The organism is Phaeobacter sp. JH20_08, assembly GCF_048056635.1.
Classification (GTDB): Bacteria; Pseudomonadota; Alphaproteobacteria; order Rhodobacterales; family Rhodobacteraceae; genus Phaeobacter; species Phaeobacter bryozoorum.
The window spans coordinates 56,309-276,964 of the sequence record NZ_JAYMVV010000007.1; the positions used below are offsets into that span (position 1 = coordinate 56,309).

Annotated in this window: 200 protein-coding genes, 2 pseudogenes and 1 riboswitch (1 of these 203 running past the window's edge); of the genes and pseudogenes, 111 read left to right on the plus strand and 91 right to left on the minus strand. The window is 62.1% G+C overall.

Going from position 1 to position 220,656, the window contains the following annotated elements; translation table 11 throughout:
• The 4 genes from dut to VWY75_RS08270 form a co-directional block, all read right to left on the minus strand.
• A protein-coding gene (gene dut / locus VWY75_RS08255) for a dUTP diphosphatase (RefSeq protein ID WP_340547324.1) crosses the window boundary here: on the minus strand, positions 1-204 show its 5' portion. Its footprint begins 252 nt before the window's first position; only the first 204 of its 456 coding nucleotides appear in the window; its start codon is at positions 202-204; the stop codon falls past the left edge of the window.
• Positions 205-246: 42 nt separating this feature from the next.
• Entirely contained in the window at positions 247-1,449 is a 1,203-nt protein-coding gene (coaBC, locus tag VWY75_RS08260) for a bifunctional phosphopantothenoylcysteine decarboxylase/phosphopantothenate--cysteine ligase CoaBC (protein ID WP_416537463.1), read from the minus strand.
• Between the two features lie 100 nt (positions 1,450-1,549).
• Positions 1,550-2,509 carry a ChaN family lipoprotein gene (locus VWY75_RS08265; RefSeq protein WP_416541613.1) on the minus strand — a complete coding sequence of 320 codons (960 nt, stop codon included), beginning with the start codon at positions 2,507-2,509 and terminating at the stop codon, positions 1,550-1,552.
• Complete coding sequence (locus VWY75_RS08270; RefSeq protein WP_340547327.1) at positions 2,506-3,384, minus strand: RNA polymerase factor sigma-32; 879 nt, start codon at positions 3,382-3,384, stop codon at positions 2,506-2,508. The genes VWY75_RS08265 and VWY75_RS08270 overlap by 4 nt, the downstream gene beginning before the upstream one ends.
• Before the next feature lie 292 nt (positions 3,385-3,676).
• Between VWY75_RS08270 and cobU the strand changes: the two genes are divergently transcribed.
• From cobU to VWY75_RS08290, 4 genes are all read left to right on the plus strand, one after another.
• Positions 3,677-4,195, plus strand: coding sequence for a bifunctional adenosylcobinamide kinase/adenosylcobinamide-phosphate guanylyltransferase (cobU, locus tag VWY75_RS08275; protein ID WP_416537465.1), 519 nt, complete (start codon positions 3,677-3,679; stop codon positions 4,193-4,195).
• Positions 4,192-4,797 carry a histidine phosphatase family protein gene (locus VWY75_RS08280; protein WP_416537466.1) on the plus strand — a complete coding sequence of 202 codons (606 nt, stop codon included), beginning with the start codon at positions 4,192-4,194 and terminating at the stop codon, positions 4,795-4,797. Before cobU ends, VWY75_RS08280 begins: the two co-directional genes overlap by 4 nt.
• Positions 4,798-4,855: 58 nt before the next feature.
• Complete coding sequence (locus VWY75_RS08285; RefSeq protein WP_416537467.1) at positions 4,856-5,539, plus strand: glutathione S-transferase; 684 nt, start codon at positions 4,856-4,858, stop codon at positions 5,537-5,539.
• Positions 5,540-5,683: 144 nt separating this feature from the next.
• On the plus strand, positions 5,684-7,186 hold the full coding sequence (locus VWY75_RS08290; protein WP_416537468.1) for a YifB family Mg chelatase-like AAA ATPase: 1,503 nt from the start codon (positions 5,684-5,686) through the stop codon (positions 7,184-7,186).
• A gap of 21 nt (positions 7,187-7,207) precedes the next feature.
• On the opposite strand, the gene gshB is transcribed toward VWY75_RS08290, so the two are convergent.
• From gshB to rsmI, 3 genes are all read right to left on the minus strand, one after another.
• Complete coding sequence (gshB, locus tag VWY75_RS08295) at positions 7,208-8,140, minus strand: glutathione synthase (RefSeq protein ID WP_340547332.1); 933 nt, start codon at positions 8,138-8,140, stop codon at positions 7,208-7,210.
• Positions 8,141-8,237: 97 nt separating this feature from the next.
• The gene (locus tag VWY75_RS08300; protein WP_340547531.1) at positions 8,238-8,594 is read right to left on the minus strand and encodes a YraN family protein; all 357 of its coding nucleotides are present in this window, start codon (positions 8,592-8,594) and stop codon (positions 8,238-8,240) included.
• Positions 8,595-8,644: 50 nt separating this feature from the next.
• The gene (gene rsmI, locus VWY75_RS08305; protein WP_340547333.1) at positions 8,645-9,505 is read right to left on the minus strand and encodes a 16S rRNA (cytidine(1402)-2'-O)-methyltransferase; all 861 of its coding nucleotides are present in this window, start codon (positions 9,503-9,505) and stop codon (positions 8,645-8,647) included.
• Positions 9,506-9,589: 84 nt separating this feature from the next.
• On the opposite strand from rsmI, the gene VWY75_RS08310 reads away from it, so the two are divergent.
• From VWY75_RS08310 to murJ, 3 genes are read left to right on the plus strand one after another with little or no spacing between them, the layout of a single operon-like run.
• Positions 9,590-10,762: a penicillin-binding protein activator gene (locus VWY75_RS08310; protein WP_340547334.1), complete on the plus strand. Its 1,173-nt coding sequence runs from the start codon at positions 9,590-9,592 to the stop codon at positions 10,760-10,762.
• Positions 10,722-13,550 (plus strand): [protein-PII] uridylyltransferase, encoded by a 2,829-nt coding sequence (locus VWY75_RS08315; RefSeq protein ID WP_340547335.1) that lies wholly within the window; start codon positions 10,722-10,724, stop codon positions 13,548-13,550. The genes VWY75_RS08310 and VWY75_RS08315 overlap by 41 nt, the downstream gene beginning before the upstream one ends.
• Positions 13,547-15,100, plus strand: coding sequence for a murein biosynthesis integral membrane protein MurJ (gene murJ / locus VWY75_RS08320; RefSeq protein WP_416537469.1), 1,554 nt, complete (start codon positions 13,547-13,549; stop codon positions 15,098-15,100). The genes VWY75_RS08315 and murJ overlap by 4 nt, the downstream gene beginning before the upstream one ends.
• A gap of 146 nt (positions 15,101-15,246) precedes the next feature.
• Here the strand turns inward: murJ and bhcR are convergent, their stop codons facing one another.
• Positions 15,247-16,077 carry an HTH-type transcriptional regulator BhcR gene (bhcR, locus tag VWY75_RS08325; protein WP_416541999.1) on the minus strand — a complete coding sequence of 277 codons (831 nt, stop codon included), beginning with the start codon at positions 16,075-16,077 and terminating at the stop codon, positions 15,247-15,249.
• Between the two features lie 204 nt (positions 16,078-16,281).
• Between bhcR and bhcA the strand changes: the two genes are divergently transcribed.
• The 6 genes from bhcA (at position 16,282) to VWY75_RS08355 (ending at position 24,265) form a co-directional block, all read left to right on the plus strand.
• A complete protein-coding gene (bhcA, locus tag VWY75_RS08330; RefSeq protein WP_340547338.1) occupies positions 16,282-17,472 on the plus strand; it encodes an L-aspartate--glyoxylate aminotransferase BhcA in 1,191 nt (396 codons plus the stop codon).
• Positions 17,472-18,446 (plus strand): beta-hydroxyaspartate dehydratase BhcB, encoded by a 975-nt coding sequence (gene bhcB, locus VWY75_RS08335; RefSeq protein ID WP_416537471.1) that lies wholly within the window; start codon positions 17,472-17,474, stop codon positions 18,444-18,446. Before bhcA ends, bhcB begins: the two co-directional genes overlap by 1 nt.
• 41 nt (positions 18,447-18,487) lie before the next feature.
• Positions 18,488-19,651 (plus strand): 3-hydroxy-D-aspartate aldolase BhcC, encoded by a 1,164-nt coding sequence (gene bhcC / locus VWY75_RS08340; RefSeq protein ID WP_416536672.1) that lies wholly within the window; start codon positions 18,488-18,490, stop codon positions 19,649-19,651.
• Positions 19,652-19,737: 86 nt separating this feature from the next.
• Positions 19,738-20,730 carry an iminosuccinate reductase BhcD gene (bhcD, locus tag VWY75_RS08345; RefSeq protein WP_416537472.1) on the plus strand — a complete coding sequence of 331 codons (993 nt, stop codon included), beginning with the start codon at positions 19,738-19,740 and terminating at the stop codon, positions 20,728-20,730.
• Positions 20,731-21,073: 343 nt separating this feature from the next.
• On the plus strand, positions 21,074-22,120 hold the full coding sequence (locus VWY75_RS08350) for a TRAP transporter substrate-binding protein (protein ID WP_340547342.1): 1,047 nt from the start codon (positions 21,074-21,076) through the stop codon (positions 22,118-22,120).
• Positions 22,121-22,198: 78 nt separating this feature from the next.
• Entirely contained in the window at positions 22,199-24,265 is a 2,067-nt protein-coding gene (locus VWY75_RS08355) for a TRAP transporter large permease subunit (RefSeq protein WP_416537473.1), read from the plus strand.
• A 96-nt stretch (positions 24,266-24,361) separates the two neighbouring features.
• Here VWY75_RS08355 and VWY75_RS08360 read toward each other — a convergent pair whose 3' ends face one another.
• On the minus strand, positions 24,362-25,048 hold the full coding sequence (locus tag VWY75_RS08360; protein ID WP_340547344.1) for a rhomboid family intramembrane serine protease: 687 nt from the start codon (positions 25,046-25,048) through the stop codon (positions 24,362-24,364).
• 128 nt (positions 25,049-25,176) lie between these two features.
• Between VWY75_RS08360 and trpS the strand changes: the two genes are divergently transcribed.
• Positions 25,177-26,205: a tryptophan--tRNA ligase gene (trpS, locus tag VWY75_RS08365; protein WP_416536669.1), complete on the plus strand. Its 1,029-nt coding sequence runs from the start codon at positions 25,177-25,179 to the stop codon at positions 26,203-26,205.
• 54 nt (positions 26,206-26,259) lie between these two features.
• Positions 26,260-26,466: a cold-shock protein gene (locus tag VWY75_RS08370; protein WP_014875579.1), complete on the plus strand. Its 207-nt coding sequence runs from the start codon at positions 26,260-26,262 to the stop codon at positions 26,464-26,466.
• 193 nt (positions 26,467-26,659) lie between these two features.
• On the opposite strand, the gene VWY75_RS08375 is transcribed toward VWY75_RS08370, so the two are convergent.
• From VWY75_RS08375 to paaG, 4 genes are read right to left on the minus strand one after another with little or no spacing between them, the layout of a single operon-like run.
• Positions 26,660-27,256 carry a TetR/AcrR family transcriptional regulator gene (locus VWY75_RS08375; protein ID WP_340547346.1) on the minus strand — a complete coding sequence of 199 codons (597 nt, stop codon included), beginning with the start codon at positions 27,254-27,256 and terminating at the stop codon, positions 26,660-26,662.
• A gap of 6 nt (positions 27,257-27,262) precedes the next feature.
• Entirely contained in the window at positions 27,263-28,573 is a 1,311-nt protein-coding gene (gene paaK, locus VWY75_RS08380; RefSeq protein WP_416537474.1) for a phenylacetate--CoA ligase PaaK, read from the minus strand.
• A 33-nt stretch (positions 28,574-28,606) separates the two neighbouring features.
• The gene (paaI, locus tag VWY75_RS08385; protein ID WP_416537475.1) at positions 28,607-29,032 is read right to left on the minus strand and encodes a hydroxyphenylacetyl-CoA thioesterase PaaI; all 426 of its coding nucleotides are present in this window, start codon (positions 29,030-29,032) and stop codon (positions 28,607-28,609) included.
• Positions 29,033-29,034: 2 nt separating this feature from the next.
• A complete protein-coding gene (gene paaG, locus VWY75_RS08390) occupies positions 29,035-29,820 on the minus strand; it encodes a 2-(1,2-epoxy-1,2-dihydrophenyl)acetyl-CoA isomerase PaaG (protein WP_416537476.1) in 786 nt (261 codons plus the stop codon).
• A 123-nt stretch (positions 29,821-29,943) separates the two neighbouring features.
• On the opposite strand from paaG, the gene paaZ reads away from it, so the two are divergent.
• The 6 genes from paaZ (at position 29,944) to VWY75_RS08420 (ending at position 36,563) form a co-directional block, all read left to right on the plus strand.
• Positions 29,944-31,974, plus strand: a complete 2,031-nt coding sequence (paaZ, locus tag VWY75_RS08395; RefSeq protein ID WP_416537477.1) for a phenylacetic acid degradation bifunctional protein PaaZ — start codon at positions 29,944-29,946, stop codon at positions 31,972-31,974.
• A gap of 66 nt (positions 31,975-32,040) precedes the next feature.
• Positions 32,041-32,862, plus strand: coding sequence for a PaaX family transcriptional regulator C-terminal domain-containing protein (locus VWY75_RS08400; RefSeq protein ID WP_340547351.1), 822 nt, complete (start codon positions 32,041-32,043; stop codon positions 32,860-32,862).
• Between the two features lie 80 nt (positions 32,863-32,942).
• A riboswitch (cobalamin riboswitch) is annotated at positions 32,943-33,157 on the plus strand.
• A gap of 103 nt (positions 33,158-33,260) precedes the next feature.
• Positions 33,261-33,704: a DUF1636 family protein gene (locus VWY75_RS08405; protein WP_416537478.1), complete on the plus strand. Its 444-nt coding sequence runs from the start codon at positions 33,261-33,263 to the stop codon at positions 33,702-33,704.
• Positions 33,701-34,486: an ABC transporter ATP-binding protein gene (locus VWY75_RS08410; protein WP_416537479.1), complete on the plus strand. Its 786-nt coding sequence runs from the start codon at positions 33,701-33,703 to the stop codon at positions 34,484-34,486. Before VWY75_RS08405 ends, VWY75_RS08410 begins: the two co-directional genes overlap by 4 nt.
• A 15-nt stretch (positions 34,487-34,501) precedes the next feature.
• Positions 34,502-35,482 (plus strand): ABC transporter substrate-binding protein, encoded by a 981-nt coding sequence (locus tag VWY75_RS08415; RefSeq protein WP_416537480.1) that lies wholly within the window; start codon positions 34,502-34,504, stop codon positions 35,480-35,482.
• A 1-nt stretch (position 35,483) separates the two neighbouring features.
• Positions 35,484-36,563, plus strand: a complete 1,080-nt coding sequence (locus tag VWY75_RS08420; RefSeq protein WP_416536660.1) for a FecCD family ABC transporter permease — start codon at positions 35,484-35,486, stop codon at positions 36,561-36,563.
• Between the two features lie 60 nt (positions 36,564-36,623).
• On the opposite strand, the gene VWY75_RS08425 is transcribed toward VWY75_RS08420, so the two are convergent.
• Positions 36,624-36,971 carry a RidA family protein gene (locus tag VWY75_RS08425; RefSeq protein ID WP_340547356.1) on the minus strand — a complete coding sequence of 116 codons (348 nt, stop codon included), beginning with the start codon at positions 36,969-36,971 and terminating at the stop codon, positions 36,624-36,626.
• 293 nt (positions 36,972-37,264) lie between these two features.
• Between VWY75_RS08425 and VWY75_RS08430 the strand changes: the two genes are divergently transcribed.
• From VWY75_RS08430 to VWY75_RS08450, 5 genes are read left to right on the plus strand one after another with little or no spacing between them, the layout of a single operon-like run.
• Positions 37,265-38,296, plus strand: coding sequence for a BMP family protein (locus VWY75_RS08430; protein ID WP_416536659.1), 1,032 nt, complete (start codon positions 37,265-37,267; stop codon positions 38,294-38,296).
• 10 nt (positions 38,297-38,306) lie between these two features.
• Positions 38,307-39,887 carry an ABC transporter ATP-binding protein gene (locus tag VWY75_RS08435; protein WP_416537481.1) on the plus strand — a complete coding sequence of 527 codons (1,581 nt, stop codon included), beginning with the start codon at positions 38,307-38,309 and terminating at the stop codon, positions 39,885-39,887.
• Positions 39,877-40,926, plus strand: a complete 1,050-nt coding sequence (locus VWY75_RS08440; protein ID WP_340547359.1) for an ABC transporter permease — start codon at positions 39,877-39,879, stop codon at positions 40,924-40,926. The genes VWY75_RS08435 and VWY75_RS08440 overlap by 11 nt, the downstream gene beginning before the upstream one ends.
• A 1-nt stretch (position 40,927) precedes the next feature.
• Positions 40,928-41,872, plus strand: coding sequence for an ABC transporter permease (locus VWY75_RS08445; RefSeq protein WP_416537482.1), 945 nt, complete (start codon positions 40,928-40,930; stop codon positions 41,870-41,872).
• The gene (locus VWY75_RS08450) at positions 41,872-43,152 is read left to right on the plus strand and encodes an amidohydrolase family protein (RefSeq protein WP_416537582.1); all 1,281 of its coding nucleotides are present in this window, start codon (positions 41,872-41,874) and stop codon (positions 43,150-43,152) included. Before VWY75_RS08445 ends, VWY75_RS08450 begins: the two co-directional genes overlap by 1 nt.
• A gap of 6 nt (positions 43,153-43,158) precedes the next feature.
• Here VWY75_RS08450 and VWY75_RS08455 read toward each other — a convergent pair whose 3' ends face one another.
• On the minus strand, positions 43,159-43,740 hold the full coding sequence (locus tag VWY75_RS08455; protein ID WP_416536654.1) for an exopolysaccharide biosynthesis protein: 582 nt from the start codon (positions 43,738-43,740) through the stop codon (positions 43,159-43,161).
• 414 nt (positions 43,741-44,154) lie between these two features.
• Between VWY75_RS08455 and VWY75_RS08460 the strand changes: the two genes are divergently transcribed.
• The 4 genes from VWY75_RS08460 to VWY75_RS08475 all read left to right on the plus strand — a co-directional run bounded on the left by VWY75_RS08460 (position 44,155) and on the right by VWY75_RS08475 (position 46,528).
• Positions 44,155-44,280 carry an entericidin A/B family lipoprotein gene (locus tag VWY75_RS08460; RefSeq protein WP_072505423.1) on the plus strand — a complete coding sequence of 42 codons (126 nt, stop codon included), beginning with the start codon at positions 44,155-44,157 and terminating at the stop codon, positions 44,278-44,280.
• Positions 44,281-44,492: 212 nt separating this feature from the next.
• A complete protein-coding gene (locus VWY75_RS08465; protein ID WP_416537483.1) occupies positions 44,493-45,947 on the plus strand; it encodes a mechanosensitive ion channel family protein in 1,455 nt (484 codons plus the stop codon).
• Positions 45,948-46,045: 98 nt separating this feature from the next.
• On the plus strand, positions 46,046-46,309 hold the full coding sequence (locus tag VWY75_RS08470) for a DUF7218 family protein (RefSeq protein WP_340547364.1): 264 nt from the start codon (positions 46,046-46,048) through the stop codon (positions 46,307-46,309).
• Positions 46,310-46,342: 33 nt separating this feature from the next.
• A complete protein-coding gene (locus tag VWY75_RS08475) occupies positions 46,343-46,528 on the plus strand; it encodes a PLDc N-terminal domain-containing protein (RefSeq protein WP_416536651.1) in 186 nt (61 codons plus the stop codon).
• A gap of 91 nt (positions 46,529-46,619) precedes the next feature.
• Here the strand turns inward: VWY75_RS08475 and VWY75_RS08480 are convergent, their stop codons facing one another.
• Both VWY75_RS08480 and VWY75_RS08485 read right to left on the minus strand, forming a co-directional pair.
• Positions 46,620-47,129 carry a pyridoxamine 5'-phosphate oxidase family protein gene (locus VWY75_RS08480; RefSeq protein ID WP_416537484.1) on the minus strand — a complete coding sequence of 170 codons (510 nt, stop codon included), beginning with the start codon at positions 47,127-47,129 and terminating at the stop codon, positions 46,620-46,622.
• A gap of 107 nt (positions 47,130-47,236) precedes the next feature.
• Entirely contained in the window at positions 47,237-47,434 is a 198-nt protein-coding gene (locus VWY75_RS08485) for a CsbD family protein (RefSeq protein WP_340547367.1), read from the minus strand.
• 263 nt (positions 47,435-47,697) lie between these two features.
• Here VWY75_RS08485 and VWY75_RS08490 point away from each other — a divergent pair, with 263 nt between their 5' ends.
• The 4 genes from VWY75_RS08490 (at position 47,698) to VWY75_RS08505 (ending at position 50,468) form a co-directional block, all read left to right on the plus strand.
• Complete coding sequence (locus VWY75_RS08490) at positions 47,698-48,228, plus strand: hypothetical protein (RefSeq protein ID WP_416537485.1); 531 nt, start codon at positions 47,698-47,700, stop codon at positions 48,226-48,228.
• Positions 48,228-48,638: a phage holin family protein gene (locus VWY75_RS08495; protein ID WP_416537486.1), complete on the plus strand. Its 411-nt coding sequence runs from the start codon at positions 48,228-48,230 to the stop codon at positions 48,636-48,638. Before VWY75_RS08490 ends, VWY75_RS08495 begins: the two co-directional genes overlap by 1 nt.
• Entirely contained in the window at positions 48,631-49,383 is a 753-nt protein-coding gene (locus tag VWY75_RS08500) for a hypothetical protein (RefSeq protein ID WP_416537487.1), read from the plus strand. Before VWY75_RS08495 ends, VWY75_RS08500 begins: the two co-directional genes overlap by 8 nt.
• Positions 49,384-49,445: 62 nt before the next feature.
• Positions 49,446-50,468, plus strand: coding sequence for an AI-2E family transporter (locus VWY75_RS08505; protein WP_416603373.1), 1,023 nt, complete (start codon positions 49,446-49,448; stop codon positions 50,466-50,468).
• A 65-nt stretch (positions 50,469-50,533) separates the two neighbouring features.
• On the opposite strand, the gene VWY75_RS08510 is transcribed toward VWY75_RS08505, so the two are convergent.
• The 4 genes from VWY75_RS08510 to VWY75_RS08525 are packed head-to-tail and all read right to left on the minus strand — an operon-like array spanning position 50,534 to position 54,575.
• Positions 50,534-52,084, minus strand: a complete 1,551-nt coding sequence (locus VWY75_RS08510) for a phospholipase D family protein (protein ID WP_416537488.1) — start codon at positions 52,082-52,084, stop codon at positions 50,534-50,536.
• Entirely contained in the window at positions 52,059-53,837 is a 1,779-nt protein-coding gene (locus tag VWY75_RS08515) for a sensor histidine kinase (RefSeq protein WP_416541615.1), read from the minus strand. The genes VWY75_RS08510 and VWY75_RS08515 overlap by 26 nt, the downstream gene beginning before the upstream one ends.
• 1 nt (position 53,838) lies before the next feature.
• Positions 53,839-54,384 (minus strand): RNA polymerase sigma factor, encoded by a 546-nt coding sequence (locus tag VWY75_RS08520; protein WP_340547374.1) that lies wholly within the window; start codon positions 54,382-54,384, stop codon positions 53,839-53,841.
• Positions 54,384-54,575, minus strand: coding sequence for a NepR family anti-sigma factor (locus tag VWY75_RS08525; RefSeq protein WP_416536718.1), 192 nt, complete (start codon positions 54,573-54,575; stop codon positions 54,384-54,386). Before VWY75_RS08525 ends, VWY75_RS08520 begins: the two co-directional genes overlap by 1 nt.
• Positions 54,576-54,671: 96 nt before the next feature.
• Here VWY75_RS08525 and VWY75_RS08530 point away from each other — a divergent pair, with 96 nt between their 5' ends.
• Positions 54,672-55,487 carry a response regulator gene (locus tag VWY75_RS08530; protein WP_340547376.1) on the plus strand — a complete coding sequence of 272 codons (816 nt, stop codon included), beginning with the start codon at positions 54,672-54,674 and terminating at the stop codon, positions 55,485-55,487.
• 185 nt (positions 55,488-55,672) lie between these two features.
• Here VWY75_RS08530 and VWY75_RS08535 read toward each other — a convergent pair whose 3' ends face one another.
• Positions 55,673-56,170 carry a Dps family protein gene (locus VWY75_RS08535; RefSeq protein ID WP_340547377.1) on the minus strand — a complete coding sequence of 166 codons (498 nt, stop codon included), beginning with the start codon at positions 56,168-56,170 and terminating at the stop codon, positions 55,673-55,675.
• Positions 56,171-56,362: 192 nt separating this feature from the next.
• Positions 56,363-56,527 (minus strand): DUF1328 domain-containing protein, encoded by a 165-nt coding sequence (locus tag VWY75_RS08540; protein WP_340547378.1) that lies wholly within the window; start codon positions 56,525-56,527, stop codon positions 56,363-56,365.
• Positions 56,528-56,646: 119 nt separating this feature from the next.
• Between VWY75_RS08540 and VWY75_RS08545 the strand changes: the two genes are divergently transcribed.
• Complete coding sequence (locus tag VWY75_RS08545) at positions 56,647-56,961, plus strand: hypothetical protein (protein ID WP_340547379.1); 315 nt, start codon at positions 56,647-56,649, stop codon at positions 56,959-56,961.
• A 105-nt stretch (positions 56,962-57,066) separates the two neighbouring features.
• Here VWY75_RS08545 and VWY75_RS08550 read toward each other — a convergent pair whose 3' ends face one another.
• Entirely contained in the window at positions 57,067-57,939 is an 873-nt protein-coding gene (locus VWY75_RS08550; RefSeq protein ID WP_340547380.1) for a MurR/RpiR family transcriptional regulator, read from the minus strand.
• A 150-nt stretch (positions 57,940-58,089) separates the two neighbouring features.
• On the opposite strand from VWY75_RS08550, the gene VWY75_RS08555 reads away from it, so the two are divergent.
• The 7 genes from VWY75_RS08555 (at position 58,090) to VWY75_RS08585 (ending at position 66,248) form a co-directional block, all read left to right on the plus strand.
• Positions 58,090-58,899: an N-formylglutamate amidohydrolase gene (locus tag VWY75_RS08555; protein WP_416537490.1), complete on the plus strand. Its 810-nt coding sequence runs from the start codon at positions 58,090-58,092 to the stop codon at positions 58,897-58,899.
• On the plus strand, positions 58,892-59,488 hold the full coding sequence (locus tag VWY75_RS08560) for a TRAP transporter small permease subunit (RefSeq protein WP_340547382.1): 597 nt from the start codon (positions 58,892-58,894) through the stop codon (positions 59,486-59,488). The genes VWY75_RS08555 and VWY75_RS08560 overlap by 8 nt, the downstream gene beginning before the upstream one ends.
• Positions 59,488-60,990, plus strand: coding sequence for a TRAP transporter large permease (locus tag VWY75_RS08565; RefSeq protein ID WP_340547383.1), 1,503 nt, complete (start codon positions 59,488-59,490; stop codon positions 60,988-60,990). Before VWY75_RS08560 ends, VWY75_RS08565 begins: the two co-directional genes overlap by 1 nt.
• 51 nt (positions 60,991-61,041) lie before the next feature.
• Positions 61,042-62,076, plus strand: a complete 1,035-nt coding sequence (locus VWY75_RS08570; protein WP_340547384.1) for a TRAP transporter substrate-binding protein — start codon at positions 61,042-61,044, stop codon at positions 62,074-62,076.
• Between the two features lie 117 nt (positions 62,077-62,193).
• Positions 62,194-63,546, plus strand: coding sequence for a glutamine synthetase family protein (locus tag VWY75_RS08575; protein ID WP_340547385.1), 1,353 nt, complete (start codon positions 62,194-62,196; stop codon positions 63,544-63,546).
• An 80-nt stretch (positions 63,547-63,626) separates the two neighbouring features.
• Positions 63,627-65,009, plus strand: coding sequence for an aldehyde dehydrogenase family protein (locus VWY75_RS08580; RefSeq protein ID WP_416537491.1), 1,383 nt, complete (start codon positions 63,627-63,629; stop codon positions 65,007-65,009).
• Between the two features lie 93 nt (positions 65,010-65,102).
• Positions 65,103-66,248, plus strand: a complete 1,146-nt coding sequence (locus VWY75_RS08585; protein ID WP_416537492.1) for an iron-containing alcohol dehydrogenase — start codon at positions 65,103-65,105, stop codon at positions 66,246-66,248.
• Positions 66,249-66,379: 131 nt separating this feature from the next.
• On the opposite strand, the gene VWY75_RS08590 is transcribed toward VWY75_RS08585, so the two are convergent.
• Together VWY75_RS08590 and VWY75_RS08595 are read right to left on the minus strand one after the other, a co-directional pair.
• A complete protein-coding gene (locus tag VWY75_RS08590) occupies positions 66,380-67,000 on the minus strand; it encodes an HD domain-containing protein (RefSeq protein ID WP_416537493.1) in 621 nt (206 codons plus the stop codon).
• Entirely contained in the window at positions 66,997-68,142 is a 1,146-nt protein-coding gene (locus tag VWY75_RS08595; protein WP_416537494.1) for a TauD/TfdA family dioxygenase, read from the minus strand. The genes VWY75_RS08590 and VWY75_RS08595 overlap by 4 nt, the downstream gene beginning before the upstream one ends.
• 112 nt (positions 68,143-68,254) lie before the next feature.
• Between VWY75_RS08595 and VWY75_RS08600 the strand changes: the two genes are divergently transcribed.
• From VWY75_RS08600 to VWY75_RS08610, 3 genes are all read left to right on the plus strand, one after another.
• The gene (locus tag VWY75_RS08600; protein ID WP_416537495.1) at positions 68,255-69,109 is read left to right on the plus strand and encodes a LysR family transcriptional regulator; all 855 of its coding nucleotides are present in this window, start codon (positions 68,255-68,257) and stop codon (positions 69,107-69,109) included.
• A 123-nt stretch (positions 69,110-69,232) separates the two neighbouring features.
• Positions 69,233-69,604 (plus strand): hypothetical protein, encoded by a 372-nt coding sequence (locus tag VWY75_RS08605; protein ID WP_416537496.1) that lies wholly within the window; start codon positions 69,233-69,235, stop codon positions 69,602-69,604.
• Between the two features lie 329 nt (positions 69,605-69,933).
• The gene (locus VWY75_RS08610) at positions 69,934-70,530 is read left to right on the plus strand and encodes a response regulator (protein ID WP_416537497.1); all 597 of its coding nucleotides are present in this window, start codon (positions 69,934-69,936) and stop codon (positions 70,528-70,530) included.
• Positions 70,531-70,647: 117 nt separating this feature from the next.
• On the opposite strand, the gene VWY75_RS08615 is transcribed toward VWY75_RS08610, so the two are convergent.
• Both VWY75_RS08615 and VWY75_RS08620 read right to left on the minus strand, forming a co-directional pair.
• On the minus strand, positions 70,648-71,367 hold the full coding sequence (locus VWY75_RS08615; protein ID WP_416536633.1) for a sensor histidine kinase: 720 nt from the start codon (positions 71,365-71,367) through the stop codon (positions 70,648-70,650).
• Positions 71,357-72,757 (minus strand): sugar ABC transporter substrate-binding protein, encoded by a 1,401-nt coding sequence (locus VWY75_RS08620; protein ID WP_416537499.1) that lies wholly within the window; start codon positions 72,755-72,757, stop codon positions 71,357-71,359. The genes VWY75_RS08615 and VWY75_RS08620 overlap by 11 nt, the downstream gene beginning before the upstream one ends.
• A 110-nt stretch (positions 72,758-72,867) precedes the next feature.
• Between VWY75_RS08620 and VWY75_RS08625 the strand changes: the two genes are divergently transcribed.
• Both VWY75_RS08625 and VWY75_RS08630 read left to right on the plus strand, forming a co-directional pair.
• On the plus strand, positions 72,868-74,739 hold the full coding sequence (locus VWY75_RS08625; RefSeq protein WP_416537500.1) for a sensor histidine kinase: 1,872 nt from the start codon (positions 72,868-72,870) through the stop codon (positions 74,737-74,739).
• Complete coding sequence (locus VWY75_RS08630; protein ID WP_416536630.1) at positions 74,736-75,173, plus strand: response regulator; 438 nt, start codon at positions 74,736-74,738, stop codon at positions 75,171-75,173. The genes VWY75_RS08625 and VWY75_RS08630 overlap by 4 nt, the downstream gene beginning before the upstream one ends.
• A 1,043-nt stretch (positions 75,174-76,216) precedes the next feature.
• Here the strand turns inward: VWY75_RS08630 and VWY75_RS08635 are convergent.
• Positions 76,217-77,275, minus strand: a complete 1,059-nt coding sequence (locus VWY75_RS08635) for a nitrate- and nitrite sensing domain-containing protein (protein WP_340547397.1) — start codon at positions 77,273-77,275, stop codon at positions 76,217-76,219.
• 331 nt (positions 77,276-77,606) lie between these two features.
• Here VWY75_RS08635 and gap point away from each other — a divergent pair, with 331 nt between their 5' ends.
• The gene (gap, locus tag VWY75_RS08640) at positions 77,607-78,614 is read left to right on the plus strand and encodes a type I glyceraldehyde-3-phosphate dehydrogenase (RefSeq protein ID WP_340547398.1); all 1,008 of its coding nucleotides are present in this window, start codon (positions 77,607-77,609) and stop codon (positions 78,612-78,614) included.
• A 107-nt stretch (positions 78,615-78,721) separates the two neighbouring features.
• Here the strand turns inward: gap and VWY75_RS08645 are convergent, their stop codons facing one another.
• A complete protein-coding gene (locus VWY75_RS08645) occupies positions 78,722-79,357 on the minus strand; it encodes a ChrR family anti-sigma-E factor (protein ID WP_340547399.1) in 636 nt (211 codons plus the stop codon).
• Positions 79,354-80,004: a sigma-70 family RNA polymerase sigma factor gene (locus VWY75_RS08650; RefSeq protein ID WP_340547532.1), complete on the minus strand. Its 651-nt coding sequence runs from the start codon at positions 80,002-80,004 to the stop codon at positions 79,354-79,356. The genes VWY75_RS08645 and VWY75_RS08650 overlap by 4 nt, the downstream gene beginning before the upstream one ends.
• A gap of 159 nt (positions 80,005-80,163) precedes the next feature.
• Between VWY75_RS08650 and VWY75_RS08655 the strand changes: the two genes are divergently transcribed.
• The 9 genes from VWY75_RS08655 (at position 80,164) to VWY75_RS08695 (ending at position 89,243) form a co-directional block, all read left to right on the plus strand.
• Positions 80,164-81,453, plus strand: a complete 1,290-nt coding sequence (locus tag VWY75_RS08655; RefSeq protein WP_416537501.1) for an NAD(P)/FAD-dependent oxidoreductase — start codon at positions 80,164-80,166, stop codon at positions 81,451-81,453.
• Positions 81,450-82,202 carry a DUF1365 domain-containing protein gene (locus VWY75_RS08660; protein WP_416537502.1) on the plus strand — a complete coding sequence of 251 codons (753 nt, stop codon included), beginning with the start codon at positions 81,450-81,452 and terminating at the stop codon, positions 82,200-82,202. The genes VWY75_RS08655 and VWY75_RS08660 overlap by 4 nt, the downstream gene beginning before the upstream one ends.
• Positions 82,202-83,359 (plus strand): class I SAM-dependent methyltransferase, encoded by a 1,158-nt coding sequence (locus VWY75_RS08665; protein ID WP_416537503.1) that lies wholly within the window; start codon positions 82,202-82,204, stop codon positions 83,357-83,359. The genes VWY75_RS08660 and VWY75_RS08665 overlap by 1 nt, the downstream gene beginning before the upstream one ends.
• Entirely contained in the window at positions 83,352-83,882 is a 531-nt protein-coding gene (locus VWY75_RS08670; protein WP_416537504.1) for a chalcone isomerase family protein, read from the plus strand. The genes VWY75_RS08665 and VWY75_RS08670 overlap by 8 nt, the downstream gene beginning before the upstream one ends.
• Positions 83,882-85,105, plus strand: a complete 1,224-nt coding sequence (locus VWY75_RS08675; protein ID WP_416537505.1) for an MFS transporter — start codon at positions 83,882-83,884, stop codon at positions 85,103-85,105. The genes VWY75_RS08670 and VWY75_RS08675 overlap by 1 nt, the downstream gene beginning before the upstream one ends.
• Positions 85,102-85,650, plus strand: a complete 549-nt coding sequence (locus VWY75_RS08680) for a DUF3833 domain-containing protein (RefSeq protein ID WP_416537506.1) — start codon at positions 85,102-85,104, stop codon at positions 85,648-85,650. The genes VWY75_RS08675 and VWY75_RS08680 overlap by 4 nt, the downstream gene beginning before the upstream one ends.
• Position 85,651: 1 nt before the next feature.
• Positions 85,652-86,383 carry an SDR family NAD(P)-dependent oxidoreductase gene (locus tag VWY75_RS08685; RefSeq protein WP_416536622.1) on the plus strand — a complete coding sequence of 244 codons (732 nt, stop codon included), beginning with the start codon at positions 85,652-85,654 and terminating at the stop codon, positions 86,381-86,383.
• Positions 86,380-87,111, plus strand: a complete 732-nt coding sequence (locus VWY75_RS08690) for an SDR family NAD(P)-dependent oxidoreductase (RefSeq protein ID WP_416537507.1) — start codon at positions 86,380-86,382, stop codon at positions 87,109-87,111. The genes VWY75_RS08685 and VWY75_RS08690 overlap by 4 nt, the downstream gene beginning before the upstream one ends.
• Positions 87,112-87,272: 161 nt before the next feature.
• A complete protein-coding gene (locus tag VWY75_RS08695; RefSeq protein ID WP_416537583.1) occupies positions 87,273-89,243 on the plus strand; it encodes a cache domain-containing protein in 1,971 nt (656 codons plus the stop codon).
• 51 nt (positions 89,244-89,294) lie between these two features.
• On the opposite strand, the gene VWY75_RS08700 is transcribed toward VWY75_RS08695, so the two are convergent.
• The 10 genes from VWY75_RS08700 to VWY75_RS08745 form a co-directional block, all read right to left on the minus strand.
• On the minus strand, positions 89,295-90,656 hold the full coding sequence (locus VWY75_RS08700) for a sigma-54 dependent transcriptional regulator (RefSeq protein WP_340547408.1): 1,362 nt from the start codon (positions 90,654-90,656) through the stop codon (positions 89,295-89,297).
• A complete protein-coding gene (locus VWY75_RS08705; protein ID WP_340547409.1) occupies positions 90,653-90,778 on the minus strand; it encodes a hypothetical protein in 126 nt (41 codons plus the stop codon). Before VWY75_RS08705 ends, VWY75_RS08700 begins: the two co-directional genes overlap by 4 nt.
• Positions 90,779-90,782: 4 nt before the next feature.
• Positions 90,783-92,117, minus strand: coding sequence for a c-type cytochrome (locus VWY75_RS08710; protein ID WP_416537508.1), 1,335 nt, complete (start codon positions 92,115-92,117; stop codon positions 90,783-90,785).
• 6 nt (positions 92,118-92,123) lie between these two features.
• On the minus strand, positions 92,124-93,371 hold the full coding sequence (locus VWY75_RS08715; RefSeq protein ID WP_340547411.1) for a formate dehydrogenase subunit gamma: 1,248 nt from the start codon (positions 93,369-93,371) through the stop codon (positions 92,124-92,126).
• Between the two features lie 94 nt (positions 93,372-93,465).
• Positions 93,466-94,059, minus strand: a complete 594-nt coding sequence (gene fdh3B, locus VWY75_RS08720; protein ID WP_014875661.1) for a formate dehydrogenase FDH3 subunit beta — start codon at positions 94,057-94,059, stop codon at positions 93,466-93,468.
• A 12-nt stretch (positions 94,060-94,071) separates the two neighbouring features.
• A complete protein-coding gene (locus tag VWY75_RS08725) occupies positions 94,072-97,047 on the minus strand; it encodes a formate dehydrogenase subunit alpha (RefSeq protein ID WP_340547412.1) in 2,976 nt (991 codons plus the stop codon).
• A 107-nt stretch (positions 97,048-97,154) separates the two neighbouring features.
• Complete coding sequence (locus VWY75_RS08730) at positions 97,155-97,346, minus strand: twin-arginine translocation pathway signal protein (protein WP_340547413.1); 192 nt, start codon at positions 97,344-97,346, stop codon at positions 97,155-97,157.
• Positions 97,347-97,405: 59 nt separating this feature from the next.
• Complete coding sequence (locus VWY75_RS08735; protein ID WP_416537509.1) at positions 97,406-98,053, minus strand: TorD/DmsD family molecular chaperone; 648 nt, start codon at positions 98,051-98,053, stop codon at positions 97,406-97,408.
• 42 nt (positions 98,054-98,095) lie between these two features.
• Entirely contained in the window at positions 98,096-98,860 is a 765-nt protein-coding gene (locus VWY75_RS08740; RefSeq protein ID WP_416537510.1) for a DUF3306 domain-containing protein, read from the minus strand.
• Complete coding sequence (locus VWY75_RS08745) at positions 98,857-99,393, minus strand: DUF3305 domain-containing protein (protein WP_340547534.1); 537 nt, start codon at positions 99,391-99,393, stop codon at positions 98,857-98,859. Before VWY75_RS08745 ends, VWY75_RS08740 begins: the two co-directional genes overlap by 4 nt.
• A gap of 394 nt (positions 99,394-99,787) precedes the next feature.
• Here VWY75_RS08745 and VWY75_RS08750 point away from each other — a divergent pair, with 394 nt between their 5' ends.
• Positions 99,788-101,737, plus strand: coding sequence for a 4Fe-4S binding protein (locus tag VWY75_RS08750; RefSeq protein WP_416537511.1), 1,950 nt, complete (start codon positions 99,788-99,790; stop codon positions 101,735-101,737).
• Between the two features lie 29 nt (positions 101,738-101,766).
• Here the strand turns inward: VWY75_RS08750 and VWY75_RS08755 are convergent, their stop codons facing one another.
• Positions 101,767-102,549 carry a hypothetical protein gene (locus VWY75_RS08755; RefSeq protein WP_416537512.1) on the minus strand — a complete coding sequence of 261 codons (783 nt, stop codon included), beginning with the start codon at positions 102,547-102,549 and terminating at the stop codon, positions 101,767-101,769.
• A 129-nt stretch (positions 102,550-102,678) separates the two neighbouring features.
• On the opposite strand from VWY75_RS08755, the gene apbC reads away from it, so the two are divergent.
• From apbC to VWY75_RS08770, 3 genes are read left to right on the plus strand one after another with little or no spacing between them, the layout of a single operon-like run.
• Positions 102,679-103,743, plus strand: a complete 1,065-nt coding sequence (gene apbC, locus VWY75_RS08760) for an iron-sulfur cluster carrier protein ApbC (RefSeq protein WP_340547418.1) — start codon at positions 102,679-102,681, stop codon at positions 103,741-103,743.
• 13 nt (positions 103,744-103,756) lie between these two features.
• A complete protein-coding gene (locus VWY75_RS08765; RefSeq protein ID WP_340547535.1) occupies positions 103,757-104,464 on the plus strand; it encodes a DUF4444 domain-containing protein in 708 nt (235 codons plus the stop codon).
• Positions 104,464-104,940: a DUF6505 family protein gene (locus VWY75_RS08770; RefSeq protein ID WP_416537513.1), complete on the plus strand. Its 477-nt coding sequence runs from the start codon at positions 104,464-104,466 to the stop codon at positions 104,938-104,940. Before VWY75_RS08765 ends, VWY75_RS08770 begins: the two co-directional genes overlap by 1 nt.
• 142 nt (positions 104,941-105,082) lie before the next feature.
• Here the strand turns inward: VWY75_RS08770 and VWY75_RS08775 are convergent, their stop codons facing one another.
• Genes VWY75_RS08775 through VWY75_RS08785 form a run of 3 tightly spaced genes read right to left on the minus strand, consistent with a single transcriptional unit; the run spans position 105,083 to position 107,309 of the window.
• Positions 105,083-105,886 (minus strand): substrate-binding domain-containing protein, encoded by an 804-nt coding sequence (locus VWY75_RS08775; RefSeq protein ID WP_416537514.1) that lies wholly within the window; start codon positions 105,884-105,886, stop codon positions 105,083-105,085.
• On the minus strand, positions 105,883-106,599 hold the full coding sequence (locus VWY75_RS08780) for an ATP-binding cassette domain-containing protein (protein WP_416536613.1): 717 nt from the start codon (positions 106,597-106,599) through the stop codon (positions 105,883-105,885). Before VWY75_RS08780 ends, VWY75_RS08775 begins: the two co-directional genes overlap by 4 nt.
• Before the next feature lie 5 nt (positions 106,600-106,604).
• Entirely contained in the window at positions 106,605-107,309 is a 705-nt protein-coding gene (locus VWY75_RS08785; protein WP_340547422.1) for an ABC transporter permease, read from the minus strand.
• Between the two features lie 346 nt (positions 107,310-107,655).
• Between VWY75_RS08785 and nadA the strand changes: the two genes are divergently transcribed.
• The 3 genes from nadA to nadC are packed head-to-tail and all read left to right on the plus strand — an operon-like array spanning position 107,656 to position 111,233.
• On the plus strand, positions 107,656-108,708 hold the full coding sequence (gene nadA, locus VWY75_RS08790; RefSeq protein WP_340547423.1) for a quinolinate synthase NadA: 1,053 nt from the start codon (positions 107,656-107,658) through the stop codon (positions 108,706-108,708).
• A 3-nt stretch (positions 108,709-108,711) separates the two neighbouring features.
• On the plus strand, positions 108,712-110,382 hold the full coding sequence (locus tag VWY75_RS08795) for an L-aspartate oxidase (protein WP_416537516.1): 1,671 nt from the start codon (positions 108,712-108,714) through the stop codon (positions 110,380-110,382).
• Entirely contained in the window at positions 110,379-111,233 is an 855-nt protein-coding gene (nadC, locus tag VWY75_RS08800; RefSeq protein ID WP_416537517.1) for a carboxylating nicotinate-nucleotide diphosphorylase, read from the plus strand. Before VWY75_RS08795 ends, nadC begins: the two co-directional genes overlap by 4 nt.
• A gap of 94 nt (positions 111,234-111,327) precedes the next feature.
• Here nadC and VWY75_RS08805 read toward each other — a convergent pair whose 3' ends face one another.
• The 8 genes and pseudogenes from VWY75_RS08805 to VWY75_RS08840 form a co-directional block, all read right to left on the minus strand.
• Positions 111,328-112,788, minus strand: coding sequence for a hypothetical protein (locus tag VWY75_RS08805; RefSeq protein WP_416537518.1), 1,461 nt, complete (start codon positions 112,786-112,788; stop codon positions 111,328-111,330).
• The gene (locus tag VWY75_RS08810; RefSeq protein ID WP_416537519.1) at positions 112,788-113,573 is read right to left on the minus strand and encodes a hypothetical protein; all 786 of its coding nucleotides are present in this window, start codon (positions 113,571-113,573) and stop codon (positions 112,788-112,790) included. Before VWY75_RS08810 ends, VWY75_RS08805 begins: the two co-directional genes overlap by 1 nt.
• 16 nt (positions 113,574-113,589) lie before the next feature.
• Positions 113,590-113,991, minus strand: a complete 402-nt coding sequence (locus VWY75_RS08815; RefSeq protein ID WP_340547428.1) for a GtrA family protein — start codon at positions 113,989-113,991, stop codon at positions 113,590-113,592.
• The gene (locus VWY75_RS08820; protein ID WP_416537520.1) at positions 113,988-114,992 is read right to left on the minus strand and encodes a glycosyltransferase family 2 protein; all 1,005 of its coding nucleotides are present in this window, start codon (positions 114,990-114,992) and stop codon (positions 113,988-113,990) included. The genes VWY75_RS08815 and VWY75_RS08820 overlap by 4 nt, the downstream gene beginning before the upstream one ends.
• A 211-nt stretch (positions 114,993-115,203) precedes the next feature.
• Complete coding sequence (locus tag VWY75_RS08825; protein WP_416537521.1) at positions 115,204-117,192, minus strand: CocE/NonD family hydrolase; 1,989 nt, start codon at positions 117,190-117,192, stop codon at positions 115,204-115,206.
• Positions 117,193-117,264: 72 nt separating this feature from the next.
• The gene (locus VWY75_RS08830) at positions 117,265-118,392 is read right to left on the minus strand and encodes a CaiB/BaiF CoA transferase family protein (RefSeq protein ID WP_416537522.1); all 1,128 of its coding nucleotides are present in this window, start codon (positions 118,390-118,392) and stop codon (positions 117,265-117,267) included.
• A 654-nt stretch (positions 118,393-119,046) separates the two neighbouring features.
• Complete coding sequence (locus VWY75_RS08835) at positions 119,047-119,196, minus strand: hypothetical protein (protein ID WP_340547540.1); 150 nt, start codon at positions 119,194-119,196, stop codon at positions 119,047-119,049.
• Positions 119,174-119,317 (minus strand): annotated as a pseudogene (locus tag VWY75_RS08840) (IS5/IS1182 family transposase); the annotation flags it as partial. The gene VWY75_RS08835 and the pseudogene VWY75_RS08840, both read right to left, overlap by 23 nt.
• 536 nt (positions 119,318-119,853) lie before the next feature.
• On the opposite strand from VWY75_RS08840, the gene VWY75_RS08845 reads away from it, so the two are divergent.
• The 7 genes and pseudogenes from VWY75_RS08845 to VWY75_RS08875 all read left to right on the plus strand — a co-directional run.
• Positions 119,854-120,756, plus strand: coding sequence for a LysR family transcriptional regulator (locus VWY75_RS08845; protein ID WP_416537524.1), 903 nt, complete (start codon positions 119,854-119,856; stop codon positions 120,754-120,756).
• A gap of 77 nt (positions 120,757-120,833) precedes the next feature.
• A complete protein-coding gene (locus VWY75_RS08850) occupies positions 120,834-121,664 on the plus strand; it encodes a putative hydro-lyase (protein WP_416537525.1) in 831 nt (276 codons plus the stop codon).
• Positions 121,665-121,684: 20 nt separating this feature from the next.
• Positions 121,685-122,722, plus strand: a complete 1,038-nt coding sequence (locus VWY75_RS08855; RefSeq protein WP_340547434.1) for a TRAP transporter substrate-binding protein — start codon at positions 121,685-121,687, stop codon at positions 122,720-122,722.
• A gap of 26 nt (positions 122,723-122,748) precedes the next feature.
• Positions 122,749-123,303 carry a TRAP transporter small permease subunit gene (locus tag VWY75_RS08860; RefSeq protein ID WP_340547435.1) on the plus strand — a complete coding sequence of 185 codons (555 nt, stop codon included), beginning with the start codon at positions 122,749-122,751 and terminating at the stop codon, positions 123,301-123,303.
• On the plus strand, positions 123,300-124,586 hold the full coding sequence (locus tag VWY75_RS08865; protein WP_416537526.1) for a TRAP transporter large permease: 1,287 nt from the start codon (positions 123,300-123,302) through the stop codon (positions 124,584-124,586). Before VWY75_RS08860 ends, VWY75_RS08865 begins: the two co-directional genes overlap by 4 nt.
• Positions 124,587-124,661: 75 nt before the next feature.
• Positions 124,662-128,291 (plus strand): hydantoinase B/oxoprolinase family protein, encoded by a 3,630-nt coding sequence (locus tag VWY75_RS08870; protein ID WP_416542025.1) that lies wholly within the window; start codon positions 124,662-124,664, stop codon positions 128,289-128,291.
• A pseudogene (locus VWY75_RS08875) lies at positions 128,288-128,859 on the plus strand (Glu/Leu/Phe/Val dehydrogenase dimerization domain-containing protein); the annotation flags it as partial. The gene VWY75_RS08870 and the pseudogene VWY75_RS08875, both read left to right, overlap by 4 nt.
• Positions 128,860-129,323: 464 nt before the next feature.
• On the opposite strand, the gene nagA reads toward VWY75_RS08875, so the two are convergent.
• Genes nagA through VWY75_RS08895 form a run of 4 tightly spaced genes read right to left on the minus strand, consistent with a single transcriptional unit; the run spans position 129,324 to position 133,236 of the window.
• Positions 129,324-130,484: an N-acetylglucosamine-6-phosphate deacetylase gene (gene nagA / locus VWY75_RS08880; RefSeq protein ID WP_340547438.1), complete on the minus strand. Its 1,161-nt coding sequence runs from the start codon at positions 130,482-130,484 to the stop codon at positions 129,324-129,326.
• Positions 130,481-131,509 (minus strand): SIS domain-containing protein, encoded by a 1,029-nt coding sequence (locus VWY75_RS08885; protein ID WP_416536599.1) that lies wholly within the window; start codon positions 131,507-131,509, stop codon positions 130,481-130,483. Before VWY75_RS08885 ends, nagA begins: the two co-directional genes overlap by 4 nt.
• 24 nt (positions 131,510-131,533) lie before the next feature.
• On the minus strand, positions 131,534-132,292 hold the full coding sequence (locus VWY75_RS08890) for a GntR family transcriptional regulator (protein WP_340547440.1): 759 nt from the start codon (positions 132,290-132,292) through the stop codon (positions 131,534-131,536).
• Positions 132,289-133,236: a BadF/BadG/BcrA/BcrD ATPase family protein gene (locus tag VWY75_RS08895; RefSeq protein ID WP_416541617.1), complete on the minus strand. Its 948-nt coding sequence runs from the start codon at positions 133,234-133,236 to the stop codon at positions 132,289-132,291. The genes VWY75_RS08890 and VWY75_RS08895 overlap by 4 nt, the downstream gene beginning before the upstream one ends.
• 177 nt (positions 133,237-133,413) lie before the next feature.
• Here VWY75_RS08895 and VWY75_RS08900 point away from each other — a divergent pair, with 177 nt between their 5' ends.
• The 10 genes from VWY75_RS08900 (at position 133,414) to eda (ending at position 145,678) form a co-directional block, all read left to right on the plus strand.
• Positions 133,414-134,343 carry an N-acetylmuramic acid 6-phosphate etherase gene (locus VWY75_RS08900; RefSeq protein ID WP_416536597.1) on the plus strand — a complete coding sequence of 310 codons (930 nt, stop codon included), beginning with the start codon at positions 133,414-133,416 and terminating at the stop codon, positions 134,341-134,343.
• Between the two features lie 77 nt (positions 134,344-134,420).
• On the plus strand, positions 134,421-135,674 hold the full coding sequence (locus VWY75_RS08905; protein ID WP_416537529.1) for an ABC transporter substrate-binding protein: 1,254 nt from the start codon (positions 134,421-134,423) through the stop codon (positions 135,672-135,674).
• A gap of 83 nt (positions 135,675-135,757) precedes the next feature.
• The gene (locus VWY75_RS08910) at positions 135,758-136,684 is read left to right on the plus strand and encodes a carbohydrate ABC transporter permease (protein WP_416536595.1); all 927 of its coding nucleotides are present in this window, start codon (positions 135,758-135,760) and stop codon (positions 136,682-136,684) included.
• A gap of 10 nt (positions 136,685-136,694) precedes the next feature.
• Positions 136,695-137,534, plus strand: a complete 840-nt coding sequence (locus VWY75_RS08915; protein ID WP_044040979.1) for a carbohydrate ABC transporter permease — start codon at positions 136,695-136,697, stop codon at positions 137,532-137,534.
• Positions 137,535-137,691: 157 nt separating this feature from the next.
• A complete protein-coding gene (locus VWY75_RS08920; protein ID WP_416537530.1) occupies positions 137,692-138,792 on the plus strand; it encodes a Gfo/Idh/MocA family protein in 1,101 nt (366 codons plus the stop codon).
• Between the two features lie 12 nt (positions 138,793-138,804).
• The gene (locus VWY75_RS08925; protein WP_416537531.1) at positions 138,805-139,800 is read left to right on the plus strand and encodes an ABC transporter ATP-binding protein; all 996 of its coding nucleotides are present in this window, start codon (positions 138,805-138,807) and stop codon (positions 139,798-139,800) included.
• Positions 139,801-139,984: 184 nt separating this feature from the next.
• Positions 139,985-141,625: a glucose-6-phosphate isomerase gene (gene pgi, locus VWY75_RS08930; RefSeq protein WP_416537532.1), complete on the plus strand. Its 1,641-nt coding sequence runs from the start codon at positions 139,985-139,987 to the stop codon at positions 141,623-141,625.
• 49 nt (positions 141,626-141,674) lie between these two features.
• Positions 141,675-143,135 (plus strand): glucose-6-phosphate dehydrogenase, encoded by a 1,461-nt coding sequence (zwf, locus tag VWY75_RS08935; protein ID WP_340547448.1) that lies wholly within the window; start codon positions 141,675-141,677, stop codon positions 143,133-143,135.
• Positions 143,136-143,203: 68 nt separating this feature from the next.
• Positions 143,204-145,027 carry a phosphogluconate dehydratase gene (gene edd, locus VWY75_RS08940; RefSeq protein WP_416537533.1) on the plus strand — a complete coding sequence of 608 codons (1,824 nt, stop codon included), beginning with the start codon at positions 143,204-143,206 and terminating at the stop codon, positions 145,025-145,027.
• A gap of 3 nt (positions 145,028-145,030) precedes the next feature.
• Positions 145,031-145,678, plus strand: coding sequence for a bifunctional 4-hydroxy-2-oxoglutarate aldolase/2-dehydro-3-deoxy-phosphogluconate aldolase (gene eda / locus VWY75_RS08945; protein WP_416537534.1), 648 nt, complete (start codon positions 145,031-145,033; stop codon positions 145,676-145,678).
• A 92-nt stretch (positions 145,679-145,770) separates the two neighbouring features.
• Here the strand turns inward: eda and VWY75_RS08950 are convergent, their stop codons facing one another.
• The 6 genes from VWY75_RS08950 to VWY75_RS08975 all read right to left on the minus strand — a co-directional run bounded on the left by VWY75_RS08950 (position 145,771) and on the right by VWY75_RS08975 (position 150,930).
• Positions 145,771-146,103, minus strand: a complete 333-nt coding sequence (locus tag VWY75_RS08950; protein ID WP_416537535.1) for a GFA family protein — start codon at positions 146,101-146,103, stop codon at positions 145,771-145,773.
• 194 nt (positions 146,104-146,297) lie between these two features.
• Positions 146,298-147,269 carry a carbohydrate kinase family protein gene (locus VWY75_RS08955; protein WP_416537536.1) on the minus strand — a complete coding sequence of 324 codons (972 nt, stop codon included), beginning with the start codon at positions 147,267-147,269 and terminating at the stop codon, positions 146,298-146,300.
• On the minus strand, positions 147,266-147,910 hold the full coding sequence (locus VWY75_RS08960) for a nucleoside/nucleotide kinase family protein (protein ID WP_416537537.1): 645 nt from the start codon (positions 147,908-147,910) through the stop codon (positions 147,266-147,268). Before VWY75_RS08960 ends, VWY75_RS08955 begins: the two co-directional genes overlap by 4 nt.
• Entirely contained in the window at positions 147,907-148,683 is a 777-nt protein-coding gene (locus VWY75_RS08965; RefSeq protein WP_340547453.1) for an ATP-binding cassette domain-containing protein, read from the minus strand. The genes VWY75_RS08960 and VWY75_RS08965 overlap by 4 nt, the downstream gene beginning before the upstream one ends.
• Positions 148,683-149,744, minus strand: a complete 1,062-nt coding sequence (locus VWY75_RS08970; RefSeq protein WP_340547454.1) for an ABC transporter permease — start codon at positions 149,742-149,744, stop codon at positions 148,683-148,685. The genes VWY75_RS08965 and VWY75_RS08970 overlap by 1 nt, the downstream gene beginning before the upstream one ends.
• Positions 149,745-149,913: 169 nt before the next feature.
• Complete coding sequence (locus tag VWY75_RS08975) at positions 149,914-150,930, minus strand: sugar ABC transporter substrate-binding protein (protein WP_340547455.1); 1,017 nt, start codon at positions 150,928-150,930, stop codon at positions 149,914-149,916.
• A gap of 168 nt (positions 150,931-151,098) precedes the next feature.
• Here VWY75_RS08975 and VWY75_RS08980 point away from each other — a divergent pair, with 168 nt between their 5' ends.
• A complete protein-coding gene (locus VWY75_RS08980) occupies positions 151,099-152,301 on the plus strand; it encodes an ROK family transcriptional regulator (RefSeq protein ID WP_416537538.1) in 1,203 nt (400 codons plus the stop codon).
• Between the two features lie 6 nt (positions 152,302-152,307).
• On the opposite strand, the gene VWY75_RS08985 is transcribed toward VWY75_RS08980, so the two are convergent.
• Positions 152,308-152,838, minus strand: a complete 531-nt coding sequence (locus tag VWY75_RS08985) for a GNAT family N-acetyltransferase (RefSeq protein ID WP_416537539.1) — start codon at positions 152,836-152,838, stop codon at positions 152,308-152,310.
• A 109-nt stretch (positions 152,839-152,947) separates the two neighbouring features.
• Positions 152,948-156,460 (minus strand): DNA polymerase III subunit alpha, encoded by a 3,513-nt coding sequence (dnaE, locus tag VWY75_RS08990; RefSeq protein ID WP_416537540.1) that lies wholly within the window; start codon positions 156,458-156,460, stop codon positions 152,948-152,950.
• A 395-nt stretch (positions 156,461-156,855) separates the two neighbouring features.
• Here dnaE and xdhA point away from each other — a divergent pair, with 395 nt between their 5' ends.
• From xdhA to VWY75_RS09025, 7 genes are all read left to right on the plus strand, one after another.
• Complete coding sequence (gene xdhA, locus VWY75_RS08995) at positions 156,856-158,250, plus strand: xanthine dehydrogenase small subunit (RefSeq protein ID WP_416537541.1); 1,395 nt, start codon at positions 156,856-156,858, stop codon at positions 158,248-158,250.
• Positions 158,250-160,616 (plus strand): xanthine dehydrogenase molybdopterin binding subunit, encoded by a 2,367-nt coding sequence (gene xdhB / locus VWY75_RS09000; RefSeq protein WP_416537542.1) that lies wholly within the window; start codon positions 158,250-158,252, stop codon positions 160,614-160,616. The genes xdhA and xdhB overlap by 1 nt, the downstream gene beginning before the upstream one ends.
• Before the next feature lie 3 nt (positions 160,617-160,619).
• On the plus strand, positions 160,620-161,579 hold the full coding sequence (gene xdhC / locus VWY75_RS09005; protein WP_416537543.1) for a xanthine dehydrogenase accessory protein XdhC: 960 nt from the start codon (positions 160,620-160,622) through the stop codon (positions 161,577-161,579).
• Positions 161,576-163,093 (plus strand): ABC transporter ATP-binding protein, encoded by a 1,518-nt coding sequence (locus VWY75_RS09010; RefSeq protein WP_416537544.1) that lies wholly within the window; start codon positions 161,576-161,578, stop codon positions 163,091-163,093. The genes xdhC and VWY75_RS09010 overlap by 4 nt, the downstream gene beginning before the upstream one ends.
• Before the next feature lie 120 nt (positions 163,094-163,213).
• Complete coding sequence (locus VWY75_RS09015) at positions 163,214-164,296, plus strand: ABC transporter permease (protein WP_416536578.1); 1,083 nt, start codon at positions 163,214-163,216, stop codon at positions 164,294-164,296.
• Between the two features lies 1 nt (position 164,297).
• Positions 164,298-165,218 carry an ABC transporter permease gene (locus tag VWY75_RS09020; RefSeq protein WP_340547464.1) on the plus strand — a complete coding sequence of 307 codons (921 nt, stop codon included), beginning with the start codon at positions 164,298-164,300 and terminating at the stop codon, positions 165,216-165,218.
• Positions 165,219-165,276: 58 nt separating this feature from the next.
• Complete coding sequence (locus VWY75_RS09025; RefSeq protein ID WP_416537545.1) at positions 165,277-166,353, plus strand: BMP family ABC transporter substrate-binding protein; 1,077 nt, start codon at positions 165,277-165,279, stop codon at positions 166,351-166,353.
• A 112-nt stretch (positions 166,354-166,465) separates the two neighbouring features.
• Here VWY75_RS09025 and VWY75_RS09030 read toward each other — a convergent pair whose 3' ends face one another.
• Positions 166,466-166,777, minus strand: coding sequence for a cupin domain-containing protein (locus VWY75_RS09030; protein WP_061047916.1), 312 nt, complete (start codon positions 166,775-166,777; stop codon positions 166,466-166,468).
• On the opposite strand from VWY75_RS09030, the gene VWY75_RS09035 reads away from it, so the two are divergent.
• On the plus strand, positions 166,776-167,312 hold the full coding sequence (locus VWY75_RS09035) for an Lrp/AsnC family transcriptional regulator (protein ID WP_231739530.1): 537 nt from the start codon (positions 166,776-166,778) through the stop codon (positions 167,310-167,312). The two genes, VWY75_RS09030 and VWY75_RS09035, sit on opposite strands and share 2 nt — an antisense overlap.
• 133 nt (positions 167,313-167,445) lie before the next feature.
• Here VWY75_RS09035 and VWY75_RS09040 read toward each other — a convergent pair whose 3' ends face one another.
• Positions 167,446-168,057 (minus strand): CDP-alcohol phosphatidyltransferase family protein, encoded by a 612-nt coding sequence (locus VWY75_RS09040; RefSeq protein WP_061047941.1) that lies wholly within the window; start codon positions 168,055-168,057, stop codon positions 167,446-167,448.
• 141 nt (positions 168,058-168,198) lie between these two features.
• On the opposite strand from VWY75_RS09040, the gene VWY75_RS09045 reads away from it, so the two are divergent.
• Genes VWY75_RS09045 through VWY75_RS09055 form a run of 3 tightly spaced genes read left to right on the plus strand, consistent with a single transcriptional unit; the run spans position 168,199 to position 170,905 of the window.
• A complete protein-coding gene (locus VWY75_RS09045; protein ID WP_416537546.1) occupies positions 168,199-169,152 on the plus strand; it encodes an aldo/keto reductase in 954 nt (317 codons plus the stop codon).
• Positions 169,149-170,225, plus strand: a complete 1,077-nt coding sequence (locus VWY75_RS09050; protein WP_416537547.1) for an NAD(P)/FAD-dependent oxidoreductase — start codon at positions 169,149-169,151, stop codon at positions 170,223-170,225. The genes VWY75_RS09045 and VWY75_RS09050 overlap by 4 nt, the downstream gene beginning before the upstream one ends.
• Positions 170,225-170,905: a DUF938 domain-containing protein gene (locus tag VWY75_RS09055; RefSeq protein ID WP_416537548.1), complete on the plus strand. Its 681-nt coding sequence runs from the start codon at positions 170,225-170,227 to the stop codon at positions 170,903-170,905. Before VWY75_RS09050 ends, VWY75_RS09055 begins: the two co-directional genes overlap by 1 nt.
• Before the next feature lie 50 nt (positions 170,906-170,955).
• On the opposite strand, the gene VWY75_RS09060 is transcribed toward VWY75_RS09055, so the two are convergent.
• Positions 170,956-171,435, minus strand: coding sequence for an Lrp/AsnC family transcriptional regulator (locus VWY75_RS09060; RefSeq protein WP_416537549.1), 480 nt, complete (start codon positions 171,433-171,435; stop codon positions 170,956-170,958).
• A 101-nt stretch (positions 171,436-171,536) separates the two neighbouring features.
• Between VWY75_RS09060 and VWY75_RS09065 the strand changes: the two genes are divergently transcribed.
• Positions 171,537-172,724, plus strand: coding sequence for a diaminopropionate ammonia-lyase (locus VWY75_RS09065; RefSeq protein ID WP_416537550.1), 1,188 nt, complete (start codon positions 171,537-171,539; stop codon positions 172,722-172,724).
• Between the two features lie 101 nt (positions 172,725-172,825).
• Here VWY75_RS09065 and VWY75_RS09070 read toward each other — a convergent pair whose 3' ends face one another.
• The 4 genes from VWY75_RS09070 to VWY75_RS09085 form a co-directional block, all read right to left on the minus strand.
• Entirely contained in the window at positions 172,826-175,333 is a 2,508-nt protein-coding gene (locus VWY75_RS09070) for a GcvT family protein (protein ID WP_416537551.1), read from the minus strand.
• A 645-nt stretch (positions 175,334-175,978) separates the two neighbouring features.
• On the minus strand, positions 175,979-177,382 hold the full coding sequence (locus VWY75_RS09075) for an FAD-binding oxidoreductase (RefSeq protein WP_416536571.1): 1,404 nt from the start codon (positions 177,380-177,382) through the stop codon (positions 175,979-175,981).
• Between the two features lie 193 nt (positions 177,383-177,575).
• On the minus strand, positions 177,576-179,378 hold the full coding sequence (ggt, locus tag VWY75_RS09080) for a gamma-glutamyltransferase (RefSeq protein ID WP_416537552.1): 1,803 nt from the start codon (positions 179,376-179,378) through the stop codon (positions 177,576-177,578).
• Positions 179,379-179,619: 241 nt separating this feature from the next.
• Positions 179,620-180,606 (minus strand): 2-hydroxyacid dehydrogenase, encoded by a 987-nt coding sequence (locus VWY75_RS09085; RefSeq protein ID WP_340547475.1) that lies wholly within the window; start codon positions 180,604-180,606, stop codon positions 179,620-179,622.
• Between the two features lie 274 nt (positions 180,607-180,880).
• On the opposite strand from VWY75_RS09085, the gene VWY75_RS09090 reads away from it, so the two are divergent.
• Positions 180,881-181,366 carry an SH3 domain-containing protein gene (locus VWY75_RS09090; protein WP_340547537.1) on the plus strand — a complete coding sequence of 162 codons (486 nt, stop codon included), beginning with the start codon at positions 180,881-180,883 and terminating at the stop codon, positions 181,364-181,366.
• Between the two features lie 12 nt (positions 181,367-181,378).
• Here VWY75_RS09090 and VWY75_RS09095 read toward each other — a convergent pair whose 3' ends face one another.
• Both VWY75_RS09095 and VWY75_RS09100 read right to left on the minus strand, forming a co-directional pair.
• On the minus strand, positions 181,379-183,997 hold the full coding sequence (locus tag VWY75_RS09095; protein ID WP_416537553.1) for an AAA family ATPase: 2,619 nt from the start codon (positions 183,995-183,997) through the stop codon (positions 181,379-181,381).
• Complete coding sequence (locus VWY75_RS09100) at positions 183,994-185,127, minus strand: metallophosphoesterase family protein (RefSeq protein ID WP_416537554.1); 1,134 nt, start codon at positions 185,125-185,127, stop codon at positions 183,994-183,996. The genes VWY75_RS09095 and VWY75_RS09100 overlap by 4 nt, the downstream gene beginning before the upstream one ends.
• A gap of 219 nt (positions 185,128-185,346) precedes the next feature.
• Here VWY75_RS09100 and VWY75_RS09105 point away from each other — a divergent pair, with 219 nt between their 5' ends.
• The 5 genes from VWY75_RS09105 (at position 185,347) to VWY75_RS09125 (ending at position 191,384) form a co-directional block, all read left to right on the plus strand.
• Positions 185,347-186,012: a GntR family transcriptional regulator gene (locus tag VWY75_RS09105; protein WP_340547478.1), complete on the plus strand. Its 666-nt coding sequence runs from the start codon at positions 185,347-185,349 to the stop codon at positions 186,010-186,012.
• A gap of 98 nt (positions 186,013-186,110) precedes the next feature.
• A complete protein-coding gene (locus VWY75_RS09110; RefSeq protein WP_416603377.1) occupies positions 186,111-187,130 on the plus strand; it encodes an ABC transporter substrate-binding protein in 1,020 nt (339 codons plus the stop codon).
• Between the two features lie 99 nt (positions 187,131-187,229).
• On the plus strand, positions 187,230-187,997 hold the full coding sequence (locus tag VWY75_RS09115; protein ID WP_416537556.1) for an ABC transporter ATP-binding protein: 768 nt from the start codon (positions 187,230-187,232) through the stop codon (positions 187,995-187,997).
• A complete protein-coding gene (locus VWY75_RS09120; protein ID WP_416537557.1) occupies positions 187,990-188,838 on the plus strand; it encodes an ABC transporter permease in 849 nt (282 codons plus the stop codon). The genes VWY75_RS09115 and VWY75_RS09120 overlap by 8 nt, the downstream gene beginning before the upstream one ends.
• Positions 188,839-189,167: 329 nt before the next feature.
• Positions 189,168-191,384: an NADP-dependent isocitrate dehydrogenase gene (locus VWY75_RS09125; protein WP_416536567.1), complete on the plus strand. Its 2,217-nt coding sequence runs from the start codon at positions 189,168-189,170 to the stop codon at positions 191,382-191,384.
• Between the two features lie 117 nt (positions 191,385-191,501).
• On the opposite strand, the gene VWY75_RS09130 is transcribed toward VWY75_RS09125, so the two are convergent.
• From VWY75_RS09130 to VWY75_RS09140, 3 genes are all read right to left on the minus strand, one after another.
• Positions 191,502-192,200 (minus strand): gamma-glutamyl-gamma-aminobutyrate hydrolase family protein, encoded by a 699-nt coding sequence (locus VWY75_RS09130; RefSeq protein ID WP_416537558.1) that lies wholly within the window; start codon positions 192,198-192,200, stop codon positions 191,502-191,504.
• A complete protein-coding gene (locus VWY75_RS09135; RefSeq protein ID WP_416537559.1) occupies positions 192,197-193,243 on the minus strand; it encodes an amidoligase family protein in 1,047 nt (348 codons plus the stop codon). The genes VWY75_RS09130 and VWY75_RS09135 overlap by 4 nt, the downstream gene beginning before the upstream one ends.
• A 161-nt stretch (positions 193,244-193,404) precedes the next feature.
• The gene (locus tag VWY75_RS09140; protein WP_416537560.1) at positions 193,405-194,043 is read right to left on the minus strand and encodes a LysE family translocator; all 639 of its coding nucleotides are present in this window, start codon (positions 194,041-194,043) and stop codon (positions 193,405-193,407) included.
• Positions 194,044-194,234: 191 nt separating this feature from the next.
• Between VWY75_RS09140 and VWY75_RS09145 the strand changes: the two genes are divergently transcribed.
• Complete coding sequence (locus tag VWY75_RS09145) at positions 194,235-194,705, plus strand: hemerythrin domain-containing protein (protein ID WP_340547486.1); 471 nt, start codon at positions 194,235-194,237, stop codon at positions 194,703-194,705.
• A gap of 199 nt (positions 194,706-194,904) precedes the next feature.
• Here VWY75_RS09145 and VWY75_RS09150 read toward each other — a convergent pair whose 3' ends face one another.
• From VWY75_RS09150 to VWY75_RS09170, 5 genes are all read right to left on the minus strand, one after another.
• Positions 194,905-195,432 (minus strand): GAF domain-containing protein, encoded by a 528-nt coding sequence (locus VWY75_RS09150; protein ID WP_416537561.1) that lies wholly within the window; start codon positions 195,430-195,432, stop codon positions 194,905-194,907.
• A gap of 63 nt (positions 195,433-195,495) precedes the next feature.
• Complete coding sequence (locus VWY75_RS09155) at positions 195,496-196,242, minus strand: ABC transporter ATP-binding protein (protein ID WP_416537562.1); 747 nt, start codon at positions 196,240-196,242, stop codon at positions 195,496-195,498.
• Complete coding sequence (locus tag VWY75_RS09160) at positions 196,239-197,087, minus strand: ABC transporter ATP-binding protein (protein ID WP_416537563.1); 849 nt, start codon at positions 197,085-197,087, stop codon at positions 196,239-196,241. The genes VWY75_RS09155 and VWY75_RS09160 overlap by 4 nt, the downstream gene beginning before the upstream one ends.
• Complete coding sequence (locus tag VWY75_RS09165; protein ID WP_416536560.1) at positions 197,084-197,986, minus strand: ABC transporter permease; 903 nt, start codon at positions 197,984-197,986, stop codon at positions 197,084-197,086. The genes VWY75_RS09160 and VWY75_RS09165 overlap by 4 nt, the downstream gene beginning before the upstream one ends.
• Positions 197,986-199,029 carry an ABC transporter permease gene (locus tag VWY75_RS09170; RefSeq protein WP_416537564.1) on the minus strand — a complete coding sequence of 348 codons (1,044 nt, stop codon included), beginning with the start codon at positions 199,027-199,029 and terminating at the stop codon, positions 197,986-197,988. Before VWY75_RS09170 ends, VWY75_RS09165 begins: the two co-directional genes overlap by 1 nt.
• Before the next feature lie 165 nt (positions 199,030-199,194).
• On the opposite strand from VWY75_RS09170, the gene VWY75_RS09175 reads away from it, so the two are divergent.
• From VWY75_RS09175 to VWY75_RS09185, 3 genes are all read left to right on the plus strand, one after another.
• Positions 199,195-199,812: a helix-turn-helix domain-containing protein gene (locus VWY75_RS09175; RefSeq protein WP_416537565.1), complete on the plus strand. Its 618-nt coding sequence runs from the start codon at positions 199,195-199,197 to the stop codon at positions 199,810-199,812.
• Positions 199,813-199,880: 68 nt separating this feature from the next.
• Positions 199,881-201,467 (plus strand): ABC transporter substrate-binding protein, encoded by a 1,587-nt coding sequence (locus VWY75_RS09180; protein WP_416537566.1) that lies wholly within the window; start codon positions 199,881-199,883, stop codon positions 201,465-201,467.
• A 155-nt stretch (positions 201,468-201,622) separates the two neighbouring features.
• The gene (locus VWY75_RS09185; protein ID WP_416537567.1) at positions 201,623-202,723 is read left to right on the plus strand and encodes a M24 family metallopeptidase; all 1,101 of its coding nucleotides are present in this window, start codon (positions 201,623-201,625) and stop codon (positions 202,721-202,723) included.
• A 51-nt stretch (positions 202,724-202,774) separates the two neighbouring features.
• Here VWY75_RS09185 and VWY75_RS09190 read toward each other — a convergent pair whose 3' ends face one another.
• Complete coding sequence (locus VWY75_RS09190) at positions 202,775-203,182, minus strand: response regulator transcription factor (RefSeq protein ID WP_416537568.1); 408 nt, start codon at positions 203,180-203,182, stop codon at positions 202,775-202,777.
• Between the two features lie 263 nt (positions 203,183-203,445).
• Between VWY75_RS09190 and VWY75_RS09195 the strand changes: the two genes are divergently transcribed.
• Positions 203,446-206,592, plus strand: coding sequence for a transporter substrate-binding domain-containing protein (locus VWY75_RS09195; protein ID WP_416537569.1), 3,147 nt, complete (start codon positions 203,446-203,448; stop codon positions 206,590-206,592).
• A 162-nt stretch (positions 206,593-206,754) separates the two neighbouring features.
• Here VWY75_RS09195 and VWY75_RS09200 read toward each other — a convergent pair whose 3' ends face one another.
• From VWY75_RS09200 to VWY75_RS09220, 5 genes are all read right to left on the minus strand, one after another.
• Complete coding sequence (locus VWY75_RS09200) at positions 206,755-209,259, minus strand: heavy metal translocating P-type ATPase (protein WP_416537570.1); 2,505 nt, start codon at positions 209,257-209,259, stop codon at positions 206,755-206,757.
• Between the two features lie 200 nt (positions 209,260-209,459).
• Positions 209,460-210,842: a multicopper oxidase family protein gene (locus VWY75_RS09205; protein ID WP_416537571.1), complete on the minus strand. Its 1,383-nt coding sequence runs from the start codon at positions 210,840-210,842 to the stop codon at positions 209,460-209,462.
• 44 nt (positions 210,843-210,886) lie between these two features.
• Positions 210,887-211,777, minus strand: a complete 891-nt coding sequence (locus tag VWY75_RS09210) for a c-type cytochrome (protein ID WP_416537572.1) — start codon at positions 211,775-211,777, stop codon at positions 210,887-210,889.
• A gap of 13 nt (positions 211,778-211,790) precedes the next feature.
• On the minus strand, positions 211,791-212,372 hold the full coding sequence (locus VWY75_RS09215) for a c-type cytochrome (protein WP_416537573.1): 582 nt from the start codon (positions 212,370-212,372) through the stop codon (positions 211,791-211,793).
• Between the two features lie 53 nt (positions 212,373-212,425).
• Entirely contained in the window at positions 212,426-212,815 is a 390-nt protein-coding gene (locus tag VWY75_RS09220; RefSeq protein ID WP_416541619.1) for a hypothetical protein, read from the minus strand.
• Between the two features lie 475 nt (positions 212,816-213,290).
• Between VWY75_RS09220 and VWY75_RS09225 the strand changes: the two genes are divergently transcribed.
• From VWY75_RS09225 to VWY75_RS09245, 5 genes are all read left to right on the plus strand, one after another.
• Positions 213,291-214,469: a tyrosine-type recombinase/integrase gene (locus VWY75_RS09225; RefSeq protein ID WP_416537575.1), complete on the plus strand. Its 1,179-nt coding sequence runs from the start codon at positions 213,291-213,293 to the stop codon at positions 214,467-214,469.
• Between the two features lie 225 nt (positions 214,470-214,694).
• Positions 214,695-215,414 carry a hypothetical protein gene (locus VWY75_RS09230; protein ID WP_416537576.1) on the plus strand — a complete coding sequence of 240 codons (720 nt, stop codon included), beginning with the start codon at positions 214,695-214,697 and terminating at the stop codon, positions 215,412-215,414.
• An 83-nt stretch (positions 215,415-215,497) separates the two neighbouring features.
• A complete protein-coding gene (locus VWY75_RS09235) occupies positions 215,498-215,746 on the plus strand; it encodes a helix-turn-helix transcriptional regulator (RefSeq protein WP_244905761.1) in 249 nt (82 codons plus the stop codon).
• 119 nt (positions 215,747-215,865) lie between these two features.
• Positions 215,866-216,084, plus strand: coding sequence for a hypothetical protein (locus VWY75_RS09240; protein WP_039982563.1), 219 nt, complete (start codon positions 215,866-215,868; stop codon positions 216,082-216,084).
• Positions 216,085-216,264: 180 nt separating this feature from the next.
• Entirely contained in the window at positions 216,265-217,413 is a 1,149-nt protein-coding gene (locus tag VWY75_RS09245; protein WP_416537577.1) for a hypothetical protein, read from the plus strand.
• A gap of 9 nt (positions 217,414-217,422) precedes the next feature.
• On the opposite strand, the gene VWY75_RS09250 is transcribed toward VWY75_RS09245, so the two are convergent.
• From VWY75_RS09250 to VWY75_RS09260, 3 genes are all read right to left on the minus strand, one after another.
• Positions 217,423-219,027 carry a hypothetical protein gene (locus tag VWY75_RS09250; protein ID WP_416537578.1) on the minus strand — a complete coding sequence of 535 codons (1,605 nt, stop codon included), beginning with the start codon at positions 219,025-219,027 and terminating at the stop codon, positions 217,423-217,425.
• Positions 219,024-220,124 carry a protein kinase domain-containing protein gene (locus VWY75_RS09255; protein WP_416537579.1) on the minus strand — a complete coding sequence of 367 codons (1,101 nt, stop codon included), beginning with the start codon at positions 220,122-220,124 and terminating at the stop codon, positions 219,024-219,026. Before VWY75_RS09255 ends, VWY75_RS09250 begins: the two co-directional genes overlap by 4 nt.
• Before the next feature lie 104 nt (positions 220,125-220,228).
• Positions 220,229-220,456, minus strand: coding sequence for a hypothetical protein (locus tag VWY75_RS09260; RefSeq protein WP_416537580.1), 228 nt, complete (start codon positions 220,454-220,456; stop codon positions 220,229-220,231).
• Positions 220,457-220,656 lie beyond the last annotated feature (200 nt).

The window sequence follows — 220,656 nt, forward strand, 5'->3', positions numbered from 1 at the left end:
GCGGATCTGCACCTCATAGCCCTCGGGGATCGCCAGCCGCAGGCCCGTGGGCACCAGCGCGCGGGCACCGGGGGCAAGCGTCAGGCTGGCGCGATCCGGCAGATTGGCGCGCAGATCGGCGCCTGCCGCGCCGCTGGTCTGATAGGCGGGCAGCGGCACCTCCCGGTCTGCGCCTTCGTCATATGTGATACGGATATCGACCATTCTGTGCCTGATCCCTCTTGGTTTCGTCCTGTGCGGCTCTGTTCAGCCCGTCTCCGCCAGCGCCTGTGCAATGCGGTCGGCCAGCTTGCGGGCAACCGCGTCCTTGTCCATGCGCGGCCAGCTTTCGGCGCCTGCATCGGAGATCAGGATCACCGCGTTCTCACGGCCGCCCATGATACCGGTTGCCGGGGAGACGTCATTGGCGACAATCCAGTCGCAGCCCTTGCGCAGGCGTTTGGCGGTGGCATTGTCAACCACATCATTGGTCTCCGCCGCAAAGCCGACGACAAGTCCCGGTCGCCCCTGCTCCAGCCGCGACACGGTCTCGAGAATGTCGGGGTTCTCGGCAAATTCCATCACCGGCAGCCCATCCTTGGATTTCTTCAGCTTGCGATCCGATGCGCTGGTCACACGCCAGTCGGCAACCGCCGCGGCAAAGACACCGGCATCTGCGGGCAGCGCCGCTGACACCGCCTCGGCCATCTCCCGCGCGGTCTCAACGGCCACCACTTCGACGCCATCGGGCGGCGCAACGCTGGCCGGGCCCGTGATGAAGACCACTTCAGCACCCAGATCGCGCAGAGCACGGGCCAGCGCTGTCCCCTGGGCGCCCGACGATCGGTTGGCGATGTAGCGCACCGGGTCGATCGGCTCATGCGTCGGGCCGGAGGTCACGACGATGCGCCGCCCCTTGAGCGGTCCATCGGATAGTTTCGCGGCAATGGCGGCAACAATGGCGTCCGGTTCCGCCAGACGGCCGGGACCAAATTCGCCGCAGGCCATGCCGCCCTCATCCGGGCCGACGCAGGACACACCATCCGCCATCAGGCTTGCCAGATTGCGCTGGGTCGCGGGGTGCTGCCACATGCGCACATTCATCGCAGGCGCCAGCAGCACCGGAGTATCTGTGGCCAGCAGCAGGGTCGAGGCCAGATCATTGGCGTGACCATGGGCCATCTTCGCCATCAGATCCGCCGTGGCCGGGGCCACCACCAGTAGATCCGCACTGCGCGACAGCTGGATATGACCCATCTCCGCCTCGGCGGTAAGGTCAAAGAGATCGCGGTGCACCGCCTGCCCGGCCAGCGCCGAAACGGACAGCGGAGTTACAAATTCCTCGCCCGCCTTGGTCAGGACCGGCACCACCTCGGCGCCCTGATCCTGCAGGCGGCGGATCAGCTCCAGCGATTTATAGGCGGCAATCCCGCCACCGATGATCAGGAGAATACGTTTGTTCGCCAGCATTTGCCTATCCTTGCCGCAGATCCCGGCAAACTCTACTGCGCCCTGTCGCCAGTGTGAAACGGTTTTCCGCAGGGCGTCTGCCGCAGCGCGCGCGTGCCCCTCACTGGAAGGCCAGACAGGGATCGGGGCGCGGGACTGGATCTGCCTCCATCACCACATCAAACGTCCCCTCGATCTGCCCGCCTTCGGACTGGCCCAGAGCGGTGATCTTCAGCGCCGGGCGCGCCTGCCGCAAGGCCAGCGGCGCGCCACGATCCAGCCGGGCATGGCCATTGCCGGTCACCACCACGACCGACCCCGGATTCTGGCCGCCAGATTGCCTGACCGGGTCTGCGGCGACGTGAACCAGCGCCGCAACAACAGCGCGGGCCAGCACCGCATCGCGCAGCCGCTGAAGCTCAACCAGAACCGGCAGCATCTCGCCCGGCATCGCATTGCAATGGCTGGCCAGCTGATCGGCTTCACGCGCCGCCTGCTCTGCCTCATCCAGCGGGGTGGTGAGCCCATAGGCCACCGCATCAGGACCAAAGACCCCCGCCACGCCCTGTTCCATCGCGCGGCGGGTTTCCGTTCGCGGGACCAGCGCGCCGAACTGCGCCGCCCCGTGACTGGCGGCAAAGACCGGTTGATAAAGCGCGAACTCAGGCCAGCCGGACTGCGTCCAGTCGAGCGTCTCTGCCAGTGCCGGACCATCCTGCAACAGATCCGGTGTCAGCGCTGCCGCCTGCGTCGCCGTGATCATCTCCCAGACCACAGCGGCGGGCTGGAGCGCGGTGATGATCTCTGCCTGCACCGCGTGATGGGCGGGGTTGTCGTGGATCTCGCCTAGAAACACCACGTCGGCCCCGGCCAGAACCGGCAGCACCTCCGCCACCGAGCTGGCCAGCACCGCAGGCGGGCGGGCCTGTCCACTGTGTTCGTCCGCGCGGGCCGTGCCGGTCATGACGGCAGCCGCGACAAGAACGCCGACGGCGTTCGGTCGCCATGCCGCCGCGCAGATGCAAAAGGCGCGCCCGAAGTCGGACACGCCTTTGATCATGATAGGTATGTGAGATGTCATAGGAGGAAGTTCTGAACTTCCCGTGAGCAGGTTTCAAGCGATTTGCGCATCTTCTGAAAGGCGCCCGCCTCGAGCTGGCGGACACGCTCCTTGGACAGGCCCAGCTCCGTACCGAGGCTCTCCAACGTGCGCGGCTTGTCCCGCAGCTTGCGTTCGGTGATGATGAAGCGTTCGCGGTCGTTCAGGGCCTGCATCGCCTCCACCAGCCAGATCCTGAGCTGCCTGGTGTCATGGCTTTCCTCGACCAGCTCGGCGGCCTGGGCGCTGTCGTCCTCCAGCGCTTCGATCCATTCGCGGCCCTCTTCCTCGGCCGATTGCACCGCATTCAGCGAGAAATCCGCCCCGGCCAGCCGCCCGTCCATCATCTGCACATCGCGCAGCGGCACACCGATTTCGGTGGCGATCTTCTGATGCAGCTGGTGCTGATCCAGCTGGGTGCCCTCGGACTGGGCCTGACGCTCCAGCTGGGCCTGCACCCGACGCATATTGAAGAACAGCGACTTCTGCGCCGAGGTCGACCCGGTCCGCACCATCGACCAGTTGCGCATCACATAGTCCTGAATCGACGCCTTGATCCACCAGACCGCATAGGTCGAAAAGCGCACCCCACGGTCAGGGTCGAATTTATCGGCCGCCTTCATCAGTCCCAGCCCGGCCTCCTGAATGAGATCATTCATCGGCGCGCCGTAGCGGCGGAATTTGGAGGCCATGGAGATCGCCAGTCGCATATAGGCATTGATCAGCCGATGCAGCGCCTGCACGTCCCGCTCATCCCGCCAGGCGTAGGCCAGTCGCAATTCGGTCTCTGCGTCCAGCAATTCCGCCTTCATTGCCCGCTTGGGCAACGGGTTTTCGATCATGGTATCAAGAGCCATTTTTCTTCCCCGTAGATGAATTTTGATCTGAATACGGGCGATGCGCCCTCTTGGATCACTTCAGTCTTGGTAAATTCCCGAAAATCAGGCTCGGGACTGTCGTCTCGGCCCCCAGCGTGGTTGGACAGGCGCGAAATGCGCCGCCACAGCGGGCCGGTCCGGGTGCAATCAACCTCTGAAATCAGCGCCATCTCTGCGGGCCTGACGCGCGCCCGTGGTCAACACATCTTGTGTTGCGCCGCACCCGTGGCTACCCAGTCACACAACACTCGATAGCTTCAGGGTAATAAAAGTGCCGACTAAAGTCACATTCATTCTGGGCGGTGCGGCATCGGGCAAATCGGCCTATGCCGAGGAAATCTGCCTAAACTCAGGGAAAGACAGGGTTTATCTGGCCACTTCACAAGTGTTTGACGAGGAGATGCGGGCCAAGGTGGACCGCCATCTGCATCAGCGCGGCGTCGGCTGGACCACCCATGAGGCGCCACGGGACCTCGCGCCGGTGCTCGACTCGCTGCGCGCCGACCAGATCTGCCTGCTGGACTGCGCCACCATGTGGCTCAGCAATCAGTTGCTGGCGGAGGCGGATCTGATTGCTGAGCAGGCAGCGCTGATGGCCGCCTTGCAGCGCTGCGCCGCCGAGGTGGTGGTGGTGTCAAACGAGGTGGGCCATGGCATCGTCCCCGACAATGCGCTGGCCCGGCAGTTCCGCGAGGCGCAGGGCCGGCTGAATATCGCATTGGCCGGGGTGGCCGACCGGGCTGTGCTGGTCACCGCCGGGCTGCCGCAGGTGCTGAAAGGAACGCTATGAGCAACGATGCGATCACGAGACTGTTTCTGGTCCGTCACGGCCCGACCCATGCCAAATCCATGGTTGGCTGGTCCGATCTGCCCGCCGATCTGTCCGATACCGCCGCGCTGGACCGGCTTCACGGGTATCTGCCCCCCGAGGCGCTGGTGGTGTCCTCCGACCTCAGCCGGGCGCGCGATACGGCGACGGCCATCGGGCGCGACCGGCAGCGGCTGACGGACCAGCCGGCGCTGCGCGAAATCCATTTCGGCGCCTGGGAGCTGCGCAGCTGGCGCGAGATTGATGCCGAAGACCCCGAGCGTATCCGCGCCTATTGGGAAACCCCCGGCGATGTGACCCCGCCCGGCGGCGAGAGCTGGAATCAGGTCTGCGCGCGGGTAAACGCAGCCATCGATGGTCTGATCGAGGCGCATCGCGGCCGGGATCTGGTGGTGGTTGGCCATTTCGGCCAGATCCTGACGCAGATCCAGCGCGCCGAGCAGCTGACCGCCGAGGAGGCCTTTTCGCATCGGATCGACAACCTGTCGGTCACCGAGATCACCCATCAGGGCAGCAGCCGGGATCGCGGCTGGGGGCGTGGTAGAATAAATCACATTCCGTGATGGGTTAGCGCACAAATATTCCGTTTCAGAATGACCTGAGGCGCGCTAACCTCGCGACATGACATATCAACTCTATATCGGTGATCGCAAGTATTCCAGCTGGTCGTTGCGCGGCTGGCTGATGCTAGAAAAATTCAACCTGCCTCATGAGGTCTCGCTGGTCGAGATGTTCTCGGGCACCATGGCGGAGAAGATGGCGGCACTGGCCCCGGCACGGCTGCTGCCGACGCTGCAATTGCCGGATGGCACGGTGATTGGTGAAACCGTCGCCATCGCCGAAACGCTTGCGGAACGGCACCCGGAGGCTGGCATGTGGCCGCAGGATCCACGCCAGCGGGCAACGGCACGCTGGCTGGTTGCCGAGATGGCCTCGGGCTTTGGTGCGCTGCGCAGCGCCTGCCCGATGCAATTGGCACATATCTATCAGGGGTTTGAACCCTCTGACGCGGTGCTGGCAGATCTCAAGCGGATTGAAACACTGTTCGCCCATGCACGCGAAGTGTCCGGCAGCAAGGATGGCTGGCTGTTTGGCAGCTATTCCATCGCGGATGCGTTCTATGCGCCGGTGGCGGCTCGCATCGTCGGCTTTGATCTGCCTGTCTCGGACGAGATGCGTGCCTATTGCCGCGTCACCCTGTCCGACCCGGTGCTGCGCCGCTGGCAGGACCGCATTGACGAGGTGAGCTATGCAACCGATCCCTACCCGATTGATCTGCCGCGCAAACCTTGGCAGCTGAGCTGACCTCACTGTCCCCGGCATCGCCCCGGCGTCCCCCGGCATCAGGGTGAATAAAACGTAAAACCGCAGCGGCATCGCCGGTGCGTTAACGACTCCGAAACCACGTTGGCCAAGCATCTCTCCCTACCCACAGCGGAAAGGGGAGAGATGATTTCGCGCGCCTATACCGTTGCGTTTCAAGGCGTCGAGGCCCGCCCGGTCGAGGTGCAATGTGCGGTCGCACCCGGCTTGCCTGCCTTCTCCATCGTCGGTCTGCCGGATAAGGCGGTCAGCGAGGCCCGCGAGCGGGTCCGATCGGCGCTGGCGACGATGTCGATTGCCCTGCCCTCGCGCCGGATCACCGTAAACCTGTCGCCTGCCGATCTGCCCAAGGAGGGCAGCCATTTTGATCTGCCGATCGCGCTGGCGCTACTGGCGGCGATTGGGATCATCCCGCCCGAGGCGGCCTCTGAGACCATTGCCCTGGGCGAGCTGTCGCTGGATGGCAATCTGGTGCCGGTGGTGGGTGCCCTGCCTGCCGCCATGGCCGCCGCGAGCGAAGGACGGCGGCTGCTCTGCCCGAAGGCCTCGGGTGCGGAGGCGGCCTGGGTCAGCGATGCGACGGTGATCGCGGCGGGCGGTCTGGCGGATGTGGTGGCGCATTTCACCGGGCAGATGGTGATCCCCCCCGCCGCCCCCGGCGAGGTGATTGATCCCCCTGCGGGGAAGGATCTGCGCGATGTGAAGGGGCAGGAACGGGCCAAGCGCGCGCTGGAGATTGCCGCGGCCGGTCGGCATCATCTCTATATGGTCGGCGCGCCGGGATCGGGGAAATCCATGCTGGCCGCGCGGCTGCCCTCGATCCTGCCGCCGCTAAGCGCGGCCGAAGCACTGGAGACCTCAATGATCCAGTCGCTTTGCGGGTTGATCGACGAAGGCGGCATTCGGCGCAGCCGCCCCTACCGCGAGCCGCATCACACCGCCTCGATGGCGGCCATTGTCGGGGGCGGGCGCAGGGCGCAGCCGGGCGAGATCAGCCTGGCGCATAATGGTGTGCTGTTTCTTGATGAGCTGCCGAAATTCAGCCGGGCAGTGCTGGAGACGCTGCGCCAGCCGTTGGAAACCGGCCATGTGAATGTGGCACGTGCAAATGCCCATGTCAGCTACCCGAGTCGGTTCATGCTGGTGGCGGCGGCCAACCCCTGCAAATGTGGCGCGCTCAGCGATGCCAATCGCGCCTGTGCAAGGGCGCCGCAGTGTTCGGCGGATTATCTCGGCCGTATCTCCGGGCCGCTGATGGACCGGTTCGATCTGCGGGTGGATGTGCCGCCGGTCGGCTTTGCCGATCTGGACCTGCCGGGTGATGGCGAAACGTCGGCGGAGGTGGCCATGCGGGTTGCCATCGCGCGGGAGGTCCAGGCCAGCCGCTACCGCCAACATCCCCAGCTGCGGCAGAATGCCGATGCCGAGGGTCAGCTGCTGGAGGAGGTGGCGACGCCCGACAGCGAAGGTCGGGCCCTGCTGTTGCAGGCGGCGGACCGGTTCGGGCTGACCGCGCGTGGCTATCACCGGGTGCTGCGCATCGCCCGCACCATCGCCGATCTGGATGGGGCGCCGGATGTCCGCCGCCCCCATATCGCCGAAGCGATCAGTTTTCGGATTGCCGCCTGAAGCGTGTTCTCACGCGAGAGCTCAGAGCTTGGCTTCGATCGCCTGCCAGATCTTCTCGGCTATATTGACGCCGTCGAAGCGTTCCAGCTCCTGAATGCCGGTCGGCGAGGTCACGTTGATCTCGGTCAGGTAGTCGCCGATCACGTCGATACCGACAAAGACCTGCCCTTTTTCGCGCAGCAATGGCCCGATGGCGGCGCAGATTTCGCGGTCGCGGTCGGTCAGGCCGATTTTCTCCGGCCGGCCGCCGACATGCATGTTGGAACGGGTTTCCCCCGCCGCAGGCACCCGGTTGATTGCGCCGACGGCTTCGCCATCGACCAGGATCACCCGTTTGTCGCCATTGCTCACATCCGGCAGGAATTTCTGCACGATCAGCGGCTCGCGGCTGAAGCCGGTGAACAGCTCATGCAGCGAGGTCAGGTTGCGGTCGTCGCGGTCCAGCCGGAACACGCCGGCACCGCCGTTGCCGTAGAGCGGCTTCAGAATGATATCGCCATGTTTTTCCTTGAACGCCTTGATCGTCTCAAGATCGCGGGCAATGGCGGTGGGCGGCGTCAGCTCCGGGAAATCCAGAACCAGCAGTTTCTCCGGGTAGTTACGCACCCAGAAGGGATCATTGACCACCAGCGTCTGACCCTTCAGCCGGTCCAACAGATGGGTCGAGGTGATATAGTGCATGTCAAAGGGCGGATCCTGCCGCAGCCAGACCACGTCGAAGTCGCTCAGGTCGACTTCGCGGCGCGGACCCAGCTCCGCCGGGTGTCCGGCCACGCGCTGAACGGTCATATCATGGCCGCGCGCGGTGATGCGGCCCTCCTGATAGGCCAGCTGGTCGGGGCCATAGAAAAACAGGCTATGCCCGCGCGCCTGCGCTTCCTCAGCCAGGCGAAAACTGCTGTCGGCATTGATATCAACGTCGGTGATCGGGTCCATTTGAAAGGCGATTTTCATAATGTCAGTCCCTCATGACATGGGCAAAATGACATGGGCAAACCGCCCACGCCGAATACATGACCCAGCTTGGCGACAGGTTCAATGGCAGAGACGCTCAACCCTGACCATAGGCGTTTTCCATCACCTCAACCCTGCCGGTGCCATCAACCACCGCCACATCCAGCCGCGACTCGGTCAGCTGCCCGGCAGGTTCGCCGGCCAGAAACCCGGCGGCGCTGGTCATCATGCGCTGCATCTGGGTGCTGTTGATGCGGGCGATCGCCTCATCGCGGCTGACGCTGTGCTTGACCTCGACAAAGACCACCATCGCCCCAAGCCGCAGGATCAGGTCGATTTCGGCGCCACCGCCGCGCCAGCGGCGCGCCGCGACCGTGTATCCCCCGCGCTCATAAAACCGGGCGACCAGCTCTTCCGCGGCGTATCCAGCGTGATGGGACCTAGATCCACGCAGCCCGCGCGCAGAGGGCCGTCCGGGCGGGGTATCTGCCCGCCCGGCCATGCTCAGCCTGCGTCCTTGGCCATGTCGAGCGCCAGTTGATAGATCTTGCGGCGCGGCAGATTGTGCATTTCGGCAACGATGGAGGCGGCGTCTTTCACGGAGTTGTCCTTTAGGGCGGCGCGCAGATCGCTGTCGAGATCGCCATCGCTGACACTGGCGCCGCGCGCACGGTCCACCAGAACCACAATTTCGCCTTTCACCGGGGATTGTTCCAGTCCTTCGGCGAGGGTCAGCAGGGTATCGCGTCGCACCTCCTCGAATTTCTTGGTGATTTCACGGCAGAGCGCCGCCGGCCGGTCGCCCAATACGCCCGCCATGTCGCGCAGCGAGGCGGCAATCCGCTTGGGCGATTCGTAAAACACAAGCGTGCCGGGGACGGCGGCCAGCTCCTCCAGCCGTTTGCATCTTGCGCCACTGGCGTTGGGCAGAAAGCCTGCAAAGAAAAACGCATCCGTTGGCAGTCCGGCCAATGTCAGCGCCGCCAGCGCCGCAGAGGCGCCGGGCGCAACCGTGACCAGATGCCCGGCCTCGGCGGCGGCGCGGCTGAGATCATAGCCCGGATCGGCAATAAGCGGCATACCCGCCTCGGAGGCATAGGCCACGGACTGCCCCGCCTCCAGCGCCGCCAGAAGCCGTCCGCGCGCGCCAGCGCCGCTGTGATCGTGATAGGCCACGATCTGCCGCCCATTGAGCGGAACACCGTGGATTTCCATCAGCTTACGCAGAGAACGGGTGTCCTCGGCGGCGATCATGTCGGCGGAGGCCAGCACGTCAAGCGCCCGCAAAGTGATGTCGCGCGCGGTGCCGATGGGCGTCGCGACGAAGTAGAGCCCGCATGGCAAATGGACGATCTTGTGATTCACGCTGGACCCGCCTTGTTGGTCGTTTATGATCCCTCAGGTACCAACACGGCGTACGCCGCCGGACAAGGGAGTTTCAAGTCCATTATGTTTGCTGTTTTTCAACACGCCCGCAAGGCGGCACTGGCCGCTGCAACCGTTGTTTCGACGCTGGCACTGGCCGCCTGTGACACCTTGCCGACTGGCAGCGGGCCGTCGATCAACACGACCAAACCCGTTCCGGTCGCCCTGTTGGTTCCGCGTGGCTCGGCGCAGCCCGGTGACGCGCTGCTGGCCAAGAGCCTTGAAAATGCTGCCCGCATGGCGATCGCCGATCTCAACGGGGCGCAGATCGACCTGCGGATCTATGACACCGCCGGCGTGCCGCAGCAGGCCGCAACCGCAGCAACCACCGCGATCAACGATGGCGCGCGGATCATCCTGGGGCCAGTCTATGCCGAGGCCGCAAATGCCGCAGGTCTGGTCGCCGCACAACGCAACGTCAATGTGCTGGCGTTTTCCAACAACACCGCCATTGCCGGCGGCAATGTCTTCATCCTCGGGCCGACCTTTGACAATACCGCGCGACGCCTGACCAGCTATGCCAGCCGTCAGGGCAAGGGCAATATGGTGATCGTCAGCGGCAGTGACCCCGCAGGTCAGGCCGGCCGCGTGGCGATCGAACGTGCCGCCGCCGGGACCGGGGCAAATATCAACGGCTCCGTCAGCTATGAGCTGTCGCAGCAGGGCGTGATCAACGCGATCCCGACGATCCGGTCAACCGTCGCCAGCAGCGGCGCGCAGTCGGTGTTCCTGACGGCAAATACCGCAGGCGCCCTGCCCCTGCTGACGCAGCTGATGCCCGAAGCCGGTGTCGATCCTGCGGTAACGCAGTATATCGGCCTCACCCGCTGGGATATTCCGGCGCAGACGCTGGCCCTGCCGGGTGTGCAGGGTGGCTGGTTCGCAATGCCCGACACCAACCGGTCGCAGCAGTTCCGCAGCCGCTATCAGGCCAGCTATGGCGCCGCGCCGCATCCGATCGGTGGTCTGGCCTATGATGGGATTGCCGCAATCGGTGCGCTGGTGAGTGCCGGCAAATCCGACGCGCTGACCGGCGCGGCACTGACCCGTGGCAATGGGTTCCAGGGCACCGGTGGTATCTTCCGCCTGCGCCCCGATGGCACCAATGAACGCGGCCTTGCGGTTGCGACAATCCAAGAACAGAAGGTTGTGGTTATTGACCCAGCTCCCAGCAGCTTCGCCGGTGCCGGATTCTGATCCAGCGCTGCCGGACACCGTCCATCTGCCACCCTTGCTGGGGCCGCTGATCTGCGACCCCGGCAAAATTTTTGACGCCGTTGCCGTGCGCGCCGCCATCACCGCCCTGTCGCGGGATTGCTCGGCGGCGGAGCTGCGCGCTGGCGTTGTGAAAATCCTGCGCGAGGCCAATCTGGCCGGGCGCGCCGCCATCGCCGAGGCCTTTGCCGAGGAACCCTTTGCGGCGCGGGCGCTGACCCGGTCTTATGTCTATCTGACCGATGGGCTGGTTACTGCCGCCTATTTCACCGCCACCAGCCTGCTGCATCCGCTGGCCAACCCGACCCAGGGCGAGCGGATCGCGGTGATTGCCGTTGGCGGCTATGGCCGCGGTGAAATGGCACCGCAGTCCGATGTGGATCTGCTGTTCCTCACCCCGTACAAGATCACCGCCTGGGCCGAGAGCGCGATTGAATCGATGCTCTATATCCTGTGGGATCTGCGCCTGAAGGTGGGCCATTCGAGCCGCACCATCCGTGACTGCATCCGTCTGGGGGGCGAGGATTTCACCATTCGCACCGCCATGCTGGAACAGCGGTTTCTGGATGGCGATGCCGGGCTTGCGGCTGATCTGGATCGGCGGCTCAATGCGGAGCTGTTTTCCAAGGACGCCCGCGATTTCGTCGAGGCCAAGCTGGCCGAGCGCGATGCGCGCCACCTGAAACAGGGCGAACGCTATGTGGTGGAACCCAACGTCAAGGAAGGCAAAGGCGGGCTGCGCGACCTGCAATCGCTCTATTGGATCGCCAAATACCTGTACCAGGTGCAGGATGTCGCCGAACTGGTGCCGATGGGGCTGTTCAGCCCGGAAGAGCTGGATTCCTTTGCCAAGGCGGAGAATTTCCTCTGGGCAGTGCGGGCGCATCTGCATCTGCTGACCAAACGCGCCACCGAGCAGCTGAGTTTCGACCTACAGGTCGAGGTCGCCGCCCGTATGGGCTATGAGGATCGGGCTGGTCGCCGCGCCGTCGAGGTCTTCATGCAGGAGTATTTCCGCCACGCCACCAAGGTGGGTGACGTGACCCGGATCTTTCTCACCAAACTGGAAGCCACCCATCAGAAGAGCGAGCCGCTGCTGGAGCGGATTTTCCGCCGTCGCCCGAGGGTCAAACCCGGCTATGTGGTGGTGCACAACCGGCTGGATGTCTCTGATCCCGAAGCCTTTTGCGCGGATAAGCTGAACCTGTTGCGGATCTTTGAGGAGGCGCTGCGGACGGGGATGCTGATCCACCCGGATGCCATGCGGCTGGTCACGGCCAGCCTGCATCTGGTCGACGACGAGATGCGCAACGACAAGGAAGCGCGGCGGATTTTTCTGGATCTGCTGCTGAAACACGGCAACCCGGAACGCGCGCTGCGGCGGATGAACGAACTGGGGGTGCTCAGCGCCTTTGTGCCCGAATTCGAGCCGATCGTGGCGATGATGCAGTTCAATATGTATCACTCCTACACGGTGGATGAGCACACCATTCAGGTGATCTCCAACTTTGCCGCCATCGAGCGGGGCGAGCTGGAGGACGAGCTGCCGCTGTCCTCGACCGTGATCCGCAAGGGGGTCAATCGCAAGGTGCTGATGGTCGCCATGCTGCTGCATGATATCGGCAAGGGGCGCGAGCAGGATCATTCGATCCTGGGGGCGCAGATTGCCCGGCGTGTGGCGCCCCGGCTTGGTCTCAACAAAAGCGAAAGCGAAACCGTTGAATGGCTGGTGCGCTATCACCTGCTGATGTCGGATATGGCGCAGAAACGCGATATTGCCGATCCGCGCACCGTGCGCGGCTTTGCCAAGGCGGTAAAGACGATCAAGCGGCTGGACCTGCTGCTGCTGCTGACGGTCTGCGACATTCGCGGCGTCGGGCCGGATACCTGGAACAACTGGAAGGCCGCGCTGCTGCGGGCGCTTTATAACCAGACCCGCGAGGCGCTGGAGAATGGCGTAGAGGCGCTGAACCGCGCCCATCGCGGCACCGAGGCCAAGAAGGCCCTGCGCGCCGCCCTGCCCGACTGGCCCAAGGCCGATCTGAAGATCGAGACCGCCCGCCACTATGACCCCTATTGGCAGGGGCTGCATGTGACGGCCCATATTGATTTTGCCGAGATGCTGCGCGAACTGACCGATCTGGACGACCCGGGTGGGGTGATCATCCGCCTGCACCCCGATGAGGATCGCGACGCCACCCGCGCCTGTTTCTCGATGGCCGATCACCCCGGCATCTTTGCCCGGATTGCCGGCGCGCTGGCACTGGTGGGCGCGAATGTGGTGGATGCGCGGTCCTATACCACCAAGGACGGCTATGTGACGGATGCCTTCTGGATCCAGGATTCCGAAGGTCACCCCTATGAGGCCGCCCGGCTGCCGCGTCTGCGCGAGATGATCCACAAGACCCTGAAGGGCGAGGTGATCACCGGCGAGGCGCTGAAATCGCGCGACAAGATCAAGAAGCGCGAGCGGGCGTTTAACGTGCCGACGCATATCACCTTTGATAATGATGGCTCGGAGATCTACACGATCATCGAGGTCGACACCCGCGACCGCCCCGGTCTGCTCTATGATCTGGCGCGCACACTGGCGGGGGCCAATATCTATATCGCCAATGCGATCATCGCGACCTATGGCGAGCAGGTGGTCGATGCGTTTTATGTGAAGGATATGTTCGGGTTGAAATACTACTCCGAATCCAAACAGAAATCGCTGGAGGCCAAGCTGCGCAACGCCATCGCCGAAGGGGCAAAGCGGGCCGGATCATGAAGCCTATCAAACTGCTGTCGGGCTTTCTCACCGTCGGTTTCTGGACGCTGGCAAGCCGCATCCTGGGGTTTCTGCGTGAAATCCTGATCACCGCCTATATCGGGCCGGGTCCGTTGATGGATGCCTTTGTGGCCGCTTTCCGGCTGCCGAACATGTTCCGCCGCTTCTTTGCCGAGGGCGCGTTCAACGCGGCTTTTGTGCCGATGTTTGCCAAGCGACTGGAGAGCGGCGAGGATCCGCAGGGGTTTGCGCAGGAGGCGTTTAACCTGCTGGCGGTGACCGTTCTGCTGCTGGTGGGGATTGGCATGGTGTTCATGCCGGCCCTGGTCTGGGCCACCGCGGGCGGTTTTGTTGGCGATGCGCGGTTTGATCTGGCGGTGGGCTACGGGCAGATCGTCTTTCCCTATATTCTGTTCATGTCGCTGGCGGCGCTGTTTTCCGGCGTGCTGAATGCCACCGGTCGGTTTGCGGCGGCGGCGGCGGCGCCTGTCTTGCTCAATATCTTTGCCTGCGCGGCCATGGTGGCGGGCGCGGTGCTGGGGGGCGAGGTGATCACCTGGCTGGTCTGGACCATTCCGGTTGCAGGGGTTGCACAGCTGGCGCTGGTGTGGATCGCCGCCAGCCGGACCGGTATCCGCCTGCGCCCCGGCCTGCCGCGCTGGACCCCGCGCATGAAGAAGCTCGTCCGTGTGGCGCTGCCGGCAGCACTGGCGATGGGGGTCACGCAGATCAATCTGGTGGTCGGCCAGCAGGTGGCCTCTGACATTGAAAACGCGGTGAGCTGGCTGTTTGTGGCAGATCGCCTCTATCAGCTGCCGCTGGGGGTGGTGGGGATTGCGATTGGCATCGTGCTGCTACCGGATCTGTCGCGCCGTCTGCGGGCGGGGGACGATGCGGGCGGGCGCGATGCGTTTTCCCGTGCCGGGGAATTTTCGCTATTGCTGACCCTGCCCTCGACTGCGGCGTTTCTGGCGGTGCCTGTTGTGCTGGTGTCGGTCCTTTATGAGCGTGGCGCCACCGGGGCCGAGGATGTGGCCGCCATTGCGCTGGCGGTGGCGATCTATGGCGCGGGCCTGCCGGCATTTGTGCTGCAAAAGGTGCTACAACCGCTGTTCTTTGCCCGCGAGGACACCCGTTCGCCATTTCGCTATGCGCTGGTGGCGATGGTCATCAATGCCGCTCTTGCCTTTGGTCTGAAACCCTATCTGGGCTGGATCGCCCCCGCCATCGCGGCGACGGTGGCGGGCTGGGCGATGGTCGCCTGCCTGTGGCTGGGGGCCCGCCGTATGGGAGAGGTCGCGCGCTTCGATCAGCGCTTCTACGACCGGAGCCTGCGCATCCTGGCGGCCTCCGCCATCATGGGGCTGGCGCTATTCGGCGTGGTACAGGGCTTTGGCTGGCTGTTCTACCTGCCCAGCTGGCGCTACCTCGCACTGCTGGGCCTGATCGTGCTGGGCGCGGTGGTCTATTTCGGCGTCGGCCAGATCATCGGGGCGGTGCGCCTCGGCGACCTGAAACGCTCGGTCCGCCGGGGCGGCGACACGGGGTGACGGGGGTGCGGCCGGTGCGTCTGTAGCCCCCGCCAAGTTGGGTTCTGGCAGAGGTTCGTGTTGCTGCGCATCGCGCTGATTGGTGAGGTGCGCGGCAAGAGAGCTGGGCAGAGGGGCCATCGCAACCGGCGCTGCACTCATCCGGATCAGATCTGCTCCGGGATAACGCCGCCGCTCCTGAGGGTAATTTCGGCGGCGGCCTTAGACACCGCTGCGCCGAACTGTGCAACATGCGCGTCATCAAACCTGATGCTTGGGCCTGAAATTGACACACCGGCACAGGGTTTGCCGAATTCATCAAAGATCGCGCTGCCGATGCACGACATGCCTTCGTAGCGCTCTTCGCTGTCAAAGGACCAGCCACGCGCGCGGATCTGCGCAAGATCCTCGAACAGGGATTTCGGGCTGGTATGGGTATTGGCCGTGAATTGCTGCAGGCCCGCTTTTGTCAGCAACTGGGTGACTTTCTCTTCTGACAGCTGTGACAGAATGGCCTTACCGGCGCCGGAGGCATGCATGGCCGTGCGCGTGCTCGGCGGGAAGAACGCGCGGATCGGATTATGTGTTTCGACCTGCCCGATAAAGACAACCTCCGCGGCGGCGGGCACCGCCAGATTCGCAGTCTCCCCGGTCTGCTCCATAAGCAGCTGCATGACGGGGCGCCCGATCTCGGCAAGGTTTCGACGTTTCAGAAAGGACGAGCCGGTGCGAAAGGCCTCGATCCCTATGAGCCAGTCCTGGCGGTCTTCATCGAAGGTGACGAAGTTGTGCTTTTGCAGGGTCATCAGAATGCGATGGGTCGTGGCTGTGGGAACGCCGACGGTCAACGACAAATCCGTCAGCGTCAGACGATCCGCGCGTGCAATGGCTGTCAGCACACCAAGGGCACGATCCAAAGACTGAAGCGTGCCTGCACTGCTTTCGGTGAATTGTGACTTCGGTCTGCCACGGGACCGTTTCTGTTTTTGCATCGTCATTCCTAGCTCATACCTCGCGATGCCTCAAAGGTATCGAAGTGAAAAATATTTTCAAGATGAACAGGGGTCGGGATATGAAAAATGTAAAATTCATCAATATCAGTGACTAAGTGAATATTCTTCAATACTGAAAATCTTTTTCAAGAAAATTGCAGCGTGCCTTCGAACTGGTAATATTAACTTACCAAAGCGGAGAATCGAGTGATGTCAGATCAAAATCCAGTCTTTATTCCAGGCCCCACCAACATTCCCGAGAGGCTCTTGTCGGCGATGCATGTTCAGACGCGGGACCACCGCGCTCCGGATTTTGTCAGCACGTTTGCACCGGTTCTGGAGGGCACAAAGAAAGTGTTTGGTTCGACGAATGGCAAGATCATCACCTTTCCCGCAAGCGGGACCGGTGGCTGGGAGGCCTCTGTCACAAATACCCTCAGCCCCGGCGATACGGTTCTCGTGGCGCGCTATGGCATGTTCAGCCACCGCTGGATCGACCTGTGCCAGCGTCATGGTCTGGATGTTCAGATCATCGAATGCGCCTGGGGTAGCGGTGCGCCCGCCGAGAAATTCGAAGCCGTGCTGAGCGCGGACAAGGACCATAAGATCAAGGCCGTTCTGGTCACCCACAACGAGACAGCGACCGGCGTGCGGTCGGACATCGCGGGCGTTCGCAAGGCGATGGACGCCGCCAGCCACCCGGCGATGCTGTTTGTGGATTGCGTCAGCTCGCTGGCGTCTATGGAGTTCCGCTTTGACGATTGGGGCGTGGATATCGCGGTATCCGGGTCGCAGAAGGGCTTCATGCTGGCCACCGGCATGGCCATCCTGTGTGTCAGCCCCAAAGCGCTGGACGCAATGGCAACCGCCACATTGCCCCGTACCTTCTTTGATTTCCGCGACATGATGGCGGCCAACGCCTCAGGCGGATTTCCCTATACGCCACCGTTGCAGCTGATTTACGGCATGGGCGAAAGCCTGAAGATGCTTTTTGAAGAGGGGCTGGAGAACGTTTACGCCCGCCACTTCCGGCTGGCGGAAGGCGTGCGCCGCGCGGTTCAGGCATGGGGGCTGAAGCTGGTCGCCCAATCGCCCGAGCTCTACTCGGACACGGTGAGCGCGATCTATGTGCCAGAGGGGTTCGACAGCAATGCGCTGACCGAGCACGCCTTTGACGCCTACGGCGTGTCCTTCGGGATTGGGCTCGGCGAGATGAACGGCAAGGCCTTTCGCATCGGCCATCTGGGCAGCCTGACCGACGTCATGGTTCTGTCCGGTCTTGCCACCATTGAGATGGCGATGGCCGATCTCGACTATCCGGTCCAACTCGGCAGCGGGGTGACTGCCGCACAGGAGTATTTCCGCAGCACCCATGCAACCGCAGCCAAAGCGGCCGCGTGATGAAGGATATCCAACCCATGTATATCCCCACCTACGAGGACATGCTGGCCGCGCATGAGCGGATCAAGCCACATATCCGCCGTACACCGGTTCGGACGTCGGATTACCTGAACGAGATCGCCGGGTGCGACCTGTTTTTCAAGTGCGAGAACTTTCAGGAGCCGGGTGCTTTCAAAGTGCGCGGTGCCTCGAACGCCGTATTCGGTCTTGATGATGACCAGGCGGCAAAGGGTGTTGCGACGCATTCCTCGGGCAACCATGCCTCCTGCCTGAGCTATGCGGCGATGTTGCGGGGCATCCCGTGCAATGTGGTCATGCCGCACACCGCGCCACAGGCCAAGAAAGACACGGTGCGCCGCTACGGCGGCAAGATCACCGAATGTGAGCCCTCTACCACCTCGCGCGAGGAGACCTTTGCCAAAGTGCAAAGCGAAACCGGCGGTGACTTCGTGCACCCCTATAACGACCCGCGCGTCATCGCTGGCCAGGGAACCTGCTCGAAGGAATTCATAGAACAGACCGGCGGTCTCGATATGGTTGTGGCCCCGATCGGTGGCGGCGGCATGATTTCGGGAACCTGCCTGACCCTGTCGACACTTGCGCCGGAAACCAAGGTGATCGCGGCCGAACCCGAACAGGCCGACGATGCGTTTCGCAGCTTCAAGGCCGGATATATCATTGCCGATGACGCACCCAAGACCATTGCGGACGGGCTGCTGGTGCCGCTCAAGGACCTGACCTGGCACTTCGTTTCGACCCATGTGTCCGAGATTTACACAGCCTCCGAGCACGACATCATTGATGCGATGAAGCTGGCCTGGAAGCACCTGCGGGTGGTCATGGAGCCATCATCGGCGGTTTCGCTCGCAACGGTTCTCAAGAACCCGGAGGCCTTCAGGGGCAAGCGCGTCGGCCTGATCATAACCGGTGGCAATGTCGACCTCGACAAGCTGCCCTGGCTGACCGCCGCCTGATCTCAATCATCTTACTGAAATCCCGACAGAGGAGCACGGACATGAAGGACATGACCAATCTCGACGCATTCGAAGTGGGCTACGACATCCCGGCCAAACCGGGCATGGATGAGGCTGACATACAGACCCCATGCCTTGTGCTGGATTTGGACGCGCTGGAGCGCAACATCAAGAAGATGGGCGACTATGCCAAGGATCACGGTATGCGCCACCGCACCCACGGCAAGATGCACAAGTCGGTCGACGTGCAGAAGCTTCAGGAAGAGCTCGGCGGCGCCTGCGGTGTCTGCTGTCAGAAAGTCTCTGAAGCTGAGGTCTTCGCCCGGGGTGGTATCAAGGATATTCTGGTATCGAACCAGGTGCGCGACGCCGCCAAGATCGACCGTCTTGCGCGTCTGCCGAAGCTGGGCGCCCGCGCGATCTGTTGTGTCGATGATATCGACAATGTGGCTGACCTTTCGGCTGCGGCCAGGACGCATGGGACCCAGATCGAATGCCTCGTCGAAATTGACTGTGGCGCAGGACGCTGTGGCGTGTCGAGCACGCGCGATGTCGTGGAAATCGCCAAGGCCATCGACGCCGCAGAAGGTCTGAAATTTGCCGGCATCCAGGCCTATCAGGGCGCGATGCAGCATCTTGACGACTATAACGAGCGCAAGGCGAAGATCGACGTTGCGGTGGCCATGGTCAGGGATGCGGTCGACACGCTGAAAACCGAAGGCCTGGAGTGTGACATCGTCGGTGGCGGTGGCACCGGATCTTATTACTTCGAGTCGAACTCGGGTGTTTACAACGAATTGCAATGTGGCTCCTACGCCTTCATGGATGCCGACTATGGCCGCATCCTCGACAAGGACGGCAAGCGCATCGACGCTGGGGAATGGGAGAACGCCTTGTTCATCCTGACCACGGTCATGAGCCACTCCAAGGCCGACAAGGCCATCGTGGATGCAGGCCTCAAGACCCAGTCCGTGGACAGTGGGTTGCCCTTTATCTACGGCCGCGACGATGTCGAATATCTCAAATGTTCGGATGAGCATGGCGTTGTCGCAGATCCCGGTGGAGCCCTGAAGGTCAACGACAAGCTCCGGCTCGTGCCAGGTCATTGTGACCCGACCTGCAACGTCCATGATTGGTATGTCGGCGTGCGGGGCGGCAAGGTCGAAACCCTCTGGCCCGTCTCCGCCCGCGGCAAAGCCTATTAACGCCAGCCCTCCTCCCACTGGCGCGCGGGGTGCGGCGTGGTGCTAGACGCCGCCCCCGCAAAATGAACTCACAAAGGAACAAGACGATGACCAACCCAACTGACACCGATGGATTGCTGATTGTCAGCGAGGAGATCTGCGCAAAAACCGTCAGCCGTGCTGATGCTTTTGACGCGGTAGAGGCTGTTTTTGGCGCCATGGCGCGCGGAGACGCTTACAATTTCCCGGTGATCCGCGAGGCGATCGGATACGCCGATGCGCTCTATGGGTTCAAATCGGGTTTTGACCGGGCGGGGAAATCTCTGGGTGTGAAATCCGGTGGCTTCTGGCCCGGCAACATGGACAACGGGCTGACCAACCACCAGTCCACCATCTTTCTGTTTGATCCAGATACCGGTCGTCTTCAAGCGCTGGTCGGTGGCAACTACCTGACAGCAGTCCGTACCGCTGCCTCGTCATCCGTCTCAATTGCTCATCTGGCGCGACAGGACGCCAGAGTCCTTGGCATGGTGGGCGCAGGTCATCAATCCACCTTTCAGCTTCGGGCCGCTGCCGAACAGCGCGATTTCGAGAAGGTCGTCGCCTGGAACCCGCATCCCGACATGCTGCCGCGTCTGGGCGCCGTGGCTGAAGAGCTGGGTCTGGAGTTCGAAGCCGTAACGCAAGAAGAGCTGGGCGCGCAGGCGGATGTGATCATCACCATTACATCGGCGTTTGAACCGCTGTTGATGGCCGACTGGATCAAGCCCGGCACGCATATTGCCTGCATGGGCACAGACACCAAGGGCAAGATGGAAGTGGACGCGGCGCTCTTTGGCAAGGCCACCGTCTTTGCGGATGAGATCGCCCAGTCGATCACCATTGGCGAGGCGCAACATGCAATCGCATCCGGGCTGATCGACGAAGCTGACATCACACCCATCGGTGCCGTGATCAACGGCGACCATCCGGGCCGCAGCAGTGACAGTGAAATCACTGTGTTTGATGGAACCGGTGTGGGCCTTCAGGATCTGGCCGTCGCCTCGGTCGCGGCGCGGATCGCTGATGAAAGAAATCTGGCGACACGCGTCGCTTTGTAAAAGCGGCCCTCCGGTAAAGAGATCGGAGACTCGGACGCGGAGAGTGCGGCCCAACCGGGCCACGCCGTCGAAATCGCCGGGGATGTCGGGGCCGGCAGACCGCAGAATCCGGGAAAGTCAGATGCGGGTCAAAATATGTTTGATCGCCGTTGGCTGCTGTCCCTGACCAGAGTGTTCCCTTTGGAAGCACCCGCAGAACCACGCGCACCCGGTCGGGTGCGCGCCCAATCTCGACAGGTTTCAAGATGCCTTGCGAGGCGCACATGGCCGGGACGTGATCCCCGGCTTACCCAACCGGGTCTGCAAAAAGATCCGGACACATGTCATCAAGGAGGAAAACGACATGAAGAAAGTAGCAACAGCTCTCGCCGCAGCGGCTCTGGCCGCGGCACCGGCCTTTGCCTCAGACAAAATTCTGCTGAAAACGCCGGTCGCCTTTTCAACTGAACTGCCTGGGCTTGGCACACCGATCGTTCGCGTGTCGGAGGATCTTGCGGCTATCTCAGGTGGGGCCATCAAGATGAAGGTCTACGAGCCCGGCAAGCTGGTTCCGGCGTTTGAGATTCTTGATGCGGTGTCATCCGGCAAGATCAACTCGGGCTTTGCCACCGCTGGCTACTGGGCCGGCAAGATTCCGGCAGCGCCGTTGTTCTCGGCTGTCCCATTCGGCCCCGAAGCAGGCGAATACATGGCCTGGCTCTACTACGGCAATGGCATGGATCTGTATCAGGAGATGTACGATCAGGCCGGTTTCAACGTCAAAGTTCTTCCCTGCACCATTATTGCCCCGGAAACCTCGGGGTGGTTCGCTGAAGAAATCACATCGGTTGAACAGCTGAACGGCCTGAAGATGCGCTTCTTCGGTCTGGGCGGCAAAGTCATGCAGAAACTGGGCGTTGCCACATCCCTGCTGCCCGGCGGTGAGATCTTCCCGGCCCTGGAGAAAGGGGCAATCGACGCCACCGAGTTCTCGATGCCCGCCATCGACCAGCGTCTCGGTTTCCACAAACTGGCGAAGTACAACTACTTCCCGGGCTGGCATCAGCAGGCCACCATCTTTGAACTGATCATCAACAAGGATGAATGGAACGAGCTGAACCCGACCTTGCAGGCCCAGATTGAGCTGACCTGCCGTGCGCAGATGACCGAGAGCTTTGCCGAAGGTGAGGCGATCCAGTTTGCAGCGATGCAGAAGAACGTCGATGAAAACGGCGTGACCATTGTCGACTGGACACCCGAGATGCTGGACGTCTTCCGCGCGACCTGGACCGAGGTGGCCGAGGAAGAAGCCGCAAACGATGAGTTCTTTGCAAAGGTATACGCCGACCTGAATGAGTTCAGCGAAGGCTACGCCCTGTGGAAAGCCCACGCATTCCTGCCACGCCAGTAACACATCTAACCCGGACCGGCTTTGCGGTCCGGGTTTTTGATCTGATCGGGGGAGGCCCGGTTCAGGGGAGGAAAAGAAATGACATCGACATCTCACGATCACCAAGACGCCCACTATGACCCGCTTTGGGAAGAAATCGAAAACGACGACCGGAAAGACCCGAAATTCGCAGCCACGCTGGACCGGCTGGTCAAGGGCGTCGGACACGTCGTTATGTGGGCAAATGTGCTCCTGATCCTTGCTATCATAGTGCAGGTTGGGATGCGCTATACGCTGGATCTGAATTTTCCAAAGCTGGATGAATTGCAGTGGCATCTCTATGCGCTGACAACCATGGTCGGCGTGTCCTATGCGCTGAGCACCGACGCCCATGTCCGCGTCGACGTTTTGCGTGCCGGCTTTTCCTTCCGCGCCCGGCGGGCGATCGAAATTGTCGGGATCGTGGTTCTGATCTTGCCGTTCTGCTACCTGATGATTGATCAGGGTCTCGATTATTTTCAGGACAGTTACCGGGTCAACGAACGGTCCGACAGCCCCACCGGCCTACCGGCGCGCTGGCTGCTGAAGGCTGTTATCCCGGCCAGCTTTGTTCTGATTGCCATGGCTGCTGTCGCACGCTTGATTCATGACCTCTACATGCTGGTGACCCGCGCCGATCCATCGTCGGATCGTGCTGGTCTGAAACCCCTCATGTGGATGATGGTTGGCTTCGCCATCGTGACGTTCACCCTGATGCGGCTGGTGGAGGCGCCTGAGGAAAAGCTCGTCATCGCAATGTTCATGTCCTTCGTTGGTGTCCTGTTCACCGGCATTCCGGTCGCCTGGGTCCTGTCGGGCATCGGCGTTCTTTACTGCGGTATTGCTTACCTCGGCGACAATGACATGCTGCTCTGGACGGGCATGGAGGCCACGTTTACGGGGCTCGATTACCTGACACTTGGCGCGGTTGTGAACCGTGTTTACGCGACGATGTCCAACGCCGTTCTTGTTGCCCTTCCCATGTTTATCTTCATGGGGCTGATGCTGGACGAAAGCGGCGTGGCACAGCGGCTGATGACCTCGATGCAGAGATTGTTCGGCACCATGCGTGGGGGCCTGGCCATCACCGTGACTGCGATCGGGATCATCTTGGCCGCCTCGACCGGTATCGTCGGGGCGTCCGTCGTGCTGTTGGGTCTTTTGTCGATGCCCGCGATGATGGAACAGAAATATTCCAAGACACTGGCGGCAGGCGTGATTGCCTCGTCCGGCACGCTTGGCATTCTGATCCCGCCGTCGATCATGCTGGTCATCATGGCCGACCAGATGGCGCTGTCAGTGGGTGATCTGTTTATGGCGGCGCTGTTTCCCGGCCTGATCATCGGGGGCCTTTACATCCTCTACATCGTGGTGATTTCAACCCTGCGCGCTGATGTGGCGCCACTGCCTGAGGGTGCCAAGAAGGTGGACTGGGCGGCGATCTGGGATGTGTTCAAGGCGGTTCTGCCGCCCGTGGCGCTGATCTTTGCCGTGTTGGGGTCGATCTTTGCCGGTCTTGCGACACCGACGGAAGCGTCAGGTGTTGGCGCCGCCGGGGCCACGCTGCTGGCAATAGGCTATCGCAAGCTGACAATCGCGAAACTGGTCGAAGTGACACGGAACACGTTCAAGACAACGGCCTATATCTTTGCGATCTTCCTTGGTGCCACCTGCTTTGCCTTTGTTCTGCGCGAATTGGGCGGCGATGAGCTGATCACCCACACCATCGAAGGCATGGGCCTGGGAGAAATGGGCACGATCCTGTTCATTCTGTTCATCGTATTTCTGCTTGGTTTTGTGTTGGACTGGATCGAGATCACGCTCATCATCCTGCCGCTTGTCGCTCCGATCATTGCGGCAATGAGTTTGTCGGTACCTGGCTATGGGCTGGATAACCCGGAGCTTGTCTGGTTCGTGATCCTCGTCGCTGTAACGCTGCAAACGAGCTTCCTGACACCGCCGGTGGGGTTTTCGCTGTTCTACCTGAAGGGCGTCTGCCCGCCCGAGGTCACGCTGACGGATATCTACAAGGGCGTCGTTCCCTTCATCCTGCTGCAATTGACCGGACTCGCCCTGGTGATCTGGTTCCCGTCGATCGCGACCTGGCTGCCATCGGTGGCCTATTGAGGCCAGGCTGGTGGCGTCCAGAGTGGCGCCACCAGCCCTTTCCCGCTGCCAGTATCGAACTGAGAACGCCCTGTCCGATCCTGCGGCCTTCGCCCCCTACTCCCGGCGGATGCGGTTGCGGATACGGGCCCAGCCACCGGGGGCGAGGAAGAAGGAGAGACCAAAGCCGGTGGCAAAGCCGCAGAGATCGGCGACCCAGTCAAGCGTGCCGCCAAACAGCAGGCCAAACAGCAGCTGGATCCCCATCAGAAAGGCAATCAGCGTGAAGGCGCGGCTTTGCTGGGCGCCGACAAGCGACAATTGCCGCCACAGGATATAGGTAAAGGCTCCGATCAGCCCGTAGACGGCGGGGAAACCGCCGATCAGCGGAACCGGCGATTGAGTGAGCAGCGCATAGCCAAAGGCGCCGCCAATGCCGGATATCAGAAACACCAGAACCATGGCCAGATCGCCAAATATCTCGCCCACCATCTTGCCCATGGCGAGCACGAAAACGCAGACAAACAGCGTCTGGGTAAAGGCCACATGCACGAAGGGATAGGAGACAAAGCGGATCAGATGCTCCACCGGCCATTGCCCGGTCTCCCACATCCACCAGAAGATGTCGGACGAGAACGAATAGGTCTGGATCGCCTGTAGCCGCCAGCCAATCGCCTCGGGGCCGCCGATGATGCCGCGCGCGCCGAGGGAAAATCCGGCCTCGATGGCAAAGAGGATCAGCACCAGCGCCACCACCACGGGCGGCAGCGGGTTCACCGGCGACGGCTCTTTTTGATATTCCATCGTGTTCTTGCTCCTGCTTGCCTGCTCTGCTGTTCTGCCCGGCCGCCCGGTTGATCCGCGCGCGGTTGACGAGGGTTGCCGCCATGGTTAAGCCAGCGAGGATCCTAATTCCAGACGGGAGTTTCTTGATGACCGAGACCACATTCACGCCCCGCGTGTTTTCCGGCATCCAGCCATCGGGCAATCTGCACCTTGGCAACTATCTTGGCGCGCTGAAGCGGTTCGTGGACTGGCAGGCCAAGGACGTGGAGAGCATCTACTGCATGGTGGATCTGCACGCGATCACCGTCTGGCAGGATCCGGCGGATCTGAAGAAATCCACGCGCGAGCTTTGCGCGGGCTTCATTGCTGCGGGTCTGGACCCCGAGCAGTCGATCCTGATCAACCAGAGCCAGGTGCCTGAACATGCGCAGCTGGCCTGGATCTTCAACTGCGTCGCCCGCATGGGCTGGATGCAGCGGATGACCCAGTGGAAGGACAAGGCCGGCAAAAATGCGCAGAACGCCTCGCTAGGGCTCTTTGCCTATCCGGCGCTGATGGCGGCGGACATTCTGGTCTATCACGCCACCCATGTGCCGGTGGGCGAGGACCAGAAGCAGCATCTGGAGCTGACTCGCGACATCGCGATGAAGTTCAATCACGACTACGGTGTCAACTTCTTCCCGGAGACCGAGCCGGTGATCGAAGGGGCGGCCACCCGCGTCATGTCCCTGCGCGACGGATCGAAAAAGATGTCGAAGTCCGACCCCTCGGATGCCAGCCGCATCAATCTGACGGATGATGCCGACACCATCGCCAAGAAGATCCGCAAGGCCAAGACCGACCCTGATGCCCTGCCCTCCGAGGTTGAGGGGCTTGAGGGGCGGCCCGAGGCGCGCAACCTGGTCAATATCTATGCCGCCATGGCCGAACTGTCGGTGGAACAGGTGCTGGCCGAAGTCGGCGGCAAGCCGTTTTCCGAGTTCAAGCCGATGCTGGCCGACCTGTCGGTTTCGAAAATGGCGCCGATCACTACGGAAATGGCCCGGCTGATGCAGCATCAGGACGAAATCGACAAGATCCTTGCCCGGGGATCAGAGCGTGCCCGAGAAATCACAGCCCCCATTCTTCGCAAAACTTATGACATTGTGGGCATGGTCGCGCCGGTTACTCTGTGATATCAGGCCTTACGATCCCGCACCCTGCGGGGAGATAGATACTGGAGAATTCGGATGGCCAATGGCACCGTGAAATGGTTCAACGCAACAAAAGGCTACGGCTTTATCGAGCCTGAGTCTGGCGGCAAGGACGTGTTTGTACACATCTCTGCGGTTGAACGCTCGGGCCTTAATGGTTTGAACGACAACCAAAAAGTTTCCTACGAGCTGGAAACTGGTCGTGACGGCAAGCAGTCCGCAGGTTCGCTGGAACTGCTGTAAGGATCGCGGCGCGGAGTTTCCGCGCCCATCCATCTAAAGACATTCTGACCACAGTGACCTGTGGATAGAATCACCTAAGGCCGCCCGTTGCAGGCGGCCTTTTGCGTATTCGGGTCTTTTGCCTGTTCCGGGGCCTATTCAGGGCCTGTTCTGGTCGTGGCGCTGGATGACAAGCGGCGGCGATGGTCGCCTGCTAGAGCGCGCGAATGCCGTTCATCGTCAGATCCGCCACCATCTGCGCGTAATCCTCGCGTGCCTCCGGGCCTGCGCCGGAATTCCACATATAGTACCAGTTCAACATGCCAAAGACGGACATGGTCACGGCGCGCAGCCTGGCCGGATCCCTGGCAATTGTTGGCGCGGCCACCCCGGCAAGGGCATCGCTGACCAGCTGCACCAGCTCGCGCTGGTAGGCGCGCAGGAGTTTCTGCTGCGCTTCTGGCAGGGCGCCCATGGCGCTGATCTGAACCTGATGCTCATGATCGGCGCCCTGATAGGCCAGCAGGATTTCCGACACGATGCGCCGCAGACGCTGCTCGGGCGACAAGCCCGTCACATCGACCGTGCAGACCCGGTCGCGCAGCGCGCTGAGATAGGTATCAAGGAGGCCGAACAACACGGCATCCTTGCTGTCGTAGTAATGGTAGATATTCGCCTTGGAGATTCCGCATTCGCGCGCGAGCTGGGTCATCGACGCACGGTCGAACCCCTCCTCGGCAAAGACTTTCGCCGCGGATTTCAGGATCTGGGCGCGCTTGTGGTCGTGGTCTTTTGCGATGGTGCGGGCCAAGCCGGGTTACTCCTTGCTGCGGTTGTCGACGACGCGCTTGGCCTTGCCCTGGCTGCGCTCCACCGATCCCGGCTCGCCTACAATGATCTCGCTGGAGACGCCAACCATATCCTTGATCCGCTTGGTCAGCATCCGCGCGGCTGCGGTCTTGCTGAGTTCGTCGGCGGCATCCGAATTGGCCTCCACATAAACCCGCATCGCGTCCATGCGGCCGGATTTATACAGCTCGATCTGGTAGTAAGGCGCCAGCCCGCCGGTGGCCAAGAGCTGCTCTTCGACCTGGCTGGGGAACACATTGACACCGCGCAGGATGATCATGTCGTCGCTGCGGCCGGTGATCTTCTCCATCCGCCGCATCGAGCGCGCGGTGCCCGGCAGCAGCCGGGTCAGGTCGCGGGTGCGGTAGCGGATCATCGGCAGGCCTTCCTTGGTCAGCGTGGTGAACACCAGCTCGCCCATCTCCCCGTCCGGCAGCACCTCTCCGGTCTTCGGGTCGATGATTTCCGGCAGGAAGTGGTCCTCCCAGATGACCGGACCATCCTTGGTCTCGACGCATTCATTGGCGACACCCGGCCCCATGATCTCGGATAGGCCGTAGATATCGACCGCATGCATGTCAAAGGCCGCCTCGACCTCCTTGCGCATGGCGTCGGTCCAGGGTTCCGCTCCGAACACCCCCACCTTGAGCGAGCACTCGCGCGGATCAAAGCCGACCTTGTGGAACTGCTCAAGGATGTTGAGCATGTAGGAGGGCGTCACCATGATGCCGTCAGGTTTGAAATCGGTGATCAGGCCCACCTGTTTTTCGGTCTGGCCGCCCGACATCGGAACAACAGTGGCGCCCAGCCGTTCGATCCCGTAATGCGCGCCCAGGCCGCCGGTGAACAGCCCGTAGCCATAGGCGTTATGCACCATGTCGCCCTTGCGCAGGCCGGAGGCACGCAAGCTGCGCGCCACCAGATCGGCCCAGTTGCTGATATCATTCGCCGTATAGCCCACAACGGTCGGTTTGCCGGTGGTGCCGGAGGACGCGTGCAGGCGGATGATTTCACTGCGCGGCACCGCAAACAGGCCGAACGGGTAGTTGTCCCGCAGGTCGTTCTTATAGGTGAAGGGGAACTTCGCCAGATCCGAGAGCTGTTGTAGATCGTCGGGATGCACCCCTGCCTCGTCAAAGCGCGCCTTATACATCGGCACGTTGTCATAGGCGTGGCGCAGCGACCATTTCAGCCGCGTGAGCTGCAGGCTGCGGATTTCGTCGATCGAGGCGATCTCGATCGGGTCCAGATCTGCCTTCTTCGGGCTCAGGTCTTCCATGGCGTTCTCCACAGCTTGTCTTTGCAATAGGGCTTACTCATCAAACAGCTGGCCCTTTATCGCCCGGGAAAAGCCCCGGAATTCGGCGATCTGCTGGCCGTCCTGATTGGTCACTGTCACGTCATAAATACCGCTGCGCCCGGTCAGGGAAATCTCGCGCGCCGTGGCGATCAGCGTATCGCCCAGCCGTCCGGGCGCGGTGAAGCTGATCACATTGTGCTGCGCCACGGTCGACTGGTTGCGGCTGTTGCAGGCAAAGGCAAAGGCGCTGTCGGCCAGCATGAAGGTGACACCACCGTGGCAGATGCCATGGCCGTTGCAGTGATGCTGGGCGATGGTCAGCTCCAGCGTGGCCTCGCCCTCATCCACATGGGTGATCTCCATCCCCGCCCATTTGGACGCATGGTCTTCGGCCCACATGGCAGCGGCGGATTTCTCGGCGCGTTCTTTCGGGGTCATGGTCATTTGCCCTTGAACACGGGTGCGCGTTTTTCCAGGAAGCTGGCGACGCCTTCCGCATAATCGGCGCTTTCGCCGCAGGTCTTCATCGCGTCCGCCTCGATCTCCAGCTGGTCAGACAGCGTGTTGACCGCCGCCGCCTGAATGCACTGTTTGGTCAGGCCCAGGCCCAGCGTCGGGCCATTTGCGAATTTTTCCGCCATCGCTCGGGCCTCGGCCAATAGCTCGCCGTCCGGCAGCGCCTTCCAGATCAGGCCCCAGTCCTCGGCCTTCTTCGCAGGCAGCGGCTCAGCGGTCAGTGCCAGCCCCTTGGCGCGGGCCTCGCCCAGCAGGCGCGGCAGATGCCAGCTGCCGCCGGTATCCGGGATCAGGCCTACCTTGGAGAACGACTGGATGAACTTGGCGCTTTCCGCCGCCAGCACCACGTCGCAGGCCAGCGCCAGATTGGCCCCTGCCCCGGCCGCCACGCCATTGACGGCACAGATCACCGGAACGTCCAGCGCGCGGATGAGGTTCACAAGTGGCGCGTAAAAGGTCCGCACCGTGTGCCCGAGATCGGGGGGACCATCCATCTTGCGGGGGTCGCGGTCGCCAAGATCCTGACCTGCACAAAAGCCACGGCCAGCGCCGGTCAGCAGCACTGCACGGGCGCCGCTGTCACGCGCGGCTTCAAGGGCGGCGCGCAAGGCATGGTGCATCTCTTCGTTGAAAGAGTTCAGCCGGTCCGGGCGGTTCAGGGTGATTTCCACCCAGTTTTCGTGGTCCTTCACCAGCAGCGTCTCAGACATCACAGCGCCTCCCTCGTACATGTGTTAACAAAGACCTTGCATAAACCGACCGGTTGGTCAATATATTTGGAGCTTCTCACCTCAGACCGAACCACATTGGTTCAGATGCAAAGGATCGCGCTCATGAGCCTTCTTGATGTTTCCAGCTTTGTTGCGGGCCAATGGGTTGCACCGGGGGCTGGCGCGCGCAACATCGCCAGCGCCATTACCGGCGCACCTCTCGCCCAGGCCGGCAATGATGCGCTGGATGTGCAGGCAATGCTCGACCATGCCCGCACGGTGGGCGGTCCCTCTTTACGCAAGCTGACATTCCACGACCGCGCCCGGATGCTGAAGGCGCTGGCAGGCCACCTGAACCAGCACAAGCAGGCGCTCTATGACCTCAGCTTTGACACCGGTGCCACCCAGTCCGACCACATGATCGACATCGACGGCGGCATCGGCACCATGTTCGTCTTCGCCTCCAAGGGGCGCCGCGAAATGCCGGACGGGCATGTTTATCTGGACGGCGATGTGGAGCAACTCTCCCGCAACGGCACCTTCCTCGGTCAGCATATCTGCACGCCTTTGCAAGGGGTTGCAGTGCATATCAACGCCTTCAACTTCCCGGTCTGGGGGATGCTGGAGAAGCTGGCGCCGACCCTGCTCGCAGGGGTTCCGGCCATCGTGAAACCGGCGACCGCCACCTGCTATGTCACCGAGCTGGCGGTGCGGCTGATGCTGGACTCGGGCCTCCTGCCCGACGGTGCACTACAGCTGGTGTCCGGCGGCCTCGGCGACATGCTGGACCATCTGACCATGCAGGATGTGGTCAGTTTCACCGGCTCGGCGCAGACCGCGCTGAAGCTGCGGGCGAACCCGGTGATCCTGGAAAACTCTGTCCGTTTTGTGGCCGAACAGGACAGCCTCAACGCGTCGATCCTCGGCCCGGACGCGCAGCCCGGCACGCCGGAGTTTGACCTGTTCGTCAAGGAGGTCAGCCGTGAGATGACCACCAAGGCAGGTCAGAAATGCACCGCCATCCGCCGCATCATCGCGCCGCAGGCGCAGGTGGACGCGGTGATCGAGGCGCTCTCTGCCCGCCTGACCAAAACCCAGATCGGCGACCCGCGTCTGGAAACCACCCGCATGGGCGCGCTGGTCTCCAACAGCCAGAAGCGTGACGTGCTGGAAAAGGCGGCGATCATCGGCCAGGAAGCTGAGCGTGTCTTCGGTGATCCCGAGAACTTCACCGTCGATGGTGCAGACGCCGACAAAGGCGCCTTTGTGCCGCCGATGCTGTTCCACTGCGCCGACCCGGACCATGCCCAGCGGATCCATGACACCGAGGCCTTCGGCCCCGTCTCCACCATCATGGGCTACCGCGATCTGAGCCATGCGATTGCTCTCGCCAATCGCGGTGAAGGCTCGCTGGTCGCCTCGGTCATCACCCATGATACTGAGGTGGCCCGCGAGGTCGCGCTGGGGGCTGGCGCCTACCACGGGCGGCTTTATTTCAACAACCGCGACTCGATGAAGGAATCGACCGGCCATGGTTCCCCCCTGCCCCACATGGTGCATGGCGGCCCGGGCCGTGCCGGCGGTGGCGAGGAGCTGGGCGGCGTGCGCGGCGTCAAACATTACATGCAGCGCACCGCCATTCAGGGCTCACCCGATATCCTGTCTGCGATTGGCAAGACATGGGTCCCCGGCGGCGCAGAGATCAAGGGCCCGGCACATCCGTTCACCCGCAAATTCGGCGAGCTGGCGATTGGCGAGACCCTGCACACCGCGCCGCGCACCGTGACGCTGGAGGATATCGAGACCTTCGCCCATTTCACCGGGGACACCTTCTATGCCCACATGGACGACGCCGCCGCCAAGCGGAACCCGTTCTTCCCGGGCCGCGTGGCGCATGGCTACCTGCTGTTGTCGTTTGCGGCGGGCATGTTCGTGCAGCCTGACGAAGGCCCGGTTCTGGCCAATACCGGCCTCGACTCCCTGCGCTTCATGAAGCCGGTTTCGGCAGGTGACAGCATCAGGGTGCGCCTGACGGTGAAGAAAAAAACTCCCCGCAACGAGGACTACGGCGAAGTGCGCTGGCATGTCACCCTGACCAATCAGGACGACGAGATTGCCGCCGAATATGAGCTGCTGACGATGAATGCCTTCTGACAGGTGTTTGCAGTGAAACACTCGCCCGGTCTGGCCTAACCGGCCCGGGCGATTTATCTATTCTATATGACCGACACGCAGACCCTCTGGTTTGACACCGCCGTAACCGCCCTCAGCGATCCGCAGAACCAGCGGGTGTGGTCGATTATTGTCTCGCTGTTTGGCGATCTGGCGCAGCGCGAGGGGGATCAGATCGGCGGCAGCGCCCTCACCCGGATCATCACGCCGATGGGCATCAAGCCCGAGGCGATCCGCGTGGCGCTGCACCGGCTGCGCAAGGATGGCTGGATCGACAGCACACGCTCGGGCCGGGCGTCGGTCCATTTCCTGACGCCGATGGGGCGCAGCCAGTCCGCCGCCGTCACCCCGCGCATCTATGCGCCAACCACCGTGCCCCCCGCCGACTGGCACCTGCTGGTGGCTGCGGATGGGCAGAACAGCGCGCTGGATGCGCTGGTGCAGCAGCCCAATTATGTCGCGATCAACCGTTCGACCCTGCTGGGTCACGGTCCGCTGCCGCAGGGTCGGGACAATTTCCTTGTGGTGGAACAGCCGGAATTGACGGTGCCCGATTGGCTGCGGGACCGGCTGTTTCCCGATGACCTGAGACAGGCCTGCGCCCGGCTCGACACCACGTTGAGCGGTCTGACACCGCCAAAGATGACCGAGGCAGGCGCGCTTGATCCGGCGCAGATTGCCACGCTTCGGACCCTGATCGTGCACCGCTGGCGGCGAGTGGTGCTGCGCCACCCCGACCTGCCGCCCCGGTTTCACCCCGCGGACTGGACCGGGGAGCATTGCCGCCAGCGCGTGGCAACCCTGTTGCAGCACCTGCCGCGCCCCCGGCTTGGCGCCGGTGGTGAACTGCTTCAGCCCGAAGAGCCCTGAGGCGCGCATTTGCTCCACCGCCGCCCTGGCGGCACACGCATTGGCAGACGGTTTCCCCTTTACAAACCCCGGCGAGAAATCTACCCAAAACCGGAGATGGTTCCCAAGACCCAAAAGCGGTCACGGGATGAAAAGGGAACGCGGTGTGGTGTAGCCATCAGGCGCCGAATCCGCGACTGCCCCCGCAACTGTGAGCGGTGAGCGACCTCGATTGACCACTGGCGCTGGCGCCGGGAAGGCCGAGGCCCGCAGCAACCCGCAAGTCAGGAGACCTGCCATCGACTGGAAACCTATTGACCGGGCGGGGTGTTCCGGCGGGCAGGACGATTTTGCGTGGCGCTGAGGCATTGCTGATCCCCTTCCCCCTCATCACCTGACCGGATTGCGCGGAGGGCGCTATGGACGGGACAGCACGGCACCGTATTCTGGTGTGCACATCCTGCAAGGGCGCGACCCCGGGCAGCCGTCCGGGGCCGGAGCTGATTGCGGCCCTGCGCCGTGAACTCGACCGGCGTGGCAGCGCGGCGATCGAGGTTGCCGGCGTGGCCTGTATGGCCGGATGCAGCCATCCCTGTACCGTCGGATTTCAGGCGGATGGCAAGGCAAGCTATGTCTTTGGCGATCTCAGCCCCGAGGAGGATCTCGCCGATATCCTGAGTTTCACCGATCTCTACCAGATGCTGGCTGACGGCTGGTGCAGTTCGGTTGACCGCCCCGGAAAACTGCGCCGTTGCACATTGTCGCGCATCCCGGCCCTGGTTCCGGCCGCCCCGGCCGCTGCGATCCCGGCGTCTGCCATCGCCCCCCCTGCGGCGCTGCAACAGGTGGAGCCTGCCGAATGACCGCTGCTGCCGTAACCGTGACCGATGTCAGCTGGGGGCCGGGCCGCATGGCTCCGCTGATCCTGCATCCGACGAGTTTTCATCTGGATGCGGGCCGGGTGCTGGGCGTGGTGGGGCCGAATGGGGCCGGCAAATCCAGCCTGCTGCGGGTGATCTACCGGTTCAACCAGCCGCGCAGCGGCAGGGTTGAGGTCGGCGACAGCGACATCTGGGCCCTTCCGCCCAAGACCGCAGCGCAGCGCGTTGCCGCTGTCTTGCAGGAGCAACCCACCGATTTTGCCCTGACCGTGGCCGAGATTGTCGCGCTGGGGCGCGCGCCCTACCGGTCCGGTTTTGCCACGCCGGGCGCCCGCGATGCGGCGATTGTCGACCGGATGCTCCATCGTCTGGAACTGGGCGAGATGGCCGATCGTGCCTTTGGCACCCTGTCGGGCGGCGAACGTCAGCGGGTCATGGTGGCGCGTGCGCTGGCGCAGGAGCCGGCCCTGCTGGTGCTGGACGAACCCACCAACCATCTGGACATTCGCCATCAGCTTGATGTGCTGGAGCTGATCCGGGATCTCGACGTGACCATCATCACCAGCCTGCATGATCTGAACATAGCAGCCGGGGTCTGCGACGACATCCTGCTGATGGCGCAGGGCCGCACGCTGGCCTTTGGCGCACCGCGCGACGTTCTGAGCGAAGATACCGTTAGCGAGGTCTTCAACGTCGCTGCGAGGCGCGAGACACTTGCCCCCTCCGGGCAGGATCACCTTACCTTTCATCTCCCTGTTTCATAAGGACACCACCTGATCATGTTTGCCCGCCTTTCCACTGTGATGCCGCTGCTTGCCGCCACCCTACTTGGTGCCTCCCTGGCCCCGGCGGCGCAGGCCGAGACCACCGTGCAGAGCTGCAACCGCAGTGTCAGTTTTGCGGCACCGCCAAAACGCGCGGTCTCCAACGACGTCAATCTCACCGAAATGATGCTGGCACTGGGTCTGGCTGACCGCATGGTCGGCTACACCGGTATTTCCGGCTGGAAAACGCTGGATCCGGTCATGCGCGCAGGCGTGGCGGAGCTGCCGGAACTATCGGCCAAATACCCCTCCAAGGAAGTGCTGATCGGCGCCGGTGCGGATTTCTACTTTGCCGGGTGGAACTACGGCATGAAAGTGGGCGGAGAGGTTACACCCGAGACGCTCGCGCCGTTTGACATCAAGGTCTATGAGCTGACCGAGAGCTGCATTCACATCGGCGAGAAAGCCAAGGTCAGCATGGATGACATGTATAATGACCTGCTGAATCTGGGCCGGATCTTTGCGGTCGAGGACACCGCCGAGGCGCTGGTGGCCGGCTATAAGGACGAGCTTGCCGCCTTTGCCAAGGACCGCCCCGAGACGGGTGAGCCGCTGCGGGTCTTTGTCTATGACAGCGGCGAGGATTCGCCCTTTACCGCCGGGAAATACGCCATGCCCACCGCGCTGATCGAGGCCGCGGGCGGCAGCAATGTGATGGATGATCTGGAGAAAAGCTGGGCCACCGTCACCTGGGAAGCCGTGGTCGAGCGCAACCCCGAAGTGATTGTCATCGTCAACTACGGCTCGGTCACCGCCGAGGAAAAACGCGCCTTCATGCGGGGCAACCCGGCCTTTGCCGAGATCGACGCGGTGAAGAACGACCGTTTCGTGACGCTGGAATATGTCGAAGCCACACCGGGTCCGCGCAATATCCGCGCGATCAAGACACTTGCCACCGGTTTTGACGCCGCCCGCGCGAATGCGGTAAGCAACTGATATGTCCACAGCCGACGCACATCACGCATCTGAGCCGCGCCTGAGCGCGCGTGCCCGGCGGCGCCTGCGCGGGCGGCTGGCCTGGATCCTGGGCGGGGCCGTGCTGACGGCCCTGACCCTGTCGATTGCGGTCTCCGTGGGCGCGGTCGGCATCCCGCTGACCTCCGTCTGGGGGATCATCGCCGACAAGCTGGGCGGCGGATCGGGCGCCGATTTCGCCGCAGGCTGGACCAAGGGTCAGGCGGCCATCGTCTGGGATATCCGGTTTCCCCGCGCGCTGCTTGCGATGATGGTCGGGGCCGGTCTGGCCATGGTGGGTGCCAGCCTTCAGGCGGTGACCCGCAACCCGCTGGCAGATCCGCATCTGCTGGGCATTTCGGCCGGCGGTGCCTTTGGTGCCATTCTGGCGCTGCTGCACACCGGGTTGTTTCTCGGGCTTCTCACAGTGCCCTTGCTGGCCTTTGTCGGCGCATTGGGCGCAACCGCGCTGGTCCTTGCGGTCTCCCGCTTTGCCGAGGCTACAACAGCTGACCGGCTGGTTCTGGTTGGCGTGGCGGTCTCCTTTGTCATCATGGCAGGCGCCAATATTCTGATTTTCCTTGGAGATCCGCGCGCCACCCATACCGTGGTGTTCTGGATGCTGGGCGGGCTTGGCCTCGCGCAGTGGAGCCACCTGGCCTATCCGCTGGTGGTGCTGCTGCTCTGCGGGGGGTGGCTCTGGTCCCGCTCTGGCGATCTCAATGCGATGACCGTCGGTGACGAAACGGCAACAACCCTGGGCATACCGGTGGCGCGGTTCCGGCTGATGACCTTTTGCGTCGGCGCGCTGGTCACCGGGGTGATGGTGGCCTTTTCCGGAATGATCGGCTTTGTCGGGCTGATCGTCCCGCATGTGGCACGGCTGATCGTTGGCGGTGATCACCGCCGGGTGCTGCCGGTCTCGGCACTATTCGGCGGGCTGTTTCTGGTCTCTGCCGATATCGCCGCCCGCACCCTGATGGCGCCAGAGGACATGCCGATCGGGCTGGTCACCGGGCTGGTCGGCGGCGTCTTCTTTATCTGGCTGCTGCGGCGGCGCTAAGGTCGCCCGATCCCAAAGAAGGCCCCCATCGCTGACGGGGGCCTTTTGCAATTATCGGCCTCAGGCCGCGGCAACGACGATCATCTCCACCAGAAACTCGGGGCGCGCCAGCTTTGCCTCGCCGCAGGCCCGGGCCGGGGTATGCCCCTCGGGCACCCAGGCGTCCCACACCTCGTTCATCGCAGCAAAATCAGCCATGTCAGACAGCCAGATGGTGCATTGCAGGATACGCGTTTTGTCGCTGCCCGCCTCTGCCAGCAGCCGGTCGATATTGTCGAGGCAATCCTGCGTCTGCTGCGCGACGCTGGCCCCGGCGGTGCCGACCTGACCGGCCAGATAGATGGTATCGCCATGTTTGACGATCTGGCTCATGCGGGGGCCGGTGTGGCTGCGTTCAATCTGTGTCATGTGATCCTCGTTCGGTGTCGGCCGCGCCGACAGGGCGGGTCCGCACCATGGATACCGCCCCATCGAAAGCAAGGCAATGCGCAGGGCAAGCGGTTCAAATACCGCACAAATTTCGATATCTGAATTCATCCTTGCCCAAAAGAGAAGCGCGCCCCTATAGTTTCCCCTGCGGAACACAGGGCGCGTATTGCCGGGGTCACGACCAGCCCCCTAGCGTCGACACCACGCGGGCATGACCGGCGACGTTCCAAAGAGCCTGCACCAACGCAGGGCCATCGACAGGGGGAAATGACATGACACAGACCAAGACCAGCGCGCGGATGTCGCGCCGCCACTTTCTGCTCAGCTGTGCCGCCGGGGCGCTGACCGTCGGGCTTGCCGCCTCGCTGCCGCTTCGGGCCACAGCGGCCGAGCCGATCAAGGTTGCAGGCATCTACACCGTGCCCGTCGAACAGCAATGGGTCAGCCGGATCCATGTTGCCGCCCTCGCCGCAGAGAACCGTGGCGACATCACCTATACGTTTTCCGAAAACACCTCGAACACCGATTATCCGCGCGTGATGCGCGAATATGCCGAACAGGGGCACAAGCTGATCATCGGTGAGATCTTCGGCGTTGAGGCAGAGGCCCGCGAGGTGGCGGCAGATTATCCCGATGTGGCCTTCCTGATGGGCTCTTCCTTCAAGGAGGATCCGGCGCTGCCCAATCTGGCGGTCTTCGACAACTACATTCAGGATGCCTCCTACCTGTCGGGGATCGTGGCCGGGGCCATGTCGGAGAGCGGCAATATCGGCATGGTCGGCGGTTTTCCCATTCCTGAGGTGAACCGTCTGATGCACGCCTTTATGGCGGGCGCGCGGGAGATGAACCCCGATATCAAATTCCAGGTCTCGTTCATCGGCAGCTGGTTTGATCCGCCCAAGGCCAAGGAAACCGCATTCGCCATGATCGAGAACGGTGCCGATATGCTCTATGCGGAACGCTTTGGCGTCTCCGACGCGGCCAAGGAGAAGGGCGTGCTGGCCATCGGCAATGTGATCGACACCCAGAGCGACTATCCTGACACGGTGGCGGCCTCGGCGCTGTGGCATTTTGAGCCGACGCTGGATGCGGCCATCGCCAAGGTGCGGGACGGCAATTTCACCGCTGCCGACTATGGCATCTATTCCTTCATGAAGGAGGGCGGAGCCTCGCTGGCGCCTTTTGGCACCTTTGAGGGCAAGATCCCGCAGGAGGCACTGGATCTGATCGCCAGCCGCAGCGCAGCGATCAAGGATGGCTCTTTTGTGGTGGAGATCAACGACACCGAGCCCGGCTCCTCCTGAGCAGCTGCGCATGACGCCGGACCAGACGGCGCAGGCATCGGGCAGTGGCCCGGTGCTGCGCCTGCAACACATCACCAAGCATTTTGGCAGCGTCACCGCAAATGATGACGTGAGCTTTGACCTGTTTGCAGGCGAGGTGATCGCCCTGCTGGGAGAGAATGGCGCGGGCAAGACCACGCTGATGAATATTCTGTTCGGACAATACACGGCGGACGCTGGCGGCGTGGAACTGTTCGGCACGGCCCTGCCCCCCGGTGCACCGCGCGCCGCGCTGGATGGCGGCGTCGGCATGGTGCATCAGCATTTCACGCTGGCGGATAATCTGACGGTCTGGGAGAATATCACCCTTGGCGTGGAGCCGCTGCTGGGTCTGGGCCTGCGGGCAGGACCGGCAAAGGCCCGTATCCGCGCGCTGGCGGAGCAGTTTCATCTGAAAGTCGATCCCAACGCCAAGGTCTCGCGGCTCACCGTCGGCGAACGCCAGCGGGTGGAAATCCTGAAGGCGCTGTACCGCGATGCCCGGATCCTTATTCTGGACGAGCCCACAGCGGTTCTGACACCGCAGGAGACCGATGCGCTGTTTGCAACGCTGCGCGAAGCCATCGCCCGTGGTCTGTCGGTGATCTTCATCTCGCATAAGCTGCATGAGGTGATGGCAATCTCCGACCGCGTGCTGGTGCTGCGCCATGGCCGGCTGGTGGCCGAGCGGCGTACCGCCGAGACCAGCAGTGACGAACTGGCGGCGCTGATGGTGGGGGCAGAAGTGACGCCGGCGGATTTCACCGCCAACGCCCCCGGCCCTGCCTTGTTGCAGCTGCATGAGGTCTCCACCCCCAGCATCGGGGCAACACCCGGATTGCAGCGCGTGTCACTGGAACTGGCGGCGGGTCAGATTACCGGATTGGCCGGGGTGTCCGGCAATGGTCAGGCCGCGCTTTCTGATCTGGTCTCGGGGCTGATCACGCCGCAGTCCGGCAGCCTGACCCTGAACGGCGCCGCCCCGGCAGGCTGGTCCCCGCGTGAGGCGATCAACAGCGGGATCGCCCGCATCCCCGAAGACCGGCACAAGACCGGCACGATTGCCGATTTTGACCTGACCGAAAACGCGATCCTTGAAACCTATGCGACCCGCTTCAGCCGCCGTGGCTGGCTCGACTGGCGGGCCGCGCGTGACTTCGCCAAGACGGTGATCGCAGGCTATGACGTGCGCTGTCCCGGCCCCGACACGCGCATCCGGCTGCTGTCGGGCGGCAATATGCAAAAGCTGATCCTTGGCCGTGTGCTGGAACAGGCCCCGCAGATCATTCTGGCCAACCAGCCGGTGCGCGGGCTGGATATCGGCGCGGTCACCTATGTGCATGAACAATTGGCCAAAGCCTGCGCGCGCGGGGCGGCGGTTCTGCTGATTTCCGAGGATCTGGACGAAATCATGCAGCTTTCCGATGTGATCCATGTGATCAGCGAAGGGCGTCTGAGCCCCGGTTTTGCCCGTGGCAGCAAACAGCCCGAGGAACTGGGCGCCTGGATGGCCGGCCATGGGTTTGACGATCGGTCGGATGCCCCACAGACGGAGGATGGCCATGCGGCTTGAACCGATTGCCGCGCCAAGCTGGCAGCGGCGGCTGCTGCCGCCTGCCCTTGCACTGCTGGCGACATTTGTCATTGCTGCCGCGCTTGCACAGGTCGCCGGGGGGGAACCGCTGTCGATCTTTGGCCTGATCCTGAGCGGGGCATTCGGGTCGAAATTTGCGCTGCTTGAGACATTGAACCGCGCAACCCCGCTGATTTTCACCGGTCTGGCGGTTGCGGTCGCCTTTCGTGCCAAGCTCTGGAATATCGGAGCCGAGGCGCAGCTCTATGCTGGGGCTGTGATCACCGTTGTTCTGGGCACCGGCGCGCTGAACCTGCCTGCACCGCTGTTGCTGCCCCTGCTTGGTGCGGCGGCTCTGATCGCGGGGGCGGTGCTGCTGCTGGGGCCTGCGCTGCTCAAAACGCGGCTGGGGGTGGATGAGGTGGTCACCACGCTGCTGTTCAACTTCATATTCCTGTTGTTCGTCTCCTACCTGCTGGAAGGGCCGCTGAAGGATCCGATGGGCATGGGTTGGCCAAAATCACCCCGGCTGAGCGCCGACGCGCGGCTGCCCCGGGTGGTGGATGGGCTGCGGCTGCACTGGGGGTTTGCGCTGGCGCTAATTTCTGCGCTGGTGATCTGGGTGATCAACACCCGCACCACGCTGGGCTATGAGATGCGCGCAGTTGGCCAGAACGCCGAAGCCGCGCGATTTGCGGGCATTCCGGTCACAAAGGTGATCCTGAAAACCGCGCTGTTGTCCGGCGGGCTGGCCGGGCTGGCGGGCTATTCAGAGGTGGCCGGCCTAAAGGGGGCGCTGACGCTCGATCTCAGCCCCGGTTTTGGCTACACGGGCATCGTTGTGGCCATGCTGGCGCTGCTGCATCCGATTGGCGTGGTTTTTGCAGCGCTGTTTGTCGCCGCGATCTTTGTCGGGGCCGACAGTATGAGCCGCGCCGCAGGTGTTCCCAGCTATCTGGCCGATATCATGCTGGCCTCGGCTCTGCTGCTGATGGTGCTGGCGATCCTGCTCAGCAAATTCCGGCTGCGGAGGGACTGAGATGGACATTCTCGAAATCCTGCTTTCCGCCAGCTTCTGGGCCGCTGCGATCCGCATCGCCTCGCCGCTGATCTTTGCCACGCTGGGGGAGCTGATCTGCGAACGGGCCGGCGTGCTCAATCTCGGGATCGAGGGGATCATGGTCGCGGGTGCCTTCTCCGGCTGGATCGCGGTCTGGGCCGGGCTGCCCCTTTGGGGCGGGGTTGGTGTGGCACTGCTGACCGGCATGACCTTTGGCCTGCTGCATGCGACGCTCAGCGTGCCTTTCGGGCTGTCGCAGCATGTGGTGGGCATCGGGCTGACACTGCTGGCGACTTCGCTGACCTTCTACACCTACCGCGTGGTGCTGCCGGAGGTGTCCTCGCCGCCCAAGATCGAGGCGTTTCAGCCCTATGAAATCCCGCTGCTGTCGGATCTGCCGCTGGTCGGCCCGGCCCTGTTTTCCCAGACACCGCTGACCTATGCCGCCTTTGTGCTGGCGGCGCTCTGTGCCTATGTGCTCTACCGAACGCCGCTGGGGCTGGCGGTGCGCGCGGCGGGTGAGAACCCATCGGCAGTGGCCGCACAGGGGCTGTCAGTGACCGCGATCCGCATGGGGGCGGTGGTGGTGGGCAGCGGCCTGATGGCCGTGGGAGGCGCGTTCCTGACGCTTTCGGCCTTTGACAGTTTCTTTTTCGATATGGTGAACGGGCGCGGCTGGATCTGCATTGCGCTGGTGGTCTTTGGCGCGTGGCGACCGGGCAAGGCAGTGTTGGGCGCCATCCTCTTTGCCGCCTTTGATGCCTTGCAGATCCGCCTGCAACAGACCGGGATCGGCGCGGTGGTGCCCTACCAGCTGTTCCTGATGATGCCCTATATTCTGTCGATACTGGCGTTGATCGTGATGTCGCGCCGCGCCGAGGTGCCTGCCGCATTGATGGTGCCATTCAACAAGGGAGAAAGATGATGTTGGATCTGTTGATCAAGGGCGGCACGCTGCCCGATGGCTCGGTCGCGGATATCGGCATCACCGGTGACATCATCACCGAGGTGGCGCCGTCCATTGACGCGGCGGCCAGAGAAACCATCGAGGCCAGCGGCGATCTGGTCACGCCCCCCTTTGTCGATCCGCATTTCCACATGGATGCGACGCTCTCCTACGGGCTGCCGCGGGTCAATGCCTCTGGCACGCTCCTGGAGGGGATCAGCCTTTGGGGAGAGCTGCGCGAGGAGGCCAGTGTCGAGGATATGGTCAGCCGCGCCCTGACCTATTGCGACTGGGCGGCCAGCATGGGACTGCTGGCGATCCGCACCCATGTCGATACCACGCCCGACCACCTGCGGGGCGTGACCGCGATGCTGGAGGTCCGCGAGGCGGTCAAGGAGTACATCGACCTGCAATTGGTCGCCTTTCCGCAGGATGGGTTGTACCGGGCGCCAAATGGTCGCGATAACCTGATCCGCGCGCTGGATATGGGCGTCGATGTGGTGGGCGGCATTCCGCATTTCGAACGCAGTATGCAGGATGGTGCGGAGTCTCTGGGCGATCTATGCAAGATCGCGGCGGATCGTGGATTGCAGGTCGACATCCATTGTGACGAAACCGATGATCCGCTGTCGCGACACATCGAGACACTCGCGCAGGAGACGCTGCGCCACGGCTTGCAGGGGCGCGTGGCCGGCAGCCATCTCACCTCCATGCACTCGATGGACAACTACTACGTCTCCAAGCTGTTGCCGCTAATTGCCGAAGCCGGGATTGCCGCCATCCCCAATCCACTGATCAATATCGTCTTGCAAGGTCGCCACGACAGCTTTCCCAAGCGGCGCGGCCTGACCCGCGTGAAGGAATTGCTGGCCCATGGCGTAACGGTGGGCTGGGGGCAGGATTGCGTACTGGATCCCTGGTATAGCCTTGGCACCGGCGACATGTTGGACGTGGCATTCATGGGGATGCATGTGGCGCAGATGACCCACCCGGACGAGATGGCGCAGTGTTTCACCATGGTGACCGAGAACAATGCCGCGATCATGGGGCTGGACGGCTACGGGCTGAAGAAAGGCGATCGCGCCTCGTTGGTGGTGCTGGATGCGGCCACCCCGACCGAGGCACTGCGCCTGCGGCCTGCCCGTCTGGCAGTGGTGGCAAAGGGCAAGGTGATCAGCCGCAGCGCACGCGGCGATGCTGCGCTGTCGCTGCCCGGTCGCCCTGCACAAGTCCGGCGCCGCCACACCCTGCCGGGCTGATCCCCGTCATAGCAGCAGGTAAGGCAGGCCGACGCCGGCCACCGCCAGCAGCGCCAGCGCCACCAGCATTACCAGCCCGTCGCGGGTCAGCATCGCCACGGCAAGGCTGCTGACCACCGCCCCCAGAGTGGAAGAGCTGAAGGGCACCAGTTCAAGAAACGGCATCGCCAGCCCAGAGAGGGCGCACAGGATACGCGGCACTGTGACAAAGGGCTGGCGCAGCAGGATCTTCACCCGCGCCTCGGTATGGCGATCGAGAAATCGGGCCATCCGGCGCATAGGCCCCAGCACCCTGCGCGCCCGCTCCGAGGAGATCCGCTGTCGGCGGAGCCAATCCGGCAGCCACAGGTGATCCCGGCCAAGCGCCATTTGCCCGGCGATTAGAAAGATCAGCAGCCCGCAGACAGTCGAGAACAGCGGCACGCCACTGAGCGGCGACACCACCGCCATCGCGGGCAGCAACAGGGTCGCCGCCATCGAGGAATGGCCAAGATCCTCGACAACCTCGGCAACGCTGATGCTGTCCTCTTCCAGCAATTCGGTCGTCGCCTCGATTATCTCGCCGACGGGATGGTCCTGCGCTGTCATTGTGATCTGCCTCCTGTCTGGCCTGCGGTGCGCGCTTCGGCGCTCTGTCCGACCTGTCACGCCTCGGGTTCCGTGTCTGTTCTGTGTCTCTGGAGAGCAAACGTTTCGACGCGCCTGCGGTTCCAGCGAGCGCCGGACAATGCGCACGACAACACCGCTCGCTCCCGAGGCAGGTCAGGTGTTTTTCTTTGACTGCCAGCAGCTTCGGCGGGAACCGATCCGGCAGCAGAGGCGTTAGCCCAGCGCAACCCCGTGACGAGACGGGGCAGGCCCCGCCAGATCGGGGCCACCCGGGGCCGCGACTGGGCTTTGCCCGCGCCCCATACTCCGCCGGTGCGACACCGGCCCCGACTTTCGGGACTGATACTTGGATCTGACACCGGCGTTCGCGCCGCGAAACAAAAGGAATTTGACATGCGACTGATTATTGCCGCTCTTGCCCTGGCCGGTCTGGCTGCCTGCGAAACAACCGAGGGCTTTGGCCGTGACGTCTCCGACCTTGGCGACGCGATCACCGAGGAATCTCAGGAAGCACAGTAAAGCGCCGCCCGATTCATGCCCCGTCAGACCAGTTCTGGCGGGTTTTTTCTGTCCGATCCCGCGCGCATCCGGATATTGCGGTGCTGATGGCGGTCGGCGGTTGACGTTCCCCGTAACTCGAAGAACCATTGCAGCGCGATCAATGGCCTGACGGGTATTACAACCAGCGGGCCACGCGCCCCTTTTCGATGCGTTCCAGACCGAGGATGCCAATGCCCCACCGCCCTGCCCGCCGCTCCCTCCATCCCGTCGGCGCCACCGCCCGGCCCCTGGCCTCGGCATTCCGTCAATCCCGGCTTGCGCTGCTTCTGAGTGTCATGGCGCTGACATTCTGCCTGTTGTTGCCGCATCCCGGCGCCGCTCAGGCGACCAGCGATCCGGTGCAGACCGACAGCGCAATCCAGCTCGATAGCAAAGCTGCCCCGGACGCCCAGATCCGCCGCAGGATTGTCCAGCTGCTGGGAGAAATCGACGGCTTCGACAAGGTGAGGGTCTCTGTGTCAAGTGGCGTTGTGACCCTGTCGGGCGAGGTTCTGGACAATCCGCGCCAGACCCAGCTGACCACGATGGTCGAACGCATTGACGGTGTCGTGGCGATCGAAAACCGGACCGCGATCAATGGGCGGCTTGATGAGCGGCTCGACTCGGCCTTTTCCCGGCTGAAGGAGCGGACCCGAAATATCATTGCCAATGCACCGATTTTCTTTGTCGCGATGCTGGTTTTCGTGATGATTTCCGCCTTTGGCTGGCTGCTGACGACGCGGCTGCGGATCTGGAAGCGTCTGGCGCCAAACTCCTTTATCGCGGAGGTCTATAGCGGTGTGGCGCGCATTGCCTTTATCGTCCTGGGGCTGGTGGTGGCGCTGGATATCCTCAACGCAACAGCGCTGCTGGGGGCCGTATTGGGGGCCGCTGGTGTTGCTGGTCTGGCGGTTGGTTTTGCGGTGCGCGACACGGTGGAGAATTTCATCGCCTCTATCCTGCTCAGCCTGCGGCAACCGTTTCGACCGAATGATTTTGTCGAGATTGCAGGCGATATGGGGACCGTTGCCCGGCTGACCTCACGCGCAACCATCCTAATCTCACCCGAAGGCAACCATATCCGCATCCCCAATGCGACCGTCTTCAAGGGTCGGATCGTCAACTACACCCGCGATGCCAACCGGCGGTTCGAGTTTGAATTGGGTGTTGATGCCGACGCCGATCTGGCCGCGGCCCTGTCGACGGCGGTTGATGCCCTGCAATCGCTGCCCTTTGTCCTGCGGGATCCATCGGTTGGTGCCTGGGTCAAGGAGGTTGGCGATTCAAATGTGATCCTGACCTTCACCGGCTGGGTCGATCAGACCCAGAGCAGTTTTCAGAAAGCCCGTGGCGAGGCCATTCGGATTGCCAAGACCGCGCTGGAAAGCAATGGGTTTGGCCTGCCGGAGCCGATCTACCGCCTGCGTGTTGATGCTCGGGACGCCGCGAGCCTGCTGCCCGTGGCCCAGCAGCAATCGCAGAAGGCCCCGGCACCTAAACCTGCCGCCGCCCCGGCCGAGACCCCCCTGCCGGCAGCGTCGGATCCAGCCCGTGTCGAGGACGCCAATGAGGAGGCCGCCGCCCGCGAACGCAACGCCCCCGATGGTGGCGGCGACCTGCTGAGCGACGGGCAGAACGCGGAGTGATGACGCCAGTCGCCACGGCCAGATGGCAATGCGGCAATATGGGATGGCGGAACAAATTATTCAGGTTCTGCGTTGCGCTTGAAAAAGAGGAGCACCCCATGGCCGACGACCACAGCGCATCCATCAAGAAGGAAGACACCTATGAGGCTCTGCGCGACAAGGGCTATGGCAAGTCGAAGGCTGCCGCCATAGCCAACGCGCAGGCAAATGATGACATGTCCCCATCTGAAAAGGGCGGTAAGGCGCCCCCATATGAGGATTGGACCAAAGACGAGCTGATGGACCGCGCCCGCGAGCTGGATATCGACGGGCGCTCGACTATGAACAAGGACGCGCTGATCGAGGCGCTGCGCAGCGCCTGACCGCGCCCATACGCCAACAAGGAGAGATTATATATGGTAGAATATGCTGGCATCGGCGGGCTGATCGTCCTGCTGCTATCCATCTGGGCAATCGTGTCGATTGTCGGGTCCAACGCAGGCACCGGCAAGAAAGTCATCTGGGTTGTTTTCGTGCTGATCCTGCCGATCCTTGGCTTCATCTGCTGGCTGCTCTTCGGCCCCCGCGCGCGAAGGGCATAAACACATCTGACCGAAGCCTGAAACGTTAAAAAATGGCGCTGCCCCAACACGGGACAGCGCCATTTTTCGTGATCGCGCGACGTGCTGACGATCAGGTATTGATCTGAAGCACGTGGTGCACGCCGACATCCGGGTGGCCCTCGGTCTCGCTCAGGCTGGCGCGCAGCAGCTTCAGGCCGACCAGAACGGCGTTGCCCTGCGAGGCCCAGATCGCTGCTTCACGCGGGGTCATCTTGAGCAATGTCACCTTGGGGTCGTCACGGCCCTTTTCAAACCAGGCGCCGACGGCAAAGCTCCACAACTCGTCGAGCTTATCGGGGTCATTGGTGACCTCCAGCGGTCCGCGCACGCTTGCGTGATAATCCTGACCGTCAGAGACAAGGGTCAACTGGGCGTCGGCACCAAGGCCGATTGCCCGGACCAGATCGCTGTCGGAGGAGCTGATGAACCAGATCGCGCCGTTCTCTGCATCCGCAAAATGCGTCATCGGCTGCGGATGCTGCTCGCTGTCACGCACAGCCAGCATCGAAGTGCGGCGTTTCTCCAGCTGGTGCCACAGTTGAGAGATCGCCTCCTGCTGGGTTTCCGTCTGTCGTGCCATGTCAAAATTCCTTTCGTCTCAATTCGATAGGCGGGGTCGGAGTGTCACCCCGCGCAGTTTGCGGCCGCCTGTCCGGCAGCCAAACCACAGGACATCAGATGGAGGGGTCAGACCGAGGCGAAGAACTTATCCAACTCGCGCTCAGCTTCTTCGCGGGCCTTGCCATATTTCGTTTGCAACAGGCCAAGCAGCTGCTCGCGGTCGCCCTTGGCCTTCTCGACATCATCATCTGTCAAATCGCCATAGGCCTCATGGAATTTGCCCTTCAGGGTTGCCCAGTTCCCTTTGATCTGTTGCTCGTTCATGTCTTGGCTCCTGTCATTTGGGTATCGTCGCCTAGTCAACGTGCCGGTATCGGCTTGGTTCCCGGAAAAATCCGCCGGTGTGCTATCGCCGATCGCGAAGACTGCTCTGGAGTCCGCGTCCCAGAGGGCGCTGCCATATCGGCGTTCATGATCGCGCGTTGGGCACCGCGAGGTGGAACAGACAGAAGTCCAGAGAGATCGGGAACCAACCGTCGCAGGCCGCGTTGGGATCACAAGCCATCCAAACAGAACGGGAGAGGCACATGACCGATCAACACACGACTTCACGCCACATCGAGCGCGCCAAGACACATGCGACGGAACTCGCGGAACAGGCGCAGGAGACGCTGCGCAGCGAGGCCAGAGCACGCGCGGAGCAAGCCCAGAGCAAAGCCGCAGGTGAGGCCGCCGCCGTTGCGCGTGCTGCTGATGCCGCTGCCTCCGAGCTGCCGCAAGGCTCGCTTCAGGCTCAGGCCGCCCAGCAGCTGGCTCAGGGGCTGGAGCAGGTTGCGGATACCATCCGGAAAGCCGATCTGGAAAAAGTACTGCGCGATACCGGCACTTTTGCCCGCAAGAACCCGATGCTGTTTCTGGGGGGGGCTGCGCTTCTCGGCTTTGCCGCAACCCGGTTCCTGAAGTCGACGGCGCCGGACGCCACGTCGGGCCGCGCCGTCGCCGATGACGCAACAGGCGACCCATGGGCCGCCTATGAGACCGGTGACGGCTCCCCGGCCAGCGACAGTGACTACAGCCGTGGCAGCATGACGCAGAGCCCGACGCGGAGGGTTTCGTGATGGAAGATCAGAACACCTCTGCCAGCCCGTCACAGGCGCCGGGACTGCTGGTAACCGTGCTCAAACAGATGTCGCAGCTGGTTCAGGACGAGTTGCGACTGGCGCGGGCAGAACTGTCGCGCAACCTGTCGCGCGCCGGTGTTGCCATCGCGATGATCGCGGTGGGCGCCGTGCTGGCCATTGTGGGGCTACATGTCCTTGCAGCCGCGCTTGTCGCCGCGATCACCGCTCTGGGCCTTAGCGTCGGGACCGCCGCGCTGATCGTCGGCGGGCCGTTGATCGCCCTTGCCGTGGGGCTGGTGATGCTGGGCGTCAACCGCCTGTCACCCTCAGCCCTTATGCCGGATCGCAGCCTGCGGAACGTGCAACGCGACCTCAAGACCTTGAAGGAGACCACACGCCATGTCTGATGATACCGATCTGACCGAGCTTGAGACCGAAATCGCCCGTGACCGCGTAGCGCTGTCCAAATCCCTCGACACATTGGCGGCGAGCCTGTCGCCGGAGCGCATCGCGACGGAAGTTTCTGCTACCGCATCGCAATATGGCGGTGAGATTTCGCAGCAGCTGTGGTCGACCGCGCGTGCCAACCCGGCCGCGCTGGCGCTCGTCGGCACCGGCATCGCGCTGCTGATGTCGGGAGCCGGCAAGCGACGTGATCCGAAAGGACAGGCGCAACCGGCGGGACCGGTGACCGCGTCGACCAGCGCTGAGATGGCTCACGTGCCCAGCCCCGATGCGGGCCAGCGCAAAAGCCCCAGCGCCAGGCGTCTGCGTGCGGCGCTGGACCACGGACTGGACAAACTGCCTCCCAAAGCGCGCAAGCAGGTGCGAAAGGCACGTCTTTCCGCGATCCAGATCCAGGAAGAACTGGAACGCAGAGCCGCAAAGCTCAGCCGCGCGTCGCAGGATGGCATCGCGGCGCAGCCACTGGTCGCCGGCGGTCTCGCCTTTGGTCTTGGCGCGATTGTCGCGGCCCTTCTGCCGCAAACCCGGCAAGAAGATGAACTGCTGGGCGACAAACGCGACGCCCTGATGGCTGAGGCGCGCGACACCCTGCAACAGGAGTTACGCAAGCTGGCCAACAAAGGCGAGGCCGCGCTGCACGACCAGCTCAGCCAAGGCCGCGAGGCGCTGGAAGCCTCGCTGAACTGACGCTGCCCTCCCCTCTGGCCCGACCGGGCCGGAGGGTTTTCTCTCAGACAAGGCCATTCGCCATGCTCAATTCGATGCTGTCCGACCGTGCGGCGCGCATGATGCTGCTCATTCTGACGGCACTTGCCCTCGGCCTTGCACTCTATGTATCCAAACCGATCCTTGCGCCCATCATATTTGCCGTGGTGGTGGGTATTGTCGTCTCACCCATTGCCGACCGGCTACAGGGCATTGGCGTGGCCCGCGTGATCGTCGCGAGCAGCCTTCTGCTATTCTCCTGCGCCATCATCGTGCTGCTGTTCCTGTCGCTGGAGCCTCTGATCTCGGGCGTTGTTGAAGATCTCCCCAAAATTAAACGTGAAATCAAAAGCTGGGTCTACATGATGTCCGGCCTCCTGCGTGGCATCGAAGCCATCAGCCAGGAGATTGAACAAACCGTCGGCACACGCGGCGCCGAGGCGGATGTGGCCAGCGGGTTTCCGACGCTGATGGATGCGCTCTGGGTGGCGCCCAACTTTGGTGCGCAGGTGTTTATCTTCATCGGCACGCTGTTCTTCTTCGTGCTGACACGTACGGATATCTATGCTGCTGCGGGGGCATTGGGCAAACGGCTCTACCGCGCGGAACATGAGGTGGCGCGCTACTTCGCTGCTGTGACGATCGTCAACGCAGCGCTTGGTGTCGCCACCGCAATCGGCCTTGCCGTGATCGGCATCGACAGCGCGCTGATCTGGGGGCTGGCAGCCATGCTGCTGAACTTCATCCTGTATCTCGGCCCGTTGATGATGATCACCGGCCTGACATTCGTCGGGATGACCCAGCTTGGCGGTGCGGCGGCGCTGCTGCCGCCGGCATTGTTCCTTGGGCTGAACCTTATCGAGGCGCAGTTTGTCACCCCGGCTTTTGTCGGTCATCAGCTGCATCTGAGCCCGCTGGTGGTGTTTCTCGCGATTGTCTTTGGCCTGTGGATCTGGGGTCCGGTGGGCGCGATCGTGGCGCTGCCGACGTTGCTGTGGGCCGGTCAGTTGCTGCGCGCCTCCTCAGAGGCACGCCGGTCACAAGGCCCCGATACCCAGCCAAGTTGAGCCAGACCACCGGGCCGCCGCCTGCGCGCCCCAGTCGCGCCATCAGGCCCTGTCATCCCGTCGGGTCAGACCACATCCTCGGTCGCGCCCGGAAGGGGCTGCTGAAGATCGGCCATTTTGTCCGGATCATGGGGCACCAGAAAGCCGTTGCGCGACTCCGGCAGGCGCAGGCCATTGCGTGCGACCTCTGCGCGCCACCAGTCCGACGCTGTCTCCAGCCTGCGCGCCTCATCCGGCATCTGGCCCTGATCCCACCAGTGGTCGCACATCGCGCGCCAGGTTTCGGCCACGCGGTCCTTGCGGGTGATGCGCAGCGCCACCTCAGTGTCCCAGCGCATCGACCGCCCGTTCATGTTCGCAGACCCGACCATCGCAAAACTATCGTCAACAATCAGCACCTTGCTGTGGACATAGATCACCGGTGAGCCTGCCAGCACCGAGGGCGCTTCGCGATCGGCCAGGATCGGCTGTACCGGGCTGGCGATGGTCGCGCGGCTGCCAAAAGCTGCTTGCAATGTGTCCAGCGCCTGCCCCTGTAAGGCCATACCATAGCGCGCATCCAGATCCCGGTTGCCCTCAAAAGCCACATCATCGGGCAGCGCGGGCAGCACCAGAATAAGAGAGAGGTCCGGTTTACGTCTGGCGGCAGCGGCAAGCCCGTCGGCCAGTACGCTGGAGCGCAGAAACTGGGTTTCGAGATAGATCAGATGTTCGGCGCGTTCGAAGGCGGCGAGATAATCCTCTTCGATCTCGCGCAATACCGTGCGGGGGGACAGCGCCCAGAATCCGAAACGACGCGGCGCGGAAATCGTCCGGCGGATCAATTTGCCTTCGGGCGGGTGTTCCTTGCCCGCGACATAGCGTTGAAAATGCCGCAAATGCTGCGCGGCCTCGCGGGCCTCGGGGCCGCTGACCAGCACCTGGACATCCGCCCAGGTCTGCTGTGACGGCTCATCATGCTCCAGCGTATCGCGGCGGCGCTCGTTGAGATCCAGCCCGCCGACATAGAGTAGGGTTTCGTCAATCACCGCCAGCTTCTGATGGTGGGTGACCGGGCGCACTTCGGGAAGAAGACCATCGTCGGGGGTATCGGACAGGCCACGACTGGGGAACCCGGTGGCGCCTGCTGGTCCGGTTGGCCTGCGGTCCGAGATCTTGTTCTTCTTCATCTTGATGAATGGGCCAAACGCCAACCGTGGCAACAGACCTGCCCGCGCCGGATGCAGCGCGCCCTCGACATGAAGGTCACCGACCGGATCATCGGTCGCGCGGCGCGCTAGGCGCACGGCGATTTCCTGCGCCTGCGCCACGGTGCGTTTGGTTTTCTGATGCAGCTCCTGGCCCATCACCGGGTCGAAATCGCTGACAACCAGATGAAAATGGACACCTCGGGCAACCACATGTTCGACCAAATCCGCCCATGTCTCGCCGATGGCGCGCGCCTCGTCGCTCAGCAATGCGGTAGAGAAGTCGAAGATACGGAAACTGGCACGCACCTCTGTTTTGGCGCTTAGCACCGCCCGCTCAAACGCAGGCCATGCCTCGGCAGCGGTCACCAGAACCTCAAAGACCTCTGGATCCGTCGCCGCGTCATCCTGTGTTTCGCAGGTCGGCATTGTCGTTCGCACCCCTTTTTTCCGCAAGCTCCTGTGCCACCGTGTCGTCGCTATGCGGAAAGACGACCTCATAGGTAAATTCTGTTTCTGTTTCCGTCGTCTTGGCCTCACCCTCGAGCTGTGCGACGAAGGCTTTGATGAGCCGTGCGCCGAGCCCGCTGGTGAACTGGCGCTCTTCGCTTTCGGCCCCGTTCTGCGGGCCCAGCGCGTTGCGGATGGTAAGACGGCAGTAGCCGCCTTCCTGTTCGGCAAAGGAGACACCAACAACGCGTCGCCCGTCGCCGTCTACACCCGCAAATCTGACAGCATTGGTGAGCGTTTCGGCCACCAGCATCGACAGATTCACCGCATCGTCCTGATTAAGCTGGACCGAGGCCAGATCGGTTTCGATGGCGACCGCGCCGTCGCGCCCATGCGACAGGGAGGCAATCTCCTTGGCCAGAGCCGTAATAAGCTCGGCCGCATCCACGGTGGTGACATCTGGATTGGTGTTCAGGGACCGGTGGATCGCCGCCAGCCCACGCACCCGGCGCTGAAGCTGGGCAAGCACGTTGCGCGCCTCGTCCGAGCGCGCCGATCTTGCCTGCATGTTCATGATCGAAGCGATGAGCTGGAGATTGTTCTTTACCCGGTGATGCACCTCGCGCAGGAGCACGGTTTTCTCGCGCAGGTCGATCTCCCGGCGTTCTTCGGCCTTGCTGAGGATCATCACCATGCGGTTAAAGGACTGCTGGGCCTCGGCAAATTCGCGCGGCGGGTTCACCAGATCCAGCTGGGCCTGTTTCCGCTCGCCTAGTGCATAGCGCCGCATAGCTGCGCGCAGGTCACTGAGATGGCGGATAACAAGACGATGCAGGCCAAATACGCCGACGACCATGCCTGCGAGCCACATCAACACCGGAAAGGCCAGGGTGAAGGCCCAGCCGCCCATGCCTGTTGCCATCTGCGCCTGTGCAGCTGGCCAGCTTCCCACAACGGCGACCTCGCCCGGAACGATGTCGCTCACCGCGAAGAACCGTTCTTCCTGGGATTTTGACATTGCAAAGAACGTGTCGCCAGACCGCCTGATCAGATCCGACTGCGCGGGTGTCTGGGGCAGCATCAACCCGGCCTGAGTCAGCGGCTCCGAAGAGGACAGGATATCGCCGTCCCGATCAATTGTGGCAAAACGGATGCCTTCCAGTTGCCAGCTCTCGGTGAAAAACGCGCTGGTCAATCTTTTCGGAATGGCGAGGGTCAGATAGCCGACGATTTCGCCACCTTCGCGAACCGGCGTTGTCAATGAGAGTTCGAAATCCCCATTTCCATCAAGGCTGCGCCCCACCCCATAGGTCAGCGCGCCGCGAGCGACCGCTTTTGCAAAAAATGCTGTTTCGGCGATCGCGGCGCCCACATCCTTGGAACTGCAGACCGGCTGCCCCTCGGGCGTGACAAGGCCTGCAAAGGAATAGGTCGGCTGCGCTTTGACAAAGGCGGCCAGGGCGAGGTTGCAGGCCGCGGGCTGATTGCGCAGCGGCAGGGTGGCCGCCGCCAGGGCGTCAGCGGCGCCGCTGGTGCGTTGCAACAGCTCCCGCTCTCCCATGGCGGCCCGTTCGGTGCGGGCAAGAATGGCCATCCGGGACAGGCGCGCGGCCTCATCTATCACCGTATAGGTCTGATAGATGGCAATCATGCCCAATGGCAGCAATGCCAAGGTCATGAGAGCGGCGAGCCGAAAAAACAGCCCGCCAGCCAGTGCCCGCCCCAGTTTCATATCAGGCCACGCTTTGCTGCGACACGATGCCTGCAGTTACGGTGTCGGTCAGCTCCAGCGGCTCGTTTTCGCTCAGATTCATCAGCTCGGCCAACCGCGCCCGGCCTCTGTTCACCCGGCTCTTGATCGTGCCGACCTTGACGCCGCAGGTTTCTGCGGCCTCCTCATAAGAGAACCCGCCGGCGCCAACCAGGATCAGCGCCTCGCGCTGTTCATCGTTCAGCTGTTCGAAAGCTTTGTTGAAATCGCGCATGTTCAGGCGCCCGTCATGATCAGGTTTCTGCGAAAGCTGCTCGGACAGGACGCCATCGCCGTCCTCCACCTCGCGGCGGCGTTTACGGCGTAGAGAGTAATACGTGTTGCGCAGGATCGTAAAGAGCCAGGCCCGCATATTGGAGCCTTCCTCGAATTTGTCGATATTGGTCCAGGCTTTCACCAAGGTATCCTGCACCAGATCATCGGCCATGGCCGTATTCCGGGTCAGACTGATGGCAAACGCACGCATGGCACCAAGGTGGTCCACCAGCTCGTCTCTGGGATCGCCCATCAGGAGTCATCCTCATCACGATTGGCGCTTTTGATCGGCGCTGCGCCCTTGGCTTTCAGCTGGTCGAGAAGATTTGCGAACCGGTCGGGGATGGGCTCCGACGCAAGCGTATCAAACGCCTTTTTCAGGTTGCTGTCGATCTCTCGCTCGATCGCGTCGCCGCGTTTTTCTGTTGCCTTGTGCTTTTCCATACGATCCAACTATATTTTTTTACGCACACTCTGGAACCAAACGCAGTGACCAGACGTATGGTTCCATATGTATTCAGAAAAAAAGGGACATATCAAATGACCGCCCCGACAGGAGAAATTCTTGCTAATCAGATCGGGTCTAACCTGCCGTTCCTGCGCCGTTATGCGCGGGCGCTGACAGGTAGCCAGACCAGCGGTGACACCTATGCCCTTGCAACTCTGGAGGCGATCCTGGCCGAGCCGGACCGCTATGAGGCTGAGCTGAAAGCAAAGGTGGCTTTGTTCCGCGCTTTCCATGTTATCTGGAGTTCCAGCGGTGCCCCGGTTGAGCTGGATATGCCCGACAGCGGGCTGGAGACCCAGGCGCAGAAGCATCTGCGTGCGCTTACCCCGAATACCCGCGAGGCGCTTCTGCTTCACACGATTGAGGATTTCAGCACCGCAGAGGTGGCGCAGATCATGGAAATCGGCGCCGATGAAGCAAGTGAGCTGGTGAAGATCGCCTATCAGGAGATGTCGAAATCCACATCGGGTCGCATCATGATCATCGAGGATGAGGCGATCATTTCGATGGATCTTGAAGGGATCGTCAGCGAAATGGGACATCGGGTGACCGGCATTGCCCGGACTGAAGATGCCGCGCTGAAACTCGCAAGGGAAGAGACACCGGATCTGATCCTGTCGGATATCCAGCTTGCGGATAACTCCAGCGGCATTGATGCGGTGAACAAGATCCTTGAAAATCATTTTGACTGCCCCGTGATCTTTATCACTGCCTTCCCCGAAAGGCTGCTGACCGGCGAAGGGCCGGAACCTGCCTTCCTGATTTCGAAGCCCTATACCGAGGATCAGGTTCGCTCGGCGGTCAGCCAGGCGATGTTCTTCTCCTCGACCGAGACGTTGAAGGCCTAAACCAGGCGCAAACCTGTTTTGATCAAATAGCCGCCTGTGATCAGGCGGCTATTTTTGTGTCTGGACGGCAGTTGCGGATGTTTTCCACTCTTTCGCTTGAGATCGCCGCCGCGCCGGGATCACCGCCGCGCGCGTCTCTCGTGCCGGATCACCCTGTCAGGCGGCGCCCAAGCTTTCGTCAGGCCTCAGCCCTTGGCGATGGCGCGCAGCATCCAGGCGGCCTGCTCGTGAAAGGCGGAGCGCGCCGTCGCCAGATCCTCGGTAACGATATCCTTGCGATCGCCCGCCAACTCGGCCAGCGCATGAAGGCGGTGCGCGACGCGTTCATGACAATGAGCGAGATCCTCAACCATATCCGCAGCCGTCAGCGAGCCGGTTTTGTCTTCAAGCTTCGAACGGCTGACGATATCGGCAAGGCTCGACGGCGCCAGATGCCCCAGCGCGCGGATCCGTTCCGCCAGCTCGTCGGTCGCTGCAAACATATTCTCATACTGCTCTTCGGTCAGCTTATGGACCGAGTAGAAGGCCGGCCCTTCGACGTTCCAGTGATAGGCATGGGTCTTGAACACGAGGCGATAGGTATCGGCCAGCACATCGGCCAGCCCGCTGGCGATCACCGAGGTGTCACGGACACCGGTGCTAACGTCATCACGGCTGGGCACAACTGAAAGCGCTTCGCTCATCTTATCATCTCCTTTGTCTGTGTCGGTCTCGCCACCCCAACGTGTGCTCCTGACAGAGGTTCCCATATTTCTCGCCGGTGTCAGACCTTCTTACCGATGTCAGACGCGCAGGCGCCGGGGACAGATGGGCAACGAAAATGGGCGGACGCCACAGCATCCGCCCCTTATCGCTTTCGCATTGTCGTCTCCACGCTATCTGCCCTTTACCACCCGAACCACCATGGCGATGGCAAAGAGTACAAGGAACACGAAGAACAAAATCTGCGCGATCCCGGCAGAGGCAGACGCCACACCGCCAAAGCCGAAGAGGCCAGCGATGACTGCGACAACAAAGAATAGCAAAGCCCAGTAGAGCATGGTCCTCTCCTTCATATCATGTCGTGCTGTGATACCGTCCCAACTCAGACCGCGCGGCGATGGTTCCATGGAACTTTCGCGGCTCGGCGCACGTTGAGTGGTGGAAAGGAGACTTCATCATGGCTGCAACTCAGACACAGACTGAACCGAAGAAATCGACCGCTGCGCGACGCAAGCAGGACACCCTGACAGAGGCGTCCCAGCCGATTGCGGCAAAAGCCAAAGAGGTTGGCGAACAGCTGGAGGATATGGCGGTACGCAATGCTCAGGCGGTCCGTGAGATGGCGACCGAGGGTGCAAAAACCGCGTCCCAGACCGTTAATGAGCTTGCCTCCCAGAGTGAGGAATTCGTGAAGAAGAATCCGGCGCTTGCCGTAGCTGGCGCGCTGGGGCTGGGCGTTCTGATCGGCCTTGCGGTCCGCAACCGCTACTGAAACACTTAAATTCCGAGATACAAAAAAGGGAGGCCAGCGGCCTCCCTTTTTTGTATCTGTTGGACACGTTTCTCTGACTATGAACAACCACGGCTGCGAGGGGATTCAGGTGAATTTGCGAAACAGCCGCGTGGTGTCGAAGATTGTATCGAGTTTCTCGTAGCGCGCGCGCGTCTCGTCCCAGCGCTCCTCCTGTGCGGCCGAGATCATCGCCTCCAGCAGCATCATGGTTGAGATGTTCGAGTCCCAGGCCGAGGGGATTTCCACCCAGCAATTGAAGGTATGCGCCGCCACCGATCCGATGGGGCTGGACCATTGGTCGGTGATCAAGATCACCCGAACCCCCCGTTCCGAGGCCAGTTCGGCCAGCCGTTGCAGGTTGGTCTCATAGCGGCGTACGTCGAACATCAGCAGCGTGTCGCCTTCCACCATATCCAGCACGTAATGCGGCCAGGTCGCCGAGGAGGAGGTCATATGTGTGACCCGCTGGCGAATGGCCTGAAAATGCGTGAAGGCATAATCCGCAAGCGCACGGGTGATGCGCCCGCCAACCACATAGAGCCGACCCTCAGTATCGGCCAGCTGCCGGACCGCCGCATCGAACTGCTCTGAATCGACGTTGGAAAAGGTCTGACTGAGGTTGTCGGTCACCGCCTGTGCAAATCTGTTCAGAAGATGCCCCTCCGGCGCCTCCGACGCCCAGTTGGCCCGGCGCTGGGTCGGGCCGGATCCCTTTGCCTCCAGCTCTTTCAGCAGGGCCTGATGGAACTGCGGATATCCTTTGAAACCAAGCTTCTGCACCATGCGCGCCACGGTGGGTGTCGACACATCGGCATTGGCGGCAACAATGGTGATAGAGGCCAGACCAGCCGCCGGATAATTGGCCAGCAGGGCATTTGCGAATTTGCGCTCTGCCTGGGTCAGGGTTGCATATTGCTCCCGGATGAGTTCGCGCACGGTGGCGGGCGGTTTTGTCACTGTCCGGCTATCCCTCTGGTTTGCCTACAATTTATGCACTGCCCCAAAGACAGGGCCATCCCCGACACGAGGGGATCAAACTGATGCTGAAAATATATTGACACAAAAAGTCGTACGTGAAAACATTTTTCCAAAATCAGGGAGTGCCCAATGTCACTGAGCGATTCCAACGCTCCATCTGCCGCCGCACCGGAACTGCCCAACGAGGCAGTAGAGATCTGGAATGCAGCGGGCACCGGCGATGTGCTGGTGCTGTGCGAACATGCCAGCAACCACATTCCGGCGCGGTATGAGGGGCTTGGCCTGTCGGAGGATGACCGCGCCAGCCATGCCGCCTGGGATCCCGGCGCATTGGCGGTGGCCAAGGGTCTATCGGTGGCTCTGGACGCGCCGCTGGTCGCAAGCCGGGTGTCGCGGCTGGTCTATGACTGCAACCGCCCGCCCGAAGCTGCCAGTGCCATGCCCGCGAAATCGGAACTGATCGAAGTCCCCGGCAACCGTGATCTGGATGCGGCGGCGCGGGCCGAACGGGTCGACAGCGTCTACACCCCCTTCTGCGCGGCCGTGGCGCAGGTGATCGCTGATCGCAGGGCCGCAGGCCGCGAGACGATGCTGGTGACGGTCCATAGCTTTACCCCGATCTTTTACGGCACCCCGCGCAGCGTCGAAATCGGCATCCTGCACGATGCGGACAGCCGCTTGGCCGATGCGATGCTGGAGGCCGCCCCGGCCCTGCCCGACCGCCAGGTCGAGCGCAACGCGCCCTATGGCCCGCAGGACGGTGTCACACATTCGCTGGTGCTGCATGGTCAGAACAATGGTTTGGCCAATGTGATGATCGAAGTGCGTAACGATCTGTTGCAGACCCCGGAACAGGAAGCCGCCATGACAGACGAATTGCTGTATCTGCTGCGCCCGGCCCTGAGCGCGCTGACCAGTAAGGAGGCAGCCAATGCCTAGTGCCATCAAGAGCTATGTACGCGCCATCGACGCGATGAACCGCGTGATTGGCCGTTTCGCCATGTATCTGATCTTTGTGCTGGTTGGGGTGCTTCTGTGGTCCTCGGTCTCAAAGACCTTTTTCAACCCGTCACTCTGGACGCTGGAGACCGCGCAGTTTGTCATGGTCGCCTACTATATTCTGGGTGGTCCCTACTCGATCCAGATGGGCAGCAATGTACGGATGGATCTGTTCTATGGCGCATGGTCGCTCAAGACCAAGGCCATGGTCGATGCTGTCACCGTGCTGTTCCTGATGTTCTACCTGGGGATCCTGTTTTATGGCGCCGTCAGCTCCACCGCCTATTCGCTGGGGTATTTCGGGCTTGAGCCGTTTCAGTTCTTCGGAGAGCTGCTGACAATCCTTGTGAGCGAAGGCGTCGATGCCGCCAGCGCCAAACTCGGCTATCTGGAACGCAGTTCCACCGCGTGGCGCCCCTTCATGTGGCCGATCAAAACCATCCTCTGTTTCGGCGTCTTTCTGATGCTGCTGCAATGCCTTGCTGAATTGTTCCGTGATCTCGGACGCCTTCGCGGAGACGACTTCTAATGTCCTATGAACTCATCGCCATTATGATGTTTGCCGGCATGATGCTGATGCTGATGACCGGTCAGCGTGTGTTTGGCGCAATCGGTTTCGTCGGCGCTGTGGCCGGTCTGCTGCTCTGGGGCACTGGCGGCAGTGAAATCCCCTTCTCCGCGGCCATGAAGCTGATGAAATGGTATCCTCTGCTCACGCTGCCAATGTTCATCTTCATGGGGTACGTGCTGTCGGAATCGAAGATCGCAGATGATCTCTACCGGATGTTTCACGTGTGGATGGGACCGGTCAAAGGCGGGCTGGCGATTGGTACCATTGGTCTGATGGTCCTGATCTCGGCGATGAACGGTCTGTCGGTGGCTGGTATGGCCATCGGCGCCACCATCGCCCTGCCCGAGCTTTTGCGCCGTGGCTATGACAAGACGCTGGTCACCGGCACCATTCAGGCCGGATCCTCCCTCGGCATTCTGGTGCCGCCCTCCGTCGTGCTGGTGCTCTATGCGATGATCGCGCGCCAGCCGGTTGGTCAGCTCTGGCTCGCCGGTGTTGTTCCGGGTCTGCTGATGGCGGCCATGTTCATCATCTACATCTATCTGCGCGCCCGGATGCAGCCCGAACTCGGCCCCGCCATGAGCCCCGAGGATCTCGCCGAATATGAGCGCATCAGCGATCATCCGCTGCGCCTGAACTACATCGTTCTGGCCCTTCTGGTGCTGGTGCCGCTGGTGGTCAAGATGGGCATCATCGAGGCAAAACCCGCGATGGGCGTGGCTCTTGCCGGTGCTGTTCTGGCCTTTGTCACCAGAGGCGTTCCGATCTTCTATCATGATGTCTTCATGAAGGAAAAATATCGCCTGCTGTTCTCCGGCGTGCTGCCCTTGGCGATCTTTGCCGCGATGATGGTTCCCTTTGTGAATGGCTGGACCTCGCTGGTGGAAAGCTCCGCCATTGGTGCGATGACCGCCTTTGTCGCGGCCATTCTCAAAGGTCGGATGAACAAGGAGGTGTTTGAAACGTCGGTGCGCTCCACCCTGGGGATTTCCTGCATGTTCATGTGGATCATCCTCGCCGCGCTTGGCTTTGGCGCAATTTTTGATGGTCTGGGCGCGGTGAAGGCGATCGAGGATCTGTTCACCACGCAGCTGGGTCTCAGCCCCTGGATGATCCTGATCCTGATGCAGCTGAGCTTTATCGTGATGGGCACCTTCCTTGATGACACCGCGATGCTGGTGATCGTGGCGCCGCTTTATGTGCCGCTTGTGGGGGCGCTGGGGTTCGATCTGATCTGGTACGGTGTGCTTTATACCATCACCACCCAGATCGCCTATATGACGCCGCCCTTTGGCTACAACCTGTTCCTGATGCGGGCGATGGCGCCACCGGAAATCGGGCTGAAAGACATCTACGTCTCAATCATCCCCTTTGCCGCTGTCATGGTGGTCGCACTCGCCCTGGTCATGATGTTCCCGCAGATTGCCCTGTGGCTGCCGGACTATGTTTACGGAAAATAACCCTCAGAAGAGCTCCGCAAGGGGGCCGGACATTCAACATGGAGAAGAGACATGACGACAAGACGTAAGTTTATACAGACCGCCGGTGTCGGCGCCCTGGCCGCACCGCTGGCCACACCTGCGCTGGCTCAGTCGAAAATCACCTGGCGTATGCAGACCTATGCCGGTGCGGCACTGGCCGAGCATGTGGTGAAACCCGCCATCGACATGTTCAACAAGATCGCAGGCGACCGCATGCAGATCGAGCTCTACTATGCCGACCAGCTGGTCCCCACCGGCGAGCTGTTCCGCGCCATGCAGCGCGGCACGATCGACGCGGTGCAGTCGGATGACGACTCGATGGCCTCGCCCACAGAAGTCACTGTCTTTGGCGGCTATTTCCCCTTCGCCTCGCGCTACTCGCTCGATGTGCCTGTGCTGTTCAACCAATATGGTCTGAACGAGATCTGGGACGAGGAATACTCCAAGGTCGGCGTCAAGCATATCTCGGCAGGCGCATGGGACCCCTGCCATTTCGCCACCAAGGATCCGATCAACTCGCTGGCCGACCTCAATGGGAAACGCGTCTTCACCTTCCCGACCGCCGGCCGTTTCCTGAGCCAGTTCGGCGTGGTGCCGGTCACCCTGCCGTGGGAAGACATCGAAGTTGCCATGCAGACTGGCGAGCTGGACGGCATCGCCTGGTCCGGCATCACCGAGGATTACACCGTCGGCTGGGCGGATGTGACCAACTACTTCCTGACCAACAACATCTCCGGCGCCTGGGCTGGCTCCTTCTTTGCCAACCAGGGCCGCTGGAACGAGCTGCCCGAGGACCTGCAGACCCTGTTCCGTGTCTGCTGTGATCAGTCGCATTATTATCGCCAGTGGTGGTACTGGGGTGGCGAAGCCTCCTTGCGCGTGAACGGCGACAAGATGAAACTGACTACGATTCCGGACAATGAATGGCAGCAGGTCGAAGACGCCGCCGTCAAATTCTGGGACGAGATCGCCGCCGAAAGCCCGACCAAAGCGCGCGTTGTCGAGATCATCAAGAAGTACAACGCCGACATGCAGAAGGCCGGCCGCCCCTATCGCTACGGCTAAAAGGCTGCCACAGAAAACCGAATTTGGCCCGCGTGCGGTGGGCCAAATTCCTTCCCAAGGAATTTGCTCAACTTTTCTAGTCAGAAAGTTGTGGCCTCAGAACACAAAGGGCTGCTCATGCTCTCCTTCGATACGCTCAAAGACCAGGTTGCCGACGGCACCGTTGATACAGTTCTTGTGTGCCTTGTGGACATGCAGGGTCGGCTGATGGGCAAACGCTTTCACGCCAAGCATTTTGTGAACGGCGCCTGGGAAGAGACCCATTGCTGCAACTATCTCCTCGCCACCGATCTGGCGATGGCGACGCCGGAAGGCTATGCCTCGACCAGCTGGGAAAACGGCTATGGCGATTATGTCATGAAGCCGGATCTGGCCACGCTGCGCCCGGTGCCCTGGCTGGCTGGCACGGTGATGGTGCTCTGTGATGTGCTGGATCACCACAGCCATGAGGAAGTCCCCCATTCTCCCCGCGCCATCCTGAAACGTCAGGTGAACCGTCTCAAAGAGATGGGTTTTGACGCGATGTGCGCCACCGAGCTGGAATTCTTCCTGTTCGAGAAGAGCTTTGACGAAATCCGCAAATCCGGTTTCCGCGATTTGCAGCCGATCTCGGGCTACAATGAGGACTACAGCATTCTGCAGACCTCGCGTGAGGAACATATCCTGCGCCCGATCCGCAACCATCTGTGGGATGCAGGGCTGCCGATCGAGAATTCCAAGGGCGAGGCCGAGACCGGTCAGGAAGAGCTGAACATCAAATATGCCGCCGCGATGGATACGGCGGAATATCACACCATTGCCAAACATGCGGTGAAAGAGATCGCCCAGCAGCAGGGCCATGCCGTCACCTTCCTGCCGAAATGGCATCACGAGAAGGTCGGCTCCTCCTCCCATGTCCACCAGTCGCTGTGGCAGGACGGCAAACCTGCCTTCTATGACGAGAGCGACGCGCTGGGCATGTCATCGCTGATGAAGGCCTACATGGCGGGTCTGCTGAAATACGCGCCGGATTACACCGCCTTCATGGCGCCCTATATCAACAGCTACAAACGCTTCATGAAGGGCACCTTTGCCCCGACCCGTATCATCTGGTCGGTGGACAACCGCACCGCAGGCTATCGCCTCTGCGGTGTCGGCAGCAAGGCAATCCGCGTGGAATGCCGGATACCCGGCTCGGACATGAACCCCTATCTCGCGATCGCCGGTATGCTGGCGGCGGGTATTGCAGGCATCGAGGAAGGGCTTGAGCTGCAGGCCCCCACCAAGGGCGATGTCTATCAGGGCGACACCGGCATGATCCCCGGCACGCTGCGTGAGGCGGCGGCGGCACTCAAAAGCTCGGCCATGTTGCGGGCCACCATGGGCGATGCGGTGGTTGACCACTATGTCCGCGCGGCGGAAGTTGAGATCGAGGATTTCGAGCGGATCGTGACCGACTACGAGATTGCCCGCGGGTTTGAGCGCGTCTGAGACGCGCAGCCTTCGGCGAGAGTATTTTTGGAAAGATGACGATGGGGGCGTGGCCCCCGTCAAACCACATGAGGAAGACCATGGGCCAGACCCTGAAATGTATCTCACCGATCGACGGATCGGTCTATGCCGAGCGCGAGACGCTGTCACCAGAGGCCGCAGCAGAGCGTGCCAAGGCAGCACGTGTGGCCCAGGCGGCCTGGGCCGCCCGCCCCCTGCAGGAGCGGATTGGCCTGGTGATGGCCGGCGTCGCCGCCGTGGGGGCCATGAATGACGAGATCGTGCCGGAGCTGGCCCACATGATGGGGCGCCCGGTGCGCTATGGCGGCGAGTTTGGCGGCTTCAACGAACGTGCCAGCCACATGGCCGCGATTGCGGCAGAGTCGCTTGCGGATATCGAGGTCGGCGAGGACGCCACCTTCAAACGCTACATCAAGCGCGTGCCCCATGGGGTTGTGTTGGTGGTCGCGCCCTGGAACTACCCCTATATGACCGCAATCAACACCGTGGCGCCTGCGCTGATTGCGGGCAATACCGTGGTGTTGAAACATGCCACCCAGACGCTTCTGGTGGGCGAGCGCATGGCGCAGGCCTTCCAGTCGGCGGGCGTTCCGGCAGATGTGTTCCAGAATGTCTTTCTGGATCATGACACCACCTCCGCGCTGATCGCAGACCGCGCGTTTGACTTCGTGAACTTCACAGGCTCCGTCGGTGGCGGCCAGGCGATGGAGCGCGCAGCGGCCGGCACGTTTACCGGCGTCGGCACCGAGCTGGGCGGCAAGGATCCGGGCTATGTGATGGACGACGCCGATCTTGATGCGGCGGTGGACACGCTGATCGATGGCGCCATGTTCAACGCAGGCCAGTGCTGCTGCGGCATCGAGCGGATCTATGTCCATGAGAGCCTTTACGACGCCTTTGTCGAGAAGGCAGTGGCCATCGTGAAAGGCTACAAGCTGGGCAATCCGCTGGAGGCAGAAACCACCATTGGCCCGATGGCCAATGTGCGCTTTGCGCAGGAGGTGCGCGACCAGATCGCCGAGGCGGTAGCGGCGGGTGCTGTCGCCCATATCGCGCCCTTCGCCGAGGATGACGGCGGTGCCTATCTCACACCGCAGATCCTGACCAATGTGACTCATGACATGCGGGTGATGCGCGACGAGAGCTTTGGCCCTGTCGTGGGCATCATGAAAGTCACCTCTGACGAAGAGGCGATTGCGCTGATGAATGACAGCGAATTTGGCCTCACCGCGTCGCTATGGACCCGCGATGTCGAGCGCGCCGCGCGTGTTGGCGATCAGATCGAAACCGGCACCGTGTTTATGAACCGCGCCGATTATCTGGATCCGGGCCTGTGCTGGACCGGCTGCAAGAACACCGGCCGCGGTGGGGGTCTGTCGATCATCGGCTTCCATAACCTCACCCGCCCGAAATCCTATCACCTGAAAAAAGTCACGGGCTGAGCCCCGTCATCTTTCCAAAAATACTCCGGGGGGCTTGCCGCAGGGCAAGCGGGGGCAGCGCCCCCTCCCCGGCTTCATCACAGGAACACACCTATGACTCTTGTTGGAAACTGGTCCTACCCGACCGCAATCAAATTCGGCGCAGGCCGGATCAAGGAACTGGCGGACGCCTGCGCTGCTGTCGGCATGAAGAAACCTCTGCTGGTCACCGACAAAGGCCTGGCCGAACTGCCTGTCACCCAAGCCACCCTCGACATCCTGGAGGCCGCGGGCCTTGGCCGGGCGATGTTCTGCGAGGTTGACCCGAACCCGAACGAGAAGAACCTCGAAGCCGGTGTTGCAGCCTACAAGGCGGGCGGCCATGACGGGGTTATCGCTTTTGGCGGCGGCTCTGGCCTCGATCTGGGCAAGATGGTCGCCTTCATGTGCGGCCAGACCAGACCGGTTTGGGATTTTGAAGACATCGGCGACTGGTGGACCCGCGCCGATGCCGATGCAATCGCGCCAATCATCGCCGTGCCGACCACCGCAGGCACCGGCTCCGAGGTCGGCCGCGCCTCTGTGATCACCGACAGTGTGACCCATCAGAAAAAGATCATCTTCCACCCCAAGGTGCTGCCGACCGTGGTGATCTGTGATCCCGAGCTGACCGTGGGCATGCCGAAGTTCATCACCGCAGGCACCGGGCTGGATGCCTTTGCCCATTGCGTCGAGGCGTTCTCCAGCCCGCATTACCACCCGATGTCGCAGGGTATCGCGCTGGAAGGCATGCGCCTGGTAAAGGATTACCTGCCGCGCGCCTATGCCGATGGCACCGATATCGAGGCGCGCGCGCAGATGATGTCGGCTGCGGCCATGGGTGCCACCGCCTTCCAGAAAGGCCTCGGCGCGATCCACGCCATGAGCCATCCGATCGGCGCAGTGTTCAACACCCACCACGGCACCACGAATGCGGTCTGCATGCCTGCGGTTCTGGCCTTCAACGCGCCGGAAATCCGCGAGCGGTTCAACACCGCAGCTGCCTATCTGGGCATCGACTGCGGCTTTGACGGTTTCTGCGCCTATGTGCAGGAGCTGAACGACAGTCTCGGTATCCCACGTGGCCTCGCGGACCTCGGCGTCACCGAAGACGCCATCCCCGAGCTGGTCCGAGGCGCCCTGATCGACCCCTCCTGCGGCGGCAACCCTGTCGTTCTGGATGAAGCCAATCTTACGCAGCTGTTCAAGGACGCGATGTGATCTCCGGTTGAGGGCCACAGAATACTGAGCCCGGACCGAGCTGTCTGACGTCTGGCTCAGGTGTCGTGATTGCGGCCCCTCTCTGGCTTGAGAGGGGCCGCATTTTTATTCGCAATGATCCGGGTCGGTCCCTATTTCGCCGCGCCGCAGTGCTGATCGACCATGCGCTGCACCATCGGGGCAAAGTGCCAGAAATCGGGCGTCTCCATCCCCTCACGCTTACCCGCTTCGTCCAGATAGCGCACCGCGATGATCTCCTTGAGGTTCGGATTGGCCTCGAACTCCACCACTTCCTGCGCGGTCATCGGTCCCCCCTGCAGCTCCAGCGTATGGACCGAGGCAGGCGAAAGGCGTTTAAAATACTCGGGCTTCGTCGCACAGAGATAGCGTTTCGCAGCAACGTGGTAGCGACAGCAATCGGTGATCACGCTGGGAAAGAAGCGCTCCAGCACCTCGGCCCCGGCGTCCTCATGGTGGCGGTCTTCGGTATCATCGGGGTGATAGGTGCCAAACTCCGATGTGAAATGACCGATATCATGCAGGAGGGCGCCGACGATGATTTCCTCCGGCTGGCCATTCTCTTCGGCGATTGTGGCGCCCTGCAGCATATGCTCTCCCATGGTCACCGGCTCGCCCAGATATTCCTCACCGCCGCGGCGATCGAAGATGGAGCCGAGGAACGCAACGATTGTGTTGTGGTCGAGTGTCTCAGGCGGGCGATGCGGCGCTGGCTGCGGTTTGCGGCTGGTCATTCCGCCGCCTCCCCCAGGGCCTGACGCCGCCGGGCCTCATAGGCAGAGCGCAGCCCGTCCTTGTCGGCATAGCAGCCCTGCAACCACCGCGTTCCTTCGCCGGAATAGCCCTTGCGCGCATGAAGGACACGGGTGTTGTCGACCACAAATGCCTCACCGGGGTTCAGGCGAAAGGTCACCTCCATTGCCGTGTCGTCGATAATCTCGCCGAACCGGCGATAGGCCGCATAATAGAGCGCCATTTTGTTGAAGGGGACATCCTGAACCGCCGCAAGGGAGCGATTGTTGAAACGCACAGCAATCAGCTCGCCATCCGGCGCCAGCTCGATCATCGGACGGCGCGAGGTCAGGCAGACCGCGGCTTCGCCAGCATATTCAAAGCGCGCGCAATGCTCGGCCAGAACGTTGAAATAGGCTTCGTTTTCCGCCTTGAGCCGCAGCGCCGCGGCAAAGCCGTCAACCACCATGTTCTCGCCGCCGGCAGCCGAGCTTTCGAGACAGTAGAGCACCTGGATCGTCGGCACGGGATCGCGATAGGGGTTGTCGGTATGGGCCTGCAAGCCAAGCCCGGTAAAGGCCAGATTGGTCGGATTCACCTCGGTACGGACCTCAAAGTGACGCCCATAGTTGGTCTCCCGGACATGACCAAAAAGATCCACAACCCGGAACAGTGCACCGTCCTCAACCGGACCGTTGACGATTTTGCCAAACCCGTAGCGTGTCACCGCGCCAAGCCAGTCGCCCAACGCCGCACCACCGGCTTGCAGCGCGGCAAAATCCCCGGTGGGCACGGCCGCCATCAACCCCGCGTCCCAGGGCTCGACCCCCTCCGCGAGCCAGCCGCGCGCGTCCTGACGCGCCCGGTCATAGGCATGATCCCCAAGCCAGGACAGATCGTAATCCACGGTCTTCTCTTCCGGGACGAACAGCACCCGGAGGTGGCCGCCATCAAGCGTCGCCTCCGCAATTGCCGTGTCGGCCGGAATATCGCGCAGGGCGATCAGACGCTGACCATTGGCCGTCGCGCGGGTCTCGGGATCGCCCGCATTGTCGCGCAGCCAGATCGCGTGGAACCGCAGTTCAGACGTCCCGAGAGACAAGGTGAGATAATCGCCCGCTGGGGCAACGGTAACTGATGGCATGATGTCCTCAAGAAAGGGTCCGCAATGCGGAAGATGACTTTTGCCTGTATGTTGCCATCGGTCCTGGATAATCTCAAATTAGGAATTTCTGCACTTAGGCCAAGGTCAGCTAATGCAAAAACAGCGCTCAACCCTGCCCCCGCTGGAATGGATCCGCGCCTTTGAAGCGGCGGCGCGCTGCGGCAGCTTTACCGCAGCCGCAGGCGAAACCGGGATCACCCAATCCGCCATCTCGCAGCGCATCGCCCAGCTGGAGAAACGGCTGGGGGTGGCGCTGTTCCACCGTCACCCTCGTGCCATTTCCCCGACTGTAGAGGGCGAGGCCTGGCTGCCCCATATCCAGTCGGCGCTGGACACGATGCGCGACAGCTCAGAGGCGCTGTTCGGCACCGGGCGGCGCCAGCTGACGATCTCCGCCAGCCAGTCGGTCATTGATCTGTGGCTCACGCCAAGGCTGGCAGCCCTGAGCGAGATTTCGGGTGGTCAGCTTGCGATCCAGACCATGGTGCTGGGCGCCCATGACGCGCCCGAGGATGATGTGCTGCGCATTCGCTATGGCGCCGGGGACTGGCCCCACCCCTATAAGCTGCCGCTCTATTCCGAAGAAATCGCGCCGATGGCGGCGCCCGCTCTGATCAAGGCTGCGCAGGACTGGACCGACTGGCCCCGCATTGCCTGTTCCGGTCCACGCCCGGGCTGGCCCGATTGGGTTGCCCACCACGGCGGCGGGACAACGCCAGTACCGCATCTGCGTTTTGACACATTGCTGTCGGCACTTGGCGCGGCACAGGCCGGGGCCGGCGTTCTGCTAGGGTCGCTTCCTCTGTGCCGCGTGCCCCTGGCCGAGGGGCGGCTGGTTCGCCTTGATCGGAACCGGCTGAAACACCATGCCACCTATTGGATGATCGCCGGAAAAGACGCGGTAACCCACACGCAATGGAGCGAGCTGACACGCATCATGCAGTGAGCCGCGGCAAACGATTGGACCACGCGAATTGTCGCAATGGCAATCTGTCTTATGGGCCATTCATGGGGGCCGGTGCATAGCTGTATCCATTCATGCAAACCCAATTAGGAGCAATTGACGCCCATGAACATGTGGTTACTGGCAGCAGGAGGCCTGATGGTCGCGAACACGCTGTTGCACATCTTCGCCGGCGGTAAGAGCGTTGCACGCCCCCTGCTGAACGCGCGCGAGCTGTCTGGCGAGGTACGATATGTAAACTACTACTGCTGGCACCTGGTGAGCATTAACCTCGCTGCGGTGGCTGCGCTCTTTTTATGGCCTGCGCTGCTGAACGGGCCAGTCGCCGCCGCGATCATCGCCACCGCTCTGGCCGCCTCATATGCCCTCTGGGGGCTGGCCTTGCCGGTTCTGAACGGCCAGCGCTACAAGGATATTCCCCAGGGGTTCCTGTTTGTCCCCGTCACTCTGTCGGGTCTCGTCGGCCTGATGATCTGACACCTGTCAGGCACGATAACCACGCAAGTATCGGTATGGGCCGCAAGATGGCGGCCCAACCTGAGACGAGGTCAGGCAGTTAGCCAATAGTATTTCATAGATAAAATATCTTTTGTTGATTACCCGACATCTTGTGGGCATTGAGCCTGTTCCTCATAGAAAACCACCAAAAACACCCTTAACAGCTCATGAATCGGCCGCATTCAGGGCAGGCGCGCGCTCAACTCATAGCTGTCTGGTTAAAGTCTTAACGACACTAGGCGGGCATATTAATCATTTGTTAGCGGCAAAATGACAGTCTCAGGCCAGTCTTTGGAAAGGGCGTTATCATGAATGGTACTGAGGTTACGACACAAACCAACCACGCGACACTGCCCTCCGGCAACCTATGTGTGCTGGTGCTGGATGACAGTGAATTTGACAGAACACGGATGCGAAGGCTGATTGCCCAAGCGGACAGATCTGTGAATGTGATCACCTGTTCGGATATCAAGGACTTTGAAAGAGCACTGGACGAGAATATCGTCGACCTCTGCCTGATTGACCATCAGCTGCGCGACGCCTCGGGGCTGGATGCCGTCGCCGTGGTCAAACAGCAACTGGAGACCGCGGAGGTCCCGGTGGTCATGATCTCCGGTCGTGAAGATACAGAAGCGGTTGTCAGTTCGATCCGCGCCGGCTGTGTCGACTACATCGGCAAGGGCAATCTGACGGCTGAAAAACTTCATGGTGTGATCTACAATTCCATCGCTGAAACCTTCTCCAACCCGGCCATGAAAGCCGAGGTGCAGGAAGCAACCCGTAATGTGATCCGTGGCATGGCTGAAGGCTGCATCAGCGATGCTGCAACCCAAACTGCGGCGCATGTACCGTCAGATCTCCTTTATTCGCGGCTGCCACAATCAGGGCCTGACCCCCTCCCCTGAGGCGCTGGATGAGATCGAAACCCATTGCCTGAACATCTGGCGGTTCTTCGACGAGATCGAACACTACAGCAATAGCTTCAACGAAGTTCGCCACTAGGTGGATCACCTCACCGCGGCTCAGCCACGGTGAGGTTGCTTCAGACGCACCCGAATAGTCGCCCCGTGCCGATTGGTCCGGGGCGGCAACGCGTCTACAAGACCGCCATAGCTATCGGCAAGGCGCCTCAGGATCGCCAACCCCATGCCTGCCCCTCCGGTGTCGGCGATCGAGAATTTGCTCATCGGATCAAAAATCCGTTCCAGCTTGCCTGCTGGAATTCCGACACCATCGTCTCGCACCAGCATCTCCCACATGCCGTCGTGGCAGCGGCCAACCACGGCAATGCGCACCGGCTCCGGGTTATGACCGGCAGCATTTCCCAGCAGGATCAGGAACATCGACATCAGGGCATCGGGGTTCATGTCAATCTCAGGCGGATCGAACCGCGCCCGCACCCGCAGGCCATCTGGCAGATTCAGCGCCGCAATCGCACGATCAAGGCAAGCTTGAACCGACACGTTCTCCGTCTCCCGGTATCCGGTCTTGGAATATCGCGACAGCTGGTCAAGCATCATGTTGAGCTTTTCGGCGTGCTGCCGCATCAGATCAAGGGATTGCGCCGGGGCTTCCGGCAGGGTCAGGCCTGCGTCCTCCAGATCCTCCCCAATCCAGTTCGGCAGTTCGGCAAGCGCCCTCACCGACCCCCGCAGATCATGCACGATTTTGTAGACTACTTCCATCATCGCCTGATCGCGCGTGGTCTGGCCAGCCGCCTGGTCGGGGGTATCATGTTTCATCGCGGAGCGCCTTTCGAAGTTCGGCAGGATAGGTGTCACGCAGGGCCATCCAGCGGCGCGCCTGCAACGTGGCACCCGCACGATCCGTTGTCGCACGCCAGGACTGGGCCACATTGTTGAGCGCGACCTCCGGCGTGGCGTCACCCGCCAGCGCAAGCTGAAGCCAATAGGACAAGGCGTCGAAATACTCCCCCCGCCGCGCCAGATAGAGATCGGGCATCGACGAGCGCATTGCCTGTTCATGCACACTCAGGAACTGTGCGCCATAGGCATCGACGATTGCGGGATCCTGATACTGATCGGTCCGGAAAGGGTCAAAAAAACCACCCGTCTGCGCGATCGCCTCGGCGCCGACTTTCTGCGAAACGGCATTCACGCAAAACTGATATGCGAGCTCAGGCTGCCTTGAATTTTTGGCGACGACGTAACTCCACCCCCAGTTGAAATACGACATGGGCACCAACGCCCCATTGATGCGTCCACCGGGCAGCGAGGCGTTGACCAGATTATCGCGCATCGCCGAGTCCGGCGCATAGAGGCTTTTCTGTGTCCCCCCCCAACCGATATTGGCGTAGATGTCACCCTCGCGGTACCGTGCCCAATTGGCAAAGAGGCCCAGGTCGGCCCCAACCAGATGGGCGCTCGAGGCGATCATCTCTTCCAATGCGGCGACGCCCTGGGCACCGGCAATCTGCGGCTCCATCGTCGGTGAAAACGGCCAGGCCCCCTTGGCGTGGAACCGGGCCCACCATTCCCAGGCCACCTTGTCGGCAGCGCGGAACAGGCAGCCGCCATAGCGTCCCGCATCCGGGTCGTGAAAGAACGCCATCTGGCGGTCCAGCTCTTCCCACGTCGCCGGTGTTGTCAGGTCTGTCCCGGTCTGATCCGCATATTTCTGTCTTAACTCAGGGTTCTCCATAAACCTTTTGTTATAAAACATTAAGAACACGTCACCGTCGGTTTGATATCCCCAGAGCCGGTCATCGAAAACATCACCGCTGGTATACATCATCGCGTCGGTCAGATCCTGCGGCGCATATTGCTGCGCCAGCCCGTCCAGGGGCAGGATCGCCTCCGCCTCGACAAGATCGGGGATTCCAAACGTTGCAGGCAGCGCCACATCGACACCGACGTCATTGAGCATTGCCTCCAGCGTCAACACCGCATTAATCTCTCCCACACCGACAACGACCAATTCCGCCCGGCAGCCACATAACGCTTCGAAACTCTTGGCAACCGGGGCCAGATTCGCCTCTGCCCCATGAGGGGTCAGAATACGCAACAGGTTGGGAGACTGGGGATCAGTTGCAGCACGTCCGGCTGCAGGCAGCAGGCCACCGCCCACCCCCAACGCCAGCGCATGCGTGGTAAAGGCGCGTCTTGTGAACATGGGGATCCTCGCGGTTGGCTATATGTCGTCAAACCTATCGTCGCCCAGTTAACGGCTGGTAAACCTCTCAACCTTATGTTGAGTCTCGCAAACAGCAAAAGGGACCCGCAGTGTCGCTAACCGCACGCCTAAGATCCTGTGTCGTCATCTGCCTCGCGTCGATCTGTGTCGCGATGTATGCGGAGTGGAACGACCTTAGCCGTATTGAGCGCAAGACGGAAAACCTGTCGGACCGCACCATCCCCCTGCTGGACAGGATCGCCGATCTTGGCGACCTGCAACATGGGCTGGAGGTGACATTGGCGAGGATCCGGCTCGTCGACGAACCGGATGGGCTAAAGGCGCTCGGACAGCGGCTCGACACGCTTGCACAGCTCTTTCGCGACAATTTCAGCGATCAGACAGATACAGTCACCAACGGTCCGTCCCCTGCAGATGCCGATGTCTTCCAAAAGGTTGTCAAAGGTCGGCAAGACCTCGTCGCCCAGTATGACCGGCTGGAGGTGCTTATCTCACAGGCGGCCTCCAAGATCCTGGCCCTGGAGAAATCCATCATTGTCGCGCAGATCGAGTTCGGCAATCAACAGCGTGACACCGGGAGTTCGAGCCAGTCGTATTCCTGGGCAATCGACACCGCCAAAACCCTTGGGGAGATCTCTGGCAGCGTTGCATCGCTTGCCATCCTGACCAAGGATTTCTCCATTGATACGGGCGAAAAACACAGCGCGGAGAGTCAACGCCTCGTCGCCCAGATCAATACTCTTGCCTCCCGCCTTGCCCGGCTCAAAAACATCGATGCGCGTCACGAGATTGCCGGTGTGCTGGTCGACTATCGCAAGATAATGCTTGGCCCGGATGGCGTCGTCGAAGGATTGTCGCAGTTACAGATCAGCGAAGCGCAACAGGATCGTCTTTACAAAGAGGCTGAAGCCGTCCTGAACCGCATCGGCACCTGGAGCAGATCGAACACGCAGCGTGCGGCGATGGAGTTTCGACAAAGCGCGGCAGAAACCACGCGCATCGTGGAACGCATTCGCTTTGTCGATGTCGCTTTCAACATGTGTATGCTGTTGATTTCTCTGGCGCTCTTGTGGTTCATGATCGAGGTTCGCATGATCTCGCGCATCCATCGCCTGACCCGCCATATCCAGCGCATGTCCCGCGGCGAGCTCGACGACCCGATCAACACCAGCGGCTCGGACGAAATCTCGGAGATCGCAAAGGCTGTCGAGAAATCACGCCTCACCGCCGCTGCGCTGAAGCGCTCAAACGAGGAGCTGGAGAGATTTGCCTATGTGGCCGCACATGACCTGCGTGCGCCATTGCGGGCGATTTCAAATCTGATCGAATGGACCGAAGAAGACTTTGCCGATGAGATGCCGGCTGATGCGCAAAAGAATATCGGATTGATCCGCAATCGCACGGACAGACTATCCAGCCATCTGTCGGCGCTGCTGGATTATGCACGTGCAGGACAGATCGAGGGCGAACACGGCGCATTCAGCCTGACGCATTTTGCAGATGAGCTGCGGCTCTATTTCAATTCCAACCCGGAATTCGAAATCAAGGTCGAGCAGGATTGCGGTCCCTTCGGTGCATATCTGACACCGTTGAAAACCATCCTGATCAATCTTGTCAGCAATGCCAGCAAGCATCACGACAGATCATCGGGCACCATCCGCCTCAGCAGCGAACTCTACCCGAACTACGTGGAAATCACCGTTGCCGACGATGGTCCGGGCATCCCGAAACAATACCAGGAGCAGATTTTCGTGCTGTTTCAAACGCTGAAATCCCGTGATGAAGTCGAAGGGTCCGGCCTGGGTCTGGCTCTTGTGCAAAAACTTGCCAGATCACTGGGTGGCAGCGTTTCTGTAGTTTCCAATCCGGAGGTGGCGCGCGGCACCGTGTTCACGGTCCGGATCCCGCTCAACTCCAAATCAAAGAAACCGCTGAATGACATCCAAGGATTGGCCGCATGACCAATAAAGAATCCGTTACATTCCTGATTGTCGATGACGATGAAGTGGCTGTCATGGCCATCAAACGCGCCTTAAAAAAGCTGCGTCTCGTGAACCCGGTAGAGGTCGTGGGCGACGGGCAGGAAGCACTGGACCTGTTGCGCGGCGTGAACGCTGCCGCGCTGGAGCGCCCCTATATCATCCTGCTTGATCTGAATATGCCGCGCATGGGTGGTCTGGAATTCCTGTCAGAGGTCCGGGAAGACAAGGAACTGGCAAATTCCGTGATCTTTGTTCTGACAACCTCCGATGCGCCTTCCGATATCGCGGTCGCTTATGAGCACAAAATCGCAGGCTATATCGTGAAAGAAAACGCCTATGACGCCGTCAAATCGGCCGTTGAAATGCTGGGCGCCTATGTCGAGATTGTGTCGCTTGAAAACAAGCTGAGATGAGGCCGGTCAGCGGATCAATGCTGTTGGCGCCAGCTTGCCGAAAAGGCGGGCCCTTACAGTCTGTGCGGTCCATGAACGCAACGGCGGGAAAAGACTGATATTCCCGGCGCCATCGATGGCAGCATTCGTATGGCCGATGCCCCGGCGCGACTGAACTCTAATGGCGTAGCTACTCTGGCGGCGGCGCTGTTTCTTCATGGCGATATCTAGCCCCGACGCCCCCGTGGTGGCCCCCGCCCCTCAAGGCATATGGCAATACCAAGCTGTCGCTGGACCAGATGCACCTGAATGGTCTCCGGGATGCGGGCTCAATCCGTTCGGAGGCCGCGCATTCCAGTCCGAATTCTGACCACGGATCGACAGCTTGCGGCCTGACATCGGTGATCGGGAAGATTTTCCGATCCAGAGACGCTCAAATCTGCGCGACACATCCCATGTTGGAACGCGCGCATTCGAAAGACGCGCAAGATTGGAAAACGGGTCGGGCCCTGTGCTCAAACCTGCAATCGTTCTAGATTGCGACCATACAGATTGGCCGCATGGCAGAGCGGGATCGCCCGCTGCACCCTCAGCCCCAACGCATGCGTGGTCTTCCGGTCAACTCTGAACCAACCTGCGCGCCGGTCAACAGCGCTGCTCTGCGCGTGCAGCCGGTTGCCCGCCCCACGGTTGTCGCACAAGTCTGCGGACCGCAGCCCCTACATCACCGTCAGCCACTCAACCAGTCACTCAACCTATTCCAATGCAATCATACCGGTGAAACCGACCCGCGCCAGCTGGCGCGGGATATCAGTCTTCGACGGTTTGCCCCAGTTCGCACCAACCATCAGATCCCGCGCAGCAAGTTCAGCGCAGAACCAGTCTGGTCAGCCCTCTTTTCCAGCAGGATCAACCTCTTAACTGGGGTGACGTGACCCAGCCTAACCCTACATTTGCCTCCCCGCCATGGGCCAGCAAAACCCCGCGTGCGCGCCATGGACGGCGCCAAGGGCATGACCGGCCATCCGGGACGCCCCAGAACCACGCCTGCCCAGACGCGGGCATCATTTCAGCGTCAGCACAACAAACAGCGTCCCCGCAATCCCTGCAAAGATGGTGAGCCAAATGAGCCCCACCAGCTCGGTCGTGCTTTCCGCTTCAAGCTGGTTGGCCAGCGAGATGATTTCAGCGGTGACATTCCTCTCTTCCCTGCGCAGAAAGTCGATCCATTCCGTCGACGCCGCGACCCAGCGCTCGCTGTTGAGAGCCGCCGGCCCGGAGGCCGCTTTTGCTGACCTGATGGTATCACGCAGGTCGCTTAAGGTGAGATATTGGTCCGTCCTTTGCAGCGATGGCAGCCAGCTTCCACTTCCCTTGACGACCGCTGCTTCGGTCAACAGGATGATCTGCGCGCCGCCGAGGGCGGCAAAATGCTCCCGCAGCGCAGAAGAATTTCCCGTTTCGATGACCGCCGCGCCAGTTGCCCGCTCAAGTCCGGCCTTTTCCTTGGCTTCGCCGATCAGGAAACGCGCCTGTCGCAGCGCTTGGTATTCGGTGGAACTGTCCAGCCCGACGCTTTGTCGAGTAAGAGCCATGATGGTGCTGATGAGTTCCGTGTAGGGCCCAGCGACATCCGAAACCATGACCGGCCTATCAAAGCCGAAGCCATCGACATGCTGGCGCAGTTCCGCCAGCCGTTCCACCCCGTGAACAACGCGATCAAAGGCCAGGCTATGATCGTCGGCCATCAGGGTGATGCGCGAAAGTGCCGAGGCGACCACCGCATCAGTCTGGCCGCGCTGACGTATCAACGCATCTGGAAAAACCCGCCCATCTGAGGAGACATATCCGACGGAATACCCGCGCTCGCGCTGCAGCTCATGGATCATATCGCTGATCGCGCTTTCCTCCTTCGCGGTCTGCGCGGCGTATTCCGCAAGGAGGTGGCGAGCGCGCTGCGCCACAAGCGCGCTCGCAGCGAGATACCCTGCCAGCAGGAAAAGCGGCGCAACAACCAGCAATATGGCAAGCCTGAGCGGCATGATTTCCCCAATCCGATGAGACACCGTTGGAACAATTATAGGGATAATTCGTTTACCATACACTACCAAAACGTGTATCATTTCAGTTTCCTCAGCGCAGGGTCTAGAGCCGCGGCTTCCAGCCCCGCCGGATCGGCTGTCGTTCAGGACCGGCAGCAGCGGCGTGAGAGGCGCAGACAGATCGCGCACAGCGGCACCTGCGCAGGCCCCCTTTCTGGCTTGCCGTGTAAACGCATCCCCTCCTGCTGTGATGTGCTACACTGATGCTTCGGGCAGCGGCATTACGCGCCAATCCGCTGACCGGCGAACGGGCTTGATTTTTGCAACTGTTAGCGATAACGATGCGGCAATTGTCAGGCCACCGGGCGCGCCCGTCGAAGGCTGAACCCCTATCACCATCGGAGTTGCACAGATGACCTTGAAAATTGCGATCAATGGATTTGGACGAATTGGCCGTGGCGTATTGCGCGCCTTGCTGGAGAGCAACGCCGACGATATCTCGGTTGTGGCGATCAACGATCTGTCGCCTGCGGAAACCCTGGCGCATCTGTTGAAATACGACAGTGTCCATGGCCGCCTGCGGAACGAGGTGACCGTCGACGGCGATACGATGACTGTCGGCAATCACAGCATCCGCCTGACGGCGATCCGTAATCCCGAGGATCTGCCCTGGCAGGACGTTGATATCGCCTATGAATGCACCGGCCTGTTCACCAGCCGCGAGACTGCTGCCAAGCATCTGCAAAACGGCTCCAAACGTGTCCTGATCTCCGCCCCCGGCAAGGAGGTCGATCGCACCGTGGTGTTCGGGGTCAATCACAAGGATCTGACCAAGGACGACGTCATTGTCTCCAACGCCTCCTGCACCACCAATTGTCTGGCCCCGGTGGCAAAGGTTCTGGACGATACATTCGGCATTAAGACCGGGTATATGACCACGATCCATGCCTATACCGGTGATCAGCCGACCCATGACACCAGCCACAAGGATCTTTACCGCGCCCGTGCTGCGGCGCTGTCGATGATCCCGACCTCAACAGGCGCAGCCCGCGCGATTTCGGAGGTCCTGCCGCATCTGAAAGGCCGCCTGGAGGGTTCGGCAATCCGCGTGCCGACCCCCAATGTTTCGGTGGTTGATCTCAGCTTCATTCCTGAAAAACCTGCCACTGTTGAGACAATCAACGAGGCGATGAAGGCGGCAGCAGCGGGCGATCTGGCAGGGATCCTGTCCTATGAGACGGACCCGCTGGTCTCCATCGACTTCAACCACGACCCGCATTCCTCCTGTTTTGCGGCACCACAGACAGCGGTTACCGCCGAGGGGCTGGTCCGCGTTGTCAGCTGGTATGACAACGAATGGGGCTTCTCCAACCGGATGGTCGACACCGGCCGCCACATGGGCAAGGTGATGAACGGCTAAGCGCGCGGAAGATGCGCTGACAGAACAGGAAAGGGCTGCCACTGGCAGCCCTTTTTGCGTTGAACTCTCAGGCCTTGCCCACCCCTCGCGGGAAGGCCCTTATGCCGCTAGATGCGGAAAATCGGTTGCAGCAGGCGCGGGACAAAGGACCGGAACCGCAGTGCAGCATCAGTCGCGGCAAGGCAGATGCAGGTCTCACCGTCCTCGGCAATCGGCGTATGTTCCAGGTGATCGTCCGCAACTTCCAGATCCCCGACACCGAAGCGCCCGGTTTCATCGCGAAACGCGCCCTGCAAAACCAGCGTCAGCTCCAGCCCGTTGTGGCCATGGTCGGGAACCGCCTGTCCCGCAGGAATATAGAGCAGCCGCACGCTGCCCTCCTCGTCATGGCTGAGGATTGACTGACGCACCCCCATGCCGAGCGACTTCCACTTTGGCGGCAGCCCACCCAGCGCCTGCATTACCGGCGCCGGAAAGATGCCGGAGCGGTTGAACTTCGGTGCGTCCTCAAAGGGTGAATCCAACTCGGCAAACACGCGCTCCCGCAGATCATCCGAGACATCCCGGGTTCCACAGGTTTCCAGTACCGACCCGCCGACCGCCTGATGCGCATTCAACCGGGCGCGGCAGTCGTCACACATCGACAGATGGGTCGCCACAACCAGAGAGTAGGCATAGGGCAAATTGCCAGAGGCATAGGCCACCAGCAACGGGTCAGGGATATGATGGCGTACGCCGGTCATGATAGTCCTTGTTCCTTCAACTCATGACGCAACCGCTCAAGTCCGAGGCGGATGCGGGATTTGATTGTCCCCAGGGGCAATCCGGTCTGTTCCCGGATGTCCGCATGGGTCAGCTCGCCCAGATAGGCCTTTTCAACCATCTCTCGCTGTGCCGGTTTCAACCGGGCCAGGGCTGCGCGCAGCTTTGTTGTTTCCTGATCCAGCGCCAGAATCTGGGCTGCATCTTCTTGTGTTTCCTCGGGAAGCTTCAGCTCCTCCGGTATTGGCCGCCGTTCCTTGCGGATCACGTCGATCTGCCTGTTGCGGGCGATCTGGTAGATCCACGCCGAGACCTGAGCACGTTCAGGATCGAACATGGCCGCCTTTCGCCATACGGTCAGCATCACCTCCTGAACGACCTCTTCGGCCTGGCTGGGCGGCATGCCGGATCGGCAGATCACCCCCTTCAGACGCGGCGCGAAATAGTCGAACAGACGACCAAACGCCACCTTGCAGCGGTTGTCGCGCACGGCCAGCATCCAGACTGTCTGATCCGACAGGCTTTCCCGTTCCACTTTTTTCCTTTCGCGCATTACACTTGTGTCACGGTCTACCGTAACGGGCGGCGCAGGCGCTGCAAGAGTTGGATGGCTCAGCATGGTCAACATGTACGGATTACGCATCTTTCACGGTGCTGGATCACTCTGAGCGCAATTAATTTCAGTTTTTTCCATTCGTCCGGAGAGGCCCGTCATCTTAATCATCATCTTTTTTGATCCGCCCGGGCGAGCGGCCCGTAACAAGTTGAAATCACAGATGGAGACAGCATGTCCTTCGACGCATTATCATCCGCTCGCCAGCGTATCGCCGTTGTCGGTGGTGGCATCTCCGGGCTTGCCACCGCCTGGCTGCTCGCAAAAAGCCACAACGTCACGCTTTATGAAGCCGCGCCGCGACTGGGTGGGCACGCGCGGACCGTCGTCGCCGGTCGTAATGGCGACCAGCCCGTGGATACCGGCTTCATCGTCTTCAACTATGTGAACTATCCGCATCTGACGTCGATGTTCCGCGATCTGGATGTGCCCGTGGTCAAAAGCGACATGAGTTTCGGTGCCAGCATCGGGGATGGCCGCGTCGAATACGGTCTGCGAGATCTTGGGGCGCTGCTCGGGCAGCGTCGCAACATCGCGCGGCCCGCCTTTTTCCGCATGGTACGCGATATCCTGCGCTTTAACGCCAACGCCGAAGAGGTCGCCAAGAGTGACAGCGTCACCATCGGCGAACTGGTCAATGATCTGAAGCTCGGCGACTGGTTCCAGCGCTATTACCTGATGCCCATCTGTGGCGCGATCTGGTCGACCCCGCCGGATGAAATCCGCGGTTTTCCGGCGCAGTCGCTGGTCCGCTTCTTTCGCAATCACGCATTGCTCAGCGCTTCTGGACAGCATCAATGGTGGACGGTCAAAGGCGGCAGCATCGAATATGTCCGACGTCTGACCGCCCGATTGGACCAGATGGGCTGCCAATTGCGTCCGGGCACCCAGGTGCGCAGCGTCGAACGGACATCCGAGGGGGTACGCATCCACCTCCCCGATGGCACCTCCGAAAACTTTGATCAGGTGGTGATGGCCTGCCATTCCGATGACAGCCTGCGCTTGCTGGCGCAGCCGACAGCGGCAGAGCAGGCAACGCTGGGGGTCATGCGCTATCAGGATAACGAGATGATCCTGCACCGCGACACCGACCAGATGCCGCGCCGCCGTGCCTGCTGGTCGTCCTGGGTCTACAAGGCTGACACCCGCGACAACCGGGCCGCCATCGGCGTCACCTACTGGATGAACCGGCTCCAGAATATCGACGAAAACGATCCTCTGTTCGTTTCGCTGAACCCGGTAAAGGATGTGCGGTCGGATCTGATCTACGATCAAAAAACTTTCCGCCATCCGGTGTTTGACACCGCCGCGCTGCGTGCTCAAAGCCGGATTGCCGATATCCAGGGGCAGAACAACACCTGGTTTGCCGGTGCCTATCTGCGGCATGGGTTTCACGAAGACGGCTTTGCCAGCGCGGTGCGCGTCGCACGTGGCATCAGCGCGCGGGAACGGGTGATCGGATGACCCTGTGGCCCGAGCATATCGCCGGACAGACCACCCATGCCCGCCATGGCGCCATCTCCAACAGCTTTCGCTACGGCGTGGACTATGTGCTGATTGACCCGCGCTCCGAGAGCGGCCCGCTGCTGTTTTCGCGCAATCGCTTCAATCTGGCTGCGGTCCATGATCGCCACCATGGTGGCGCACCAAAACAGGGGATCGGCCTGCCATGGGCGCAGGACGTGTTCGCCCACGCCGGGCTGGATATGGAGGGGATCACCATTCGGCTGCTCACTCAACCGAGCTATCTGGGCCATATTTTCAACCCGGTCAGCTTCTGGCTGGCCTTTCGCGGCAAGGCGCTACATGCGGTCATCGCAGAGGTCAGCAATACCTTTGGCGACCGGCACAGCTATGTCTGTCACAAACCCGGCTTCACCGCGATCGCCCCCTCCGACAAGCTTCAGGCCAAGAAGATCTTTCACGTCTCTCCATTTCAGGACATTGCCGGGGACTACTGGTTCAACTTCGACATCGGCCCCCGGCGGATCGCCATCCGGATCGACCACAAGAACGATGGCGAAGGGGTGGTCGCCACGCTGACCGGCCCACGCCAGCCGCTAAGCAACGCCGCACTCATATGCTCCAGCCTGCGCCGCCCGGCCGGCACGCTGCGCACGGTTGCGCTGATTTACTGGCAGGCGCTGAAATTGAAACTCAAGGGCGCCAGCTATCGCCCCCGCCCTACCCCACCGGAACATGAGGTCAGCTGATGATTTTCCTTACCAAACGCGTAAAACACGACTTTCTCGACAGCTGCGCGCGCATCCGCAAGGGCAGTCTGCGCCTGCTGACCCCAGAGGGCGACACCCATGATTTCGGCACCGGTGAACCACGCGCCGAAATCCAGCTGCGTGACTGGAGCGCCATAACCGCCATGGCCGCCCGCGGCGATATCGGCCTCGGCGAGGCCTATGTCGCCGGACTTTGGGAGACGCCCAGCATCGAAGACGTCATCAAGGTGGCGCTGCTCAACCTCGATCATCTCACCGATTACGCCTACCCGAGTTTCTGGGCCAGTATGAAGTTCCGGGTCGTGGACCGGATGCTGCGCGCCAATTCGATCAAGGGCGCGGCGCGGAACATCAAGGCCCATTACGACGTCGGCAATGAATTCTACCAGCTGTGGCTGGACGAAAGCATGACCTATTCCTCGGCCCTCTTTGCGCCGGGTGACAATGACCTCGCGCGTGCGCAGACCCGCAAATACGACCGGGTGCTGAGCCGCCTCACCGCCGGTGATCGCGTCCTGGAGGTTGGCTGCGGCTGGGGCGGATTTGCCGACCGCGCCGCCGAACAGGGGCGCCATGTTACCGGGCTGACCATCTCCCCCAGTCAGTTTGGTTATGCCGACGCGAGGCTCGATGGGCGCGCAGATATCCGCCTTTGCGATTATCGCAAATCGGAGGGAAAATTCGACAATATCGTTTCCATCGAAATGGTTGAGGCCGTGGGCGAACGCTATTGGCCCAGCTATTTCGCCACGCTGAAAGACCGTCTGGCCGATGACGGCCGCGCCGTGGTGCAGGCGATCACCGTTCAGGACAGCTATTTCGACATCTATCGGCAGTCGTCGGACTATATCCGCCAGTATACTTTTCCGGGCGGCATGTTGCTCTCTGATGCGGTGATCTCACATCAGGCGCGCACCGCAGGTCTGAAGGTTACGGATAATTTCGCCTTTGGCCAGGATTACGCGCGCACCTGCCGGGAATGGGCGGCGCGCCTTGTCGCGATGACCCCCAAAATCCACTCTCTGGGCTATGGCGAGGCCTTCCTGCGCAACTGGCGCTACTATCTGGAAACCTGCGCCGCCTCCTTCGAGGTCGGCCAGACGGACGTGGTTCAGGTGGAGCTGGCCCATGCCTGAGATCCGCCAAAACCACCTGCGCTCCGCCATCACCGCACTTGCCGTCAGTCTCGGAGTGGGTCTCGCCAGCGCTGCAACGGCAAATACCGGCCTCAGCTCCCCGACCAAACTGGGAGAGGTCACCTTCCGCTGGTTTGGCCTGCCGCTCTATGATGCCAGCCTTTACACCGAAGGGCAGACCCGCTTTGACTGGCAGAACCCGATGGCGCTCAAGCTCAGCTATCGGCGCGGTTTCAGCAGATCCCAGCTGATGCAGGCCACGGTCGCGGAACTGCTGCGGCTGGAAGGCAGGCGCGCCGATCACGATCAGCTGGTCGGCAAGCTGGATCGCTGTTTTCGCGATGTGAGACCGGGCGACAGCTTCGTGGCAACAACCCGCGCGCCTGATCAGGTGGCGCTCTATCTGAACGGAAAACAGACCTGCGATCTGCGCCATGCAGACGCCCGCAAGCGGTTTCTGAATATCTGGCTGTCGCCCAACAGCCGCGCTGCGCGTTTGTCCAGCGAGCTGCGGGGCAACTGATGCAAGCCACCCGTATCTCCCTATTTGCGCTGATGCTGGCCGCCGCCGGTCTGCCGCTCTATATCCATCTGCCGCGCTTTGCGACGGCGGAACTGGGACTGAGCCTGGCAACCCTCGCAGCGGTGCTGGCGGCGATACGGGTGCTGGATTTCGTGCAGGACCCCCTGCTGGGCTGGGTCACCGACCGCTGGCCGCAGGAACGCGCGACCTTTGCAGCTCTGGCGGCCTTTGGCATGGCGGTGGGGTTCATCCTGCTCTACACCTACCGCCCGGCAGCGGGGGGCGTGCTGCCATGGTTCGTCATCGCCCTGGTGCTTCTGTTCACAGCCTATAGTCTCGGAAGTGTTTTGTTCTACGGGCAAAGCACCGCGCTTGCAGGCAGCCCGGAGGCGCTGATCCGTCTGGCCGGGTTTCGCGAGGGCGGCACATTGGCCGGTATCATCCTGGCAGCCCTGGCGCCGGGCGCGCTGGTTGCCGTCGGCGCAGGCCACGGCGGCTACCCCGCTTTTGGCTGGATGCTGGCCGCACTCTGCGGTGTGGTCTGGTGGCTGACCCGCGGCCTCTGGACAGCGGCACCGCGCCCCGAACACCCGCTGTCCATTACCGCGCTGCGTGCAGCGGGTGGCCTTCGCCTGCTGGCGCTGGCCCTCGTGAACAGCCTGCCGGTCGCCATGACATCGACACTGTTTCTGTTCTTCGTCGAGGACAAGTTGGCGCTTGCCGATCTGGCCGGCCCCTTTCTGGTCCTGTTCTTTCTCGCAGCGGGACTATCGGTTCCGCTATGGACCCGCGCGGCAGAGCGGTTCGGCGCGCGCGAGGTGTTGTTTCCGGCGATGGCACTGGCGATCCTTGCCTTTATCTCCGCAGCCTTTCTTCCGCCCGGCGCCAGCCTTGGCTTTGCCGCCATCTGCATTGGTTCGGGGGCCGCGCTCGGCGCGGATATGGTGATCCTGCCGGTGCTGTTTTCACGCGCATTGGCGCGCGCCGGGTTGCAGGCGGGGCAGGCCTTCGGGCTGTGGTCCTTTGCTGCCAAACTCGCGCTTGCCGCCGCTGCTGTGCTCCTGCTGCCGCTTCTGCAGATGAGCGGCTTCACCCCCGGTGGCGAAAACAGCGCCGCCGCCCTGCAGACGCTAACATGGGCCTACGCAATCATTCCCTGCTGCATCAAACTTATCGCCATCGCGATGGTGATCCGCCTCCCTGGAAAGGTAACCGCGTCATGAAACTCCTGCTTGTTGCCATCATTCTGTTGCTGCTGCTTGCGCTCCTTCGCCCTGGGCTGGGATTTCGCAGCCAGCACCCCGAACACTATGCCAATACCAGTCCAGCCTTCGACATTCGCACACATCTGAGCGGCGAGATGATCTCCGAAGGTATGATTTACGGCCCGATGGGGCGCGTCTCCTCGCGGTTTGTCGCCACGATGACGGGCGAATGGGAGGGCGACACCGGCACGTTGAGCGAGAATTTCTCCTACGCCAGCGGCGGCACGCAGATGCGGAAATGGTTCCTCACCATGGGCGAAAACGGCAGCTTCACCGCCACCGCAGATGACATCATCGGCACCGGACAGGGTCAGCAGATGGGAGCCGCCGTGCGCCTGACCTATCGCATCCGCCTGCCAGAAAGCGCCGGTGGCCATGTGCTGGATGTCATCGACTGGATGTATCTGATGGAGAACGGCACGATCATGAACCGCTCCGAAATGCGCAAATTCGGCATCAAGGTGGCCGAGCTGATCGCCACCATGCGACCGAAGGGAGAGTGAGATGTTTGCAGGACAGACATGGTGGATCGTCGGCGCGAGCGAGGGGCTGGGGCGTGCGATCGCCGAGAAGCTGGATGCCGCAGGCGCGCGGCTGGTGCTGTCAGCGCGCAGCGAAGAGCGCCTGCAGGAGCTGGCGGGCACGCTGAGCAATGCCACTGCCCTGCCACTGGATGTGACCGATCCCGACGCCATCAGCCGGGCCGTGGAGCAGATCGGCAAGGTGGATGGCCTCCTTTACTGTGCCGGGGCCTATGACCCGATGCCTGCGCAGGACTGGGACGCCGAGAAGGTCGAGCTGATCTGCGACGTGAACTTCATGGGCGCAATTCGTGTGGTTGGCCGCGTCATACCGCAGATGGTCGCTGCCAACGAAGGGCATATCGTGCTGATCGGCTCACTCGCCGGTCACACGGGCCTGCCCGGAGCGACCGGCTATGGCGCGTCGAAATCGGCCGTTATACACATGGCCGAGAACCTCCAGGCCGATCTGATCCAGACCCCCATAAAGGTTCAGGTGATCAATCCGGGTTTCATCAAAACCCGTCTGACCGACAAGAACGATTTCAAGATGCCGATGATCCAGACCCCGGATGAGGCCGCAGATGCCTGCCTGAAAGCGATGCGAAGCGGGCGCTTCAGCACCAGTTTCCCCGCTCCCTTCGCCTGGGTCTTCACCATCGGCAAACATCTTCCCCGCAAACTGTTCCTGCGCCTGATGGGGGCGGGAAAATGAGCCCCCATTCGCCGCGCCACATCGTCATTATCGGTGCCTCCGGTGGCATCGGGTCTGCGCTGGTTGACCATTTTGCGGCGCGAAACCCCGCCAGCCTGACGGCGGTCGCGCGCGGCGTATTGCCACCGAAGGCCGGCGTCGACAGCTACCGCGCCGATATCACGGATGAGGACCAGCTGGCCGGGTTTGCCGATGATCTGCGCCGCAGGGGGATCGCCCCTGATCTGGTCGTCGTTGCAACCGGGGTTCTCTCCGACGAGGCCGGGCTTAAGCCTGAGAAATCCTATCGTCAGCAGGACCCGGTGGCGTTCCGAAAGGTGTTTGAAATAAACACCTTTGCCCCCGCTATCATTGCCAAACATCTGCTGCCGATCATGCCTCGCAAGGGGCGCGCGGTCTTTGCCGCCCTGTCCGCGCGGGTCGGCTCGATCAGCGACAATGGCCTCGGCGGCTGGCACGCCTATCGCGCCTCCAAAGCGGCACTGAACATGCTGATCCGCAACTACGCCATCGAAACCGCGCGCAGCAACGAGGAGATGATCTGTGTCGGCCTGCATCCCGGCACCGTAAAAACACCGCTGTCGGAACCTTTTTCAAAGAACGTCCCCGACGACGCCCTGTTCGAGCCGCATCAGGCCGCGGCCTACCTCGCCCAGGTGATCGACCGGATATCGGCCAAGGACAGCGGGCGGGTGTTCGACTGGGCAGGCAAGGAAATCCCAGCCTGATGATGGGCTGATCGCCACCAGATCGTGGCGACCGTGTCATCAAACACAGCGCCGGACTTGCTCATCCAGCAGGCCCCATGCGACAGTGGGTGAACACCGCACGCAGCCATGCGCTCTGCGGACTCACCCGATGTGCCAGCTGCCTACAGGACCTTGCCGCCTTGAAATCCGTCCGGCTCCGCCTCCTATTGCTCGCACTTCTGCCGCTCAGCGTGGTGATGCCGCTGCTGCTGGTCGTGGCCATGGCGCGCTGGAACGCGGATTACGACAATGTTCTGATCGTCAATGTAGAAAGCGATCTGAAAATCGCCGACCAGTATTTGCGCCAGTTGCAGGCCAATACCGGCGATGATCTGGCAGCAATCGCCAGCTCGGCCCGGTTTGCCGAGGTCCTGCGCGCACCGTTGCAGGATCAGTTGCGGTTTCTTGACCAGCAGCGGCAATCCCTCCAGCTTGATTTCCTCTATTATCTGCCATTGCGCAATATTGACCGCGAGGCGCGCCGCTGGCCGGTGATCGACCGCGCCGCGCAGGGCAGGCTGGCCTCGGAAATCGACATTTTCTCCGCTGCGGACCTGGATGAGATCTCTGCCGACCTGCGTGACCGGGCCCGTATTTCCCTGATCGAGACCGAGGCCGCCGCGCCGACAACCCGACCGGCGGAAGATCGCGGCATGGTCATCCATTCCGCCGCGCCGGTGACCAATAACGGCAGTGAAGGCGTGCTGGTGGCGGGCCGACTTCTGAACCGGGATCTTGATTTCATCGATACGATCAATGCCCTGGTCTATCTGGGCGACAGTCATCGCATCAGCCGCAAGGGCACTGCGACACTGTTTTTGGAAGATACCCGTATCTCCACAAACGTTCGCCTGTTTGAAGACGTCCGCGCCCTTGGCACCAGGGTTTCGCAGGCGGTGCGCGATGCGGTGCTGGGTGAGGGGCAGACCTGGCTCGACCGTGCCTTTGTGGTGAACGACTGGTATATCTCCGGCTATCTGCCGCTCACCGACAGCTTCGGGCGTCGCGTTGGGATGCTCTATGTCGGCTTCCTTGAGGCGCCCTTTGCGGCGGCCAAACTCTCCGCCTATTGGACTGTGGTGCTGTCATTCCTGTCCGTTCTGCTGTTGTCCGCGCCCCTGTTCCTGTGGCTGGCCAAAGGGATCTTTGCGCCTCTGGAGCAGATGAGCCACACCATGGCCCGTGTCGAACGTGGCGATCTGACCGCGCGCAACGGCAATGTCGGGCGCCGTGACGAGATCGGACAGGTTGCGGCCCATCTCGACAGCCTGCTTGATCAGGTTCAGGATCGCGACCAGAAACTGCGCGACTGGGCAGAGGAGCTGAACGCGCGTGTCGACCAGCGCACCGCCGAACTGCGCGCCGCCAACGAAAAACTGGAGGCAACCTATAAGCAGCTGGTGATGAGTGAGAAACTTGCCTCCATCGGCGAGATCACCGCCGGTGTGGCGCATGAGATCAACAATCCTGTCGCCGTGATCCAGGGCAACGTCGATGTGATGCGGATGACTCTGGGCGCCGCCGCCGAGGAAGTGGACACCGAGCTGGCGCTGATTGACGATCAGATACTGCGGATCAGCGCCATCGTTGGCAAACTGCTGCAATTTGCGCGCCCCACCGAATTTGGCACCTTCGAGGAAAGCCTGGATCTGGCCCCGGTTGTCTCCGACTGTCTGGTGCTGGTCGATCACGTGATCACCAAACAGGCCATTACCGTTGAAAAACAGTTCGCCGCAACGCCACCGGTTCGCATAGACCCGGGCGAATTGCAGCAGGTGGTGATCAACCTGATCCTCAACGCGGCGCAGGCCATGGAGGGCTGCGGCAGGCTCCTGCTGGCCCTGAGGCCGATGGAGCGCGACGGTGTCAGCGGCGCCTGTCTTGAGGTTTCGGACACCGGGCCGGGCATCGCTGCCGAAGATCTGCCGTCGGTGTTCAACCCGTTCTACACCACCAAACTGGGCGAAGGCACCGGGCTGGGGCTGTCGATAAGCCAGACCCTGATTCAGCGCGCCGGCGGGGTGATTTCGGCCGACACCCGGATTGAGAACGGGGAGATCAAAGGCGCCGTCTTTTCGATCTGGCTGCCTGCGGTCAAGGCCGGGGACTGAGCCACAGCCCGCGACACGCTGGCCGTCCATCCACCTATCGCTCGGATGATATCACAGCCCCCAACTGGCGCATTTTCGATCAATCGTTTTCCGCGAAACCCCCAACCGTCGGGCGGCCTCGGCGCGATTGCCGTCACAGGCATCCAGCACATGCACGATATGGCGCTGCATCACCAGATCGAGCGTATCCATCGCAGCACTGCCCGTGATCCCGCCGGTGCCTGCGAACTCCTCAGGAAAGGCGCCGAGAATGACCGACCGTTCAATCAGGTTGCGCAGCTCACGCACATTGCCGGGCCAGTCGTAGCGGCTGAATTTCAGCAGGGTCTCAGCGTCGAGCTCCAGCGCAGGCATGGCCAGCGTGGTAGAGAACTGCTCCATAAACAGCGCCGCCAGCTCCACGATATCCTCAACCCGTTCACGCAGCGGTGGCATCTGGATGTTGACGATATTGATCCGGTGATAGAGATCGGCACGGAAACGGCCCTCGGCCACGGCCTGTTCCAGATCGGCATTGGTGGCAAACAGGAACCGCAGGTTCAGCGGGATATCGCGCTCTGCGCCGACCGGCCGGATGCGCTGGTCCTCCAGCACGCGGAGCAGCGCGGCCTGCACCTGTTCGGGCATCTGGGCCACCTCGTCCAGAAACAGCGTGCCGCCATCAGCATAAAGAAACAGCCCGTCCTGTCGGCGGTCCTGCGAATCCACCATACCGAACAGCTCATGCGCGATGCGATCAGGCGCGATGGCCGCGCAGTTCACCGCCACAAACGGCTTCTCCGCGCGGTCCGACAGCGAATGCAGCGTCCGCGCCGCGATTTCCTTGCCGGTACCACTGGCGCCGGTGAACAACACAGGCGTCGGCAGCGGCGCCAGCCGGGTAATCATGTCACGCGCGGTCTGAATCGCAGGAGATTTCCCCAGCAAACGCCCCCGCGCAGCGGTGCCCTCCGCCGATAGCGCATGTTTCAGCAGGTAGTTTTCCCGCCGCAGATGCTTGCGGTCCAGGGCCCGTGCCACGGAATTGAGGATCTGATTGGCGCGAAACGGTTTCAGCACGAAATCCGCCACCCCGACCCGCAGCGCCTGAATGGCAGTTTCCAGATCCGCATAGGCGGTGACCAGCACCGTGTCGGCAAACAGGCCGACCTTATGCTGTTCCTGCACCCATTCCAGCCCGGTTTTGCCGGGCATGATATTGTCGAGGATGATCAGGTCGAAATGCGCCTGATCCAGAATATTGGACGCCTCCGCAGCAGACGCCGCCTGCTCCACCCGCTTGCAGCGGGGGGTCAGGATCTTGGTCATGAAATTGCGCATACCTGGTTCATCATCGATCACCAGGATCGACGCACCGGCAAGGTTTTCCCCATATTCATCGCGGGGCGGCGGCGCGGTTGTCAGCACGGTCAATCCAGTCGGACGGCCGGCCCGGAATGCACCTCATAAGAGGCGAACCCCGCCTGATCCAGTGCCAGATTGGCGCCGGCGGCGATCACGATGATGGCGGCAAACCCCGTCAACATGGCTTTCATTGTGTTACTTCTCCACCTTGGTTGCGCGTTTCAGAAACGCAATCAGATCGCGCCGGTCCTGCGGATCGGTAATCCGCTGCATCGGCATCTTGGAGCCGGGGATATAGTGATCCGGCCCCAGATCGAAGAGGGCATCAATTGTCGCCTCTCCCCAGATTATATCAGATCCATCAAGGACCTGCGAATAGCGATAACCCGCCAGCGTGCCGGCGGGACGACCAAAAACATCATATAGGCTCGGTCCCGCCTTGCGACTCTCACCGGGGCCGAGCGCGTGGCAGATCGAGCATTTCCGCATGAACTGCCGTTCGCCGTTGGGCATCGTTTCGGGGTCCTTCAGGAACCCGCGGTTGCCTGCCATCTGTGCCTCGGCCTCTCCCATCAGGGCAACCGGCCAGCCATAGGCCAGATCATCCAGCCCGGCGGCCCAGATGGTCTGCCCGTCCGGCGCAAACTCCAGCGCCCAGACCGGCCCGTCGCGGGTGGCGCGAAAATCGGCACTGATGCGCCAGGTCTCGGTGTCCACCATCATGATATAGCCCTGCCCGTCCCCGACGGCGAGCCGCGCGGTGCCCTCATGATGGGCCATTGCAAGGATAGGCCGTCGCTCCAGCGTGAAATCGGCTACAGGCTCGCCGGTCTGTGTGTCGACAACGCGCGTCGCGCCATCCACAGCCCCATAGGCCAGCCAGTCGCCACCGGGGCCAAGCGCCAGCTGGTTGATGCCAAAGCCCTGATCGACCAGGCGCCGGGGCGGTTGGCCTGCGTCCTCGTAGACCAGTATCTGCCCCTCCATCGTGGCGGCATAAATCGCCCCCCCTGGTCCGATTGCCACGTCATTGATGCCACTGCCAACAGCTATGCGCTGTTCCGCTCCTCCGTCAAATGGCCAGAGGCCGATATTGCCGTCCCAGCTCGCCGACACCAGCATTTCGCGGTCAGGGGCAATGGCCAGCGCCCGGATCTTGCCCAGATGGCGGCCGATCAGCTCGGCCTGCTGGCCGCCCTTCGGCCACAGGTAGAGCGCGAAATCATCCCCCGCCGTGACCAGACGACCGGCATCGACAAAGGCCAGAGCGGTGACCGCTGCATCATGGGCCTCAAGCCAGCGTGGCGTGCGATCGCTCCACAGGCCCACGGCATTGTCGAAACTGCCGGTGGCCACCTGACCCTCAGGCGACACCGCCAAGGCCATCACCGGGCCGCCGTGGCCTTTCAACGTGGTGAACTCATCCCCGTCGGCCGGATCGGCACCTGCGGGCAGCGCCAGAACAGTCGCAGCGCAGGCGGCCCACAGATAGCCCGTCCGCAGGACCAGCGCTGACAGGCGGCACCACACCGCCGGTCACTCCGCCGGTGTTGCGCCCTTGGCGCTGCCGCTACCGCTGCTGCCCTCTGGCGTGACTTCGCCCTTTTCGCGCATTTCCTCCAACCAGATGGAGTGGTGCTGATGCGCCCAAGCCTCGTCCACGTCGCCGGTTCCCATCGCGTCAAAGGCACCTTCCATACCCAGCGAGCCGATGTAGATATGCGCCAGAATAATCGCCATCAGCACAAAGCTGATAATGGCGTGCCAACTCTGGGCCAGCTGCATTTCTTCCTGCGGTGCAAGGTCAACCGGCAGGGTGCCATAACCCACCAGCTGCGGCAGGCCGAGATCATTCAAGATGGCAAAGGTCTTGGCAAAGAGCGGCATCTCAAACGGGAACAGGAGCGACAGGCCCGAAACCGAAATGGAGGTTCCAAGAACAATCACCGACCAGAAAATCAGCTTCTGGCCAAAGTTGAACTTCTTAGCGGGCGGATGGGCCTTGCCGACAATGCCGCCCATCTGGCGGATCCACACCAGATCCGTACGGTTGGGGATATTGTGGGCCACCCACATGACAAACACCATGATCAGCGCCAGCATGAACGCCCAGGAAACATTGTTGTGGACCCATTTGCTCCAGATCAGCAGGCCCGCGTTGATCTCCTTGCCCAGATAGGGGGCGATCACCATCCGGCCAAACAGGCTGGCCAATCCGGTAACGCCCAGCAGAATGAAGGATCCCGCCAGCATCCAATGGGCAAAGCGTTCGATGAACTGAAAGCGGGTGACCGTGCGTCCGGTGGAGGGCTCGTCTATGCGAATACGGCCCCGCAACAGATAGAACAGCGCCAGAAAGCCTATCGTGCCCAGCAATAGCCAGCCACCATAGGTGCGAAGCGGCCCATCGCGGAAAGTCAGCCAGCGCATACCGCCATCCTGCACCAGAACAGTGGCAACATCGCCACCCGCCGAGACCCGCAGATCTGCCGCGTTGTAGCGGATTGCGCGCCAGAGTTCGGGATCGGAGGCCCCACCGAGCGTGCCCAGCTGTTGCGTGATCCCGGCGCCAATCGCGCCCGCACCGGTATCGTCGCTGCGGAAACTGTCGTCGATTTTTTCGCCGCGCTGACGGGCCAGGATATCCTCCAGCGTCTGCGCCCCACCCGTGGCACTGCGATCCGGCACCGCCTCCGCCGCAGGGGCACCCTGGGTGTCCTGCGCCGCAGCGATCCCCGCCATCAGCGTCAGTTGCATCAGAATTGCAAAGGCGATGCGCAGCATGGGCCACACTCCTTCATGGGTTGTCTTGGAAACTGAACAGGAAAACAGGACGGCCCGCGCGGGCGGGCCATCCCTTCATGTCAAAGAGGGCTGATCAGCCGCCCTTCTGGTCATAGGCTGTCCCCCAGCCCCATGCACCCGAGCCAAAGCCACGGGCGACAACGCGTTCGCGGTAGACCGCAGACACGACATCGCCGTCACCGGCCAACAGCGCCTTGGTTGAGCACATCTCGGCGCAGATGGGCAGCTTACCCTCTGCAATCCGGTTGCGCCCGTATTTGGAGAATTCCGCATTGGAATGCGTCTCCTCGGGACCACCGGCGCAGAAGGTGCATTTGTCCATCTTGCCGCGGCTGCCAAAGTTGCCCGCCTGCGGATACTGCGGCGCACCAAAGGGGCACGCGTAGAAGCAATAGCCACAGCCAATGCAGAGATCCTTGGAGTGCAGGACCACGCCTTCTTCGTTCTGGTAGAAGCAATCGACCGGGCACACCGCCATACAGGGTGCGTCCGAGCAATGCATACAGGCGACCGAGATCGACCGCTCGCCGGGTTTGCCATCATTGATGGTCACCACCCGACGCCGGTTGATGCCCCAGGGCACCTCATGCTCGTTCTTACAGGCCGTCACGCAGGCGTTGCATTCAATGCAGCGTTCGGCGTCACAGAGAAACTTCGCTCTTGCCATATCTCTTTCTCCTTATGCTGCGCTGATTTTGCAGAGAGTACATTTGGTCTCCTGCATCTGGGTCACGCTGTCGTAGCCATAGGTCTGTGCGACATTGCAGCTTTCGCCCAGAACATAGGGGTCAGCCCCATCCGGGTATTTGTCGCGCAGATCCGTGCCCTGGTAGTGACCGCCAAAGTGGAACGGCATGAAGGCAACGCCCTCTCCGACCCGCTCTGTGACCATTGCCATGACTTTGACCTTGCCGCCTTCCGGGCCTTCGACCCAGACCTGAGAGCCATCGCGAATGCCGATATTGTTGGCATCGCGCGGGTGGATCTCGACGAACATGTCCTGCTGCAATTCCGCAAGCCACGGGTTGGACCGGGTTTCTTCGCCGCCGCCTTCATATTCGACCAGACGACCTGAGGTCAGGATGATCGGATATTCCTTGGAGACGTCGTTCTTCTGGATCGACGCATAGAGGGTCGGCAGCCGGTAGGCGTGACGGTCCTCATATGTCGGGTAGTCTTCGACCAGATCCCGGCGGTTGGTATAGAGCGGCTCGCGATGGATTGGCACCGGATCCGGGAAGGTCCAGACCACGGCACGCGCCTTGGCGTTGCCGAAGGGCGCACATTCATGCGCGATGGCAACCCGCTGGATGCCGCCCGACAGGTCAGTTTTCCAGTTCACCTTGGCCACCTTGTCGTCATAGTCCGACGGGAAGGGCGACATGCTCTGCTCGCCGACTTCGTGGGTGTAATCGGCAAACCCATCCACCCCGGCAGCCTTGGCGATAAAGGCCCGCTCGGACGCGGTCAGCTCGGTGTGCCAGCCCAGATCCTTCAGCATCTGATAGGTGAACTCAGGATAACCATCCTGAATGTCGGAGCCTGCGGAATAGACACCTTCTGCCAGCAGGTTGTCGCCATCCCGTTCCACACCAAAGCGCGCGCGGAAGGTCAGGCCGCCCTCGGAGACCGGTTTTGACATGTCATAGAGGTTTGGCGTGCCCGGGTGACCCATTTCAGCGGTTCCCCAGCAGGGCCAGGGCATCCCGTAGTAATCGCCGTCAGCAGGACCACCCACCGCCCGCAGCGTGGTGCGGTCAAAGGTGTGCTGATTGGCCATATGCGTTTTCATCCGCTCCGGCGACTGGCCGGTATAGCCGATCGTCCACATACCACGGTTGAATTCGCGGGTGACGCTTTCGACATTCGGGGTCTCGGCATCTTCCATCTCGATATTGCGGAAGAACCGGTCGCCCCAGCCGAATTTATTGGCGAATTTGGCGATGATCACATGGTCCGGCAAGCTTTCGAACAGCGGATCGACGATCTTGTCGCGCCACTGCAAGGACCGGTTGGACGCGGTGACCGAACCCCGGGTCTCGAACTGGGTACAGGCGGGCAGCAGATAGACACCATCGGTGCGATCATGCAGCACCGCAGAGACGGTGGGATACGGGTCGACAACGACCAGCATGTCCAGCTTCTCCATCGCCGTCTTCATCTCCGTCATACGGGTCTGAGAGTTCGGCGCATGGCCCCACAGGACCATGGCCCGCACGTTATTGGGCTGGTCTATGTTCGCCTTGTCTTCCAGAATGCCGTCGATCCAGCGGCTGACCGGAATACCCGTCAGGTTCTGCATCGACTTGTCCTTGCCATCGGCCCCTTTGGTGGTGTCGAACTGACCGGCAAGCCATTCGCTATCCTCACCCCAGACACGGCCCCAATGCGCCCATGCGCCCGCCGACAGGCCATAGTAACCCGGCAATGTATGGCTCAGAACGCCAAGGTCGGTTGCGCCCTGCACGTTGTCGTGGCCACGGAAGATATTGGTGCCGCCGCCCGATGTGCCCATGTTGCCCAGCGCAAGCTGCAGAATGCAGTAGGCGCGGGTGTTGTTGTTGCCGGTGGTGTGCTGGGTGCCACCCATACACCAGATCACGGTGCCGGGGCGGTTGTTGGCCATTGTCCGCGCCACGCGCTTCAGCTGGCTGCCGGGGGTGCCGGTCACACGCTCGACCTCCTCGGGCGTCCACTTGGCCACTTCTTCGCGGATCTGATCCATGCCCCAGACACGGGTGCGGATGAATTCTTTATCTTCCCAGCTGTTCTCGAAGATATGCCACAGGATCCCCCAGACCAGCGCCACATCGGTGCCGGGGCGGAAACGCACATATTCATCGGCATGGGCTGCCGTGCGGGTGAAACGCGGATCGCAGACGATAAGCGGCGCGTTGTTCTGCTCCTTGGCCTTCAGAACATGCAGCAGCGAGACAGGATGCGCCTCTGCCGGGTTACCGCCGATGATGAAGATCGCCTTGGAGTTATGGATATCGTTGTAGCTGTTGGTCATGGCGCCGTAGCCCCATGTATTCGCAACACCCGCAACCGTGGTCGAGTGACAGATCCGCGCCTGGTGGTCGACGTTATTGGTGCCCCAATAGGCGGCGAACTTGCGGAACAGATAGGCCTGTTCGTTGTTATGCTTGGCCGAGCCAAGCCAATAGACGCTGTCGGGTCCGCTCTCTTCGCGGATCTGCATCATGCCGTCGCCGATCTCGTTGATCGCCTGTTCCCAGCTGATGCGCTTCCATTCCCCGCCTTCTTTCTTCATCGGGTACTTCAGACGGCGTTCTCCATGGGCGTGTTCGCGCACGGAGGCCCCCTTGGCACAATGGGCGCCGAGGTTGAACGGGCTGTCCCACCCGGGTTCCTGACCGGTCCAGACGCCATTCTGCACCTCTGCTACGACGGTACAGCCGACCGAGCAGTGGGTGCAGACGGATTTGACGGTTTCCACCGCGCCAGCCGCAGCCGTGGCGGCATTGGCCTTGGTGACGGATCCACCGGTGGCGCTGATGGCGGCAAGCCCACCAATCGCGAGGCCGGATCCGCGCAGAAACGCGCGGCGGTCAACGGAGCTTTCTGCAACCTTGGACAGGATACTGGTCCGCTGGGGGCGTCGCGCAACCCCGTTGGTCTTTTTCCTAAGCATGTGTTCCTCCCTTGCTTCCCTTACGGGTTCGCTGGGTTATCGGGGGCCTTTGGCAGTCGGGCGTCACGCAACCAGTCGCCGTGGGCGTTCAAAACATCACCGGTCGGTCAGAACCGGAGACTGTCGTAATAGGCGCGGGTGTGCGCGGTATCCTGCATCACTTCCGATGTCAGGTCAGGCTCGGCCGCCTCGGCCGTGCCGCCGGTCGTCGCCACCGCAATCGCCGCAATCGGCGTTGTGGTCGCTGCCAGCTTGAGAAAGTCGCGGCGGCTCTGGGCCTCCTCGGTCTTTCTGGTCATGTGATCCTCCTCCTCAGTTGGTTGGCTCACGTGGGTTAAGGACGGCACGCCGTCCCGGCTCAGGCGGATTGCTCCGCACTCATTCGAAATCCTTCGGCCTCGATCTCCATGAAGACCCGGCCCACGGCACCGACGGCGGCATAAAGAACCGAGTTCTTCGCCGCCTCCAGATCGGAATAGAAATGCCCGGCCCAGGGGCCTATGTGTTTGTTGAAGAACTGTTTCTGGTCACCCAGCGGTGCTGCCGTGCCGAAACGTCCGGCAATCAGCGCCCCCATCATCTCCATAAGGGAGGCGATATTATCCTCCGGCTCATAGACATTCTGGGCCCGTGTCATGCCCCGCGCGGCCATGTCCTGCCGCAGGGCTGCCAGCGGTTTCTCGTTCAGAAATCCGGTCAGATAGTAGCTGGCATAGGGCAGCAGCTCGCCACGGCCCAGACCGATGAACAGCTTGTTAAACTCCCGCTCAGCGGCCGCAGGTTTGGTCAGCCGCGCGATTTTCGCCAGCGCGTTGATCGCCGTGCCCAAGTCGGTGTCATCCCCGGATAAACCGGCCACCTGCGCCAACAGCATCTCATCCGGCGGCCCCGACAGCATCAGGCCCAGAAAATTGTAGAGATCCGCACGCAGACGGTCTTCATCCTGCGGAATGGCAGGACCGGCCGTCTGTTCGGCTGTCTCTGTCTGGGCGTGCTCGGCGGTCATATGTGTCTCCTCGCAGGGGTCTTGGTCTGGGTTTCGGGTGGGTCAGGTGACGGGTGCGTTGGTGTCAGCGGCAAAGGTGAAGCGCATACGCCTCGGCGCCGACGCCACCGGATCGGGAACGGGATCAGCAACAGCGGCAAAGACGGGATCAGCCGCTGTCGGCATTGACTGCATCCGGGCTGCCGCCTCCTGTGCATGGTCTGGACCGGCACCATCTGACGGCGACTGCAAGCCCATGGTCGGGCGGCGCACGGATTCGAGCGGCGCTGTCTCGGCCTGCCCAGCACCGGCCTGCAAAGAGTCGCATGAGGCTGCCTCATGCGGCGCGACCGCCGCGACCGTCTCCTCAGCGGCCAGCGCTTCAGCCTCCTGCTCGGTGTCAGCGGTCGTGGCTGCGGCCTCTTCCGCCTGCCGCGCCAGCTCCTCTACATGCGCGGTCATGCCCTTGCCGACCTGATATGCGGTCTGAAGATTCTCGATCACCATGGCGCTGTCGGTGAAATCCTCGCCGTAATCCAACAGCCCGTCGACATTGGCCAGAACCGGATTGCTGGTCCACAAACGGCGAAGGGCGCGGGTACGGATCCGCGCCGGAATGGTCTCTTTCAGGAACACGCTGAAGTCATCGCCCTGTTGCATCTCATCGGGGTCCGGCAGGTTCAGCTCTTGCAGGATCTCGGCGTCACTTTTCTCCTCCAGCGCCTCTTCGGCGGCCTGACGTGCGGCAGCAGCGACCTCGGCGGCCTCAGCCTCCTGTTCGGCCGCAACACGGGCGCGGCGGCGGGACCAGAAATCATCCCGGCTCATGACAGGCGCGCCTTCTTCAGGGCGGGCGAGCGATAGACATCGGTCATCTGCGAGATGCGCGGATCGCCGATTCCGTCCTCGCTGGCGTCGGTCTTGACCCGGTCCCGGCGCCGTTTCTTGAACGGCTCGTCGTGAAAATGCAGCTGCGCAAAATCGCGGACCCAGGCAATCAGCCCGTCCGGCATCGGTACTTTTTCCACCAGATCCTCGCCGTTGTCGGCGTAATCCTGCGCCTCATAGGGCGAGGCCGTCACCAAGAGCACCTCAAGCGGCCGGTCGTCCGACACGCCGTCGCGCAGGACCACATAGATGCAGGGTGGTTCCGCGGTCAGCCCGTGCAGATAGGCCTCGGCCTCGCTCCGGTGCAGCTCCAGCGGCAGGGTGGCGGCGTGGTACTCCCGCACCTCGCCCGCTTCGCGTAACAGCTGCCAGTCCGCCTGCGCCGCGCCCGGTAGCACCGAGGTTGCCTTCCACGACCAGCGCGCCCAACGGGTCACCCCCGGCTGACGCCGCAGGACGACACCCAGCGGCATCACATCCGTCTTTGCACTGCGATCCCCGGTCTCAGACACGTCAACGCCCTATTTGGTCAGTTCGGTTGACAAAACAGTGCCGCATTCTGCGACCACACGGGAAGATAACTTTTGCTGATGGCGCGTTAAATCAACATCAAAGGTCAATTTGACCAGCCCGATATGCCCCCTTTGGACAGTGCGGACGAAAAGTCTAATTCGACTAATTCACTCAGGCTTAACGCAGGGGAAGCGCGATGCCTTGCCACGGCGAATCACTTGCCTCATCTAAGCCACCCGGCGGCACGGCTGACCGGCAAATTGCGGTTTACCTGCTTGCGCAAACATGCCTAGTCTAAGCCCGGAGTGGCGGATTTCTGCTGCTTTCACCAAGCGAGAAACACGCGGAGAAAACATGTCTAAGCAATTGATTCTATGTGATTGTGCCGGAACGCAATCAATCGATTCCGAGGCATTGTCCCGTAGCACAGGCCTGCCCTGTTCAAAGCTGCATTCAGCGCTTTGCACCGATCAGATCGAACAGGCGGCACAGGCCATCTCGCAGGGGGACGCAATTATTTGCTGCGCCCAGGAGCACCGGATTTTCGAGGCACTGGCAGAGGAAATCGACCAGCCGGCCCCGGCCTTTGTCGACCTGCGCGACCGGGCCGGATGGACCGCCGATACCGCCTCGACGCTGCCCAAAATGACCGCGTTGATTGCTGAGGCAACGCTGACACCGCCCCTGTCAAAGACCATAGACCTGCATTCGGAGGGGCTCTGCCTGATCCTTGGCGCGCCGGAGGTGGCCTATGCCGCAGCCGAGCGGCTTCAGGAGAGCCTCGCGGTGACCGTGCTTCTCGAGACGCCGAGCGCCCCCCCTCATAGCCGCGCCTACGATGTGATTTCCGGCCAGCTGCGCCATGCGCGGGGCGCCTTGGGACAGTTTTCCGTCACCATCGACCGGCTGCAACAGCTGGACGTCACCGGGCGCAGCTGGACCTGGGACGAGGCGCGCGACGGCGGGCAGTCGGTCTGCGATATCATTCTCGACCTGCGCGGCGGCCAGCCGCTGTTTCCCGCGCCCGAAAAACGTGACGGCTACCTGCGCGCCGATCCAAAGTCCGCCCCGGCCATCGCCGAGGCCACGCTGAGCGCCAGCCAGCTGGTCGGCACTTTCGAAAAACCCCTCTACGTGCGCAGCGAGCCGTTGCTTTGCGCCCATTCGCGCGCCGAGCAGACCGGTTGCACCCGCTGCCTCGATGTCTGCCCGACCGGTGCCATCAGCCCGGCCGGCGATCATGTCAGCATTGACCCGATGATCTGCGCCGGATGTGGCTCCTGCGCCGTGCTCTGCCCCTCCGGCGCAATCACCTATGACGCGCCGCCAACCGATGCGCTGATGCGCCGGATCCAGACCCTGGCCAAGGCATATGCAGAGGCTGGTGGCAGCGCCCCCCGCCTGCTGGTGGTCGATCAGCACGGTGATCAGATGGTCGAGCTGGCCGCCCGCCACGGCCGCGGCCTGCCGGCGGATGTGATCCCCCTGTCGGTTGAGGCGCTCAACAGTTTTGGTCACGCCGAAGCCCTCGCCGCCCTCGCTGCCGGTTTCGCCGAGGTTTCGGTGCTGCTCTCGCCCAGGGCTGAGCGCGACGTGCAGGACCAAGAGCTGGCTCTGGCCACGGCGATTGCCGGGCCCTACCTGCATCTGCTGGAGCTGAACGACCCGGATCAGCTGAGCGACCGCCTCTTTGACCGCAGCGGCGCTCAGGCGCGGGTGGAAACCCCGCAGCGCCCGATGGGCACCCGGCGCCAGATCACCCGTCAGGCCGCCAAGGCTCTGCTGCCCGAAGCCGAAACGCTGCCCCTGCCCGAAGGCGCCCCCTATGGCGCTGTTCTGGTCGCCGCCGACAAATGCACGCTCTGCCTCTCCTGTGTCTCGCTCTGCCCCTCCGGCGCGCTGGGGGACAACCCGGACCTGCCGCAGCTGCGCTTTCAGGAGGATGCCTGTCTGCAATGCGGTCTCTGCGCCAATGTCTGCCCGGAGGACGCGATCCGCTACGAGCCACGCCTGAACCTGACATCCGACGCGCTGTCACAGGTGGTCCTGCACGAGGAAGAACCCTTTGCCTGCGTCGAATGCGGTTCGCTCTTCGGCGTCAAATCCACCATCGACAAGATCACCGAGAAACTGGCCGGGAAACATTCGATGTTCGCCAACCCGGATGCCGCCCGGATGATCCAGATGTGTGACAACTGCCGGGTCAACGCGCAGTTCCATCAAAAGAACTCGCCCTTTGCAGGCGCGGAGCGCCCCCGTGTCCGCACCACCGAGGACTACCTCAGCAAACGCAAGGATCACTGATCCCGAAATGCCGCGATAAGATGATGACGCTACTTATGCTCCAACGGCGCCCCCAGATCCGCGGGGCTGAGCACGGCCACATAGGCGAGGATATTCTCCAGCTCGTCCAGCGTGAGTTCGACCGGAACAATCGGCGAGGGGCGTGCCTCGTCGAAGGGCGGCGTGATCTCGGCAATCTGGGTAAAGGCGGGATGCGGGTTCAGCGCGTAGAAGGCCTGAAACCGCTCCTCCCAATTGGCGAGGCTGCGCAACACATAGAACGACGGGGTCGAGCCGATACTGTTGATCCGTCCGGCCTCCTCCACCGCGTGACAGCGCCCGCAGTGGGATTTGGACAGATCGTATCCGCGTCCGGCGTCGCCGTCCCATGTGGTCACAGCCACCGCGGCCTTTGCCTGCTTCGGCACCCGGAACATCTGGCGCCCCTCGGGGGCAAAGGCGGCAATCGTGCGCGCGCCCACATCAGAGGTCAGCCAGTCTGCAAAGCGCCGCGCCCCGGCGTGATCCGGCGCGATCAGCTCCAGATGCCAGACGGTCCCGTCCCCCTCCATCACGGGCTGGCCGGTCGTGCCCAGCATCATCTCGGCGACATCATTGCTGTCGACCAGTTCGATCCGCACCTGCGTCTTCAGCGAAAACCGCGGCAACAGAAACCCCAGCACCCCGGTCTCCACCAGTGGCGCAGGCGCGGCCAGTCGCAGCTTTGCCGGATCGCTCTCGGCCTGTCCGCTGGCCGGTCGCAGGATCAGCGCAAGCAGAATTATCGCCAGTATTCCCGCGTAACCGCGCAAAAGAGTACATACCCAGACCATATGAAATGCTAGGAAACCACCTACATCCCCGTCAAGAGCCGTTACAGCCGGGGCCAAAAGCCCCGCAGGCCATCAAAAACAATCAAGCCAGCTTAGACCAAGCTCGCCCCAATAAGGAGCAACCCCGGCGTGTCCCTCACTCGTGAAACTGTCCTAGAGGCGCTCAAGACCATCAAAGACCCGGTGTCCGGCAGCGATATCGTCGCCGCTGGCATCGTCCGCGCGCTCAATATCGAAGAGGGCACAGTCCGCTTTGTGCTGGAAATCGACCCGGCCAAATCCGATATCTACGCGCCCGTGCGCGATGAAGCCGACGCCAAGGTGACGGCGCTGCCCGGCGCGGGCAAGGTTTCGGCCATGCTGACGGCCCATTCCGAAAAGGCGCCGCCGGACCTGAAGCCCAAACCGGCCGCCCAGCCGCAGGGACCGCAGAAAATTCCCGGCGTCGACCGGATCATCGCGGTTGCCTCCGGCAAGGGCGGCGTCGGCAAGTCCACGGTTTCGGCGAATATCGCCTGTGCCCTGGCCGCTCAGGGCCGCCGTGTCGGCCTGCTTGATGCTGATGTCTACGGCCCTTCGCAGCCCAGGATGCTGGGGGTCTCCGGTCGGCCCGCCAGCCCGGATGGCAAAACCATCCTGCCGATGCGCAACCACGGGGTCACCATGATGTCGATCGGCCTGATGACCAACGAGGATCAGGCGGTTGTCTGGCGCGGCCCGATGCTGATGGGGGCCCTCCAGCAGATGATGATGCAGGTGCAATGGGGCGCGCTGGACGTGCTGATCGTGGACCTGCCGCCGGGCACCGGTGATGTGCAGATGACGCTGGCGCAAAAGGCGCATGTGGACGGCGCCATCGTGGTGTCCACCCCGCAGGATGTGGCGCTGATCGACGCCCGCAAGGGCATCGACATGTTCCAGAAACTCAACGTGCCGATCATCGGCATGGTGGAAAACATGTCCACGCATATCTGCTCCAACTGCGGGCATGAGGAACATGTCTTTGGCCATGGCGGCGTTGCTGCCGAGGCTGAGAAACTGAATGTGCCGCTGCTGGCGGAGATCCCGCTGCATCTGGATGTGCGCGTTGCCGCCGACGGTGGCGCGCCGATTGCGGTCAGCAAACCCGACAGCGCGCAGGCCAAGGCGTTCCATGATCTGGCGGCAGATCTGATCGCCAAGGGTCAGGCCTGATCCGATGGCCGAAATGAGCGACCTCAGCTTCCCCCCCCTGATGGAGGGGCTTGCGCTCAGCGGGGCCGACGATCCCTTTGCCATCGCCTGTCAGAAGGCGGTTCTGGGCTGCGACGCAGGTCTGGTGGTGCATAACCTGCTGCATGACCGGCTTCAGGCGGCCTTTGTCTTTGCGCCCGAGGTTGCCCTGCGGCAGGCCATGACCATGCTTCCGGTCTGCGGTATTGCACTGCAAAACGCCCTTGGCGCGCTGGCCCCGCCCGAGGTGGCGGTGCATCTGCAATGGGACGGCGGTCTGCGCATCAACGGCGGTCGCTGCGGTCGGCTGCGTGCCGCCGCCAGTACAACCGCGCCATCAGAGGTGCCAGACTGGCTGGTCATCGGCCTCGACCTGCCGCTCTGGCCGCCGAGCGACGGGGAAACCGGCGATCGTCCCGAGGATACCGCGCTTTATGCCGAGGGCTGCGCCGATGTGGATGCAGGCCAGTTGCTGGAAAGCTGGGCCCGCCACGCGCTGCACTGGATCAACCGCTGGGAAGAGGACGGCACGGAGCCGGTGCACACGACCTGGCGCGGCCTTGCCCAGGATATTGGCGAAACCGTCACCCATGCGGGCCTGAATGGCACCTTCCTCGGCGTGGACGAAGATTTCGGCCTGCTGTTGCGGGACGAGGCGACAACCCATCTGATCCCCCTGACCACCCTACTGGAGACACCGTGATGCAGCTTGCCCGCGCCATTCATTTCGACGAGAGCGATCAGAACGTCTTTGCCAGCCCGGCCCGCGCCGGCGAATGGTGTATTTCGGGCGGGTTTGAGTTTTCCAACTGGGAAGAGGCCGACCTGATCGGCAAGCAGCGCCAGGCCTTTGCCAATGGCTGGATGGGGCTGGAAACCGGCGGGCGTGTCACCTTCGTTGCGGTGACGCGGATCGAGGAGAGCGAGCTGGCAGGCCTCACCGATCTGCTGGCCGCGCATTTCGTCAGCTACTACGGCGCCCCGGATCTGGCCGCCGCCCGCCCGGTGGCTGCGGAAGAGCTGGCACATATGGCGGAACTCTGCGCCGATCACGCGCCCAATACGCTGCTGACGGTGATGCGCGAGCTGACAGAGGCGGGCGTCAAGGAAAGCTATCGCAGCATCGAGCCGCAGGAGGCGGGCCTGGAACAATTCGCCATCCATGTGACCGACGACTGATTGACCACGCACGGCGCGAAGCCCGCAACCGGCCCCTCTCGCCCGGAGTGCGGCGGGTCAAAGCCCCCCGCTCCCGTTGGGCCAGGCGCCGCGCTCAGGCGCGGCGTCTGCACATTGCAACCGCTGTGGATGCCGCTATCGCCTATGGCGCCGCGTTGAACACAAACAGCGCCTCGCCATTGATCTGGTAGCCGTTGATCAGCTCCTTGGCGGTATCCGACACCAGCCAGGCTTCCAGCCGGGCTGCGGATTCTGCCTTCACATGGGGGTGTTTCTGCGGGTTGACCGGCAGATAGGCATATTGGTTGAACAGCACCGGATCCCCCGCATAGAGCAACGCCAGATCGCCCTTGTTGGCGAAATTGAGCCAGCTTGCGCGGTCCGACATGATGTAGCCCCCCATGCCAGAGGCTGTATTCAGCGCTGCCCCCATGCCTGCGCCAACAGCGTTGTACCAGCCGCCAAATCCGTCAGGTGACAGATCCGCCGCGGCCCACAGGCTCAGCTCTTTCTTGTGGGTGCCGCTGTCATCGCCGCGACTGACAAAAGCCACCTCGGATGCGGCCACTTTTTGCAGTGCCTCCGCTGCCGACTGCGCGCGGCCAATGCCCGCCGGGTCCGCCTTGGGGCCTACAAAGACGAAATCATTATACATGATCTCGCGGCGATGGGTGCCGTTGCCGCCTGCCAAAAACGCCTCCTCGGCCTTCTTCGAATGCACCAGAATCGCATCCACATCGCCCGCCTCGCCCAGACGGATCGCCTGACCGGTGCCTACCACCAACAGCTGCACCTCCAGCCCCAGATCCGACTTGATCTGCGGCAGCAGAACCTCTGCCAGACCGGAGTTGTGGAAGGATGTGGTCACCGCCAGCTTCATCTCCTCAGCCAGCGTCGCCGTCCCCATTGTCAGCGCAGCCAGTGCCACCAGCACAATCCGTTTCATTCGACAATATCTCCTCTTAGAAATGCGCGGCCCTGTTCGGTATGGGGCCGGGTAAAAAATGCCTCCGCCGCTGAAAACTCGGCAATCTGACCGTGCAGAACAAACAGCACCTCATCCGCCAGACGCTGCGCCTGACCCATATTGTGGGTCGACATGATCAGCCGGGTGCCTGCCGCTGCCGCTTCGGTCAGGATCTCCTCGATTTCGCGAGTGGCGCGCCCGTCGAGCGAGGCGCAAGGCTCATCCAGGAACAGCAGCTGCGGCTTGCGGATCAGGGCCCGAGCCAGCGCCAGTTTCTGCCGCTCACCGCCCGACAGCAGCACCGCAGGCCGGTGCAGCGCATCGCCGCCCAGACCGATCCGCTCAGCCCAGATCTCGGCCTCGGCCAGCGCCACCTTGCGGGCCACCCGGTTCAGCCGCAGCGGATAGGCGATATTTTCCACCACAGAGCGGCGCATCATCACCGGCGTCTGAAACACAAAGGCCTGGCGCCGCTGGGCTTCGGCCATAGCGCAGCCCCAGCTGATCCGCCCCTGCCCCAGTCGCAGGATGCCATGCAGCATCTTCAGCAGGGAGGTCTTGCCCGAACCATTCGGCCCGATCACGATGGTCGTCCCCTGTCCGTCCAGCCGCAGATCCACCGGACCTATCAGTGTCTTGCCACGGCGGCGCACCTGCGCCGCCTCGACAACCAGCGGAAAAAGACTGCTCACCTTGCTCACCAGCGGCCCTCGCTTTCGGTCTGACCCAGCCAGTGGATGGTCAGATTCACCGCCACCGCCAACGCGATCAGCACAAAGCCAAGCCCCAGCGCCATGGCAAAATCCCCTTTGCCGGTCTCCAACGCAATCGCCGTCGTCAGCACCCGGGTGGCATGGTCGATATTGCCGCCAACGATCATGATCGCCCCAACCTCACCGATCGCGCGACCAAACCCGGCCAGCGCCGCCGTGAGCAGCGCCCGCCGCCCGTCCCACAGCAGCGTCGCAATGCGCTGGCTCTGGCTGGCATTCAGCGAAATCAGCAGATCGTGGTAATCGCTCCACAGATCGCGCAGCGACTGATGCGCGATCGAGGCGATGAGCGGCACGATGATGATCACCTGCGCAATGATCATCGCGGTCGGGGTGAACAGCAGCCCCAGTACCCCGAACGGACCGGCCCGCGACAGCAGCACATAGACCACCAGCCCCACGACCACCGGCGGCAGCCCCATCAGGGCGTTGAGCACCGCAATAGTGACCCGACGCAGGCGAAACCGGCGCACCGACAGCAGCGCCGCCAGCGGCAGCGCAATCACCGAGGCAACCAGCAACGCGGTCAAAGTGACCCGCAACGAACGCAGCGTGATCTCGACCAGATCGCCATCCAGCGTGACCACCAGCCAAAAGGCCTGGACCAATCCTTCCCAGAGATCAGACATGGAGGCGGATTTTCTCCCTTGTGGGACCGGTCTTACCGCTTCCCGATACTGTGTGAACGCTATCTGCAAACCACAATATCAGCCCGCCCAATAGACAAAAACGACACCGGGTGTGAAAATTGGACAAATTGACCGCGCACTGTTTGCGCTGACATCGCCCGATGGTCAGATGGTCTTGGCGCCGCCCCCAGCGTCAGGTTGCCGATGCGCCCCGATTGCCGCCGATTTGCATCAGGATTTCCGGTTTTTACGCAACAAAGCGGCTGCACTCGCTTGCGTGCTAAATGTGAACATGAAACAAGAATTCCCCAAAGTGCCACGTCAGGCGCAGCTTTGAGGAAATGCCATGTTCGATCTGCAAACCATGCGCGATCAGCTCGCCAATCACTATGACCTTGCGCCAAATCCTGCTCTGGCCGCAGAGATGTCAGAGATCTACGCCAAGATGGACCGGGTGGTGAACCCCGTCGACTGGGCCACCTACGCGCCCTATGTCGCCGCCATCCTCGCCTTGAAAAAAGAACGCAACGCTGTGATTCTGGCGCATAACTACATGACGCCTGAAATCTACCACGGGGTCGCCGACGTGGTGGGCGACAGCCTCCAGCTCGCCATGGAGGCCACCAAGGTGGAGGCCGACGTCATCGTGCAATGCGGTGTGCATTTCATGGCCGAAACCTCCAAGATCCTCAGCCCCGACAAGATCGTGCTGATCCCCGATATGGAGGCCGGCTGTTCGCTGGCGGAATCGATCACCGCAGAGGGCATCGCCCAGATGCGGGCGAAATATCCCGGCGCGCCGGTTGTCACCTATGTGAACACCACGGCTGAAGTCAAAGCCGCCTCCGATATCTGCTGCACCTCCTCCAACGCGGCCCAGATCGTGGCCGCACAGGACGCCGACACGGTGATCATGACCCCGGACCAGTATCTGGCGCAGAACATCGCTCAGCAGGTGCCGGAAAAGAACGTGGTCTGGTGGGAAGGCTCCTGCATCGTGCACGAGCAATACACCGCCAAGGACCTGCGCGATTTCCGCGAATGGAACCCCGGCACCCGGCTGATTGCACATCCCGAATGCCCCCCGGATGTGGTGAATGAGGCCGATTTCTCCGGCTCCACCAGTGGCATCATCAAATATGTGACCGACGAAAAGCCCGAAAAGGCGATGTTGATCACCGAGTGTTCGATGGCCTCGAACATTGCCGACCAATTGCCGGAGGTTGAATTCGTCGGCCCCTGCAACATGTGCCCCTACATGAAGAAGATCACGCTGGAGAAAATCCTCTGGTCGCTGCACACGATGTCCGAACCGGTCGAAGTCGATCCCGAGGTCGCCGAAAAGGCCCGTGTGGCGGTGCAGCGGATGATTGATCTCAGCCAGAAACTGGGAATCTGATCCTTGGACACCCCCGGCGCCAAGGTCGTCTCTGACCATCAGGCCGACAACACGGCAGAGGCCCAGCTGGATGTGCAGGCCCTGACCGAAGCCACCGCCGCCTGTGACACTGATCGCGTGGTGATCGTTGGCGCGGGGATGGCCGCGCTCTATGCCGCCCTCGAACTGGCCCCGCGGCCGGTGCTGATGATCTCACCCGAAACACTTGGCGAGGGCGCCAGCTCGGCTTGGGCGCAGGGCGGCGTTGCCGCTGCGATGGATCAGGCCGACAGCCCTGCCGCCCACGCCACCGATACGGTGCGCGCCGGTGCTGGCACTGTCGACGCCGAGGTCGCCGCCATGGTCACACAGGTTGCCCAGGATCATATTCTCGATCTGACCGACCTTGGCACACCCTTTGATCGCACCGCTGACGGCGGCTTTGTCATGAGCCGCGAGGCCGCCCATTCCATGGCTCGTGTTGTCCGGGTGAAAGGCGATCAGGCCGGTCGGCAGATCATGGAAACGCTTATCGCCGCAGTGCGCGCCACAGCCTCGGTTCAGGTCCACGAAGGCACCCAGGCCGTGCGGCTGGAGGTGGCAGACGACCGCGTCACCGGCGTCTGGGTCAGCGATGCTGGCGGCACCTCGGTGCCCGTGCTGATCCGTGCCCCTGCGATCCTTTTGGCGGGGGGCGGTTCCGGGGGGCTGTTTGCGCATACCACCAACCCGCCCCGCATCCGGGGCCAAGTGATCGGATTTGCCGCCCGCGCCGGTGCCCGCATTGCCGATCCTGAATTTGTCCAGTTTCACCCCACCGCCTTTGACATCGGCGAAGACCCCGCGCCCCTCGCCACCGAGGCGCTGCGCGGCGATGGCGCCACGCTGATCAACAAGGACGGCATCCGCTTCATGCTGGCCGCACACCCGGACGCCGAACTGGCCCCCCGTGACATCGTCGCCCGCGCAATCTTTGCCGAAACCCAGGCCGGCCGTCGCCCGATGCTGGACACCCGCGAAGCTCTTGGCGCCGAGGTGCTGACCCGCTTTCCAACCGTGGCTGAGACCTGCGCCCGCGCCGGTATTGATCCCGTTGCGGACCCGATCCCGGTGGCGGTTGCCGCCCATTATCACATGGGCGGGATCGACACCGACATGCAGGGGCGCGCCAGCCTCGGCCGTCTCTGGGTCTGTGGCGAAGCCTCCTCGACCGGGCTGCATGGCGCCAATCGGCTTGCCTCCAACGGGCTTCTGGAGGCTCTGGTCTATGCCCGCACCGCTGCTCGGGACATTGCCGCAACACTTGGCCCGCAACCGGACCAGATGCGCACGCCGCCTGCACTGTCCCTCAGTTTCGCCCCTGCCACAACGCCCGCCGCCCCGGCCAGCGCCATCGCCCGCCTGCGCGAAACCATGACCGCCCATGTCGGTGTGCGCCGCGACGAAGCCGGGCTGAAAACCGCCCTCAGAACGATCGAGGAGCTGCTGGCAGAGTTCGGCGACGACGAGAGCTTTGCCAATATGTGCGCCACCGCCACCCTGATTGCTGCCGCCGCGCTGGACCGCCGCGAAAGCCGGGGCGGCCATTTCCGCGACGATTATCCTGAGGCCGACCCGGCGCAGGCCCATCGCACCCGTATTACCCTCACCGAGGCGCGTGCGATCCGCGCCGCCGCCGTCAAGGATCCGACATGACCCCGTCCTTTGCCACTCTGCCCGACCTGATCCTGGAACCGCTGGTCCGCGCTGCCTTGCTGGAAGACCTCGGCCAGAGCGGGGATATCACCACCCGCGCGGTGATCCCGGCAGGCACCACCTATGAGGCCCGCCTCAATGCACGCGATACCGGCGTTGTCTCCGGTATGCAGATTGCCCGTATCGCTTTTCATCTGGTTGATCCCTCGCTGAAGATCGAAACGCGCGTGGCTGACGGCAGCCCCTGCACTCCCGGTCAGACCCTGATGACCATCGCAGGATCAGCCGCGTCGATCCTCTCGGGCGAACGTGTGGCGCTGAATTTTGCAGGCCGCCTCTCTGGCATCGCCAGCCTGACGGCCTCCTTCGTGGCAGAGACCAAGGGGACCGCCACCCGCGTCACCTGCACCCGCAAGACCACACCCGGTCTGCGCATGGTCGAAAAGCAGGCCGTCCTGCATGGGGGCGGATACAACCACCGCTACGCTCTCTCCGATGCGATCCTGATCAAGGACAATCACATCGCCGCTGCAGGCGGTGTCGCCGCCGTCCTGCGCGCAGCCACGGCCAACGTCAGCCACATGATGAAGGTCGAGATCGAGGTGGACACCCTCGAACAGTTGCAGGAGGTGCTGGAGACGGGCGGCGCCGATGTGGTGCTGCTCGACAATATGGACACGCCAACCCTGACGAAGGCCGTGGCGATGGCCAAAGGTCATCTGGTCACCGAAGCCTCCGGCAATATGCGCCGCGACCGCATTGCCGAGGTGTCAGCCACGGGGGTTGATTATATCTCCTCCGGCGCGCTGACCCATTCGGCGCAGACGCTGGATCTCGGTCTCGATTTCTGAGGTCTTCGCACCTTCTGGTTTCTTGACCAGACCTGATCAGAAAAACGGGGGCCCGCACGCCCCCGTTTCTCGTTTGATGTTCTTTGCGCCGTCCTCAGCCGCCCGCAGGCACGTTATGCGCCGCCGCACGGATCGGCGTTGCCGACAACATCACCACGCTGCCCACGTCCAGATTGCGCACCTCATAGTCGGGCCCCTTGGCACCGGCCTGAACCTCCACCGGCAGATGGGCGCAGGCCGTCGGTGTCATCGCGCAGATCACCACATCACGCCCGGTCAGCTGCGTCAGGCGAAAGGCCACCGACAGATCGTGCTGCAAGCCGGATTTCTTGCCCGATGGCAGCGACAGATAGGTGCCGGTGACATAGATCGGACCTTCCACCGGGAGGATCTGATCGGCCATCCTGCGGCTGTCGGCTTGCCAGGCGGTCACATCGCGATGCTGGAGCAGGTTGAACGCCAGGTAGATCAGCGCCACAAAAGCCAGGAGATTGCGTCCGATGCGGTCCCAGACGCCGCCCCGCGCCGCCAATTCCTGCGAAAGCAGCCCCAGCAGCACCGCGTAATACAGCCATACAAAGCCGGAGACACGCGGCGGCAGGGTGATTCCGGTCTTGATCGTCTGCACAAAGATCAACCCCATCCCGAGGCAGATCCCCGCCAGCGGATAGATCGCGCGCCAGGGGTCGGATCTGCCGACCAGCCAGACGGCCCAGCCAAACAGCGCCACCTGAAATACGGTCAGCGGCAGGAAGTGGAACGAGACCAGCGAGGCCGAGCTGCCGAGAAAATCACCGATCAGCCCGATATTTGCCAGCAGCGATGCCAGATCATGCGCCGGCTTCGGCATCCGCCACTCCGCCATCGGGATCCCGAAGACACCGTGAAACAGGTAGTTCAGCGTATAGATCGACGCCATCGCCAGCGCAAAACACAGGATAAACAGCCCCAGCAGCGATGCCAGATCCCGGGCAGAGCGCTGCGTGTCCGCACGGGTCAGACAGAGTGCCAGCAGAAAAAACGGATAGGTCGTATAGGCGGTCAGCGCCAGCGGCACAAAGGGCACCAGCAGCCAGCGGCAGGCCCGATCCGACAGTTGCGTGGTCGCCAGCGCATAGATGGCAAGGATCGCCATGCCCGGGATCAGCGTGTTGAACCACAGTGAAATCAGCAGCGCAGGCGCCGACAGCCCCGCAATCAGCGCCACCGCGCCCTTGCGCCATAGCGCCGCCCCGGCCCCCAGCGCATTATGCGCCAGACAGCCCAGCACCACCGCCCATAACCCGTTGTAGATCAGATAGTTGGCCCAGCTCGGTAACAGTGTCTCGCGCAGGTGCCACAGGTAATTGACCCAGCGCCCCTCCATCAGGGTTTTGACATAATAGGTCTCTGCATCGCCAAACAGCGCAGGGTAATCATCGTGACGGATCAGCGGATCCGGCAGCTGGAACACCGCCGCGATCAGCAGCCCGAAAAAGGCCACCGCAATTGTCGCCAGCAGGGGCGTTGCAGCGTCCCGGCGCGCCACAACCGGGCTGTCCATCACCAGTGTCATTATATTGTGCCCTTTGCCGTATCCGCACCCACCAGCCCTGCCGCCCGGGCCTGCCGCGCGATGATCGCAGCGCGGATCTGTGCGATCCGGGTCACCATCAACTGCGGCATCAGCGACACCACCCCCCGGCGCAGCCGCCAGCCAAGATTGCCCGCAGGCGGCACCGGCTGCCCCGCCAAAAGCTCCGTTGCCAGAACCTCCTCCGGCAGACCCGCACGCCCCGCTTCATTCACATAGAGCACAGTATTGTAGCGATACCAGGGTTCTACCCCCTCGGCCTCTCTCAGCGCCGGGCGTACGCAGTCAAACGCCCGATAGCCCCGCGCGGCAAAGAGATCCTGCCAGAAGGACAGCGGCTGTTCATTGATATGAAACTCGCCGCCCTGCCCCGGAACAGCCGCCGAAAACAGCACCCGATCGGCATGGCGCGTCAGCCCCGCAACCAAGGTTGCGGAGGCCGCCGTCGGCAGATGCTCACCAACCTCCAGGCTCTGCGCCAGCTCGAACCGCCGACCCAGATCAAACTCGCCAGTCAGATCCGCCGCATGGTAACACCCCGCCGGGATCGCCAGACGGTTACGATCCACATAATCGCCGTCCACCCCGGCGATGTCAGCAACGCCGGAATTCGCCCATTCACTGAGCCAGACACCGCGACCGCTGCCCAGATCCAGCACGCTCCGCGCGCCAAGCCAGGGCTGCACCGCCGCGATCAGCGCCTTCGCCGAGCTGCGCGCGCCGGCCTCGATGTAATCGTAGAATTCATTTGAATACACATGCGACATTTCTTGCCACTCCTCTTTACGCGCCGTGTCCGGCGTAGACCCAGATCTTGAAAAACAGGTAGTTCTGAACCGGCAGCCAGACTGCGGCGGTGGTCGCCGCCAGCCACTCCGGCCAGCCCAGCATCGGACCGATGACACCCGTCAGCAGCGCCGAAGTCACAAACCCAAGGCCGACCGTGCAGCCAAACCGCAGCGCCTGGTCCGGCTGGCCCAGCTTCTGGCGGAACGTCCAGACGGTCTGGCCGACATATTGCGCCAGAACCGCCAGGCCAAAAGCCAGCGCATTGGCCAGCCCCGCCGCCAGACCGATATGCAGGAACCCCAGGAACGCCAGCACATAGAGCGCTGCAACCGAGACGCCGACAATGGCGAAGCGGATCAACTGGCCGAGATCTTTCTGAACGGCGGCGCGGATCATGACGCTTCTTTTTGGGCCGGTTCAGCCAGTGGCGCCGCTACGGCGCGGCTGTCGCCGATGAAATCGACCGCATGGGCGGCGGGATGCCCGGTCTGCTGCGACAGGAAATACAGCGGGCGCTGTTTGCTCTCCATATAAAGCCGTCCGACATATTCGCCGAGGATCCCCAGCGTCAGCAGCTGGATCGCGGAGAAGAAAGAGATCGCCAGCAGAACCGAGGCCCAACCGGCAACGGTGTTGAACAGGATCAGCGAGCCAAAGACATAGATCGCCATCAGCACGGTCACCAACAGGCTGAAAAACGCCAGCCGTGTGGCCATTTTCAGCGGTTTGGTGGAGAACCCGGTCAGCGCATCGGTGGCAAAGCGCAGCATCGCCTTGAACGGATATTTGGTTTCCCCCGCGACACGGGCTTCGCGGATGTATTCGAGACCAATCTGGTGAAATCCGGCCCAGGCAAACATGCCGCGGATGAACCGCGCGCGTTCCGGCATTTTCAGCACCGCATCCAGCGAGCGGCGGCTGACCAGACGGAAATCGCCGGTGTCTTTGGGGATATCCACATCCGACAGCGTATTGAGAAAACGGTAGAACAGATAGGCCGTCGCCTTCTTGAACAGGGTTTCCCCCTGCCGCTCGGCGCGGCGGCCGTAGACCACGTCATAGCCGCGATCCATCATCATCATCATGTCGGGCAGAATTTCCGGCGGATCCTGAAGATCGGCATCCAGCATGAAAATCCGCGCGCCGGTCGCCGCCTCCAGCCCAGCCGTCAGCGCAACCTGATGGCCGCGATTGGCCGACAGACGGATGCCCCGCACCACCGGATGACGCTTATGCGCCGCTTCCATAGCAGCCCAGGTGTCATCGCTGGAACCATCATCGACCAGAATGATCTCGGCCCGTTCCGCCCAAGGTTCGATTGCCTGCACCAACCGATCCACCAACAGGGGGATGGACTCTTCCTCATTATAGCAGGGTACAACAACGGATAGATGCACCTTCTCGCCCCAATTCTGTTTATCGTCTGCTCACAACCGGGGGACCATCCGCCCGGCATTCCAGCGCGATGAAAACATCTCAAGGGGGGTATTCTCACCCGAAATGGTTAACGCGCAGTTCCGTTTTTGGTCACAGAACGTGGCCAAACCGTGGCGAACTGGGGGTCAATCCGGGGAAAAACAGCGATTTTTAACAGGATTTGATGCGAAATCACAAACAATCGCGCGGCAGGCTCTCGCTCCATTCCTTAACGCAGACTTCGGTCTGCCCGGCACCTTCGCAGGCGACAACCCTGCGCCAGAGATGGAAATCCTCCCGATCACCGCGCATCTCATTGTCGGTATCGACCTGCACCTGCCAGTCACCGCGCGCGAATGTAAACCGCCACTGGCTGGTAAAGGTGGCGCTGGCCGGATCATCCGGATGCACCGCATAGCGCATGGCGACATGGCTGCCGACCTCCATCCCATGCACCGGGTCAATGGCCGCGCCATAGTCATCAAAAGTCTCTAGCACCAGCGTGCCGTCGGCCTCTTCATAGGTGTTCGATGTGCCGGATGGGGCGCGGGTGACCTCTGCCTGATAGGTCGGATAATCCCGCGCGGCGCTTGGCGCCTGCGCCTCGACCTCCTCAGCGACCAAACGTTCCGGCAGGATCAGCGCACAGCCCTCCAGATGCAGGGTCAGCGCCACAGGCTCGGGCGCGGGCCAGATGATCGGCCAATAGGAGGTCGACAGCGCCAGCCGCAGCTTATGCCCAGCCCTCAAACGATGCGCGCATTCATTAAGTGCAAACTCCACCTCATAGCGCCTGCCGGGAACCAGCCGCGCGGCGGTTTCATGGCTGTCGTCATGGCACAGGTTGCGTCCCCGATAGGTGATGCGCTGCGACACCCCATCCGGCGCCACATCACACAGCCGCGCCATCACCTGCGCCACCGGTCTGTCGACAGAGAACGCCAGCCGCAGCCGCGCCCGACCCAGCAACTCCAACGGGGTCTCAAGCGGTGCCGTATCGAAACAGGCCGACAGCGTATCATCACCCGCCTGATCGCCCGGCAGTTCATTGTCGATCCGCATACCTGCGCAGAAATACCCGCTCCCCATGCCCAGGGTTGCCGGATTGGACACCACAACCTCCCCCGCACCCGGCACCGCCTGCAACCTCCCCTGCTGTCCCAGATGATGCACCACCTCGCGCGCATTCGGGGAGGGCCATGCAGTCTCAGCAATCCAGCGCCCCTGCCGGGGTTTGTTTTCCTTGGTCGGATTGAAATGCTCCTGCATGTAGGTGCGATAATCCGGCAGATCCTCCGCGCCGCTGTCTGCGCCCTTCAGCCAGCGATCAAACCAGCGCAGCACCTCGCCGTGGAAATCATGCCCTTCCAGCTTGGAAATATGGGCATAGCGGTGCTCCCATGGGCCGATCAGCGCCTTGGCGGGCGCCTGCATATGGGCCGCCAGTGCAGGTGGTGCATTCACATAGGCATCGGCCCAGCCGGTGATCGCCAGCACTGGCGCCTTGATCGCAGACCAATCCTCGCAGACCGATCCATGTTTCCAGAAATCATCCCGCTGCGCGTGGGACAGCCAGTCCGCGGCCATAAACGGCAGCGTCTCGATCCGCTCCACCCAGGCCTCGCGCCAGTCCGGGCGCAGGTCGGGATCCAGCGGGCGGGTTTGATAGGCAAACATCTGCGAGGCCCAATTGGCATTATCGCTAAGCAGGCAGCCCCCCATGAAATGGATATCATCGGCATAGCGGTCCACCGTTGAGGCCACGCTGACCACCGCCTTCAACGCCTCTGGCTGACGCGCGGCCAGCTGCAACCCGTTGAAGCCGCCCCAGGAAATCCCGATCATGCCGATATTCCCATCGCAACAGGCCTGCGCCGCAAGCCAGGCCAGCACCGCCTCGCCGTCGCTCAGCTCCTGTTCGGAATACTCATCGTCAAACACCCCCTCGCTATCGCCCGTGCCGGCGATATCCACCCGCAGGCAGACATAGCCCTCAGCCGCAAAGACCGGATGCGTGGTGGCATCGCGCGGCGCAGTGCCGTCGCGTTTGCGATAGGGCAGATATTCCAGGATCCCAGGATAACACCCCTCTGCCGCTGGCCGCCACATCCGCGCCGCCAGCCGACGCCCATCTGGCAGCGGGATCCACAGATGTTCAACTCCGGTGATCTCCATCGCCATGGCGCGCCCTCTTCCTGTCTGCTTCAATCTCAAGCTGTTGCCGCCCACCCAATCGGCAGGCTATCCGGAGGTCTAGTCTCCCTGCGACATATCCTGCGCCACCGGCAGGATTGGCGCGGATTTCTCCAGCGCCAGCTCCGCATCGGAAAACACCCAAGGACCACGCACGCCCGGCACATCCTCCGGCGCAATCTGCATCTGGCGGTGCTTGATCTGCGGATCGTCAAACGCCTGCCCAATGGTGTTGATCGGCCCCGCAGGCACGGTCGCGGCCTCCAGCGCCGCCAAGAGATCCGCCTGCCCCCATTGCGCCAGCGCTGCCGCCAGCATCGGTGTCAATTCGCCCCGGTTCGCCACCCGCACCTGGTTGGAGGCAAAGCGCGGATCAACCGCAAGCGCCGCCATGTTCAAAACCTCGCAAAGCCGCGCAAACTGGCCATCATTGCCAACGGCAAGGATCACATGCCCGTCGCGCACCGCCATCACCTGATAGGGCGCAATATTGGGATGCTCATTGCCCATCCGGGTCGGGCTGGTGCCGGTTGCCAGATAGTTCATGTTCTGATTGGCCAGCATGGCGGTGGCGCAATCCAGCAGAGACATGTCGATATGCTGCCCCTGCCCGGTTCTATGGCGCTGTTCCACCGCTGCCAGAATGCCGATGGTGCCATAAAGCCCGGTGACAATATCGGTGATCGCCACCCCAACCTTCTGCGGCTCACCATCCGGCGCACCGGTGATCGACATCAACCCGGACATGCCCTGCAACAGGAAATCATAGCCCGCCCGCGTCGCATAAGGCCCATCCTGCCCAAAGCCGGTCACCGAACAGTAGATCAGACGTGGATTGACCGCTTTCAGACTGTCATAATCCAGCCCGTATTTCGCCAGCCCGCCGACCTTGAAATTCTCGATCAGGATATCGGCATCCCGGATCAGCTCCAGCACTGTCTGTTTGCCGTCTTCAGTGCGAAAATCCGCAGTTACGCAGGACTTACCCCGGTTCGCCGCATAGTAATAGGCCGCTGTTTTATCACCGTCGCGCTCGATAAAAGGCGGGCCCCAGCGACGGGTATCATCCCCCTCGGGGCTTTCGACCTTGATGACATCCGCCCCCAGATCGGCAAGCGACTGGCCAATCCATGGCCCCGCAAGAATACGGGCCAGCTCGACCACCTTCAAACCTGCAAGCGGTGTCATGGGCACTCCTGTCAGTCCGCCCGCGATCTGCGGGACATCCCCCTGCCAAGGCACGGCAGAGTGTTCTGACAGAGACTTAGCCTATCCATTCCTCTGCGGGCAAATAATTTGATCAAAACATGCGGAGAGTCTTAAGAAGGGAGTGGCCAGGCGGAACAAGCGGATGTTGCTCTCTTAAGTGTGATGATTGCGATCGGTTAGCATAATTCCGGAAGAATTTCCACGCTACGAACCCAAGCAATACTAATCCAAGCAAAGCGAAGGGTGCTGCTGATCGCAAATCGGTCATAAAACAACATTCTCGATACGCTGCCAAAAACTCCTCATCCCACTCCGCAAAACCGCTATGGGTGAAGAACACGCCTTTGCCCACTTGAACGATTAGCCAAGCTGCAAAGATGAGTAATATTCCACAAACGAGGACAATCCATTTCATATTTGCAATATAGCTGCGTTGCAGAAAGGAGCAACGATGACCTCAGAGCAGACCAGCAGGGCGTCCGGAACCAGCAGAACAGTTGGCGCCAAATTCCACCGTATGAGGCATCGCTGAGCGACACGATGCAACAGCAGCTACAGCGCCAAGCCGCCCTGCCAGACCTGCTGCAGCTCCAGCGCGTCGTTCAGATGCAGCACATCGGCGCGCGCGCCGGGTTACAAGCGCCCCAGATCGGGCCGCCTGATCAAATCCGTCGGTCGGCTCGTGGCCATCTCCAGCGCCGTCTCCAACGGCAGATCGCAGGTCTCGACCAGGATCTGCACCGCCGTGGCCAGCTCCAGATGGGCGACCGGGGCTGCCATCATGCGGCGCGAGCCAGGTCATCTCTTTGTCCAACCAGATCAGAAGCGACCCGCGCTTTCTGAGCGCATCGTTGTAGCTGAACCAATTCGTCGTACGGTAGCGGGCAGGTGCGGGCTTGCTCATCTGCCCCGTCTAACCGCATGGATTCGTGATGTGAATCCTTAACACTCAGAGTTCTGCAACAACGCCTTCAAAGCTGCCAATACGACTTTCACCTTGAATGCAGGGCTGTGGTTCCGTCTGGGTCGTCTTGCCATCGTTGTTCCTTCGTCCCGGCACACTGCCGGATGAGGAACGGGAAATCCACCTAGCTCAACTGTTCATATTTCTCGGGCCACATCTCCATCACGGTCAAGGCAATGTTTCCCCCACTCTTTAACAAGCTTTTTGGCCCGACTGAGCACTTCGTCACTGGAGGTCGGGTGATCCGGTGCGATCGGTACTAGTATTTTCCGGGGCATGAATGTGATCCTTTGCTGTGACGAAGGTTAGATGACTGCCCCTCGAACCTATCGACGTTGCCGAACATCAATAGAAATCAAAAAAAATCTCAAATTTCATAAATGAAATTTATACGATACCTTGCGCGGCGAACACAGCAAGCCTCAATGAAGCATTTTCCGAACGACCTCTATCGGAGAAGACAGGAACAGAACCAAATGAACACTCGTCTCAACTTAGAACAAATACGGGCATTTCTGACCGTCGTGCGCCTCGGTGGATTTAGCAAGGCAGCCGATGAGCTAGGCTTGACACAACCAGCCGTGACTACGCGGATCAAAAACCTAGAAAACACCTTGGGCGTGGAGTTGTTTGAAAGAACGAGTGGAGGCGTTCTTTTGACCAAGAGAGGGGATATTCTCGCCCGCTATGCAAAACAGTTCGAACAGCTTTCAGAGCTCGTGCAACGAGATGTTATGGATCCCTCAGGTATCGAGGGCCATCTTCGCCTAGGAGTTTCCGAAACTATCGTTCAATGCTGGTTACCGTTATTCATTGAAGAGCTTCATCGAATGTATCCTGCCCTCGAAATCGAGATCAACGTCGATATATCGGTCAACCTCCGTACAATGTTGCTTGATAGAGAGATCGACCTTGCCGTCTTACTAGGGCCAATTTCTGAGTACTCTGTCGACAACGTCGAGTTACCAGAAGTGGATCTTGCCTGGTACCGAGCCGAAAGTGACCAAAGCTCCAACGACCAACCGTCTCGATACCTAGAAAAGCCCATATTTACATATGCAAGAAATACGCGTCCTTTTCGGGAATTGCGCTCTGAACTTCTTGAACATTTGGGTCCAAACTACTCACTCTTCCCCTCCTCTTCGCTATCAGCTTGCTTTCGCTTAGTTGAATCTGGCTTGGGCGTCGCTGCATTGCCGCGTGTCTTGGGGCAGCGCTTCGTATCTGAAGGGCGAATTTGCGAGTTCGATCCTGGGTGGCGCCCAAACCCCCTGAAATTCTCAGCGTCTTTCCTCGGTGAACCAAAGAGCCATCTACTAGAAACCGCAGCGGCCATCGCAAGCGCCACTGCACGAAGCTTCGACGATAAAAAACTTTAATGGGATTGCGAAGATCTTTTTAATTTGTTTTTATGTTAACCCAGATCGATACTCCCACCACTGGGAGGAATCGTACTTTGCCAATCTCACATGCAGAACTTGTCCAAAAACCTCTAGCAGAAATTCGAGACGTTATTCGCCGCGACAGCTACCACTCTCACACAGCTGGGCTGGGTAACGGATTTCTTCAAGCCAACATCGCAATCATGCCCTCAGAGTCCGCCCTGGACTTCATGCGCTACTGCCAACGCAACCCCAAGCCATGTCCGTTGACCGGTGTCTCCGACACTGGGAATCCAAAGATGTTCACCATGGGCAGGGACATCGATATTCGCACTGATGTTCCGGCTTACAATATTTATCGTGACGGGAAGCTGGAAAGCACTGTCGGGAACATTCGAGACATCTGGCACAACGACTTGGTCGCATTTGCTCTGGGTTGCTCTTTCACATTCGAGCATGCACTCAATGATGCAGGCATTCAACTGTGGCACATTAATAATAACAAAACAGTGCCAATGTTCCGCACATCAATCGAAACCGTTCCATCGGGCCCGTTTGGCGGTCCGATGGTCGTCAGCATGCGGGCAATTCCTGAAGATCAGCTAAAAACCGCAATCTCCATTTCTAAGAACTACCCCCTTGCGCATGGGGCACCAGTGCATTGGGGCGATCCTGCGGAAATCGGGATTCAAGACGTTAACCTCCCTGATTGGGGCGATCCAGCGCCAGTGGAAGCCGGGTTTGTACCCGTTTTCTGGGCCTGCGGCGTTACTCCACAGGCAGCTATCGAGCAGGCCAAACTCCCTCTCTGCATCACACATAAGCCGGGTCATATGCTGATTACCGATATACCGCAGGATGCAGAGAATCCGATCTTAGCACCCGACAATCATCAATCAAACTAAGTCCAAACAGGAGAACTAAGATGAGAAAATTCACTGCATATTTGGCGGCAACCGCATTGCTTGCATCGCCTGTAATCGCAGAAGATTTGGCTGTCGTCGGCAGTTGGTCCGGCTTGCCACTTCACAAACAATTTGAAGCACCTTTCTGGTCGGAAACCCTTCCAACAGCTTCCGGTGGATCAATCAACGTAAGCCTGACCACGCACAACCAAATGAACCTTGGGGTTGGAGACGTTTTCCGTCTGCTCGGGGACGGCGTTTATGACGTTGCAATGACAGTTGGCGACTATGCAGTGGCCGATGCGCCAGAACTCGAAGGTCTGGATGTCCCGCTGCTTGCACTTACGGCCGACGAAGCCCGCGCGATGGTCGATGCTGCACGTCCGATGGTTAGCGACATCTATCGGGACCGCTTCAACAGTCACGTTCTGGCGATCGCGCCCTACCCACCACAGGTCGTATTCTGCAATGGTGACGTGAACTCTCTTGCTGACCTCAAGGGCCTAAAGGTCCGTGCCTCTGGGCGTATGACCGCCAAGTTCCTCGAAGCCCTTGGAGCTGAGGGTGTCAACGTCAGCTTTGCCGAAGTACCTGGTGCTCTCCAGAAAGGGGTGGTCGATTGCGCGGTAACTGGTGCCGGATCTGGCTACAGCTCTGGGTGGTGGGAAGTATCTACCAATCTTTTGGCCATCCCCTTGGGTGGTTGGGATCCGGTGGTCACCGCCATCAATCTGGACAAATGGAATTCTCTAAGCACCGAAACTCAGGAATTGATCCAAACCCAGGTGTCAGCCGAATTTGAGGAGCCTGCATGGGAAGTCGCTCAAGACGCGCTGGTCAATGACATCGCCTGCTTGACAGGGAATGGCGAGTGCCCATCTGGCGAAACGCGTAACATGAAGCTTGTCGAAGTTTCGGAAGAAGACTTCAACAACGCGAGGGAAACCCTGGTCAGCGAAGTTCTCCCGGCGTGGGCTGAACGCGCAGGTGCTGATTGGGCCAAGCGGTGGAACACTAGCGTCGGTCAAGTCGTCGGCGTGTCTGTTGCCGTAGAATAACAGATAGTTCCCTGGGAGTGCTTCCAATGCCCGAGAAAATACTTGCGACGATGAAGCGGCTCAATCGAGCAGTAGCAATGCTGATTGGTGTTCTGCTCTTGACATGTGTCGTGTTCATCATCGCTGAAATCATGATCAGGCAGTTGGGAGGCACTCTCGGCGGAACTGATGAAATAAGTGGCTACGTCATGGCTGTTGTGACGTCCTGGGGTATGGGATTTGCCCTGCTCGAACTCAGTCACATTCGGATCGATATTCTCCGGGGGCGTGTCAACGCCCTCGGACGGTCCCTCTTCGACCTGTTCTCTCTGTTCGTCTTGTCGAGCACCGTCACCGTGATTGCCATCAGGTCCTGGCCTGTCGTTGAGCGGTCAATCATAAACAGTTCGCGCGCCAATACACCGCTGGAGACACCTCTGGCACTGGTTCAACTACCGTGGTTTGCGGGCTGGCTTTGGTTTGCGTTCATCGCATGGCTCACGTTGGTAGCCGCAGTCATGCTGGTGTTGCGCGGTGAATTTGAAAAATCCGAAGCTGCCGTCGGGATCGTCGGCGAAGAAGACGCGGAGATCCACACATGATTTGGTCAATTTCAGTCGGCCTGCTGGCCCTGCTTTCGCTCTCAATCCCTGTTGGGATCGTGTTATTCCTCCTTGGTTTCGGAATCGACGCATTCTTCAGCCCTTTTCCGCTGACCAAAGGACTCGGAAACTTGGTCTGGTCGACATCAAACAATGCCACATTGATCGCCATTCCATTCTTTGTCTTGCTCGGTGAGGTCCTGGTCCGCAGCGGTATCGCCAACAGAACTTACGCCGCGCTGGACCGTTGGGTGTCTTGGATGCCAGGGGGGCTGGTCCACGCGAATGTGGCTACCTCGACGATGTTTTCGGCCATTTCGGGCTCGTCTGTCGCGACGGCCGCGACCGTCGCAACGGTCGCCATGCCACAGGCTGAAAAGCTCGGGTATGACCCAAAGCTCTTCTCAGGGGCCATCGCCGCTGGCGGTACACTTGGCATCATGATCCCGCCATCAATCAACCTTATCGTCTACGGTTTCCTGACGCAGTCATCTATCCCGCAACTTTTTCTCGCGGGTCTCATGCCAGGTCTTTTGCTTGCGGTGGGCTTCATGCTCATCACTGTGCTCATTTGTATGATCCGACCCGAATTGGGCGGTGTTCGACGGGTGTTCCCGATCGCCGAGATGATCCGCGGACTTTTTCAGCTCATCCCCATCGTCATCCTTTTCGGTGCTATCATCGGGACCATCTACATGGGGTGGGCCACTCCGACAGAGGCAGCGGCAGTTGGTGTTGCAGGCGCAGTGCTCATCGCAGCAGCCTTTGGTGGCGTTTCAATCAAGATGATCAGTGAGAGCATCGTTGGCACCATCAAGATCACCTCCATGATCATGCTGGTTATCATTGGGGCGTCTTTCCTGAACTTCACACTGGCCTCGGCCGGTCTGGGCGCGGAACTTCAGGCTCTGCTCAATGGGCTTGGGTTTTCACCATTGATGACCATGCTGGTGATTGTCTGCATGTACATTGTACTCGGATTTTTCATCGAGACCTTGTCGCTGATGGTTGTAACGATCCCGATCATCGTGCCCCTGGTCGCGGCGCTTGGGTACGATGTGATTTGGTTTGGGATAATGATGATCGTTCTCGTTGAAATGGCTCTTATCTCACCCCCGGTCGGCTTGAACCTCTATGTCGTGCAAGGCGCACGTAAGAGCGGGAAACTGAGCGACGTGATGCTGGGTACCATCCCGTTCGTCTTTGTGATGCTGCTTATGGTAGCGGCCTTACTCGCGTTCCCTCAGATCGCTCTCTACCTTCCGGAATCCATCCAGCGATAACCGCGGCCCTAAGGGGCCGCATTTCACCAAAGAAAACATGCCAGGCAGTTGCCCGGCAAACAAAGGAGCTATGCCATGTGGCAATTTTGGGTCGACCGAGGCGGTACGTTTACCGACATCGTCGCACGAAAACCGGACGGAACGCTTCAGTCCCATAAACTACTTTCCGAAAACCCCGAGCGTTACAAAGACGCGGCAGTTCAAGGGGTCCGAGAAATTCTAGGCTTGGACGCGGACAGCCCTATCCCCGAAGGCACGATCGATGCAGTCAAGATGGGGACAACCGTCGCAACCAATGCGCTTCTGGAACGCAAAGGCGATCGGACAATCCTGCTCATCACAAAAGGAATGAGAGACTTGCTGCGCATCGGCTACCAGAACCGGCCGCGCTTATTTGATCTGAACATTCAGTTGCCTGAGCTGCTCTATGAAGAGGTCATTGAAGTTGAAGAGCGCGTCGATGCCGATGGCAATGTCATCGAACCCTTGAACCTGCGTCAAGTCCGCGACGCGCTGTCTCAGGCCTACGGGCGCGGGTACCGCTCTGTCGCGGTGGCACTGATGCATGGCTACAGATTCCACGACAACGAGCTAAAGATCGGCGAGATGGCAAAGCAATCCGGCTTCACCCAGGTCTCGCTTAGCCACAAGGTTAGCCCGCTGATCAAGCTTGTCTCCCGTGGGGATACAACCGTTGTGGATGCCTATCTGTCGCCAATCCTTCGCCGATATGTTCAGCAAGTCAGCGATGCGCTTGGTGCCACACGCGGTGGATGTAGGTCCTTGATGTTCATGCAGTCCAATGGTGGGTTGACCGATGCAAACCTGTTCCAAGGTAAGGATGCAATCCTATCTGGCCCTGCTGGCGGCGTGGTCGGTATGGTGCGCAGTGCAGAAGCCCTTGGTTTTAACAAACTCATCGGTTTTGACATGGGCGGCACTTCTACCGATGTCTGCCACTATGCGGGAGAATTCGAACGTTCCTTTGAAACCGAGGTCGCAGGCGTGCGGATGCGAGCACCGATGATGAGCATCCACACTGTTGCAGCTGGCGGTGGCTCGATCCTCAGCTTCTCAAACGGACGCATGCAAGTGGGTCCCGAGAGCGCCGGTGCAAACCCAGGCCCGGCTTCATACCGCCGTGGCGGCCCGCTTGCCGTAACCGACTGCAACGTTTTGCTTGGCAAGCTTCAACCAGATCACTTCCCGCATGTGTTTGGCCTCAATGGCGACGAACCGCTGGACGTGGCGGTCGTGCGTGAGAAATTTACAGCGCTTGCCAAAGAAATATCGGCAGAAACCGGGGAACCAGAGCGCAGTCCGGAACAACTTGCCGAAGGTTTCCTGCGCATCGCCGTGGAAAACATGGCAAATGCGATCAAGCAGATCAGTGTTCAGCGCGGCTATGATGTGACCCAATACACCATGAACTGTTTTGGTGGTGCGGGGGGGCAGCACGCCTGTCAGGTTGCGGATGTCCTGGGCATGGAGAGTATATTCATTCACCCGTTTGCGGGCGTTCTCTCAGCATTCGGTATGGGGTTGGCGGATGTACGTGCCCTGCGGGAATACCAGTTTGCGCAGCCCATCAAAAATATCTCTGAAGCGGAGACTGTTCTGAAAGGGCTGGATGCTGAAACGCATAACGAAGTTCTGGAACAGGGTGTATCCAAAGAGGCGATTCAAATTGTTCGCACAGCTCATATTAGGACCGATGGCTCACATCAGACCCTGGACGTTCCTTTTGGAACCGTCGAGGAGATGCGTAAAGGATTTGAGGAAGCGCACGAGCAGCGCTTCGGCTTTGTGCCGGACTACAATCAACTAATCATCGACCTTCTGACATCAGAATCCATCGGATCCACTGGCGAAGATGTAACGCTTCCTGTCAATGAAGAAGGGCGTGGTAAGAACCTGAACGCCTCCATGTATAGCAATGGCCGTTGGCAAGATGTTCCAATGGTGGATCGAACCGCCTTGACCATTGGTGACAAGGTCACCGGACCAGCAATCATTTTTGAGCCCACTGGGACCAATGCCATCGAAGATGGTTGGCAAGCAGAATGCCGCGAAGGTGGCAACCTTGTGCTGACGCGGATTGTGCCATTGGAACGCAAAGAGGCGATTGGCACGACGGTCGATCCAGTAATGCTTGAGGTGTTTAACAACCTGTTCATGTCGATTGCCGAACAAATGGGGGCAACTTTAGCCAACACCGCTTATTCGGTAAACATCAAGGAACGTTTTGATTTTTCCTGTGCGATCTTTGATGCCAACGGCGACCTGGTGGCCAATGCACCACACGTGCCTGTCCACCTTGGGTCCATGAGCGGCAGCGTCAAATCTATCCTCAGCGAAAACACAGACAAGATCCGCCCGGGCGATGTGTTCATGATGAACAATCCCTTTAATGGCGGCACACACCTGCCGGATGTCACAGTCATCACTCCGGTGTTTGATGCCGATGGGAAAAACATCATCTTCGTCACAGCATCCCGCGGTCACCATGCAGATATTGGTGGCAAAACCCCGGGTTCAGCCCCGCCAGACAGCAAGACCATTGATGAGGAAGGTATCCTGATCGACAACTTCCTGCTGGTGGATCGCGGCACTTTGCGCGAAGCAGAAGCGCGCGCTTTGCTGGGCAGCGGACCATATCCCTGCCGGAACATCGATCAGAATATGGCTGATCTGGCAGCGCAGGTGGCTGCAAATGCCACGGGCGTCAAAGAGTTGCAGAATATCGTAGAGCAGTTTGGGCTTGGTGTCGTGCACGCCTATATGGGCCATGTGCAGGACAACGCCGAAGAAAGCGTGCGCCGGGTTCTGGATGTTCTAAAGGATTGCTCGTTTGAATATCCACTGGACGGTGGTGCAAAGATCTGTGTCAGCATTTCGGTGGACAGAGTCGAGCGCAAGGCGATCATCGATTTTGAAGGCACCTCTGATCAGAGTCCTTTGAATTACAATGCTCCTTACTCGATTTGCCGCGCAGTTGTTCTTTACGTTTTCCGCACGCTGGTCGGGTCCGATATTCCGATGAACGAAGGTTGCATGAAGCCGCTGGAGGTTCGAACGCCAAAGGGATCAATGATCAACCCGGAATTCCCAGCTGCGGTGATCTCCGGTAATACCGAAGTCAGCCAGGCCATTGCCGATACGCTTTATGGTGCTTTGGGTGTTATCGCCGGCTCGCAGGGCACTATGAACAACTTCGTTTACGGGAACGATGAGTATCAAAACTATGAAACGATCTGCGGTGGCACAGGCGCAGGGGATGGTTTTGACGGGGCCAGTGCGGTGCACAGCCATATGACAAACACCCGCATGACGGACCCGGAGGTTCTGGAAACTCGGTTCCCGGTGCGCGTGGATGAATTCTCGATCCGGCAGGACTCTGGCGGCGCGGGAGAAACCACGGGCGGCAACGGGATTATCCGCAAGCTGCGGTTCCTCACTCCGATGACCGTCACGGTGCTGTCTTCGCATCGGGAAACCGTGCCCCATGGCGCAGCAGGTGGTGAACCGGGCAAACCCGGTGAAAACTCGGTTAAGCGCAGCAACGGGGATGTCGAAATGCTGAAAGGGAATGATGAAACTCAAATGGGGGTCGATGACGTCTTCATCATGAAAACCCCAGGCGGAGGCGGCTTTGGCATCGCAAAGGCATCTTTGATGCCCCGCCTGCTGGGGGCCATCCGATGAGTCGTGCGTTCTTGCCTGATGTAGATGCCATGTTTAACGACATAGCATCCACAATCGATTTACCAGAAGGGCTGGATGAGAAATAATCCGCATCTGCCACGCGACCTATGTGACCCGCTTCGGTGTGCGGCTGCGTGGCAAAATGCACTCCTTTACAGGGTGGCGCGCGGTGCATTCCACCCAAAACCCTCCGGCAAAGAGCGGCATCCGATATTCTCCGGATACCGATCAGGAAGAGGTTGAGGCGCTGGCGGCGCTTATGACTCATAAATGTGCTTTGTTGGGGCCGCCGTTCGGCGGCTCCAAGGGCGCCCTGCGGATCGACCCACGCGACCGGGAAGAACATGAGCTGGAAAAAATCACCCGGCGCTTTGCCCAGGAATTGATCCGCCATGGGTTCCTGAACTCAGTCATGAATGTTCCGGCACCCGACAGGGACACCAATGAACTGACCATGATGTGGATCGCCGATGAATACCGGCGCCAAAAGCCCGAAGATATCAACGGCCTGGCCTGTGATACCGGCAAACCCCTGGGGGGCAGCGGGATTGAAGGCGGCACCTATGCGCCAGATGGAGCAGAGGCGCTGCACGATGAATGTGATATTCCGATCCCAGTCGCATTCGAACGGAAGGTGGCTTAAACGAGCACCTGGGGCGACACTAAAACGTGACAGGTCCAACACGGGTCGCATCGCAGAATTATTTTTGCTGCAACCGCGAGAGATTGCTGTGTAAGCGCCGGCTGCATTAGCAAAAGTCGGGTCCGTCCCGCATTGTGTCAGCTCACCGGCTGCAAAACCTCGCAGTCGCAGCGAACGGCCGGCTGCGGCGCAGCAGAAACCCTCGGCTGGTTGCGTCAAATGACCGATTTTGCAACGCACGCTATCCGCGCTTTTCTGCCGTTCGTGGGTCGTGCAGGATCGGTCAGCATGACCTCAGAGCAGACCAGCAGGGCGTCCGGAACCAGCAGAACAGTTGGCGCCAAATTCCACCGTATGAGGCATCGCTGAGCGACACGATGCAACAGCAGCTACAGCGCCAAGCCGCCCTGCCAGACCTGCTGCAGCTCCAGCGCGTCGTTCAGATGCAGCACATCGGCGCGCGCGCCGGGTTGCAAGCGCCCCAGATCGGGCCGCCTGATCAAATCCGCCGGCCGGCTCGTGGCCATCTCCAGCGCCGTCTCCAACGGCAGATCGCAGGTCTCGACCAGGATCTGCACCGCCGTTGCCAGCTCCAGATGGGCGCCCGCAAGGGTGCCATCAGCCAGCGTCAACCGATTGCCGTCACGGCGGATTTCGCGACCATTCAGGGTAAAGCGGTCGATATCGGAGCCGCCGGTGGCCATGGAATCGCTGACCAGAAACAGTTGCCCGGGCCCGGTCTTGGCCGCCAGCGCCGCCCGCATGGATGCCGGATGCACATGCACCGCGTCCGCAATCAGCCCCGCTGACAGCCCGCCAAGATCAAGGGCGGCGCCGACAACACCCGGTTCGCGATTGCCAAGCTGGCTCTGGGCGTTGAACAGATGGGTGACGCAGCGCGCGCCTGCCGCAACCGCCGCCACGCAATCGGCGTGGCTCGCATCGGTATGACCCAGCGACACCAGCACGCCCGCCTCGCTCAACCGCCGGATCTGCGCCGGGGTCGCCGCTTCGGTCGCCAGCGTCACCTTCAGCACCGGCAACCGGGTGGCCGCTGCGCATAACATCTCCAGATCGGTCTCGCTCATCGGGCGTATCAAAGACGCATCATGCGCGCCCTTGCGCGACACCGCCAGATGCGGCCCCTCCAGATGCAGCCCGATGATGCCCGGAACCCCGGCGGCAATCGCGGCGTCCACGGCGTCGATGGCGCGGGCGACGAAATCCGGCGTATCGGTAATCAGCGTCGGCAGGATCGAGGTCGCGCCAATCTGCGCATGGGCCGCTGCGATGACCTGCAACTGCTCCAGCTCGGGCGCGTCGTTGAACATCACCCCGCCGCCACCGTTGACCTGCAGGTCGACAAACCCCGCCGTCAGGATCCCACCGGTCAGCTCCGTCACCTCCGCCCCCTCGGGCAGTTTGCCGACGGGCAGGACGGCCGCGATCTGGTCGCCGCGCAGGACCAGCGCGCTGTCCTCCTCCCAGCCCACCGGGGTCAGGATGCGGGCACCGGTCAGCGCACGCAGCGGTTGCCGGTCGCCGGTCATACCGTTTCCGTCACTTTTTTCAGGTGGCGGGGCGCATCGGGGTCAATCCCGCGCGAGGCGGCAAAGGCTTCAACCATCGCATAAAAGGACACGATCAGGCTGATCGGATCGGTCAGCGCATGGTCCGTGCGGATATGATCCACCCGCCGCGCCGCCGTCACCTTGTCGCTGGTGGCAAAGACCTGCGCGCCCTTGCCCGCGATCTGATCGGCGATACCCGCCAGCGCGTCCTCAGCGGCATCCGCCGCCGCAAAGCCCAGCACCGGAAAGCCCTCTTCCACAATAGACACCGGCCCATGCAGCACCTCCGCCGAGGAATAGCTCTCCGCATGAAGCTGGCAGGTTTCCTTGAATTTCAGCGCCGCCTCATTCGACACCGCCAGCGCCTGACCACGCCCCAGCGTGAACAGCGATGACCGCGCGCCGATGGCCTCGCGCACCTCGGGCCAGTCAATGCGGCAGGCGCGCTCCAACTGCTCCGGCAAGGCGTGCAGCGCCGCAAGCACCGCCTGATTGCGATCCCATTTGGCCAGCAGCCACAGCCCCGCCACCGCCGAGGTGACAAAGGTCTTCGTCGCGGCCACGCTCAACTCGGGCCCTGCGTGAATGTCCAGCGCATGGTCCGACGCAGCCGCCAGCGGCGAGGCGGGATCATTGGTCAGCGCCACCGCCAGCGCCCCGTCACGGCGCGCGCTTTCCGCCATCGCCACGATGTCCGGGCTTTTGCCCGACTGCGACACCGCCAGGCTCAGCGCCCCCTGCAGCCGCAACGGCGCCTTGTAGATCGACGCAACCGACGGCCCGACCGAGGCAACAGGCACCCCCAGCAGGATCTCGCTGGCATATTTCAGATAGGTGCAGACATGGTCGGACGATCCGCGTGCCACCGTCACCATAATATTCGGATCAAGGCGGCGCACCGCCTCGGCCACCGCGTCAATATCCGCCTCGCCCTGGCTCAGCAGTCGATCCACGGCGGTCGGGATCTCGTCGATCTCGCGACGCATCTTGGTGATATCTGTCATGGTTCCCTCCTCAGGGTCGCCAGGTTAGCTCGTCCCGAGCCGCAGCTCGGCGACAAAATCATAAGCATCGCCGCGATAGATCGAGCGGGTGAACTCCACCACGCGACGGTTGCGCAAGTAAGACGTCCGCACGATGCTTAGGCCCGCCATTCCCGGCTCCACCCCCAGCAGCTGCGCCTCATACTCCGGCAGGTTGATCGCCGAAATCCGCTGCAAGGCCCGCACCGGGCGGCTGCCGGTCTGCTCCAGCACCTCATAAAGCGACCCCCGGACTGCCTGCGGATTGGGCAGGATATCCACCGGAAGCGAGGCCCGCTCGATCGCCATCGGGCGCCCATTGGCACGCCGCAGACGGGCAATACGCGCAACCGCCTCCCCCGAGGTCAGCGCCAGCGCCATCACCTCCTCCGGCGAAGGGGTATGGATACCGCGTTCCAGCCATTCGACGCTGGTGTCATAGCCGCGCCGCTCCATGTCCTCGGTAAACGAGGTGAGCTGCGACAGCGATTGCTCCACCTTGGGCGTGCCATCGGACACAAAACTCCCCGAGCCCTGCCGCTGCACCACGATGCCCCGATCCACCAGATCCTGCATGGCGCGGCGCACGGTGACGCGCGACAGTCCGGTCAGCGTTGCAATCTCTCGTTCGGCGGGCAAGGGCGCGCTCTTGGGCAGCAGCCCGGTCTCGATGCCGTCCTCGATACGCTGGCGCAGCCGCACATAGCGTGGCCCGGCGGCGTCCTCCAGCCAGGCGGCCGGTTTCAGGAATTCCTCGACCGTCATAGCGCCTCCTGCCGGATCTCGCGGGCAAAGCGGCGCGCCAGCTCCAGCGCCCCGTCCAGCGGCGAGCCCTCCGGCGCCTGCAGGTACTCCGCCACATCCGCAGGCAGATAGGCGGCGTATTGCGCCGCCACACCGCCGATATGATAAACCGGTTCCTCCGGCCGACGTCCCAGCGCCTGCAACCCGTGGCACAGATACTCCGCCCCTTCGGCCATCAGCCGGCGCCCCACGGAATCGCCCGCAGCGGCAGCCTGCGCCACCTGCGGCGCATAGGCGCCAAAGGCCGCCGGACGCGCGGTCTGGGCAAACCGGACAATCTCGGCAGTCTGATTGGAAAAATCCCTGAGACAGCTGCGCAGCAGCGGCGTCATCGGCTCGATCCCTTCGGCCGCCTGTAGCGTCAGCTGCAACACACGCCGCCCCAGCCAGCCGCCCGAGGCCTCATCGCCAAGAACCGCCCCGTGACCACCAATAAGCGTGACCTGCCCCGCCACCTGACGGCCCAGAAATGACCCGGTGCCGACACCGATCAGACAGGCAGTGCCCTCGCCAAGCGCCCCGACAACCGCAGGCATCCGGTCATCTTCGACCCGGATATGCCGATGCGGCAGGGCCGAGGCGACAAAGGCTGCCGACCCGGCATCAATCACCCCCGCCAGCCCTGCATAGACCGGGATCTGGTGAAAAGCCTCATCGTCAAGGCCCGCCTGACGTTGCAGATCGCCCAATCCCGCGCGCAGCGTCTCAACCGCAAGCTCGGGCGCGGTATAGACATTGGCGCTCCCCCCGGTGACCACCAGCCGGCGCGGCGACGCCCCGCAGCTCTTGGGCGCGGAGGTATCAGCCAGATCAGCCGCAGGATCGCCCGCCCCCAGCAGGACAAAGCGACAGGAGGTCCCCCCTCCGTCCACGGCGATCAGATATGGAAAGCACGAGTCAGTCATGCAATACCTATAAGATACCTTTTAACCAAAAGAAAGACCTATCGGCCGCAAGTGTTGACACCACAGTAGATAACAGCTTGAAAAATCTACACCAGATCAAGAAAATAATTAAATGGTAGACAAGTGGTATTGTATAGGTATTAAATACTTCTCATTCACCTGAGGGGGAGGAATCACATGGCATCGACCAGCGAACAACCGTCCGCAGCACGCATATCGGCGCCCACCGATGCGCAGACGGAAACGCTGCACCCCCGCGCCAGGGGGCTCGATCTGCGCGCCGATGCCGATATCCTCGACACGCTTCTCGACGGGCAATCGCGCGCACTGGCAGCTGTAGACAGCGCTCGCCCCGCCATCGCCGCAGGCGCCGCTCTGCTGACGGAATGCCTGCGCAACGCTGGTCACCTGCACTATGCGGCGGCAGGTTCCTCGGCCCTTATGGCGCTGGCTGATGGCGCCGAACTGCCCGGCACATTCGGCATCAGCGCCGATCAGATCTCCATTCACATGGCCGGCGGCATCCCATCCGACGGGCGGATGCCCGGCCATACTGAAGATGACAGCGCGGCCGGCAGCAAGGCTGCCGCCGCAGTGACCGCAGGTGATGTGGCGATCACCCTTTCCGCCAGCGGCACCACGCCATTCCCGATCGGCTTTGCAAAAACCGCACAGGCCGCCGGCGCCAAGGTCATCGCGATCGCCAACAACGCCGACACGCCACTGCTGCAACTGGCCGATGTGGCAATCTGCCTGCCAACACCGCCGGAGGTCATCGCAGGCTCCACCCGCATGGGCGCCGGAACCGCGCAGAAGGCCGCGCTCAACATGATGTCGACGCTGGCAGGCATCCGGTTGGGGCATGTGATGGACGGTATGATGGTCAATCTGATCGCAGATAACGCCAAGCTGCGCCAACGCGCGATCCGCATAGTCTGCACCCTCACACAGCAGGACGCCGAGGCCGCCGCCCGCGCGCTGGATCAGACCGGCGGCGCGGTGAAAGCCGCCATTCTGCTGTTGCAGGGTGCGGCCTCCCCCACTGCGGCGGACACGCTGCTGCGCCATAACAAGGACAACCTGCGAGCCGCGCTCGCACAGGTGTAACGGTCGGCCACGCGCCACCCAAGAGGTCACCAAGACCCTGATTTCAAATACCAAACATGCAAACTGGGAGATACAGAATGACACGCAAACTCTTTACCCTCGCGCTGCTCGGCTCGACCGTGCTCGGCGGCGCAGCCGCTGCCGAAGACGTCACGCTGACGATTGAGAGCTGGCGCAACGATGACCTCGCCCTCTGGCAGGACAAGATCATCCCCGCCTTTGAGGCCGCCAACCCCGGCATCAAGCTGAAGTTCACCCCCTCTGCCCCGGCGGAATATAACGCCGTACTGAACTCCAAACTGGATGCGGGCAGCGCCGGCGATCTGATCACCTGCCGCCCCTTTGATGCCTCGCTTGGTCTGTATGACAAGGGCCAGCTGGCCGATCTGTCCGATCTTGAGGCGATGAGCAGCTTCTCCGATGTGGCCAAATCCGCCTGGCAGACAGATGACGGCTCCGCCACCTTCTGCGTGCCGATTGCTTCGGTGATCCACGGCTTCATCTACAACAAGGACGCCTTTGCCGAGCTGGGCGTGGACGTACCGGAAACCGAAGACGAGTTCTTCGCGGCGCTGGAGAAAATCAAACAGGACGGCAATTACATTCCGCTGGCGATGGGCACCAACGACCAGTGGGAAGCCGCCACCATGGGCTATAACAACATCGGCCCGAACTACTGGAAAGGCGAGGAAGGCCGTCTTGCCCTGATCGCAGGCGAGCAGAAACTGACCGACGAGCAGTGGGTTGCCCCCTATGAGACCCTGTCGAAATGGGGTGCCTACATGGGCGACGGCTATGAAGCCCAGACCTATCCCGACAGCCAGAACATCTTCACCCTGGGCCGCGCCGCGATCTATCCGGCAGGCAGCTGGGAAATCTCCGGCTTCAACACCCAGGCCGATTTCGCCATGGGCGCCTTCAAACCGCCAGTCAAAGCGGCGGGCGACACCTGCTACATCTCGGATCACACCGATATCGCGGTGGGCCTGAATGCCGCCTCCCCCAATGCAGAAGCTGCCAAGACCTTCCTGAACTGGGTCGGCTCGCCTGAATTCGCCGCAATTTACGCCAACGCGCTGCCGGGCTTCTTCTCGCTGTCAAACCATGAGGTCGCGATGGATGATCCGCTGGCGCAGGAATTCGTCTCCTGGCGTGGCGAGTGTGAGAGCACCATCCGCTCCACCTATCAGATCCTGTCGCGCGGCACGCCGAACCTCGAAAACGAAACCTGGGGGGCCTCCGTTGCCGCGATCAAGGGCACCAAATCCGCCGCTGATCTCGGCGCTGAACTGCAAGAGGGTCTGGCCAGCTGGTACGAGCCGCAGAAATAAGCGCGCCGCGATCTGACTGACCACAGACTCAGGCGTCCGGGCGGCCTCACGCGGCCCGGACCCGTCGACAGATGGGACACATCATGCAAAACACCCCTCATAAACCGCGCAGACGCTGGCATATCGCCGTTTTTCTGGCGCCCGCTGTGCTGGTCTATACGGCCATCATGATTTTCCCGCTGTTCAATACCCTGCGGCTCGCGCTCTATAGCGAAAGCGACCAGATCCGCCAGTTCGTCGGCCTCGCCAATTTTCAGACCCTGTTCGGCAACCCCAACTGGTCGGAACAGTTCTGGAATGCGCTTGGCAATAATTTCTGGTTCTTCATCGTGCATATGCTGGTGCAGAACCCAATCGGGGTGGCGCTGGCGGCGATCCTCAGCCATCCCCGGCTCCGGTTTGCCGCACTCTATCGCACCGCGATCTTCGTGCCGACCATCCTCAGCTTTGTCATCGTCGGCTTTGCCTGGAAATTGATCCTCTCGCCGATCTGGGGCATCACGCCGGACCTCCTGGACGCCATCGGCCTGAAGTGGCTGTTTGCCCCCTGGCTGGGCAAAGAAGACTACGCGCTGACCACGCTGGCGCTGATCTCTGTCTGGCAGTTTGTCGGCATCCCGATGATGCTGATCTACGCAGCCCTGCTGTCGATCCCCGAAGAGGTGATCGAGGCGGGCGAGGTTGATGGCATCACCGGCATGTCCGCCTTCTGGAAAATCAAACTGCCGCTGATCCTACCCTCCATCGGGATCATCTCGATCCTGACATTTGTGGGCAACTTCAACGCCTTCGACCTGATCTACACCACCCAGGGCGCGCTTGCCGGGCCGGATTTCTCCACCGACATCCTCGGCACCTTCATGTATCGCACCTTCTTCGGCTTTCAGCTGCAACTGGGCGATCCGCACATGGGGTCCGCCATTGCCACCGCCATGTTCGCGATCATCCTGATCGGTGTCTGCATCTATCTCTTCGGCATCCAGACCCGTCTGCGCCGCTACCAGTTCTGAGGATCCGATGATGCATAAATCCCGCTCAAACCCGTTCAACAGCATCCTCGCCCACGGTGCGCTGATCACCTACACGCTGATCGCCCTGTTTCCGGTGTTTGTGATCCTGGTGAACAGCTTCAAAACCCGCAAAGCGATCTTTCGCGACCCTCTCGGCCTACCGACATCCGACACATTCTCGCTGGTCGGCTATCAGACCGTCCTGAAGCAGGGGGATTTCTTCCTCTACTTTCAGAACTCGATGATTGTCACCGTGGTGTCGCTGGCGCTGGTGCTGCTGTTTGGCGCAATGGCCGCCTTTGCCCTCGCCGAATACCGGTTCAAGGGCAATATGCTGCTCGGCCTGTACCTCGCCCTTGGCATCATGATCCCGATCCGCATCGGCACCGTCGCCATTCTGGAGCTGATGGTGGACACCGGGCTGGTCAATACGCTGACTGCGCTGATCCTCGTCTATACCGCGCAGGGCCTGCCGCTGGCGGTGTTCATCCTGTCGGAATTCATGAAACAGGTGAGCGATGATCTGAAGAACGCCGGCCGGATCGACGGGCTTTCGGAATACACCATCTTCTTCCGCCTCGTGCTGCCGCTGGTGCGCCCGGCCATGGCCACCGTCGCCGTCTTCAACATGATCCCGATCTGGAACGATCTCTGGTTCCCGCTGATCCTTGCCCCGGCCGAGGAAACCAAGACGCTGACATTGGGCAGCCAGGTCTTCATCGGCCAGTTCGTGACAGACTGGAACGCCGTGCTCTCGGCGCTGTCGATGGCGATCCTGCCGGTCATGGTGCTCTATGTGATCTTCTCGCGCCAGCTGATCCGCGGTATCACCTCAGGAGCGGTGAAATGATCCGACATATCACACTATGCGCTCGTCCGGCAGCAGTGCCGGGCTGCGTCGGGCCAGCCCCCCGGAGCGGCAGTCTCCAGCCGCTTGTTGGCCCGGCGCTCAGCCTGTCCTCTCGCCATCATCACAGCAGCCATCCTGACCACAGCGGAGGCCCCAAATGACCCGCGTACTGATCGCAGGCCTTGGCAATATGGGCTTTGCCCATGCGCTGGCTCACCACAATGACGAAACCGCGCAGATCGTCGGCCTCGTCAACCGCTCCGGCGCGCCTGCACAGGCCCCCTTGCAGGACTATCCGGTTTATAGCGATTTCCATCAGGCGCTGGCGCAGACCAAACCCGATCTGGTGGTCATCGCCACCTATTCCGACAGCCATGCCGCCTATGCCATTGCCGCAATGGAGGCCGGCGCGGATGTCTTCGTCGAAAAGCCGCTGGCCACCACGGTTGCCGATGCCCGCGCAGTGACCGACGCCGCCCGCCGTCTGGGGCGCAAGCTGATGGTGGGCTATATCCTGCGTCACCATCCCAGCTGGCAGCGCCTGATTGCCGAGGCCCGCGATCTCGGGCCCCCGTATGTGTTCCGCATGAACCTCAACCAGCAGTCCGATGGCCCTACATGGCAGACCCACAAGGCACTGATGCAGACCACTTCGCCAATCGTGGACTGCGGCGTGCATTATGTCGATGTGATGTGCCAGATCACCGATGCCGTACCCCAGCGCGTCCATGGCATCGGCCTGCGCCTGTCGGATGAAATTGCCGAGGATATGTATAATTACGGCCAGTTTCAGGTGACCTTCTCTGACGGGTCCGTCGGCTGGTACGAGGCAGGCTGGGGACCGATGATGTCCGAAACCGCGTATTTCGTAAAAGACGTGATTTCCCCCAACGGATCCGTCTCGATCACCGAAACAGACAAGGCTGGCTCGGACGATGTCGATGGCCATACCGCCGTCGGCAGCCTGATCGTGCATCGCAGCACGCAAGACACCCCGGACCGCCGCATCGACCTGCCCGAGGAACCCGACCATCAGGCGCTCTGCGCTGCCGAACAGACCCATATGCTGCGGGTCATTGCCGAGGACATCGACATGGAGCGGCACATGCAGGACGCCGTTGCCTCGCTGGCAATCTGCCTGGCCGCCGACCAGAGCATCCGCAGCGGCGCGCCCGTTGACCTGACCACAGTACAGACAGAACGGACCGAGGCCGCGGCGACAGCGCCCACCTCGCCCTCTGCGAACCCGAAGACCTGAAGGATCCCCGCCATGACCGCCCTACAGCTTACCAATGTCTGCAAATCCTTCGGCCCGGTCGAGGTGCTGAAAGATATCAACCTCACCGTGGAGGACGGCGAATTCGTGGTCTTTGTCGGCCCGTCGGGATGTGGCAAATCCACCCTTCTGCGGGTGATCTCCGGGCTTGAGGACGCCACGGCGGGTGAGATCACCATCGGCGGCCAGACCGTCACCACCACGCCCCCCGCCAAACGCGGCATCGCCATGGTGTTCCAGTCTTATGCGCTTTATCCGCATCTCACCGTGCGCGATAACATGGCGCTTGCCCTGAAACAGGAACGCCAGCCCAAGGAGGAAATCGCCGCCCGCGTCGCCGAAGCCAGCCGGATGCTGTCGCTGGAGGACTACCTCGATCGCCGCCCCTCGGAACTGTCGGGCGGTCAGCGGCAGCGCGTCGCCATTGGCCGCGCCGTGGTGCGCGAACCCAAGCTGTTCCTGTTTGACGAACCGCTCTCCAACCTCGATGCCGCCCTGCGCATGAACACCCGTCTGGAAATCGCCCGCCTGCACCGTCAGCTGTCGGCCAGCATGATCTACGTCACCCATGACCAGATCGAAGCGATGACCCTTGCGGATAAAATCGTCGTGCTGCGCGACGGCCGTATCGAACAGGTCGGCACCCCGATGGAACTCTACAATAATCCTGCCAACCGTTTTGTGGCGGAATTCATTGGCGCACCAGCCATGAATTTTGTCCCCGCCCCGCGTCTGGGCGGCAACCCCGGACAGTTCATCGGCATTCGCCCGGAATATGCCCGCATCAGCCCGGATGGCCCGCTCACAGGCGAGGTGATTCACGTGGAAAAACTGGGCGGCGACACCAATATTCTGGTCGACATGGGCGAGGATCTGACCTTTACCGCCCGCCTCTTTGGTCAGCATGACACCCATGTGGGCGAAACGCTGACCTTTGACTTTGATCCCGCCAACTGCCTCGCCTTTGATGCTGCGGGTCAGCGGGTCTGATCCGGCCCGCCCCGGCCCGCCCCTCATTCCGGCTCCCATTTTCACCCGTGACAGCCCGATTTGGGCCTATTCGCGCGGCCTGCTATATTAGGGCGTTACAAATGCACATGTTAGCGCTAACTAATCGGCAGCGGTGCCCTTGAGTGATTCGCAACGGGGCAAGGACAACCGAGGGAGACCGACGATGACGCAGACCCGGACGCAGATCTGGCAGCTTCTGGAACAGCACCGGACAGAGACCGCCGATATCCCGCTCCTGTCGCTCTTCGAGACGCCCGACCGGTTTCAGAGCTTCTCCGCCGAAACCGACGGGCTGCTGCTGGACTATTCCAAAACCGCGCTGGACGCCACCGCGCTCTCGCTGCTGGAGCGTCTCACCGCCGAGGCCGGTCTTGCCGATCGCATCAGCCAGATGTTTCGGGGCGAGAAGATCAACACCACCGAAGACCGCGCCGTTCTGCATACTGCCCTGCGGGCACAGACTGACGCGCCGATCCTGGTCGATGGCGAGGATATCCTGCCGCCGGTGCGTCAGACCCTGCAACAGATGGAAAGCTTTGCCGAGGCGCTGCGCGATGGCAGCCTGCGCTCCAGCACTGGCGCCAAATTCACCGATGTGATCAATATCGGCATCGGCGGCTCCGACCTTGGCCCGGCGATGGCCACGCTGGCGCTGGCGCCCTACCACGACGGTCCGCGCTGCCATTTCGTCTCCAACGTCGATGGCGCCCATATCGCCGACACGCTGAAAGCTCTGGATCCGCAGACCACATTGGTGATCATCGCCTCCAAAACCTTCACCACCATCGAGACGATGACCAATGCCCGCACCGCGCAGGACTGGCTGCGGGCCGCACTGGGGGATGACACCTCTGCGCATCTGGCGGCGGTTTCCACCGCGCTGGACAAAACCGGCGCCTTTGGCATTGCCCCCGAACGGGTCTTTGGCTTTGCCGATTGGGTGGGCGGGCGCTATTCGCTCTGGGGGCCGGTTGGCCTGCCGATCATGATCGCCATCGGGGCCACGAATTTCCGCGAGTTCCTGTCGGGCGGGGCGGCGATGGACCGCCATTTCCGCACCGCACCGTTTCGCGAAAACCTGCCGGTGATGCTGGCCGCCACAGGGATCTGGCACCACAATATCTGCGGTTACAGCAGCCGCGCCATTCTGCCCTACGACCAGCGCCTGTCCCGCTTCCCGGCCTATCTTCAGCAGCTGGATATGGAGAGCAACGGCAAGAGCGTCGCACTGGACGGCAGCCCGCTGCCACGCAACTCCGGTCCCATCGTCTGGGGCGAACCCGGCACCAATGGCCAGCACGCCTTCTACCAGCTGCTGCATCAGGGCACCCGCGTGGTGCCTGCCGAATTCCTGATCGCCGCCGAGGCGCATGAGGGCGATCTGACCGATCACCACCAGCTGCTGGTCTCCAACTGCCTCGCCCAGTCCGAAGCCCTGATGCTGGGCCGCTCCCGCGAGGAGGCCCGCGCCATCGCTGCCAAACGCGGCTTTACCGGCGACGCGCTGGAGCAGATGGCAGGTCATCTCGCCTTTGCAGGCAACCGCCCCTCGGTGACCCTGGCCTATCCGAAGCTGACGCCCTTCGTGCTGGGCCAGCTGATCGCGCTATATGAACACCGTGTGTTTGTCGAAGGTGTGGTCTGGGGGCTCAACTCCTTTGATCAATGGGGCGTCGAACTGGGCAAGGAACTGGCCGTCAGCCTATTGCCGCTGGTTGATGGCAGCGCTCCGGCCGAGGCTTATGAGGCCAAAGACGGCTCCACCCGTGGCCTGCTGTCGAAACTCACCCAACCGCAACCCTAGCCACCAAAAAGACCGCCAATTTCCCCTTCGAGCTGTCAGAGAGAGAGCCATGGTTTCCCGCGTCATTCCCGTCCAGTCCTTTGATCTCGTGCTGTTTGGCGCGACCGGAGATCTTGCCCGCCGCAAGATCCTGCCCAGCCTGTTCCACCGCTTCCAGATCGGCCAGTTCTCCGACGATTGCCGCATTATCGGCACCTCCCGCAGCGACATGGACCGCAAAGGCTTCCAGCAGATGGTCGCCGATGCCATCCGCACCTTTGGCCAACCGGGCGAAACCAGCGACGACGAAATCGCGGCCTTCGTCACTCTGCTGCACTACACCGCCGTCGATGCGCGCGGCGACAATGGCTGGCAGGCGCTTGGCGATCTGCTGCGCGACGATGCCATCCGCGCCTTCTACCTCTCGGTCGGGCCCAGCCTGTTCCCCGATATCGCCGGCCGTCTGCGCTCCACCGGGATCGCCACCCCCGACAGCCGCATCGTGTTGGAAAAACCCTTCGGCCATGATCTGGCCTCGGCCCAGGCGCTGAACGCCGCCCTGCGCGCCAATTTCGAAGAACATCAGATCTACCGGATCGACCATTATCTGGGCAAAGAGACCGTCCAGAACCTGATGGCCCTGCGCTTTGCCAATTCGCTGTTTGAACCCCTGTGGAATTCCTCCCACATCGACCATGTGCAGATCACCGTCGCCGAAAGCATCGGCGTCAAAGGGCGCGGCGAATATTACGACAAATCCGGCGCCATGCGCGATATGGTCCAGAACCACCTGATGCAGCTTCTGTGCCTCACCGCGATGGAGCCCCCCGCCCGTTTCACCCCCAACGCCGTGCGCGACGAAAAGGTGAAGGTGATCGAGGCGCTGAACCCCGTCGCCCCGGATCAGATCGCCCGTGGCCAATATCGCGGCCCGGAGGGAGAATCCTACCGCGAGCACGCAGGCAACCCTTCCAGCACCACCGAAAGCTTTATTGCGATGAAGGTGGAGGTCGCCAACTGGCGATGGGCCGGCACGCCGTTTTATCTGCGCACCGGCAAATGCCTGCGCGCCCGCGAGTCGGAAATCGCCGTCTTCTTTCGCGATCCGCCGCATAACATCTTTGCCGAGGACACCGGCACCGGCGGTATCAAGGGCAATGTGCTGGTGATCCGCCTGCAACCGGACGAAGGCATCACCCTGCGCACCACGATCAAGGATCCCGGTCCCGGCGGCATGCGTCTGACCGGCGCCAATCTCGACATGACCTTTGCCGACAGCCTGCCAGAGGCTGGTCGGCCGCAGGACGCCTATGAACGGCTGATCATGGATGTGATCCGCGGCAACCAGACGCTGTTCATGCGCGGCGATGAGGTCGAGGCCGCCTGGGCCTGGGCCGATCCCATCATCGCGGGTTGGGCTGACAACAGCAATGACACCCCGCAGCCCTATGATCCCGGCAGCTCCGGACCAGAGGACGCGCTGCTGCTGATGCACCGCGACAATCGCCGATGGCGCGGCATCGGCTCCTGAGCCTGCCCGCCCACCCCGCCACTGAGACCCACGACCAACCGGCACCTGACGACTGAAAGAGGCACCCGATGCGTTTGAACCAGACACTCCGCGACGTCACAGACCGAATTATCGCCCGCAGCGCCAAACCTCGCGCCGCCTATCTCGACCGGATGCGCGCCGCCAAGGGCAAAGGCCCCGCCCGCGCCCATCTGTCGTGCAGCGGTCAGGCCCATGCCTATGCCGCCACCGGCGAGGACCAGATGTCCCTCGCCGAAGGCACCGCCGGACACCTCGGCATTGTCACCGCCTATAACGACATGCTCTCGGCGCATCAGCCGTTTGAAACCTATCCGCAGCGGATCCGCGACGCCGTGCGCCGCGTGGGCGGCACCGCGCAGGTGGCCGGTGGCGTCCCTGCCATGTGCGATGGCGTCACCCAGGGCGAGGCGGGAATGGAGCTCAGCCTGTTCTCCCGCGATACCATCGCCATGGCCACCGGCATCGCCCTCAGCCACAACGTGTTTGATGCCACTGTCTATCTCGGCGTCTGTGACAAGATCGTGCCGGGTCTGGTCATTGGTGCGCAGGTCTTTGGCCATCTGCCCGCCGTGTTCCTCCCCGCAGGCCCGATGACCTCCGGCATCTCCAACGATGACAAGGCCAAGGTCCGCCAGAAGTTCGCCGCCGGTGAAATCGGGCGCGACGAGCTGCTGAAATCCGAGATGGCCGCCTATCACGGCCCCGGCACCTGCACCTTCTACGGCACTGCAAATACCAACCAGATGCTGATGGAGTTCATGGGCCTGCACCTGCCCGGCTCCTCCTTCGTCAATCCCGGCACTGACATGCGCGCCGCCCTGACCGAGGAAGGCGCCCGCCGCGCCCTCGCGCTCAGCGCGCTTGGCAATGATTACACACCGGTCTGCGACATCCTTGATGAACGCGCCTATGTGAACGGCATCGTCGGGCTGATGACCACCGGCGGCTCCACCAATCTGCTGATCCACCTGATCGCCATGGCCCGCGCCGGCGGCATCATTCTGGACTGGCAGGATTTCTCCGAACTCTCTGACGTGGTGCCGCTGCTGGCGCGGGTCTATCCCAACGGTCTGGCCGATGTGAACCACTTCCACGCGGCTGGCGGGCTTGGCTATGTGATCGGCCAGCTGCTGAACTCCGGCCATCTGCATCCCGACACCAAAACCGTGGCGGGCACCGGGCTGGACCGCTACACCAGCGAACCCTTCCTCACCGGCGAAGGTCTGGTCTGGAAACCCGGCTCCGGCGAGACCCTCAACGACAAGATCATTCGCCCCGCTAGCGACCCCTTCCAGCCCACCGGCGGGCTCTCCCGCCTCTCCGGCAACCTCGGCACCGGCGTGATGAAGATCTCCGCCGTGGCCGAAGAGCACCGCATCGTCGAGGCCCCCGCCCGCGTCTTTCATGATCAGGAGGAGGCCAAAGCCGCCTTCAAGGCGGGTGAGCTGGACAAGGGCGATGTGGTGATCGTGGTCCGCTTCCAGGGGCCAAAGGCCAATGGAATGCCGGAACTCCACTCGATGACGCCCTTCCTCGGCATCATGCAGGGGCGCGGCCAGAAGGTGGCGCTGGTCACCGATGGCCGCATGTCCGGCGCCTCGGGCAAGATCCCCTCCGCCATCCATGTGGTGCCAGAGGCGCTGGATGGTGGTCCGATTTCCAAACTGCGCGACGGTGACATGGTGCGGGTTGATGCCCTCACCGGGACGCTGGAGGTCAAGGCCGAGGGCTTTGACGACCGCGCCCCCGTGGTGGCCGACCTCTCCGCCTATCAGCACGGCACCGGCCGCGAGATGTTCGCGCTGTTCCGCAATTCCGTCACCTCGGCCGACACCGGCGCCACCGTATTCTCGACCCTGATCGGAGACTGACTCATGCCCATCACCCCAAAAGACGCCAGCGCCCGCGCCCGCGAGATCTGCCAGCTGGCCCCGATCGTGCCGGTGCTGGTTGTCCATGACGTCGCCCACGCCCGCCCGCTGGCCGAGGCCCTGGTCGCCGGTGGCCTGCCCGCGCTGGAGGTCACCCTGCGCACCCCCGCCGCGCTGGATGTGATTGCCGAAATGGCCAAGGTCGAGGGCGGCGTTGTTGGTGCCGGCACGCTAATCACGCCGGAGGATGTGACCCGCGCCGTCGCGGCCGGTGCGCAATTCGGCGTCTCCCCCGGCGCCACCGACACGCTGCTGGACGCGGCCGAGGCCGCCGGTCTGCCGATGCTGCCCGGTGCCGCCACCGCCTCCGAGGCGATGCGCCTTCTGGACCGCGGCTATGACATGCTGAAATTCTTCCCGGCTGAGGCCTCCGGCGGCGCTCCCGCGCTCAAGGCCATCGGCGCTCCCCTGCCGCAGATCAGCTTCTGCCCCACCGGCGGCGTCAGCCCGGACAATGCAGACAGCTACCTGTCGCTGTCCAATGTGGTCTGTGCCGGCGGCAGCTGGGTCGCTCCGACCAAACTGGTTGAGGCAGGCGACTGGGACGGCATCCGCGACCTCGCCCGCGCCGCAAGCCAACTGGCACGCTGACCGCGCAGACCCGACGCCCCCATCCCCCCGCAGCCCCGTGCAATACGGCGCTGCGGGGCAGTCACGCCCCTATGGGTCTAGATCCAGATCGATCAGGCCGGATGGCCGCTGGATTTTGGCGCATCGTCGCAAATCTCGTACCAGCCAGGCTTCTCCGACACGAATTCATGAAACCGGTTTCTCGTCGCAATCTCGCTGTCCAGCGCATTTGCGGCAATCGGGAAACTGTCCTCCTCTGACAGGATCTCCCCAAGCGAGCTGCCGCAGACCCTGCAGAAACATCTGCCGTATTTGTAAGGCGCAGTCGGCTGGTACAGGGCCACCTGATCTTTGCCCTCAACCCAGCTCAGATCCTCCCGCTTGACAAAAACGATGGTGCTCGCCCCTGCCTTTCGGCAACGCGAACAATGGCAGGTCCCCATCATGGATGGTTCCGCCTTCAGTCGGAATTTGACCGTTCCACAGCAACAGCTCCCCGCAATCATCTGATAATCCTTCACTAGACAATTCGTGAGAACATTACGTGAACACATGATCCCTGACAATCCCCAACGCAAAGCGCCACACCGGCAGTTGTGACCGGCTGGCGCCTCAGCAGATCAAATGTTGGATCGCGGCCCTAGCCCGCCAGCTCGTCGCGCCAGGGCGGATTGGCACCGGGGCGGGAAACGGTGACGGCGGCGGCCCGTGCACCGTAGCCCAGACAGGCCCGCAGCTGCTCCAGATCCATCGCGCCGCTGGCGGCATCCGCCAGCACGCCTGCCTCGCTCGCTGCCGCCAGAAAGCCTGCGTTGAACGTGTCGCCCGCGCCCACCGTATCGGCCACCTCCGCCGCCTGTGCGGGCACCTCCACCGTCGGGCCGGAGCGAAGATAGCCCTTGGCGCCCTTGCTGCCCAAGGTGATGATCACCAAGCCGGGGCCCTGTCCTGCCTCTGCGGCCAGAACCTGCCGGATCTTGTCCTCAATCGGAGCGTCGCCCGGATAGATCCAGTGCAGATCCTCATCCGATACCTTGACGATCCCGGCCCCTGCCACCATCGCCGTAAGCCGCCTGCGATAGGCCGCCTCGTCGCTGGCAAACCCGGCCCGCACATTGGGGTCGATCATGATGATGCACTGTCCGGTTTCCCGCGCGGCCAGACGCGCGTAGGTCTCAGCCGCCGCGCCGTTGCACAAGGATATCCCCCCGAAGAACAGCGTCTTGACCTGTTCCGGCAACTCGGGCAGCCGGTCCGGTCGCAGGCTGGCCCCGGCCGAATTCTCGTCAAAGAAATGATAGGCCGCATGGCCATCCTTCAGATGCACAAATGCCAGTGTGGTCGGCTGATCAGAGACCTCCGCCAGCGCGTGATCCACATGCGACGCGTCGAGCGCCGACATCAGCTGCTGCCCGAAGAGATCCCGCGACAGGCCGGTGAACAGGCCGGTTGCCTGCCCCAGCCGCCCCAGAGCGATTGCGGTGTTGAACACCGCGCCGCCGCAATGGGGCACAAAACCGGTCTGCGCGTCCGCGCCGTCCACCATTGGCACGGCTCCCGCGACCGGTGCCGGGATCATGTCGATCAGCGCCTCGCCACAACACAGGATCATTCTGTCTCACCTTTCCAGATCACATCCGCAGGCAGCGCCGCCTCGGCGATGCGATCGGCGTTGGCCATATCGTTGCGCTCGGCCCGTGCCTCGGCCTCGGCATCGCTCAGCCCATGGGCCTGCCAGCGCGCCACAAGCCGCTCCCGCAGCACCTCGCGCGGCACATCGACCCGGACCGACAGATCCCAGATTGCCGCCAGATCCCGCCAGACGGGCGCGTCGAACAGCAGGTAATTGCCCTCGACCACGGCAACCTCAACCCCTGCATCAACCCGCGCTGCGCCTGCTATGGCGATATCCTGCGCCCGGTCGAACAGCGGATAGACCACCTCCTCCTCTGTCGCCATCGCCGCCATCAGCCGCTGAAACCCCGCCGCATCAAAGCTCTCGGGCGCGCCTTTCCGCGCCAGCATATCCATTTCGGACAGCAGCCCGTTGTCCAGATGAAACCCATCCATCGGCACCACCGACGCCGGTGTGCCATTGGCGCAGAGCGCCCGCACCAACAGCTCCGCCAGAGTGGATTTGCCGCTGCCCGGCGCGCCCGCCAGCGCCACCAGACGGCGCGCGCGCCCATCGGCAACGGGCAGCGCCTGCACGGCGGTCACCAGATCCGCCAGATATGTCATGTCCCGTGTCATGCTGCTGTCAGATCCCCGGATGGGTCCTGCGCGCCAGTCATATAGGCCACGGCATCGGACATGCTGTGCTGTTTGGGGTCGATCACGCAAAGCCGCTTGCCCAGCCGATGCACGTGAATGCGATCGGCAACCTCGAACACATGCGGCATGTTGTGGCTGATCAGGATGATCGGGATGCCGCGCGACCGCACGTCCTGGATCAGCTCCAGAACCCGGCGGCTTTCCTTCACGCCCAGCGCCGCCGTCGGCTCGTCCAGAATAATCACCTTGGACCCAAAGGCCGCCGCCCGCGCCACGGCCACGCCCTGACGCTGACCACCCGACAGCGTCTCCACCGCCTGATTGATGTTCTGAATGGTCATCAGCCCCAGCTCATTCAGCTTGTCGCGGGCAATCTGCTCCATCCGCGCGCGATCCAGCTGCCGCAGCAGATTGCCCCGCCAGCCGGGTTTGCGCAGCTCCCGCCCCATGAACATATTGTCGGCAATCGACAGCGCAGGCGACATCGCCAGCGTCTGATAGACCGTCTCGATCCCCTCTTCGCGGGCATCAATCGGCGACTGGAACGCCACCTTTCGCCCCTCCAGCCAGACCTCGCCCGCATCGGGGATCACCGCGCCGGAGATCGCCTTGATCAGCGAGGATTTCCCGGCGCCATTGTCACCGATCACCGCCAGAATCTCCCCCGGCATCAGATCGAAATCGCAATGGTCCAGCGCCGTGACACGCCCATAGCGCTTTACCAGACCTCGGGCTTTCAAAATGGGTTCCATCAGACCGATACCTTTCTGATCCACTGGTCTACCGCCACTGCGGCAATGATAAGCAGGCCGATCAGCAGATAGGTCCACTGCGCATCCGCCCCCAGCAGGCGCAGCCCCAGGGTAAAGACGCCCACGATCAGCGCGCCGAAGAATGCCCCCAGGATCGAGCCGCGTCCGCCAAACAGCGAAATGCCCCCGATCACCACCGCCGTGATGCTCTCGATATTGGCGAGCTGTCCCGAGGTCGGCGAGACCGACCCGATACGCCCAATCATCGCCCAGCCTGCAAAAGCGCAGATCAGCCCCGACAGCATATAGACCGAGATCAACACACGGTTCACCTTGACCCCCGACAGCTCCGCCGCCTCCGGGTCATCGCCAACCGCATAGACATGCCGCCCCCAGGCCGTATGCCGCAGCACATAGGCCAGCAGAACCACCAGAATGACCAGGAAAATCACACCATAGGTGAAGACCGCACCACCAATCTTGATCTTCTCGCCAAACAGCTGCAACAGCGGCGCGTCGGTGGCGATCACCTGGCTGCGAATGGTCTCATTTGCGGAATAGAGGAAATTCGTCGCCAGCACGATCTGCCACATGCCCAGCGTCACGATAAACGGCGGCAGCTTCATCCGCGCCACCAGCCAGCCATTGATAAAGCCGCAGAGGGTGCCGCAGATCAGCCCGCAGACCACCGCGATTTCCGGCGGCACCCCGTAGCGAAAGGTGAACTGACCCATCACCACCGAGCTCAGCACCATGATCGCCCCCACCGACAGGTCGATACCTGCCGTCAGGATCACCAGCGACTGCGCGCAGGCCACAATGCCGACAATGCCCACCTGTTGCAGGATCAGCGTCAGCGCAAAGGGCGAAAAGAACTTCGAGCCCAGCAGCAGCCCAAAGACGATCACCGACAGCACCAGCACGATCAGCGGCACCAGCGATGGCGTCACATGCAGCAGATGCTGCAACCGGCTGATAAAGGAGGCCTCTCCCTGGTCAAAATCCGCAACGGCCTCGGGGCTGCCGCTGGCCGCCGCTTCATAGCTGTGGGGCGTGGTCATATCTGTCTCCGTAAGATCCGGCGTCCGATGGGCCTGACACCCACAGCCGGGGATGCGGCTGCGACAGGGATCGCAGCGGTGCAGAAGGGGCGATGTTTCCACCGCCCCCATGGCTCGCCTTGGCTAACAGCCCCTTGTCTGGCCTGCCTCTAAGGGGTGTGTCACCTGATCACCCCCAGCAGAGGTTCATGCCCTCTTCGGTGTCGATGCTCTCGACGCCCTCGGCAGGCTGATCGGTCACCAGCGCCACGCCGGTGTCAAAGAACGCCTTGCCCGGTGTCGGCGCAGGCTTCTCGCCCGTGGTGGCCCAGGCGCTGATCGCCTCGATCCCCTTGGACGCCATCAGCAGCGGATACTGCTGCGAGGTTGCACCGATGACGCCGTCCTTGATGTTCTGCACGCCGGGACAGCCGCCATCGACCGAGACAATCAGCACGTCGTTTTCGCGCCCGATTGCCTTCAGCGCCTCATAGGCACCGGCAGCGGCGGGTTCATTGATGGTATAGACCACATTGATCATCGGGTCCTTCGCCAGCAGGTTCTCCATCGCGCGGCGACCGCCCTCTTCATTGCCTGCGGTGATGTCATTGCCGACAATGCGCGGATCGGTCTCATCGCCCCATTTGTTGGGATCGCCAAGATCAATGCCGAACCCCTGCAGGAAGCCCTGATCGCGCAGCACGCCCACGGTGGGCTGGCTGACAGCAAGGTCCAGCATCGCGATCTTGGCATTGGCAGCCTCATCGCCAAGGCTCGCCGCCGCCCATTTGCCAATCAGCTCACCAGCCAGGAAATTGTCGGTGGCAAATGTCGCATCGGCCGAGTCGATCGGCTCCAGCGGCGTGTCCAGCGCAATCACCACCAGCCCCGCATCGCGCGCCTGCTGCACCGCCGGTACAATCGACGAGGTATCGGAGGCGGTCAGCAGGATGCCCTTGGCGCCATCGGCAATGCAGGTCTCAATCGCGGCAACCTGGGTTTCATGGTCGCCATCCACCTTCCCGGCAAAGCTCTTGAGCGTCATGCCCAGCTCCGCCGCCTTGGCCTCTGCGCCCTCTTTCATCTTGACGAAAAACGGATTGGTATCGGTCTTGGTGATCAGGCAGGCCGTCACACCCTCTGCGGCAAAGGCGCTGCCGGTCATGGCAGCAATTCCAACGGCTGTTCCCAGTAGGATCTTCTTCATGATGTCCTCCCTCAGCATCACAACGCAACAAAACAGGACGGGCAAACCGTCGTGTCGCCCATAGTGGGCCGTGATTCTGGCCTCCCTGTCAATATATAAATCAACTTGACTTATTAAGTCGATCTTCGCACTTTTCTTAGGTCTCAAAGCGTGATTAGGGTCCGCCGCATGGAACATGAGCAAGTCAGATCCCTGAGCGGCGGCGTCAATCAGACCGGCGTGCGCGTCTTCAACGAACGGCTGATCCTGTCCCTGCTGCAACGCCACGGCCCGATGCCCGGCAGCGCGCTGGCCCGTGGCACCGGCCTGTCGCCACAAACCGTCTCCGTCATCCTGCGCAAACTGGAAACCGACGGGCTGTTGCAGCGCGGCGAAACGCAGCGCGGCCGGGTCGGCAAACCTTCGGTCCCGATGGGCCTCAACCCCGATGGCCTGTTTTCCTACGGGCTGAAAATCGGCCGCCGCAGTGTCGAAGTGCTCTTGATGGATGTCTGCGGTGCGGTGCGCCAGCAGCTGCGCCTGCGCTACCCCTATCCCACCCCCGCCGTGGTCTTTGATTTCCTGCGCGACAGCATCGCCCAGATGGAGGCCGCGCTGCCCGCAGACCTGCTGCCCCGCATCTGCGGCATTGGCGTGGCAGCCCCCTTTCAGCTTTGGACCTGGCACGCCCAGATCAATGCCCCGGCAGAGGCGCTTGCGGCTTGGCAAACGGTTGATTTCGCGTCAGAAATATCGCGTTTCAGCCCCCTGCCCGTACATGTCGTGAATGACGCCACCGCCGCCTGCCGCGCCGAGCATATGTATGGCCGGGGCAAGGCCTATCGCGATTATGCCTATTTCTTTGTCGGCGCCTTTATCGGCGGTGGCGTGGTGCTGAACCACCGCGTGCTTGAGGGCAATCAGGGCAATGCCGGCGCGCTTGGGTCCCTGTCGATGCTGGGTCCGGACGGGCAGGAAACCAAGCTTCTGGATCTCGCCTCCATCCATCTGCTCGAACAGCGGCTGCGCGATGCGGGCAAGGATCCCGGCCAGCTCTGGCAGCTGCCGATGCACTGGTCCGGGTTCGAGGCGGAGCTGACCCCCTGGCTCGATCAGGCCGCCGACGCCATCGCCCGCGCCAGCCTCGCCACCTGCGCGGTCATCGACTTCGAGGCGGTGCTGATCGACGGCGCCCTGCCCGACAGCGTGCGCAGCGCCCTGGTCGAGCGTACCCGCGCCGCGCTCACCTCTCTGGATGCCCGTGGCCTGATCCTGCCGCGCATCGACCCCGGTGCCATCGGCCCCAACGCCCGCGCCATCGGCGCTGCCAGCGGCCCGATCATCTCCCAATATCTGCTCGACACCAACTCGGTCTTCAACGCCGCCCTGTGATCGCCATCAGCCGCAACAGGCCCGCGCAAAGACATCATTGAGATAGGCTTGATCCGCGATCAAAAACCGTGTCTCGCCAATCCGGTCAAAACCTTGCGACAGGTAAAACCCCTTGGCGGGCGCGTTCTCGGCATTGCTGGCCAGCCAGACGGATTGCACGCCCGCCGCCGCGCAATATTCCAGCCCCGCCCGCAGCAAGGCAGTCCCAATGCCCCGCCCGTGGTGGCGCGGCTGCACATAGAGCGTTGTGATCTCCACGTCCGAACAGCCTGGCACAGGCCCCGGACTGCCCCGACTGATGCGGATATAGCCATCAATGCCGACCCGGTTCTGCGAGACGATAAAATGCTCCTGCGGGTTGGCCAGATGAGCCTCAAAGCGCGCGGCCGTCAGCTCCGCCAGTGCATAATCGGCAAAGAACCCGCTCACCCCTTCACGCAGATAGGTGCCAACCCAGACCTCCAGCGACAGCGCCGCTAGGCTGGAGGCATCCGCCACATCTGCAACCCGCAGAGTGAGATCTGGGTGGTCGGTCACGTCAATGGGTCCTTTCTCTCATCGGAAATTCAGCGTGGGAATATGATGGGCAAGGTTCTGGTTTGGCGCGGCCCGCGCCTGTCAGCCGGGCAAACGGCAGTCTACACCGTCAAATCTCCTCAACATCCATCACCCCGTCCAGCGACTTCAGGGCGCCTTTGATTTGGGGATTGATGGGGAAGGGCTGGCCCAGATCCATCTCAACGTCGCCGGGCAGGCCGGGATCCTGCAGGTACATATAGACCTCCCCGCGCGAGGCGTTGCGGGCGGCTTTCTTGGCGTCTTCCAGCACCTGCGCCACCGTCGCCACTGCGCTCGCCTGCGAGATATAGACCCGCAGCGAACTGCGGCCGGCGTCAGCAATCGCCGCATCCACCGGCCCGACAGATCGCACCAGCAGCTTCAGCTGATCGCTTTCCATCGTGGCCTCGGCGGTGATCACCACCTTGGCGCCGGTTTCCAGAAATTCTCGTGATTTCTCCAGCACTTCGGAAAACAGCGTGACCTCATAGCCGCCGCTGGTGTCCGACAGCTGGGCAAAGGCAAAACGGTTGCCGCGCGCCGATTTGCGTTCCTGCCGCCCGGCCACAACCCCGGCCATCTTCGCCATGAAGGGACCGCGCTCGGCCTTGGCCGTGACCTCGTCCAGCGTCATCACATCCTTGCGTTTGAGCGCAGGCATGTAGTCGTCCAGCGGATGGCCCGAGAGGTAGAAACCAATCGCCTTGAACTCCTCCGACAGCCGTTCGGCGGGCAGCCAGTCGGGCACGTTGGGCAGCCGCGGCTCCGGCAGGTCCTCGCCCGCCTCGCCAAACAGCGACACCTGGCTGGAATTCCGCTGGTCATGCACCGCAGCGGAGTAATCCACCAGCGCGCCGAGGCTCTCAAACACCCGGCGCCGGTTGCTGTCCAGCTGGTCAAAGCCGCCCGCCCGCGCCAGCATTTCCAGCGGACGCTTGCCGACCTTTTTCAGATCCACCCGGCGGGCAAAATCAAACAGCGTGGCAAAGGGTTTGTCCTGCCCACTCTCGCGCCGCGCCGTTGTCACCAGCCGCATCGCCTCGACACCGACGTTTTTCAGCGCGCCCAGCGCATAGACCAGCTCGCCCTTGACCACATTGAACGTCGCCTCGGAGCGGTTCACACAGGGCGGCACATAGGGCAGGCTCAGGCCTTTTTTGACCTCTTCGAAATAGATCGCCAGCTTATCCGTCAGATGGATATCACAGTTCATGACGCCGGCCATGAACTCCACCGGGTGGTTCGCCTTCAGCCAGCCGGTCTGGTAGCTGACCACCGCATAGGCCGCCGCGTGCGATTTGTTGAAGCCGTAGTTGGCGAATTTCTCCAGAAGGTCGAACACCTCCGACGCCTTCTTGGCAGGCACGCCGTTTTCTGCCGCCCCCTTTTCAAATTTGGGGCGTTCGGCGTCCATCGCCTCCTTGATCTTCTTACCCATGGCGCGACGCAGCAGGTCGGCGCCGCCCAGCGTGTAATTCGCCATCACCTGGGCGATCTGCATCACCTGTTCCTGATAGACGATAATGCCTTGGGTTTCCTCAAGGATATGGTCGATCAGCGGATGCACCGACTGGATCTTGCGCAGACCATTCTTGACCTCGCAATAGACCGGGATGTTCTCCATCGGACCCGGACGATAGAGCGCCACCAGCGCCACGATATCCTCGATACAGGTGGGTTTCATGCGCTTTAGCGCATCCATCATGCCGGTGGATTCCACCTGGAATACCGCCACCGTCTTGGCCCGGGAATAAAGGTCATAGGTAACGGCATCGTCCAGCGGGATGGCGTTGATCTGGTTCTCCGCCCCCTCCGGCGGGTCATAAAGCTGGGTGCCATCGGCGGCGACATGCAGATCGCGGCCCGACTGGAAAATCAGGTCCATCGCGTTCTGAATGACGGTGAGCGTCTTCAGGCCGAGGAAGTCGAACTTCACCAGACCGGCCTGTTCCACCCATTTCATGTTGAACTGGGTGGCGGGCATGTCCGAGCGCGGATCGCGGTAAAGCGGCACCAGCGCATCCAGTGGCCGGTCACCGATCACCACACCCGCCGCGTGGGTGCCCGCTGATCGCAACAGCCCCTCAACCTGCATGCCGTATTTCAACAGCCGGTCGACAACCTCTTCGTTCTCCGCCTCCTCGCGCAGCCGCGGCTCTTCGCGCAGACTGTCCACAATCGACATCGGTTTCACGCCTTCGACCGGGATCAGCTTCGACAGCCGATCCACCTGGCCATAGGGCATCTGCAGAACCCGCCCCATATCGCGCACCGCCGCCTTCGACAGCAGCGCGCCAAAGGTGATGATCTGCCCCACCTTGTCGCGGCCATATTTCTCCTGCACGTATTTGATCACCTCTTCGCGGCGATCCATGCAGAAGTCGATGTCGAAGTCGGGCATCGACACCCGTTCGGGGTTGAGAAAGCGTTCGAACAGCAAGCTGTAGCGCAGCGGGTCAAGGTCGGTAATCGTCAGCGCATAGGCCACGAGGGAGCCCGCACCGGAACCCCGCCCCGGCCCCACCGGAATGTCGTGATCCTTGGCCCATTGGATAAAGTCCGCAACGATCAGGAAATAGCCGGGGAACCCCATCCCCTCGATGATGCCCAGCTCAAAATCCAGCCGCTCCTGATACTCCTCGACGCTGACGGCATGGGGGATCACGGCGAGACGTTTTTGCAGCCCCTCATTGGCGATGCGGCGCAATTCGGCCACCTCGTCATCGGCAAACTTCGGCAGGATCGGATCGCGCCGATAGGCCATGAAAGCGCAGCGTTTGGCGATCTCCACGGTGTTTTCCAGCGCCTCGGGCAGGTCGGCAAACAGCGCGACCATTTCCTCCTGGCTCTTGAAGTAATGCTGCGCGGTCAACCTGCGGCGCGGCTCCACCTGATCGACATAGGCGCCTTCCGCGATACAGATCATCGCATCATGGGCCTCATACATTTCCGTGTTGGGGAAATAGACATCATTGGTGGCAACCAGCGGCAGGTCCATCGCATAGGCCATCTCGATATGGCCCCGCTCGGTCAGCTGTTCGGCCTCGGGCTGGCCGTGTTCGCCCGGATGGCGCTGCAACTCCACATAAAGCCGATCCGGAAAGATCGCTTTCAGCCGCTGCATCAGGGCCTCTGCCGCCGGGCGCTGCCCCTGCTGCAACAGCCGCCCCACCGGCCCATCCGGCCCGCCGCTCAGACAGATCACATCGCCTGCATATTGCGCCAGCTCCTCCAGCGTCACATGCGGCAGCTCGCTGCCCTGCCGCAGATAGAGGCAGGAATTGAGCTTCATCAGATTCTCATAGCCGGTCTCGCTCTGCGCCAGCAGCACCAGCGGCGCTGGCGGTTTGGGCCGCTCGCCCGGGGCAGGCTCGGCAGACCGCAGATCGACCTGGCAGCCGATGATCGGCTGCACCCCCGCGCCACTGGCCGACACCGAAAACTCCAGCGCCGAGAACAGGTTGTTGCTGTCGGTCACCGCAATCGCGGGCATCTCGTGCTTCTTGCACAGGTCCGGCAGCTTCTTCAGCCGCAATGCGCCTTCCAGAAGCGAATATTCGGTATGGGTGCGCAGGTGAATGAATCGGGGAGAGCTTGTCATCCCGCCAAGCTAGCGTCAGCGCCGCCAAGGTTAAAGCGGTTCCGCACCGGAGAAGCCGCGACCCTGCCCGTCCCCCGTTCCGCCGCGCAGGTTTCACCCGATGCGGTAATATTCAGCGATTATTATTCTGCTTTCTTTGAAAGTCTTATCGAACCCAATCATCAACGCCGCGACAATCTGACCTAAAGTCGTTCAAAAAGAACAGCATACGCCGGTATTCAGCAAGGATCTTGCGCCCCGTATCGACTCCATGGCAGAGTCACTTTTCCTTGCCAGAACAACAGCCTGCTTTCTAGGCTATCGGCAACGGAACCACCAAGGCCCGCCATGTCTTCTACGTCGCATCGAAGGGATGGCACCAAGGGAAAACCAGAGTAACGCGACGGGTTTCTGACATGACAATCACCTTTCGGCTGAACGGTGAAGAGGTCGCGCTGACGGAGGTTTCTCCGACGGCGACGCTGCTGGACTGGCTGCGCGAAGAACGCGGGCTGACCGGCACCAAAGAAGGCTGCAACGAGGGCGACTGCGGCGCCTGCACCGTGATGGTGACCGACGCCAAAGGCGCCAAACCGCTCAATGCCTGCATCCTGTTCCTGCCGCAGCTGCACGGCAAATCCATCCGCACCGTCGAAGGCGCGGCCGGCCCCGATGGCCAGCTGCATCCGGTGCAGGAGGCGATGATCACCCACCACGGCAGCCAATGCGGTTTCTGCACGCCGGGGTTCATCATGTCGATGGTGACCGCCCACAAAAATGGCGCCTCGGATCACGACGACCAGCTGGCAGGCAATCTCTGCCGCTGCACCGGCTATGCGCCGATCATCCGCGCCGCCGAAGCCGCCAGCGCCGAACCCGTCCCCGACTGGGTCCACGGCGAAGATGCCATTAGCCTGCCTGACACAGGCGGCGATGCCACGTCTCTGCGCCCCACCTCCGCCGACCAGCTGGCCGCCGCCTATGCTGCCCGCCCGGACGCGACGCTGATTGCAGGCGCCACGGATGTCGGTCTCTGGGTGACCAAACAGCTGCGCGATCTGTCGGATGTGATTTTCCTCGATGGCTGCGATGACCTGAAAGGTATCTCCGAACAGCCCGACGGCAGCCTGCGTATCGGTGCGATGGTGGATATGAACCAGCTGCGCAGCGCCCTCGCCGCGCGGCATCCGTCTTATGGCGAAATGCTGCGCCGCTTTGCCAGCCAGCAGGTGCGCGCCGCCGCCACCATCGGCGGCAATATCGCCAATGGCTCCCCCATCGGGGACAATCCGCCTGCGCTGATCGCACTTGGTGCAACGCTGGAGCTGCGCAAGGGCGACAGCCGCCGCAGCCTGCCGCTTGAGGAGTTCTTCATCGACTACGGCAAGCAGGACCGCCAGCCCGGTGAATTTGTCGAGGCGATCACCCTGCCCGCATGCCCGAAGGGGCAGACCGATGGCTTGCGCGTCTACAAGCTCTCCAAACGGTTCGATCAGGATATCTCCGCCGTTCTGGGCGCCTTTAACCTGACGGTCGACGCCGGCCGGATCACCGCCGCGCGCATCGCCTTTGGCGGCATGGCGGGCGTGCCCAAACGCGCCAGCCACGTGGAGGCCGCCCTGATTGGCCAAGACCTGTCGGCCGCAACACTCGCCACCGCGCGGGGCGAATTTGCCCGCGACTTCACCCCGATGAACGATATGCGCGCCTCTGCCGATTACCGGCTGGAGGCTGCGGCAAATATGCTCGCACGCTACTTTGACGATCTGGGCCAGACAAGCGCACCCACACATGTGCTGGAGGTGAAGTGATGGCTGTTGCAAAACCCCTCCCCCATGATGCGGCACGGCTACATGTGACCGGTCAGGCGCGCTATGTCGATGACATCCCGACCCCGCGCGACACCCTGCATCTGGCCTTTGGCCTTTCGACCGTGGCCCATGGTGACATCACCGCACTGGAGCTGGACGCCGTGCGCCAGAGCAATGGCGTGGTTGCCGTGCTGACGGCAAAAGATCTGCCGTTTGACAATGACGTCTCGCCGTCTGCCCATGACGAGCCGCTGCTGGCCAAGGGGTCTGTCCACTATATCGGCCAGCCGGTGTTTCTGGTGGTGGCAACCTCCCATCGTGCTGCGCGGGTGGCCGCGCGCAAAGGTCAGGTCAGCTACGCCGAACGCCCGGCCCTCCTGACGTTGGAGGATGCGCTGGCCGCCGACAGCCGGTTTGAAGACGGCCCACGCATCTACAGCAAAGGCGACGCAGGCAGCGCCATCTCCGTCGCCGCCCATGTGGTCGAAGACACGTTCGACATTGGCGGGCAGGAGCATTTCTACCTCGAAGGTCAGGCCGCCCTCGCCCAGCCGCAGGAAGATGGCGGCATGCTGGTCAACTCCTCGACCCAGCACCCGACCGAGATCCAGCACAAGGTGGCCGAGGCCATCGGCCTGCCGATGCATAGCGTGCGGGTTGAGACCCGGCGCATGGGTGGCGGCTTTGGTGGCAAGGAAAGTCAGGGCAACGCGCTGGCCGTCGCCTGCGCCATCGCCGCACGCGCCACCGGTCGGACCTGCAAGATGCGCTATGACCGCGACGACGACATGACCATCACCGGCAAGCGTCACGCCTTTCGCATTTCCTACCGCGCGGGCTTTGACGCCGAGGGGCGCATTCTGGGGGTTGAGTTCACCCATCTGGTCGATTGCGGCTGGGCGCAGGATCTGTCGCTGCCGGTGGCCGACCGCGCCATGCTGCACAGCGACAACGCCTATGCAATCCCCGCGATCCGCATCGAAAGTCACCGGCTGAAGACCAACCGGCAGAGCGCCACCGCCTATCGCGGCTTTGGCGGTCCGCAGGGGATGGTCGGGATCGAGCGGGTGATGGATCACGCGGCCCATAAGCTGGGCCTGGATCCGGTCGATCTGCGCATGAAGAACTATTACGATGCCCCCCAAACGGCGGGCGACGGGGGCGCTGCCCCCCGGCCTGCGGCCTCCCCCCGGGATATTTCCGGCCAGAAGATATCCGGCCAGAAGACGGACAATACCACGCCCTACGGGATGGAGGTCACCGATTTCGAGCTGCACGGGATGACCCGGCAGCTGCTGGAGAGCGCGGATTATGCCGCGCGCAAGGCCGAGATCGCCAAATGGAACGCCGGGAATGAGCGGCTCAAGCGCGGGATTGCGTTTTCTCCGGTCAAATTCGGCATTTCCTTCACCCTCACCCATCTCAATCAGGCGGGTGCGCTGGTGCATGTCTATCAGGACGGCTCGGTCCATCTGAACCATGGCGGCACCGAGATGGGGCAAGGCCTGTTCCAGAAGGTGGCACAGGTGGCCGCCAGCCGTTTTGGCATCGGGCTGGAAAAGGTGAAGATCACCGCCACCGACACGGCCAAAGTGCCCAATACCTCGGCCACCGCCGCCTCCTCCGGCACCGATCTAAACGGGATGGCGGTAAAGGCCGCCTGCGACAGCATTCGCGACCGTATGGCCGATCATCTGGCCGAGCGCTATCAGGTCACCGCAGCGGAGGTGGTGTTTGCCGATGATGAGGTGCGGATCGGCGCCGAGGCCCTGCCCTTCGCCCGTGCAGCACAGATCTGCTATGAGGGGCGTATCAGCCTGTCGGCCACCGGGTTCTACAAAACGCCGAAACTGGAATGGGACCGCATTCAGGGCAAGGGGCGGCCGTTTTTCTACTTTGCCTATGGCGCTGCGATCACCGAAGTTGTCGTCGACCGCCTGACCGGCGAAAACCGCATTCTGCGCGCCGACGTGCTGCATGATGCCGGCGCCTCGCTGAACCCGGCGCTGGATATCGGCCAGGTCGAAGGCGCCTATGTGCAGGGTGCAGGCTGGCTCACCACAGAGGAACTGGTCTGGGATCAGACCGGCAATCTGCGCACCCATGCGCCCTCCACCTACAAGATCCCCGCCTGTTCGGATCGCCCCGATGTGTTCAATGTGGCTCTTTGGGACGGCGAGAACCGCGAGGACAGCATCTATCGCTCCAAAGCGGTGGGAGAGCCGCCCTTTATGCTGGGGATTTCCGCCTGGCTGGCGCTTGGTGATGCGGTCGGGCACTTCGCGCCCGCCTATCCTGCGCTCAATGCCCCCGCCACGGCGGAGGAGATCTGGCGCGTGGTGCGTCGCATCGCGCCGGGGGCCTGAGCCATGGGGTTCGATCTTCAGGATCTGCGCCGCAGGATCGGCGCCCATGGCACGGTGGTGCGGGTGGTGATTGCCGCCATCCGCGGCTCTTCCCCGCGTGAGGTGGGCGCCGCCATGCTGGTCTGGGACGACGGCCAGTCCGGCACCATCGGCGGGGGCGCGCTGGAGCATGAGGCCGCCGAGGCTGCCCGCCGCCAGTTGCAGGATGGCAAGACCCGTTTGCAGACCATCCGCGCGCTTGGCCCGGATCTGGGGCAATGCTGCGGCGGCTCCGTCACCCTGTGGAGCGAGATCTACCGCGCTGCCGATCTGGACCGGCTGGATGGCGATGTGATCCTGCGCGCCCTGTCCACCGAGCTGGGCGAGCCGGGCGAGCCACCCCTGAGCCTGCGCCGCAAGCTGGCGCTGGCCCGCAGCCAGGGGCAGCGGCCCGACGCGCAGCTGGCTGACGGCTGGCTGCTGGAACCGGTCCATCGTGCCGAAACCCCGCTGTGGATCTGGGGGGCGGGCCATGTCGGCCGCGCTCTGGTTGATGTGCTGGCGCCGCTGCCGGATCTCGACATCACCTGGGTCGATACCGGCCCTGACCGTTTTCCCGCCCAGATCCCGCCCTCAGTCACCATGGTTCCGGCGGCGGAACCTGCGGCACTGGTGCCGCATGCCCCTGAAAATGCACGGCATTTGGTGCTTACCTATTCCCATGCGCTGGATCTGGCGCTATGCCACGCCTTATTGCTGCGCGGCTTTGCCTTTGCCGGGGTGATCGGATCTGCCACCAAATGGGCACGGTTTCGGTCGCGGCTGGCGGATCTTGGCCACCGGCCCGAGCAGATCGCCCGGCTCACCTGCCCGATCGGGGATCCCGGCCTTGGCAAACATCCGCAGATGATTGCGGTCGGGGTCGCGGCAGAGCTCTTGCGGATGGGCGCAACAGACGAGTTGAAGAAGGACAGACGCGCGTGACCCAACCTCTCCTGAGCCTGCAAGGTTTGACAAAGGCCTATCCTGGTGTTGTTGCCAACGATACGGTCTCCTTTAATATCGGCGCGGGAGAGGTTCATGCCCTGCTCGGCGAAAACGGCGCCGGGAAATCGACGCTGGTCAAGATGATCTACGGGCTGGTGAAACCGGACAGCGGCACCATGCTGTTGCGCGGCGCCCCCTATGCCCCGGCCGAGCCGCGACAGGCACGGGCGGATGGCATCGCGATGGTGTTTCAGCATTTTTCGCTGTTTGACGCGCTGAACGTGGCGGAGAATATCGCCCTTGGCATGGAACAGCCGCCCGCCCTGCGCGATCTGGCCAGCCGCATCCGCGAGGTTTCGGAAACCTATGGCCTGCCGCTGGACCCCTATCGCACGGTGGGCGATCTCTCTGCCGGCGAACGCCAGCGGGTGGAGATCATCCGCTGCCTGTTGCAGGACCCCAAGCTGCTGATCATGGATGAGCCGACCTCGGTTCTCACCCCGCAGGAGGTGGATATCCTGTTCCAGACCTTGCAGAAGCTGCGCTCCGAGGGCACCTCGATCCTGTATATTTCGCATAAGCTGGAAGAGATCCGCACGCTCTGTGATCACGCCACCATCCTGCGGCTAGGCAAGAATGTCGGCGAATGTGTCCCCTCTGAAACCTCGGCCCGCGATATGGCCGAGCTGATGGTGGGCACCGCGCTGCAGACACCGGAGCGCGCGGGCCGCGATCTGGGCGATGTGGCGCTGGATATCACCGGCCTGTCGGTGCCTGCGCCCTCGGCCTTTGGCACGGCGCTGAAGAATGTGCATATGACCGTCCGCAAGGGCGAAATCCTCGGCATTGGCGGGGTGGCGGGCAATGGCCAGGACGAGCTTCTGGGCGTGCTGTCCGGCGAAACCACCACCGCTGCCGATGCGGTCAAGATGCATGGCGCGCCGGTCGGCCACCTTGGCCCTGTTGCGCGTCGTCGCCTGGGTATTCTGGCCGCGCCGGAGGAGCGTCTCGGCCATGCCGCCGCACCGGATATGAGCCTGACGGAAAATGCCATGCTGACCGCCGCCACCCGCGAAGGCCTGTCCAGCAACGGCTTTCTGAAATGGGGGCTGGCCAAGGAATTTGCCGAAAAGGTCATCAAGAATTTCGACGTGCGCACCCCCGGACCTGAAAACGCGGCGCGTTCACTGTCGGGGGGCAATCTGCAGAAATTCGTCATTGGCCGCGAGGTGCTGCAAAACCCGGAGGTTCTGGTGGTGAACCAGCCGACCTGGGGTGTGGATGCCGCCGCCGCCGCCGCGATCCGCCAGTCGCTGCTGGATCTGGCCGCCGGGGGCACTGCGGTAATCTGCATCAGCCAGGATCTGGATGAGCTGATGGAGATTGCCGACAGTTTTGCCGCCCTGAACGAAGGCCGCCTGAGCGCGCCGCGCCCCACAACCGGGCTGAGCGTCGATGAAATCGGCCTGATGATGGGGGGAGCACATGGGATGGAGGTCGCGCATGTCTAGCCTCGCAGCCGGGCGTGCCCGTCCCGGCCGCAGCGTGGGCTGCCGGGTCGGGAGTGTGAGTATTTTTGGAAAGATGACAGGCACGCAGGCACAGATCTGCGACCGGGGGGGACAACAACAATGATCCGGCTAGAAAAGAGACCACAGCCCTCGCGGGTCTGGTCGATGGCGACGCCGCTGGTGGCGGTGCTGGCGACCATGATCGCGGGCGGGCTTTTGTTTGCGGCCCTTGGCAAGAACCCGGTTGAGGCGATCCGCACCATTTTCTGGGATCCGCTGTTTGGCGAATTTGCTTTTTACTACCGCCCGCAGCTCTTGGTGAAGGGCGCGCCACTGGTGCTGATCGCCATCGGCCTGTCGCTGGGCTTTCGCGCGGGTATCTGGAACATCGGCGCCGAGGGCCAGTATATCATGGGCGCCATCTGTGGCGCCGGGGCTGGCCTTGCCTTTTACCCTACAGACTCGGCACTGATCTTTCCCTTGATGGTGGTGGCAGGCGCGCTGGGGGGCTGGGCCTGGGCGATGATCCCCGCAGTGCTGAAAACCCGCTTTGGCACCAATGAGATCCTGGTCTCGCTGATGCTGGTCTATGTGGCCGAGCAGTTTCTCGCCTCGGTCTCGCTGGGATTGCTGAAAAACCCCGAGGGCTTTGGCTTTCCCGGCTCGCGCAACCTGCAATCCTGGGACAGCGCCCATAACGCCGAGCTGATCACGGGCACCGGCATGCACTGGGGTGTTGTGGCGGCGCTGATCGCGGTGATCTTTGCCTATGTGCTGCTCAACCGTCACATGCTGGGCTATCACATCCGCCTGACTGGCGAGGCGCCACGTGCCGCGCGTTTTGCGGGCGTGAACCCCACCCGGCTGGTGCTGTTCTGCCTTGGCACCTCCGGCGCGCTGGCGGGTCTTGCGGGTCTGTTCGAGGTCTCCGGCCCCTCTGGCCAGATCTCCATCGATTTCAACGTCGGCTACGGGTTTACCGCCATTATCGTGGCCTTCCTGGGCCGGTTGCACCCTGTCGGCATCCTGCTGGCGGGTGGTCTGATGGCGCTGACATATATCGGCGGCGATATCGCGCAGTCCAACATGGGCCTGCCTTCGGCGGCGATCCAGGTGTTTCAGGGGATGCTTTTGTTCTTCCTGCTGGCGCTGGATCTCCTGACCAATTTCCGCATTGCGCTCAGCAAACCCGAGGTGGTGTGACATGGATCTTTCTGCAATCAACCCGGTCCTGCTCATCGCCTCGCTGATGGTGGCGGCCACACCGATCCTGATCGCTGCCATTGGCGAATTGGTGGTGGAGAAATCAGGCGTTCTGAACCTTGGCGTCGAAGGCATGATGATCACCGGCGCCATCGCAGGCTTTGCCACCGCGGTGGAGACCGGCTCGCCCCTGATCGGGTTCCTTGCCGCCGCCGTTGCCGGGGCAGCGCTGTCGGTTCTGTTTGGCTTTCTGACCCTTGTGGCGCAGGCCAATCAGGTGGCCTCCGGTCTGGCGCTGACGCTGTTCGGCCTCGGCCTGTCGGCGCTGATGGGGCAATCCTACGTCGGTGTGAAACCGCCACAGATGAGCGACATCCACATCCCCGTCCTGAGCGACCTGCCGGTGATTGGCCCGATCCTCTTTGGCCATGACATCATCCTCTATTTCGGCATCGCGCTGACCGCCGCAGTCTGGGCGCTGCTGAAATTCTCTCGCGCCGGACTGGTGCTGCGCGCGGTGGGGGAAAACCACGATGCCGCCCATGCGCTGGGGTATAAGGTGATCCGCATCCGCCTGATGGCGATCATGTTCGGTGGCGCCTGTGCCGGTATCGGCGGGGCCTACATCAGCCTTATCCGGGTGCCGCAATGGACCGAAGGCATGACCGCGGGCGTGGGCTGGATTGCGCTGGCGCTGGTGGTCTTTGCCAGCTGGAAACCCTGGCGCGCACTCCTTGGTGCCTATCTTTTTGGCGGCGTCACCGTGGTGCAGCTCAATCTGCAAGCGGCAGGCGTTGCCATCCCGGTGGAGTATCTGGCAATGTCGCCCTACGTGATCACAATTATCGTGCTTGTCATTCTTTCGGCGGACAAAAGCAGCGCACCTGCCGCCCTTGGCCGCAACTTCCACGCCTCCCGCTGACGGGGGGCTTTTCACTGCCCCGCTGTCGGGGCCAATAGATGCAACTGGGGAGAACCTGATGAAACTGACCAACCTTCTGACCAGCGCCGCCGTGGCGCTTGGCCTGGCCACCGGTGCGGCCTTGGCCGAGGACAAGACCAAAGTGGGCTTTGTCTATGTCGGCCCTGTCGGTGACGGTGGCTGGACCTATGAACACGATCAGGGCCGCAAGGCCGTGGTTGCGGAATTCGGCGACAAGGTCGAAACCGTCTATGTCGAGAACGTCGCAGAAGGCCCCGATGCCGAGCGCGTGATGACCCAGATGGCGCTGGAAGGTGCGGATCTCATCTTCACCACCTCCTTTGGCTACATGGATCCCACCATCAACGTCGCCAAGAAATTCCCGAACGTGAAGTTCGAGCACGCCACCGGCTACAAGCGCGCCGACAACGTCTCGACCTACTCCGCCCGCTTCTACGAGGGCCGCGCGGTTCAGGGCCACATTGCCGGCCAGATGACGGAGTCGAACATCATCGGCTACATCGGCTCCTACCCGATCCCCGAAGTGATCCGCGGCATCAACTCGGCCTATCTGCACGCCAAGAAGGTGAACCCTGACGTCCAGTTCAAGATCGTCTGGGCCTTCACCTGGTTTGATCCCGCAAAAGAGGCTGATGCCGCCAAGGTGCTGATCGAACAGGGGGCTGACGTGATCCTGCAGCACACCGATTCCACCGCACCGCAGGCCGCCGCACAGGCCGCAGGCAATGTGATCACCTTTGGTCAGGCGTCTGATATGGCCGAATACGGGCCCAAGCCGCGCGTCTCCTCGATCATCGACAATTGGGCACCCTATTACATCGCCCGCACCAAGGCCGTGATCGACGGCACCTGGACAAGCAGCGACACCTGGGACGGTATTGGCGCCGGCATGGTTGGCATCGGTGAAATCTCCGATGCGGTTCCCGCTGATGTGAAAGCCTCCGCACTGGAGCTGAAAGCCGCGCTGGCCGATGGCTCCTACCACGCCTTCACCGGCCCGATCAAAAAGCAGGACGGCTCCGACTGGCTGGCCGAAGGCGAGACCGCCGATGACGGCACCCTGGCCGGCATGAACTTCTACGTCGAAGGCCTGGAAGGCGACATTCCGCAATAAGCGGCCACCGCCTTCAGATGACCCGCAGCAGAAAGGCCCGCCAGTCCGGCGGGCCTTTTTCATAGCGGCCGTCGCTGTTCCTCTCGCGCGACCGCAGGGCAAATGCCGCCGTCTAGATGCTGCCCGCCGTTTCAATGACAAGCGCCCGCACCGGCCCATCGGGACGCGCCACATGTTCATCGCCGCTCTCGGCATGAAAGATGTCACCCGGCAGCAGGCGCAGGATACGCTCGGCCCCGTCGATGCGAACATGCATGTCGACCTCACCGTCCAGCACGACAAAGACCTCAGGGCCATCGTTGACATGCCATTTATACGGCGCGTCGGTCCAATGCAGCCGCACGGTTGCATCGCTTATGCGTTCGATATCCAGCGCGTCCCAGGCCTTTTCGCCCGTAAACGCCGTTGCGGTGATCTTCTTCATGCCCTACCCCCGGCTGCTGTGGTTGATGTGGTTCATCTCAACTGCGATGTTACGGCTGCGGCAACGGATCGGATACTTGCGTTCCGACGTGATCAGCCTGCCAATCGGGGAATTCAACGTGGATCGGACGGACAAACGGATATTGGCGGTTCTGGAACGGAACGCCCGCACCAGCGCTGCCGAAATCGGGCGTCAGATCGGCCTGTCCCGGACCGCGGTTCAGGACCGGCTGTCGAAGCTTGAGACACGTGGCGTGATCAGCGGATATCGGGTTCAGCTATCAGAGCCTCAGGACGACCTGATCCGGGCGGTCCTCTTCGTCAGAATTGCGGTCCGCCCATGCACCGATGCGCTGACCTGGATGGCCTCGCTCGAGGGCGTGCAGGAGGTGCTGTCTCTGTCCGGTGAGATCGACGCCATCGTCAGATGTGCCGTGCCGGATGTCGCCGCGCTGACGGCGCTCAATGACAGGATCGGGGCCAGCGACTGGATTGCCGGTTCGAATTCGAACGTGGTGCTGCGCACCCTCCGATAACCCCGCGCAGATGCCGGCCGCAGATCTCGGGTCCGCTCCCGCGTCCGTTCATGGGCCGAACCTCAAAGCGCGCGCGGCCCTGCCCGTCATCTTTCCATAAATACTCAAACCGCACCGGCAGCGGCGCTGCCCATCAGTCGCGGCGGAACACCCGCAGCGCCAGGAGCACGCGGGAGGTGGCGGTCACCAGACAGAGCGCGCCAAACACCCAGGCCATCGGCGCAAACCATTGCGGCAGCAGGCACAGGAGAACAAAGAACCCGATGGTCTCCGCCCCCTCCAACAGGCCCCCGGTGAAATAAAGCGTCTTCACCCCGCGCGCATCGCTCTTCATCTTGTGCTTTTCCGCCAGAACCGCGTAGCCCAGAAAACTGGTGCCGTTCACATAGAACGTCATCAACAGGAACGCACCCGCCACCGCATTCTGCGCCGGGTCCGCCAGCACAAAGGCGAGCGGCACCGCGCCGTAGAACAGGAAATCGCAGGTGATATCGAGATAGCCGCCAAAATCACTTGGCTCACTGGCGCGCGCCACCGCCCCGTCCAGACCATCCGCCAACCGTGACAGCAACAGCGGCAACAGCGCCAGGGCAAACAGGCCGCAGGTGATCATCACGGCCGACAGCAGCCCCAGCGCCAGCCCCAGCAGCGTCACCTGATTGGCGCTGATGCCGGCGCGGGCGATCACCTGCCCCTGCGCGTTCAGCACCGGATCAATCAGCGGGCGGATTTTTGAATCAAACATACTCTCCCCTACCCCGCGCACCGGGGCTTTGCCACTCACGATTATGATAGGCGGGATGCGGGATTTCTCGCAGATATCTTTGCGCCAATATCCGACATTTTGCGCTTTTGGTTGCGGCGAACTCATGCCACGCTGCGGCCCATGAACACCGATTTGATCAGCCTCGACGGCACCCCCGCCAGCGCCCTTGCCTTTGGCACCATGCAGTTTGGCGGCCGCGCCAATGCCGCGCAATCGGCTGCGATGTATGACGCCTGCCGCACCGCAGGGATCACCCATTTTGATACCGCATGGGTTTATACCGATGGGGCCAGCGAGGAGATCCTCGGCCAGCTGATCCGGGATGAGCGCGACAGCCTGCTGATCGCCACCAAGGTTGCTTATATCGGCGGTGCGGGCCCTGAGAATATCCGCCGCCAGCTCGACCAGTCGCGCACGCGACTGGGGCAGGATATGGTCGATATCCTTTACCTGCACCGCTACGACGAAGAGATGGACCTGCGCGAGACCCTTGCCTGTCTGGCCGAGCTGCGCGACGCCGGGCAGATCCGCTATCTGGGGCTGTCGAACTTTGCCGCCTGGCAGGTGATGAAGGCGATCATGATCGGGCAGGAATTCGACCTGAGGCCCGCCATCCTGCAACCGATGTATTCGCTGCTGAAGCGTCAGGTCGAGGTGGAGATCCTGCCGATGTGCGCTGATCAGGGCCTGCATGTGGCCCCCTATTCGCCACTGGGCGGCGGGATGCTGACGGGCAAATACAGCAGTGCCCAGCAGGCGGGTCACAGCCGGGGGCGGCTGGACGAGGATCCGCGTTACGCCGAACGCTATGGTCAGCCCTGGATGCAGGAGAGCGCCCGTGCCCTGGCCGATCTTGCCGCCGAACTGGAGGTTGATCCGGCCAGCCTCGCCGTGGCCTGGGCCGCCGCCTATGGGCGCAATGTGACCCCCATAATCTCGGCCCGGTCACTCGCACAGCTGCGCCCCTCGCTGGCGGCGCTGGAGATCGAGATGACGCCGGACCTCTACGCCCGCATGTCGGCGCTGTCACCGCGTCCGGCGCCCGCAACAGACCGGCTGGAGGAACAGCAATGACAGCGGTCGACTATCTGATCATCGGCGGAGGGCTTGCCGGTCTGAGCGCCGCCGCCGCCCTTGCGCCACGGGGGCGTGTTCTGGTGCTGGAGCGGGAAGAGGCGCTTGGCTATCACTCCTCCGGGCGCTCTGCGGCGATGTTTGAGGCCAATTACGGCCCCGCGCCGGTACAGGCGCTGAGCCGGGCCAGTGAGGCCCACCACCGCGCCCATGGCTGTCTCAGCCCGCGCGGGCTGCTGCTGGTCGGGCGCGCCGATCAGGCCGCGCGTTTCGAGGCCGATTGCGCCGAGCTGGATCTGACGCCGATTTCGGTTGCGGCGGCCTGCCAGATGGTGCCGGTGCTTGATCCCGAGCAGGTCAAATTTGCGGCCAGCCATGATGCGGCGCAGGATCTGGACGCGGACCTGTTGTTGCAGGGCTTTGCCAGAGAGCTACGCGCCCATGGGGGTGACATCCGCACCCGCGCCGCTGTCACCGGTCTGGACCGCAGCACCGCGGGCTGGCAGGTGAGCTGCGGTGACGATGTGATCACCGCCACCACGATTATCAATGCGGCCGGGGCCTGGGCGGATGAGCTGGCGCAGATGGCCGGGATCGCGCCCATCGGATTGCAACCCAAGCGCCGCTCCATGGCGCGGCTGCCCGCGCCCGGTGGCCACGATGTCACCACCTGGCCAATGATCATGGGCGTCGGTGAGAGCTGGTATGCCAAGCCCGATGCCGGCAAGCTGCTGGTCTCGCCCGCTGACGCCGATCCGGTGCCGCCGCAGGATGCCTATGCCGATGACATGGTGCTTGCCGAGGGGCTTGCCCGCTATGAGGAGATGGTGACAACCCCGGTCACCCGAGTTGAGCACAACTGGGCTGGCCTGCGCAGTTTTGTAGCCGATGGCGTGCCGGTGCTGGGGCCGGATCCGGCGGTGGCCAGTTTTGTCTGGTGTGCAGGTCAGGGCGGCTATGGCGTGCAGAGTTCCCCCGCCGCCGGGCGGCTGATTGCCGATCTGGTCACCGGGCAGACACCGGACATCGACGCCACGAACGTGGCCGCGCTCGGCCCGGAAAGGCTGCGCTGATGGTTGTGCGCACGGTGCCCGGAGAGGCCTCCGTCACGCTGCCGGATGCAGGGGCAAAACTCTTTGCCCCGTCGGCGGCGCGCAATCTGGAGCCGATCGCGGATCTTCTGGCCCGGATTGCCCCGCAACCCGACGGTGCGGATGGCCCTCGCCCCCGCGCGCTGGAAATTGCCAGCGGCACCGGGCAGCATGTGGTCGGCTTTGCCGGCCGCTGCGCGCATCTGGACTGGCAGCCCAGCGATGTGAACCCGGCGCGCCTGACCAGCATCAATGCCTATACCGGTGACAGCGGCTGTCGCAATATCGCGACGGCGATCCAGCTCGATGCCACCGAAGCCCCCTGGCCCGACGGGCTGGGCCGCTTTGATCTGATCGTGCTGTGCAATCTGCTGCATCTGATCAGCACGCCCGAGGCCCAGACCCTGATCCGCGAGGCCGCGCGCCATCTGGCGGCGGGCGGGCACTTCCTGATCTACGGCCCGTTCATGCGCGGCGGTGAGCTGACCAGCGAGGGCGACCGCAGCTTTCACGCCAAGCTGACCGCCCATGACCCGGAGGTCGGTTACAAGGATGATTTCGACGTGATGGACTGGCTGCAAGACAGCGGGCTGGAGATGCGCCAGGTGATCGAGATGCCCGCCAACAATCTGGCGCTGGTGGCGATACGTCAATCAAGGTGAGAGCTGGCACATAGGTGACCGCGTCGGCCCTGCGCCACGTCAGGCACCGGTCAGATATTCAGCTGCATCGTCGACTTGGTGCGGTCCATAGTGACAAAGGTGCGGAACTTCCGAATATTGTCATTCGGAAAAAACAGCCGTTGCGTCAGAGCTTCATATTCCGACATGTCCCCAACGATCACCACAAGGATGAAATCCACTTCGCCGGTAACATAGTAGCATTGCTGGATTTCCGGAGCGTCTTGGAAGCTGCGCTTGATATCGTCGATCCGGCCCGCTGTCTCGGCCCTCAGTTCGACCTCCACAAGAATGGTCAGCGGCAGGCCGACCGTCTTCGGCTCGATCTGGGCGGCCTGGGTCGAAATCACGCCATCCACCTCCATGCGCCGGATACGCCGCTGGACCGATGCGGTCGACAGATTGACCATCTCGCCGATCTGACGCTGTGGCTTGGTGCAGTCCTGTTGCAGGATCCGCAGGATCGCCAGATCATAAGAATCCAGCCCCTGTGATAAATTTTCTTTTCCCATGCCATATCTGTGCGCAATTTTTGCACGGTGGTCCATGATTCCGAAGCCATAACCCATGTAAAGCGACGTATTTTTGCGCAGGCGCAAAAAAGGATCGTACGATGCTAGACATATTCAGAACCACCAAACCAGATGTCTTTACCACCCAACCAAGGTTGGGGCCGAAGGTTCAGGACGCTCTGCCACGTCGCGGATTTGACGAGGCTGCCCGCGAAATCGGCACCTGGGACGGCTACCAGCCGACCCCGATGCCAAATTTGACCAGCCTTGCGGACAGGCTGGGCATTCAGGCGATCCACTACAAACACGAAGGACCGAGGTTCGGTCTGGGCAGTTTCAAAGCCTTGGGTGGGGCCTATGCTGTTCTGCGCGTGCTTCAGCGCGAGCTGTCAGAGACCACGGGCCGGGCCATCACCGTCGAAGACCTGCACAGCGGCAGTTTCGCAGATCAGATTTCGGAGATCACCGTGATTTCGGCAACCGATGGCAATCACGGCCGGTCGGTGGCCTGGGGCGCGCAGCGGTTTGGCGCGACGTGCCGAATTTACATCCATGCCGAAGTGAGCCGCTTTCGCGCCGAAGCGATGCAGGCGCTGGGAGCCGAGGTTATTCGCGTCGATGGCGACTATGATGCAACGGTTGCGCAGACCCGTATTGATGCCGAGAAAAACGGCTGGAAAATTGTGTCGGACACCTCCTGGCCCGGTTATAGGCAGCCACCGCTGGATGTCATGGCCGGCTACGGTGTGATGGCGCGGGAAATCGTGAGAGACCTGCCTGAACCGCCAACCCATGTGTTCCTTCAGGGCGGCGTTGGCGGGCTGGCTGCATCGGTGATTGCGGTTTTCCATCAGGAATGGGGCAATGCCGCTCCACGCAGCATCATTGTCGAGCCGGAACTGGCGCCCTGTCTGTTTGCCAGCGGCAAGGCCAATGCGGCGACCGCTGTTGCGATCACCTCGGAAACGCTGATGGCAGGATTGTCCTGCGGCGAGCCTTCGCAGATTGCCTGGGAGGTTCTGGGCGAGTCCGTCGATAGTTTCATGACCATTCCCGAAAGCCTGGTCGCCCCAGCCGTCCGGTTGCTCGCAGGTGGAGCATGTGGCGATCCCGGCATCAACGCCGGCGAAAGCGCGGTTGCCGGTCTTATCGGGTTGATGTGCGGAGCGCTGGACCACGACCTGCGTGATGAGCTGAAGCTGGATGCTGCGTCACGTGTTGTGATCATCGGCTCCGAAGGAGTCACCGATCCAACTGTGGTCAAGGCGATCATGGAGGGATGTATCTGACGGGGTTTGTCAGCCCTGTCAGGATCGCGCTGTTGGGTCCGGTACACATGAAAAAAGCCCCGGCACAATGGCCGGGGCTTTCTCATCTCTTCCGTCAGGCCTTAGCCATTCATGCGGATGGTTTCGTTCTTCGGATCATAGGGGCTATCGCAGGTGACAACCGCATCCCACAGCTTGTCCTGGATCTTCACCTTCAGCTTGGTGCCTTCCACCGCGTGCTCAGGCTTTACGTAGCCCATGCCGATGGATTTCTCGAAGGCCACCGAATAACCGCCCGAGGTCAGGCGGCCCACACGGGTGCCATCCTCGGCATAAAGCGCCTCGCGGCCCCAGGGATCGGCATCTTCCGGCCCGTCGATCAGCAGGGTGCAGCATTTCACGCGGACGCCGGTCTCAACCAGCTTGTCCTTGCCGTGGAAGTCCTTCTCCAGATCGACAAAGCGCGGCAGGTCGGCTTCCAGCGGGGTCGCGTCGCGGCCCAGTTCGTTGCCGAAGGCACGGTAGGATTTTTCCTGCCGCAGCCAGTTCTGGGCGCGCGCGCCGACCAGCTTCATGCCATGCTTCTCGCCCGCCTTCTCCAAGAGGTCGAACAGGTAGTTCTGCATCTCGATCGGGTGATGCAGCTCCCAGCCCAGCTCACCGGTGTAGGCCACGCGGATCGCATTCACGGGACACATGCCCAGTTCGATCTGACGGGCCGACAGCCAGGGGAAGCGCTTGTTGGAGAGCGCGGTTTCCGGATCGGCGTCGACGATCACCTCTTTCAGCACATCGCGCGACTTGGGGCCTGCGATGGCGAAGACGCCCCACTGGGTGGTCACATCCTGGATCTCGATGTAGCCGAACTCCTCCATCTTGTCCTCGGCCGCCTTACGCAGGAAGTCGGCGTCATATTCGGACCAGGCACCGGCGGAGACCAGATAGTAGTTGTTCTCGCCGTTGCGCACGATGGTGTATTCGGTGCGGGTGGTGCCGAAAGCTGTCAGCGCATAGGTTAGGTTGATGCGGCCGATCTTCGGCAGCTTGTTGCAGGTGAACCAGTCGAGGAACTGGGTCGCACCGGGGCCTTTGACGACATGCTTGGTAAAGGCGGTTGCATCCACCAGACCAACGCCTGCGCGGATGGCCTTGGCTTCGTCCACAGCGTGCTGCCACCATTTGCCACGACGGAAAGAGCGGCTTTCCTCATCGAAATTGTCGGGCGCATCCAGCGGGCCGAAGTAGTTCGGGCGTTCCCAGCCGTTGACCCAGCCGAACTGTGCGCCGCGCGCTTTCTGGCGCTCATATGCGGGCGCGGTGCGCAGCGGGCGGGCTGCCGGGCGCTCTTCATCCGGGTGATGCAGGATGTAGACGTGCTCATAGCACTCTTCGTTCTTGCGGGCGGCGAACTCGGTGGTCATCCAGTTGGAGGAGTAGCGTTTCGGGTCGAGCGACGCCATGTCGATCTCGGCTTCGCCATCCACCATCATCTGCGCCAGGTAGTAGCCGGTGCCGCCTGCGGCGGTGATGCCGAAGGAGAAGCCTTCCGCCAGCCACATGTTGCGCAGGCCCGGTGCCGGACCAACCAGCGGGTTGCCGTCGGGGGTGTAGCAGATCGGGCCGTTGAAATCGTCCTTCAGGCCGCTCTCGGCGCAGGAGGGCACGCGTTCCGCCATCGCCATATACTGGTCGGCAATCCGGTCCAGATCCAGCGGGAACAGGTCGGCGCGGAAGCTGTCGGGCACGCCATGCTCAAAGCGCGCGGGCGCGCCGTGCTCATAGATGCCAAGGATCCAGCCGCCGCGCTCTTCGCGGGCGTAGGATTCATTGTCGGCGTCGCGGATCACCGGGTGCTCGGGGTTGCCGGCTTCGCGCCATTTGACCAGCTCGGGGTCCTTGTCCATGACGATGAAGGTGTGCTCGACCGGGATCGCAGGCATCTTGATGCCCAGCATCTTGGCGGTGCGCTGTGCGTGGTTGCCGGAGGCAGTCACGACATGCTCGGCGGTGATCACGACCTGCTCGTCGCTCTCCACCAGGTTGCCGCCTTTTTCGATCATCTTGGTGCAGGTGACTTCCCAGTGGGTGCCGGTCCAGTGGAAGGCATCGGCCTGCAGCTTGCGGTGGATCTCGACGCCGCGCTGACGGGCGCCCTTGGCCATCGCCTGGGTCACGTCTGCCGGGTTAATGTAGCCGTCTTCGGTGTGGTAGATCGCACCTTTCAGGTCGCCGGTCTCGATCAGCGGCCAGCGCTCCTTGATCTGATCCGGGGTCAGCCACTCATAGGCCACGTCACAGGTCTCTGCGGTGGAGGCATAGAGCATGTATTCGTCCATGCGCTCCTGGGTCTGCGCCATGCGCAGGTTGCCCACCACGGCGAAACCCGCGTTCAGGCCGGTTTCCTCTTCCAGGGTCTTGTAGAAATCGACCGAGTACTTGTGGATGTGAGTGGTCGCATAGGACATGTTGAACAGCGGCAGCAGGCCGGCTGCGTGCCAGGTCGAGCCGGAGGTCAGCTCATCCCGCTCGATCAGCATGACATCGTCCCAGCCTGCCTTGGCGAGGTGATAGGCAATGGATGTCCCGACGGCACCACCGCCGACGACCAATGCTTTGACTTGGGTTTTCATGGGCCCGCTCTCCGGAAAATGATGACTCGTTTGCAGGGAGTTATGCCCCGCCTGCAAATTCCGCGCCAAATCCATCCGACCCAAAACATAACAAAACCGACCTAGCATCGCCCTGAATGCAGGTTTCTGCCCACCCCCTGTCGGTTTTCGAGGTCATGGCCGCGATTTGCCTCTTTGGGTTTGCACAGGCCGCGATGCGCATGGATATGGTCCGGTCGGGGCATATTGCCCTGCCGGAGTGTCCTTTTCTTGTTCTCTGCTGCGGCTGTTTGGTCGGTGGTGATATCCGGCCAGAACAAAGAGCAATAACAAGTGGCGGCGCCGCCAGAAGCGGAGGCGGGACGGAGCACTCTGCCCCGCACGCAAAACGTCGTCTGTGCGTGCCCATGCCAATGGGCCCTGTTCCATGGTGCCGGGGGTGTCAGGCCCGGCGGTGATCGCGATCAGTACAGATCCTGCCATTGCGCCATTGAGCAAAGGTAAGCCGACCGTGCGGCGGCTTCGCAACGGGCCAACTTCTGCCCCTGCGAGGGCAGCGCCGTGAGTATTTCAGGAAAGGTGACAGAGCGAGGTCCATCCCGTCACCTTTCTCCAAATACTCAAATTCCGCCGCCAGCCCGGCGCGGTGGCGGCGGCGGGCGGTCCTCAGATCTCCAGTATCTTGCCGGGATTGAGGATATTTTCCGGGTCCAGCGCCGCCTTGATCGCAGCCATATAGCGGGTGGTCTCGCCCAGTTCCTGCGTCAGATAGGGGCGTTTGCCCTGTCCGATGCCATGTTCGCCGGTGCAGGTGCCCTCCATCGAGATCGCCAGCTCATTGAGCCAGCCCACATAGGCATCGGCTTTTTCGCGTTCTTCTGCGCTGTCCATATCTATCAGCAACAGCGCGTGGAAATTGCCGTCGCCGACATGGCCCACCATCGGTGCCAGAAGCCCCATCTCCTCGGCCTTTGAGCCCGCAGCGCTGACACATTCCGCCAGTTTCGAGATTGGCACGCAGACATCGGTGGAGATCCCCTTGGCACCGGGGCGCAGCTGCAGGCAGGCCCAGTACATATCGTGGCGCGCCTGCCAGAGCTTGCTGCGGTCCTCCGCCGTTGAGGTGGCCGCGATGTCAAAACCGCCGTACTCCTCGGCGATGGAGGCAAACATGTCGCTCTGCTCAACCACACCGGCCTCGGAGCCGTGGAATTCCAGCAACAGCAGCGGCATTTCCGGCAGGTCGAGACCGGAATAGGCATTGGCCGCCTGCACGCTGAGCGCATCCAGCAGTTCGATGCGGGCGACGGGAATGCCGTATTGGATGGTCATCATCACCGCACGACAGGCATCATCGACGCTGCGAAAGGCGCAGCGGGCCGAGCGGATCGCCTCCGGGATGCCCTGCAGACGCAGGGTGAGTTCGGTGATCAGACCCAGCGTGCCTTCGGAGCCAACCAGAAGCCGTGTCATGTCATAGCCGGCCGAGGATTTCCTGGCGCGCTGAGCGGTGCGGATCACCCCGCCGTCGGCCATCACCGCCTCAAGCGCCAGCACATTGTCCTTCATGGTGCCATAGCGCACTGCGTTGGTGCCCGAGGCGCGCGTTGCGGCCATACCGCCGAGCGAGGCATTGGCGCCGGGATCAATGGGAAAGAACAGGCCCTGATCGCGCAGATAGGTGTTGAGCTGTTCGCGGGTGACGCCGGGCTGCACCACCACATCCAGATCCTCGGCATGGACAGCAAGGATCTGATCCATCCGCATCATGTCGATGCAGATGCCCCCGGCGGGGGCGTTTACATGCCCCTCAAGCGAGGTGCCGGTGCCATAGGGGATGACCGGTACGCCGTGGTCCGCGCAGATCTTTACGATCTCGGCCACCTCGGCGGTGGAGGTGGGAAAGATGACCGCATCCGGCGCCTGATTGCTGATCCAGGTGGTGGTGTGGCCGTGCTGTTCGCGGATCGCCTGCCCGGTCTGCAGCTGTGTGCCAAAGCGCGCCTTCAACGCGTCAATGACGGCGGCAATCCCGGCGTCGTTGCGCGGCAGTCTTGTGGCTTGCACCATGGTTCAGTCTCCCCCCGTTCAGCGGCCGGGGCTGACGCCCGGACCTGTCACCTGTCAACCTAAGGTCGGCGCGCGGGCCCGGACAATACCCAGAACAGGGTAGGTGCGGGATTATCCGCAAAAGACAACGCCCGCCCCGGTGTCCGGAGCGGGCGCGCAGTGTGCGGCCCTGAGCTGAGGCCCGGAGAGCCGATCAGCCCCCCAGCGCGATGCCTTCGCGGCGCGGATCTGCGCCGCCTTTCAGCCCGTCACCGATCTCGATGGCATGCAGGCCGGAGGTCAGATCTCGGGCGTTGACCTCAAACCCCATATCCATCAGCGGCTGGGCCATCTCCTCGGCGCTGGTGCCGGCCTCGACATCATAGGTGCCAAAGCGGTTCACCGCATGGGGCAGTGCCACGGCCTGCTGCACATCCATGCCCCAATCCGCCCAGGCGACGATGGTCTTGGCGACATAGCCGATGATGCGGCTGCCGCCGGGGGAGCCGATGGCCAGAGCGGGCTTGCCATCCTTCAGCACGATGGTGGGCGCCATCGAGGAGCGTGGGCGCTTGCCCGGTTCCAGCCGGTTGGCAATCGGCACGCCGTCGCTGTGGGTGCGGAAGGAGAAATCGGTGAGCTCGTTATTCAGCAGGAACCCAGCCGCCATCAGCCGCGAGCCAAAGCCGTTTTCAATGGTCGTGGTCATCGACAGAACATTGCCATACTGGTCGACGATGGAGATATGGGAGGTCGAGGGCAGCTCAATCGACTCATCATCGGCCAGCAGCAGCGCGTGATCGAACTCCGGCGCGCCTGCGTTCACCGCGGGCAGGGCGGCATCGCCCTCAAGCAGGGTTGCGCGGGTCGCGAGGTAATCCGGCGCCACCAGACCCTGCGTGGGCACCGGCACGTAATCGCTGTCGGCCATGTAGCGGCCGCGATCGGCAAAGGCGAGGCGCGAGGCATCGCCGATCAGGCGCCAGGACTGCGGGTTGTCGGCGCCCAGTTCCGCCAGGTCATAGTTGCCCAACATGCCGAGGATCTGCCCGACGGTCAGCGCCCCGGATGACGGCGGCCCCATGCCGCAGGCTTCGAACGCGCGGTAGGTGACGCAGACGGCGGGCCGCTCCTTTACCTGATAGAGTGCCAGATCCATCGCCGACAGCACGCCGGGGTTGCCCTCGGCGTTGCGCACCGCATTGGTGATCGCCTCGGCCACCGGGCCGGTGTAGAAACCGCGCGCGCCCTCATCCGCGAGGCGGCGCAGGGTATCGGCATAGGCCGGGTTCTTCAGCGTGCTGCCCACCGCCAGCGGCGTGCCGCCGGGCAGGAAGTAATCGGCGGTATCCGACCAGCGCGACAGCCGGTCGGCGTCATTTTCGATCAGGCCGGCCAACCGGGGGGAGACGGCAAAGCCCTCTTCGGCCAGATCAATCGCGGCGGTGAACAAGCCCGGCCAGGCGGCACGGCCCCAGCGACGATGCGCCGCCTCCAGCAAGGCAGGCGTGCCCGGTGTGCCCACGGACCGGCCCCCGACCACGGCATCGTAGAATTTCAGCGGCTCGCCCGCGTCGTCCTGAAACAGGGTCGGCGTCGCTGCCAGTGGCGCGGATTCGCGCCCGTCCAATGTCGTGACCTCGCCGCTGGCCGCATCATACCAGACCAGGAACGCGCCACCTCCCAGACCGGAGGATTGCGGCTCAACCAGCCCCAGCACGGTCTGCACCGCAACCATGGCATCGGCAGCGGTGCCGCCTGCGCGCAGCACCTCGGCACCGGCAGCCACCGCATGGGGGTTGGCAGCGGCAATCATCCAGTTCTCGGACTCGACCGGGGTGCCTGCGGATTTGGCCTCAAGGGCGGCGGCGACATCGGCGCTGATGGCCGCAAAGCCGGCATCGGCGGTTTCTGCCGCGCCCTCTGGCGCCACGGCATCCGCCGCTTCCTGCGCCATAAGCGGCAGGGCAGCGCCCAACGTCGTGATCCAAACCCCTGCAATCAGTGTTCGTTTCATCGTCCCTCTCCTCTCGTCTGTGGTGATCTTCTGCGCATGCTGGCATTTCACAGAGCAACCCGGCAATGCTGAGATACCGCCATCGGCGCACAGATGCCTGTGCGTCCGCGACATATTGACATAGGGATGATGTTCCGAATCAAAAAGATAAACCGGAACACTATTCCAATAATTGAACTTCATTAAGAACGTTGATCCACCCCGATCGTTGCAGGTGGACATATTTCCTTCCTGGGACCCCCTACAGCATGGAGGGGACAACCTGATCTGGTGGTCGGTGGCCGTCCTCGAATGTCTTGATATTCAGCAGAACTTTCTCGCCCATCTCCAGACGTCCCTCAAGCGTGGCGGAGCCCATATGCGGCAGCAGCACGACGTTTTCCAACTCGCGCAATCGCGGGTTGATGTCAGTGCCATGTTCATAGACGTCGAGACCGGCGCCGGCGATTTCACCGGAGCGCAACATACGGGTCAGCGCGTGTTCGTCGATCACTTCCCCGCGCGAGGTGTTCACGATCACCGCATCGGGCTTCATCAGTTTCAGCCGCCGTGCGTTCATCAGATGAAAGGTCGAGGGCGTCGAGGGGCAGTTGATCGACAGCACGTCCATGCGGGCCACCATCTGATCGAGGCTCTCCCAATAGGTGGCTTCAAAGCGCTCTTCGATCTCCGGGCGCAGGCGTCGGCGGTTGTGGTAATGGACCTGCATACCAAAGGCCGCGGCCCGTTTGGCCACCGCCTGCCCGATGCTGCCCATGCCCAGAATGCCCAGACGCCGCCCGGCCAGCCGCCCGCCGAGCAGGGCTGTGGGCGACCAGCCCTGCCAGTCGCCTTTCTGCATGATCGCAAGCCCTTCGGGGATTCGGCGGGTCACCGCCATGATCAGCGCCATTGCCATATCGGCGGTATCATCGGTCAGCACGCCGGGCGTGTTGGACACCAGAACTCCCCGCTGGCGCGCAGTGGCCACATCAATGTGATCGACCCCCGCGCCATAGTTGGCGATCAGTTTCAGACGCTCACCGGCCTGCGCCAGCAAGGCGGCATCTATGGTGTCGGTCACGGTTGGAACCAGCACATCGGCGTCCTTCATCGCGGTGGCCAGCTCGGCGCGGGTCATCGGCGTGTCGTCCTCGCGCAGACGCACATCGAACAATTCGCTCAACCGGGTTTCGACCGGCTCCGGCAACCGTCGCGTAACGACAACACTCAGACGTTCTCTTGCCACTGCTGCTCTCCCTCGGCTTTGCAATCTCTCTGGCCTCATGGCATCGTGGCGCAGGACGCGGGCAGGCACAAGAACCCATCCCGCCCTCCGGCCTCTCTGACGCGGCTTTCTTTTTCCCGATGATCGGCACCCGGACATCAGATCAGGGGCAGGTCGGCAAAAAAACGCAGCGCTTTTGGATTGGTCAGGCAGGTAACAGGCAGCGACAATAAGAAGCGAGCAGGCAGTGAAAATTTCGGCATCATATCTGCGGTCCCGGCTGGCCGTGGTCGGCATGATCCTGATTGGCGTAACCGGTGCGGTGGCCCCTGCCCCCGGCCATGCCCGTGACGAACGCGGGCCGGTGACCAACCTGCCCCTGCCCCGGTTCGTGTCGATGAAGGCTGCCGAGGGCAACGTGCGCCGGGGTCCGTCGCTGACGCATAAGATCGACTGGGTGTTCAAGCGGCGCGGGATGCCGCTGGAGATCACCGCCGAATACGGGCACTGGCGCCGCGTGCGTGATCGCGACGGGGCCGGCGGCTGGGTTCATTATGCGCTGCTGTCAGGGTCACGCACCGTGCTGATCGAAGAGGACATGCTGACGGTCCATGCCCGCCCGGACCCCAACGCCCCTGTGACCGCCGCCTTTGAGCTCGGCGTGGTGGCGCGGCTGGGCAAATGCGACATCAGCTGGTGTTCAATCTCTGCCGGTGGCTATCGCGGCTGGGCGCCCAAGGAAAAGCTGTGGGGGGTGGCCCCGGATGAGCTGCGCGACTGAGCCATCAGCCCGTCAGTCGCGGCGGTCGGCGGGGCGGATCGCAAGGCTGGTGCCGCCCAGTTCGCGAAAGCTCTTCTGACGGCAGGAAAACACCAGAATTTGCAGATCATTGGCCTGTAGCGTCAGCGCGTCAAACAGCGCCTCGATGCGGGCATCGTCGGTATAGGCCAGCGCATCATCCAGAATGACCGGGATGCCGCGCCCGGATTTCGCCAGGAGCCGGGCAAAGGCCAGCCGCACCATCAGCGCCAATTGTTCCTGTGTGCCACCGGAGAGCTGGGTCAGCTGCTCCTCTGCGGCGCCGCGCGCCAGCTGGCTGGGCAGCACGCTGTCGGCATCAACCTGCACCTGTGCCTCCGGCCAAAGCCTACGCAGCAGCGGCGTCAGCTCGGCCATCAACGGCCCCAGATATTGCGCCTGCGCGCCTGCTTGCGCGGCTTCCAGCGCCTGATCCAGACGGCGCAGGGTGGCCACTTCGAAATGCAGCGCCGCCAGCGTGGTTTCGGCAACCGCCAGCTGATCGGTGACCTCGGCCAGTTCTTCCTCCACCGCGTGGCTGGCATGGGCGCTGACACGCGCGTCCAGAACCGCCAGATCGCGCGCTAGCGCCTGCAGGCGCGCCTGCGCCGTCTCGACCACCGAACGGGCACGCTGGCAGGCCGCCTGAGCCTGTTCCAGATCCGGGGCCTCGGCGGTCAGGCGGGCCTCTTCGGCGCGGGCCTCGGCCACGGCCTGCTCCAGCGCGGGCAGCCCGGAGCGGAGGGTTGCCAGCTCTGCCGTGGTCGCCTCGGCATCTCCCAGCGCCACGGTGGCGCGGGCCAGCTCGGCCTCGGCAGCCTCGGCATGGGCCAGCGCGCCATGGGCCTCTTTCTGAGCGGCGGCCTCTTCGGTGCGGCGCTGTGCAAGTGTGGCATCTGCGGCCAGCTCGCCAGCCTCGGCCCCGGCCTGCGCCGCGTCCAGGTCGGCCCGGTCCGGCTCGGCCTCGCCCTCCGCATCGGCCTGCCCATCCGAACCAACCGGCAAGGCTGCGATCGCCGCGACCAGCGCTTCGCGCCCCTCCGGCGCGAGCGCCCGCTGGGTGGCCTCGCCCTCTTTCAGGCGGGCCGTTGCGGCATTGCGGGCATGATGCGCCCTGCGGGCCTGTTCCAGCGTTTCGAAACCCTGGTCGGCCAGAGCCCGCGCCAGGGCGGTTTCGGCCTCGGACAATGCGCCACTATCGCTGCCGCGCGCGGGATGCAGGGTCACGGTGGCAAGGCCCGGTATCTCCAGCCTGCCGCCATCGGGCAGGGCCACCTCTGCCCCCTCGTGCAGCGGTTCACCGTCAAGGCTCAGCCGCGCCTCGGCGCCGGGCAGATAGGCAACGCTGAGTGCGGCAGCGGAGGCGGCGCGGGCGTGGCGGGCCAGAGCAACCGACTGTGCCAGATCTTCCAGCCGGGCCATCGCGGCGGCTGTGACAGCCTCCTTGGCCAGCTGGCGATCACCCACCAGATCAGCCTCTAGCGCATCGAACTGGGCCAGACGCTCGGTCAGCTCGGCACGGCGCAATTGAGCCTGCTGCGCAGCCTCGGCGCGCAGGGCGGTGGCGATGGATTTGCGGATCGCGGCAACGGCATCGCGCGCCTTGGCGGCGGCGAGTTCGGCGGATTTCAACTGTGCGGCGGCCTGTTCGGCGGTGCGGGCGGCGTCCTCCCGCCGCTCCGTTGCCTGCGCAAGCGCCTTGCTAGCGCGGGCATGATCCGCGAGGCGCGCCGTCTGGGTTTCGATCCGCGCCGCCTGTCCGTCACGGCGCGACAGCGCCAGATCAAGCGCGCGGCGAGCCTGTTCGCATTGCTCTCGGTGCCGCTTGGCGGCGACCAGCGCGGCTTCGGCAGCTTTCAGCCGGGACTGGCGGGCTGCGGTTTCCTGTGGCGCGGAGAGATCGGCCTGTTCGCGGCGCAGCAGCTGGCGCTGGTCCAGCAGCTGGCGCAGATCGGCGACCTGCCCTGCCAGAGTGTCGCGCTGTTCAGCCAGCGCCGCCACGCGGGCCTCGGCCTCGGCCAGCGGGCCGCCCTTGCGGGCACCGCGACTGGTCACCAGCCGGTCCAGATCGGCGCGCAGGCGACGGCGCAGGCTCTCCATCTGCTGACCGCCGGTCACCGCCTCGACCTCGCCGCTGAGCGAAGACATCAGATCGCGCCGCGCCTCCAGCGTGTCCTTGGCATCGGCAAAATCGGTCAGCCCCTGTCGCAGCCAGAGCATCCCCACCGGCCCGTCCTTTGGCGGTGCAATGAGGTCGCGCAGCCAGGCCTCGGCGGCATCGGCCTGATGCAGCAGCGCGCCCTCCCGCCAGATCCGCGCGGTGCCCTTGCCGGAGGCTTTGGTAAAGGTCTTGGCGATGCGGTAGTGGCTGCCCTGATGGGTCAGCTCGACCTCCACCTCCGGGTCGCCGCCGGCATAGGGGGCCAGCGCGCGCACGTCCTTGTCCCAGGATTTCGCGTCCTTGAAAAACAGCGCCTGAAGCGCGTCGAAGATGGTGGATTTACCCTGCTCATTAGGCGCGCTCAGCAGGTTGAGACCGGGGCCGATGCCGGTGATTTCAACCGGATCGACAAAGCGGCGCACATTGGTCAGGCGAAGGGCCGTCAGCTTCATTCCGCGCCCTCCTGCACCGCCGCATAAAGCCGGTTCAGCGCCGCTGCGGCCACGTCGCGGTCGTCCTGCGCCAGCGCGCTGTTCCGGCTTTCCGCCATCAGGGTTTCGGCGGCGACCCGCAGCGCGCCGGCGGTGGCGATCTGGTCCAGATCCTCGGCCCGGTGTTCGATCCGCAGCGCCTCCTCGTCGAGGCTGAGATGGCAGAAGGCCGGGGCCTGCTCGACCACGAAACGCCGCAGCTGCATATGCTGATCGGCGGTGACCCAGCCCCGCGCGCGCAGGCGGATCAGACAGTCGGGCCAGTCCGGCGGGTCGGCGGGCAGCGCGGCCCTGATCAGGGCGGTGATATCCTGCCCCGGAGCCAGATCCAGCGCCAGCTCCTGCCAGTGGTACTGGCCGATCTCGATCTGGCGCAGCTGTGGTGGCTGACCCGGCCCCGGCAGATCCACCAGCAGGCAGCTGCCGCGGCCCGGATGTTTGAAGCGGTCCCGTTCCGGCGTGCCGGGATAGCGGCTATGGGCATTGAGGGTAAAATCGCCATGCCAGTCGCCAAGCGCCAGATAATCCAGCCGCGCGCTGCTGGCGCGGGTGGTGGCGATGGTCTCGGCACCGTTCTGGTCGCGGTCGAAATCGAGCACTGCGCCATGGGCCAGCCCGATGCGCAGGTGGCCCTCGGGCGTCTCGGCGCTCTCCATCCAGATGGTGCGGTCCTGACCGGCAAAACGATGCTGACAGGGGGCGGGCAACAGCGTGGCACCGGGAGCCATCTCGACCGGGTCGGGCTGCATCAGCAGATGGACATTGTCCGGCGCATGGCGCGCCATCTCCGCCCAGAGCGGCTCGGCCGCGCCGCTGTCGTGATTGCCGGGGATGATCCACCACTGCACCGGCTCGGCGGCGGCCATCGCGGCCAGCGCCTGCCGGATCACCCGCGCCGAGGGGGTTTCGGTGTCAAAGAGATCCCCCGCAATCAGCACATGTTCCGCGCCCTGCTCTGCCGCCGTCTGCGCCAGCCGGGGCAGGATCCCCTGCCGGGCCTGTTGCAGCGCGGCGCGGGTTTCCTCATCGAACTGGCCAAAGCGTTTGCCCAGGTGCAGATCGGAGGTGTGCAGCAGGCGCAGGCTGGTCATGCGGAATGGGTCCTCTGGTGGTGGGCTTCACAGGTGAGTGACGTGCAGAAGTGACAGAGCCGCGCCGGGGCGTCAACGCGGGTCTGCACGGCGGGCTCAGGGCAGGTGTCGGGCGGTCGGCAGGCTGGCGGCGGGCAGCCACGCGGCGGGCAGAAGGATTGACAGACCCGCAATCACCCGGCAAAAATATTGGAGATTTTCCAAAATAGGGATCAAAGCATGTTTGGTCGGCGCCCCCGCTCGGAGGAAGATACGGTTGTCGCCGTGCTGGCGGCAGCGCTGCGGCGGGATATTTCCTTTGGCGTGCTGCGACCGGACCAGAAGCTGAAGATCGAAGCGCTGCGCCAGAGCTATGGCGGCTCCAACCATTCGATGCGCGAGACCCTACGGATGCTCAGTGCCGAGGGGCTGGTGGAGGCCACTGCCCAGCGCGGTTTTCGCGTCACCTCGGCGACCGAGGATGACCTGCGGGACATTCTGTTCATGCGGCTGGAGGTGGAACGGCTGGGCCTGAGGATGGGGCTGGAGCGCGGCAACGTCCAGTGGGAGGGCCGGGTTCTGGCGGCGCATCACGCGCTGCGCCGCACCGAGGAAGCGCTGGTTGAGGAGGCCAATGACGCGCTGGCGCTGGATTGGGACATGGCCTGCCGGAACTTTGCCGCGGTGCTGGTGGAGGCCGCGCAATCGCCCCGGCTGTCGGATATGCAGCTGAAATTCTACGATCAGTCTCGCCGGTTCCGACTGGCGCAACTGCGCGAGGGGCGGCTCGATTTTGCCACCCGCGCGCGACAGCAGCAGGTGCTGGTCGAGGCTGTGCTGGCCCGCAATACCGAGGCCGCCATCGCGGCGCTGGAGATCTATGTGACCGGCGATATGGGCGGCTAACAGCGGGCTGCGGTCAACGCGCGCCGGAAACCGAGACTAGATATCAGCGGGCCTGACCGACCCGATGGGACACCAACATAAGAGGGAGGATTTGAGAGATGACCAATTGGACACGCCGCCGCACGCTTGCAGCACTTGGCGGTGCTGCCGCAGCTGCGGGGCTGGCGACACCGGCGCTGGCAAGCAATCGCAAGATCGTGCTGGGGGCGCTGCGCTTTACCAGCCATTCAGCCAGCTTCATCGCGCAGGAGCGCGGATATTTCGCTGATGCGGGCCTTGACGTGGAGCTGCGGTTTTTCCAGGCGGCCTCGCCGATGTCGGTGGCGATTGCCTCGGGCGATGTGGATTATGCGATCACCGCGATGTCGGGCGGGCTGATCTCGCTGGCCGATCGCGGTGCAATCAAGGTGATCGGTGGCGCCTTGTCGGAGGAGCCGGGTATCGACGGGCAGAAGATTCTGGTCTCCGACGCCGCCTATCAGGCCGGGGTCACCAGCCCGGCGGCGCTGGACGGCAAGAGCTTTGGCATGACCACCGCCGGTTCCTCGTTCCACTATATGGGGTCGCGGATGGCGCAGAAGGAAGGTGTCTCGCTGTCCTTCAAGCCGCTGCAAAAGGTCGGTGCGATCATCGGCGCGCTGAAATCAGGGCAGATTGATGCCTGGTCCATCGTGCCTCATATCGCCAAGCCGCTGGCAGGATCGGGCGCTGTGCATATCATCGGTGATGTGGCGGACTATCTGCCCGACTATCAGGTGACGACGGTGTTTACCTCGGCCAGCAATGCCAGCGGTGAGCAGCAGATGACCCGCGATTTCCTGAGAGCCTACAGCCGCGGTGTCTCCGATTACAACGCCACCATGATCGACCGGGCCAGCGGTGATGCAGGCGTCGACCAGATGGTCGATCTGATCCACAAATATGTCTACGCAGATCGCCCCCGCGAGAAAGCCGCCAAGTCGATCATCAATGGCACCATGCGTCTGAACGAAGGGGCGGCGATGAACACCAGATCGCTGGCGGATCAGCTGGCATGGCTCCAGGCCGAAAAGCTGGTGGATGCGGATATCACGCTGGAGACGATCATCGACTCCAGCTACGTCGACACCATCGGCTGATCACCGGACCGGTGACGCACAACTGACTGTGCCGGTGACCCAGACCGGCACCAGCGCCGGGGCGGCCTGCCCCGGCCCTCTCATGCGTGGAGCAAGACTATGGATATTCGCCTGTCCGGGGTGGGCCATGCCTATGACGACATCCCGGTCCTACGGGACATCACGCTGGAGATCCCCAGCGGCAAGATCGTCTGTATCGTCGGTCCCTCCGGCTGTGGCAAATCCACCCTCCTGCGGTTCATCGGCGGGTTGGAACGCCCTAGCCAAGGCGAGGTCCTGCAGGTGGGGCAGCCGCCCGAGGGCAGTCTTAATCCGCTGACTTATGTGTTTCAGGATTTTGCCCTGCTGCCCTGGCGCACGGTCCGGGGCAATATCAGCCTGGTGCTGGAGGATCACGGCATTCGCGGCGCGGCAGCGGCACGGATCATTGACGATGTTCTGGCGCGCACCAAGCTGGGTGATTTTGCCGAGGCGCTGCCCAAGCAGCTGTCGGGCGGGATGAAACAGCGGGTGGCAATAGCACGGGCGCTTGCCGTGAACCCGGCAGTGATGCTGATGGATGAGCCGCTGTCGGCGCTGGACAGCCAGACCCGCGAACTGCTGATGGATGATCTGGTGGCGCTGTGGACGCGCACGCCCTTCACCGCCGTCTATGTGACCCATAATCTGGCCGAAGCGGTGCGGCTGGGTCATGCCATCGTGGTCTTGTCCCGCCGTCCCGGCCAGATCCGCGAGATCGTGGAACTGGACACACCGCTGGCCGAGCGCGAGTTTGGCGATGCTGAGCTTGAACAGAAACAGAAATACCTGTGGCAGCTGATGCGTGACGAGGCGCGGGCGGCGGATGCGGAGCTGATGAATGTCTGACACCCAATTGGCCGGGGCGCAGCCCGGCAAGACGGCGGGCACCCCCGCAACACCGGCGATCCGCCCGGTTCAGTTTCGCGGCGGCGGCTTTGCCCCTCGCGGCGGGCGCTGGGTGGGCGGACTGGTCTTTGTGCTGCTGTTGCTTCTGGCCGAACTTGGCACCCGTCAGGGCTGGATTTCCAACCTCACCCTGCCGCGCCCCAGCGATGTGCTGGCGACGTTGCAGGAGCTCTATGCCACCGGCCTGCTGTGGACCCACGTCAGCGTCTCGCTATCGCGATTGGTCGTGGGCGCGGCCTTGGGGGCCAGCGTCGGTATTGGCGTCGGGCTGATGATCGGGCTGTTTTCCTATGTGCGCGCGGGGCTGGTGCCCTTGGTGGCGGCGCTATTTCCGATCCCGAAGATCGCGCTTTTGCCGCTGTTTGTGATCTGGTTCGGCATTGATGAGGGGTCCAAATATGCGCTGATCGCCTTTGGCACCTTTACGCCCACCGTCGTGGCCACCTATGGCGCGGTGGACAATGTCGACCGCTCGCTGATCCGCATGGGGCAGAGTTTCAACCTGTCGTGGCTGTCGATTGTCCGCAAGATCGTGCTGCCGGGGGCGATGCCCGGTATACTGTCCGGCCTGCGCATCAGTCTGGCCATTGCCATCATCCTGCTGGTGGCCGCTGAAATGCTGGGGGCGGAGCATGGCATTGGTGCGTATATTCTGGAGGCCGGGTCGCTCTATGATCTGGAGCGGCTGTTTGCCGGTGTGGCGATCCTGTCGGTGCTGGGGGTGCTGGTCAGCAGCCTGATCGGGCTGATCGAACGCCACCTGCTGCGCTGGCGCAGCTGAGCGCGACCGAGTCGCGCATGTGACCCGCCCCTGCCTGTCGCAATCGCATAGAATCGAGGCCAATGGCGTCAAAACGCGCCAATAATCTCAAAAGCGCGGCAATCTGCGCCTCACAAAGCCCATGCCGGCAATTGCACCCGCGCGCGACCTGATTTACACGGGGGCCATATGAATGGCTGTTGTCCTTGCGGGCTGCCGGTCTGTCAGACCAGTTCTGACCCAAGATGACCGCCCGCCGCATCCTCACCGGGCAGCAGCACCCCGTCCATCAGGTGCAGCGCCGACCGCTCACCCAAGTTTCCGATATCGCTGAAAAAAGGTTGTGGAATATGGCAGAAAATTCGACCCCCGACATTTTGTATACCATCGTAGACGAAGCCCCCGAGCTGGCCAGCGCCTCTCTGTTGCCGATCATCCGCAGCTTTGCGAATGCGGCGGGCGTCTCCGTCGGGACCAAGGACATTTCGCTGGCGGGCCGCATCCTTGCGACCTTCCCCGAAGCGCTGAGCGACACCCAGCGTCAGAGCAACGATCTGGCCGAACTGGGCGAGCTGGTGAAGACCCCCGAAGCCAATGTCATCAAGCTGCCGAATATCTCGGCCTCGGTGCCGCAGCTGACCGCCGCGATTGCCGAGTTGCAGGCGCAGGGGTTCGACATCCCCGACTATCCGGCGGACCCGGTGACCGATGCGCAAAAAGAGATCCGCGCGCGCTATGACACCATCAAGGGCTCGGCTGTGAACCCGGTGCTGCGCGAAGGCAACTCGGACCGTCGCGCCGCCCGCGCGGTGAAGAACTTTGCCCAGAACAACCCGCATTCGATGGGCAAATGGTCTGCTGACAGCAAGACCAAAGTCTCCTCGATGCCGGGCAATGATTTCTACGCCAACGAAGTCTCCGCCACCATTTCCGCCGCGCAGGCCGGGACCGCGAAGATCGAGTTTGTCGGCAAGGACGGCGCCGTTACCGTGCTGAAGGACAGCTGGCCGCTGGAAGAGGGCACCGTTGCCGATGCAACCTTCATGTCGGCCAAGGCGCTGTCTTCCTTCCTGACGGATGCGATTGAAGACACCAAATCCGATGGCACCATGTTCTCGCTGCACATGAAAGCCACCATGATGAAGGTCTCCGACCCGATCATCTTTGGCCACGCGGTGAAGGCATGGCTGGGCCCGGTCTGGGACAAATTCGGCGCTGAAATCGAAGCGGCTGGCGGCTCGGCGAACTCGGGCCTTGGTGCGGTTCTGGCAACCATCGACGGCCTGCCCAATGGCGATGCGATCAAGGCAGAGATCGCCGCGCTGGACCGTCCGTCCATGTATATGGTGGACAGCGACAAGGGCATCACCAACCTGCATGTGCCCTCCGATGTGATCATTGACGCCTCCATGCCTGCGGTGATCCGTGCCGGCGGCAAGGGCTGGGACGAAGCGGGCAACAAGGGCGACACCAACTGCGTGATCCCCGACCGCTGCTATTCCACCGTCTATGACGAGAGCATCAATTTCTTCAAAGCCAATGGTGCGCTCGACGTGACCACCGCAGGCTCCGTCGCCAACGTCGGTCTGATGGCGCAGAAGGCTGAGGAATACGGCTCGCACCCGACCACCTTCGAAGCGGCCGCAGATGGCACCATCCGTATCGTGCTGGCAAATGGCGAGACGCTGCATTCGCACGAGGTCGAGGCCGGTGATATCTGGCGCGCCTGCACCGTGAAAAAGGCCCCGATCGAAAACTGGATCCAGCTGGCGATGGACCGTCAGCGGCTGACCGGTTCCGAGGCGATTTTCTGGCTGGACGCCAACCGCGCCCATGACGCCGAGCTGATCAAATACGTGCAGCCCGTGCTGAACGCAGCTGGCGTGGCCGATAAGTTCCAGATCATGGCGCCGCGCGAAGCCACCCGCCAGAGCCTTGAAACCATCACCGCAGGCAAGGACAGCATCGCCATCACCGGCAACGTGCTGCGCGACTATCTGACCGACCTGTTCCCGATCCTGGAGCTGGGCACCTCGGCCAAGATGCTGTCGATTGTGAAGCTGATGAACGGTGGCGGGTTGTTTGAAACCGGGGCCGGCGGCTCTGCGCCCAAGCACGTGCAGCAGCTGGTTGAGGAAAACCACCTGCGCTGGGACTCGATGGGCGAATTCTGTGCTCTGGGTGAATCGCTGAACTTCCTCGCCGACAGCAAGGGCAACGCCAAGGCTGGCGTGCTGGGTGCCGCTGCCGAGGCGGCGACGCAGGGCATTCTGGATCACAACCGCTCGCCCTCGCGCAAGGTGGGTGAGCCGGACAACCGCGCCAGCCACTACTGGTTTGCCCGCTACTGGGCCGAAGCGCTGGCCGCACAGGGGGATGACGCCGAACTGGCCGCGCATTTCGCGCCCATCGCCGCAGAGCTGGCGGCCAAGGAAGAGCAGATCCTGTCGGAGCTGGCCGAGGTTCAGGGCAAGGCGGTTGATCTGGGCGGCTATTTCCACACCGATCCGGTGAAAACCGCCGCCGTCATGCGCCCCAGCGCCGCGCTGAACGGCATTATCGGCTGATCACGCATCGGCGTGTTCGGGCGACATGCTGCCCCTAGACCATAGAAAACGCCCGGAGTGTTCCGGGCGTTTTTTTCGTTCAGACTGCAAAGCCTCGGGGGAAAGTGTCAGGGCGGATCAGCCGACCATGTCCAGCGCTTCGACCGGGTCGTCGCGTTTCGATCTCGCCGCCTCGACCAGCGCGCGAAAGAGGTTCAGATGGGCGGGCTGGTAGAACAGATGCTCAGGATGCCACTGCACCCCGACTGCGAACCGACGGCCCGGATCCTCGATCGCCTGCACCATGCCGGACTGATCGCGCCCGGTGACGCGCAGCCCCTGCCCGAGGCTGCTGACCGACTGGCTGTGCAGCGCGTTGACCTTCAGCTCAGGCACCCCGAGGATACGCCGCAGTGTGCTGTTGTTGGTGATCGTGACCTTCTTGCGGGGGAGCACTGTCTTGTAGTTTTCCAACCCGTAAAAGGCATAGGCATCCTGATAGAGCGCGCCCCCGCGGGCTACATTCAGCATCTGCGCCCCGCGGCAAATCCCCAGAAGCGGAACATCCCGTTGGGTTGCCTGCCGCACGATATCAGCCTCAAGCGCGTCGCGCTCGGGGTCCAGACGGACCTCCGGCATGATCTGCCCCTTGTAGAGCGTTGGGGCGATGTCGTCTCCGCCACCGATGACCACACCATCCACCTGCGCCAGATCGGCGGCGCGGCCGCTTTGCCAGCGCACGGCGCGGCCACCGGCCAGCCAGATGTTCAGGGCCATCAGCGGAAAGATCCGCCAGCCGCTGCGGCGCGAGACGGTGACTGCAATGACCGGTTTCATGCGGCATCTCCTCGTGCTGCGGTGTTCAGGACGTCGGCCGCGTGTTTGGCCCATTCGCGGTTCAGCAGCTGTTCGCTGCGCGGGCGGCTCCGCCAGGCCTTGATCAGCTGGTCGAGCCGACCGTCGCGGGCGATCTGTTCCAGCTCTGCCCAGCGGTTCCATTCCTGGCTGATGGACCACCCCGGCTGGCCCAGACGGCAATCCGGCAGACGGTAGTGATAGGCCGGACGGGCGGCGGTTTTGTCATCCTCGCCCAGAGCGGCGCGCACGCGATCGGGCGCGTAATCGGCCAGCAGTGGCAGCAGATCCAGCGCGTGGTTTCTATCCGCCGCATGGTCGAGATAGAGGTCGCAGAGCGCCTCCATCGTCTGTGGCGGGTGCTCACAGAGGGCATCAATCAGCGCCGCCGGATAGGGCGCGATAAAGGGCTGCACCCGGCGCGACACGTCGATGCCCGGGCTGCGGCGCAGCACCGGATCCAGCAGAGCAAAGGCGGTAAGCACCGGGACGATGTGATCCACCGTCATATCCGCTACTTCGACATTCAGATGTACGCCAAAGCCGTTCAGCACGCCGTCCTGCGTGCCCGTGGCCCCCGCCTCTGCCAGTTTGGAACACAGCCGATCCAGCTGCGGCAGCTGCGATTGCGCCAGCGGCGGGGTCACGATTTCAACAGGGATTAGCGGCTCTGCGAGGGAGAAAAGTGCCTTGCCCAGCCCGTGGACTTCGGTCCGGTAGCGGCTGTCCAGATAGACCTCGATATCGCCCAGCCGGGTGTTCTTGACGTGCGGTTTCGGGCCGTCGGTATCATCCTGCGCGTGGATGTCGCCGCCAAGTTCGCGCTGGACAATGTCCTGCGCCTCGGCGGCGGAGAGGCCACCGAACTCGATCTCGACGCCGACCTTGCGATCATCGGCGGCGGTGCGGGCCCCAGACATCTGCGGCAGCGATTTGACAGCGTCCTGCGCATCCGCGCGTCCCGCCGACCGGCCGTCAAGGGGAGAGGCAAAACCCGCCTCGGTACTCAGATCACTTTCCAACATAATGGGCTCCGTGCTCGCTCACAGACCCAACGTCACCGATGCAAAAATGTTCCACCCCTGCGGGCGCGGGCACGATCCTCTCACGTTTTTTACGCTGCTTTGTTGATCGGGCGATCGGTCGAAATCCGCCGCGGGCAAGACAGGCCCCGCCGGATTAGCAGTCAGATCAACAGCATCCAGAGGCCGACAGCCGCCAGCAGCAGGGCAAACCCCCGGTTCATCCGGCGCGCCCGATCATCGCGGAAGATCCGTCGTGCAAGCCCCTCGCCGATCCATGTCCAGATCGAAAAAGCCACCAGATTGTTCAGCGTGAAGATCAGCGTGATGATCATGACCAGCCCCAGCTGTCCCGAAAAAAGAAGGGGCGCTGCATCATCGGCGGTGCGCGCAGGATCAGCGGGCGCCAGAAACTGGCTGAACATCACCGCAATGATCACATAGGCCTTCGGGTTCAGCAGCAGCAACACCACACCATCACCAAAGCGCGCTGGTCGCGCCTGTGCTCCTGAGGCCGCCCCGTCGGCGCACCACATGCCCCAGGCCAGCCACAGGACATAGGCCGCCCCGGCCAGCGTCAGCCATCGAAACGCCTCCTGCGAGACCGCCTGAGCCAGCAGGGCGCTGGATCCGATCAAGAGGGTCACCAGCGCCGTGGCGATATGATAGCCGGCCGTGGCCGGGATCGTGGCGCGCATCCCAAATCGCGCGCCGTTGGCGGCAAAGAACAGATTACCCGGTCCCGGGCTATAGGCCAGCGGGAACAGAAACACGAGCAGGGCAAGCGTCGTCTCAAGGGTCATATCAGTCTCACATGGCAATGCTCATCCTGACCTAATTGCACCGGCCATGGGTCGCGACCCGGATCCTGCGCATAATATTGCGGTCTGCGGGAACACTCCGCCCGGCTGCGGCGTTCTTTCCCTGTCTCCTGGCGGCCAGAGCCCTGGCGGGGAGGCTCAGCCCAGATAGGTCAATCAACCGGAGAGCCGCTATGCCATCCATCTATGACGCCATCAAACAGGACCATGACGCCCACCGCGAGTTGCTCGCCTCGATCGAGGACAGCAAGGTTGAGGCGCGCGGCGCCCTCTGGAAACGCTTCTACGAGGATGTGAAAAGCCACGCCGCCGCCGAGGAAGAAACCTTCTACTCAAAGCTGATCAGCCAGACCTGGGGTCAGGATGCGGCCCGCCATTCCGTGCATGAGCACCAGCAGCTCGACGATCTGATGGAAGAGCTCAACGTGATGAAAATGTCCTCCGACCTGTGGATGAGCAAGTTCCAGCAGCTGAAGCACGACTACGAACACCACATGGAGGAAGAGGAAAACGAGGTGTTTACCCGGGCCAAGGAGATCATCTCCGATGAGGAGATCGAAGGCTATGGCACACGTTTCCAGAAGCGCAAGGAAGAGGAACGCGGCCTGATTGACGAAAAACGCGAGGACAGCCTCGAAGACTGACGGCAGCGATCCCGGGCAGCCCGACGTCAAGCCCTACGTCCAGCCCGGTGCAGGGAGGCAGATCCGGGCGGGGACCTCTCGGCGCCGCACGCATCATACCGCCGACAAGAGAGAGCCGGCTGCCGCGCGGCTCTCTGTGTTGTCTATCCATGAGAGCCTGCGGGTCGGCGGGCAGGACCGCCTCGGCCTTCAGCGGCGATCAGAGCTGTCGCGCAACCGCCAGCGTTGCCATGGCGGGCAGCGTCAACAGCTCTTTCGCCTGCGCAACCCGCGCCTGCGTGTAGTACCCCGGCTCGTGCAGGATATTGACGGTCGCGGCCAGTTCCCCCTCCAGCAGAACCGGCAGGTTGATCACCGCGCCACAGCCCAGCGCGCCGATCAGCTCGGCGTCGGGAAACACCGCGTCGATCTCTTCCAGCGTATTCGCAACGAAACTGCGGTGCTGACCGTGGACGATATCGAACCAGCTGTTCATCTCGATCGGTTTGGTGCCGGAGGTCGGGTAATTCACACGGTCGTCGGTATAGGTGCGACAGGCCAGCATCGCGCCCATATCCACCGTCATCACGGTGAACAGCTTTGCCCCAACGGTGGCCTTGGTCAGCGCGCAGAGGGCATCGTACGCAGCCTCGGCCGTTGTGGCGGCGGCCAGCGCGTTGGTGAAATGGCGCAACGCCTCGGCGGGGGCATCGTCTGTTCGGCGGCTGCGCATGTTATCGTCGGGCATCGGGTCTGTCCTTTGGCATGGGGTCGGGTCTGCTGTCGTGATTGATGGTCAGTCCGGCAGCTGTCACACGGTCAGCTCGGCGCCACCGCTGGCGGCATAGAGCGCCTGAGTATAGGGATCGCGAAAGGCGCCGTCATGCAGCGCCTCTGCCGGGGCGATCTCGACAATGCGCCCCTTGTTCATCACCGCCATACGGTCACACATGAAGCTGACAACCGGCAGGTTATGGGTGACCATCAGATAGGTCAGCCCCTGCGCATGGCGCAGCACCTTCAGCAGGTTCAGGATCTCCGCCTGCACCGAAACATCCAGCGCCGAGGTCGGCTCATCCAGGAGCATCACCTTGGGCTCCAGCATCAGCGCCCGCGCAATCGCGACCCGCTGGCGCTGCCCACCGGACAGTTGATGCGGATAGCGAAAGCGGAACCGCTGGTCGAGGCCGACAGCGGCCAGTATCTCTGCCACGCGGGCGTCGCGCGCGCCGATGCCATGCACCCGCAGGGGCTCCCGGAGCACCCAGTCGACCGGTTTGCGCGGGTGCAATGAGCCGTAGGGATCCTGAAACACCATCTGGCAGCTTCGCGAAAACGCGCGATCAATCCCGTGGCTGCGCGGCTGACCCAGAACCGAGATCTCGCCGGTCCAGTCAGGCGCAAGCCCGGCAATCGCCTTCAGCACGGTGGATTTGCCAGATCCGCTTTCGCCGACCAGGGCAAAGCTCTCCCCCTCGGCCACATCCAGGGTGACGCCCTGCACCACCCTCGTGTCGCCGTAGGAAATATCGAGGTTTCTCAGAGATATCGCTGTCATGTGCCACTCCAGCTTGACCGGTCGAGCACAGGCAGCGTGTCGCGGGTTTCCTTCATCCGGGGCACCGCTGCCAGCAGACCTTGGGTATAGGGGTGGCTGGCCTTGTGCAGATCGGCAGCGGCGCAGCTTTCGACCACGCGGCCGGCATTCATCACCATGATCCGGTCGCAATAGCGCGCCACCAGATTGAGATCATGGCTGATCAGGATCAGCCCCATGCCCTTGTCCCGCACCAGATCGTCGATCAGATCCAGCACCTGCGCCTGTACCGAGACATCCAGCGCCGAAGTCGGCTCATCCGCGATCAGCAGATCCGGGCGCGGGATCAGCATCATCGCGATCATCACCCGCTGCCCCATGCCGCCCGAGACCTGATGCGGATACATCTGCGCCACCAGTTCGGGGTCGTTGATGCGCACCGCCTCCAGCATGTCCAGCACGCGGGCGCGGGTGTCGCGGCGGCTGAGACGTTCGTGGACATCCAGCGCCTCGGCGATCTGTGCGCCGATGGTCATCACCGGATTGAGCGAGAATTTCGGATCCTGCATGATCATCGAAATCCGCGCGCCGCGGATATTGCGCATCTGACGTTCGCTGAGTGTTTGCAGCTCCTGCCCCTCCAGCGCCAGCCGGTCCGCCGTCATCTGGCCCGGGCGGCGGATCAGCCGCAGGATCGCACGGCCGGTCATGGATTTGCCCGATCCGCTCTCGCCGACGATACCGAGGCGTTCGCGGCCCAATGTGAAGCTCAGCCCCTTGACCACCTCTACCCGCCCCTGGGGTGTCGGGAAGCTGACGCGGAGGTTGTCGACCTCCAGCAGGGGTGTGGACGTGGATTGGCTCATGACTTGCCCCCCTGTTTGGGGTCCAGCACATCGCGCAACCCGTCGCCAAGAAAACAGAAGCCGAGGCTGACCACGATGATGGCAATGCCGGGCATGGTCGCCACCCACCACTGGTCCAGAATGAACACCCGCCCGCGCGAGATCATCGCGCCCCATTCCGGCAGCGGCGGCTGCGCGCCCAGACCCAGAAACCCAAGACCCGCCGCCGTCAGGATGATCCCGGCCATATCCAGCGTCACCCGCACGATCATTGATGAGGTACAGAGCGGCAGCACATGGTGCAGGATGACCCGACTGTGTGAAGCCCCCAGCAGGCGCGTCGCGGCGATGAATTCGGCGTTGCGGAAGGTCAGTGTCTCGGCCCGTGCGATGCGGGCATAGGCAGGCCATGCGGTGATTGCGATGGCGATGATCGCGTTTTCGATCCCCGGCCCCAAGGCGGCAACAAAGGCCAGCGCCAGAATCAGCTTGGGCATCGACAGGAAGACGTCCGTGATCCCCATCAGGATGCGGTCGATCCAGCCGCCGAAATAGCCCGAAATCGCCCCGATGATCAGCCCCAGCGGCGCCGAGATCACCGCCACCAGCGCCACGATCATCAGCGTGATGCGCGCGCCGTAAACCACGCGGGAGAAGATATCGCGCCCCAGCTCATCGGTGCCCATCCAATGGGCGGCAGAAGGCGGTAACAGGCGCGAGGACAGGTCCTGCCCCACCGGGCTATGCGGCGCGATCCAAGGCGCCAGCGCCGCTGCAAGAATGAGGATCGTGATGATCAGTGCCCCCAGCACTGCCAGCGGGTTGCGCATCAGCGCCAGCGTCATACGATAGGCGCGCCCTGCGGTGGCCTGGGTCCGGGTGGCGGGGGAGTCGTCGAGCAACCAGTCGCGGCTCAGCATCACAGGCTCCTTGGATCAAGAACCCGGTACAGCACATCCGAGATCTTGTTGATGAAGATGAAGACCGCGCCAATCACCAGCGTCGAGCCAAGCACGGCATTCATATCCGCATTCAGCAGCGCCACGGTGAGGTAATTGCCGATGCCGGGCCAGCTGAACACCGTCTCAATCATCACCGACCCTTCCAGCAGAGCGGCATAAGAGAGGCCGATTACGGTGATCAGCGGCACCCGGATCGGTTTGAACCCATGCACCCATATCACTTTCCATTCCGGCACGCCCTTGACGCGGGCGGTGGTGATGAACTCCTGACTGAGCTGGTCCAACATGAAACTGCGGGTCATGCGCGCGATATAGGCGAGGCTGAAAAACCCGAGGATGGCCGCAGGCAGCACCAGATGCGAGAGCGCGTTCCAGAACACCTCGGTGTCGCCGACCAGCAGGCTATCGACCAACAACAGGCCGGTGACCGGATCAATCAGCCCGTCATAGAAAATATCGACCCGCCCCGGTCCCGCGACCCAGCCCAGACCCGCATAAAACACCGCCAGTCCGACCAGCCCGAGCCAGAAGGCGGGCACCGAATAGCCCAGCAGCGCAAAGACGCGAATGATCTGATCGACCCAGGTGCCCTGACGCGCGGCGGCCCAGACGCCCATGGGCACGCCCATCATCACACCAATCAGTATGCCCAGCGTGGCCATCTCCAGCGTGGCGGGAAACACCCGCGCGAGGTCGGACACGACGGGCCGGTTGGTGGAGACGGAACGCCCCAGATCGCCCTGAAACACATCGCCCACATAGGATAGGAACTGGATCACCAGCGGCCGGTCCAGCCCCATGGCAACCCGCGCCGCGTCATATTGATCCTGTGTGGCGCGGTCGCCGACCACGGACAGAACCGGATCAATCGGCACCACACGGCCAATGAAAAACGTGATCGCCAGAAGCCCGAGAAAGGTCAGCGTCGACACGATGGCAAAACCGGCAAGCCCCTGCCCCCAGCGCAGAATTGCGCGCCGTCTCTGTGCTGCTCTGGTCAAGATATCCTGCCCTCCACATGGTCGATCCGCACCGCATCCGATCGGCGGACGGTCGGCGCGACACCATCAGGCATAAATATTATTTTTCTCGATAGCAAAATTTTTTTGCTTCACAATAATTTTTTTCCTAAGCTGCCCGAAGCAAGCCCAAACCGAGAGCCACCGATGACCCCTGCCAGCCCTGCCGCCAAACCCGCCAAGACCCGCAGCAGCCCGGGGCCGATGCTGGGCGCGCTGATCCGCAAGCGGCGCAAGCAGATGGGGCTGACGCTTCAGGCGCTTGGCGATACCGCCGGGGTGTCGGTGGGCTATCTGAGCCAGGTGGAGCGCGACAACGCCACCCCGACGCTGGGCACGCTGGCGCAGATTGCCGCTGCGCTGGAGGTGGGGCTGGAGTATTTCATCGCCACGCCCAAGCCGTCGGATGCGCTGACGCGGGCGGCAACGCGCACGCAGTTTTCACTGGCGGGATCGTCACTCACCTATGAGGCGCTCGGCGCGCAGTTTCCGGGCGCGGAGCTGTCCAGCTACATCCTGCATGTCCCGCCCGGATACGTCTCCGAAGAGGTCAGCCACGAGGGCGAAGAGATGCTTTATGTGCTGGAGGGCGAGATCGACCAGTCGCTGGACGGGCAGGTGTTCCGCCTTACCGCCGGCGACAGCCTGCATTACAGCGGCCTTACCTCACATTCCTGGAGCAATCCGACCGAACAGCCCGCGCGGCTGTTGTGGACCGGCACGCTCAGCGTTTTGCACAGCAAGAATACCCCCAACCTGCCGTGACCCGGATCGCTCCCCAGTGGGCAGAGCCGATGCGGCAGACAACAAGACATCAAAACAGGGAGACTGACATGAAACTCGTGAAATCCGCCTTGCTGGCCAGCGTGATGGCCCTGCCCTTGGCGAGCGCCGCTGTTGCAGACACGCCCGCCAATGCGCTGATCGTGGCGCAGAACATCGACGATATCGTCGCCATTGACCCCGCACAGGCCTATGAGTTCACCTCGGGCGAGCTGGTGACCAACCTCTACGACCGGCTGGTGCAATATGACGCCGAGGATCCCACCGTTCTGGCGCCGGGCCTTGCCAGCGCCTGGGAGATTGACGCGGAGGCCAAGACCATCCGCTTTTCCCTGCGCGATGATGCGGTGTTCCACTCGGGCAATCCGGTGCGCAGCGAGGACGTGGTGTTCTCGCTTGCCCGGGTGATCAAGCTGAACCTGACCCCCGCCTTTATTCTGGCGCAGCTGGGCTGGACGGCGGAGAATGTCGATCAGATGGTCACCGCAGATGGCAATAGCATCACCATCAAATACGAAGGGGATTTTTCCCCCGCCTTTGTCATGAACGTACTGGCCGCCCGCCCCGCCTCCGTGGTGGACAAAGAGGTGGTGATGGCCAATGCCGTGGACGGTGACATGGGCAATGGCTGGCTGAATGAAAACGCCGCAGGCTCCGGCCCGTTCAAGCTGCAAGGCTACCGCCCGGCGCAGATGGTGCGGCTGGCGGCAAACCCCGCCTATTTCAAAGGCGCGCCGAAGATGGAGAGCGTCATCATCCGCCATGTGGCCGAGGCGGCGACGCAGGAACTGCTGCTGGAATCCGGCGATATCGACATGGCCCGCAACCTGACGCCCGATCAGATCCGCGGCTTTGACAGCGACGCCATCAAGGTGGAGACCTACCCGCAGGCCGCGGTGCATTTCCTGTCCTTCAACCAGAAGACCGACAGTCTGACCGATCCGGCCGTCTGGGAGGCCGCGCGCTATCTGGTGGATTACAAGGGGATGACCGATACCATCATCAACGGCCAGATGGAGATCCATCAGGCGTTCTGGCCCAAGGGCTTTCCCGGCTCCTACGATGAGACCCCGTTCGGCTATGACCCGGAGCGGGCCAAGTCCATCCTCAGCGACGCGGGGATCAAATCCCCGATCACCGTCTCGCTGGATGTGATCAACGCAGCCCCCTTTACCGATATGGCGCAGTCCCTACAGGCCAGCTTTGCCGACGCGGGGATCAACTTTGAAATCCTCCCCGGCACCGGCAGCCAGGTGATCACCAAATATCGCGAGCGCAGCCATGAGGCGATGCTGCTCTACTGGGGCCCGGATTTCATGGACCCGCATTCCAACGCCAAGGCCTTTGCCTATAATTCCGACAACTCGGACGACAGCTATGCGGCGACCACCACCTGGCGCAACGCCTGGGCTGTGCCGGAGGAGATGAACGCCAAGACCAAGGCCGCCCTCACCGAGGCAGATCCTGAAAAACGGCTGGAGATGTACCGCGAATTGCAGGCCGACGTGCAGCAAAGCTCCCCCATCGTGATCATGTTCCAGGCGGCCTATCAGGTGGCGATGGACGCGGATGTCTCCGGCTATGTGAACGGTGCGACCTCTGATTTTGTTTTCTACCGTCTGGTGGAAAAGAACTGATCCCCGGCGCCCCTTGGTGCCTAGGCCTGTCCCCTGTCTGACGGGGGCAGGCCGCTCGGGGCCGGTGCTGACATGAGCCGGCCCCTTTTTCCAATGTCGACCGCAATCAAGACGCCCCGCCCCTCACAACCGGGCGCGCGGCAGGAGCCAGATAGATGACAACGCCCCCCTATGCAGACCGGCTGAACCGGCTGCGTCACCGCATGACAGAAACCGCCACCGATCTGGTGGTGCTAGGCCCCTCCAGCCATATGATGTGGCTGTCGGGTGTGAACCCCCATGGCGACGAACGCCCGGTGATGCTGATGGTCAGCCAGAACCATGCGGGATTTCTGATGCCGGCGCTTAATGCTGATGCCGCGCGTACGGCAACCGACCTGCCATTTCGCTGCTGGTCGGATGACGAAGGCCCGGATGCGGCCCTTGCCACGCTGCTGAGCGACTGCGATGCCACAGCTGGCGGCCTGTCGGTGGTGCTGGATGAAACCATGCGCGCCGATTTTGCCCTGCGGGTTTTGGATGCGATGGACGCGCCCAGCCGCCGCTTTACCGATGATACAGTTGGCCTGCTGCGCGCGATGAAGGACGCCGCAGAATATGACGCGTTGAAGGCCGCGCATCTGTTGAATGATGCCGCCGTGACCGAAGCGTTCTCCCGTCTCGAAGAAGGCATGAGCGAGCTGGATGTGCAGGCCATCCTGCATGAATATTACAAGGCCCATGGCGCCAGCGCGGAATTCACTATCGTCGGCTTTGGCGCCAATGGCGCCTTCCCGCATCACCACACCGGGGACACAAGGCTGAGCCGCGATATGGCTGTGCTGATCGACACGGGATGCCGTCTGAATGGCTACCCCTCTGACATGACCCGCTGCGGCTGGTTCGGCACACCGGAAACGGAATATGAGCAGGTGTTCGAAGTGGTCGAGGCCGCGGTAAAGGCAGCTGTTCAGGCGGCAAAACCCGGCGTTCGCGCCAGTGAGGTCGACCGTGCCGCCCGCGATACCATTGCCGCCGCCGGCTATGGGGCGCAATTCCTGCATCGCACCGGCCACGGGCTGGGCATCGACGTGCATGAACCGCCCTATATCACCGCGACATCGGAGGTTGAGCTGCGCGCAGGCAATGTGTTCTCGATCGAACCGGGGATTTACCTCAAGGACCGTTTCGGCGTGCGTCTGGAGGAGATCGTGATCCTGCGCGAAGATGGCGCCGAGATCCTGTCAGAGATGCCCCGCAGCATGCAGCGGCGCTGACTGATCAGGCTCCGAAAAAACGGTCGGCGCCCCGGTTTCTGGTGGCGCCGATCAGACTTCGCTCTCCAGCAGCTCGTCGATCAGGGACAGCAGCTCGATTGGTTCAAAGGGTTTGGTCAGCGAAGCCGTGGCCCCAAGATCACGTGACGTGACCAACAGATTCTCCAGCCCCGGGGCTTTGGTTGCACCGGACATTGAGATAACCGGCGGGATCTTGTGGCCCTCTCGGGCACGCCCCTGCAGGAAGGCAAGCAGGATCACGCCGCCATCCGGCACCGCACGGTTGTTTTTCTTTACGATCAGATCGGCGATTACCAGATCGAAGTCATATTCATCGTATTGCGCAATGGCCTGAGTTGCGTCCGTGCAGAAGATCGGGAAATGCCCGGCCCGCTCCAGCGAGACCTGCAACAGGTCGGCAAAAACCTCGTCGTCTTCGAGAACCAGAAGATTTGCCATCGCATTCCCTTTTCAAACGGACCAGTACCACATAACTGCGCCGAAACGCCGACCGGATTGCTGATGTTTCCCATGCCGCATCGGTTTTAACGGCCAGCCCGGGATTGATCAATTGTGTTGGCTGCGACAATTCGTTTTGATTGCAACTGTTGGTCGGTTTGATCCGACATTGCGCCCGGACAGGTGGTAGCCTGACGGCATCGGACCGGCGATATCAGGCGGGCAGCATCAGGCGGGCAGAGGCAAGGCGGAGCGTTCGAGACATGATCAGACAGGTTTGGCGCGGCGTGGCCTTGCTGGCGGTTCTTGCCATAGCCCCGCCCGTGTGGTCGCAGCAGGCCCCGGAGCCGTTACGGATCGGTGTGCTGCCGATCCCGCCTTTCGCGCAGCTGGATCCTGATGCGCAGGCAACCGGGTTCCTGGTTGAGCTCGCCGAGGAGATCGCGGGCGAACTCGGCACCGGCATCACGCTGGTTCCGCTGTCCACCAGCCGCGAGTTCGTCGAGTCACAGGCCACCGGGCGGACCGATATGATCGCGGGCATTGCACAGCTGCCCGCACTGCGTGACACCAATGTGTTTTCCCGCAGCATTTCGCGTGAAACCCTGCGCCCGATGGTCCGTATCGCACAGGCGCAATCCCTCTCGACCACCTCGCTCAGCGGCAGGCGGGTGGGCATCGTGCCCCCGGCTGTAGGATCGGAGGAGCAGGCCTTTCTCGCGCGCAACACGGCCGTGGAGTTCGAGTCACCCGAGGCCGCAATCATGGCGCTGCTGTCAGAGCGGGTTGACGCCGTGCTGATCCCGGAGCCCGTCGCTTTCAACATCGCGAAACTGGCGTCCGTTGATGGCCGGGTCAGCTTCCTGAACCCGCCCTTGCGGCAGTTCGAGAGGTTCATCGCCCTGCATCAAAGCCGTGCCGACCTGCTGCCTGACATCGAAGCCGCGCTGGACCGGATCGAAGGCGACCGTCGACTAGATAATCTGCTGCGCAAGTATTTTCTGGACATTCCACTGCCCGCCCCCGAGGTGCTTCGCGTCGGCGTGCGCCACGCGCCGCCCTATCAGGTGATCGAACCGGATGGCAGCTTTTCAGGTTTTGGCGTCGAGACCCTACGCGATCTGGCAGGGCGCACCGGGCTGAAACTGGCATTCCACAGCATCAGCGACGACGACTGGCGGCGTGGGCCGCAGTCGGACACCTACGATATCCTGCCCGCCGCCAGCATCACGACCGAACGTTCTGCAAGGATGGATTTTGCCCATCCCATCCTGGCCACGGATCAATCCGTCTTTACCCGTCCGGCGGATGCCGCAGAGCTGAGGCGGCCCGAGGATTTGCAAGGGCGCCGCATCGGCCTGCGATCAGACAACGCAGCCGCGATCGCGCTGGCAACCGCCAATGGCTGGACCATCGTTGCGATGGCAGAGGCCAGGGACCTGCTGGCGGCGTTGCAGGATCGGCGGATCGACGCGGTGATCTATCAATCTGACACCCTGCCCCTGGCGGCCGCGCGATGGGGCGATCCTGAGAGTATAACCGAGGCGCTCCCCGCGCTGCTGACCACGGAACGCGCCGCCGCGCTGCGCTTTGGTCTGGGCGAGATCCGCGACAAGCTGGATCTGGCCCTGCCGCAATATCTGGTGTCCGCCGATTACGCCGAGCTGCGCCGTCAGTATTTTGAACCGGCAGAGTTCTGGACCTCGGACCGGCTTGCGCTGCTGGGCTATGGTCTTGTGGGCGGTGTTCTGGGCCTGCTGGGTATTCTTGGCACCGGCCAATTGCGCGCCCGACGCCGCACCGCCGCTGAAAAGGCCAGACAAGCCGCCGAGGTGGCCGAGATCCGCGACGAGCTGGAAACCGTGCTGAATGCCGCCACCAGCGGTATTGTCGCACTGGATCGCGACGGCCAGATCATTCGCATCAACCGCCGCGCCCGTCGCATGTTGGGGGGTGTCTCGCAACCGGTGCCATTCGCCTGGCCGCAGGATATCTATTTTCTCGACAGTGAAAGCAACACCCCGCTTGAAGACAGCGCCGACCCGATCCGCCGCGCCCGCTCAGGCCATGTGTTGACCGGTGAAACCCATCTGCTGCGCCGCCACGCCGACAGCGAGGACTATCGTTATGTCCGCGTCACAAGCGCCGTTCTGGACAATGAGGAACACGGTATCTCGCTGGTTCTTGTGATCGACGATATTTCCAGCGAAGAACGCAACCGACTGGCAAGCGAACGCAAGAATCGGCTGGATGCCCTCGGCCAATTCACCGGCGGGATCGCCCATGATTTCAACAATCTGCTGGCCTCCATGCTCTACGCCGTAGAACTGGCGCGCAGCTCCGAGACGCCGGACAGCAGGGCGCGGTTTCTCAACATTGCAGCTGGCGCAATCGACAAGGGCCGCGCGCTCACCGCTCGGCTGCTGGCTTTTGCCAAACGCCAGCCGGGGCTTGCCATGGCCAAACCTGTCGACGAGGTTTTTGCAGATTTCGAGGAGCTGATCGGCTCCATGATCGAGGAACGGATCCAGCTCGCCTGCGATCCGGTTGACCCCGGATTGCGGGTCTATTGTGATCCGGCCCAGCTGGAAACGGCACTGATGAATCTGGTGCTGAACAGCCGGGATGCGATACTGCACAGCGGTCGCGGTGACAGGATCACCCTGACGGCCCGCGCTGTGCTCTCGACCGACGACGACCTAGACGCAGACCAGCGCGATCATGACAACAGCGCCGCACCCGGCTCAGAACCCGGCATCTATCGCTACGTGGAACTGTCGGTCACCGACAATGGCCCCGGCATGGACGAGGCAACGGTTGCCCGCTGCACCGACCCGTTCTTCACCACCAAAGGCAGCGTTGCGGGTACCGGGCTGGGCCTGTCGATGGTCTACGGCTTTGCCCGCAATGCCAATGGTGATCTCAGGATCTATTCCGAACCCGGCATCGGCACCACCGTGCAAATGATCCTGCCGCGCGGGACCGAACAGGGCGAGCGTGAAGCGCCCGTCAGCGACGGTGCGGCGATCCGCGGCAAGGGCGAGACCATTCTTCTGGCGGAGGACGAACCCGAGCTGCTGTCGATGATGAGCGGCGTGCTGGAGGAGCTTGGCTATCAGGTGCTTGCGACGTCATCGGCGCAGCAGGCGCTGGATCTGGCAGGGCGTGAGGCGTCTATTGATCTGCTGCTGACCGATGTGGTGATGCCGGGCTCCATCAGTGGTTTTGAACTGGCCCGCCGCATCCGCGCCCTGAGACCGGGCGTCCCGGTTGTCTACACGTCGGGCTACATCGGTTTCACCGCCGCCGAGATGGGCCCGGTTGAGGCCCCGCTCCTGCAGAAACCTTCGCACCCGCACGATCTGGCAGCCACCGTGGCAGCCGCACTTGGGCGGGGCGCCACCGCCTGAGTGCCAGCCCCAGCTAAGCACCACCCGGCGCTCGATCCCGACACGCATAGGTCTGTCATAAGCTGAGGCAGGCAACCACCGCTGCCTGCCTCATTGGATCGCAGTTGATCTACATTTGCCGCGCCTGATCTGGCCGCTCATGCCCGTGGCGTTGAGCTGGCGCTAGGCCCGGGCGGCGACAGCGCCCGGTTCCGGCCGCGCGGCGGCTTCTGAGGGGGCCATCGACGGGCGCACCCATCTGAGCCGCAGCGCGTTGGTCAGGACAAAAACGCTCGACAAGGCCATCGCCCCGGCGGCCAGCACCGGCGACAGAAGCGGTCCACCGAACGGGTAGAGCACCCCCGCTGCAACCGGGATCAGCAGGGTGTTATAGCCAAACGCCCAGAACAGGTTCTGACGAATATTCTTCATGGTCCGCTGCGACAGGTTGAACGCATTCACGACCCCGGTCAGATCGCCCGACATCAGGACAACATCGGCAGCTTCGATGGCGACATCCGTGCCTGTGCCAATGGCGATGCCAACATCGGCGGCAGCCAGGGCGGGCGCGTCGTTTATCCCATCGCCGACAAAGGCCAGTTTGCCGCTCCCCATGCGCAGATCGTCCAGCGCGGCAACCTTGCCTTCGGGCAGAACCTCGGCCACCACATGATCAATCCCGAGATCCGCAGCGATCGCTTTTGCGGTGACCTCATTGTCGCCGGTGATCATCGCCACCTTCAGCCCAAGCCGGTGAAGCTCCGCGATGGCCTGCGGGGTGGTGGGCTTTACTGGGTCGGCCACTGCGATCACGGCGGCAATCTTGCCGTCGATGGCGGCAAAGAGCGGTGTTTTCCCCTTGCCCGCCAGCGCCCTGCCCTGCTCGGCGAGGGCGCCAAGTTCCACGCCGTCCCGGACCATCAGCCTGTCGGCACCAACAAGCACCTGATGCCCGTCAACCTCCGCCCTCACCCCATAGCCGGTGATGGACTGAAAGGATGTCGTTGCAGGTATCTGAAGCCCGCGCGACTGGGCGGCTTGCACGATGGCCTCGGCGATCGGGTGTTCGGAGTGCTGCTCCACTGCGGAAACCAGCGCCAGCACATCGGTTTCCTGCCGGCCCTCCGCCAGTCTCAGATCCGTAAGCGCCGGTTTCCCCGCTGTCAGCGTGCCGGTCTTGTCCAGCGCCACGACAGTGGTTTCCTGCAGCATTTGCAGCGCATCGCCCTTGCGGAACAGGACACCCAGTTCTGCGGCGCGCCCGGTGCCAACCATGATCGAGGTTGGCGTGGCCAGCCCCATCGCGCAGGGGCAGGCGATGATCAGCACCGCAACACCCGCAACCAGAGCCAGGCTCAACGCCGGATCCGGCCCGAACAGGAACCAGATCGCAACCGTCAGCGCCGCAACCGCGATGACAGCAGGGACGAACCAATGTGTGATCCGGTCCACAAGTCCCTGAATAGGCAATTTCGCACCCTGCGCCTGTTCCACCATGCGGATGATCTGGGCCAGCATGGTGTCGCTTCCGACCTTCTCGGCCCGGAACGTCAGCGCACCTGTGCCATTGACCGTCGCACCGACAACCTGCGCGCCCTCGGTCTTTTCAACCGGGACCGGTTCGCCGGTGATCATGCTTTCGTCGACATAGGAGGCCCCGCTGAGCACAACCCCGTCCACGGCGATCTTTTCCCCGGGGCGCACATGCACGGTATCGCCCGCCACGATGTCGTCGATTGGCCGTTCCACGACCCTGCCGTCACGTTCAACCCGCGCGGTTTTTGCCTGCAATCCCACAAGTTTGCGGATCGCTTCCCCGGTCCGGCCCTTGGCCCGTGCCTCCAGCAGACGACCCAGCAGGATGAGGACAACGATAACCGCCGCTGCCTCGTAATAAACATTGGCGGTGCCCGTCGGCAGGACATCGGGCGCAAATGTGGACACCAGAGAAAACCCGAAAGCGGCCGAGGTTCCCAGCGCAACAAGCGAGTTCATATCCGGTGCCCCCTTGAACAGCGCCGGGAAGCCTTTGGTATAGAACTGCAGGCCCGGTCCGATCAGCACAATCAGGGTCAATGCAAACTGGAGGTAATAGCTGCTCTGCAACCCGATGGCAGAGGAGATCAGGTGGTGCATCCCCGGAATGACATGGCTGCCCATTTCTATGATGAACACCGGCAGGGCAAGCGCCGCGGCCAACAGGGTGCGTCGTGCCAGACTGCGGATTTCCTCCGCTTTCCGGTCCTGCTGGTCAGACATCTCCGCCGATTTCACCTGCGCCGGGTAGCCCGCTTCGGTGGCTAGGGCTGCAATTTCTGCAGGGGTGATCGCCGCCGCCGCATAGCGGATCGTGGCCGTCTCTGCCGCCAGATTGACGGATGCGGTCAGCACACCATCACCGCTCTGCAATGCCCGCTCCACACGACCGACGCAGGACGCGCAGGACATATCCGCAATCTGCAGCGTGACTTCCTCGGTCACGGCGGGATAGCCTGCCCCCTCCAGAACATCGGCCAGATCCGCAACCGTGACATTTGCATCATGGCTGACGCGGGCGCTTTCGCTCGCCAGATTGACGGTCGCCTCCGATACACCGGGGACGGCCGCCAGCGCACGCTCCACGCGGCCCACGCAGGAGGCGCAATTCATGCCCGTAATTTGAAATCGGGTAGTAAGATTTTCCGTCATGACAACACCAATAAACTCTATGTTGCTGCTGATGTAGGGTCTCCAGCGACTGGAAGGTCAATACCAGAGTTGCAGTTTTTCGCCCTCACCGGCAATACGCCCAAAGCGGCACTGGCCCGCCGGTGCAGACACCTCCCCCCCTTAACCGCACCAGCCAAGGGTCTGGCCGGAGCGGTCTGTTCTGCTGCGGAGGTGTTTCGTCATCTGACACGCAGCCAGGTCTTCATACCGGCGGCCTGATGCGAAAGCATGTGACAATGCAGCAGCCAGTCGCCCGGATTATCCGCGATAACGGCGATTTCGCGGGTTTCCTGACGTGCCATCAGCAGGGTGTCCTTCAGCGGGCCGAAACCTCCGTCTGGCAGCACCTCCTGGAAATGTGTGCCATGCAGATGGATCGCATGGGGAAAGGCGGTGTTGTTCTCGATGGGGATCCGGATGATTTCGCCTCTCTCGGCTGTCACCATCGGTTCGGCCGGCAACCCTGCCTCGCCATTGAATGTCCAGATCTGCCCGGCCGCGACCAGCTCGCGCGATGTCAGCAGTTCCCCCTTGTAACGGCCCTGGCGCAGACCGCCCATCGCGCCTCCCTCCATGACCAAGGGAACACTGCGCGCCTCTGTCAGACTGTCCAGCCGTGTGACCGGATTGTCCGGCAATGCCGCAACCGCGCCGCGCGCGGCGTCGGCATGACGGCCGCTTACGTCGATCTCCTGCAACAGATAACCGGTCTCGCCTTCATGGAGAACGATCTGAACGTTCTCACCCGGTGCCGCCGAAACATCCGCGATGATATCCAGCCGTTCCGCCGGCCCCAGAACCATGATGCCGGGATCCTCGGGGGTTTGCAGCGGCATCCCGTCGCGGGCGACAATCCTGCCGGTCACGCCACGCAGCGATACCGCCATGATCCTGTCTGTCGCCACATTGACGAGCCGCAGCCTGAGGCGCTGATTTTGCTGAACCTCAGAGACCTGCGGCGTCAAGGCGGCATGGATGAAATTGCCCAACCGCCCCGCGTGGGTCCAATCGTGCATCGCGCCGAAATCATCGGTGATCTGCGCCGTCTCGCTCAGACGCCAGTCATCAAGGACAACCACGATATCCTGGTCAATATCCGGGGCGTCGGCCTCATCGACAATCAACACGCCGTAGAGCCCCCGCGCCACCTGTTCGGTCGACTGATTGTGCGAATGATACCAATAGGTCCCCGCATCCCTCATCGGAAATTCATAGAGAAACCCATCGCCGGGCAGGACGGCATCCTGTGTCATTCCGGGCACGCCATCCATGGCATTGGGAACCCGCAGCCCATGCCAATGTACGGCTGTTGGCTGCGGCAGGCTGTTGGTCAGGCGGACCTGCAGCAGCTCGTCCTGGCGAGCACGGATGAGGGGGCCGGGCACGGTGCCATCAAACCCCCAGACTTCTGTCTCCGGGTGGTCGCCAAATTCCGGCGGCACCAGCTGCACGCGGCTTGGTCTCGCTTCAAGAAGGCGCGGCGCGGCAGCCGCAGCGCTGGTCCGGGGCCAAAGCGCCATGGCACTGGCGCCCCCCAGGAATTGTCGGCGGTTAAGGATCATACCGTCTCTCCTTCTGTCTCTGGAACTGCTGTTCGGCGCGCTCATCAAGCACCGGGCTGGTCATCAAGCAGGTAGGTCGCCATGGCCCTGCGGTCCGTGTCGGTCAGGAATGCGGTTCCATATAGGACAACTTCGCCCATCGTCCCGCCAAAGACGTCGCCATCCGGCATCACCCCCGTACCAAGGGCATAGGCCAGGCTGTCGACGCTCCAACCGCGTGCCAGAAGAGATGGGGGATCAATGGCAGGCGCCTTTCCTCCCCCCGGCAAGGCATCATTACCCTTGAAACGTGCGGTGCCCGTCTTCCGCGCGCCGAGTAGATTGCGGCCCGTATGACAGGCGCCACAATGCGCGGCCCCCTCGACCAGCAGCCGACCACGTGACCAGAGATCATCCTTTCCGGCGACCGGATCTGTCCGCGGCGGTTCAAGAAACGCCAGACGCCAGAGCTTCAGCCCCCATCGCTGGTCGAAGGGAAACGCCATTTCCGGCGGCCTCGATGGCTGCGCCACCGGGGGAACGGTCTGAAATGCCGCCCAGAGATCGGCAATATCCTGATCGGTGAAATTGCCGTAGAACGGGTAGGGAAACGCCGGATAATAGGGCTGCCCCTCTGGAGACACGCCTTGGCGAACAGCCTTGGCAAAGACGTCGACGGTCCAGCTGCCCAGCCCATGATCGCGATCCGACGTGAGGTTGGGCGCGTAGAGATCCCCGAACGGCGTTTCGATCTTCGCCCCACCCGCAAGCGCTGCGCCACCGTTGGAAAAATCTGTATGGCACGCGATACATCCCGACGCCCTTGCCAGATAGGCTCCGCGGGCGACGTCGCCGTCCAGATCAAGCGCACTCGGCCTCGTGCCGATCGGCCAGGCCGCCACCGCGGCAAGCCCGGCCGACACCGTCACCGAGGCGGCAAGGAGATAACGAAACATATGTCTCCCCCTCTCACTCTTTACGAAAACGGGTGTGACAGGCCGAACAGGTTTGGCTCAGCATGGTGAAGACAGCATCGGCAGGCATCTGCTGCAGAGCCTCGGCGCTTCGTGGTCCCCCCATCATCTGACCGCCCATCATGCCTCCTGCTCCCATCGCAGTGGCCCCCATCATCGCCCCGCTCGACATCATTCCCGTCCCCTCGGCACCGGCCATCATCAAGCCGTTCTCGGCTGCCAGGGCCAGACCTTCGGAATAGGTCTCCAATTGCAGCGCAAGATCGGCAAACCCCTCCCAATCGGCCCAAATCTCGGGTTTGGCATCTGAGGGATGCCCGTCGGTTCCCTTGGGAAACAGCCCCGTCAGGACCTCCCCTGCGTGGGTCTGAATTGTCTGCGCCTCTTCGCGAACCACCGCAGCATCATAGGGCGTCTGCCCCTGCATCATCGGCGCCAGCAGCTTCATGCTGGCTTTCATGGCATCCATGCCATCCATTCGTTCTTTTACAACGCCTGTGGCGCCGCTATGCGCATAGGCAGCCACGGAAATGAGCGACGCCAATGCAGCGCCGGTAAGCAGTTTGGAACATGTCATCTTGTTTTCCCGATTGAGGTCCAGAATGCGCGTCACATGCGCAGGATCAGTCTTCAGGACCGGCCACGCGGCGGCGGTGGTTCAAACCCGGTGATGGCCAGCGGTCGCAGCAGCATCAACGGCAGATCAGGACGAAAGTTCCGCGGATCGGGCTGCATCGACGGCCAGCGGCCCAACAGAACCGCAACCCCACCACAAAGCGAGCTGCCATGACAATGATCCGCAGGGCGGCTGCCCGCCACATCTTGATCCATGTCCTGAACCGAGACCGCGATCTGCGCCTCCCCGCTGGCACCATGGGCCTCTGCCCGATTTGCCGACAGGACAAGCGCCGCTATCAGCAGGCAGGCCGCCAGCAGCACGGAGCCGATTGCCGATCTGGCCCCGGTTGCAACTCCGGCTCCGGTTTCTACTCTGGAAAAGAGGCACAAGGCTCCGTTCATCCCATTGTCGCGGCCAGGTTCAGCGGCTGAAACAAAGATGCCCGCGCCCGCCGTTGCGGTCAAGCGTTCGGGCGGCGGGGTTTTCCGCGCTGAAGTGTACCGCTTTGGTTTGGCGCGCTTCGTTTCATGACTGGTATGATGGCTGTAGGCGCTGGGGCGTTATTTTGCTTCGGTATTGCATCCAGTGCCTGTGCCTGAACGCGAAGATCCCCGCCGGAGCGAGGTTTAAGGTGCTGATATTTCATCGAGGCGTTGGTTGCGGGAGCAGGATTTGAACCTACGACCTTCAGGTTATGAGAGCGCTTAGAGCGTCTCGCGCCCTCTGCCCCGACTTGCGCTCACCTACTCTATCTTATTGGTATCGCTCATTTTTCATTGACGTCAAACTTCACCGGCTTCTACCTCTTACGCCAAGATATGCGTTCATTTGCTTCCACAGTGCTTCCACGGAAGCGGAGCAGAGAGGAGACCGGACATGCCAAAACTCACGAAACGAACCGTCGAAGCCCTGATGCCAGAGGCGAAGGATTACTTCCTCTGGGACGGCCAGATTGCGGGCTTTGGTGTCCGGGTCATGCCCTCCGGCGCGAAGACCTATCAGGCCCAATATCGCAAGGGTGGCAGAACCCGGCGCGTCTCGGTTGGGCGGCATGGCAAGATCACCGTTGAGGAGGCCCGCAAGCTCGCCAAAGAGATCATGGGGCAGGTCGCCAAGGGTGAGAACCCCGCCGAGGAAATTTCGCAGCACCGAAAGGCCCCCACCGTCGCCGCGCTCTGTGAGCGCTTCTTTGAGGCCCACGCCAAGGAACGCTGCAAGCCCTCCACCCAGAAGGAATACCGCCGCGCCATTGATCTGTTTATCGTACCCGCACTGGGGAGCTTTAAGGTCGTGGACGTGGAACGCCGGGACATTGCCGAACTGCACCACAAGTTCCGCGACAAGCCCTATCAGGCCAATCGGACGCTGGGGGTTCTGTCGAAGATGTTCAATCTGGCTGAAATCTGGGGCCTGCGCCCGGATGGCTCTAATCCATGCCGACACGTCCCGAAGTATCGCGAGGTGAAGCGGGAACGCTTCTTGAGCCAGCAGGAATTGCAACGGTTGGGGCAGGTTCTGACCGAGGTGGAACGCGAAGGCAGCGAGACGCCGCATATGGTCGCCGCATTCCGGCTGCTGATCCTGACCGGCTGCCGGTTGGGCGAGATCCAAACCTTGAAATGGGACTACATCACTGCAAACGGCATGGAACTCCCCGACAGCAAGACCGGGGCGCGACGCATCCCCCTGCCCCAACCGGCGCGGGATGTGCTGGCCCGCCTGCCGCGCAGCCCCGGCAACCCTTATGTGATCGAAGGAAAGCTACCCGGACAATATGCCACCGATCTCCAACACCCATGGCGGCGCATCCGAGACCGGGCGGGCCTTTCTGGCGTGCGCATTCATGACCTGCGCCATACCTACGCATCCAATGCGGTCTCTGCCGGAATGCCGATCCAGATGGTCGGGCGGTTGCTGGGCCATACCCAGATCCAAACCACAATGCGCTATGCGCATCTGGCGGATGATCCAGTCCGACAAGCCGCAGAAGAAAATGCCGCGCGCTTGGGGTCTCTGGTCGGGGATATTGGACGTCCGAGGTTGCGGGCCATCTAGCTGGGCGTTGCTATACGTATGACGCGAGACCTGCGCCCGATCCATAAGTTACGTCGTGGTGGTACGTTACGTATACGTAGGGGATATTTTCCACTCTGCCGTGTGCTTCACGCGTTACGTTACATTACGTAGGATGGATGAGGCCGCGCACCAAGACCATTTGCCTATGTATCCTATTGCCGAAATACCCCGACAGACATTTGAACAAAGACATAAGAGACCATCATGACCACGCCCATTCTGGCACTTTGGCAACGCGGCGTTCGCCTGAACCAAGCGCCCTATTCCTTCGCCCCTAAAGCCGACAAGGAAGAACACCAGCGTCTGCATAAAGTATCTGCCATCGACGCGATGGCAGCATCCGTAGACAACTTGAAAGCAGAGGGGCGATACGGCCCGAGTACCTTACAAGAAATTCTGGAAGGACCGCAAAAGATCCTGTCCGCTCGGGCCGAATGGGATGATCGAATGCGCAAGTTCATCTTGTATCATCTGAAACAGGGCAATCTGTTTGGGTATGGGTTCGAGCCACCCCGCAAAAAGGACAGCCAGCCCGTCGAGATCCCCGCATCCTATTGGAACGGTCGTATTCAATGGAACAAGGCCAACCTGTCGTCTCAAGGGCTTGAGCTTATTGAAATCCGTGTTGTCTCGCGACAGCTACGCGACACCGTTCTCAACGTAGGCAATGAGGATCATACCACCCCGCCAGCGGCTGGCCGCCCCACAGTTGGACCCGCTATCAAGGCGGCATTCGCAGCCCTTCAAGAGGCCGGAGAAGTCGACGTCCTCGCCTCCCAACAATCCCACTATCCGAAGGTCCGAGCATGGCTGAAACAGAATGTTCCGAACCTCAGCGTGCCAGCTGAGGAAATCTCAGACAAAACCATGCAGAAGCATTTTTCAAATCCTTTCAATATCTTAAGAAAATCCTCCAAACTATAAATCCCATACGGTTTTATAGGAGTATTTAGAGGAAATCAGTTGAGCGAAGACTGGAGCATCAAATCCAACAACGGAACAAAATGATGCTCAACACTGAAATGACCCCCGATGCAAACGCCGCCGCTCAGGATTATCTGAACGGCTTTATTGACGAGAAAACCACCGCAGATTTCTTGTGCCAGAGTGTCCGCACCATCCAGAAATGGCGCGTCACCGGCTATGGCCCCAAGTTCTATAAATCGGGCCGGTCTGTGCGCTACCGTCGTAGCGACCTCTTGGAATGGGCCAACGGTCGTCGCCACGGCAGCACCAGCAGCTACAGCGCCGCATGAGTTTTGCCCGCGTTGGGGTTGGCAGCGCCGCGCGGGATTTTGGGGCCGGATGGCTTCCAGCAGGGCGCGGGCGAAACAGTCTCGCGCCCTTTCTTCATTCAGATACAGGACAAACCACCATGGCAAATCAGCCTGCACAGAAATTCAAAATCGGCCTCATCACGGCCACCGTCTGGCAGAATGACGGATTCTATTCCGTCGACCTGTCGCGCAGCTATAAGACCGATACGGGCGAGTGGCGTAATACCGGCAGTTTCCACCATTCCGACCTTCTCAATCTGGCCAAATGCGCGGAACGCGCCGAGATCTGGATTGGCCGTCAAATATCTGCCAAATGATCCAGCGCCGGGCCATGCCCGGCCCCAAAACACATGCTGCCCCGCCGGAGGCAGAAAGGGGGTCAAAGACCCCCGCCCCTTTTCCCAACATCTCGACAGACACGGCGGCAAAATGGGCCGCGCGGGAGGGGGGTCTTGTAACACCCCCCTCCACGAATACGAAAGCGAAGGCCAGCGCAAATGGAAGCGGATATCCTGCATTCAGGCTTTGATGGGCTTAAATTCACCGTTGAAACTGATATCCCGGCAGAGTTCCGTGCAGCCCTCGCAGATGCCAAGGCCGAAGCAATCAAGACCAACCGGGAAACCGTTCTGGAATTCGGCTCTGTCGCCCTCTCCGTGCGCCGCACAGGCGGTTCCGCCTTCTCTGCCCATACAGGCGAATACGGAGCCGAATGGTACTTCCTCGACCCGGAAAACCGCCCTGCGAACAATCCCGGCATCACTGTGGATTTCCGGGCCTTCCTGCTGGCGACTGGCGGGCTGGCCGCCGCAGAGAAACACTTTCGGGACTGCATGGATGCGTTTGGCATCCGCTACGCCGATCACCTCTTGCGCGTGACCCGCGTGGATTATGCCATCGACTTTCTCTCCCCTTGGTTTGAACCAGACCGCGAGGCGCTGGTGGTGCCACCCGGCACCCGTATTCAGGAACACACCGGCATTGATGAAACAGAAACCCATGCCACTGGCGCACGCGTCACCGGCTTGCGCGCCGGGGCCGTCGCCAACCGGCAATTGGTGATCTACGACAAGCGCCAAGAAGTCATGCAAAAGGGTAAGATGGGCTGGCTCACCATCTGGAACGACGCCCGCGCCCAATTGAACCGCCCGCCCTTGGATCTGTCCGACCGGCTAGCCAGCCAAGTCTGGCGGTTCGAATTACGTATGGGGTCAAAGCAACTCCGCAACCGCTGGGAAATGCGGAGCTGGCAAGACCTGCGCGACATGTTAGGCGATGCCTATACCGAGTTCTGCGAAAAGATCCGCTACACCTGCCCTACCTCAGACAGCAACCGCGCACGCTGGCCCGCACATGAGCTGTGGCATCAGGTCAGCAACGTGATTGCCCTGGACCTGCACGAGAACTGCTCCGGTGTCCTGCCCAGCGAGGTGATCGAAACCAACCGGGCAGAACATATGCGGATGCTGGACCGGCAGATCTTGGGCCTGCTGGTCGCCCGCGCGGCAGCGTCAGAAATAACACCTCATGAGTTTTGGGACTTCGTTGACAGCCATGTTGCAACCTTGCAGCGACAATCCGATGAGCACCCGAGACCGATTGGAGAGCGTATTGGAAAGGCAGCCAGCAGATATCTCTTCAAATAGGTTTCGTGCTTACTCCGGAACCTCCAAATGTGGGATAATAGAGGACGGCACCTGAAATAGGGGGCCAGAATCCTGCGGGTCGAGTTTGTCGTACTGAGATCTGAGAACTACCACATCCCGTGGAATGGAGTAACCAGCCCTCTTTAACTTACTGATTGTCTTGTCCACGCCATCAGCAAAAAGTTGGGCCGCTTCTCGATCACCGCGACTGATTTCTCGCCCCAGAAAACAATAGGCTCGCAAAGCGCTCACATAGCGTTTGTTCTTTAATGCCAAAGTCACCGCGTCTGTATAAGTTTGCACACCCTCATCGACCGCTCCAGACCGAATTGCCACGAGTCCGCGAGTAGCAAGGTTGGTAACTTTGTCATCTTCGTCTGCGCCTATGTGAACTTGCTCGAGCGCAGCCTTTGCCTTCGACAAATTACCTTTATATGCGTGAATAACAGCAATATTGTTGAGCAAAGTCGGATCACCCGGGTTTGCTTCCAGAGCAGCTAGGCCCAACGCCAAGCCACGATCAAGTGAAGTCGATCTCACAGACGCAACAAACGAAGAAAATATTGCTGGCTTCGTGCTGAACGGCTCTATCTCGAACCAACGTTCGCACGCGTTGAGTGCCAGATCCCAATTAGAGTCCCAGTACGCGGCGTGTGCCACGGCTTCATGCGAAGAGGAAAGGTCGCCGATCAATTCCTCTGGCACAAACAATGCGGTTTCGCGACCAACGTGTTCAATTTGAGCAACGGTGTTTTCGGTTGGAGACTTTACTCCTTGACGAAGTAATGCGAGCGCCTTCTTTCGTGAACCGCTTTCCAATTCGAACGTCCCGATTTGAGCGGCCAGTTCCGAAATAGAATGGTCAGAAAAATGACCGCTTTCGACTAGAGCCTTGGCCTTACGCCAACCACGAGGCGCTTGTCCTAATGTTGCACACGTCGCCAACTCTGCTGCACGCAACCAAGGATCAAAATTTAGACGGCTAGACTGCCTGACCACATCCAATGCACGATCAGGATTCCCGTCATGGCAGTAAAATCTGACTGCTGCTCTCAACACATATCGATCATTCGGCGAAGTTTTCAACGCTCGCTCGATTAACTTTTGGCTCTTCTTACGCTGTCCTATGTTCGCGTGTAACAAAGCAGTTTCAGCGGCAAGCAAACCATCACGAGGATTAAGTTTTAAAAGCTGCTTTCTACGTTGAATTGAAGAGATAACATTCCTTCTTGAACGAGGGTGCTCAGCCAGCGCTTCATCAGTCAAGCCTTTGCTCACTCGTTCTGCAACGCGCTTAATCGCGTTGCGCGAATTAGGGTTTGAAGTGACGGTCAACGCCGCAGTCAGAACGTCTGCGTCGTTTTGATTATTTGCAACAAGCGAAACAGCCAACAGCTCTTCCGCAGAGGAGATGTCCCCTGTCTTTACCCACTCAAGCCGGATTCTCTCAAACTCTGCTAGAGTCTTGCGCTCCGCCTGAGAAGCAACCTGTTTCCAAACCTCTGAGGATTTTGGATGCCGAGCCTGGTCGAGTTCGCCAGCTTGAATCGATGCTGAAATAGAACGCCACCTAGGAAGGACGTGGCGTTCTTCACCTTGATTGTTTCCTATCATTCTTCGCTTGCTTTTCGAGCTTGAATGGACGCTAGTTTTGAGAGCCGGTCAAACAATGAAATATATCTCTCTAGTGAGTATCTATCGCCAGATGCTATTGATTGCGGGTGTCCCCGGAGAGAAGGATCTGGGTTGGATAACTCTGATGCAGCTTTCAGCAGTTCGTTGCAAATATCGTTATTCACGAGTTCGGCTTCAAGCTCACCGATAATTTCAGTGAAATGTGTCTGCAGAATCGGCAATATTTTTCCGAATCCCTCACTCCACATTCCTCTAAATACCATCGGCCTATGAGCCTCCGACAATTTGTCAGCCAAAAGCTGTGTTGAGCCAAAGCCCATAGCGAAAAAGAAGATTAGGCTGCCGAGCAAGTACAGGTCACACGCCAGCCTGCGCTGAAAGGCATCTGGGTTGATGTGCCCGTACAGAATTTCAGGTGGTGCGTATGCCCAATCTCCGGCAAATGCCATACTATCATATGGACCATTGTTGTCCTCGCTTGTACACCGCCCCAAGTCCGACACCTTAAACGTCGCGTCATCCTCAAAACTGAGTACATTTGACGGCTTCAAGTCTTGATGAGTGATCTTCTTAGAATGAAGTTGCGACAACCCGATAGCCGCATGGTGCATAGCCTTCAGCCACCAAGCCAGGCGAACTTCCCCGCTGCGTTTCTGTATTCTCCTTCTAACGTCACCATCCGCTAGTTCAAAAATCAGGTAGGGAGCCGTATCTTGAAGATTGGGACCGACACGAAGTTGGCCACTTTCCATGGCAACCACGACCTTGTCCATTCTTGCGCCTTCACAGACTTTCAAAATTGCCGTTTCAAAGGTGTGAGCGGCTGAAATCGCCTGCAACTCAGCCATGACATCAACTGCATTCATAGCATTGGTTAGGTCAATTGCCTTTAGGAACGCGCGCTTGCCTTCCTTTTCGACAATATAAGGTACTGAGAAATTTCCTCCGGTACCGTTGTAGTGATCCATAACCTGGCCACTGTTTGGATCCCAACCAACAGGTTCAACAATCTTCCAGCCTGATTCAAGAGTTGAACCCAGCAATCGCCAAGCACCTGCTTTTTGCTCAATATTCATGTTTGCCTCAAGGTAGTGTGCCCCAACAACCTACAGGACAATTCCTAGCATGTGCACAACACTAAGTGGACATAACCACAGGCGTTGAAGAAATCAATTATGGCTCAAGAGTTTTGCACTTGAAGATCGAACCGTACATCTGGATCCACCAATAGCTTTGGTCCTCCAACGGCCCACTTGGCTAGCGGTTGAATTTCTCCACGAAAACAACACTTCGCCACTTTCTCCTTCGCGCGCGCCACCCCGCCAAACCGTGAAACCATGGGTTTGAAGAACGACATTTCCCAGTCAGTTGGAAGGTTGTTCTCAAGCTGCTCTTTCAGCTCCACCATGATGAGTTTAGTTCACTCTTGCGAGAACGGAGTGAGCATAAAATTTTCCCTTCGCCTTCATACTGCAAAGATTTTCAAGTGTTGCAGGAATACAAGATACCATTCTTCACCGTTTGCTTCCACAGTGCTTCCACGGATCATGCGGCGCAAATGAAGAAAGCGCCCATTGGGGCGCTAAGATGCTGTAATGGAAGGGTATA

Coding starts and splice junctions, on each gene's coding strand:
- VWY75_RS08810 (WP_416537519.1), bottom strand. CDS start 113,573: ATGTCGCATGTGTATTCAAATGAATTCTACGATTACATCGAGGCCGGC.
- VWY75_RS09145 (WP_340547486.1), top strand. CDS start 194,235: ATGCCATCCATCTATGACGCCATCAAACAGGACCATGACGCCCACCGC.
- VWY75_RS08485 (WP_340547367.1), bottom strand. CDS start 47,434: ATGAACGAGCAACAGATCAAAGGGAACTGGGCAACCCTGAAGGGCAAA.
- VWY75_RS08825 (WP_416537521.1), bottom strand. CDS start 117,192: ATGGCGATGGAGATCACCGGAGTTGAACATCTGTGGATCCCGCTGCCA.
- bhcB (WP_416537471.1), top strand. CDS start 17,472: ATGAAGGATATCCAACCCATGTATATCCCCACCTACGAGGACATGCTG.
- VWY75_RS08535 (WP_340547377.1), bottom strand. CDS start 56,170: ATGAGCGAAGCGCTTTCAGTTGTGCCCAGCCGTGATGACGTTAGCACC.
- VWY75_RS08445 (WP_416537482.1), top strand. CDS start 40,928: ATGGACATTCTCGAAATCCTGCTTTCCGCCAGCTTCTGGGCCGCTGCG.
- VWY75_RS09025 (WP_416537545.1), top strand. CDS start 165,277: ATGAAACTGACCAACCTTCTGACCAGCGCCGCCGTGGCGCTTGGCCTG.
- VWY75_RS09030 (WP_061047916.1), bottom strand. CDS start 166,777: ATGAAGAAGATCACCGCAACGGCGTTTACGGGCGAAAAGGCCTGGGAC.
- VWY75_RS09020 (WP_340547464.1), top strand. CDS start 164,298: ATGGATCTTTCTGCAATCAACCCGGTCCTGCTCATCGCCTCGCTGATG.
- VWY75_RS09190 (WP_416537568.1), bottom strand. CDS start 203,182: ATGGCAAATCTTCTGGTTCTCGAAGACGACGAGGTTTTTGCCGACCTG.
- VWY75_RS08705 (WP_340547409.1), bottom strand. CDS start 90,778: ATGAAAGCCATGTTGACGGGGTTTGCCGCCATCATCGTGATCGCCGCC.
- VWY75_RS08585 (WP_416537492.1), top strand. CDS start 65,103: ATGACTCTTGTTGGAAACTGGTCCTACCCGACCGCAATCAAATTCGGC.
- VWY75_RS09090 (WP_340547537.1), top strand. CDS start 180,881: ATGATCCTGATTGGCGTAACCGGTGCGGTGGCCCCTGCCCCCGGCCAT.
- VWY75_RS08580 (WP_416537491.1), top strand. CDS start 63,627: ATGGGCCAGACCCTGAAATGTATCTCACCGATCGACGGATCGGTCTAT.
- bhcA (WP_340547338.1), top strand. CDS start 16,282: ATGTCAGATCAAAATCCAGTCTTTATTCCAGGCCCCACCAACATTCCC.
- VWY75_RS08515 (WP_416541615.1), bottom strand. CDS start 53,837: ATGAAACTGGGGCGGGCACTGGCTGGCGGGCTGTTTTTTCGGCTCGCC.
- VWY75_RS09240 (WP_039982563.1), top strand. CDS start 215,866: ATGGCAAATCAGCCTGCACAGAAATTCAAAATCGGCCTCATCACGGCC.
- VWY75_RS08360 (WP_340547344.1), bottom strand. CDS start 25,048: ATGGAATATCAAAAAGAGCCGTCGCCGGTGAACCCGCTGCCGCCCGTG.
- paaK (WP_416537474.1), bottom strand. CDS start 28,573: ATGGAAGACCTGAGCCCGAAGAAGGCAGATCTGGACCCGATCGAGATC.
- VWY75_RS08605 (WP_416537496.1), top strand. CDS start 69,233: ATGAACATGTGGTTACTGGCAGCAGGAGGCCTGATGGTCGCGAACACG.
- xdhA (WP_416537541.1), top strand. CDS start 156,856: ATGACAATCACCTTTCGGCTGAACGGTGAAGAGGTCGCGCTGACGGAG.
- VWY75_RS08415 (WP_416537480.1), top strand. CDS start 34,502: ATGTTTGCCCGCCTTTCCACTGTGATGCCGCTGCTTGCCGCCACCCTA.
- VWY75_RS08785 (WP_340547422.1), bottom strand. CDS start 107,309: ATGTCTGATCTCTGGGAAGGATTGGTCCAGGCCTTTTGGCTGGTGGTC.
- gap (WP_340547398.1), top strand. CDS start 77,607: ATGACCTTGAAAATTGCGATCAATGGATTTGGACGAATTGGCCGTGGC.
- VWY75_RS09040 (WP_061047941.1), bottom strand. CDS start 168,057: ATGTTTGATTCAAAAATCCGCCCGCTGATTGATCCGGTGCTGAACGCG.
- VWY75_RS09260 (WP_416537580.1), bottom strand. CDS start 220,456: ATGGTGGAGCTGAAAGAGCAGCTTGAGAACAACCTTCCAACTGACTGG.
- VWY75_RS08410 (WP_416537479.1), top strand. CDS start 33,701: ATGACCGCTGCTGCCGTAACCGTGACCGATGTCAGCTGGGGGCCGGGC.
- VWY75_RS08925 (WP_416537531.1), top strand. CDS start 138,805: ATGACCGCCCTACAGCTTACCAATGTCTGCAAATCCTTCGGCCCGGTC.
- VWY75_RS08890 (WP_340547440.1), bottom strand. CDS start 132,292: ATGACGGTCGAGGAATTCCTGAAACCGGCCGCCTGGCTGGAGGACGCC.
- VWY75_RS08610 (WP_416537497.1), top strand. CDS start 69,934: ATGAATGGTACTGAGGTTACGACACAAACCAACCACGCGACACTGCCC.
- VWY75_RS08570 (WP_340547384.1), top strand. CDS start 61,042: ATGACGACAAGACGTAAGTTTATACAGACCGCCGGTGTCGGCGCCCTG.
- VWY75_RS09075 (WP_416536571.1), bottom strand. CDS start 177,382: ATGGTGCAAGCCACAAGACTGCCGCGCAACGACGCCGGGATTGCCGCC.
- VWY75_RS08470 (WP_340547364.1), top strand. CDS start 46,046: ATGGCCGACGACCACAGCGCATCCATCAAGAAGGAAGACACCTATGAG.
- VWY75_RS08690 (WP_416537507.1), top strand. CDS start 86,380: ATGAGCCCCCATTCGCCGCGCCACATCGTCATTATCGGTGCCTCCGGT.
- pgi (WP_416537532.1), top strand. CDS start 139,985: ATGACGCAGACCCGGACGCAGATCTGGCAGCTTCTGGAACAGCACCGG.
- xdhC (WP_416537543.1), top strand. CDS start 160,620: ATGGGGTTCGATCTTCAGGATCTGCGCCGCAGGATCGGCGCCCATGGC.
- VWY75_RS08440 (WP_340547359.1), top strand. CDS start 39,877: ATGCGGCTTGAACCGATTGCCGCGCCAAGCTGGCAGCGGCGGCTGCTG.
- VWY75_RS08680 (WP_416537506.1), top strand. CDS start 85,102: ATGAAACTCCTGCTTGTTGCCATCATTCTGTTGCTGCTGCTTGCGCTC.
- VWY75_RS08600 (WP_416537495.1), top strand. CDS start 68,255: ATGCAAAAACAGCGCTCAACCCTGCCCCCGCTGGAATGGATCCGCGCC.
- murJ (WP_416537469.1), top strand. CDS start 13,547: ATGAAGCCTATCAAACTGCTGTCGGGCTTTCTCACCGTCGGTTTCTGG.
- VWY75_RS08590 (WP_416537493.1), bottom strand. CDS start 67,000: ATGACCAGCCGCAAACCGCAGCCAGCGCCGCATCGCCCGCCTGAGACA.
- VWY75_RS08405 (WP_416537478.1), top strand. CDS start 33,261: ATGGACGGGACAGCACGGCACCGTATTCTGGTGTGCACATCCTGCAAG.
- VWY75_RS08490 (WP_416537485.1), top strand. CDS start 47,698: ATGACCGATCAACACACGACTTCACGCCACATCGAGCGCGCCAAGACA.
- VWY75_RS08860 (WP_340547435.1), top strand. CDS start 122,749: ATGCCCGAGAAAATACTTGCGACGATGAAGCGGCTCAATCGAGCAGTA.
- VWY75_RS08620 (WP_416537499.1), bottom strand. CDS start 72,757: ATGTTCACAAGACGCGCCTTTACCACGCATGCGCTGGCGTTGGGGGTG.
- VWY75_RS08865 (WP_416537526.1), top strand. CDS start 123,300: ATGATTTGGTCAATTTCAGTCGGCCTGCTGGCCCTGCTTTCGCTCTCA.
- VWY75_RS08915 (WP_044040979.1), top strand. CDS start 136,695: ATGCATAAATCCCGCTCAAACCCGTTCAACAGCATCCTCGCCCACGGT.
- VWY75_RS08635 (WP_340547397.1), bottom strand. CDS start 77,275: ATGATACACGTTTTGGTAGTGTATGGTAAACGAATTATCCCTATAATT.
- VWY75_RS09160 (WP_416537563.1), bottom strand. CDS start 197,087: ATGAGCCAATCCACGTCCACACCCCTGCTGGAGGTCGACAACCTCCGC.
- VWY75_RS08630 (WP_416536630.1), top strand. CDS start 74,736: ATGACCAATAAAGAATCCGTTACATTCCTGATTGTCGATGACGATGAA.
- VWY75_RS09185 (WP_416537567.1), top strand. CDS start 201,623: ATGACAACGCCCCCCTATGCAGACCGGCTGAACCGGCTGCGTCACCGC.
- VWY75_RS08310 (WP_340547334.1), top strand. CDS start 9,590: ATGTTTGCTGTTTTTCAACACGCCCGCAAGGCGGCACTGGCCGCTGCA.
- dnaE (WP_416537540.1), bottom strand. CDS start 156,460: ATGACAAGCTCTCCCCGATTCATTCACCTGCGCACCCATACCGAATAT.
- VWY75_RS08805 (WP_416537518.1), bottom strand. CDS start 112,788: ATGACACTGGTGATGGACAGCCCGGTTGTGGCGCGCCGGGACGCTGCA.
- VWY75_RS08565 (WP_340547383.1), top strand. CDS start 59,488: ATGTCCTATGAACTCATCGCCATTATGATGTTTGCCGGCATGATGCTG.
- VWY75_RS08955 (WP_416537536.1), bottom strand. CDS start 147,269: ATGATCCTGTGTTGTGGCGAGGCGCTGATCGACATGATCCCGGCACCG.
- VWY75_RS08455 (WP_416536654.1), bottom strand. CDS start 43,740: ATGACAGCGCAGGACCATCCCGTCGGCGAGATAATCGAGGCGACGACC.
- VWY75_RS08545 (WP_340547379.1), top strand. CDS start 56,647: ATGGCTGCAACTCAGACACAGACTGAACCGAAGAAATCGACCGCTGCG.
- VWY75_RS08665 (WP_416537503.1), top strand. CDS start 82,202: ATGATTTTCCTTACCAAACGCGTAAAACACGACTTTCTCGACAGCTGC.
- VWY75_RS08425 (WP_340547356.1), bottom strand. CDS start 36,971: ATGACACAGATTGAACGCAGCCACACCGGCCCCCGCATGAGCCAGATC.
- VWY75_RS08650 (WP_340547532.1), bottom strand. CDS start 80,004: ATGTTGACCATGCTGAGCCATCCAACTCTTGCAGCGCCTGCGCCGCCC.
- VWY75_RS08350 (WP_340547342.1), top strand. CDS start 21,074: ATGAAGAAAGTAGCAACAGCTCTCGCCGCAGCGGCTCTGGCCGCGGCA.
- edd (WP_416537533.1), top strand. CDS start 143,204: ATGCGTTTGAACCAGACACTCCGCGACGTCACAGACCGAATTATCGCC.
- VWY75_RS08575 (WP_340547385.1), top strand. CDS start 62,194: ATGCTCTCCTTCGATACGCTCAAAGACCAGGTTGCCGACGGCACCGTT.
- VWY75_RS08400 (WP_340547351.1), top strand. CDS start 32,041: ATGACCGACACGCAGACCCTCTGGTTTGACACCGCCGTAACCGCCCTC.
- VWY75_RS08435 (WP_416537481.1), top strand. CDS start 38,307: ATGACGCCGGACCAGACGGCGCAGGCATCGGGCAGTGGCCCGGTGCTG.
- VWY75_RS08475 (WP_416536651.1), top strand. CDS start 46,343: ATGGTAGAATATGCTGGCATCGGCGGGCTGATCGTCCTGCTGCTATCC.
- VWY75_RS09070 (WP_416537551.1), bottom strand. CDS start 175,333: ATGAAAACCCAAGTCAAAGCATTGGTCGTCGGCGGTGGTGCCGTCGGG.
- paaZ (WP_416537477.1), top strand. CDS start 29,944: ATGAGCCTTCTTGATGTTTCCAGCTTTGTTGCGGGCCAATGGGTTGCA.
- VWY75_RS09110 (WP_416603377.1), top strand. CDS start 186,111: ATGACCAATTGGACACGCCGCCGCACGCTTGCAGCACTTGGCGGTGCT.
- VWY75_RS08835 (WP_340547540.1), bottom strand. CDS start 119,196: ATGATGGCAGCCCCGGTCGCCCATCTGGAGCTGGCCACGGCGGTGCAG.
- VWY75_RS08510 (WP_416537488.1), bottom strand. CDS start 52,084: ATGCCGACCTGCGAAACACAGGATGACGCGGCGACGGATCCAGAGGTC.
- VWY75_RS09195 (WP_416537569.1), top strand. CDS start 203,446: ATGATCAGACAGGTTTGGCGCGGCGTGGCCTTGCTGGCGGTTCTTGCC.
- VWY75_RS08500 (WP_416537487.1), top strand. CDS start 48,631: ATGTCTGATGATACCGATCTGACCGAGCTTGAGACCGAAATCGCCCGT.
- VWY75_RS08845 (WP_416537524.1), top strand. CDS start 119,854: ATGAACACTCGTCTCAACTTAGAACAAATACGGGCATTTCTGACCGTC.
- VWY75_RS09115 (WP_416537556.1), top strand. CDS start 187,230: ATGGATATTCGCCTGTCCGGGGTGGGCCATGCCTATGACGACATCCCG.
- VWY75_RS08745 (WP_340547534.1), bottom strand. CDS start 99,393: ATGCCGCTGGGTGTCGTCCTGCGGCGTCAGCCGGGGGTGACCCGTTGG.
- VWY75_RS08285 (WP_416537467.1), top strand. CDS start 4,856: ATGACATATCAACTCTATATCGGTGATCGCAAGTATTCCAGCTGGTCG.
- VWY75_RS08280 (WP_416537466.1), top strand. CDS start 4,192: ATGAGCAACGATGCGATCACGAGACTGTTTCTGGTCCGTCACGGCCCG.
- xdhB (WP_416537542.1), top strand. CDS start 158,250: ATGGCTGTTGCAAAACCCCTCCCCCATGATGCGGCACGGCTACATGTG.
- bhcC (WP_416536672.1), top strand. CDS start 18,488: ATGAAGGACATGACCAATCTCGACGCATTCGAAGTGGGCTACGACATC.
- VWY75_RS08270 (WP_340547327.1), bottom strand. CDS start 3,384: ATGGCTCTTGATACCATGATCGAAAACCCGTTGCCCAAGCGGGCAATG.
- VWY75_RS09120 (WP_416537557.1), top strand. CDS start 187,990: ATGTCTGACACCCAATTGGCCGGGGCGCAGCCCGGCAAGACGGCGGGC.
- VWY75_RS09155 (WP_416537562.1), bottom strand. CDS start 196,242: ATGACAGCGATATCTCTGAGAAACCTCGATATTTCCTACGGCGACACG.
- VWY75_RS08975 (WP_340547455.1), bottom strand. CDS start 150,930: ATGAAGAAGATCCTACTGGGAACAGCCGTTGGAATTGCTGCCATGACC.
- VWY75_RS09065 (WP_416537550.1), top strand. CDS start 171,537: ATGCTAGACATATTCAGAACCACCAAACCAGATGTCTTTACCACCCAA.
- fdh3B (WP_014875661.1), bottom strand. CDS start 94,059: ATGGCAAGAGCGAAGTTTCTCTGTGACGCCGAACGCTGCATTGAATGC.
- VWY75_RS08505 (WP_416603373.1), top strand. CDS start 49,446: ATGCTCAATTCGATGCTGTCCGACCGTGCGGCGCGCATGATGCTGCTC.
- VWY75_RS08615 (WP_416536633.1), bottom strand. CDS start 71,367: ATGAAACATGATACCCCCGACCAGGCGGCTGGCCAGACCACGCGCGAT.
- VWY75_RS08420 (WP_416536660.1), top strand. CDS start 35,484: ATGTCCACAGCCGACGCACATCACGCATCTGAGCCGCGCCTGAGCGCG.
- VWY75_RS08735 (WP_416537509.1), bottom strand. CDS start 98,053: ATGACCGCCGAGCACGCCCAGACAGAGACAGCCGAACAGACGGCCGGT.
- VWY75_RS08465 (WP_416537483.1), top strand. CDS start 44,493: ATGCCCCACCGCCCTGCCCGCCGCTCCCTCCATCCCGTCGGCGCCACC.
- VWY75_RS08660 (WP_416537502.1), top strand. CDS start 81,450: ATGACCCTGTGGCCCGAGCATATCGCCGGACAGACCACCCATGCCCGC.
- VWY75_RS09100 (WP_416537554.1), bottom strand. CDS start 185,127: ATGACCAGCCTGCGCCTGCTGCACACCTCCGATCTGCACCTGGGCAAA.
- VWY75_RS09215 (WP_416537573.1), bottom strand. CDS start 212,372: ATGACATGTTCCAAACTGCTTACCGGCGCTGCATTGGCGTCGCTCATT.
- VWY75_RS08715 (WP_340547411.1), bottom strand. CDS start 93,371: ATGCTGCGCATCGCCTTTGCAATTCTGATGCAACTGACGCTGATGGCG.
- VWY75_RS08830 (WP_416537522.1), bottom strand. CDS start 118,392: ATGACACCGCTTGCAGGTTTGAAGGTGGTCGAGCTGGCCCGTATTCTT.
- VWY75_RS08905 (WP_416537529.1), top strand. CDS start 134,421: ATGACACGCAAACTCTTTACCCTCGCGCTGCTCGGCTCGACCGTGCTC.
- VWY75_RS08480 (WP_416537484.1), bottom strand. CDS start 47,129: ATGGCACGACAGACGGAAACCCAGCAGGAGGCGATCTCTCAACTGTGG.
- VWY75_RS09210 (WP_416537572.1), bottom strand. CDS start 211,777: ATGTTTCGTTATCTCCTTGCCGCCTCGGTGACGGTGTCGGCCGGGCTT.
- VWY75_RS09035 (WP_231739530.1), top strand. CDS start 166,776: ATGCCCTACCCCCGGCTGCTGTGGTTGATGTGGTTCATCTCAACTGCG.
- VWY75_RS08460 (WP_072505423.1), top strand. CDS start 44,155: ATGCGACTGATTATTGCCGCTCTTGCCCTGGCCGGTCTGGCTGCCTGC.
- VWY75_RS09205 (WP_416537571.1), bottom strand. CDS start 210,842: ATGATCCTTAACCGCCGACAATTCCTGGGGGGCGCCAGTGCCATGGCG.
- trpS (WP_416536669.1), top strand. CDS start 25,177: ATGACCGAGACCACATTCACGCCCCGCGTGTTTTCCGGCATCCAGCCA.
- VWY75_RS09050 (WP_416537547.1), top strand. CDS start 169,149: ATGACAGCGGTCGACTATCTGATCATCGGCGGAGGGCTTGCCGGTCTG.
- VWY75_RS08540 (WP_340547378.1), bottom strand. CDS start 56,527: ATGCTCTACTGGGCTTTGCTATTCTTTGTTGTCGCAGTCATCGCTGGC.
- bhcR (WP_416541999.1), bottom strand. CDS start 16,077: ATGACGATGCAAAAACAGAAACGGTCCCGTGGCAGACCGAAGTCACAA.
- VWY75_RS08290 (WP_416537468.1), top strand. CDS start 5,684: ATGATTTCGCGCGCCTATACCGTTGCGTTTCAAGGCGTCGAGGCCCGC.
- VWY75_RS08765 (WP_340547535.1), top strand. CDS start 103,757: ATGAGCGACCTCAGCTTCCCCCCCCTGATGGAGGGGCTTGCGCTCAGC.
- coaBC (WP_416537463.1), bottom strand. CDS start 1,449: ATGCTGGCGAACAAACGTATTCTCCTGATCATCGGTGGCGGGATTGCC.
- VWY75_RS08645 (WP_340547399.1), bottom strand. CDS start 79,357: ATGACCGGCGTACGCCATCATATCCCTGACCCGTTGCTGGTGGCCTAT.
- VWY75_RS09245 (WP_416537577.1), top strand. CDS start 216,265: ATGGAAGCGGATATCCTGCATTCAGGCTTTGATGGGCTTAAATTCACC.
- VWY75_RS09165 (WP_416536560.1), bottom strand. CDS start 197,986: ATGCTGAGCCGCGACTGGTTGCTCGACGACTCCCCCGCCACCCGGACC.
- VWY75_RS08450 (WP_416537582.1), top strand. CDS start 41,872: ATGTTGGATCTGTTGATCAAGGGCGGCACGCTGCCCGATGGCTCGGTC.
- VWY75_RS08430 (WP_416536659.1), top strand. CDS start 37,265: ATGACACAGACCAAGACCAGCGCGCGGATGTCGCGCCGCCACTTTCTG.
- VWY75_RS09220 (WP_416541619.1), bottom strand. CDS start 212,815: ATGAACGGAGCCTTGTGCCTCTTTTCCAGAGTAGAAACCGGAGCCGGA.
- nagA (WP_340547438.1), bottom strand. CDS start 130,484: ATGACCGGCGACCGGCAACCGCTGCGTGCGCTGACCGGTGCCCGCATC.
- VWY75_RS08750 (WP_416537511.1), top strand. CDS start 99,788: ATGTCTAAGCAATTGATTCTATGTGATTGTGCCGGAACGCAATCAATC.
- VWY75_RS09135 (WP_416537559.1), bottom strand. CDS start 193,243: ATGTTGGAAAGTGATCTGAGTACCGAGGCGGGTTTTGCCTCTCCCCTT.
- VWY75_RS08520 (WP_340547374.1), bottom strand. CDS start 54,384: ATGGGCGATCCCAGAGACGAGCTGGTGGACCACCTTGGTGCCATGCGT.
- VWY75_RS08530 (WP_340547376.1), top strand. CDS start 54,672: ATGACCGCCCCGACAGGAGAAATTCTTGCTAATCAGATCGGGTCTAAC.
- VWY75_RS08895 (WP_416541617.1), bottom strand. CDS start 133,236: ATGACTGACTCGTGCTTTCCATATCTGATCGCCGTGGACGGAGGGGGG.
- VWY75_RS08725 (WP_340547412.1), bottom strand. CDS start 97,047: ATGCTTAGGAAAAAGACCAACGGGGTTGCGCGACGCCCCCAGCGGACC.
- VWY75_RS09230 (WP_416537576.1), top strand. CDS start 214,695: ATGACCACGCCCATTCTGGCACTTTGGCAACGCGGCGTTCGCCTGAAC.
- paaG (WP_416537476.1), bottom strand. CDS start 29,820: ATGTCTGAGACGCTGCTGGTGAAGGACCACGAAAACTGGGTGGAAATC.
- VWY75_RS09060 (WP_416537549.1), bottom strand. CDS start 171,435: ATGGGAAAAGAAAATTTATCACAGGGGCTGGATTCTTATGATCTGGCG.
- VWY75_RS08965 (WP_340547453.1), bottom strand. CDS start 148,683: ATGGAACCCATTTTGAAAGCCCGAGGTCTGGTAAAGCGCTATGGGCGT.
- VWY75_RS08815 (WP_340547428.1), bottom strand. CDS start 113,991: ATGATCCGCGCCGCCGTTCAGAAAGATCTCGGCCAGTTGATCCGCTTC.
- gshB (WP_340547332.1), bottom strand. CDS start 8,140: ATGAAAATCGCCTTTCAAATGGACCCGATCACCGACGTTGATATCAAT.
- VWY75_RS08910 (WP_416536595.1), top strand. CDS start 135,758: ATGCAAAACACCCCTCATAAACCGCGCAGACGCTGGCATATCGCCGTT.
- VWY75_RS09015 (WP_416536578.1), top strand. CDS start 163,214: ATGATCCGGCTAGAAAAGAGACCACAGCCCTCGCGGGTCTGGTCGATG.
- VWY75_RS09105 (WP_340547478.1), top strand. CDS start 185,347: ATGTTTGGTCGGCGCCCCCGCTCGGAGGAAGATACGGTTGTCGCCGTG.
- VWY75_RS09250 (WP_416537578.1), bottom strand. CDS start 219,027: ATGATAGGAAACAATCAAGGTGAAGAACGCCACGTCCTTCCTAGGTGG.
- nadA (WP_340547423.1), top strand. CDS start 107,656: ATGTTCGATCTGCAAACCATGCGCGATCAGCTCGCCAATCACTATGAC.
- VWY75_RS08265 (WP_416541613.1), bottom strand. CDS start 2,509: ATGACATCTCACATACCTATCATGATCAAAGGCGTGTCCGACTTCGGG.
- VWY75_RS09045 (WP_416537546.1), top strand. CDS start 168,199: ATGAACACCGATTTGATCAGCCTCGACGGCACCCCCGCCAGCGCCCTT.
- VWY75_RS09095 (WP_416537553.1), bottom strand. CDS start 183,997: ATGAAGCTGACGGCCCTTCGCCTGACCAATGTGCGCCGCTTTGTCGAT.
- VWY75_RS08685 (WP_416536622.1), top strand. CDS start 85,652: ATGTTTGCAGGACAGACATGGTGGATCGTCGGCGCGAGCGAGGGGCTG.
- VWY75_RS09055 (WP_416537548.1), top strand. CDS start 170,225: ATGGTTGTGCGCACGGTGCCCGGAGAGGCCTCCGTCACGCTGCCGGAT.
- bhcD (WP_416537472.1), top strand. CDS start 19,738: ATGACCAACCCAACTGACACCGATGGATTGCTGATTGTCAGCGAGGAG.
- VWY75_RS08595 (WP_416537494.1), bottom strand. CDS start 68,142: ATGCCATCAGTTACCGTTGCCCCAGCGGGCGATTATCTCACCTTGTCT.
- VWY75_RS08950 (WP_416537535.1), bottom strand. CDS start 146,103: ATGATGGGGACCTGCCATTGTTCGCGTTGCCGAAAGGCAGGGGCGAGC.
- VWY75_RS09235 (WP_244905761.1), top strand. CDS start 215,498: ATGCTCAACACTGAAATGACCCCCGATGCAAACGCCGCCGCTCAGGAT.
- VWY75_RS09180 (WP_416537566.1), top strand. CDS start 199,881: ATGAAACTCGTGAAATCCGCCTTGCTGGCCAGCGTGATGGCCCTGCCC.
- VWY75_RS08675 (WP_416537505.1), top strand. CDS start 83,882: ATGCAAGCCACCCGTATCTCCCTATTTGCGCTGATGCTGGCCGCCGCC.
- VWY75_RS08920 (WP_416537530.1), top strand. CDS start 137,692: ATGACCCGCGTACTGATCGCAGGCCTTGGCAATATGGGCTTTGCCCAT.
- VWY75_RS08775 (WP_416537514.1), bottom strand. CDS start 105,886: ATGAAACGGATTGTGCTGGTGGCACTGGCTGCGCTGACAATGGGGACG.
- VWY75_RS08870 (WP_416542025.1), top strand. CDS start 124,662: ATGTGGCAATTTTGGGTCGACCGAGGCGGTACGTTTACCGACATCGTC.
- VWY75_RS08900 (WP_416536597.1), top strand. CDS start 133,414: ATGGCATCGACCAGCGAACAACCGTCCGCAGCACGCATATCGGCGCCC.
- VWY75_RS08885 (WP_416536599.1), bottom strand. CDS start 131,509: ATGACAGATATCACCAAGATGCGTCGCGAGATCGACGAGATCCCGACC.
- VWY75_RS08655 (WP_416537501.1), top strand. CDS start 80,164: ATGTCCTTCGACGCATTATCATCCGCTCGCCAGCGTATCGCCGTTGTC.
- VWY75_RS09140 (WP_416537560.1), bottom strand. CDS start 194,043: ATGACCCTTGAGACGACGCTTGCCCTGCTCGTGTTTCTGTTCCCGCTG.
- VWY75_RS08730 (WP_340547413.1), bottom strand. CDS start 97,346: ATGACCAGAAAGACCGAGGAGGCCCAGAGCCGCCGCGACTTTCTCAAG.
- VWY75_RS09175 (WP_416537565.1), top strand. CDS start 199,195: ATGACCCCTGCCAGCCCTGCCGCCAAACCCGCCAAGACCCGCAGCAGC.
- VWY75_RS08855 (WP_340547434.1), top strand. CDS start 121,685: ATGAGAAAATTCACTGCATATTTGGCGGCAACCGCATTGCTTGCATCG.
- VWY75_RS08555 (WP_416537490.1), top strand. CDS start 58,090: ATGTCACTGAGCGATTCCAACGCTCCATCTGCCGCCGCACCGGAACTG.
- VWY75_RS08970 (WP_340547454.1), bottom strand. CDS start 149,744: ATGACCACGCCCCACAGCTATGAAGCGGCGGCCAGCGGCAGCCCCGAG.
- VWY75_RS08755 (WP_416537512.1), bottom strand. CDS start 102,549: ATGGTCTGGGTATGTACTCTTTTGCGCGGTTACGCGGGAATACTGGCG.
- VWY75_RS08770 (WP_416537513.1), top strand. CDS start 104,464: ATGCAGCTTGCCCGCGCCATTCATTTCGACGAGAGCGATCAGAACGTC.
- eda (WP_416537534.1), top strand. CDS start 145,031: ATGCCCATCACCCCAAAAGACGCCAGCGCCCGCGCCCGCGAGATCTGC.
- VWY75_RS08980 (WP_416537538.1), top strand. CDS start 151,099: ATGGAACATGAGCAAGTCAGATCCCTGAGCGGCGGCGTCAATCAGACC.
- VWY75_RS08370 (WP_014875579.1), top strand. CDS start 26,260: ATGGCCAATGGCACCGTGAAATGGTTCAACGCAACAAAAGGCTACGGC.
- VWY75_RS09200 (WP_416537570.1), bottom strand. CDS start 209,259: ATGACGGAAAATCTTACTACCCGATTTCAAATTACGGGCATGAATTGC.
- VWY75_RS08960 (WP_416537537.1), bottom strand. CDS start 147,910: ATGACACGGGACATGACATATCTGGCGGATCTGGTGACCGCCGTGCAG.
- VWY75_RS09255 (WP_416537579.1), bottom strand. CDS start 220,124: ATGAATATTGAGCAAAAAGCAGGTGCTTGGCGATTGCTGGGTTCAACT.
- VWY75_RS09150 (WP_416537561.1), bottom strand. CDS start 195,432: ATGCCCGACGATAACATGCGCAGCCGCCGAACAGACGATGCCCCCGCC.
- VWY75_RS09130 (WP_416537558.1), bottom strand. CDS start 192,200: ATGAAACCGGTCATTGCAGTCACCGTCTCGCGCCGCAGCGGCTGGCGG.
- VWY75_RS08355 (WP_416537473.1), top strand. CDS start 22,199: ATGACATCGACATCTCACGATCACCAAGACGCCCACTATGACCCGCTT.
- nadC (WP_416537517.1), top strand. CDS start 110,379: ATGACCCCGTCCTTTGCCACTCTGCCCGACCTGATCCTGGAACCGCTG.
- VWY75_RS08495 (WP_416537486.1), top strand. CDS start 48,228: ATGGAAGATCAGAACACCTCTGCCAGCCCGTCACAGGCGCCGGGACTG.
- VWY75_RS09125 (WP_416536567.1), top strand. CDS start 189,168: ATGGCAGAAAATTCGACCCCCGACATTTTGTATACCATCGTAGACGAA.
- VWY75_RS08740 (WP_416537510.1), bottom strand. CDS start 98,860: ATGAGCCGGGATGATTTCTGGTCCCGCCGCCGCGCCCGTGTTGCGGCC.
- paaI (WP_416537475.1), bottom strand. CDS start 29,032: ATGACCCCGAAAGAACGCGCCGAGAAATCCGCCGCTGCCATGTGGGCC.
- VWY75_RS08525 (WP_416536718.1), bottom strand. CDS start 54,575: ATGGAAAAGCACAAGGCAACAGAAAAACGCGGCGACGCGATCGAGCGA.
- ggt (WP_416537552.1), bottom strand. CDS start 179,378: ATGAAACGAACACTGATTGCAGGGGTTTGGATCACGACGTTGGGCGCT.
- zwf (WP_340547448.1), top strand. CDS start 141,675: ATGGTTTCCCGCGTCATTCCCGTCCAGTCCTTTGATCTCGTGCTGTTT.
- VWY75_RS08670 (WP_416537504.1), top strand. CDS start 83,352: ATGCCTGAGATCCGCCAAAACCACCTGCGCTCCGCCATCACCGCACTT.
- VWY75_RS09225 (WP_416537575.1), top strand. CDS start 213,291: ATGCCAAAACTCACGAAACGAACCGTCGAAGCCCTGATGCCAGAGGCG.
- VWY75_RS08560 (WP_340547382.1), top strand. CDS start 58,892: ATGCCTAGTGCCATCAAGAGCTATGTACGCGCCATCGACGCGATGAAC.